Source organism: Micromonospora sp. NPDC049645 (assembly GCF_040675155.1).
In the GTDB taxonomy this organism is placed as follows: domain Bacteria; phylum Actinomycetota; class Actinomycetes; order Mycobacteriales; family Micromonosporaceae; genus Micromonospora.
This window is the reverse complement of sequence record NZ_JBFAOI010000009.1, coordinates 111,343-301,749: the sequence shown is the minus strand read 5'-3', so window position 1 is coordinate 301,749 and position 190,407 is coordinate 111,343. Positions and strand designations below refer to the sequence as shown.

At 71.9% G+C, this 190,407-nt stretch carries 178 protein-coding genes, 1 rRNA gene and 1 riboswitch (1 of these 180 only partly in view); of the genes, 47 read left to right on the top strand and 132 right to left on the bottom strand.

The features are described 5' to 3' along the window. Together AB0J33_RS21840 and tyrS are read right to left on the bottom strand one after the other, a co-directional pair. Positions 1-89 (bottom strand): 16S ribosomal RNA (locus tag AB0J33_RS21840); the annotation flags it as partial. Positions 90-734: 645 nt separating this feature from the next. Beyond that, complete coding sequence (gene tyrS / locus AB0J33_RS21835) at positions 735-2,027, bottom strand: tyrosine--tRNA ligase (RefSeq protein ID WP_363615847.1); 1,293 nt, start codon at positions 2,025-2,027, stop codon at positions 735-737. Between the two features lie 100 nt (positions 2,028-2,127). On the opposite strand from tyrS, the gene AB0J33_RS21830 reads away from it, so the two are divergent. Then, entirely contained in the window at positions 2,128-2,517 is a 390-nt protein-coding gene (locus AB0J33_RS21830) for a PaaI family thioesterase (protein ID WP_363615834.1), read from the top strand. A gap of 22 nt (positions 2,518-2,539) precedes the next feature. Here AB0J33_RS21830 and AB0J33_RS21825 read toward each other — a convergent pair whose 3' ends face one another. The 3 genes from AB0J33_RS21825 to AB0J33_RS21815 form a co-directional block, all read right to left on the bottom strand. Then, the gene (locus AB0J33_RS21825) at positions 2,540-3,877 is read right to left on the bottom strand and encodes a hemolysin family protein (protein ID WP_363615833.1); all 1,338 of its coding nucleotides are present in this window, start codon (positions 3,875-3,877) and stop codon (positions 2,540-2,542) included. Positions 3,878-4,005: 128 nt separating this feature from the next. Next, complete coding sequence (locus AB0J33_RS21820) at positions 4,006-4,647, bottom strand: hypothetical protein (protein WP_363615832.1); 642 nt, start codon at positions 4,645-4,647, stop codon at positions 4,006-4,008. A gap of 9 nt (positions 4,648-4,656) precedes the next feature. Further along, on the bottom strand, positions 4,657-5,157 hold the full coding sequence (locus AB0J33_RS21815; RefSeq protein WP_363615831.1) for a GNAT family N-acetyltransferase: 501 nt from the start codon (positions 5,155-5,157) through the stop codon (positions 4,657-4,659). Positions 5,158-5,292: 135 nt separating this feature from the next. Here AB0J33_RS21815 and AB0J33_RS21810 point away from each other — a divergent pair, with 135 nt between their 5' ends. Next, on the top strand, positions 5,293-6,165 hold the full coding sequence (locus tag AB0J33_RS21810; protein WP_363615830.1) for a universal stress protein: 873 nt from the start codon (positions 5,293-5,295) through the stop codon (positions 6,163-6,165). Here the strand turns inward: AB0J33_RS21810 and AB0J33_RS21805 are convergent. The 5 genes from AB0J33_RS21805 to AB0J33_RS21785 form a co-directional block, all read right to left on the bottom strand. Continuing rightward, a complete protein-coding gene (locus AB0J33_RS21805; protein ID WP_363615829.1) occupies positions 6,158-6,793 on the bottom strand; it encodes an FMN reductase in 636 nt (211 codons plus the stop codon). The two genes, AB0J33_RS21810 and AB0J33_RS21805, sit on opposite strands and share 8 nt — an antisense overlap. Continuing rightward, positions 6,790-7,932, bottom strand: coding sequence for an LLM class flavin-dependent oxidoreductase (locus AB0J33_RS21800; RefSeq protein WP_363615828.1), 1,143 nt, complete (start codon positions 7,930-7,932; stop codon positions 6,790-6,792). Before AB0J33_RS21800 ends, AB0J33_RS21805 begins: the two co-directional genes overlap by 4 nt. 168 nt (positions 7,933-8,100) lie before the next feature. Beyond that, a complete protein-coding gene (locus AB0J33_RS21795; protein WP_363615827.1) occupies positions 8,101-8,376 on the bottom strand; it encodes a ubiquitin-like small modifier protein 1 in 276 nt (91 codons plus the stop codon). Between the two features lie 2 nt (positions 8,377-8,378). Then, complete coding sequence (locus AB0J33_RS21790) at positions 8,379-9,464, bottom strand: exo-alpha-sialidase (protein WP_363615826.1); 1,086 nt, start codon at positions 9,462-9,464, stop codon at positions 8,379-8,381. A 105-nt stretch (positions 9,465-9,569) separates the two neighbouring features. After that, positions 9,570-10,196, bottom strand: a complete 627-nt coding sequence (locus tag AB0J33_RS21785; RefSeq protein ID WP_363615825.1) for a DNA-3-methyladenine glycosylase — start codon at positions 10,194-10,196, stop codon at positions 9,570-9,572. Between the two features lie 98 nt (positions 10,197-10,294). On the opposite strand from AB0J33_RS21785, the gene AB0J33_RS21780 reads away from it, so the two are divergent. Continuing rightward, positions 10,295-10,720 (top strand): DNA-binding protein, encoded by a 426-nt coding sequence (locus AB0J33_RS21780; protein ID WP_363615824.1) that lies wholly within the window; start codon positions 10,295-10,297, stop codon positions 10,718-10,720. Between the two features lie 125 nt (positions 10,721-10,845). Beyond that, complete coding sequence (locus tag AB0J33_RS21775) at positions 10,846-11,199, top strand: MmcQ/YjbR family DNA-binding protein (protein WP_363615823.1); 354 nt, start codon at positions 10,846-10,848, stop codon at positions 11,197-11,199. A gap of 44 nt (positions 11,200-11,243) precedes the next feature. On the opposite strand, the gene argH is transcribed toward AB0J33_RS21775, so the two are convergent. The 10 genes from argH to AB0J33_RS21725 all read right to left on the bottom strand — a co-directional run bounded on the left by argH (position 11,244) and on the right by AB0J33_RS21725 (position 22,658). Continuing rightward, positions 11,244-12,707 (bottom strand): argininosuccinate lyase, encoded by a 1,464-nt coding sequence (gene argH, locus AB0J33_RS21770; RefSeq protein WP_363615822.1) that lies wholly within the window; start codon positions 12,705-12,707, stop codon positions 11,244-11,246. Positions 12,708-12,815: 108 nt separating this feature from the next. Continuing rightward, on the bottom strand, positions 12,816-13,331 hold the full coding sequence (locus AB0J33_RS21765; protein WP_363615821.1) for an arginine repressor: 516 nt from the start codon (positions 13,329-13,331) through the stop codon (positions 12,816-12,818). Then, a complete protein-coding gene (gene argF / locus AB0J33_RS21760; RefSeq protein ID WP_363615820.1) occupies positions 13,328-14,266 on the bottom strand; it encodes an ornithine carbamoyltransferase in 939 nt (312 codons plus the stop codon). Before argF ends, AB0J33_RS21765 begins: the two co-directional genes overlap by 4 nt. Then, positions 14,263-15,492: an acetylornithine transaminase gene (locus AB0J33_RS21755; RefSeq protein WP_363615819.1), complete on the bottom strand. Its 1,230-nt coding sequence runs from the start codon at positions 15,490-15,492 to the stop codon at positions 14,263-14,265. The genes argF and AB0J33_RS21755 overlap by 4 nt, the downstream gene beginning before the upstream one ends. Next, positions 15,489-16,394 (bottom strand): acetylglutamate kinase, encoded by a 906-nt coding sequence (gene argB, locus AB0J33_RS21750; RefSeq protein ID WP_363615818.1) that lies wholly within the window; start codon positions 16,392-16,394, stop codon positions 15,489-15,491. The genes AB0J33_RS21755 and argB overlap by 4 nt, the downstream gene beginning before the upstream one ends. Further along, entirely contained in the window at positions 16,391-17,563 is a 1,173-nt protein-coding gene (gene argJ, locus AB0J33_RS21745) for a bifunctional glutamate N-acetyltransferase/amino-acid acetyltransferase ArgJ (RefSeq protein WP_363615817.1), read from the bottom strand. Before argJ ends, argB begins: the two co-directional genes overlap by 4 nt. Continuing rightward, positions 17,560-18,561, bottom strand: a complete 1,002-nt coding sequence (gene argC, locus AB0J33_RS21740; protein ID WP_363615816.1) for an N-acetyl-gamma-glutamyl-phosphate reductase — start codon at positions 18,559-18,561, stop codon at positions 17,560-17,562. Before argC ends, argJ begins: the two co-directional genes overlap by 4 nt. 151 nt (positions 18,562-18,712) lie before the next feature. After that, a complete protein-coding gene (locus tag AB0J33_RS21735) occupies positions 18,713-19,363 on the bottom strand; it encodes a hypothetical protein (RefSeq protein ID WP_363615815.1) in 651 nt (216 codons plus the stop codon). A 176-nt stretch (positions 19,364-19,539) separates the two neighbouring features. After that, a complete protein-coding gene (locus AB0J33_RS21730; RefSeq protein WP_363615814.1) occupies positions 19,540-21,840 on the bottom strand; it encodes a HEAT repeat domain-containing protein in 2,301 nt (766 codons plus the stop codon). Beyond that, positions 21,837-22,658 carry a hypothetical protein gene (locus tag AB0J33_RS21725; RefSeq protein ID WP_363615813.1) on the bottom strand — a complete coding sequence of 274 codons (822 nt, stop codon included), beginning with the start codon at positions 22,656-22,658 and terminating at the stop codon, positions 21,837-21,839. The genes AB0J33_RS21730 and AB0J33_RS21725 overlap by 4 nt, the downstream gene beginning before the upstream one ends. Positions 22,659-22,834: 176 nt before the next feature. Here AB0J33_RS21725 and AB0J33_RS21720 point away from each other — a divergent pair, with 176 nt between their 5' ends. Next, on the top strand, positions 22,835-23,725 hold the full coding sequence (locus tag AB0J33_RS21720) for a Crp/Fnr family transcriptional regulator (RefSeq protein ID WP_363615812.1): 891 nt from the start codon (positions 22,835-22,837) through the stop codon (positions 23,723-23,725). 42 nt (positions 23,726-23,767) lie between these two features. Here AB0J33_RS21720 and pheT read toward each other — a convergent pair whose 3' ends face one another. The 9 genes from pheT to AB0J33_RS21675 all read right to left on the bottom strand — a co-directional run bounded on the left by pheT (position 23,768) and on the right by AB0J33_RS21675 (position 32,261). Beyond that, positions 23,768-26,314 (bottom strand): phenylalanine--tRNA ligase subunit beta, encoded by a 2,547-nt coding sequence (gene pheT, locus AB0J33_RS21715; protein ID WP_363615811.1) that lies wholly within the window; start codon positions 26,312-26,314, stop codon positions 23,768-23,770. Positions 26,315-26,354: 40 nt separating this feature from the next. After that, positions 26,355-27,422: a phenylalanine--tRNA ligase subunit alpha gene (gene pheS / locus AB0J33_RS21710; protein ID WP_363615810.1), complete on the bottom strand. Its 1,068-nt coding sequence runs from the start codon at positions 27,420-27,422 to the stop codon at positions 26,355-26,357. A 219-nt stretch (positions 27,423-27,641) separates the two neighbouring features. Beyond that, positions 27,642-28,493 carry an RNA methyltransferase gene (locus AB0J33_RS21705; RefSeq protein WP_363615809.1) on the bottom strand — a complete coding sequence of 284 codons (852 nt, stop codon included), beginning with the start codon at positions 28,491-28,493 and terminating at the stop codon, positions 27,642-27,644. 29 nt (positions 28,494-28,522) lie between these two features. Further along, complete coding sequence (gene rplT / locus AB0J33_RS21700; RefSeq protein ID WP_030335718.1) at positions 28,523-28,915, bottom strand: 50S ribosomal protein L20; 393 nt, start codon at positions 28,913-28,915, stop codon at positions 28,523-28,525. 32 nt (positions 28,916-28,947) lie between these two features. Next, positions 28,948-29,142, bottom strand: a complete 195-nt coding sequence (rpmI, locus tag AB0J33_RS21695) for a 50S ribosomal protein L35 (RefSeq protein WP_007458415.1) — start codon at positions 29,140-29,142, stop codon at positions 28,948-28,950. A gap of 20 nt (positions 29,143-29,162) precedes the next feature. Next, positions 29,163-29,813, bottom strand: a complete 651-nt coding sequence (gene infC / locus AB0J33_RS21690) for a translation initiation factor IF-3 (RefSeq protein WP_363615808.1) — start codon at positions 29,811-29,813, stop codon at positions 29,163-29,165. A gap of 570 nt (positions 29,814-30,383) precedes the next feature. Further along, complete coding sequence (locus tag AB0J33_RS21685; protein WP_363615807.1) at positions 30,384-30,857, bottom strand: PH domain-containing protein; 474 nt, start codon at positions 30,855-30,857, stop codon at positions 30,384-30,386. 240 nt (positions 30,858-31,097) lie between these two features. Continuing rightward, positions 31,098-31,943, bottom strand: a complete 846-nt coding sequence (gene hisG / locus AB0J33_RS21680; RefSeq protein WP_363615806.1) for an ATP phosphoribosyltransferase — start codon at positions 31,941-31,943, stop codon at positions 31,098-31,100. A 48-nt stretch (positions 31,944-31,991) separates the two neighbouring features. After that, complete coding sequence (locus AB0J33_RS21675) at positions 31,992-32,261, bottom strand: phosphoribosyl-ATP diphosphatase (protein ID WP_363615805.1); 270 nt, start codon at positions 32,259-32,261, stop codon at positions 31,992-31,994. A 127-nt stretch (positions 32,262-32,388) separates the two neighbouring features. On the opposite strand from AB0J33_RS21675, the gene AB0J33_RS21670 reads away from it, so the two are divergent. From AB0J33_RS21670 to AB0J33_RS21660, 3 genes are read left to right on the top strand one after another with little or no spacing between them, the layout of a single operon-like run. After that, positions 32,389-33,252: an ABC transporter substrate-binding protein gene (locus tag AB0J33_RS21670; RefSeq protein ID WP_363615804.1), complete on the top strand. Its 864-nt coding sequence runs from the start codon at positions 32,389-32,391 to the stop codon at positions 33,250-33,252. Then, a complete protein-coding gene (locus tag AB0J33_RS21665) occupies positions 33,249-34,094 on the top strand; it encodes an amino acid ABC transporter permease (protein ID WP_363615803.1) in 846 nt (281 codons plus the stop codon). The genes AB0J33_RS21670 and AB0J33_RS21665 overlap by 4 nt, the downstream gene beginning before the upstream one ends. A 2-nt stretch (positions 34,095-34,096) precedes the next feature. Beyond that, entirely contained in the window at positions 34,097-34,840 is a 744-nt protein-coding gene (locus AB0J33_RS21660; RefSeq protein WP_363615802.1) for an amino acid ABC transporter ATP-binding protein, read from the top strand. An 81-nt stretch (positions 34,841-34,921) separates the two neighbouring features. Here the strand turns inward: AB0J33_RS21660 and ribH are convergent, their stop codons facing one another. From ribH to rpe, 7 genes are all read right to left on the bottom strand, one after another. Beyond that, the gene (gene ribH / locus AB0J33_RS21655) at positions 34,922-35,422 is read right to left on the bottom strand and encodes a 6,7-dimethyl-8-ribityllumazine synthase (protein WP_238660727.1); all 501 of its coding nucleotides are present in this window, start codon (positions 35,420-35,422) and stop codon (positions 34,922-34,924) included. 2 nt (positions 35,423-35,424) lie between these two features. Then, positions 35,425-36,690, bottom strand: coding sequence for a bifunctional 3,4-dihydroxy-2-butanone-4-phosphate synthase/GTP cyclohydrolase II (locus tag AB0J33_RS21650; RefSeq protein ID WP_363615801.1), 1,266 nt, complete (start codon positions 36,688-36,690; stop codon positions 35,425-35,427). Further along, entirely contained in the window at positions 36,687-37,376 is a 690-nt protein-coding gene (pnuC, locus tag AB0J33_RS21645; RefSeq protein WP_363615800.1) for a nicotinamide riboside transporter PnuC, read from the bottom strand. Before pnuC ends, AB0J33_RS21650 begins: the two co-directional genes overlap by 4 nt. Then, positions 37,376-38,014, bottom strand: a complete 639-nt coding sequence (locus tag AB0J33_RS21640; protein WP_363615799.1) for a riboflavin synthase — start codon at positions 38,012-38,014, stop codon at positions 37,376-37,378. The genes pnuC and AB0J33_RS21640 overlap by 1 nt, the downstream gene beginning before the upstream one ends. Before the next feature lies 1 nt (position 38,015). Beyond that, on the bottom strand, positions 38,016-39,077 hold the full coding sequence (gene ribD, locus AB0J33_RS21635) for a bifunctional diaminohydroxyphosphoribosylaminopyrimidine deaminase/5-amino-6-(5-phosphoribosylamino)uracil reductase RibD (RefSeq protein WP_363615798.1): 1,062 nt from the start codon (positions 39,075-39,077) through the stop codon (positions 38,016-38,018). A gap of 166 nt (positions 39,078-39,243) precedes the next feature. Continuing rightward, positions 39,244-39,414: riboswitch (FMN riboswitch) on the bottom strand. A gap of 77 nt (positions 39,415-39,491) precedes the next feature. Then, the gene (locus tag AB0J33_RS21630; protein WP_363615797.1) at positions 39,492-40,448 is read right to left on the bottom strand and encodes a response regulator; all 957 of its coding nucleotides are present in this window, start codon (positions 40,446-40,448) and stop codon (positions 39,492-39,494) included. Between the two features lies 1 nt (position 40,449). After that, positions 40,450-41,130, bottom strand: a complete 681-nt coding sequence (gene rpe / locus AB0J33_RS21625; RefSeq protein ID WP_363615796.1) for a ribulose-phosphate 3-epimerase — start codon at positions 41,128-41,130, stop codon at positions 40,450-40,452. Positions 41,131-41,383: 253 nt separating this feature from the next. Between rpe and AB0J33_RS21620 the strand changes: the two genes are divergently transcribed. Together AB0J33_RS21620 and AB0J33_RS21615 are read left to right on the top strand one after the other, a co-directional pair. Continuing rightward, positions 41,384-42,277 (top strand): septum formation family protein, encoded by an 894-nt coding sequence (locus tag AB0J33_RS21620; RefSeq protein ID WP_363615795.1) that lies wholly within the window; start codon positions 41,384-41,386, stop codon positions 42,275-42,277. Positions 42,278-42,359: 82 nt separating this feature from the next. Continuing rightward, positions 42,360-43,250 (top strand): septum formation family protein, encoded by an 891-nt coding sequence (locus AB0J33_RS21615; protein ID WP_363615794.1) that lies wholly within the window; start codon positions 42,360-42,362, stop codon positions 43,248-43,250. A gap of 55 nt (positions 43,251-43,305) precedes the next feature. On the opposite strand, the gene AB0J33_RS21610 is transcribed toward AB0J33_RS21615, so the two are convergent. From AB0J33_RS21610 to AB0J33_RS21595, 4 genes are all read right to left on the bottom strand, one after another. Continuing rightward, entirely contained in the window at positions 43,306-44,784 is a 1,479-nt protein-coding gene (locus AB0J33_RS21610) for a transcription antitermination factor NusB (protein ID WP_363615846.1), read from the bottom strand. Further along, the gene (gene fmt, locus AB0J33_RS21605; protein WP_363615793.1) at positions 44,739-45,665 is read right to left on the bottom strand and encodes a methionyl-tRNA formyltransferase; all 927 of its coding nucleotides are present in this window, start codon (positions 45,663-45,665) and stop codon (positions 44,739-44,741) included. The genes AB0J33_RS21610 and fmt overlap by 46 nt, the downstream gene beginning before the upstream one ends. A gap of 5 nt (positions 45,666-45,670) precedes the next feature. After that, entirely contained in the window at positions 45,671-46,228 is a 558-nt protein-coding gene (def, locus tag AB0J33_RS21600; RefSeq protein WP_091401921.1) for a peptide deformylase, read from the bottom strand. A gap of 86 nt (positions 46,229-46,314) precedes the next feature. Next, on the bottom strand, positions 46,315-48,747 hold the full coding sequence (locus tag AB0J33_RS21595) for a tetratricopeptide repeat protein (RefSeq protein WP_363615792.1): 2,433 nt from the start codon (positions 48,745-48,747) through the stop codon (positions 46,315-46,317). A gap of 307 nt (positions 48,748-49,054) precedes the next feature. Between AB0J33_RS21595 and AB0J33_RS21590 the strand changes: the two genes are divergently transcribed. Then, positions 49,055-50,359 carry a hypothetical protein gene (locus tag AB0J33_RS21590; RefSeq protein WP_363615791.1) on the top strand — a complete coding sequence of 435 codons (1,305 nt, stop codon included), beginning with the start codon at positions 49,055-49,057 and terminating at the stop codon, positions 50,357-50,359. 70 nt (positions 50,360-50,429) lie between these two features. Here AB0J33_RS21590 and AB0J33_RS21585 read toward each other — a convergent pair whose 3' ends face one another. From AB0J33_RS21585 to pyrR, 15 genes are all read right to left on the bottom strand, one after another. Further along, the gene (locus tag AB0J33_RS21585; RefSeq protein ID WP_363615790.1) at positions 50,430-51,413 is read right to left on the bottom strand and encodes an AAA family ATPase; all 984 of its coding nucleotides are present in this window, start codon (positions 51,411-51,413) and stop codon (positions 50,430-50,432) included. Positions 51,414-51,670: 257 nt separating this feature from the next. After that, positions 51,671-53,581, bottom strand: coding sequence for a primosomal protein N' (locus AB0J33_RS21580; protein ID WP_363615789.1), 1,911 nt, complete (start codon positions 53,579-53,581; stop codon positions 51,671-51,673). Positions 53,582-53,640: 59 nt separating this feature from the next. Beyond that, positions 53,641-54,834: a methionine adenosyltransferase gene (metK, locus tag AB0J33_RS21575; RefSeq protein WP_363615788.1), complete on the bottom strand. Its 1,194-nt coding sequence runs from the start codon at positions 54,832-54,834 to the stop codon at positions 53,641-53,643. Between the two features lie 84 nt (positions 54,835-54,918). Continuing rightward, a complete protein-coding gene (gene coaBC / locus AB0J33_RS21570; RefSeq protein ID WP_363615787.1) occupies positions 54,919-56,130 on the bottom strand; it encodes a bifunctional phosphopantothenoylcysteine decarboxylase/phosphopantothenate--cysteine ligase CoaBC in 1,212 nt (403 codons plus the stop codon). 14 nt (positions 56,131-56,144) lie between these two features. Beyond that, on the bottom strand, positions 56,145-56,408 hold the full coding sequence (gene rpoZ, locus AB0J33_RS21565) for a DNA-directed RNA polymerase subunit omega (protein WP_030335666.1): 264 nt from the start codon (positions 56,406-56,408) through the stop codon (positions 56,145-56,147). Between the two features lie 64 nt (positions 56,409-56,472). Further along, complete coding sequence (locus AB0J33_RS21560; RefSeq protein ID WP_363615786.1) at positions 56,473-57,006, bottom strand: guanylate kinase; 534 nt, start codon at positions 57,004-57,006, stop codon at positions 56,473-56,475. A gap of 25 nt (positions 57,007-57,031) precedes the next feature. Further along, positions 57,032-57,349, bottom strand: coding sequence for an integration host factor, actinobacterial type (gene mihF / locus AB0J33_RS21555; RefSeq protein ID WP_030335662.1), 318 nt, complete (start codon positions 57,347-57,349; stop codon positions 57,032-57,034). A gap of 178 nt (positions 57,350-57,527) precedes the next feature. After that, positions 57,528-58,364, bottom strand: a complete 837-nt coding sequence (pyrF, locus tag AB0J33_RS21550) for an orotidine-5'-phosphate decarboxylase (protein WP_363615785.1) — start codon at positions 58,362-58,364, stop codon at positions 57,528-57,530. 85 nt (positions 58,365-58,449) lie between these two features. Continuing rightward, positions 58,450-59,724, bottom strand: coding sequence for an adenosylmethionine--8-amino-7-oxononanoate transaminase (locus AB0J33_RS21545; protein WP_363615784.1), 1,275 nt, complete (start codon positions 59,722-59,724; stop codon positions 58,450-58,452). Positions 59,725-59,879: 155 nt separating this feature from the next. Then, the gene (locus AB0J33_RS21540) at positions 59,880-60,926 is read right to left on the bottom strand and encodes a quinone-dependent dihydroorotate dehydrogenase (protein ID WP_363615783.1); all 1,047 of its coding nucleotides are present in this window, start codon (positions 60,924-60,926) and stop codon (positions 59,880-59,882) included. Continuing rightward, the gene (gene carB / locus AB0J33_RS21535) at positions 60,923-64,270 is read right to left on the bottom strand and encodes a carbamoyl-phosphate synthase large subunit (RefSeq protein WP_363615782.1); all 3,348 of its coding nucleotides are present in this window, start codon (positions 64,268-64,270) and stop codon (positions 60,923-60,925) included. Before carB ends, AB0J33_RS21540 begins: the two co-directional genes overlap by 4 nt. Continuing rightward, positions 64,263-65,456, bottom strand: coding sequence for a glutamine-hydrolyzing carbamoyl-phosphate synthase small subunit (gene carA / locus AB0J33_RS21530; RefSeq protein WP_363615781.1), 1,194 nt, complete (start codon positions 65,454-65,456; stop codon positions 64,263-64,265). The genes carB and carA overlap by 8 nt, the downstream gene beginning before the upstream one ends. Continuing rightward, entirely contained in the window at positions 65,453-66,730 is a 1,278-nt protein-coding gene (locus AB0J33_RS21525; RefSeq protein WP_363615780.1) for a dihydroorotase, read from the bottom strand. The genes carA and AB0J33_RS21525 overlap by 4 nt, the downstream gene beginning before the upstream one ends. Beyond that, positions 66,727-67,653 (bottom strand): aspartate carbamoyltransferase catalytic subunit, encoded by a 927-nt coding sequence (locus AB0J33_RS21520; protein WP_357846854.1) that lies wholly within the window; start codon positions 67,651-67,653, stop codon positions 66,727-66,729. The genes AB0J33_RS21525 and AB0J33_RS21520 overlap by 4 nt, the downstream gene beginning before the upstream one ends. Beyond that, positions 67,650-68,234: a bifunctional pyr operon transcriptional regulator/uracil phosphoribosyltransferase PyrR gene (gene pyrR, locus AB0J33_RS21515; protein WP_363615779.1), complete on the bottom strand. Its 585-nt coding sequence runs from the start codon at positions 68,232-68,234 to the stop codon at positions 67,650-67,652. Before pyrR ends, AB0J33_RS21520 begins: the two co-directional genes overlap by 4 nt. 288 nt (positions 68,235-68,522) lie before the next feature. Here pyrR and AB0J33_RS21510 point away from each other — a divergent pair, with 288 nt between their 5' ends. Beyond that, a complete protein-coding gene (locus AB0J33_RS21510) occupies positions 68,523-69,011 on the top strand; it encodes a transcriptional regulator (protein ID WP_007458348.1) in 489 nt (162 codons plus the stop codon). A 90-nt stretch (positions 69,012-69,101) separates the two neighbouring features. Here the strand turns inward: AB0J33_RS21510 and nusB are convergent, their stop codons facing one another. From nusB to AB0J33_RS21485, 5 genes are all read right to left on the bottom strand, one after another. Continuing rightward, positions 69,102-69,512: a transcription antitermination factor NusB gene (gene nusB / locus AB0J33_RS21505; protein ID WP_363615845.1), complete on the bottom strand. Its 411-nt coding sequence runs from the start codon at positions 69,510-69,512 to the stop codon at positions 69,102-69,104. A 23-nt stretch (positions 69,513-69,535) separates the two neighbouring features. After that, entirely contained in the window at positions 69,536-70,093 is a 558-nt protein-coding gene (efp, locus tag AB0J33_RS21500; RefSeq protein ID WP_007458344.1) for an elongation factor P, read from the bottom strand. An 86-nt stretch (positions 70,094-70,179) separates the two neighbouring features. Beyond that, positions 70,180-70,605, bottom strand: coding sequence for a type II 3-dehydroquinate dehydratase (aroQ, locus tag AB0J33_RS21495; protein ID WP_363615778.1), 426 nt, complete (start codon positions 70,603-70,605; stop codon positions 70,180-70,182). Continuing rightward, complete coding sequence (gene aroB, locus AB0J33_RS21490) at positions 70,602-71,681, bottom strand: 3-dehydroquinate synthase (RefSeq protein WP_363615777.1); 1,080 nt, start codon at positions 71,679-71,681, stop codon at positions 70,602-70,604. Before aroB ends, aroQ begins: the two co-directional genes overlap by 4 nt. Before the next feature lie 10 nt (positions 71,682-71,691). Further along, a complete protein-coding gene (locus tag AB0J33_RS21485) occupies positions 71,692-72,690 on the bottom strand; it encodes a YafY family protein (RefSeq protein WP_363615776.1) in 999 nt (332 codons plus the stop codon). A gap of 79 nt (positions 72,691-72,769) precedes the next feature. On the opposite strand from AB0J33_RS21485, the gene AB0J33_RS21480 reads away from it, so the two are divergent. Beyond that, positions 72,770-73,498, top strand: coding sequence for an alpha/beta hydrolase (locus AB0J33_RS21480; RefSeq protein ID WP_363615775.1), 729 nt, complete (start codon positions 72,770-72,772; stop codon positions 73,496-73,498). A 139-nt stretch (positions 73,499-73,637) separates the two neighbouring features. Here AB0J33_RS21480 and AB0J33_RS21475 read toward each other — a convergent pair whose 3' ends face one another. From AB0J33_RS21475 to AB0J33_RS21365, 23 genes are all read right to left on the bottom strand, one after another. After that, the gene (locus AB0J33_RS21475) at positions 73,638-74,141 is read right to left on the bottom strand and encodes a shikimate kinase (RefSeq protein WP_363615774.1); all 504 of its coding nucleotides are present in this window, start codon (positions 74,139-74,141) and stop codon (positions 73,638-73,640) included. Continuing rightward, positions 74,141-75,319, bottom strand: a complete 1,179-nt coding sequence (aroC, locus tag AB0J33_RS21470; RefSeq protein ID WP_363615773.1) for a chorismate synthase — start codon at positions 75,317-75,319, stop codon at positions 74,141-74,143. Before aroC ends, AB0J33_RS21475 begins: the two co-directional genes overlap by 1 nt. A 147-nt stretch (positions 75,320-75,466) precedes the next feature. Beyond that, on the bottom strand, positions 75,467-76,123 hold the full coding sequence (locus tag AB0J33_RS21465) for a class I SAM-dependent methyltransferase (RefSeq protein WP_363615772.1): 657 nt from the start codon (positions 76,121-76,123) through the stop codon (positions 75,467-75,469). A 73-nt stretch (positions 76,124-76,196) separates the two neighbouring features. Beyond that, entirely contained in the window at positions 76,197-77,117 is a 921-nt protein-coding gene (locus tag AB0J33_RS21460; RefSeq protein ID WP_363615771.1) for a glycosyltransferase, read from the bottom strand. Continuing rightward, a complete protein-coding gene (locus AB0J33_RS21455) occupies positions 77,114-77,683 on the bottom strand; it encodes a glycosyltransferase (RefSeq protein ID WP_363615844.1) in 570 nt (189 codons plus the stop codon). The genes AB0J33_RS21460 and AB0J33_RS21455 overlap by 4 nt, the downstream gene beginning before the upstream one ends. A gap of 116 nt (positions 77,684-77,799) precedes the next feature. Further along, the gene (locus tag AB0J33_RS21450; RefSeq protein WP_363615770.1) at positions 77,800-78,279 is read right to left on the bottom strand and encodes a UDP-N-acetylglucosamine--LPS N-acetylglucosamine transferase; all 480 of its coding nucleotides are present in this window, start codon (positions 78,277-78,279) and stop codon (positions 77,800-77,802) included. Between the two features lie 224 nt (positions 78,280-78,503). Then, the gene (locus tag AB0J33_RS21445; protein WP_363615769.1) at positions 78,504-79,766 is read right to left on the bottom strand and encodes a hypothetical protein; all 1,263 of its coding nucleotides are present in this window, start codon (positions 79,764-79,766) and stop codon (positions 78,504-78,506) included. Continuing rightward, a complete protein-coding gene (locus AB0J33_RS21440; RefSeq protein WP_363615768.1) occupies positions 79,763-80,665 on the bottom strand; it encodes a sulfotransferase domain-containing protein in 903 nt (300 codons plus the stop codon). Before AB0J33_RS21440 ends, AB0J33_RS21445 begins: the two co-directional genes overlap by 4 nt. 7 nt (positions 80,666-80,672) lie before the next feature. Continuing rightward, positions 80,673-82,265, bottom strand: a complete 1,593-nt coding sequence (locus AB0J33_RS21435; RefSeq protein WP_363615767.1) for a polysaccharide biosynthesis C-terminal domain-containing protein — start codon at positions 82,263-82,265, stop codon at positions 80,673-80,675. Further along, a complete protein-coding gene (locus tag AB0J33_RS21430) occupies positions 82,262-83,584 on the bottom strand; it encodes an O-antigen ligase family protein (RefSeq protein ID WP_363615843.1) in 1,323 nt (440 codons plus the stop codon). The genes AB0J33_RS21435 and AB0J33_RS21430 overlap by 4 nt, the downstream gene beginning before the upstream one ends. Before the next feature lie 20 nt (positions 83,585-83,604). Continuing rightward, positions 83,605-85,215 carry a lipopolysaccharide biosynthesis protein gene (locus tag AB0J33_RS21425; RefSeq protein WP_363615766.1) on the bottom strand — a complete coding sequence of 537 codons (1,611 nt, stop codon included), beginning with the start codon at positions 85,213-85,215 and terminating at the stop codon, positions 83,605-83,607. Between the two features lie 151 nt (positions 85,216-85,366). Beyond that, a complete protein-coding gene (locus AB0J33_RS21420) occupies positions 85,367-87,286 on the bottom strand; it encodes a hypothetical protein (RefSeq protein WP_363615765.1) in 1,920 nt (639 codons plus the stop codon). 237 nt (positions 87,287-87,523) lie between these two features. Further along, positions 87,524-88,354, bottom strand: a complete 831-nt coding sequence (locus tag AB0J33_RS21415) for a phosphatase PAP2 family protein (RefSeq protein WP_363615764.1) — start codon at positions 88,352-88,354, stop codon at positions 87,524-87,526. Positions 88,355-88,716: 362 nt separating this feature from the next. Continuing rightward, positions 88,717-90,417: a glycoside hydrolase gene (locus AB0J33_RS21410; protein WP_363615763.1), complete on the bottom strand. Its 1,701-nt coding sequence runs from the start codon at positions 90,415-90,417 to the stop codon at positions 88,717-88,719. Positions 90,418-90,590: 173 nt separating this feature from the next. Next, entirely contained in the window at positions 90,591-91,418 is an 828-nt protein-coding gene (locus AB0J33_RS21405; RefSeq protein ID WP_363615762.1) for a shikimate dehydrogenase, read from the bottom strand. Then, positions 91,418-92,614: an endolytic transglycosylase MltG gene (mltG, locus tag AB0J33_RS21400; protein WP_363615761.1), complete on the bottom strand. Its 1,197-nt coding sequence runs from the start codon at positions 92,612-92,614 to the stop codon at positions 91,418-91,420. The genes AB0J33_RS21405 and mltG overlap by 1 nt, the downstream gene beginning before the upstream one ends. Beyond that, complete coding sequence (ruvX, locus tag AB0J33_RS21395; RefSeq protein WP_363615760.1) at positions 92,614-93,072, bottom strand: Holliday junction resolvase RuvX; 459 nt, start codon at positions 93,070-93,072, stop codon at positions 92,614-92,616. The genes mltG and ruvX overlap by 1 nt, the downstream gene beginning before the upstream one ends. 72 nt (positions 93,073-93,144) lie before the next feature. After that, complete coding sequence (alaS, locus tag AB0J33_RS21390) at positions 93,145-95,823, bottom strand: alanine--tRNA ligase (protein ID WP_363615759.1); 2,679 nt, start codon at positions 95,821-95,823, stop codon at positions 93,145-93,147. Beyond that, positions 95,820-96,125 carry a hypothetical protein gene (locus AB0J33_RS21385; protein ID WP_363615758.1) on the bottom strand — a complete coding sequence of 102 codons (306 nt, stop codon included), beginning with the start codon at positions 96,123-96,125 and terminating at the stop codon, positions 95,820-95,822. Before AB0J33_RS21385 ends, alaS begins: the two co-directional genes overlap by 4 nt. A gap of 28 nt (positions 96,126-96,153) precedes the next feature. Next, positions 96,154-96,618 (bottom strand): DUF948 domain-containing protein, encoded by a 465-nt coding sequence (locus tag AB0J33_RS21380; RefSeq protein ID WP_363615757.1) that lies wholly within the window; start codon positions 96,616-96,618, stop codon positions 96,154-96,156. Positions 96,619-96,767: 149 nt separating this feature from the next. After that, complete coding sequence (locus AB0J33_RS21375) at positions 96,768-97,463, bottom strand: hypothetical protein (RefSeq protein ID WP_363615842.1); 696 nt, start codon at positions 97,461-97,463, stop codon at positions 96,768-96,770. A gap of 2,633 nt (positions 97,464-100,096) precedes the next feature. Continuing rightward, a complete protein-coding gene (locus tag AB0J33_RS21370; protein ID WP_363615756.1) occupies positions 100,097-101,635 on the bottom strand; it encodes a replication-associated recombination protein A in 1,539 nt (512 codons plus the stop codon). 74 nt (positions 101,636-101,709) lie between these two features. Then, positions 101,710-101,922, bottom strand: coding sequence for a hypothetical protein (locus AB0J33_RS21365; RefSeq protein WP_007458297.1), 213 nt, complete (start codon positions 101,920-101,922; stop codon positions 101,710-101,712). Positions 101,923-102,061: 139 nt separating this feature from the next. Here AB0J33_RS21365 and AB0J33_RS21360 point away from each other — a divergent pair, with 139 nt between their 5' ends. Beyond that, the gene (locus AB0J33_RS21360) at positions 102,062-102,802 is read left to right on the top strand and encodes a GNAT family N-acetyltransferase (protein ID WP_363615755.1); all 741 of its coding nucleotides are present in this window, start codon (positions 102,062-102,064) and stop codon (positions 102,800-102,802) included. 35 nt (positions 102,803-102,837) lie between these two features. Here the strand turns inward: AB0J33_RS21360 and AB0J33_RS21355 are convergent, their stop codons facing one another. The 4 genes from AB0J33_RS21355 to aspS form a co-directional block, all read right to left on the bottom strand. Next, positions 102,838-104,124: an MFS transporter gene (locus AB0J33_RS21355; RefSeq protein ID WP_363615754.1), complete on the bottom strand. Its 1,287-nt coding sequence runs from the start codon at positions 104,122-104,124 to the stop codon at positions 102,838-102,840. 114 nt (positions 104,125-104,238) lie between these two features. Further along, positions 104,239-104,838: a helix-turn-helix domain-containing protein gene (locus AB0J33_RS21350; RefSeq protein WP_363615753.1), complete on the bottom strand. Its 600-nt coding sequence runs from the start codon at positions 104,836-104,838 to the stop codon at positions 104,239-104,241. An 83-nt stretch (positions 104,839-104,921) separates the two neighbouring features. Further along, entirely contained in the window at positions 104,922-105,065 is a 144-nt protein-coding gene (locus tag AB0J33_RS21345) for a hypothetical protein (RefSeq protein ID WP_363615752.1), read from the bottom strand. A gap of 151 nt (positions 105,066-105,216) precedes the next feature. Further along, entirely contained in the window at positions 105,217-107,022 is a 1,806-nt protein-coding gene (gene aspS / locus AB0J33_RS21340; protein ID WP_363615751.1) for an aspartate--tRNA ligase, read from the bottom strand. A 154-nt stretch (positions 107,023-107,176) separates the two neighbouring features. Here aspS and AB0J33_RS21335 point away from each other — a divergent pair, with 154 nt between their 5' ends. After that, entirely contained in the window at positions 107,177-107,911 is a 735-nt protein-coding gene (locus AB0J33_RS21335) for a DUF998 domain-containing protein (RefSeq protein ID WP_363615750.1), read from the top strand. A gap of 110 nt (positions 107,912-108,021) precedes the next feature. Then, the gene (locus AB0J33_RS21330; protein WP_363615749.1) at positions 108,022-108,645 is read left to right on the top strand and encodes a DUF998 domain-containing protein; all 624 of its coding nucleotides are present in this window, start codon (positions 108,022-108,024) and stop codon (positions 108,643-108,645) included. A gap of 114 nt (positions 108,646-108,759) precedes the next feature. On the opposite strand, the gene AB0J33_RS21325 is transcribed toward AB0J33_RS21330, so the two are convergent. Next, on the bottom strand, positions 108,760-109,806 hold the full coding sequence (locus tag AB0J33_RS21325) for a S1 family peptidase (RefSeq protein WP_363615748.1): 1,047 nt from the start codon (positions 109,804-109,806) through the stop codon (positions 108,760-108,762). A 284-nt stretch (positions 109,807-110,090) separates the two neighbouring features. Next, a complete protein-coding gene (locus AB0J33_RS21320) occupies positions 110,091-110,567 on the bottom strand; it encodes a helix-turn-helix domain-containing protein (protein ID WP_363615747.1) in 477 nt (158 codons plus the stop codon). 55 nt (positions 110,568-110,622) lie between these two features. Between AB0J33_RS21320 and AB0J33_RS21315 the strand changes: the two genes are divergently transcribed. Continuing rightward, complete coding sequence (locus tag AB0J33_RS21315) at positions 110,623-111,138, top strand: PaaI family thioesterase (RefSeq protein WP_363615746.1); 516 nt, start codon at positions 110,623-110,625, stop codon at positions 111,136-111,138. 125 nt (positions 111,139-111,263) lie between these two features. On the opposite strand, the gene AB0J33_RS21310 is transcribed toward AB0J33_RS21315, so the two are convergent. The 3 genes from AB0J33_RS21310 to AB0J33_RS21300 all read right to left on the bottom strand — a co-directional run bounded on the left by AB0J33_RS21310 (position 111,264) and on the right by AB0J33_RS21300 (position 114,387). Next, positions 111,264-112,205, bottom strand: a complete 942-nt coding sequence (locus tag AB0J33_RS21310; RefSeq protein ID WP_363615745.1) for an acyl-ACP desaturase — start codon at positions 112,203-112,205, stop codon at positions 111,264-111,266. Positions 112,206-112,276: 71 nt separating this feature from the next. Next, positions 112,277-113,605, bottom strand: coding sequence for a histidine--tRNA ligase (hisS, locus tag AB0J33_RS21305; protein ID WP_363615744.1), 1,329 nt, complete (start codon positions 113,603-113,605; stop codon positions 112,277-112,279). A gap of 71 nt (positions 113,606-113,676) precedes the next feature. Then, complete coding sequence (locus tag AB0J33_RS21300) at positions 113,677-114,387, bottom strand: MBL fold metallo-hydrolase (protein ID WP_363615743.1); 711 nt, start codon at positions 114,385-114,387, stop codon at positions 113,677-113,679. 270 nt (positions 114,388-114,657) lie between these two features. On the opposite strand from AB0J33_RS21300, the gene AB0J33_RS21295 reads away from it, so the two are divergent. Together AB0J33_RS21295 and AB0J33_RS21290 are read left to right on the top strand one after the other, a co-directional pair. Then, complete coding sequence (locus tag AB0J33_RS21295; protein ID WP_363615742.1) at positions 114,658-115,542, top strand: peptidylprolyl isomerase; 885 nt, start codon at positions 114,658-114,660, stop codon at positions 115,540-115,542. A gap of 59 nt (positions 115,543-115,601) precedes the next feature. Then, positions 115,602-116,441, top strand: a complete 840-nt coding sequence (locus AB0J33_RS21290; protein WP_363615741.1) for a peptidylprolyl isomerase — start codon at positions 115,602-115,604, stop codon at positions 116,439-116,441. Between the two features lie 91 nt (positions 116,442-116,532). Here AB0J33_RS21290 and AB0J33_RS21285 read toward each other — a convergent pair whose 3' ends face one another. The 8 genes from AB0J33_RS21285 to ruvC all read right to left on the bottom strand — a co-directional run bounded on the left by AB0J33_RS21285 (position 116,533) and on the right by ruvC (position 126,013). Continuing rightward, positions 116,533-119,055 carry a bifunctional (p)ppGpp synthetase/guanosine-3',5'-bis(diphosphate) 3'-pyrophosphohydrolase gene (locus AB0J33_RS21285; RefSeq protein WP_363615740.1) on the bottom strand — a complete coding sequence of 841 codons (2,523 nt, stop codon included), beginning with the start codon at positions 119,053-119,055 and terminating at the stop codon, positions 116,533-116,535. Positions 119,056-119,224: 169 nt separating this feature from the next. Beyond that, on the bottom strand, positions 119,225-119,791 hold the full coding sequence (locus AB0J33_RS21280; protein WP_363615739.1) for an adenine phosphoribosyltransferase: 567 nt from the start codon (positions 119,789-119,791) through the stop codon (positions 119,225-119,227). Between the two features lie 78 nt (positions 119,792-119,869). Further along, on the bottom strand, positions 119,870-121,063 hold the full coding sequence (gene secF, locus AB0J33_RS21275) for a protein translocase subunit SecF (protein ID WP_363615738.1): 1,194 nt from the start codon (positions 121,061-121,063) through the stop codon (positions 119,870-119,872). A 1-nt stretch (position 121,064) separates the two neighbouring features. Then, entirely contained in the window at positions 121,065-123,002 is a 1,938-nt protein-coding gene (secD, locus tag AB0J33_RS21270) for a protein translocase subunit SecD (RefSeq protein ID WP_363615737.1), read from the bottom strand. 277 nt (positions 123,003-123,279) lie between these two features. Then, positions 123,280-123,636 carry a preprotein translocase subunit YajC gene (gene yajC, locus AB0J33_RS21265; protein WP_363615736.1) on the bottom strand — a complete coding sequence of 119 codons (357 nt, stop codon included), beginning with the start codon at positions 123,634-123,636 and terminating at the stop codon, positions 123,280-123,282. 122 nt (positions 123,637-123,758) lie between these two features. Then, positions 123,759-124,826 carry a Holliday junction branch migration DNA helicase RuvB gene (gene ruvB / locus AB0J33_RS21260; protein WP_363615841.1) on the bottom strand — a complete coding sequence of 356 codons (1,068 nt, stop codon included), beginning with the start codon at positions 124,824-124,826 and terminating at the stop codon, positions 123,759-123,761. 60 nt (positions 124,827-124,886) lie between these two features. Further along, positions 124,887-125,489, bottom strand: a complete 603-nt coding sequence (gene ruvA / locus AB0J33_RS21255) for a Holliday junction branch migration protein RuvA (protein WP_363615735.1) — start codon at positions 125,487-125,489, stop codon at positions 124,887-124,889. After that, positions 125,486-126,013, bottom strand: coding sequence for a crossover junction endodeoxyribonuclease RuvC (ruvC, locus tag AB0J33_RS21250; protein WP_363615734.1), 528 nt, complete (start codon positions 126,011-126,013; stop codon positions 125,486-125,488). Before ruvC ends, ruvA begins: the two co-directional genes overlap by 4 nt. Before the next feature lie 376 nt (positions 126,014-126,389). Between ruvC and AB0J33_RS21245 the strand changes: the two genes are divergently transcribed. Both AB0J33_RS21245 and AB0J33_RS21240 read left to right on the top strand, forming a co-directional pair. After that, entirely contained in the window at positions 126,390-127,172 is a 783-nt protein-coding gene (locus AB0J33_RS21245; RefSeq protein ID WP_363615733.1) for a 3-hydroxybutyrate dehydrogenase, read from the top strand. Between the two features lie 14 nt (positions 127,173-127,186). Continuing rightward, the gene (locus tag AB0J33_RS21240; protein ID WP_363615732.1) at positions 127,187-129,106 is read left to right on the top strand and encodes a helix-turn-helix domain-containing protein; all 1,920 of its coding nucleotides are present in this window, start codon (positions 127,187-127,189) and stop codon (positions 129,104-129,106) included. Between the two features lie 10 nt (positions 129,107-129,116). Here the strand turns inward: AB0J33_RS21240 and AB0J33_RS21235 are convergent, their stop codons facing one another. The 8 genes from AB0J33_RS21235 to AB0J33_RS21200 form a co-directional block, all read right to left on the bottom strand. Beyond that, positions 129,117-129,725, bottom strand: coding sequence for a TetR/AcrR family transcriptional regulator (locus AB0J33_RS21235; RefSeq protein ID WP_363615731.1), 609 nt, complete (start codon positions 129,723-129,725; stop codon positions 129,117-129,119). A gap of 11 nt (positions 129,726-129,736) precedes the next feature. Next, entirely contained in the window at positions 129,737-131,305 is a 1,569-nt protein-coding gene (locus tag AB0J33_RS21230; RefSeq protein ID WP_363615730.1) for an MFS transporter, read from the bottom strand. 82 nt (positions 131,306-131,387) lie between these two features. Continuing rightward, positions 131,388-132,059, bottom strand: a complete 672-nt coding sequence (locus tag AB0J33_RS21225) for a transcriptional regulator (RefSeq protein WP_363615729.1) — start codon at positions 132,057-132,059, stop codon at positions 131,388-131,390. 78 nt (positions 132,060-132,137) lie between these two features. Beyond that, positions 132,138-133,151, bottom strand: a complete 1,014-nt coding sequence (locus AB0J33_RS21220) for a branched-chain amino acid ABC transporter permease (RefSeq protein WP_363615728.1) — start codon at positions 133,149-133,151, stop codon at positions 132,138-132,140. Then, positions 133,148-134,029, bottom strand: a complete 882-nt coding sequence (locus AB0J33_RS21215; RefSeq protein ID WP_363615727.1) for a branched-chain amino acid ABC transporter permease — start codon at positions 134,027-134,029, stop codon at positions 133,148-133,150. The genes AB0J33_RS21220 and AB0J33_RS21215 overlap by 4 nt, the downstream gene beginning before the upstream one ends. A gap of 10 nt (positions 134,030-134,039) precedes the next feature. Then, complete coding sequence (locus AB0J33_RS21210; protein ID WP_363615840.1) at positions 134,040-135,278, bottom strand: ABC transporter substrate-binding protein; 1,239 nt, start codon at positions 135,276-135,278, stop codon at positions 134,040-134,042. 64 nt (positions 135,279-135,342) lie between these two features. Further along, positions 135,343-136,035 (bottom strand): ABC transporter ATP-binding protein, encoded by a 693-nt coding sequence (locus tag AB0J33_RS21205; RefSeq protein ID WP_363615726.1) that lies wholly within the window; start codon positions 136,033-136,035, stop codon positions 135,343-135,345. Then, positions 136,022-136,783: an ABC transporter ATP-binding protein gene (locus AB0J33_RS21200; RefSeq protein ID WP_363615725.1), complete on the bottom strand. Its 762-nt coding sequence runs from the start codon at positions 136,781-136,783 to the stop codon at positions 136,022-136,024. The genes AB0J33_RS21205 and AB0J33_RS21200 overlap by 14 nt, the downstream gene beginning before the upstream one ends. Before the next feature lie 225 nt (positions 136,784-137,008). Between AB0J33_RS21200 and AB0J33_RS21195 the strand changes: the two genes are divergently transcribed. Further along, positions 137,009-137,458, top strand: coding sequence for an SPFH domain-containing protein (locus AB0J33_RS21195; RefSeq protein ID WP_363615724.1), 450 nt, complete (start codon positions 137,009-137,011; stop codon positions 137,456-137,458). Beyond that, on the top strand, positions 137,440-137,691 hold the full coding sequence (locus AB0J33_RS21190; RefSeq protein WP_363615723.1) for a hypothetical protein: 252 nt from the start codon (positions 137,440-137,442) through the stop codon (positions 137,689-137,691). Before AB0J33_RS21195 ends, AB0J33_RS21190 begins: the two co-directional genes overlap by 19 nt. A 60-nt stretch (positions 137,692-137,751) precedes the next feature. Here AB0J33_RS21190 and AB0J33_RS21185 read toward each other — a convergent pair whose 3' ends face one another. Together AB0J33_RS21185 and AB0J33_RS21180 are read right to left on the bottom strand one after the other, a co-directional pair. Then, positions 137,752-139,128, bottom strand: a complete 1,377-nt coding sequence (locus tag AB0J33_RS21185; RefSeq protein WP_363615722.1) for a permease prefix domain 1-containing protein — start codon at positions 139,126-139,128, stop codon at positions 137,752-137,754. Further along, a complete protein-coding gene (locus AB0J33_RS21180; protein ID WP_363615721.1) occupies positions 139,125-139,490 on the bottom strand; it encodes a PadR family transcriptional regulator in 366 nt (121 codons plus the stop codon). Before AB0J33_RS21180 ends, AB0J33_RS21185 begins: the two co-directional genes overlap by 4 nt. A 154-nt stretch (positions 139,491-139,644) precedes the next feature. On the opposite strand from AB0J33_RS21180, the gene AB0J33_RS21175 reads away from it, so the two are divergent. Beyond that, complete coding sequence (locus AB0J33_RS21175) at positions 139,645-139,932, top strand: hypothetical protein (protein WP_327025697.1); 288 nt, start codon at positions 139,645-139,647, stop codon at positions 139,930-139,932. A 9-nt stretch (positions 139,933-139,941) separates the two neighbouring features. On the opposite strand, the gene AB0J33_RS21170 is transcribed toward AB0J33_RS21175, so the two are convergent. The 3 genes from AB0J33_RS21170 to AB0J33_RS21160 form a co-directional block, all read right to left on the bottom strand. Continuing rightward, positions 139,942-141,150, bottom strand: a complete 1,209-nt coding sequence (locus tag AB0J33_RS21170; RefSeq protein ID WP_363615720.1) for an alcohol dehydrogenase catalytic domain-containing protein — start codon at positions 141,148-141,150, stop codon at positions 139,942-139,944. After that, entirely contained in the window at positions 141,147-142,601 is a 1,455-nt protein-coding gene (locus tag AB0J33_RS21165; RefSeq protein WP_363615719.1) for an aldehyde dehydrogenase family protein, read from the bottom strand. Before AB0J33_RS21165 ends, AB0J33_RS21170 begins: the two co-directional genes overlap by 4 nt. 81 nt (positions 142,602-142,682) lie before the next feature. Continuing rightward, positions 142,683-143,339, bottom strand: coding sequence for a TetR/AcrR family transcriptional regulator C-terminal domain-containing protein (locus AB0J33_RS21160; protein ID WP_363615718.1), 657 nt, complete (start codon positions 143,337-143,339; stop codon positions 142,683-142,685). Between the two features lie 119 nt (positions 143,340-143,458). On the opposite strand from AB0J33_RS21160, the gene AB0J33_RS21155 reads away from it, so the two are divergent. Next, on the top strand, positions 143,459-144,631 hold the full coding sequence (locus tag AB0J33_RS21155) for an acyl-CoA dehydrogenase family protein (RefSeq protein ID WP_363615717.1): 1,173 nt from the start codon (positions 143,459-143,461) through the stop codon (positions 144,629-144,631). A 64-nt stretch (positions 144,632-144,695) separates the two neighbouring features. On the opposite strand, the gene AB0J33_RS21150 is transcribed toward AB0J33_RS21155, so the two are convergent. From AB0J33_RS21150 to AB0J33_RS21135, 4 genes are all read right to left on the bottom strand, one after another. Beyond that, positions 144,696-145,733 carry an aminotransferase class V-fold PLP-dependent enzyme gene (locus AB0J33_RS21150; RefSeq protein WP_363615716.1) on the bottom strand — a complete coding sequence of 346 codons (1,038 nt, stop codon included), beginning with the start codon at positions 145,731-145,733 and terminating at the stop codon, positions 144,696-144,698. Positions 145,734-145,794: 61 nt separating this feature from the next. Then, positions 145,795-146,331: a SigE family RNA polymerase sigma factor gene (locus tag AB0J33_RS21145; protein ID WP_363615715.1), complete on the bottom strand. Its 537-nt coding sequence runs from the start codon at positions 146,329-146,331 to the stop codon at positions 145,795-145,797. Then, positions 146,331-146,942: a permease-like cell division protein FtsX gene (locus AB0J33_RS21140; protein WP_363615714.1), complete on the bottom strand. Its 612-nt coding sequence runs from the start codon at positions 146,940-146,942 to the stop codon at positions 146,331-146,333. The genes AB0J33_RS21145 and AB0J33_RS21140 overlap by 1 nt, the downstream gene beginning before the upstream one ends. An 87-nt stretch (positions 146,943-147,029) precedes the next feature. After that, the gene (locus tag AB0J33_RS21135) at positions 147,030-149,213 is read right to left on the bottom strand and encodes an FUSC family protein (protein ID WP_363615713.1); all 2,184 of its coding nucleotides are present in this window, start codon (positions 149,211-149,213) and stop codon (positions 147,030-147,032) included. A 502-nt stretch (positions 149,214-149,715) separates the two neighbouring features. Here AB0J33_RS21135 and AB0J33_RS21130 point away from each other — a divergent pair. The 3 genes from AB0J33_RS21130 to AB0J33_RS21120 all read left to right on the top strand — a co-directional run bounded on the left by AB0J33_RS21130 (position 149,716) and on the right by AB0J33_RS21120 (position 152,701). After that, complete coding sequence (locus tag AB0J33_RS21130; protein ID WP_363615712.1) at positions 149,716-150,075, top strand: hypothetical protein; 360 nt, start codon at positions 149,716-149,718, stop codon at positions 150,073-150,075. A gap of 125 nt (positions 150,076-150,200) precedes the next feature. Beyond that, a complete protein-coding gene (locus tag AB0J33_RS21125) occupies positions 150,201-151,073 on the top strand; it encodes a DUF4231 domain-containing protein (RefSeq protein ID WP_363615711.1) in 873 nt (290 codons plus the stop codon). Positions 151,074-151,297: 224 nt separating this feature from the next. Beyond that, positions 151,298-152,701 carry a hypothetical protein gene (locus tag AB0J33_RS21120; RefSeq protein WP_363615710.1) on the top strand — a complete coding sequence of 468 codons (1,404 nt, stop codon included), beginning with the start codon at positions 151,298-151,300 and terminating at the stop codon, positions 152,699-152,701. A 75-nt stretch (positions 152,702-152,776) separates the two neighbouring features. Here AB0J33_RS21120 and AB0J33_RS21115 read toward each other — a convergent pair whose 3' ends face one another. Further along, on the bottom strand, positions 152,777-154,162 hold the full coding sequence (locus AB0J33_RS21115; RefSeq protein WP_363615709.1) for a cation:dicarboxylase symporter family transporter: 1,386 nt from the start codon (positions 154,160-154,162) through the stop codon (positions 152,777-152,779). Between the two features lie 96 nt (positions 154,163-154,258). On the opposite strand from AB0J33_RS21115, the gene AB0J33_RS21110 reads away from it, so the two are divergent. The 4 genes from AB0J33_RS21110 (at position 154,259) to abc-f (ending at position 158,941) form a co-directional block, all read left to right on the top strand. Next, on the top strand, positions 154,259-155,842 hold the full coding sequence (locus AB0J33_RS21110; protein WP_363615708.1) for a sensor histidine kinase: 1,584 nt from the start codon (positions 154,259-154,261) through the stop codon (positions 155,840-155,842). Then, a complete protein-coding gene (locus AB0J33_RS21105; protein ID WP_363615707.1) occupies positions 155,839-156,537 on the top strand; it encodes a response regulator in 699 nt (232 codons plus the stop codon). The genes AB0J33_RS21110 and AB0J33_RS21105 overlap by 4 nt, the downstream gene beginning before the upstream one ends. Positions 156,538-156,633: 96 nt before the next feature. Beyond that, positions 156,634-156,834, top strand: a complete 201-nt coding sequence (locus tag AB0J33_RS21100; protein ID WP_363615706.1) for a hypothetical protein — start codon at positions 156,634-156,636, stop codon at positions 156,832-156,834. Positions 156,835-157,303: 469 nt separating this feature from the next. Continuing rightward, a complete protein-coding gene (abc-f, locus tag AB0J33_RS21095) occupies positions 157,304-158,941 on the top strand; it encodes a ribosomal protection-like ABC-F family protein (RefSeq protein ID WP_363615705.1) in 1,638 nt (545 codons plus the stop codon). 45 nt (positions 158,942-158,986) lie between these two features. Here abc-f and dnaE read toward each other — a convergent pair whose 3' ends face one another. Then, positions 158,987-162,517, bottom strand: coding sequence for a DNA polymerase III subunit alpha (gene dnaE / locus AB0J33_RS21090; RefSeq protein WP_363615704.1), 3,531 nt, complete (start codon positions 162,515-162,517; stop codon positions 158,987-158,989). Positions 162,518-162,661: 144 nt separating this feature from the next. Here dnaE and AB0J33_RS21085 point away from each other — a divergent pair, with 144 nt between their 5' ends. From AB0J33_RS21085 to AB0J33_RS21075, 3 genes are all read left to right on the top strand, one after another. Beyond that, positions 162,662-163,282: an L-threonylcarbamoyladenylate synthase gene (locus AB0J33_RS21085; protein ID WP_363615703.1), complete on the top strand. Its 621-nt coding sequence runs from the start codon at positions 162,662-162,664 to the stop codon at positions 163,280-163,282. A gap of 99 nt (positions 163,283-163,381) precedes the next feature. Further along, entirely contained in the window at positions 163,382-163,921 is a 540-nt protein-coding gene (locus AB0J33_RS21080; RefSeq protein WP_363615702.1) for an RNA polymerase sigma factor, read from the top strand. Next, positions 163,918-164,454 (top strand): hypothetical protein, encoded by a 537-nt coding sequence (locus AB0J33_RS21075; protein ID WP_363615701.1) that lies wholly within the window; start codon positions 163,918-163,920, stop codon positions 164,452-164,454. Before AB0J33_RS21080 ends, AB0J33_RS21075 begins: the two co-directional genes overlap by 4 nt. Before the next feature lie 27 nt (positions 164,455-164,481). Here AB0J33_RS21075 and AB0J33_RS21070 read toward each other — a convergent pair whose 3' ends face one another. After that, positions 164,482-165,969: a protein kinase gene (locus AB0J33_RS21070; protein WP_363615700.1), complete on the bottom strand. Its 1,488-nt coding sequence runs from the start codon at positions 165,967-165,969 to the stop codon at positions 164,482-164,484. Positions 165,970-166,088: 119 nt separating this feature from the next. Here AB0J33_RS21070 and AB0J33_RS21065 point away from each other — a divergent pair, with 119 nt between their 5' ends. The 8 genes from AB0J33_RS21065 (at position 166,089) to AB0J33_RS21030 (ending at position 174,265) form a co-directional block, all read left to right on the top strand. Then, entirely contained in the window at positions 166,089-166,685 is a 597-nt protein-coding gene (locus AB0J33_RS21065) for a hypothetical protein (RefSeq protein ID WP_363615699.1), read from the top strand. Positions 166,686-166,815: 130 nt separating this feature from the next. After that, the gene (locus AB0J33_RS21060; RefSeq protein WP_363615698.1) at positions 166,816-167,157 is read left to right on the top strand and encodes a PadR family transcriptional regulator; all 342 of its coding nucleotides are present in this window, start codon (positions 166,816-166,818) and stop codon (positions 167,155-167,157) included. Beyond that, positions 167,154-168,101 carry a permease prefix domain 1-containing protein gene (locus AB0J33_RS21055; RefSeq protein ID WP_363615697.1) on the top strand — a complete coding sequence of 316 codons (948 nt, stop codon included), beginning with the start codon at positions 167,154-167,156 and terminating at the stop codon, positions 168,099-168,101. Before AB0J33_RS21060 ends, AB0J33_RS21055 begins: the two co-directional genes overlap by 4 nt. Positions 168,102-168,217: 116 nt before the next feature. Beyond that, the gene (locus AB0J33_RS21050; RefSeq protein WP_363615696.1) at positions 168,218-169,555 is read left to right on the top strand and encodes a sensor histidine kinase; all 1,338 of its coding nucleotides are present in this window, start codon (positions 168,218-168,220) and stop codon (positions 169,553-169,555) included. Then, a complete protein-coding gene (locus tag AB0J33_RS21045) occupies positions 169,552-170,268 on the top strand; it encodes a response regulator transcription factor (protein WP_363615695.1) in 717 nt (238 codons plus the stop codon). The genes AB0J33_RS21050 and AB0J33_RS21045 overlap by 4 nt, the downstream gene beginning before the upstream one ends. 82 nt (positions 170,269-170,350) lie before the next feature. After that, on the top strand, positions 170,351-171,244 hold the full coding sequence (locus AB0J33_RS21040; protein WP_363615694.1) for an ATP-binding cassette domain-containing protein: 894 nt from the start codon (positions 170,351-170,353) through the stop codon (positions 171,242-171,244). Then, the gene (locus AB0J33_RS21035) at positions 171,241-172,302 is read left to right on the top strand and encodes an ABC transporter permease (protein WP_363615693.1); all 1,062 of its coding nucleotides are present in this window, start codon (positions 171,241-171,243) and stop codon (positions 172,300-172,302) included. The genes AB0J33_RS21040 and AB0J33_RS21035 overlap by 4 nt, the downstream gene beginning before the upstream one ends. 178 nt (positions 172,303-172,480) lie before the next feature. After that, the gene (locus AB0J33_RS21030) at positions 172,481-174,265 is read left to right on the top strand and encodes a carbohydrate binding domain-containing protein (protein ID WP_363615692.1); all 1,785 of its coding nucleotides are present in this window, start codon (positions 172,481-172,483) and stop codon (positions 174,263-174,265) included. A gap of 74 nt (positions 174,266-174,339) precedes the next feature. Here the strand turns inward: AB0J33_RS21030 and AB0J33_RS21025 are convergent, their stop codons facing one another. Continuing rightward, positions 174,340-175,368: a peptidoglycan-binding protein gene (locus tag AB0J33_RS21025; RefSeq protein WP_363615691.1), complete on the bottom strand. Its 1,029-nt coding sequence runs from the start codon at positions 175,366-175,368 to the stop codon at positions 174,340-174,342. Positions 175,369-175,623: 255 nt separating this feature from the next. On the opposite strand from AB0J33_RS21025, the gene AB0J33_RS21020 reads away from it, so the two are divergent. Continuing rightward, the gene (locus AB0J33_RS21020) at positions 175,624-176,613 is read left to right on the top strand and encodes a helix-turn-helix domain-containing protein (RefSeq protein ID WP_363615690.1); all 990 of its coding nucleotides are present in this window, start codon (positions 175,624-175,626) and stop codon (positions 176,611-176,613) included. A 41-nt stretch (positions 176,614-176,654) separates the two neighbouring features. On the opposite strand, the gene AB0J33_RS21015 is transcribed toward AB0J33_RS21020, so the two are convergent. The 8 genes from AB0J33_RS21015 to pgsA all read right to left on the bottom strand — a co-directional run bounded on the left by AB0J33_RS21015 (position 176,655) and on the right by pgsA (position 183,534). Then, entirely contained in the window at positions 176,655-177,269 is a 615-nt protein-coding gene (locus AB0J33_RS21015) for a DUF402 domain-containing protein (RefSeq protein WP_363615689.1), read from the bottom strand. Positions 177,270-177,385: 116 nt separating this feature from the next. Continuing rightward, positions 177,386-178,138, bottom strand: a complete 753-nt coding sequence (locus AB0J33_RS21010; RefSeq protein WP_203152120.1) for a YebC/PmpR family DNA-binding transcriptional regulator — start codon at positions 178,136-178,138, stop codon at positions 177,386-177,388. A 260-nt stretch (positions 178,139-178,398) separates the two neighbouring features. Beyond that, positions 178,399-179,004, bottom strand: a complete 606-nt coding sequence (gene pdxT / locus AB0J33_RS21005) for a pyridoxal 5'-phosphate synthase glutaminase subunit PdxT (protein WP_363615688.1) — start codon at positions 179,002-179,004, stop codon at positions 178,399-178,401. 100 nt (positions 179,005-179,104) lie between these two features. Further along, positions 179,105-180,022, bottom strand: coding sequence for a pyridoxal 5'-phosphate synthase lyase subunit PdxS (gene pdxS / locus AB0J33_RS21000; protein WP_363615687.1), 918 nt, complete (start codon positions 180,020-180,022; stop codon positions 179,105-179,107). A gap of 140 nt (positions 180,023-180,162) precedes the next feature. Beyond that, the gene (locus tag AB0J33_RS20995; protein ID WP_363615686.1) at positions 180,163-180,666 is read right to left on the bottom strand and encodes a hypothetical protein; all 504 of its coding nucleotides are present in this window, start codon (positions 180,664-180,666) and stop codon (positions 180,163-180,165) included. A gap of 83 nt (positions 180,667-180,749) precedes the next feature. Continuing rightward, positions 180,750-181,910, bottom strand: coding sequence for a glycosyltransferase family 4 protein (locus AB0J33_RS20990; RefSeq protein ID WP_363615685.1), 1,161 nt, complete (start codon positions 181,908-181,910; stop codon positions 180,750-180,752). A 15-nt stretch (positions 181,911-181,925) separates the two neighbouring features. Beyond that, positions 181,926-182,858, bottom strand: a complete 933-nt coding sequence (locus tag AB0J33_RS20985) for a phosphatidylinositol mannoside acyltransferase (protein ID WP_363615684.1) — start codon at positions 182,856-182,858, stop codon at positions 181,926-181,928. A 46-nt stretch (positions 182,859-182,904) separates the two neighbouring features. Beyond that, on the bottom strand, positions 182,905-183,534 hold the full coding sequence (gene pgsA, locus AB0J33_RS20980; protein WP_363615683.1) for a phosphatidylinositol phosphate synthase: 630 nt from the start codon (positions 183,532-183,534) through the stop codon (positions 182,905-182,907). Between the two features lie 249 nt (positions 183,535-183,783). On the opposite strand from pgsA, the gene AB0J33_RS20975 reads away from it, so the two are divergent. Beyond that, positions 183,784-185,940, top strand: coding sequence for an elongation factor G-like protein EF-G2 (locus AB0J33_RS20975; RefSeq protein WP_363615682.1), 2,157 nt, complete (start codon positions 183,784-183,786; stop codon positions 185,938-185,940). 179 nt (positions 185,941-186,119) lie between these two features. Here AB0J33_RS20975 and AB0J33_RS20970 read toward each other — a convergent pair whose 3' ends face one another. Beyond that, the gene (locus AB0J33_RS20970) at positions 186,120-187,172 is read right to left on the bottom strand and encodes an aldo/keto reductase (RefSeq protein ID WP_363615681.1); all 1,053 of its coding nucleotides are present in this window, start codon (positions 187,170-187,172) and stop codon (positions 186,120-186,122) included. Between the two features lie 99 nt (positions 187,173-187,271). Here AB0J33_RS20970 and AB0J33_RS20965 point away from each other — a divergent pair, with 99 nt between their 5' ends. Continuing rightward, on the top strand, positions 187,272-187,754 hold the full coding sequence (locus AB0J33_RS20965; protein WP_363615680.1) for a hypothetical protein: 483 nt from the start codon (positions 187,272-187,274) through the stop codon (positions 187,752-187,754). Positions 187,755-187,803: 49 nt separating this feature from the next. On the opposite strand, the gene AB0J33_RS20960 is transcribed toward AB0J33_RS20965, so the two are convergent. Next, complete coding sequence (locus AB0J33_RS20960) at positions 187,804-188,316, bottom strand: HIT domain-containing protein (RefSeq protein WP_196930193.1); 513 nt, start codon at positions 188,314-188,316, stop codon at positions 187,804-187,806. Positions 188,317-188,505: 189 nt separating this feature from the next. Here AB0J33_RS20960 and AB0J33_RS20955 point away from each other — a divergent pair, with 189 nt between their 5' ends. Continuing rightward, positions 188,506-189,234 carry a D-Ala-D-Ala carboxypeptidase family metallohydrolase gene (locus tag AB0J33_RS20955; protein ID WP_363615679.1) on the top strand — a complete coding sequence of 243 codons (729 nt, stop codon included), beginning with the start codon at positions 188,506-188,508 and terminating at the stop codon, positions 189,232-189,234. Positions 189,235-189,470: 236 nt separating this feature from the next. On the opposite strand, the gene thrS is transcribed toward AB0J33_RS20955, so the two are convergent. Beyond that, positions 189,471-190,407, bottom strand: the 3' portion of a protein-coding gene (thrS, locus tag AB0J33_RS20950) for a threonine--tRNA ligase (RefSeq protein WP_363615678.1). The gene runs 1,073 nt beyond the window's last position; only the last 937 of its 2,010 coding nucleotides appear in the window; its start codon lies beyond the right edge, outside the window — the gene reads right to left on this strand; it ends in the stop codon at positions 189,471-189,473.

Genomic DNA, 190,407 nt, shown 5'->3' with positions numbered 1-190,407 from the left:
GAGTACCCCGAAGGGCCTTTCCGCTCGACTTGCATGTGTTAAGCACGCCGCCAGCGTTCGTCCTGAGCCAGGATCAAACTCTCCAACAAAAAATTAGTTGAACAGCAATCCCGACAACAAACAAATGTTGCCAAAGGAATCCCAACCAGCCAGCAAAAACTGACCAGTCCGGGGTATAAATCATAATTGGCACTGGCTTTACAAGCACCCTGTTGAGTTCTCAAAGAACAACCACACACCGACCAGAAGCCCCACCTCAGTGGAACCCCAACCGGGGCTTTTCCGTACCGTGTCCGTAGCGCTTTCCAGCGCCAGGCACTTTTACTACGTTACCCGCTCGTTTCGGCCGTGTCAAACCGGTGTTTCGCGGTTCGTCGTGCTTCATCCGATAATGCGGGCACCATGTCTCGACCGGCTTGCGCCGCCCTCGTCATGGATTCGGCAGGCCGGCCGTCGCGATTTCTCGCGACCCGCCCGGTGCCCTGCCGGTTCGTAACCATACCCGGTCGGTTTCGCCGCACCAAATCCGCCTCGCGGCGTTTCTGGCGGCACCTCCCGGTTGGAGTTCCGGCGAGCAAGCCCGCCCGACCTCCGAGGTCGTTGGCCGGCGCTCCGGCCGTTTCAGGCTTTCGCCTGTTTCGTCCGTTCCGCGCTGGCAGAGAGAAAGTTACGCGTCCGGCGGGATGATCGTCAAATCCGCCGGACGCGTCCCCCGTCACATCGTCGACGGGAGGCTATTCACCCAGCTCAACGCCCGCGAACGAACGTTTCCCCCGGCGCAGCACCAGGTATCGGCCATGCAGCAGATCGGCTGGCGACACCCCGGCGTCCACCTCGGTCACCCGGTTGTTGTTGACGTAGGCGCCGCCCTCGGCGATCACCCGCCGAGCCTCCTTGAGGCCGCTGACGAGCCCGGAATCCCGCAGCAGACCCGCCACATCGGGCAATTCGCCGGAGAGGCGTACCAGGCCCGCCTCGGTCAGTGCCGCGCGCAGCGTCTCCGGCGCCAACTCGTCCAAGGAACCGCGGCCGAAGAGCGCCTGACTGGCGGCGATCGCCTGTCGGGTCTCGTCGGCGCCGTGCACCAGGGTGGTCAGCTCCTCGGCGAGCGCCCGCTGCGCCAGCCGGGCCGCCGGCCGTTCGGCGGTCGCCTTCGCCAGCTCCTCCAGCTCGTCGCGGGTCCGGAAGCTGAAGTACCGCAGGTAGCGGTCGACCTCCTGGTCCTCGACATTGAGCCAGAACTGGTAGAACGCGTACGGGCTGGTCATCGTCGGGTCGAGCCAGACCGCGCCGCCCTCGCTCTTGCCGAACTTCGTACCGTCGGCCTTGGTGACCAGGGGCGTGGTGAACGCCTGCACCGGCCCCGCGCCCCGGCGACGGACGTAGTCGACGCCGGCGGTGATGTTGCCCCACTGGTCGGAACCACCGAACTGGAGCTGACAGCCGTGCCGTCGGTGCAGCTCGAAGAAGTCGTTGGCCTGCAACAGCTGGTAGCTGAACTCCGTGAAGCTGATGCCGGTCTCCAGTCGGGCCCGCACCACCTCCCGCGCCAGCATCTTGTTCACCGGGAAGTGTTTGCCGACGTCGCGGAGGAACTCGACGATTGACATCTCGCCGGTCCAGTCCAGGTTGTTGACCAGCTGCGCCGCGTTGTCGCCGGTGTACGACACGAAGGGCGCGAGCTGCTCGCGGATCCGCTCCACCCAGCCGGCGATCACCTCGGTCGGGTTGAGCGCCCGCTCGGCGCTCTCCTTCGGGTCACCGATCTGCCCGGTGGCCCCGCCGACCAGCAGCAACGGGCGATGGCCGGCGAGTTGCAGCCGGCGGGCCATGAGGACCTGCATGAGGTTGCCGACGTGCAGGCTCGGCGCGGTGGGGTCGAAGCCCACGTAATAGGTGGCGGCACCTCCGCCGTCGAGCAGCTCGCGCAGCTCGTCGAGGCCGGTCGAGTCCTGGATCAGGCCACGCCAGAGCAGGTCGTCGGTCAGGGAGTCCCGCCCGGACGGCGGGGGGCTGCTGTCGGTCACGGTCACCGATTCTCCCCCATCGTCGGCGTCGACCCGTACCGGGTTTGCCGCAATCCGCCCCGGCTAGGCTTGCGCCTCGTTGATCGAGGAGGGCCTTGCCATGGAGATGCCGGATCTGATGGGTGGTTTCGTCGCCCTGCTCGGCCTCACGTTCGAGGAGGCCAGCGCCGACCGGGTGGTCATCAGCTGGCGAGTGCGCCCGGAGCTGCACCAGCCGTTCGGCATCCAGCACGGCGGGGTGTACTGCTCGGTCGTGGAGACCGCGGCCAGCGTGGGTGGCTCCCTCTGGCTGGCCGACCGGGGCACCGTGGTCGGGGTGTCGAACCAGACCGACTTCCTGCGGGCCGTCCGGGACGGCGAGCTGACCGCGGTCGGTACCCCGGTGCACCGGGGCCGCAGCCAGCAGCTCTGGCAGGTGGAGATCACCGACGCCGACGAGCGACTGGTCGCCCGTGGTCAGGTCCGGCTACAGAACCTCTCGCCCGCCTGAGCGCCACCGATCGCCGGACGGGTCAACCGCGGGCCTGGTCCAGCACCGGTTCCGCGGCCGGGTCGGTGTCGGCGTCGCCGTCGGTTTCATCGGGTACGCGGCTGAGCCGTACCTCGGTGATCGCCCGGTGGTCGATGCCGGCCACCATCAGCACCCAGCCGTCCAGCGTGACGTCCTCCCCGGCGACGGTGGGGATGTGCCCGAGCCGGGCCAGCACCAGCCCGGCGACGGTGGTGTAGTCGCCGGCCGGGCGGGACGGCAGCTCGACTCCGATGTCCGGGAGGTCGTGCACCGGGAAGGTGCCGGGCAGCAGCAACGCGCCGTCGGGGTCGCGCCGCACCGAGCGCACGTCCCGGTCGGTCTCGTCGTAGATCTCGCCGACGATCTCCTCCAGGATGTCCTCCAGCGTCACGATGCCGTCGACGGCGCCACGCTCGTCCACCACGAGCGCGATGTGCTGCCGCTCGGCCTTGAACTGACGCAGCGCGTCCACCACCGGTAGCGAGTCCGGCAGCAGCATCGGCGGCCGGGCGATCTCGTCGACCGGGCGGTCGTCGGGCACGCCCACCAGGTCGCGCAGGTGGATCACCCCGGCCGTGTCGTCCAGGCCGCCGTGGCGCACGACCGGAGCCCGGGAGTGCCCGGTGGCGGCCAGCACGAGCCGCGCGGCCTCCGCGGTGGTCCCGCTGTCGAGCGTGAAGACCTGCAACCGGGGTACGAGGACAGCCCGCAACCGCCGGTCGGCGATCTCCACGGCGCCCGCGATAATCGTCCGCTGCTCCTTGGTGAACCCGTGGTTGCCGGCGACGATGTCGCGCAGCTCGTCCGGGCCGATCTCCTCCGGTTGGTGTTTCGGGTTGAGCCCGACCAGGCGCACCACCACGTCGCTGGTGGCGCCGAGCGCCCAGACGGCCGGCCGGGTGAGGCTGGCGAGGAGGTCGAGTGGGCGGGCCACCAGCAGCGCCCACCGCTCGGCGGACTGCATGGCGATCCGCTTGGGCGCCAGCTCGCCGAAGACCAGGGTGACGAAGGTCAGCGCCAGGGTGACCGCCACGATCGCCACCGTCTCGGCGGCGCCGCCGAAGAACCCGAGCAGCGGCACGAGGGGTTTGGCCAGCGAGACCGCCGCGGCGGCGGAGGCCAGGAAACCGGCGAGGGTGATGCCGATCTGGATGGTGGCCAGGAAACGGTTCGGGTCCTTGGCGAGGCGGGCCAGCACCCGCCCGGCCCGGCTGGTGCGCTCCAACCGCTGGATCTGGCTGTCCCGCAGCGACACCAGCGCCATCTCGCTGCCGGCGAAGAGCGCGTTGATCACGACCAGGACTCCGACCAGGGCCAGTTGGCTCCCGTAGCTCTGCACGCCCGGTTCGCTCCCTCTGCGGTGGTGGCACCGGCCGGTACGCGCGGCACCCGCCGGTCGGCGAGCCCGCCCGGCGTCAGGCGTTGTCTTTGCCCCGTCCGGCGCCGGCCGAATCCTGCCCGGCGACGCTACGCCGAATCGGTGGTCACCGACACGGGCAGGTCGAGGACGTACGAGTCGCCCTCCGGGCGGAAGCCGAGGCGGTGGTAGTACGGGGCGACCATCCGGGGTGGGCTGACCACCCGGTGGAAGCCTCGTTCGGTGAACAGGTGGCTGCGCCGGTAGACGAACTCGCCCGGCGTGAAGTCCCGGAATTTCGGGGTCACGTAGTCCAGGTCGATCTGGGCGACACCGCGCGCCTCGGCGTGCGACAGCACCACGCCGACGACCTCGTCGGCGGTGACCACCAGGAACGCGGAGCACCCCGACGCGCCCGGGTCCCAGTGGAAGCCGGGGTTGAACCGGGCGATGTCGGTGGCGTGTACCCGCAGCGTGTGGGCGAGGAACTGGTCGCCGACGCCGACCTCCACCACCTGGTAGGTCTTCTCGTCGTGCCGGGTGGCGAGCATCCCGCGCAGATACCAGATGTTGATGGCCGCGAGCACCACGTTGAGCCCGACACCGGGCCAGACCTCGATCGCGGCGTTGTAGCCGATCAGCACGAAGCAGCCGACGAGGTTGAACGCGCGCAGCCGCAGGATGCGCGACTGCAGCAGCGACCAGACCAGCACCGCGGAGCCGGCCCAGCCGACGAGATCCCACCAGTTCACCCCGCGAGACTAGTGCCCGCCCAGGTCAGCGGCGTCGGCGGGCAGCTCCAGCAGCCACTCCTCGACGTCTTCGCCGCGGCCGTTGGCGTACCCCGAGTCTTCGCCGATCACGACGAACCCGCACTTGCGCAGCACCGCGAGGGAGGCGGCGTTGTCCTTGGCGGCGCGGGCGCGCACCGGCCGGGGCAGCTCGCGCAGCAGAGCGGCCAGGGCCGCCGTGGCGTGACCCCGGCCCCAGCGGGCCGGGTCGATCCAGTAGCTGACCTCGGTCTGGTCGTCGACCGGAAAGGCGCTCACGTAACCGACCACGTCGCCGTCGACCTCGACGGTGCGGACCAGGTTCGCCGGGTTGGTGAGCACCCGGGCCCAGTGTTGGGCGAACTCCCGACGGTCGGACGGGTCCTTGGGGCCGAACGCGGCCATCCGGTTGGCCTCCGGGTCCTGCTGGTGCAGGAAGAACTCGACGAGATCGTCCTCGCGGACCGGGCGCAGCCGCACATCGGAAGTCATCGGACGAGGGTATGCAACCGGGGTGACACGAAGCGGCGGCGTGGAGTCGGGCGGCGAGCGCCGCGAGTCGGCGCGTCCGGCCCCGCCGGTGCGGTCGGGCGGTCGACAATGAGCAGGCCGACTCTGGGAGCGCCGATGAACCGACCTGTCGTGGTGGGCGTGGACGGATCGCCGTCCAGCCTCGTCGCCGCCGAGCACGCGGCTCGGGTCGCGCTGCTCCGGTCCCGGCCGCTGCTGTTGGTGCACGCCTACCTGCACCCGTTCGGCTACGGCGTGCCGCTCAACCCGTACGACCTCGGGGTGCCGGTGCCCTCGGAGGAGGCGCAGCAGATGTTGGAGCGCACGGCGGCCGAGCTGGTCGACCGGTGCCCCGGCCTCACCGTGGAGGTGCGTCAGGTCGCCGGCGGTCCGGGGGCCACCCTGATCGAGGAGTCCCGTCGGGCGGAGCTGGTCGTGGTGGGCAGCCGCGGTCTGGGCGGGTTCGCCGGGCTGCTGCTCGGCTCGGTCGGCGCGCAGGTGGCCGCGCACGCCCACTGCCCGGTGCTGGTGGTCCGCCCGGACGAGCAGCCGATCCCGGTGGACGCCCCGGTGCTGGTCGGTGTCGACGGTTCCGAGCCGTCCCGGCGGGCCGTCAGCTACGGCGCCGACGAGGCGGCGCTGCGGGACGTGCCGGTGGTGCTGGTGCACGTCGGGCCGCCGGGCGAGGGCCGGACGGTGCCGGAGGAGATCGAGGAGTCGCAGGCCGCGTACCAGGCCGAGGGGGCGCGGCTCCTCGCCGACGCCTCGGCCGAGGTGCGCGCCGAGCACCCCGGCCTGGTGGTGCGGGAGCATCCGGTTCGGGCAGCCGGCGCGGCCCAGGGGCTCATCGAGGCCAGCGGCTCGGCGTCGCTGCTGGTCGTGGGCACCCGGGGCCGGGCCGGGTTCGCCGGTCTGCTACTCGGGTCGGTCAGTCAGGCGGCGGTCCAGCACGCGCACTGCCCGGTGCTGGTCGCCCATCAGGTCAGCTGACCGGGCTGTCGTCACCCCGGCCGAGCATCTGGAGGAAATCGGTGGTGAGGGCGAACGGGTCGGCCGGGCCGCTGGCCGGTGGCCGGCGCTCGATCTGGTCGGCCAACTCTGCGGCGGCGCGCCGGATCCGGCCGCGCAACGCGCCGTCGGCGGTGCCGTCCGCCCAGTCCTCCGGGGCGGCGAAGACCGCGGTCGGAACCACCACCGACCGGAGGTAGGCGAACATCGGGCGGACGGCGTGCTCCAGCGCCAGCGAGTGCCGGGCGGTGCCGCCGGTGGCGCCGATCAGCACCGGCCGGTCGACCAGCGACCCGGAATCCAACACGTCGAAGAAGGACTTGAACAGCCCGTTGTACGAGGCGCTGAAGATCGGGGTGACGGCGATGATCCCGTCCGCCCCGGTCACCGTGTCGATGACTTCACGCAGCGCTGCCGGCGCGAACCCGGTGAGCATGTTGTTGACCACGTCGTGGGCGTACTCCCGCAGGTCGACGACGTGCACCTGCACGTCGGCGCCGCGCCGGACCAACTCGTCGCGGGTGGCCGCGGCGAGTTGATCGGCGAGCAGCCGGGTCGACGAGGGCTGACTCAGCCCCGCCGAGATCACGGCCAGGGTGCGGTGGGTCATCGGGTCGCCCCCTCCGGCGCCTTGCCCGTCACGTCGTCGACGGCGTGCACGGTGCTGTCCTTGGCACCGCCCGCCGCGGCGACAAGCGAGGCGTGCGTGGGCGCCTCCGGCACGTGCGCCGGACGCAGCGCGGCGAACTCCTTGCGCAGCACCGGCACGACCTCCTCGCCGAGCAGGTCGAGCTGCTCCAGCACGGTCTTGAGGGGCAGCCCCGCGTGGTCCATCAGGAACAGCTGCCGCTGGTAGTCGCCGACGTACTCGCGGAAGCCGAGCGTGCGGTCGATGACCTGCTGCGGGCTGCCCACGGTCAGCGGGGTCTCCCGGGTGAACTCCTCAAGCGACGGCCCGTGCCCGTAGACCGGGGCGTTGTCGAAGTAGGGCCGGAACTCCCGGACCGCGTCCTGCGAGTTGCGGCGCATGAACACCTGCCCGCCGAGGCCGACGATCGCCTGGTCGGCGGAGCCGTGGCCGTAGTGCGCGTAGCGCTGGCGGTAGAGCCCGACCATCCGCTGGGTGTGCTCCTTGGGCCAGAAGATGTGGTTGGCGAAGAAGCCGTCGCCGTAGTACGCGGCCTGCTCGGCGATCTCCGGGCTGCGGATCGAGCCGTGCCAGACGAACGGCGGCACACCGTCGAGTGGCCGCGGCGTCGAGGTGAACGACTGCAACGGAGTGCGGTGCTTGCCCTTCCAGTCGACCACGTCCTCGCGCCACAGCCGGTGCAGCAGGTCGTAGTTCTCGATGGCCAGTGGGATGCCGGCGCGGATGTCCTTGCCGAACCACGGGTAGACCGGGCCGGTGTTGCCGCGGCCCATCATCAGATCCACCCGGCCGTCGGAGAGGTGCTGGAGCATCGCGTAGTCCTCGGCGATCTTCACCGGGTCGTTGGTGGTGATCAGCGTGGTGGCGGTGGACAGCAGCAGCCGTTCGGTGCGCGCCGCGATGTGGCCGAGCATGGTCGTCGGGGACGACGGCACGAACGGCGGGTTGTGGTGCTCGCCGGTGGCGAAGACGTCCAGACCGACCTCTTCGGCCTTCAGGGCGATCGCGACCATCGCCTTGATCCGCTCATGCTCGGTCGGCTCCCGACCGGTGGTCGGATCGACCGTGACGTCACCGACGGTGAAGATTCCGAACTGCATGACCAGCTCCTCGCGTGTCAACCGGGTGCCGTCGTGGTACCCGGACGCAGCTCTCAACTTATTTGACGCGTCAACTATTCCGTCGGCGGGATGCCTCCCAGTGGCGCCGGTCACCTCCCACAACGCGACATCCGGTGATAAAGGCCCCGCGCGGTGGCCGCGGCTCGCTCAGCCGCCCGCCACCGAGGGCAACACCTGCACCTCGGCGCCGTCGTTGACCGGGGTGGCCAGACCACCGGAGTGCCGGCAGTCTTCCCCGTCGACGAAGACGTTGACGTAGCGGCGCAACTCGCCGCGCTCGTCGCGGATGCGGCGCGCCAGGCGGGGATGCGCGACGGCCATCTCGTCGAGGACCGCCCGCAGCGTCCCGGCGGCGGTGACGCTCAGCCGACTCGCGCCGCCGGCCTCGCCGCGCAGCGGGCCGGGCAACAGCACGGTGACCACGATCAGACCTCCGCCGCGCGAACGCAGAGCACGTCGGGCAGGTGCGCCGCCACCGACGACCAGGAGTCGCCCTCGTCGCGGCTGGCGAAGACCGAGCCGGAACGGGTGCCGAAGTAGACCCCGCCGGGGGTGGCGTCATCGGCGCACATCGCGTCGCGCAGCACCGCCGGATAGAACGGGCCCTCGGGCAACCCGACCGACAGCGGCTCCCACTTGGCGCCGGCGTCGGCGGACCGGAACACCCGGCAGCGGTGGTCGGTCGGGAAACGCTCACCGTCGGCCACCAACGGGAAGGTCCACACCATGCCGCTGCGCCCCGGGTGGGCCACCATCGGGAAGCCGAAGTCGCTGGGCAGCCCCTCGGCGATCGAGGACCAGGTGCGGCCGTCGTCGTCGGAGCGGTAGACGCCGTGGTGGTTCTGCGCGTACAGCCGCTCCGGGTTGCCGGAGTCCCGCGCGACCTTGTGCACGCACTGGCCGAACTCCGGCCACTCGTCGGGCATGAAGTAGGCGCGGATGCCGGTGTTGCCCGGCGCCCAACTCGCCCCGGCGTCCTCCGAGCGGTAGACCCCGCCGGTCGACATGGCGACCAGCAGCCGAGCCGGGTCACGCGGGTGGGGCAGCACGGTGTGCACGGCCTGACCACCGAAGCCGGCCTCCCACTGCGGGCGGTGCGGGTGGTCCCAGAGGGAACGGACCAGCTCGAAGCTGCGGCCACCGTCGGTGGACCTGAACAGCGCGGAAGGCTCGGTGCCGGCCCAGACCACGTCCGGCTCGTCGGGGCCGGCCGGCATCAGCTGCCAGACCCGCCCGAGGGAGACGCCGGTGTCGGCCGGGAACGCGACCGGCGCCTGGTCGGGCTCGTCCCAGGAGGCGCCGAGGTCGTCGCTGGTGGCGACACTGGGCCCGAAGTGTGAGCTGGTCATGCCGGCGAGCAGCCGCGGGGTAGGACGACGGGTGTCGACCGCGACCGCGTACACACCGGTCATCGGGAAGTGCGGACCGGTGATCTCCCAACTGCGCCGGTCGTCGGTGCTGGTGGCGAGAAACAATCCTTTGGCTGTGCCGATCGCGAGCAGCGTTGCCATGACGACCTCCGACCGTCGGTGAGCAGGTGCGGTGATTATGGCCACAGCCTCCGACACATTCGACGAGGCACACGCCGGCCCGCCGAGCAGGGGCCTGGGAGCGGGCTACGCGCCGGCTGCCCTCGCGGCCCGCCGACGCGGCGCGTGCCGCCGGTAGCTGCTGACGGTGGGGTCACCGGTGATCCAGAAGCGCCACGGCACATCATGCGCGGCGGCCACCCCGACTCGCGGCCCGGCGGAGATGGCCGACCTCTCGACCGGGCGGGTCGGCGGCGTCAACCTCAGCGGCCCCTCCCCGTCGAGCAGGGACGTGCCGTTGGCGGAGGCGGTGGCCCCGAGCGCGACCACCAGCCGCGCCGGCCCGCGCGCGAGGTCACGATCAGCCACGTTCTCCCCCCGGCGCTTTCGGGCGAGGTCCACACCGTCGACGACCTCGCCGGCGCGCAGCAGGACGGCGGACGCCTCCCCTTCGGGACCGCACACGATGTTCAGACACCAGTGCACGCCGAACACGAAGTAGGTGTAGGCGTGCCCGGCCGGACCGAACATCACCCGGGTGCGGGGCGTGGGGCCCCGATGGGCGTGCGAGGCGGGGTCCTCCCCCGTGCCCGCGTACGCCTCGACCTCGGTCAGCCTGATCCGCACCGCACCGGCCGTGATCTCCCAGCCCAGCAGCCTCTGTGCCGTCTCGGCCACCTGACCGGCGGGGGCGTGCAGCCACGAGTAGTCCACCGGTCCAGGAAACGTCGACGAACCGGAATCGGCAAATCCACCCCGCGACTCTTAAACGTTGTGTTGACAACGGGACATTTAGAGTGTGTGCTGGGGACATGACCACGGACGACCCGTTCACCGCGCCCCACCCGGCCCGCGCCCGAGCCCACCGCACCCACGAGGCGCTGCAACGCATCAGCGAGCGGCACGCCGGCAGCGACAGCCAACGGGGGCGCTGGGCCCACCCGTACGTGCTGGACCCGTGGGAGGCGGTGGCCCTGGTCACCGCGCTCGCCGCCGGCGGGGCCGAGCGGGAGCCCGCCGAGGAGCCGGTCGACGCCGCCGACCTCACCGCCGCGCTGACCCTGCTGCCACACGTCCGCGCCGAGCTGGACGCCCTCGAGGCCGGGCTGTTGACGCTGGCCCGCGACCGGGGGCTGACCTGGCAGGCGATCGCGTACGGGCTGGGGCTGGGCAGCGCCCAGGCGGCCCGGCAGCGCTACGAACGGGTCGCCGCCCGCTCCTCCGAACAGACGTCCTGATCGGCAGGACCTCGCCCAGCCGACCGGCCGCCCGGATCCGGCGACGCGAACAGAGGCCCGATCGGCAGGGCGCGGGTGCGACGACGGTTGGACGGGCACACTGTGCGCACGACGAGGAGGCACCCATGGAGCGCGCGGACATGCTGGCGTACTGCCTGGCCAAGCCGGGAGCATGGCTGGACCGGCCATGGGAGGGCGACGAGGTGGTGAAGGTCGGCAGCCGGATCTTCGCGTTCCTCGGCAACGGCGGGGGCAAACCGACGGTCGGCATCAAGTGCGGGCAAACCCGGGAGGTCGCCGACGAGTGGCTGCACCGGCACCCCGACGACGCCAGCGTGATGGCCTACATCGGCCGGTCCGGGTGGAACACGCTGCGCCTCGACGGCGGAATCGACGACGAGGAGTTGACCGAGGCGGTCGACGCGTCGTACGACATGGTGGTGGCCAAGCTGCCCAGGCGGGAGCGCCCGACGGCCTGAACCCACCGCGGCGCCGGCGGCGAGTGCCGACGCCACGGCACGGCTCAGCGCGGAACGACCCGTTCGGTGGCCCACTCCCGCCAGCTCACCAGCCGGTCCGCCGCGGCGGCGAGCTGGTCGGCGACCGGACCGGGGCCGGTGGAGCCGGGGGTCGTGCGGGCCGCGAGAGCCGAACGGACCGAGAGCACGTCACGCACCGACGGGTCGAGGTGCTCGCTGACCGCGGCCAGATCCTCGTCGGAGACGTCCTCCAGCTCGCACTCCCGGGCCGCGCAGAGCGCCACCAACCGGCCGGTGATCTCGTGCGCGTCCCGGAACGGCACCTGCCGCCGGACCAACCAGTCGGCGACCTCGGTGGCGAGGGAGAAGCCGACCGGGGCGGCGGCGACGAGGCGGTCCACCCGGACCGTCATCGTGGAGATCATTCCCGCCAGGGCCGGGAGCAGCAGCTCCAGGGTGTCGACCGCGTCGAACGCCGGCTCCTTGTCCTCCTGCATGTCCCGGTCGTACGTCATCGGCAGGCCCTTGAGCATGGTCAGCACCGTCATCAGACCGCCGACCAGTCGCCCGGACTTGCCCCGGGCCAGCTCGGCGATGTCCGCGTTCTTCTTCTGCGGCATGATCGACGAGCCGGTGGCGAACGAGTCGTCCAGCTCCACCCACCCGAACTCGTGCGAGGTCCAGAGCACCACCTCCTCGCCGAGGCGGGACAGGTGCACCCCGATCAGGGCGGTGGTGAAGAGGAACTCGGCCACGAAGTCCCGGTCCGCGACGGCGTCCATCGAGTTGGCGAACGACGTCCGGAAACCCAGCTCCTTCGCCACCGCCATCGGGTCCAGCGGAAGCCCGGAACCGGCGAGGGCGCCCGCGCCGAGCGGGCTGATCGCCGCCCGGTGGTCCCAGTCGCGCAGCCGCTCCAGGTCGCGCAGCAGCGGCTGCACGTGGGCGAGCAGCCAGTGCCCGAAGGTGACCGGCTGGGCGTGCTGGAGGTGGGTCATGCCCGGCGCCGCGGTGTCGACGTGCCGCTCGGCCTGCTCGACCAGCGCCTCCGCCAGTTCGACCAGACGGCTGGCCACACCCCGGGCGTGATCACGCAGGTAGAGCCGCAGATCGGTGGCGACCTGGTCGTTACGGGACCGGCCGGCGCGCAACTTGCCGCCGAGGCTGCCGAGACGCTCCAGCAGACCACGCTCCAGCGCGGTGTGCACGTCCTCGTCGTCGATGGTCGGGCGGAACGATCCGGAGGCGCAGGCCGCCTCCAGGTCGTCCAGCGCGGCCAGCATCCGGCCCAGCTCCTCCGGATCGAGCAGGCCGGCGCCGGCGAGGACCCGGGCGTGCGCTCGGGAACCGGCGATGTCGTACGGGGCCAGGCGCCAGTCGAACTGCACGCTCACCGACAGTCGGGCGAGCGCCTCGGCGGGGCCGCCCGCGAACCGGCCACCCCAGAGGCTCGTCCGGTTGGTGGCGGCGCTGTTCTCGGTCAGGCTCTTGTCGTCCACGCCGCTCATCATTGCTCTGCTCGCCTCTCACTCGCGACTGCGGGGTTCCTCCGCCGCGCTCGGTCACTGCTCATCCGCGCCGGTGTCACTGTCCGCGACCGCCCGGCCAAATGTCGGTCACGGCGCGGTGTTTCCGTCAACGGTGTCCTCCCGGCGGGCCCAGCCGGCGAGTTTGTCCCCGAGCGCGGCCCCGCCGACGGCCTCACGGGCCACGACGAGGATGGTGTCGTCACCGGCGATGGTGCCGACGATCTCGGGCAGACCCGCCCGGTCCAACGCGCTGGCCAGGTACTGGGCTGCGCCCGGTGGCGTCCGCAGCACCGCGATGTTGCCGCTGGAGTCGACCCCGTTGAGCAACTCGCGCAGCAGCCGTACCAGCCGGGCCGGCGCGGCCTCGGCATCGCGCAACGGTCGCTGGCCGTCCTCGGGAATCAGGTAGACGGCCGGGCCGTCGCCGCCGCGCACCTTGACCGCGCCCAGCTCCTCCAGATCCCGCGACAGGGTGGCCTGGGTGACGCCGACGCCGTCGGCGGCGAGCAGGTCGGCCAACTCGGTCTGCGACCGGATCGCCCGGTCCCGGATCAGCTCCACGATCCGGGCGTGCCGGGCCGCGCGGGTCAACGGCGCGGTCATCGCAGCTGCCCGGTATCGGGGTCCAGCAGGAAAGCCAGCAGCGCCTTCTGGGCGTGCAGCCGGTTCTCCGCCTGGTCGAAGACCGCGCTCTGCGGGCCGTCCAACACCTCGTCGGTGATCTCCTCGCCCCGGTGCGCGGGCAGGCAGTGCAGCACGATCGCGTCCGGCGCGGCCTGACCGAGCAACTCCTTGTTGACCTGGTACGGCAGGAACGGGGTGATCCGGTCCAACCCGTCGGCCTCCTGCCCCATCGACGTCCAGGTGTCGGTCGCCAGCACGTCGGCGTCGCGTACCGCCTGGGTCGGGTCGGTCAACACCCGCACCGACCCGCCGGTCTGCGCGGCGATACCGGCCGCCTGCTCCACCACGGCCGGATCGGGGGTGAACCCGGCGGGGCCGGCGATCCGGACGTGCATCCCGGCCGTCGCCCCGGCCAGCAGGTACGACTGCGCCATGTTGTTCGCGCCGTCCCCGACGTACGCCAGGGTGCGACCGGCCGTCCCGCCGCACCGCTCCCGGATGGTGAGCAGGTCGGCCAGCAGCTGACACGGGTGGAAACCGTCGGTGAGCGCGTTGACCACCGGCACGGTGGCGCCTCCCGCCACCTCGGCGATCCGTTCGTCACCATGGGTACGCAGCACGATGGCCGCGACGTAGCGGGACAGCACGCGCCCGGCGTCCGCGAGGGACTCGCCCCGGCCGAAGTGGGTGACCTGCGTGTCCACGACGAGGGGGTGCCCACCCAACTCGGCGATCCCGGCGTCGAACGAGATCCTGGTGCGCAGGCTCTGCTTGTCGAAGAGCACCGCCACCGAGCGGGGGCCGACCAGCGGCCGGTGGGCGAACCGGTCCGCCTTCATCCGCGCCGCCAGGTCGAGAACCGCCGACTGCTCGGCGGGCGAGAGGTCGTCGTCGCGTAGGAAGTGCCGGGTCATCGAGTCGTTCCCGTCGTGGTGGTCAGGGTGGATGGTGCGACAGTCGCGCCGGCGGCCACCGGGGCGGTGGCGTCCAGCGCGTCGGGCAACGCCGCGAGGAAGGCGTCGACCTGGGCGGCGGTGAGAATCAGCGGCGGAGCCAACCGGACCACCCCCGGCTGCACCGGATTGACCAGGAAACCGGCCTCCCGCAGCGCCTCGGCCAGCACCGACGCCACGGGCGCGGTGAGCGCCACGCCGAGCAGCAGCCCGGCACCGCGTACCTCGGCGATCAGCGGGTGACCCAGCGCCTCGATGCCGCGACGCAGACGCTCACCGACCCGCTTGACGTTGTCGAGCAGACCCTCGTTGGCGATGGTCGCCACCACGGCGAGCGCCGCCGCGCAACTGACCGGGTTGCCGCCGAACGTGGTGCCGTGCGAGCCGGGGGTGAGCAGATCCGCGGCGGGACCGAAGGCCAGGGTGGCACCGATGGGCAGCCCGCCACCCAACCCCTTGGCCAGGGTGATCACGTCCGGCTCCACGCCCTCGGCCTGGTGCGCGAACCAGTGCCCGGTACGCCCGACGCCGGTCTGCACCTCGTCGAGGACCAGCAGCGCGCCGTGCCGGGCGGTGATCCGCCGGGCCGCGGCGAGGTAGCCGGCCGGCGGGACGAGCACACCGTTCTCACCCTGGACGGGCTCCAGGATCACCATGGCGGTGTCGTCGGAGACCGCCGCGTCGAGGGCGGCGACGTCGCCGAAGTCGACGTGGGTCACCTCTCCGGGCAACGGCCGGAACGGGTCAGCCTTGGCCGGCTGGCCGGTCAGCGCGAGGGCGCCCATGGTGCGACCGTGGAAGCCGCCCCGGGTGGCCACCACGTGGGTGCGGCCGGTCCGCCGGGAGAGCTTGAACGCCGCCTCGTTCGCCTCCGCGCCCGAGTTGGCGAAGAAGACCCGCCCGGGTCGACCGGCGAGCGCCAACAGCAACTCGGCCAGGGCGACCGGTGGCTCGGCCACATAGAGGTTGGAGACGTGCCCGAGGGTCGCGACCTGCTTCGACACCGCAGCCACCACGGCCGGGTGGGCGTGCCCCAGAGCGTTGACGGCGATACCGCCCACCAGGTCGAGGTATTCCCGGCCGGCGTCGTCGACCACGACGGCACCGGCGCCGGAGACCAACGCCATCGGCGGCGTGCCGTAGTTGTCCATCATGGACTGCTTCCACCGCTGCGCCAACGTGCTCATGTCGCGTCCGTCCCGTCTCCCGGCACCACCATCGTTCCGAACCCTTCCGAGGTGAACACCTCAAGCAACGTGGAGTGCGCCACCCGGCCGTCCACGACGTGCGCGGCGGGCACTCCCCCACGCACCGCCCGCAGGCACGCCTCCATCTTCGGCACCATTCCCGACTCGAGGCCGGGCAGCAGCTTGGCCAGGTCGTCCGCGGTGATCTCGGAGACCAGGCTGGTGGTGTCCGGCCAGTCGGCGTACAGACCCGCCACGTCGGTGAGGACGACCAGCTTTCGGGCCCGCAACGCGATCGCGAGGGCCGCGGCGGCGGTGTCCGCGTTGAGGTTGTGCAGCACCCCCTCCACGTCCGGTGCCACCGTGGAGATCACCGGAATCCGACCGGCCTCGATCAGATCGGTCACCGCGGACACGTCCACCGACTCGACATCACCGACCTGGCCGACGTCGACCGGCTGCCCGTCCACAAACGCCGGGCGGCGCACCGCGGTGAACAGCCGGGCGTCCTCGCCGGACAGCCCGACGGCGTACGGGCCGTGCGAGTTGATCAGACCGACCAGCTCCCGGCCCACCTGCCCGACCAGCACCATCCGCACCACGTCCATCGCCTCGGCGGTGGTCACCCGCAGACCACCCCGGAACTCGCTGGCGATGCCGAGGCGACCCAGCATGGCCGAGATCTGCGGACCACCGCCGTGCACCACCACGGGCTTGAGGCCCGCGTAGCGCAAGAAGACCATGTCGGCGGCGAACGCCCGCTGCAACTCCGGATCGGTCATCGCGTTGCCGCCGTACTTGACCACGACCGTCGAGCCGGAGAAGCGCGCCAACCAGGGCAGCGCCTCGATCAGCGTCTCCGCTTTGACCTGCGCGCGAGCCAGATCGCTACTGAGACTCATGTGGAGTACGCCGAGTTCTCGTGGACGTACGCGTGGGACAGGTCGTTGGTCCAGATCGTCGCGGCCGAGGTGCCCGCGTGCAGGTCGATCCGGATGGTCACGTCCCGCCCGGTCAGGTCGACCTTCGAGCGGTCCTCGGCGGCGGCGCCGCGCCGGCACACCCACACCCCGTTGACCGCCACGTCCACCTCGTCCGGCTCGAAGGCGGCGGCGGTCGTGCCGACAGCGGCGAGGATCCGGCCCCAGTTCGGGTCGTTTCCGAACAGCGCCGTCTTCACCAGGTTGTTGCGGGCCACCGTACGGCCCACCTCCACCGCCTCGTCCTCGGTCGCCGCGCCGACCACGTCGATCGCGACCTGCTTGGTGGCACCCTCGGCGTCGGCCACCAACTGCTGGGCCAGATCGTGACAGGCGGCGGTGACGGCGGCGGCCAGCTCGGCCGGGGTCGGCTCGATGCCGCTCGCGCCGCTGGACAGCAGCAACACGGTGTCGTTGGTGGACATGCAGCCGTCGGAGTCGACCCGGTCGAAGGTGACCCGGGTGGCGGCTCGCAACGCCTCGTCCAACGTCGCCGGCCCGGCCACCGCGTCGGTGGTCAGTACGCAGAGCATGGTCGCCATCCCCGGCGCGAGCATCCCGGAACCCTTGGCCATGCCGCCGACGGTCCAGCCGCTGCCCCGGGCCACCGTGGTCTTCGGCCGGGTGTCCGTGGTCATGATCGCCTCGGCGGCGGCCGGCCCGCCGTCGCGGGACAGCGCCCGGATCGCCGCGCGGACCCCCGGAAGCAGCTTCGGCATCGGCAGCCGCTCACCGATCAGGCCCGTCGAGCAGACCGCGACCTCACCGGCACCGAGGATGAGCCGTGGGCTGACCGAGGTCAGCGCCGCGGCGGTGTGCTCGGCGGTGGCGTGCGTGTCCTGGAAGCCGGCCGGGCCGGTGCAGGCGTTGGCACCGCCGGAGTTGAGCACCACGGCACGGATCACACCGCCCTGCACGACCTGCTGGCTCCAGAGCACCGGCGCCGCCTTGACCCGGTTGGTGGTGAAGACACCCGCCACACCGGCGTCCGGGCCGTCGTTGACCACCAGGGCGACGTCCGCGCCGCCGCTGGCCTTGAGCCCGGCGGCCACCCCGGCCGCCCGGAACCCCCGAGGGGTGGTGACACTCACGGTGCGGTCCCCCAGATCGACAGGCCCGTCGTCTCCGGCAGACCGAGCATCAGGTTGGCGTTCTGCACGGCCTGGCCGGCGGCGCCCTTGCCCAGGTTGTCCAGCGCGCTGAGCACGATCAGACGACCCGAGTCGACGTCGACGGTGGCCTGTAGGTGACACGAGTTGGAGCCCACTGTGGCGGCGGTGTGCGGCCAGCGGCCCTCCGGCAGTACGTGTACGAACGGCGCGTCCGCGTACGCCCGCGCCAGGACCTCCTGCGGGTCCGCGCCACGCGCCGGGACCGCGGTGACCGTGGCCAGGATGCCGCGCGGCATCGGCGCCAGGACCGGAGTGAATGACAGGCCGGTCGCGCCGGTGGCCTGCTTGATCTCGGGTACGTGCTGGTGGGTGCCCACCCGGTACGGCGACAGGTCACCCATCACCTCACTCGCCAGCAGGTGCGGCTTGGCCGCCCGGCCCGCGCCGGAGGTGCCGGAGGCGGCGACTACCACCACGTCGGCGGGGCTGGCCACGCCGTCGGCGATCAGCGGCGCGAGCGCCAGGGTGATCGCGGCGGCGTAGCAGCCGGTGTTCGCCACCCGGGTCGAGCCGGCGATCAACTCGCGCTGGCCGGGCAGCTCGGGCAGGCCGTAGGTCCACTGCCCGGCGTGCGTGCCGCCGTAGTACTGCGCCCAGGCGTACGGGTCGGCGAGCCGGTGGTCGGCGCCCAGGTCGACGATCCGCACCCCGGCCGGAAGTTGGGCCGCGAGGGCCGCCGACTCGCCGTGCGGCAGGGCCAGGAAAACCAGGTCCGCGTCGGCCAGGGTCGTCGGATCGGTCTCGCCGAGCACCAGGTCGAGGCCGGTGAGCTGCGGGTGCACCACGTCCACGCGGTGCCCGGCCTGGCTGTGCGCGGTGGCGGTGACCAGGTCGAACTCCGGGTGCCCGGCGATCAGGCGCAGCAACTCACCCCCGGCGTACCCGCTCGCACCGGCGACCGCGACTCGAATCCCCATACCCACCTCCGCATGACTATGCAGCGAAGATTAACAAGGGCGACTCAGGAGTGCAAGTTCATGCAGCCTAGTGCATGGTAATGAGCGCGCGAGAGCAGCGGCCATGCGAGGGGTGTCCCCGGCCGGACGAATCCGGCAGAGGACACCCGTGTCAGTTCACCCGCTCGGACAGCCCGTGCTGACGCTCATATGTCCTCAGGGCCGCATCCCATGCCTCCGTGTACTCGCTCGGCCCCATGCCCAGGTCGCCATGTCCACGCACCGCCTCACGGAGCAGTTTGACGAGGTCGGGAACGGTTTCGCGACGTTCCTCCACGTACCGGCGGAACACCTCGGCGAACTGCTCACCGGTCAACCGTGCCGCATGCGAGGTCACCGGATCGTCCTCCAGATTCTGCAGCACCGCACACCAGCGGCGGGTCAGCTCATCCGCCTGGGCCGCCCTGATCTTCTGCAGCTCGTGATCACACTCAAGCCTGATCCGATCCTCCCAGTACGGCCGGAGCCGATCCCGGACCCGCTCGTCCGGGCTGACGCGAACGAGTACGCCAAAGTGCGGCACCGCACCCTCGCGTGGCCAGCGCTGTCCACCGAGACGGCCGTTCAGCGCACGCTCAAGGTCATGCGAGCGGTGGGGTTCATGTTCGCGTGCCAAATCTACTGCCCGTTCCCGGACAATCCCGGCGGCCCACCCCAGGTAGCGGTCGGCGCGGAACCGAAGCTCCTCGTACGTCATGTTCTGCGCGGTCCAGTTGTAGACGACGTGCAGCCGGAAATCGAACGCGTCCCCCTTGGCCGGCACCAGGATCGGCCCCGGGGCTTCCTGACGGAACGTCGCCGTGGTGGGGACAACTGGCGGTGGTGGGGGCGGAGGAAGGGGAAGCTCCGCTGGCGAAAAGAGCACGTGCCACCAACGACGAGGTGTCACCTGCCTGGGTACGGGTGGTCTTGTGCCGGGACCGCCAGGCGGATTTGTGATCATCGCGTCTCCTCATCGATCATTCGTTGTACGTCGTCGAGCAGGTCGTTATGGGGCATTACCGGACGCCAGACGTGGTGGAGCTGATGGTCCAAGCGATGACGCAGCGCCGGCTGCCCAGCGATCACGTGCCGCACCAGCTCAAGGCAGTGGCCGGCAACGGTTGACTGCCGGTCCGCCCGGTCCAGCCAGAATCCGAGGGTCCGCCACGAGCGGTATGCCGTCCACGGCAGGCTGAGAGCGGTCGCCCAGAGCACAGCCAGATCGGCCAACCGGATCGTTCCCTGATCGAGCAGGTGCAACAGCTCCGGCCAGTGCTCTCTCGGCGGTTCCGCCCAGCGGTCCGCGAGCACCCGCAGAGTCCGTGCGGCGTGGAGTTGCACCTCGGGGTCGACGGACGCGGTCCACTCCACCAGCGCCGGCACGACGCTCGCCGCGTGACCATTGCGATACACCTCCACCAGCCCCCGGACGACGGAGTTGTTCCACCGCTGCATCCGGGCCTGCGCCACCTGACGCAACTGGACCAACGCCGCGTCCGGCCAGAGCTGGGCCAGTCCGAGCCCGTACGCCCGCGCCACGGTGTCGCGTAGATGAGCTGCCGGACCGGCGGTCCACCGACCGAGTTCGGTTCGGACCCGGTGGTGCAGCGTCGGCTGCATCGCCATGGCAACCAGCACGATCGCTGCGGCCTGCCGAACCCCGGCGCGCCGTTCCCGGGCCAGTACTCCCACAATGTCGAGGGCCGCCTGCACGTCGCGGGTCGCCGACCAGCCGATGGCCCCAGCGGCGGCCTGCCGGACCGCCGGAAGGTCCCCGCGGATCAGGTCTGCCAGCCAGTCGAGGAGCTGACCAGGCGACCACCATTCGGTCCACGCGACTTCCAGCAACGCCGACCTGAGCGGCTCCGTGCCGGCAGGGAAGTCGATCCGGCACCCGCCCGGCGCTCGTACGTCGTTCAAGCGAGTGACGGCCTGACCCAGTGTCGACCCCAGCAGCGCGTCGATCGCCGACCCACGGAGGGGTGCGCCGGTCGATGTCATCTCTTCGAGGTCCGGTCGGGCCAGACGGCGAGCTGCCTGGTGTATCTCGGCTACGGGTTGTCCGGCAAGCACAGCGCAGGAGAGGCGGAACGCTCGCACCTCCTCGTTGGTGAACCCGCCGACCTCCTCGCCGTCGGGTCGCATTTCGAGGATCTCGACAGCCCGCTCCCGAAGTTGCAGCGGCAGAAACTGCTCCAGCCGTTCGGCCAGGGCGGCTGCCTTGGGAACGGTCCGAGCGATCATCGCGACGACCTTCAGGACCTCGCTGGGTCGAGGCTCTCCGGCCAGGTAAGCCGACAACAGTTGATGTCCGACGCAATCCACATCCACATATCGTTCGAGGCACCGCCCGTCGCAACTGTCCACGCACCAGCCGACACACTGCCCTCTGAGGTGATAGCGAAGCTGCGCCCGAAACACCTCTGTTGCCGGGGCTCTGCGGTGCTCCACGACGTGGCCGACGAGGTCGTGTCTCCGTTGGGAGAAGTCCCCCACCAGGACCACCGTCGTACCTGACGTCGCAGCCCTGGCAGACAGCGCCACGAGCGTGAATCCGTCGACCTCGCGGAGGGCAGCCTCGCTCAGCCGGAGCACGTAGCCGTGCCCGGCGGGTAACGGCGCCTCCGCGCCGAGCAGATCGGACAGCTGCTCGACACCGAGCACGCGGACCCGGTCGAAGCCATGTTTTCGGGCCACCGCCAGGGTGGCCGAAGTGATGAGTCCAGTCCCGACCGGACCGGAGAGGCAGACCAGATGTTGATGCTGGAGATGGTGGTCGAGCCGCTGATCACTGGGCGTGTAGGCGTACCCGCTGGCAATCTCCCGGACGCTGGCCTCGATCAGTGTTTCGAACCATACGCGCCCAGCGCCGTCGCGCGCGGTGGTGACGTTGACCGTTCCGATCGCGACGGCGCCATGACCGGTGGCGTTCTGACCCTGAACCTGAACATCGCCGACTTCGATGCCTGAGCCGCCCAGGAGGCCGGTGAGCCGGCGCAGCACGTCTCTAGGGTCAAGAAGGTCTTCAGGATCGTCCGCCTCCTCGGGTGGCCCCTCGGGCAGCTCGTTCGCCGAGCCCGGCTCCCCATCGCCATCGCCGGAACCAGTCCTTGTTGATCCGTCCCGCGATCCGCCGAGCACTCCATCGCTGGCGTCGCCAAGCGGGTCGTCGACGGAGGGCTCCTCCGACACGTCGTGCGGGAAATTGTCCAGATCCCGTTCAATGCCAGCGGGGGCCGGAGGATACCGATCGATCATCGGGGATTGCCTTGCCTCGTGCCGAAGTTCGCGTCGCGACCAACCGAGCCGATCGCCGTCGCACCCTGGCCGATCGCGTTCTGCCCCTTGACGCGGATGTCGCCGGTACGAATACCGCCTTGACCTATTTCGCTGTTCGCTGCCCTTGCCTCCGGGTTGTCCATCGGCTTCTCCGCCGCGTCGGCGCGGCCTTCCGGATCGGTCGGCACGACGCCCGGGACCGAGGCGCCGCTGAGATCCTCGTCCACCACACAGAGCCAGGCGTAGTCGCGAAATTCCTTGTCCGGATGGGCCACCTCGATCCGTACGAAACGCTCAGGCCGCATCTCTTCGGGGTACTCGCTGACCACGTCCCGGAAGATGTCGGTCGAGACGACGAGCGCGACTCCGGCCTCGGGAAAGGCGGCCAGGGCCTTCTTGACCGAATCGGCCTCGCACAAGCGACAGACGAAGACGACGGCGGAGCCGGGAAATCCATTCGCGCCGTCCAGGTGCACCAAACCCTGGTGTACAGCCACCCTGAGTCGGATTCGGGCAACGGGGAGGCGGCTGCTGTTGTGGTTGCGTAGCCGCCGGTTCAGCTCCGGCACGAACCTACCGATGACACGAGACTCGGACACCTCGCGGGGCACGATCGCCAGCTCACCGTCGCCCGCCTGCTGCGTGGTCCAGGCCACCCGGTCCAGGCCGACAGCGCCAGCGGCCTCGTGCAGCAACTCTCGAAAATGCCGTTGCGCCTCGTACTGCTGCAGGTTGCTACGTCGGCTGTACCGTTCCATATCCACAGAGATCAACAGTCGCCGTTCGGGATGTTGCATCAAGCTCCCGCCCTTCGTCACCCGGCTCGCCCAACGGGCGAGCGCCGCAGGAGCCATCGAACCGTCGAGGGCTGATCGGGATCCCGTAGAAGTACGGCATCGTCTCGGGTTGTCGAAAAACGGTCATCCCGTCCTGTTCGGGAGTCAGCCGCACACCCGGACGGTGTCCTTGTCGCATGAGGACGAATCTGTTTGAGCTGCTGCTAGCCCTCGAATGGTCACCGATGGCCGTACTGGTGTTGATAGCCGTCCGCCTGCTGGTCGAAATCGTCGTCGCAACAGGGGCATCGCGCTGCGCACAGGAGCGGCTACGCTTCGGCAGCTGTGAATGGCGAAGGAGGCTGAGGCCGCAGATGCGACGACTACGCGAGCTATCCGGCGGCGAGTGGCCCTACGGTACGTTCCTGCAACGGCTCGCGCCGCCAGTTCGGATGACGCTACTGGGGCTGGGCGTCCGTCGCCAGGTACCCGCCGGGCAGATTGTGATCCACGAAGGCATACGCGAGTCTCATCTGGTGCTCCTCGAAGAGGGCCTGACCAAGATCACGGCCACGCTGCCGGATGGCCGGTCCGCCTTGCTGTCGCTCCGGGTCGGCGGTGATCTCGTGGGCGAGATGTCCGCGCTGAACAACGCGCCCCGCTCCGCCACGGTCACGACCTGTGGGCCCGCAAGGTACAGCGTGATCCAGCCGGACCGGTTCAAGCGCTTCCTGAAGGAACATCCCGATGCCGCCCTCGAACTCGCCGCAATGGTGTCCGACCGGCTGCGCTGGTCCAATCGACGGCGGATCGACTTCACCTCATACCCGGTGAAACTGCGTGTCGCGCGAGTGGTCGCGGAACTTTGCCGAACCCACGGTCGACAGGCGCCTGACGGCATCGTCATCGACGTCCGACTCACCCAACCCGACCTGGCCACCATTTGCGGCGCCTCCGAGACAGCCATTCAAAAGGCGCTGCGGGAGTTACGCACGGAGGGACTCGTCGACACCGATTACCGGCGGATCACCGTCCGGGATCTGTCGAGCTTGCGCACGCTCGGCAACCTCGAATCCAGCGAAGACTGAAGGCCTCCTCCTGCCGTTCGCAGGAGGAGGCCTTCGACTTCGTCAGGCGCCGCGCAGGGTGGCGCCGAGACGCTCCGCCGCAACGGCGACCGCCGCGTCCCGTGCCGCGACGGCCTCCTCGACGGTCAGCGTCCGGTCCGGTGCCCGGAAGGTGAGCTTGTACGCCAGCGACCGCCGGCCCTCGCCGAGCTGCGCGCCGGAGTACACGTCGAACAGCCGCACGTCCTCCAGCAGCTCCCCGGCGCCCGCCTCCAGCGCTCGGCGCACCTGCTCCGCCGGCACCGAGTCGTCCACCACCAGAGCCACGTCGATCAGTGCCGGTGGGAAGCCGGAGACCGTCGGCGCGGGCGTCACCGGGGTCGACGGCAGCGCGTCGAGGTTCAGCTCCATCGCGCTGGTGCGCCGCGGCAGCTCCAGTGCCGCGACCACCACCGGGTGCAGCTCACCGGCGTGACCGACGACCGAGTCGTCGACCCGCAGCTCGGCGCAACGGCCCGGGTGCCATGGGGCGTACTCGGCGGCGCGCACCTCGACCCGCTCGTCCGGGATCCCGGCGGCGGCCAGCACGTCCCGGGCCGCCTCGATCGCGTCCGCCCAACCGGCCGGTCGACCCGCACCCCACCAGCCGGCCGGGTCGATGTCGCCGGAGAGCACCACCGCGACGTGCACCGGCTGCGCCGGCACCACCGCGTCGGCGGCCGCGAACTCCGCGTCGGTGGGACGCCGGTCGACGCCCATCGCCGGCGGGCTGCCGGCACCGATGCGCGGGTGGAAGACCGCACCGATCTCGTAGAGAGCCAGGTCGCGGTGACCCCGACCGAGGTTGCGCTTGAGGATGCCGAGCAGCGGGCCGAGCAGCGTGGTGCGCAGCAGCGGCTCCTCCTCCGACAGGGGGTTGGCCAGCCGCACCGCCGGTCGGCGCGGGTCGTCGCCCGGCAGGCCGAGCTGGTCGGCCAGCTCCGGCGACACGAACGGGTGCGCGAGCACCTCCACGTACCCCCGCTCGGCCAGCGACACGGCGACCGCCCGGCGGCGACGCTGCCGTGGGGTCATACCGCGTCCCGGCGGCGCGGTCGGCAGCACCGACGGCACCCGGTCGTACCCGTCGAGGCGGACAACCTCCTCGACCAGGTCGGCCGGGTCGGTCAGGTCGGGCCGCCAGCTCGGCGGGGTGACGCTGAGCACCGCGCCGACGCCGCCGGCCACGCCGACCGTGCCCGGGTCCTCGGACAACCGGTCCGCGCCCTGCGCGACGGTGCAGCCGACCCGTTCCAGCAGGGCGACCACCCGAGCCGGCGGGTACTCGACACCGACCCGCCGGGTCGGCAGGTCCGCCGGCAGGCTGATCGGGGTACGCGGCCGGACGTGGTCGATGTCCAGGATCTCCGCGCTCGGGGTGCCCCCGCCGTGCTCGGTGAGCAGCCGCACGGCCCGCTCCAGCGCGACCAGCGCCACGGCCGGGTCGACGCCCCGCTCCCAGCGCTTCGCGGCCTCGCTGAACAGCTTGTGCCGGCGGGCGGTGCGCCCGACCATCGCCGGGTCCCAGTGCGCCGCCTCGAAGAGCACGGTGGTGGTGCCGGCGACGACCTCGCTGGTCTCACCGCCCATCACCGCCGCGAGGGAGATAGGCCCGGTGTCGTCACAGATGACCATGTCGTCGGCGGTGAGCACCCGGGTGACACCGTCCAGGGTGGTCAGCTTCTCCCCCGCCTCGGCGCGGCGGACCACCAGCGGCCCGACGATCCGGTCGGCGTCGAACGCGTGCATCGGCTGACCCAGCTCCAACATCACGTAGTTGGTAATGTCGACGGGCAGCGAGATGCTGCGGATCCCGGCGGTGACGAGCCGCTGGGCCATCCAGGACGGGGTGGGCGCGGTCGGGTCGACCCCCCGGACCAGGCGGGCGGTGAACCGGTCGCAGCCGACCGTGTCGCGGACCTCCACCGGGTACGCCGGCGTCTCGGTGCCGCCCGGCGCCGGCGCCAGGGCCGGGTCGTGCAGCGGCACGTCGAACGCGTGCGACAACTCCCGGGCCAGGCCGCGCAGGCTCAGCGCGTACCCCCGGTCCGGAGTGATCTCCAAATCGAGCACGACGTCGTCGAGGCCGACCACCGGGCGCGCGTCGTCGCCGGGCTTGGCCGTCACGTCGGGCCCCAGCACGATGATGCCGGAGTGGTCGTCGCCCAGGCCCAGCTCCTTGGCCGAGCAGATCATGCCCGCCGAGTTGTGCCCGTACGTCTTGCGGGCACCGATGGCGAAGCCGCCGGGCAGCACGCCGCCGGGCAGGATCACCACCACCCGGTCGCCCGCCTCGAAGTTACGGGCCCCGCAGACGATCTCCTGCGGCTCGCCGGTGCCGTTGGCGGCACCGACGTCGACCCGGCAGAACCGAATCGGCTTCTTGAAGCCGGTGAGCTCCTCGATCTCGCGGACCTCACCGACGACGAGCTGGCCGGTGACGGTCTCGGCCAGGTCCACCACGGCGTCGACCTCGATGCCGAGGTCGACCAGGGCCTGCTCCAGGTCACCGGTGGGCAGGTCGGCGGGGAGGTCGACGTACTCCCGCAGCCAGCTGACAGAAACTCGCATGACTTCAGACCACCGTTCCCGTGTCTCGTACCCGCATCGCCTACGCCCCGGTCCCGAGCGCGCGGCTGAACCGCACGTCGCCCTCGAAGAGATGGCGGATGTCGCTGACCCCGTGCCGGACCATCAGGGTCCGGTCGATGCCCATGCCGAAGGCGAATCCGGAGTAGACCTCCGGGTCGACGCCGCAGGCGCGCAGCACCCGCGGGTTGACCATGCCGCAGCCACCCCACTCGACCCACTGAGGGCCGTCCCGGTGCTCCGGGAACCACACGTCGAACTCCGCCGACGGTTCAGTGAACGGGAAGTAGTGCGGCCGCCACCGGGTCTTCGCCTCCGGCCCGAACATCGCCCGGGCGAAGTGGTCCAGCGTGCCCCGCAGGTGCGCCATCGTGATGCCCTTGTCGACCACCAGACCCTCGGCCTGGTGGAACACCGGACTGTGCGTGGCGTCGATCTCGTCGGTGCGGTAGACGCGGCCCGGCACGATCACGTAGATCGGCGGCTTGCGGCTGAGCATCGTGCGGGTCTGCACCGTCGAGGTGTGCGTACGCAGCACCAGGCCGGAGCCCTCCGGTGCGATGTGGAAGGTGTCCATCAGGCCGCGCGCCGGGTGGTCGGCGGGAATGTTCAACGCGTCGAAGTTGACCCACTCCAGGTCGACCTCGGGCCCCTCGGCCACCTCGTAGCCCATCCCGACGAACAGGTCGCTGATCGACTCCATCAGGGTGCTCAACGGGTGCCGGGCGCCCCGCGGCCGCCGGTCGTAGGGCAGGGTGACGTCCACCCGCTCCTCGACCAGCACCCGCTCGGCCTGCTCGCGCTCCACCACCTCGGCGCGCTCGGCGTACGCGGACTCGATCGCCCGGCGGGCCTCGTTGACCCGCTTACCGGCGTCGGACTTCGCGGCCGGCGGCAACGCGCCGATCTCCCGGCGGGCGAGGGAGACCGGTGACCGGTCACCCAGGTGCACCGGGCGCAGCGCGGTCAGCGCGTCCGGGTCGGCGGCGGCCTCGAACGCCTTCGTGGCGTCCGCGACGGCCTCGGCCAGGGCGGCGGGGTCGAGCAGGGCAACCTGCTTCGGGTCGTACGGATCGTTGCGGTAGCTCATGGCGTACGGGCACTCCCTCACGGCGGCGCCAGCCCTCACCGGGGCGGCTAAGCGAGTCTACGGACGCGCGGCTGTGCCGCAGCCCGCCGGTAGGAGTTGCGCAGGGAGCAGGTCAGGCCCGCCGCCCGCCGACACCGGCGGGCTGGCTAAACGAACGCCGTGTCGCGTTCATGGGCGGACGCTCTCCCCTGCTGTCAGTCGCGCCGGAGGTGGTCACCCTCAGCGCTGCGCTCTCGCTGAAGCGTACAGGCAGACCGCGGCGGCGGCAGCCAGGTTGAGGCTCTCCGCGCGCCCGTACAGCGGCACCCGCACCCGGGCGTCGGCGGCGGCGGTCAGCTCCTCGGGCAACCCGTGCGCCTCGGAACCGAACAACCACGCGGTCGGCCCGACGAGCCGGCCGTAGTCGGTCAGGTCGTCCAGGTCGCTGTCGCCGTACCCGGTGGTGGCGAAGATCGACAGGCCGGCGGCGCGCAGCGCTTCGACCACCGCGACCGGGTCCGGCGCGCGGACCACGTCGACGTGGAAGAGGCTGCCGGCCGAGGCCCGCACACACTTGCCGTTGTACGGGTCGACGGCGTCACCGGCGAAGATCACCGCCCCCGCACCGGCCGCGTCGGCGGTGCGCAACACCGTGCCGGCGTTGCCCGGGTCACGGATCTCGGCGAGCACCGCCACCAGCCGGGGCGCACACGCGAGGGCCTGCTCCAACGGCACGTCCAGGTGCCGGCAGACCGCGACCAGCCCCTGCGGGGCGACCGTCTCGGCCAGCGCCGCGAGGGCGTCGTCGGTCATCTCGGAGACCGGCACGTCGGCGCGGGCCGCCACGGCGGCCAACTCCGGGTACCGGTCGAGCGCGGTGGGCGTACCGAACAACTCGGTGACCACCCCCGGCCGCGCGAGGGCCTCGCGGACCGCCTGCGGGCCCTCGGCCAGGAACCGGCCGGTGGCGTCGCGGTCCCGGCGGCGTTGCAGACGGCGGGCGGCGACGACCCTGGGGGTACGCGGGGTGAAGGCCATGGTGTGCGTTCCTCCGGCACGATTGAGGCGCCCCCCGGACGGCGGTGCCGACACGGGAGACGCCTCGCTCTGGTGCGTGGGGATCAGGCGGCCTGAGCCGCCGCGCCGCCGGTGCCCTCGGCCGCGACCGCGGCCCGGGCCAGCTCGACGATCGCCGCGAAGGCCGCGGCGTCGTTGACAGCCAGGTCGGCCAGGATCTTGCGGTCGACCTCGATGCCGGCCAGACGCAGGCCCTGGATCAGACGGTTGTAGGTCATCCCGTTGGCCCGGGCACCCGCGTTGATCCGCTGAATCCACAGCTGCCGGAAGTCACCCTTGCGGTCGCGACGGTCCCGGTAGGCGTACTGCATCGAGTGCAGCACCTGCTCCTTGGCCTTGCGGTACAGGCGGGAGCGCTGACCGCGGTAACCACTCGCGGTCTCCAGCAGGGTACGACGCTTCTTCTGGGCGTTTACAGCCCGCTTGACGCGTGCCATCTCAACTCCTTCTTACGTAAAGGTGGCGCGCGTCAGCGGCCGAGCAGCTTCTTGATGCGCTTGACGTCGGCCTTGGCCAGCACGACCGTGCCGGTCAGCCGGCGGGTCTGGGTGGAGGGCTTCTTCTCCAGGTTGTGGCGGAGGCCGGCCTGCTGGGCAACGATCTTGCCCTTGCCGGTCACCTTGACCCGCTTACCCATACCCGTGTGGCTCTTCATCTTCGGCATGTGGAACGTCTTCTCCCCTGTTACTCGCCGCTGGTGTCGGCGGCGAGGCCGGTGTCACCGGCTGCTGCGGTCTCGCCGACCGCCGCGGTCTCATCGGCTGCCGGAGCGGCGGACTCGTCCGCTGCCCGGTCCCGAGGCCCACCGCGCGACGCCGTGGCGGCGACCGCGGAGGCCTTCACGGCCCGGTGCGGAGCGAGAACCATAATCATGTTTCGGCCGTCCTGCTTCGGAGCGGCTTCGACGTATCCCAGGTCCGTGATCTCGGACTCGAGCCGGCGCAGGAGCCGGTAACCCAGCTCCGGGCGGCTCTGCTCGCGACCGCGGAACATGATCGTCACCTTGACCTTGTCGCCCGCCTTGAGGAACCGCACCACGTGACCCTTCTTGGTCTCGTAGTCGTGCGGGTCGATCTTCGGCCGAAGCTTCATTTCCTTGATGACGGTCTGCTGCTGATTACGCCGCGCTTCGCGCGCCTTGAGTGCGCTCTCGTACTTGAACTTGCCGAAGTCCATGAGCTTGCACACCGGCGGGCGCGCCATCGGCGCAACCTCGACCAGGTCCAGATCGACGTCCGCGGCCAGCTGAAGAGCGCGCTCCAGCGGGACGATGCCCACCTGCTCACCCTCTGGGCCGACCAGTCGGACCTCACGTGCCCGGATCTGCTCGTTCACGCGTGGTTCGACGCTGATGGGGCCTCCTCGAGTCGTTTCTGCTCAGGTGCCGACCCCTGCGGCTCCCAGGAGGGAACCGACCCGAAAAGCAGAAGGCCCCGGCGCATGCCAGGGCCCGCTCGACCGGCCAGCACGATCAAGGATCGCGCATCCAGCGCCGGGACATGCCCGGAACCGGTGACCGGACCCGGACACCGTAGCGGTGACTCGGGTGGGAGCAGGCGCTCCGCTTTCAAGGCTGTCTGCTCGCACGCGGAGACAGCCTGGTCGACTCGATAACACTACACCGGCGCCCCGGCCACCCCCAAACCGGGCACGACCTGCGGCCGCGTGTCGGCGTGACCGGGCATCGGCGTGACCGGCCACCGGCGTGACCGGGCGTCGGTTGCGGCCGGGCGTCCGCGTCACCGGCCGCCGCGCGCTCGCTTCGTCAAGATCCGCGCACTTTCCCTGTTACTGCTGCCTCGCTGCGCGCTGAGGCAGCAGTTTCAGGGAAGTTGTCCGGATCTTGGCGAGGGGGCGGCGACGCGGGGCGGTGCCGCTCCCAGGCCGACGGGTGGTTCGGCTGGGTCAGCGGCCGACGGCGCGCTCGGCGAGGCGGGCCTGGTGGGCTTCGTGCAGCCGGCGCAGCGCACGGACCCCGTCCACGGCCAGCTCCTTGTCGGCGGCCTGTAGGGCGACCATCGGCAGCAGGTCGTCGTCGTGCAGCTCCAGGCTGGCCCACGGCGCGCCCCGGTCGAACCGGACGCCCCGGACAACCTCCCAGGGCAGGTCGTAGGAGCTGATGACGTTGCGCACCCGGACGCCCCGCGCGTCCGCCTCCACCCGTGGACGGGTGAACAGCAGGAAGCCCAGGGCCCCGAAGACGCCCAGGCCGATCATGGCGATCTGGTCGCCGCGCTGGAAGCTGCCATAACCATCGCCGGTCGGCCCGCTCAACGACGTGGCGACCAGACCGAACACCACCACCAGGGCAGCCGCCGCCGACCAGCAGACCACCCGGATGCGGCGGGGCTTCAGGCGGACCAGCTCGGTTTCACTCACCCCACCAGTCTGCCACCCGCACTGGCCCAGCAAACGCACCACCCGCCGAGTGCCCCGCCACCCGCCACGGACCGCCCGCGCCCGCGACCCCGCGACGGCGCCACCCGGGTGCAGGGAAACGGGGGCCTCCCGGGCGAGGGAAACCCCCGTTTCCGCGAACCCGAGTCGATCAAGCGGCAGGGCCGGCAGCCAAGGCCAACCGAGGGAGCCAGCGGCCGAGACCAACGGATGGGGGCGGCGTCAGAGGCGACAGGCGTGGATGTTGGTGACGAGGATGGCGCGGGCGCCCAACTCGTACAGCTCGTCCATGATGCGGTGCACGTCGTCGCGGAGCACCATCGCCTGCACCGCCACCCAGCCCTCGCGGTGCAGGGGCGAGACGGTGGGCGACTCGATGCCCGGAGTGAGCCCACTGGCCCGGTCCAGCAGGCCGGCCGGCACGTCGTAGGCGAGCATCACGTAGCGGCGGGCCACCAGCACCCCGTGCAGGCGGCGCAGCAGCTGCTCGGCCTGCGGGTGCGCCGGCGCGCCTGCGCGGCGGACCAGCACCGCCGACGAGCGCAGCAGCGGCTCACCGAAGACCACCAGACCCGCCTGGCGCAGGGTCGCGCCGGTCTCCACCACGTCCGCGATCACGTCGGCGACGCCGAGGCGTACGGCGTTCTCGACCGCGCCGTCGAGGCGGATCACGTCGGCCTTGACCCCCACCTCGCCGAGGTGCCGCTCGACCAGCCCCGGGTACGCGGTGGCGATCCGGTGACCGCCCAGGTCCTGCACGGAGGCGATGTCGTCGGGGCGGGCGGCGAAGCGGAAGGTGGCCCGGCCGAAGGCGAGGTCGACGACCTCCTCGGCCGGCGCGGCCGAGTCGATCAGCAGGTCCCGGCCGGTGATCCCGAGGTCGAGGTCACCAGAGCCGACGTAGGTGGCGATGTCCTTCGGGCGCAGGTAGAAGAATTCGACGTCGTTGGCCTCGTCCCGGCAGACGAGGTCCTTGGGGTCGGTGCGCTGGCGGTAGCCCGCCTCGCGCAGCATCTGGGCGGCCGGTTCGGCCAGGGTGCCCTTGTTGGGAATGGCGACACGCAGCATGACGGAGTGCTCCTTCGATCCGGATGGCGATCAACGGGGTGGGGGCACTCAGAGATGTCGGTAGACGTCCTTGAGGTCGAGGCCACTGGCGAGCATCAGCACCTGCACCTGGTAGAGCAGCTGGGATATCTCCTCGGCGGTACGCTCCGGCCCCTCGTGCTCGGCGGCCATCCACGACTCGGCCGCCTCCTCGACGACCTTCTTGCCGATGAAGTGCACCCCCTTGTCCAGGGCGGCGACGGTGCCCGAGCCCGGGGTGCCGGCGGCGGCCTTGGCCTGCAGCTCGGCGAACAACTCCTCGAACGTCTTCACGAGCAACGATTCTTCCAGCCGCCCGACCGGTGCCCCGATTCCGGGTCCACCGGTACCCAGCAGGCGGACAATTCCCTACCAACATGGTGGGGCAATTGCCGATCGACGCCGATGGAGCTCTACGCTGTCCGCCATGGCCAGCAGCTCACGTCTCCTCGCGCTCACCCTCGCCGGCGCCGTCGTCGTTGCCACCGCCGCATGCGCCCCGCAGGACGAGGAACCCACCCCCACCGTCACCGCGTCGCCGTCCTGCGCGAAGGACAGCCTGCCCACCCGTACGCCGGGCAAGTTGACCATCGCCACCGACCAGCCCGCGTACGCGCCGTGGTTCTCCGACGACAAGCCGGACAACGGCGAGGGCTTCGAGTCCGCCGTGGCGTACGCGGTGGCCGAGAAGCTCGGGTACGCCCGCGCCGACGTCACCTGGACGCGGGTCAAGTTCGACACCGCCATCGCACCCGGGCCGAAGACGTTCGACTTCGACATCAACCAGTTCTCCATCACCGAGGAGCGCAAGCGGGCGGTCGACTTCTCCGCGCCGTACTACCTGGTGCGGCAGACCGTCATCGCGTTGAAGTCCTCGAAGATCGCCGGGAAGACGTCGCTGGCCGACCTCCGCGACGCCCGCCTCGGCGCGCAGGTCGGCACCACCAGCTACCAGGCGATCACCGACGTACTCAAGCCGACCGCCAAGCCGCAGGTCTACAACAGCAACGACGACGCCAAGAAGGCGCTGCAGAACGGGCAGTTGGACGGTCTCGTGGTGGATCTTCCGACCGCCTTCTACATCACCGGCGCGGAGCTCACCGACGCGGTGATCGTCGGGCAGGTGCCGCAGGTCGGTACGCCCGAGGCGTTCGGGTTGCTGCTGGACAAGAACTCCCCACTGACCTCCTGCGTGACCGGCGCGGTCGGTCAACTCAGCGAGGCGGGCACGCTGAGGCAACTGGAGCAGAAGTGGCTCGCGCAGGTGGCGGGGGCGGCCGAGCTGCGGTGACGCTCCTGGATCACGTTCCGTCCGAGGCGCAGCTGCGGCGATCGGCGTACCGGCGTCGGCAGACCGTCTACAGCGTGTTCGTCGCCGCGGCCTCCACCGCGGCGCTGGGCACGTTGCTGGTCATCGCGGTGACCGGCGCGCCGGGGTGGGACCGGGTCCGGGAATCGTTCCTGGACCCGGAGATCGCCCGCGACGCGCTGCCGGCGGTGCTGGACGGGCTCTGGCTCAACGTCCGGCTGCTGGTGTGCTGTGCGGCCGGCGCGCTGGCCCTCGGGTTGGTGATCGCCGTGCTGCGGACGCTGCGCGGCCCGATCTTCTTCCCGGTCCGCGCGTTGGCCGCCGGTTACACCTACACCTTTCGCGGCCTGCCGCTGATCATCGTGCTCTACCTGCTCACGCTCGGCGTACCCGGGCTGCGGTTGCAGGGCATGCCGCCGGTGCTGGTGCTCGGCGGGATCGCGTTGGTCCTCACCTACGGCGGTTACCTCGCCGAGGTGTTCCGGGCCGGCATCGAGTCGGTGCATCCCAGTCAGCTCGCGGCGGCCCGCTCGTTGGGCCTGACCTACCGGCAGACGATGCGGCACGTGGTCCTGCCGCAGGCCGTCCGCCGGGTGGCGCCTCCCCTGCTCAACGACGTGGTGGCGTTGCAGAAGGACGTGGGGTTGGTCTCGCTCGCCGGGCCGATCGACGCGGTCCGCGCCGCCCAGATCGCCACCGCCCAGACGTTCAACTACACGCCGTACGTCGTGGCGGGGGTGTTCTTCGTGCTGCTCGCGATCCCGCTGATCGCGGTCACCGACTGGGTGACGCTGCGCGCGGCCCGCCGGCAGTCGGGAGGCTGATGATGGAGTTGTTGCGCTGTCGGGGCCTGCGCAAGGAGTTCGCCGGTCACACCGTGCTCGACCAGCTCGACCTGACCGTCGCCGAGCACCGGGTGGTGGCTCTGATCGGTGCGTCCGGGTCCGGCAAGTCGACCCTGCTGCGGTGCGTGAACCTGCTGGAGGAGCTCGACGACGGGACCATCGAGTTGGACGGGGAGGACATCTCCGATCCCCGGGTGGACCCGGATCAGGTCCGGCGCCGGATCGGCATGGTGTTCCAGGCGTACAACCTCTTTCCGCACCTGAGCGTGTTGGACAACGTCACCCTCGCGCCGCGTCGCGTACATCGGCGGGACCGGGCGGAGGCCGAGGCCCAGGCCCGGGAGCTGCTCGACCGGGTGGGGCTCGGCGCCAAGGCGGACGCCTACCCGGACCGGCTCTCCGGCGGGCAGCAGCAGCGGGTGGCGATCGTCCGGGCGCTGGCCAACTCACCGCGCCTGATGTTGCTCGACGAGGTCACCTCCGCACTGGACCCGGAACTCGTCGGCGAGGTGCTGACGATGATCCGGGACCTGAAGGCCGACGGCATGACCATGGTGCTGGCCACCCACGAGATGGGCTTCGCCCGGGAGGTCGCCGACGAGGTGTGCTTCCTCGACGCCGGGCGGGTCGTCGAGAGCGGCCCGCCCGAGCAGGTGCTCGGCGAGCCGACGCAGCCCCGGACCCGGCAGTTCCTGAGCCGGATCATCGAGGCCGGTCGGCTCTGACGGCGGCGGCCCGCGCCCGGCGCGCGCCCCGGGCGGCGGCGACGGCGCCCGCCGTCACAGCCGACCGGAGCGACACCGGCGTCAGCCGCCGAAGCCGACCCGCTGGGCGTTACCCGCCGCCACGGTCCGCACGGCCAGCGCCGCGTCGAGCGCCGCGACGGTGGCGGACCACCCCTTGTCCTCCGCCGAGCCGGGCAGACCGGCGCGGTCCCGGGCCTGCTCGATGGTCTCCACGGTCAACACTCCGTGCGCCACCGGCTTGCCCTCGTCGAGCGCCACCCGGGTCAGGCCGTCGGTGACCGAGCGGCAGACGTAGTCGAAGTGGGCGGTCGCGCCGCGGACCACCACGCCGAGCGCGACCACCACGTCGCAGCGACGGGCGAGGGCCTGCGCGACCACCGGCAGCTCCACCGAACCGGCGACCCGGGCTACCACCGAACGCGCCCCGCACGCCTCGGCGGCGGCCACCGCGCGCTCCAGCATGTGGTCGGTCAGCTCGCCGTGCCAGCGGGCGGCGACCACCCCGACGGTCAACCCCGCGGCGTCGACCGCCTCGACTCCCGGCTCGCCGAAACCCGCCATCGTCATGCTCCGATCTCGTCGTTGGCGACCGGACGCCCCAGCGGCGCCTCGGACACCTCGTCCAACTCGTCCAGCAGGTGACCCATCCGGTCCCGCTTGGTGCGCAGGTAGCGCAGGTTCTCCGGGTGCGCCCCCGCCGGCAGCCCCTCGCGGCCGGTGATGGTCAACCCGTACCCCTCCAGCCCGGCGCGTTTCGCCGGGTTGTTGGTCAGCAGCCGCATCGAGCGCACGCCCAGGTCGTAGAGGATCTGCGCGCCGGTGCCGTAGTCGCGGGCGTCGGCCGGCAGGCCCAGGTCGAGGTTGGCGTCGACGGTGTCGCGACCCCGGTCCTGCAACTGGTACGCCTGCAGCTTGCGCAGCAGCCCGATGCCACGCCCCTCGTGCCCCCGGACGTAGAGCACCACGCCCCGGCCCTCGCGGGCGACCCGGGCCAGCGAGGCGTCCAACTGCGGCCCGCAGTCGCAGCGCAGCGAGCCGAACACGTCCCCGGTCAGGCACTCCGAGTGCACCCGGACCAGCACCTCCTGCCCGTCGCCGAGGTCGCCCATCACCATCGCGACGTGTTCGGCCGGGTCGTGCTGGGCGCGGTAGCCCAACGCCCGGAACACGCCGTGGCGTGTCGGCATCCGGGCGTCGGCGACCAGCTCCACCTGCTTCTCGGTACGCCGCCGGTAGGCGATCAGGTCGGCGATGGTGATCAGGGTGAGGCCGTGCTCGGCGGAGAACTTCTCCAGGTCCGGCAGGCGCATCATGGTGCCGTCGTCGTTGACCAGCTCGCAGAGCACGCCCGCCGGCCGCAGCCCGGCCAGCCGGGTGAGGTCGATCGCCGCCTCGGTGTGCCCCGGCCGGCGCAGCACCCCGCCCTCGCGGGCCCGCAGCGGCACCACGTGCCCGGGCCGGGCCAGGTCGGTGGGGTCGGTCGCCGCGTCGGCGAGCAACCGGATGGTGTGCGCGCGGTCGGCCGCCGAGATGCCGGTGCTGACCCCCTCCCGGGCGTCCACGGTCACCGTGTACGCGGTCCCCCGCCGATCCTGGTTGGTGTGGTGCATCGGCGGCAGGTCGAGCCGGTCGGCCTCGCTCTCGGTCAGCGGCACGCAGACGTACCCGGAGGTGTAGCGCACCATGAACGCCAGCAGTTCCGGCGTGGCCAGCTCGGCCGCGAAGATCAGGTCGCCCTCGTTCTCCCGGTCCGCATCGTCGACCACGACGACCGGGCGGCCGGCGGCGATCTCCGCGATCGCCTCCTCGATGTCTCCGAAGCTGGTCACGCTACGGCCTCCGTATAGATGGACGTGCGGACGGGCGTCGCCCGGGTGGCACGCGACGTGCGCCACCAGGAGGCGAAGCCCCAGGCGCAGAGGGCGCCGTAGATCAGGTACATCGCCGCCGACGGGTAGAACCCGCCGCGCAGCAGCAGCGGCACACCGACCGCGTCCACCGCGATCCAGAGCAGCCAGAAATCCACCCAGCCGCGGGCCATGCCGTACGTGGCGAGCAGGCTGCCGGTGAGGATCCAGGCGTCGGGCAGCGGGCCCCACGAGCCCAGCGCCTTGAGCACCGGGTACGCCGCGGCGGTGCCGACCACGGCGGCGAGCAACAGCATCAGCCGCTCCCGGCCGGTGGCCCAGCGCGGGACGACCGCGGCCTGCCCGGCGGCGGCGCGACGGTTGCGCTGCCAGCGCCACCAGCCGTAGACGCTGACCGCGAAGAAGAACACCTGCCGTCCGGCCTGCCCGTACAGGTCGTGCGCCTGCGGGGTGGCGAACACCCCGCCGAGGAAGACGGTGAGCAGGAGCGCGTTACCGATCATGCCGACCGGCCACGCCCAGACCAGCCGACGCAGCCCGAGCAGCGCCGAGACCAGCCCGAACACGTTGCCGACGATCTCCCGGGCCAGCACCGGCGAGCCGGCCACCTGCACCTGGGCGTCCAGCAGCCAGCCGAGCGGGCCCATCAGGCCACCCCGCCGGTGTGCGAGGCCGCCCCGCGGGTGTCGGCGAGCCGGTCGCCGAGCAGCCGCTCGACGTACTTGGCCAGCACGTCCACCTCCAGGTTGACCGGGTCACCGACACCCTTCGCGCCGAGCGTGGTCAGCTTGAGCGTGGTCGGGATCAGACCGACGGCGAACTCGTCCGCGCCGACGGCGGCCACGGTCAACGAGACGCCGTCGATGGTGATCGAGCCCTTCTCCACGACGTACCGGGACAGCGCGGCGGGCAGCCGGAACCGGACGGTCTCCCACTGCTCGGCCGGCTCCCGGGAGATCAGTTCACCGACGCCGTCCACGTGGCCCTGCACCAGGTGCCCGCCGAGCCGACTGCCGAGCGCGGCGGCCCGCTCCAGGTTGACCGGGTCACCGGGGCGCAGCGCGCCCAGCGCGGAGCGGCGCAGCGTCTCGCCCATCACGTCGGCGGTGAAGACCCCGTCGGCCACGTCCACGACGGTCAGGCAGACGCCGTTGACCGCGATGGAGTCGCCGTGCCGGGCGTCGGACGTGACCAGCGGGCCACGTACGCCGAGCAGCGCCGAGTCGCCCGCCGTCGGCGCGACCCGGACAATCTCGCCCAGTTCCTCGATGATGCCGGTGAACATGTCAGCCCTCCCTCTTTCGGGGCAAAGCGGTGATCCGGAGATCCGGACCGATCTGCGTAACGTCGACGAGTTCCAGATCGATGGCCTCGGCGATGGTGGTCACTCCCGCGTCGACCAGAGCGGTCGGACCGGCGCCGAGCAACCGCGGCGCGACGTACCCGACGACCCTGTCGACCAGGCCGGCCTCCAGGAACGCGCCGGCCAGTCGGGGGCCGCCCTCCAGCAGCACCGCGCGGATCCCGCGCTGGTGCAGCGCCGCGAGCAGAGCCGGCAGGTCGACCCGGCCGTGCGGGTCGGCGCCGACCTCGTCGGCGGTCGCGATCCACGTCCGCGCGGCGCCGTCGCGGACGCGGGCGTCGGCCGGGGTACGCCCCGAGCTGTCCACCACCACCCGCAGCGGCTGCCGGATGGCCAGGCTGCCGTCGCGCAGGTTTCGGGCGGTCAACCGGGGGTCGTCGGCGAGCACCGTGCCCACCCCGGCGATGACCGCGTCGACCGTGCCGCGTAGCGCGTGCACGTCCATCCGGGCCGCCTCGGAGGTGATCCACATGCTGGTGCCGTCCATCGCGGCGGAGCGCCCGTCCAGCGTGGCGGCGTACTTCCAGATCACGTACGGCCAGCCCCGACGCATCGAGGTGAGCCAGGCGACGTTGCCGGCCTCGGCCTCCTCACCGCGTACCCCCAGATCGACCCGGACCCCGGCGGCGCGCAGGGTGGCGGCGCCACCGGAAGCGACCGGGTTCGGATCGGGCACGGCGATGACCACCCGGCCCACCCCGGCCTGGACGAGCGCGGAACTACAGGGGCCGGTGCGGCCGGTGTGGTCGCACGGTTCCAGAGTGACGACCGCGGTGCCGCCCTTGGCGCGCTGCCCGGCCTGCGCCAGGGCGACGATCTCGGCGTGCGGACCACCGGCGTACGCGTGGAAGCCCTCGCCCACGACCTGGCCGTCCTCGTCGAGCAGCACGCACCCGACCACCGGATTGGGGCTGGTGGTGCCGAGCCCGCGCGCCGCCAACTCGATCGCACGCCGCATCGCCTCATCGACGGAGACGCTGGCCATCGCCCTGCCCCTGCCCTCTCACTCGCCGGTCCGCGCGCGGGCGGTCAGGGAGGCGGTGGCCATGGGGCCACGGGCAGGCGGTGGCGGATCCGGGAACGGCACAGCCGCCCCGGGAGGGTCGGGACGGCACGCTGAAGCCAGCGGCCGGCTCGGACCCGTCCGTCCCGCGCGCTGTCTCCCATCCGGACTGTCTGGGCGCGGACGAACCGCCCCCAACCGTCGGCCCCGGATTTTCACCAGGTCCACCGGACGGCAGAGCCGTCCGGGTCGCGGGCTTACCACGGTTGGACCGTGGATCACCGCCGGTTCGGAATTTCACCGAGTCCCGCCAGCGCGTGGTGGGTACTTCGCAGTCTTACACGCCGATCCGGCTTCGCCGCCACCTGGGCGAGCTACTTCACAGCGATATCGTGCTCACTTCACGCCACGCCGCCGGTCCACCGCCACGTACGAACCCGGCTGGCTCTTGGCGACCGTCTTCATCTCCGACGCCACCGCGATCGCCTCGAGGGGGTCGGTGAACCGCTTGCCGGCGTCGGAGAGGGACACCCCGATGGACAGCGTGACCAGGGCGGCGCGACGGATGTTGCCGCGCCGGTCCTTCAGCTCGACGAAGCCGCGCTCACGGTCGGTGGCGTCGTAGAGCGTGTCGGCGGACTTCTCGAAGTCGACCACCGCTCGGGACGTGAGCGGGCGGACCTGATCCGGGGCGCAGACGATGACGAAGTCGTCGCCGCCGACGTGGCCGAGGAAGGCCGGTGGCAGACCCACCGCCACCACCGCCCGGTGCAGGCTGCGCGCCAGCGCGGAGATGAAGTCGTCGCCGCGCACGAAGCCGTACCGGTCGTTGACGCTCTTGAACCGGTCGATGTCGATGTAGCCGACCGCGTAGTCCACGCCCTGCCGGACCCGGTCGCTGATCTCCCGCCGGATCCGGCTGTTGCCGGGCAGCCCGGTCAGCGGGGAGACCTCCCGGAACTCCTTGTTGCGACGCAGGGTGGACGAGACCCGGGCCACCAGCTCGGCGGTGTCGAACGGCTTGACCAGGTAGTCGTCCGCGCCGGCGCTGAGCCCGTGCACCTTGTCGACGGTCATCCCCTTGGCCGTCAGCATGATCACCGGCAGGGCGGAGGTCATCGGGTCGGCGCGCAGCCGCCGGGTCAGCTCCAGCCCGTCGATGCGGGGCATCATGAGGTCGACCACCGCCAGGTCCGGCCGCTGCCGCTCGATGACCTCCAGGGCCTCCTGGCCGTCGCTGGCGTGGATCACCTCGAAGCCGTGCAACCGCAGGTTGAACTCGACGAAACGAGCGATGTCCTCGTCGTCGTCAACGACGAGAATGACGTCCTTGCGGTCGACCTCGGGTTCCACCTCAGGCCCCGGGCGCCGCGCGTTCCGCCAGGGTCCGCAGGTGCCGTACCGCCTCCGCCGGGTCGGCGGCGCCGTACACGGCGGTGCCGGCCACGAACGCGTCGGCGCCCGCGGCGGCGGCCTGCTCGATGGTGTCGGCGGCGATCCCGCCGTCCACCTCGATGCGCAGCTCCAGGTGCCCGGTCGCCACGTGCCGGCGGGCGGTACGCACCTTGTCCAGCAGTTGCGGAATGAACCGCTGGCCACCGAAGCCCGCCTTGATCGTCATGATCAGCAGGGTGTCGAAGCTGGGCAGCAGGTCAAGGTACGGCTCGATCGGGGTGTCCCGGTCGATGGCCAGGCCCGCCTTCGCGCCGGCCGAGCGCAGATCCTTGGCCAACGCCACCGGGTCGTCGGACGCCTCCGCGTGGAAGGTGACGTTGTACGCCCCGGCGTCGGCGTACCCGGGAGCCCACCGGCGCGGGTCCTCGATCATGAGGTGCACGTCGAACGGCATCGCTGTGACGGCCCGCAGGCTCTGCACCACGGGCAGCCCGATGGTCAGGTTCGGCACGAAGTGGTTGTCCATCACGTCGACGTGCAACCAGTCCGCGGCGTCCTCGACGGCACGGACCTCTTCGGCGAGGCGGGCGAAATCGGCGGCCAGGATGCTCGGCGCGACGATCGGCGGCGGTACGGTCACCGGGCCAGTGTACGAACGTGGCCACCCGCCACCCGCATCGCGGCACCAACTCCGACGCGCTGTGACCCGGCAGTGACCAGTGGTGCAGAATTGAACGCTCCGGACCAACGAATCCGGACGAACAGACATCAGCGGCTGGCCGATCGACGGAAACGCGACGACACTCCAAGCGGGACGGTGCCGTAGGCTGCACGCCCGCCGGGGTCTCGCCGCGGGACGCGGTGACCGGCCGCCAGCTCCCGGGAGGCGGACGATGCGACGGTGGCTTCCAGCGCTGGTGCTGGCCGGCGTCACGACGATGCTGCTGGCCGGCTGCGCGCCGGCGCGCGGCGCGGACGGTGATCTCACCGACGACTGGCCGGCGCTGCGGGTTCCGAAGCCGTTCGCCCCCGCCACCGACACCTGCCTGCCCCGGGTCGCCTCGGTGGTGCAGCCCAGCACGTACGAGACGGTGGACTGTGCACGTAACCACCTGGCCGAGACCATCCACGTCGGCACCTTCGTGGGGCCCGACGCGCTGACCGAGGCCCGCCCGGAGCCCGGATCGTCGGCGCTGCGCACCGCTCGCGCCGAGTGCGACCAGCGGGCCCGGGAGGTGCTCGGCGGTGACTGGCACACGGCCCGACTCGCGCTGTCCCTGGCGCTGCCCTCCGCGCCCGCCTGGGCCAGCGGCGCACGCTGGTTCCGCTGCGATCTCAGCGAGACCGGCAGCATCGACAACACCCGCGCGGTGAACCGCACCGGCAGCCTGCGCGGCGCGTTGATCGGCGACACTCCGCTGACGCACCGCTGCTTCGACCCCAAGCTGATCGGCGACAACCTCAACTACATGGCGCCGGTGCTCTGCACCGAACCGCACCGCGCCGAGTTCGTGGGCGTCTACACGGAACGGGGCGACATGGGCTGGGCGGAGTTCGCCAAGTCCGCCGAGCAGGCGCACAAACGCTGCATGGCGTTGATCGCCCAGTTCGCGGCGGTGCCCAACAACAGCGACCTGCCGTACCGGGCCGGGTCCATCTACTACCCACCGTCGCAGCGGGAGTGGGAGGAGGGCGACCGTGGAGTGCGCTGTTTCCTGTGGAGCGACGACCGCAAACTCACCCGTTCGATGCGCGGCGTCGGCCCCGAGGGACTGCCCGCCATCTGAGCATCGGTGCCGTATGCTGCTGCGCCGTGGCGCTACCGACCGGCTGGGTCCGGCCGGAGGCCACCAGCGGCGGGAGGTCGGAATGCGACGGTGGTTGGCGGCGGTCGCCGGGGGTGCGGCGCTGGCCCTGGCGCTGACCGGGTGCGGCGCACCCGCCGGAGTCGACCGCGACCTCGTCGACGACTGGCCGGCGCCCGTCGCGGCGCAGCAGTTCGTCCCCGCCGCCGGCGTCTGCCACCACTCCTCCCAACAGGTCGGCTTCCTGAGCGGCTACAACCCCACCGCGTGCAGCGAGGCGCACCGGGTGGAGACCATGCACGTCGGCACGCTCACCGGGCCGGGCGCCGAGGCCGGCACTCCCCCGCAGCCCGGCTCGGCGGGTATGCGGGCCGCGCAGGCCGCGTGCGACACGGCGGTCAACAAGGCGCTGGGCGCCGACTGGCGCTCCGGGCGGCTCGGCCTGACCGTCGTGCTGCCGTCGCCGCCGGCCTGGTCGGGCGGAGCCCGCTGGTACCGCTGCGACGTCACCGAGATCGCCGGCATCGACGACACGGCGGTCGACCTGCGCACCGGCAGCCTGCGCGGTGCGCTGTCCGGCGCGGCGCCGCTGGCCTACCGCTGCTTCAACCCCAAGCTGGTCAAGGACGACATCGACGAGATGGTGCCGGTCTCCTGCACCGCCAAGCACCACGCCGAGTTCGTCGGGGTCTGGCAGGCCCCGGACGTCAGCTACGCCGAGTTCTCCCGCACCGTCAAGCGGACCCACCGCGCCTGCCAGACGGTGATCGCCAGGTACGCCAAGGTCCCGGACAACTCCCAGCTCGACTTCCGCGCCGGAACGATCTACTACCAGCCGTACGAGGAGGAGTGGCGCAACGGTAACCGGGGCGTGCAGTGCTTCCTCTGGATCTCCGACCGGGACCTGACCCGTTCGATGAAAAACGCCGGCATCAAGGGCCTTCCGGTCACCTGAGTGCGCCACCCACGCGCCCGGCCGGTCGGGTGACCGGCCGGGCGCGTGGGTCGGATCAGCCTCGGCGCAGCACGGCGAGGAACATCGCGTCGGTGCCGTGGCGGTGCGGCCAGAGCTGCACGGTCGGCCCGTCGCCGAGACCGGGCATCCCGGCCGGCAGCAGCGGCCGGGCGTCCACGAAGTCCACCGGAACTCCGCTGCGGCGCGCCGCCTCGGTCACCGTCACGTGCGTCTCGACCGTGTGCGGCGAGCAGGTGACGTAGGCGACCAGGCCACCCGGGCGGACCGCCCGCAGCGCCGCGCCGAGCAACTCCCGTTGCAGCCGGGTCAGCGGCGGCAGGTCGGACGGTTGACGACGCCAGCGCGACTCCGGCCGGCGACGCAGCGAACCCAGCCCCGTGCACGGAGCGTCCACCAGCACCCGGTCGAAGTGCTGCTCCGGTAGCTTCGGGTCGCCGCCGACCTCACGGCCGTCCATGGCCAGCACGGCCACCGGCAGCCCCCGGGTCGCCTGGGAGACCAGCCGGGCCCGGTGCTCGGCCACCTCGACAGCGGTCACCCGGGCACCCCGCTGCGCGGCCAACGCGCCGAGCAGCCCGGCCTTGCCGCCCGGCCCGGCGCACAGGTCCAGCCACCGCCCGTCCGGGCCGTCCAGCGGCGCGTCGGCGAGCGCCGCCGCCACCAGCTGGGAGCCCTCGTCCTGAACGTGGGCCCGTCCGTCGACCACCGCCGGCACGTCGCCCGGCGCGCCGCCGGGCAGATAGACGGCGTACGGGGAGAAGGCGCCGGGCGCCCCGCCGACCTGGTCGGCAAGCTCCACCGGGTCGATCAACCCGGGCCGGGCGCACAGGTGCACCGGCGGACGTTCATTGTCCTCGATCAGCAGACGGGCCGTCTCGCCCAGATCGCCGTCGAGCGCCTCCGAGAAGGCCCGCACGATCCACTGCGGATGGCTGTACGCCAACGCGAGGTGCCCGACCGGGTCGGTCTCCATCGGCGGGGCGAGCTTCGCCACCCAGGCGTCCGCGTCCCGGCTGGACACCTCGCGCAGCACCGCGTTGGCGAAGCCGGTGGCGCCGGGCGCGACCGAACGGACCAGGTCCACCGTCGACGACACCGCGGCGTGCGCCGGCACCCGGGTGTGCAACAGCTGGTACGCCCCGAGCCGCAGCGCGTCGCGCACCGGCGGGTCGATCCGGGCCACGTCCCGGCCGGCCGCGTCGGTCAGGATCGCGTCCAACGTACCGAGGTGGCGCAGGGTGCCGTAGGTCAGCTCGGTGGCGAAGGCCGCGTCCCGGCCGAACAGCCCCTCCTCGCGCAGGATGATGGGCAACACCAGGTTGGCGAACGCGTCGTCGCGGTGCACCGCGGCCACCGCCTCGTACGCGGCGCGGCGCGGTCGGTCCATCGGTGGCCGGACCGGCCGGCGCTCCCCGCCACGGCCGGCCGACGGGCCGGAGCGCGTCGGGCGGGTTCCCTCCGGTGCCGTCACGCGAAATCCTCTCCGGTGCCGACCCGGACGCCGCGCGCCCAGTCGGTCGCGCCCATGGCCCGCTTGCCGGCGGCGCGGACCTCGCCGAGACGCACCGGCACGGTCGCCGTGCCGACCAGCACCCGGGACTTCTCCACCAGCAACTCCCCCGGCTTCAGCCCGGGGCCGTCGGGCACCGGAACGACCGGGCCGAGCTTCACCCGCTCGTCGCGGAAGGTGGTCCAGCCGCCCGGCGCGGGCGTGCAGGCCCGGATCCGCCGGTCCACGGCGAAGGCCGGGTCACCCCAGCGCACCCGGGCGTCGTCCACGGTCAGCTTCGGCGCCAGCGACACCCCGTCGGCCGGCTGCGGCTCGGCCCGGGCGGTGCCGTCGGCGATCGCGTCGAGCACCGCGACCAGCAGCCCGGCACCGGACTCGGCGAGCCGCTCCAGCAGGTCACCGGAGGTGTCGGTGGCGCGGATCTCGTCGGTCAGCGTCCCGAAGACCGGGCCGGTGTCCAGGCCCTCCTCCAGTTGGAAGACGCTGGCCCCGGTCAGCTCGTCACCGTGCAGCACGGCGTGCTGCACGGGGGCGGCGCCACGCCACGCGGGCAGCAGCGAGAAGTGCAGGTTGATCCAACCGTGCCGGGGGATCTCCAGGGCCGCCGGCGGCACCAACGCGCCGTAGGCGACCACCGGCACGCAGGCCGGCTCCAGCTCGCGCAGCCGGTCGAGGAACTCCGGCTCGCGGGGACGGGCCGGGGTGAGCACCTCGACGCCGTGCTCGTCGGCCCACTCGGCGACCGGGGAGCGGGACAGGCCCCGCCCCCGACCGGCGGGGGCGTCGGGCCGGGTGACCACGGCGACCAGCTCGTGTCGGGAGGCGGCGACGGCGGCCAGGGCCGGCACGGCCACGGCCGGCGTACCGGCGAAGATCACGCGCATCCGGGTCAGCGCCCCAGACCGAAGGGGTCGCTGATGTGCGGGCTGAGCTTGACCGTGGGCGGGGCCGCCGCGTCGTACCACTCAGCCTGGCGGATCGCCTTCATGGCTTCCTTGCGGCCCTCCGGATCCAGTCGGTCCAGGAAGAGCACCCCGTCGAGGTGGTCGGTCTCGTGCTGCACGCAGCGCGCCATCAGACCGGTGCCGACGATCTGCATCGGGTCACCGAACGAGCTGAAGCCCTTGGCGACGACGTTCTGCCGACGCTTGGTGTCGAAGTAGAGACCGGGGATGGACAGGCAGCCCTCCGGGCCGTCCTGCTCCTCCTCGTCGGGGAACTCGAGCACCGGGTTGATCAGGTGCCCGAGGACGTCGTCGACGTCGAAGGTGAACACCCGCAGGCTCACACCGAGCTGCGGCGCGGCCAGGCCGGCGCCGTTCTGCTCACGCATCGTGTCGGTGAGGTCGGCGACGAGCCGACGCAGCTCGGCGTCGAAGTCGACCACCGGATCGGCCGGCGTGCGCAGCACCGGATCCCCAAACAGACGGATGGGCTGGACGGTCACGCGGGACGGCTCCTTCGTGGGGCGGGATGAGCGGTGCCGTACCAGTCTACGGAGTGCCCGGCCGCGCGCCGGCCGCCGCACCTCGATCAACCCCCGGCGGTGTGCCCAGCGTCACCGGGCGGCTCCCGCGAACCGGTCAGCAGGTCCCGTAACCGCTCCGCGTTCGGGTGGCCGAGATCGTCGAGGATGCCCAGGGCACGCCGCCAGGCACGCGCGGCACCGCCCGGGTCTCCCACCGCCTGCCGGCTCTCACCGAGCCGGGACAGGGTGTCGGCCTCGTCGTAGCGGTCGCTGACCCGTCGGTACAGCCCGAGCGCCCGCTGGAAACAGCGGATCGCCGCACGGTGGTCACCCAGCCGGGCGTGGATGAACCCGAGGCTGTCCCAGGTGTTCGCCTCACCGTGCCGGTCACCGGTCGTGCGCAGCAGCGCCAGAGCCTCTCCGCAGTGCGCCAGCGCCGGCTGGTACTGGCCGAGTTGGGCGTGGGCCCAGCCGACCGCGTTGCGGGCGCTGGCCTCCCCGGCGACGTGTCCGGCGGCCCGGTACAGCGCCAGGGCGCGCTCGCTCTGCTCCAGCGACTCGGCGTGCCGGCCGAGCCCGTCGAGCATCGCCCCGAACGCCCGGTGGGTACGCGCCTGCCCGGTGTGGTCACCCAGCTCCCCGAAGATCACCAGGGCCTGGCGGTAGTTCCTCGCCGCCTCGTTCACCCGGCCCAGCCGGGACAACACCCGGGCCAGGTCGCGGTGGGCGTTCGCCTGCCCGAGGCGGTCGCCGGCGCGTTGCGCCCCGGCCAGGGCGTCGCGCTGGGCGACGACGAGGTCCGGCCAGCGCCCCCGGCGTTGCAGGAAGTCGACGAGCGTCCAGGCCAGCTGCCAGGCGTGGCCGTCGAACCCGGTCCGCCTCGCGTGCGCGACCGCCGCCAACAGCACCGGGTACTCCAGGGTGAACCAGGCGAGCGCCTGCCCGTGGTCGGTGACCTCCTCGGGCACCACCCCCGGTGCGGCGGCGGCGAGGCTGACCGGGTCCCGGCCCGGTTGCAGCAGCAGCGCCGCCGCGTGGGCGGTGTGCAGGTAGTGGTCCAGCCCGCGCTGGATCGCGGCCCGCCGGGCCTGCGCCGGTTCGAGACGTTCGGCCTGCTCGGCCGCGTACGCCCGGAGCAGGTCGTGCGCGCCGAAGCGGCCGGGGGCGTGCTCGGTGACGAGGTGCGCGTGGGCCAGCTCGCCCAACAGTCGGGGCACCCGGGCCCGGGGCAGGCCGGCCAGACTGGCCGCCGCGGCGAACCCGATGTCCGGCCCGGGGTGACAACCGAACAACCGGAACAGGCGGGCCGCCATCGGCGTCAGACTCCGGTACGACCAGGAGAAGACGGCCTGCACGTCGGTGCCGGCGTCCCCTCCGTCGAACGAGTCCAGTGGTCGCGGCGCCGCCCGCAGCTCGGCGGCGAGGGTGGCCAGGGGGAAGCCCGGCTTCTCCGCGCTCCTCGCGGCCAGCACGGCAAGCGCCAGCGGCAGCCGCGCGCAGCGTTCGATGATCTCGTCCGTCGCCTGCGGCTCGGCCGCCAGCCGGTCCGCGCCGAGCCGCCGGGCCAGCAGTTGCCACGCCTCTGCCGTGCTGAGCAGGTCGACGCCGATCGGCCGGGCACCCTCGGCGGCGATGAGGCCGGCCAGCCGGTTGCGGCTGGTGACCAGGACCAGACAGCTCGGGCCGCCGACCAGCAGGGACCGTACCTGGTCGGCGTCGCGGGCGTTGTCCAGCAACACCAGCATCCGACGGCCGGCGAGCAGACTGCGGTAGAGACCCACCTGCGCGGACGGGTGGGTGGGAATTCGTTCGGGCGGCACCTCCAGGGCCTCCAGGAAGCCCCGGACCGCCTCGACGGCCGTCACCACCGTTCCGGTGGAGTCGAACCCCCGCAGGTCGACGTAGAGCTGGCCGTCCGGGAAGTGGTCGGCGACCCGGTGCGCCCAGTACACCGCGAGCGTCGTCTTACCGACTCCGGCCGTGCCGGACAACGTCATGACGGTGGCCGGCGCCACGTCGTCCTTCCCGCACCCGCCGGGGCCGGCCCATTCGGCATCGAGCCGGGCGAGCTGGGCCGTACGTCCGACGAACCCGGGCAGCGCCGGCGGCAGTTGACGGGGGACGGGGAATCGGGCCGACGTCGTACCGGCCCACGGACCGCCGCCCCTGGCCCGCACGGCCGCCCGTCCGGCGGTCGCGTGGTCCCGGCCGGCGCGTCGACGTCGCTCCTCGACCCGGTCCCGCGCGGTAGCCAGCACCCCCTGCTCGGCGGGGGTCGCCCCGAGCAGTCGGATGAGGACGTCAAACCGTTCCGGCGGCGGCAGGATGTTCCCGGCGAAGTACTCGCCGATGATCCCGCGCGACCAGCCGGTCTTCGCGGCCAACTGCCGGTACGTCAGCAGGGTCTCGCCCTGCTGCCGGGCCTCGCGGCGGCGCAGCTGACGCAGCAACCCGGCCAGTTCCGGCAGCGTCTGCGCCTCGGCGCCGGCACGGACCACTCCGTGCGACTGATGTGACGTCTGATGAGTTCCGGAAGGTACCCATTGGTCAGACATGCGGCCCCCACCCCGGTCATCCGGCCGCCCCGGATGCGCACGGGCAGGGTAATTCCGGCCGCACGAGACTCGATAGACAGCCGCCAATGCACGACAGTTCCACTGCGGACCCTCTCCTCGTCCAGCGGTGTCCAGCGGTGTCCAGCGGTGTCCAGCGGTGTCCAGGATCCGCCCCGCACGGCCGATGCCCCTGCCACCGTCTCGGTGCGGGCTCGGCCCGCTCCACGAAACCTGGGGGAAGAGGTACCCGATGATCCGTCCACACCCGACCACCCGGCGCTCCGCAACGATGCTGCGTCGCGTCGCCGTCACCGCGATCGGTCTCACACTGCTCGCCACGGGCGTGACCACCACACCGGCCGCCGCCGCGCCAAGCGGCAAGGCCGCCGCCGCACCGGGCGGCAAGGCCGCCGCCACCGGATCCTTCGTCGACAGCACACCGGTGCCCGGTGGCTTCGCCTCCTGGGCGGATCTGCTCCGGTTGCAGCAGCGGATGAACACCGCCGCCGCCCGGATCACGAACGCCGCGCAGCGCAGCCCGAACTCCGGTTTCGCCGGCATCGTCGCCGACCCCACCACCCGGCAGCTCCAGGTCTACTGGAAGGGCGAGCCGCCGGCGAACCTGGTGGCCACCGCCCGGGCCACCGTCGCCACCCAGGTCCTGCCGGCCGCGTACTCCCAGCGGGAACTGTTCGCCGCGGCGGACCGGTTGCGCGCCACCGCCGGCCACAAGATCACCACGGTCGGTCCGCGCGCCGACGGCGCCGGCCTGCTCGTCGGCACGCAGAACGGGCTGCTCGGCGCGACGGCGCTCGCCGGCGTACCGGTGACCGTGCAGACCGGGGTCGCCGCCGCGCCCGCGACCCGCTGGGACGACACCGCGCCGTGGTGGGGTGGCGCCGCGTGGCGCAACACCGCCACCGGCGGTGGCTGCTCGACCGGCTTCGGGGTGTTCCAGGGCGGGGTGGCGCGGATGCTCTCCGCCGCGCACTGCGCCAACCTCAACGTCACCGCCACCGACCCGACCGGGCAGACGATCGGCATCGTCGGAACCCGCAACGTGGGCAGCGACACCCTGCTCATCGCGGGCAGTTCCGGCGGCCGGGTCTTCAACAACAGCACCAACGCGGCCGGTGGCGTGGTCAGCGAGTTCAGCAACCAGGTGATCGGTGCGACGGCCAGCCAGGTCGGCAACTTCGTGTGCACCTCCGGCGCGTACTCCGGCACCCGGTGCTCAATCCAGGTGAAGGCCCGCAACCTCTGCATCAACGTGCGCGACTTCGGCACGGTCTGCGGTCAGGTACAGGCGGAGAACACCACCCGCACCAACGCCGTCGGTCAGGGTGACAGCGGCGGTCCGGTGGAGATCGTGAACGCCGCGAACACCCTCCAGGTCTGGGCCACCGGCACCAACACCGCCATCGACGACACCAACACCGCGGTCGCCTGCACCGGCTACGTGACCACCGGTCGGGTCTGCGCGTGGCGGATGTACTACGAGGACATCTTCTCCGGCATGGCCGGAGTCGGCGCATCGGGCGTCATCCTCGGCTGAGAGCCGTCCGTACGACCCGACGACCGGGTCGGCGCGCGTCCGCCGCGCGTCGGCCCGGTCCCTCGCGGGTTCAGACGGTGGCGCTCGGGTCTCCCGCGAGCACCGCGTCGCCACGGAGCAGCGCGGGCTCGGGCAGCGGCAGTTGGATCTTGTGAGCCGCCTCCCAGTCGTAGATCAGGCCGGGGCGCACCTGGGCGGCGAAATAGTCGATCGCGGTCATCCCACCCACGACCGGCTCGTCGACCTCGGCGACCAGCTGGGCGGGAACCAGGGAGAACCCGTTCTGCAGGGCGGCGCTGAGACGGCGGTGACCGTCGACCACGAAGAAGTACTCGCCGGTGAACCCGATCTTCAACGGTTCGAGGGCCTCGTCGCCGGCCTCGGCCACGCCACCAACGAAATCGGTGTCCCACAGACCCCGCAGGGTGGCGATGTCCTCGGTCGGGTAGACGCGGGCCGGATCCAGCAGCAGCAGCGGCGGCGCGTCGCGCAGCACCTCGGCGCCGAGGGTGCCCTCGTACGCGGCCACGATGTGCTCGATCACCTCTGACACGGAGGCCCGGGTGGTGTCGCAGATCAGGTCGTAGTTGCGCAGTCGGGCCTTGTCCACCCCGTACCGGATGATGAACCGGCTGCGCTCGCTGGCGCTGCGCTCCCGGAGCTTGGCCTTGGCCTCCTCCAGCGAGGCGTAGCTCTCCGCCGGACCGGACGGTCGGGCGAGCACCCGGCGGGCCGCCTCACCCGGCTCGGTGATCATGTGCACCTTGAGCGCGTCGGTGAAGAAGTGCCACGCCAGCCGGGAGTCCATGATCAGACGCTCACCGGAGGCCGCGATGTCCCGCTGCAACTGGTCGACGTAGCCGTCGACGGCCTGGTCGAGCTCGGCGTGCAGGTTGAGCTGCAGGGCGGTCATCTGCCGCTGCTGCGCCATCTCCCGGTAGAGGTCCCCCACGCTGACCCGGCGCATACCGAGCCGCTTGGCGATCTCGACCGACACGGTGCTCTTGCCGCTGCCGAGGTCGCCGTTGAAGACGATCGATTGTCCAACGGTCACGACTGGTCCACCCCTGATCACCGGCTCATTGACATCATCGACCTGGCGCCCGACCGACGCGTTCCCGGCCTCGTCGCGCCATCCCGCGGCGGCCCCAGCTCGGCGCGTCTGACGCTCCGTCTCGACCTGAAGCCCGTCGTACGCCTCGGCATGACGGGCGATGCTACCACTCGGACGCCACCGCTTTGCCGGACGCGGTGTGCGAGGGCCTCCGCCACAGCCCCGGTCCGCCACCGTCGGCAGCCGGGGCGAAACGGTCAGAACAGGCTCAGCGGATCGACCTGGAGACGAACCGGATCGGCGGCCTTGCGGGCGGCCCGCGCACCGGCGGCCGAGTGCAGCGCCTCGGCGAGCGCGGCAGCCCGCGCCCGGGGCACCCGGACCAGCATCCGCTCCCGACCCTCCTCGGCCGGCACCGGCCCGAGCACCTCGGCGTCGTCCGGCAGCCGGGCCGCGGCGAGCAGGTCCGCCACCGCCTCGGCCGGGCCGGTGACGCTCGCCATCCGCACCGCCGGAGGGAAGCCCAACTCTCGGCGTTCGGCCAGCTCCCGACCGGCGAACCAGGCCGCGTCCCAGCGCAGCAGCGCCTGCACCGGGGCGAGCGCGCCGTCGGCGACCACCACCACCCGACCGGCCGGCGCCGGGCGGGCCAGGGCCGCCGCCGCCAGCCAACGGCGCAGCGCCTCCTCACCGGCGCGCAGGTCGGCCCGGGTCAGCAGGGCCCACGAGTCGAGCAGCAACACCGCACCGTAGCCGCCCTCGGCCACCGGCTCGGCGCCCGGGGTGGCCACCACCAGGGCCGCGCCGCCGGGCACCTCGGTCAACACCTCCTCGCGCCCCGAGGTCCGCACCGACACCCCGGGGAACGCCCGGCCCAGCTCCTCGGCGGTCCGCCGGGCGCCGGTCACCGCGGCCCGCAGCCGCCGCCCACCGCACTCCGGGCAGGCGTACGCCGCCGCCACCCGGGCGCACCACCGGCAGGCCGGGGTGCCACCGGCCGAGGGCAGCGCGAGCGGGCCGGCGCAGTGCGCACAGCGGGCCGGGGTACGACACTCGGCGCAGGAGATCGAGGGCAGGTAGCCACGTCGGGGCACCTGCACCAGCACCGGCAGGTCCTCCCGGAGCGCGTCCCGGGCGGCCGTCCAGGCCAGGCTGGGCAGCCGCGCGGTGGCCGCGCCCGGGTCACGGGCCAGTTGGGGGTCGTCACCGGTCGGCGCGATGGTCGGGATGCGGGCCCGCACGGTGGCCCGGTCGGCGACCACCTCCGGGGCCCAGCCGGTCTCCACCAGCAGCTGCGCCTCGGCGGTACGGGCGTACCCGCCGACCAGCGCGCCGGCCTCGGCGAGGTGGGCTCGGGTGAGCAGCACGTCGCGGGCGTGCGGGTAGGGTGCCCGCGGCTCGGAGTGCAGGTCGTCGCCGTCGTCCCAGACGGCGACGAGGCCGAGCCGCCGCACCGGGGCGAACATCGCCGCCCGGGTGCCGATCACCACCGGCACCTGTCCCCGGCGGGCGGCGAGGAAGGCCCGGTAACGCCGGGCCGGTCCGAGCGCGGCGGAGAGGCTGACGTGTCGCCCCGGCCCGAGCACGCCGGTGAGCGCCGCGTCGAGGCGGTCCAGGTCGCGGGCGTCGGGTACCACGACCACCGCACCGCGCCCGCCGGCGACGGTGGCCGCCACCGCGTCGGCGTAGCGGGCCGCCCAGTCCTCGCCGGGCAGCGCCGACCAGACCGCGCGGGGCGCTCGGCCGTCGGCGAGGGCGCGCAGCAGGGCCGGGCCGGTCGGGTAGTCACGCCAGCCGCGCGGGTCGACCGTCTCGGTGGCGGGCGCCGGGACGGGCTGGTCGTCGTGGGGTTCCTTCTCCACCCGCGCATGCCGGGGTGGCACGGCGAGCCGGAGCACGTCGGCGAGACTGCCCGCGTACCGGTCGGCGACCGCTCGGGCCAACCGGGCGATCTCGGGGGCCAGCACGGGCTCCGGCGAGACGACCTTCTCCAGGTACGCGAGGCGGCCGGTGTGCCCGGAGTCGTCGGCGCGCGACAGCAGCCAGCCGTCGACGAGTTGCCCGGCGAAGCGCACCTTCACCCGGGTGCCGGGCACCGCCACCTCGTCCAGCTCCGCCGGGACCAGGTAGTCGAACGGCCGGTCCAGGTGGGCCAGTCCGACGTCCACGCAGACGCGCGCGACCGGCGACCCATCCGCGGGTCGCCGGTCGCTGCGCCTGGTGGCGGTCAGGCTCGCGCGGCCGACTTGAGGTCGGCGGCCCGGTCGGTGCTCTCCCAGGTCAGGTCCGCCAGCTCCCGGCCGAAGTGGCCGTACGCGGCGGTCTGCTGGTAGATCGGGCGGAGCAGGTTGAGGTCCCGGATGATCGCGGCGGGACGCAGGTCGAACACCTCGGAGACGGCCTTCTCGATCGAGGGGACCGGCACGGTCTCGGTGCCGAACGTCTCGATGAACAGGCTCACCGGGTGCGCCTTGCCGATGGCGTAGGCGACCTGCGCCTCGCACCGCTCGGCCAGGCCGGCGGCGACCACGTTCTTGGCCACCCAGCGCATCGCGTACGCGGCCGAACGGTCCACCTTGGACGGGTCCTTGCCGGAGAACGCGCCACCGCCGTGACGGGCGTACCCGCCGTACGTGTCGACGATGATCTTGCGGCCGGTCAGCCCGGCGTCACCCATCGGGCCACCGATCTCGAACCGGCCGGTCGGGTTGACCAGCAGCCGGTAGCCCTCGGTGTCCAGACCGAGGCTCTCCAGCTCCGGGGCGATCACGTGGTCGCGCACGTCCGGCGTGAGCAGCGATTCCAGTGAGATGTCGGCGGCGTGCTGGCTGGACACGACCACGGTGTTCAGCCGGACCGGACGCAGCCCCTCGTACTCGATGGTGACCTGGGTCTTGCCGTCGGGCCGCAGGTACGGAATCGTGCCGTCCTTGCGCACCGCGGAGAGGCGGCGGGCCAGCCGGTGGGCGAGCGCGATCGGCAGCGGCATCAGCTCGGGCGTCTCCGAGCAGGCGAAGCCGAACATCATGCCCTGGTCGCCGGCGCCCTGCGCGTCCAGGGCGCTCTCCGACGCCCCGGTCCGCAACTCGAAGGCGTTGTCCACGCCCTGCGCGATGTCCTCGGACTGCGCCCCGATGGAGACGCTGACCCCGCAGGAGGCCCCGTCGAACCCCTTCTTCGACGAGTCGTACCCGATGTCGAGGATGGTCCGGCGGACGATCGCCGGGATATCGGCGTACGCCTTGGTGGTCACCTCACCGGCGATGTGCACCTGACCGGTGGTGATCATGGTCTCCACGGCCACGCGGCTGTGGGGGTCCTCGGTCAGCAGCGCGTCGAGGATGCCATCGCTGATCTGGTCGGCAATCTTGTCCGGGTGGCCTTCCGTGACCGATTCGGACGTGAAGAGGCGGCGTGTCACGGCACTCCTAAGCGGTTGAGGTCGTTCCGCGGCAGTGTAATCACCGTTGCGGTCGCTGTCGGGATCGGTCGCGTTCTTTAGCACTTATGAGGAACGGCCCGGCAGCCGCGCCACGACGAGATCCCAGACCGTGTCGGCCACCGCCTCCTTCGTCTGCTCGGGCAGCCGGCTGACCGAGCCGTCCGCGCCGATGACCGTCACGGTGTTGGTGTCGGCGCCGAAGACCAGGTCCTGGCCGACCTCGTTGATGACGATCAGGTCGGCCCGCTTCCGGGCCAGTTTCGCCCGGCCGTTGACCTCGGCATCGCCGGTCTCGGCGGCGAACACCACAAGCAGCTGCTCCGGTCGTTTCCGCTGGCCGAGCTCCGCCGCGATGTCCGGATTCGTGACAAGCTCGATGGTCGGCGCCACGCCGTCGTCCGACTTCTTGATTTTGCCAGGCGCGTACGTCGCGGGCCGGAAATCGGCCGGAGCCGCGGCCATCACCACCGCGTCGGCCTCGACGGCGGCCTTGAGCGTCGCCTCCCGCAGCTCGGCGGTGGTGCCCACCCGGATCAGGTCGACACCGGCCGGGTCGGCGAGGTCGACGTTGGCGGCGATCAGCGTCACCCGAGCACCCCGGGCGACCGCCGCGCGGGCGAACGCGTAACCCTGCTTGCCCGACGAGCGGTTGCCCAGGAAGCGGACCGGGTCCAGTGGCTCGCGGGTGCCGCCCGCGGTGACGACCACCCGGCGGCCGGTCAGGTCGGCGGAGTCGGCGCCGCCCCGGGCCAGGAGCCGGCGAGCGACGGCGAAGATCTCCGCCGGGTCGGGCAGTCGGCCCTTGCCGGTGTCGACGCCGGTGAGCCGACCGACGGCCGGGTCGAGGACCAGGACACCCCGGGAACGCAGCGTGGCGACGTTGGCCACGGTGGCGGGGTGCTCCCACATCTCGGTGTGCATCGCCGGGGCCAGCAGCACCGGGCAGCGGGCGGTCAGCAGGGCGTTGGTCAGCAGGTCGTCGGCGAGGCCGTGGGCGGCCTTGGCGAGCAGGTCGGTGGTGGTCGGCGCGACCACCACCAGGTCGGCCTGCTTGCCGAGCCGGACGTGCGGCACCTCGTGGACGTCGGTCCAGACGTCGTCGGCCACCGGCTGGCCGGAGAGCGCCGCCCAGGTCGGCGCCCCGACGAAGCGGAGCGCCGACGCGGTGGGCACGACCCGAACCGAGTGACCCGATTCGGTGAAGAGTCGCAGCAGCTCACACGCCTTGTAGGCGGCGATGCCGCCGCCGACCCCGAGGACGATCGAGGCGGACATCGGCCAGCGAGGGCTTACGGCTGGTCGGTCGGCTCGGCGGTGAGCAGGCCCGAGTTGATCTCGCGCATGGCGATCGAGAGGGGCTTCTCCTGCGGAGTGGTCTCGACGAGCGGGCCGACGTACTCCAGCAGACCCTCACCGAGCTGGCTGTAGTAGGCGTTGACCTGGCGCGCACGCTTGGCGGCGAAGATGACCAGCGCGTACTTCGACGTCGTCTTCTCGAGGAGCTCGTCGATCGGCGGGTTGGTGATGCCTTCGGGGTTGGCGATGGATCCCACGAATTAACCTCTGCGTCTTTCGAGCCGCGCGGACGCGGTGCTGAGTCTCAACGGCGGCCGACCGTCAGCCACGCACGCGCGACCAGGCCGGGTCCGGATAAGAAGAACCGAGTAAGCCTACCAGCTGCTCGACCACCCGTTCGGTGTGGTCGTGGGTCAGCGTGTACGCGACGGCGGCGGCCACCGTGGTGTCGGGGTGATACCCGGGTGGGCTCAGCAGCACCAGCCGGGAGTCGGGCAGGCGCGCACGCACCAGGGGGACGCCGCGCAGGTCGAGCGGGAGCAGCACCTGCTGCCCGGCGTCGAGCCGGGCCCGCAGCGGCGGGTACGGGGTGCCCCGGCGGTGCGAGCCGATCCGGGACCACTCCAGCAGCTCGCCGTCGACGACCCGGCGATCGAACTCGGCGGGGGCGAGGAAGACGCGATCCACCCCGTCGATCTCCGACTCCCGGCGCGGCCTGGTGGTTGCCGCGACCGGGATCCACACGGACGGAGAACGCGCCCGGACAAGCTCGACGACACTCTCCCTGCCGGAACCCGAAGGTCCAGCCAGGACAGTGAGCCGAGCCGCCGGGCGCGCCTCGTCATCCGTGCTCACTGCTTGTTTCTACACGCTGCCAGGTTCAGTTGGCGGCGAACTCTCCAAGCAGTGCCTTGCGCTGCTGCTCGCCGAGGCCACGCAGGCGACGGCTGTCGGCGATCTTGAGCTTCTCCATGATCTGGGTAGCCCGGATCTTGCCGATGCCCGGCATGGCCTGCAGGACGGCCGACACCTTGAGCTTGCCTACGACGTCGTCGCTCTCGGCCCGCTCAAGGACGGCACCGAGAGTGGTCTTGCCCTGCTTGAGCTGCTCCTTCAGCTGAGCACGGGCCTTGCGGATCTCCGCGGCCTTCTCGAGCGCGGCAGCGCGTTGTTCGGGGGTCAGTGACGGGAGCGGCACCAGTTCTCCTCAGGTCCCTATCGCGGCGGGCGGGGCGCACCGCCGCATCTGTGAAACGTGGTGTCGCTGTGAACCAAGGGGTCCATGGTTCCCAGCGCGGGGAAAACTAGCGGCCAACGGAGCTTTCGGCAACGTGGGGGCCGCATGATCACCGTAGAGTGACCGACCCGTCAGTCAGTCACCGGGCAGGCAGAACGGCCCGACAGTCGACCAGAACGCGGTCCGTGGCGGCCCGCAGGGCGGCCACATCGGGGCCGGCCGAGAGCACCTCCCGGGAGTACGACGGAAGCACCGAGGCGAGGCTCGAACCGAAGACGGTACGCAGATCGGCCGCGCCGGCACCCTGCGCGCCGAGCCCCGGAGCGAGCAGCGGGCCCCCCACACCGGAGAGGTCGTGACCGGTGTCACCGATGGTCGCGCCCACCACCAGACCAAAGCTCCCGAGCGGGGACGCACCCCTGTTGAGCTGGGAAATCTCGTCGATCACGGTCTGCGCCACGGTGCGGCCGTCGGCCGTCACGGCCCGCTGCACGGCCGCGCCCTCGGGGTTCGAGGTGAGGGCCAGCACGAACACTCCGCCGCCGTGCTCGGCGGCGAGCTCGAACATCGGCGCCAGTGAACCTACTCCGAGGTAGGGGCTCGCCGTGACCGCGTCGACATACACGGGGCTGGATGGATCGAGATACGCCGAGGCGTACGCGCTCACCGTCGAGCCGATGTCGCCGCGCTTGACGTCGAGGAGAACGAGCGAGCCGGCATCGCGTAACTGTCGGATAGTTGACTCAAGAATGGCCACACCTCGGGAGCCGAACCGCTCGAAAAAGGCCGACTGAGGCTTGACCACCGCAACCCGGTCACCGAGCGCTTCCACGACGGTTCGGCTGAACCGGTCAAGCCCCTGGACGTCGTCCGGGAGGCCCCACCGAGCCAGCAGACCGGGATGCGGGTCGATGCCCACACAGAGCGGGCCCCGCTCGGTGATCGCCCGGTGCAGCCGGGTGCCGAAGCTTTCCATCGGAGTGTTCCCCTCTTCTCGGCCGGGCGGCTGCCCCGCCCGGGTAACCGTCGACCCGGTGACCGGGCCGACTCAGCCGGCCGACTCAGCCGGCCGCCACCGCCGCCGCCACTCCGGCCGCGATCCGGGCCAGCTCGACGTCGTCGGTGACGTACGGCGGCATCGTGTAGATCAGGTCGCGGAACGGGCGCAGCCACACGCCCTGGTCGACCGCCGCCACGGTCGCCGCGCCGAGGTCGACCTCGTGGTCGAGCTGGACCACGCCGATCGCGCCGAGCACCCGTACGTCGGCCACCCCGGGCGCCCCGCGCAGAGGCTCCAGGCCGGCGCGCAGGCCAGCGCCGATCCTGGCGACCTGCCCGGCCCAGTCCCCGGCCCGCAGCAGCCCGATGGAGGCGTTGGCCACCGCGCAGGCCAGCGGGTTGCCCATGAACGTGGGCCCGTGTGCCAGCACGCCGGTCGCCGAGATGCCCCGGGCGACCTCCGGGGTGCACAGGGTCGCCGCGAGGGTCAGGTAGCCACCGGTGAGCGCCTTGCCCACGCACAGCACGTCCGGCGTCACCCCGGCGTGCTCCGCGGCGAACATCGTCCCGGTACGGCCGAAGCCGGTCGCGATCTCGTCGAAGATCAGCAGGACTCCGTGCGCGCGGGTCACCTCGCGCAGCACCCGGAGGTAACCCGGGTGGTGGAAGCGCATCCCACCGGCGCCCTGGACGACGGGCTCGACGATCACGGCGGCCAGTTCGTCGGCGTACCGCTCGACCGTGTCCACCAACGCCGCCACGTACGCGTCGTCGGGCGGGTCGGTGAAGCCGCCCGGCGGGACCGGAGCGAACACCTGCCGGGGCAACACGTCGCCCCAGAGGTGGTGCATCCCGCCCTCCGGGTCGCAGACGCTCATCGGGTGGAACGTGTCACCGTGGTAGCCGCCCCGCCAGGTCGCCAGCCGGCGCCGCTCCGGCCGCCCGACGGCCCGCTGGTACTGCAGGCACATCTTCACCGCCACCTCGACGCTGACCGAGCCGGAGTCGGCCAGGAAGACGTGCTCCAGGCCATCCGGTGTCAGCTCGACCAACGTCCGGGCGAGCTGCACGGCGGGCTCGTGGGTGAGCCCACCGAACATCACGTGACTCATCCGGCCGAGCTGGTCGGTCACCGCCGCGTCCAGGACCGGGTGCCGGTAGCCGTGGATCGCCGCCCACCAGGACGACATCCCGTCCACCAGCTCCCGCCCGTCGGCCAGGGTGAGGCGTACGCCCTCGGCGCCGCGCACCACGTACGGCGGGTTCGCCGGCGGCAGCGCGGCGTACGGATGCCAGACGTGCGCCCGGTCGGTGGCCAGGATCTCCTCGGGTGTCACGGGTAACTCCTCTGCGCCTCAAGCCGTCCGGACGGCGGATATCCGGCGGCGGCGTCCCGCGCGCCGTGCGGGTCGCGCGACCCTGGAGCGTGTGGCGGCGGCCGGGCGCAGCGTCCCGGCCTGCCCTGCCGCCGCCAACACCGCGTCGGGGCGGTTCACCGACCCGCGACGGGGTCCGGAGCCGCTGACGTGGCAGTCGCGCGGGCGGCGGCGCGGACCAGGGCCGGGCCCCGGTAGATGAAGCCGGTGTAGAGCTGCACCAGCGCCGCGCCGGCATCGAACATCCGGGCCGCGTCGTCCGGGTCCAGCACCCCGCCGACTCCGACGATCGGCAGCCGGCCGCCGGTTTCCCGGTGCACGAAGGCGACCACCTCCCGGGCCCGTCCGGTCAGCGGCCGACCGGACAGACCACCAGCCTGCGCGCCACGCGAGGCGTCGACGTTGGCGAGCCCGTCCCGGGACAGGGTGGTGTTGGTGGCGATCACCCCGGCGGCGCCCCGGGCCAGGCAGACCTCCAACAGCTCGGCGATCGCCGCCTCGCTCAGGTCCGGTGCGATCTTGACCAGCACCGGCCTCTCCCCCACCAGCGCGCCGAGCAGCGCGTCCAGATGGGCGCGGTCCTGCAACGAGCGCAGGCCGGGAGTGTTCGGTGAGGACACGTTCACCGCGAAGTAGTCGCCGTGCCCGCGCAGCGCCCGGTACGACGCGAGGTAGTCCTCGACCGCCTCGTCGAGCGGTGTCACCTTGGACTTGCCCAACGAGATGCCCAGCGGCACCCCGAGCGGGCGCGGCAGCGCCGCCAGCCGGGCGGCCAGCGCGGCGGCGCCGGCGTTGTTGAAGCCCATCCGGTTGACCACCGCCTCGCTGGCCGGCAGCCGGAACAGCCGGGGCCGGGGGTTGCCCGGCTGGGCGTGCGCGGTGACCGTGCCGACCTCCACGAACCCGAAGCCGAGCGCCGGCCAGGCCGGCAGCGCCGCGCCGTCCTTGTCCATGCCGGCGGCCAACCCGACCGGGTTGGGGAACCGCACCCCGAACACCGTGCGCGGCGCGTCGACCGCGTACCGGGCCCGCAGCGCGGCGAGGGCCGCCGGCCGCCGCGACAGGGCCGTCAGCCGCCGCAGAGTCCACTCGTGCGCCGCCTCGGCGTCCCCGCCCCCGAGCCGGAACAGCCACGGCCGTACCGCCCGCTCGAACACCGTCACTGGGCCGCCCGCAGGATGGCGTGCAGATCCTGCAGGGGACGGACCTGCATGTCGCCGCGGATCCGCGCCTCGATGCCCATGACCGCCGCCGCCGCGCCGGGGACCGTGGTGATGCACGGGATGTCCGCGGTGACGGCCGCGCTGCGGATCTCGTAGCCGTCGGAGCGGGCGCTGGCACCCGAACCCTGCGGCGTGTTGATCACCAGCGCGACGTGGCCGCCGCCGATCAGCGACACCGCGTCGTCACCCGCGCCGGCCTGGTAGTGCTTGCGGATCTGCTCGCAGGCGATGCCGTGCCGGCGCAGCACCTCCGCCGTGCCGGCGGTCGCGACGATCTCGAAGCCCAGATCGGCAAGCCGCTTGATCGGGAAGATCATGCCGCGCTTGTCCCGGTTGGCCACCGAGACGAAGATCTTCCCGGCGGTCGGCAGCGACCCGTACGCGGCCGACTGGCTCTTGGCGAAGGCGTGCCCGAAGTTGGTGTCGATGCCCATCACCTCGCCGGTCGACTTCATCTCCGGCCCGAGCAGCGAGTCGATCCCCTTGCCCGCGCGGGTCCGGAAACGCTTGAACGGCAGCACCGCCTCCTTGACCGCGACCGGCGCGTCGGCGGGCATCGTGCCCCCGTCCCCCGTCGCCGGCAGCAGGCCCTCGGCGCGCAGCTCGGCGATGCTCGCACCGAGCGCGATCCGGGCCGCCGCCTTGGCCAACGGCACCGCCGTGGCCTTGGAGACGAACGGGACGGTCCGCGAGGCGCGCGGGTTGGCCTCCAGCACGTAGAGCACGTCGTCCTTGAGGGCGTACTGCACGTTGAGCAGGCCGCGGACGCCGACGCCACGGGCGATGGCCTCGGTGTAGCGGCGCACCTCGACCAGGTGCGAACCGGCGAGGGTGATCGGCGGCAGCGCGCAGGACGAGTCACCGGAGTGGATGCCGGCCTCCTCGATGTGCTCCATCACGCCGCCGATGTAGACCGCACCGTCGGCGTCGCAGAGCGCGTCCACGTCGATCTCGATGGCGTCGTCGAGGAACCGGTCCACCAGCACCGGGTGGTCCGGCGAGATGTCGGTGGCCCGGCCGATGTAGTCGCGCAGCGTCGGGTCGTCGTAGACGATCTCCATGCCCCGCCCGCCCAGCACGTACGACGGCCGGACCAGCACCGGGTAACCGATCTCGTCGGCGATCGTCTTGGCCTCGTCGTACGAGGTGGCCATGCCGTGCGCCGGCGCGCGCAGCCCGGCGCGGGCCAGCACCGCGCCGAACGCGCCCCGCTCCTCGGCCAGGTGGATCGACTCCGGGGAGGTGCCGACGATCGGCACACCGGCGTTCTTGAGTCGCTGCGCCAGCCCCAGCGGGGTCTGCCCGCCGAGCTGCACGACCACCCCGACCACGCCCGGCCCGCCGGCCGCCCGGCCGGACGAGTCCTCGGCGTGCCAGACCTCCAGGACGTCCTCGAACGTCAGCGGCTCGAAGTAGAGCCGGTCGGCGGTGTCGTAGTCGGTCGAGACCGTCTCCGGGTTGCAGTTGACCATGACGGTCTCGTAACCGGCCGACCGCAATGCCTGGACGGCGTGCACGCAGGAGTAGTCGAACTCGATGCCCTGCCCGATCCGGTTCGGGCCGGAGCCCAGGATCAGCACCTTCGGCCGGTCCGACGGCACGACCTCGGTCTCCAGGTCGTACGTCGAGTAGTGGTACGGCGTGGTCGCCTCGAACTCGGCCGCACAGGTGTCCACGGTCTTGTAGACCGGCCGCACGTCGAGGCGGTGCCGCAGCGTCCGTACGCCGTCCTCGGCGGCCAGCTCCGGACGCAGCGCGGCGAGCTGCCGGTCGGACAGACCGGCCCGCTTGGCGCGGCGCAGCAGGTCGGCGTCGAGCACCGGCGCGTCGACGATCTCGGCCCGCAGCTCGATCAACGCGGCGATCTGGTCCAGGAACCACGGGTCGATCCCACCGGACGCCTCGGCGACCTCGGCGATCGACGCGCCGAGGCGCAGCGCCCGCTCCACCGTGTACAACCGGCCGTCGTGCGGAATCCGTAGCGCCGCGAGGGTGTCCGCCAGGGTGACGCCCGCCGGGTCAGGTTGCGTCCAGAACCCGGCCGCCTTGGTCTCCATCGAGCGCATCGCCTTGTTCAGCGCCTCGGTGAAGTTACGCCCGAGGCTCATCGCCTCGCCCACCGACTTCATCGTGGTGGTCAGCTCCGGGTCCGCGCCGGGGAACTTCTCGAACGCGAACCGGGGGATCTTCACCACCACGTAGTCGAGGGTCGGCTCGAACGCCGCCGGGGTCTTCAGGGTGATGTCGTTGGGGATCTCGTCGAGGGTGTAACCGATGGCCAGCTTCGCGGCGATCTTCGCGATCGGGAAGCCGGTCGCCTTGGAGGCCAACGCCGAGGAGCGCGACACCCGGGGATTCATCTCGATCACGACGATCCGGCCGTCGACGGGATTGACCGCGAACTGGATGTTGCAGCCGCCGGTGTCCACCCCGACCTCGCGCAGCACGGCGATGCCCAGGTCACGCAGGCGCTGGTACTCCCGGTCGGTGAGCGTCATGGCCGGGGCCACGGTGACGCTGTCGCCGGTGTGCACACCCATCGGGTCGATGTTCTCGATCGAGCAGACCACCACCACGTTGTCGTGCCGGTCGCGCATCAGCTCCAGCTCGTACTCCTTCCAGCCGAGCACGCTCTCCTCGATGAGCACCTCGTGCACCGGGCTGGCGGACAGGCCGTCACCGGCGATGCGGGCCAGGTCCTCCGGCGTGTGCGCCATGCCGGAGCCCAGGCCGCCCATGGTGAACGACGGCCGGATCACCACCGGCAGGCCCAGCTCGGCGACGGTCGCCTCGACCTCTTCCATGGAGTGGCACACCCTCGAGCGGGGCACCAGGGCGGTCGGGTCGTCGACGCCGAGGCGTACGCCGGCCTTCGCCACGATCTCCTTGAACAGCTGCCGGTCCTCGCCCCGGTTGATGGCGTCGATGTTCGCGCCGATCAGCTCGACGCCGTACTTCTCCAAGACGCCGCCCTCGTGCAGGGCGACGGCGGTGTTCAGCGCGGTCTGCCCGCCGAGGGTCGCGAGGATCGCGTCCGGGCGTTCCTTGGCGATGACCAGCTCCACGAACTCCGGGGTGATCGGCTCGACGTAGGTCGCGTCGGCGAACTCCGGATCGGTCATGATCGTCGCCGGGTTGGAGTTGACCAGGCTGACCCGGATCCCCTCGCTGCGCAGCACCCGGCAGGCCTGGGTGCCGGAGTAGTCGAACTCGCAGGCCTGCCCGATGACGATCGGCCCGGAGCCGATCACGAGGATGTGCTTGAGATCGGTCCGCTTAGGCATTGCTGCGCCCCTTGCTGTGGGTCCGGCCCTCGCTGGGCCGCCGGTCGAGGGCGCGGCCCTCGATCAGCTCGGCGAATCGGTCGAAGAGGTAGTCCGCGTCGTGCGGGCCGGCCGCCGCCTCCGGGTGGTACTGAACGGTGAAGGCCGGCAGGTCGACGGCCCGCAGCCCCTCGACCACGTTGTCATTGAGGCAGACGTGCGACACCCGGACACCACCGAAGTCGGTGTCGATCACCTGGTCGGGGACGACCGCGCCGGCGCCAGCACCGGGCACCTGGACGGCGAAGCCGTGGTTGTGGCTGGTCACCTCGACCTTGCCGGTGGCCCGGTCGAGCACCGGCTGGTTGATCCCCCGGTGGCCGTAGCCCAGCTTGTAGGTGCCGAAGCCGAGCGCCCGACCGAGGATCTGGCTGCCGAAGCAGATGCCGAACAGCGGCACCTGCCGCCGCAGCGCCTCCCGGGCCAGCGCCACCGGGGCGTCGGCGGTGGCCGGGTCGCCCGGACCGGGCGACAGGAAGATCGCGTCGGCGCCGGTGGCGAGCATCTGCTCGATGCTCGACGACGCCGGCAGCACGTGGGTGGTCACCCCGCGGGTGGCCAGCCGGCGCGGCACGTTGCGCTTGATGCCCAGGTCCAGGGCGGCCACGGTGAACCGGTGCTCGCCCAGGGCCTCGACGACGTACGGCTCGGGGGTGCTCACCTCGGCGGACAGGTCCGCGCCGACCATCTGCGGCGCCTGGCGGACCCGGGCCAGCAGGCTCTGCGGGTCGTTGTCGATGCTGGAGATGCCCACCCGCATCGCGCCCCGCTCGCGCAGGTGCCGGGTCAACGCGCGGGTGTCCACCCCGCTGATGCCCACCACACCCTCGGTGGCGAGGCGGTCCTCCAGAGAGCCGGTGGCCCGCCAGTTCGAGCCGATCCGGGCCGGGTCACGGACGACGTAACCGGCCACCCAGATCCGCCCGGACTCGTCGTCCTCGCCGTTGACGCCGGTGTTGCCGATGTGCGGTGCGGTCTGCACCACCACCTGCCGGTGGTACGACGGGTCGGTCAGCGTCTCCTGGTAACCGGTCATGCCGGTGTTGAAGACCGCCTCGCCGAAGGTCTCCCCGACGCTGCCGTACGCCTCGCCGGGGAACGTGCGCCCATCCTCGAGAACGAGAATCGCGGAACGTCTGCGGGTCACTTGACTGCCTTTCCGTCCAGAACCGTCGGCTCGCCACGCAGGAAGGTCGCCACGATGCGACCTGGCAGCGTCATGCGGGCGTACGGGGTGTTGCGACTGCGACTGGCCAGTTCCGTCGGCTCGATGGTGCGCCGGACGGCCGGGTCGATCAGGGTCAGGTTGGCCGGCACACCCGGCGCCGGGTCCACGCCGTGCCCGGTGAGCCCGGCGATCCGGGCGGGGGTGCGCGACATCCGCTCGGCGATCAGGTCCCATTCGGGGCCGAGCACGTCCAGCGCGATGGAGAGGGCCGTCTCCAGGCCGAGCATTCCCGGCCGGGCGTACGCCCACTCGCACTCCTTGTCCTCCACGGCGTGCGGGGCGTGGTCGGTGGCGATCACGTCGATCACCCCGTCGGCGAGCGCGGCACGCAGCGCGGTGATGTCCGCGGCGGTGCGCAGCGGCGGGTTCACCTTGAAGACCGGGTCGTAGCTCTCCGCGCGCTCGTCGGTGAGCAGCAGGTGGTGCGGGGTCACCTCGGCGGTCACGCGTACCCCCCGGGCCTTCGCCTGGCGCAGCACCTCGACGCTGCCGGCGGTGGAGACGTGGCAGACGTGCAGTCGGCTGCCCACGTGCTCGGTGAGCAGCACGTCCCGGGCGATGATCGCCTCCTCGGCGACCGCCGGCCAGCCGATCAGGCCGAGCCGGGTGGAGACCTCGCCCTCGTGCATCTGGGCGCCCTCGGTGAGCCGGGGCTCCTCGGCGTGCTGGGCGATGATCCCGTCGAACGCCTTGACGTACTCCAGGGCCCGGCGCATCAGCTTCGGGTCGGCGACGCAGTGCCCGTCGTCGGAGAAGATCCGCACCCGGGCCGCCGAGTCGGCCATCGCGCCCAGTTCGGCGAGGCGCTCGCCGGCCAGCCCGACGGTGACCGCGCCGATCGGCTGCACGTCGACCAGGTTGGCCTCCCGGCCGAGCCGCCAGACCTGCTCGACCACGCCGGCGGTGTCCGCCACCGGGGAGGTGTTGGCCATCGCGCAGACCGCCGTGTAGCCGCCCAGCGCCGCCGCCCGGGAACCGGACTCGACGGTCTCGGCGTCCTCCCGGCCGGGCTCGCGCAGGTGGGTGTGCAGGTCGACGAGGCCGGGCAGGGCGACCAGACCGGTGCCGTCGATGACGGTGGCGTCCGGCGCGGACAGGCCGGGGCCGACCTCGGCGACGACGCCGTCGCGGATCAGCAGGTCGGTCGGCGCGGCGCCGACGACACTCACGCTGGTGATCAGGTACGCGGTCACCGGTTGTTCCCTCCGAGTAGCAGGTAAAGGACAGCCATCCGCACGGAGACCCCGTTGGTGACCTGTTCGACGATGGTGGAGCGGGGTGAGTCGGCGACCTCGGGGGTGATCTCCATCCCCCGGTTCATCGGGCCGGGGTGCATGACGATCGCGTGCTCGGGCAGCCGGCGCATCCGCGGACCGTCCAGCCCGTAGCGGCGGGCGTACTCCCGCGCGGAGGGGAAGTAGGAGTCGTTCATCCGCTCCCGCTGCACGCGCAGCATCATCACCACGTCCACGTTCGGCAGGACGCAGTCGAGGTCGTACGAGACGTCGGTGCCGGGCGCGAGCGCCCCCGCGATGTCGACCGGGATGAGGGTCGGCGGGCCGACCAGGGTGACCTTGGCCCCGAGGGTGGAGAGCAACAGCACGTTGGAGCGGGCGACCCGGGAGTGCAGCACGTCCCCGACCACCGCGACCGACAGGCCGGCGAGCCGACCCAGCCGGGCCCGCATGGTGTACGCGTCCAGCAGCGCCTGGGTGGGGTGCTCGTGGGTGCCGTCACCGGCGTTGACGACCGACCCGTCGACCCAGTTGGCCAGCCGGTGCGGCGCGCCGGAGGCGGGGTGCCGGACGACCACGGCGTCGGCGCCCATGGCCTGCAGGGTCAACGCGGTGTCCTTGAGGCTCTCGCCCTTGGTGACGCTGGAGCCCTTCGCGGAAAAGTTGATCACGTCGGCGCTGAGCCGCTTCGCCGCCGCCTCGAACGAGATCCGGGTGCGGGTGGAGTCCTCGTAGAAGAGGTTCACCACGGTCCGCCCGCGCAGCGCGGGCAGCTTCTTGATCTCCCGGCCGGCGACGGTGGCCATCTCGGCGGCGGTGTCCAGGATCTCGGTGGCGGTGTCGGCGTCCAGGTCCCCACCGGAGAGCAGGTGTTTGATCATGAGAGTGGTCCCCCGTACAGCTTGACCTCGTCCGTCCCGTCGATTTCGGCGAGCGTCACCCTCACGCTCTCGGCGAGCGAGGTCGGAATGTTCTTGCCGACGTAGTCGGCGCGGATCGGCAGTTCCCGGTGGCCCCGGTCGACCAGGACGGCGAGTTGCACCGACGCCGGACGGCCGACGTCGTTGAGCGCGTCGAGCGCGGCCCGGACGGTGCGGCCGGAGAAGAGCACGTCGTCGACCAGGATGACCCGTTTGCCGTCGATCCCGCCGGAGGGCAGTTCGGTCGGACCCACCGCGCGGGTGGCGTGCCGACGCAGGTCGTCGCGGTACAGGGTGATGTCGAGCACACCGACCGGAACGGCGACGTCCTCGAAGGTGCTGATCCGGTCGGCGAGCCGCCGGGCGAGGGGGGTGCCCCGGGTGGGAATCCCCAGCAGCACCGTGTTCTCGGCGCCCTGGGTCTTCTCCAGGATCTGGTGGGCGATGCGGTCGACCACGCGTTGCACGTCGGCGCTGGCGAGGATCACCTTCACCGAGGGTTGTCGCGGTGGTGACGAGCGGGCAGCCGGTGGGTATGCCACGGCGGACCTCCTTCCCCGCCTCACGGGACGGGTCGTTAAAGGATGTCGGGCACCTCCGGCCGGACCGCGCAGCGGACCTGGGCCGGGGCTTCCGCCACGTTACCAGTGGTCACCGGGCCGATGGACGGCGCCCGCTGACCACCGGGTCAGGCACCCGAAAAGGGGATAACTTCCCGGACGCTCCCCAACGGTAGGGTCACGACCACTTGACCAGGTGTCGCATTCCCCGTACCGTCACGCTCCGTAGCGATCGACGGGAGAACCCCGAGCAGCACTGGGAGTGTCCGAATGCCCTCTGAATACGCCAAGTCTCTGGGCGCCCGCCTGCGCTCCATCCGCCAGCAGCAGGGTCTCTCCCTGCAGGGTGTGGAGGAGAAGTCGAACGGGCGGTGGAAGGCCGTGGTGGTCGGCTCGTACGAGCGTGGCGACCGGGCCGTGACGGTGTCCCGTCTGGCCGAGTTGGCCGAGTTCTACCGCGTCCCCGTCTCGGAGCTGCTGCCTGATGGCAGTGGTGTCCGTCACGAGCCCACCAGCAAGATTGTCCTGGACCTGGAGCGGCTCTACGACGAGGCCTCCGAGGACCTGGCCTACGTCGCCCGCTACGCCCGCGCGATCCAGCAGCAGCGCGGCGACTACAACGGCCGGGTGCTCTCCATCCGCGCCGACGACCTGCGGGCGCTCGCGATCGTCTACGACGCCTCACCGTCGGGCCTGATCGAGCGGCTCACCGAGCACGGTGTGCTGGTGGCCGACCCCCGGGCGTTCTTCGCCTCCTGATCTACCGCCGCACCTGATCTGCCGCTTCACCGAGAGGGCCCGTGCCGGTTGGCACGGGCCCTCTCGTGGTGCGGTGTTCGGTGGGAACGCTCAGCGGGTGGCGTACTCGGCGATCCGGCCGAGCACCCCGTTGAGGAAGCGCGGCGAATCGTCGGTCGACATCTGCCGGGCCAGCTCCACGGCCTCGCTGATCGCCACCGCGTCGTCGATCTCGTCGACGTAGAGCAACTCGTAGACGGCGATCCGGGCGAGGTTGCGGTCGACGACCGGCATCCGCTCCAGCGTCCAACCCTCGGCGTAGCTGGCGATCAGCTCGTCGATCCGGCTGAGGTGCTCGGCGACCCCCTCGACCAGGCCCACCGCGTAGCCCAGGTGCTCCGGTCGGGGCTGTTCGATGCGCTGTACGTAGCCGGCCAGCACCTCCACCGGAGGCTTGTCCCGTAGATCGGCCTCGTAGAGGACATCCAGCGCCCGCTTGCGCGCCTTGCGGCGCGCCGGCATCTGCTGCTTGGAACCCTCAGCCATCAGGCGCGGCCGAGGTAACGGCCGTCGCGGGTGTCGACCTTGATCTTCTCGCCGGTGGTGATGAACAGCGGCACCGGCACGGTGGCGCCGGTCTCCACGGTCGCCGGCTTGGTGCCGCCGGTCGAGCGGTCGCCCTGCAGGCCCGGCTCGGTATAGGTGACCTCCAGCACGACGCTGGTGGGCAGCTCGATGTAGAGCGGCACACCCTCGTGCTGGGCGACGGTCGCCTCCGCCTCGGGCAGCAGGTAGTTGGCTGCTTCCCCGACGGTGCCGCCGGGCACGGTGATCTGGTCGAAGGTCTCCAGATCCATGAAGACGAAGTCCTCGCCGTCGGCGTACAGGTACTGCATCGTGCGCTTGTCGACGGTCGCGGTCTCGACCTTGGTGCCCGCGTTGAAGGTCTTGTCGACCACCTTCCCGGACAGCACGTTCTTCAGCGTGGTGCGCACGAAGGCACCACCCTTACCGGGCTTGACGTGCTGGAACTCGACGACGGCCCAGAGCTCGCCGTCCAGGTTGAGTACCAGGCCGTTTTTGAGGTCGTTGGTGGAGGCCATTTCCTGCCTTGATCATCAATTGGCGGACAGACCCTGCGAGTCTACTAGCTGCGTCGAATCGGCCGGTCCCCCGCTCGGGCGGCCCCTCAGCGGGCGGCCAGATGGTGCAGCGCGAGGCGATAGCCGTCGATGCCGAGACCGCAGATCACCCCGGTCGCCACCGCCGACACCACCGAATGGTGCCGGAACTCCTCGCGGGTGTGGATGTTGGAGATGTGCACCTCCACCAGCGGCCCCCGCAGCATCGCGCAGGCGTCCCGCACCGCGTACGAGTAGTGCGACCAGGCGGCCGGGTTGAGCACCACCGCGGCGTTCTCGTCAGCCGCCGTGTGCAGCCAGCCGAGCAGCTCGTGCTCCGCGTCGGTCTGCCGGACCGTGACGTCCAGCCCCAGCTCCCGACCGGTGGTCTCGCAGAGCGCCACCAGGTCCGCGTAGGTGGTCGCGCCGTACACCTCGGGCTCGCGGGTGCCCAGCCGACCCAGGTTCGGCCCGTTCAGGACGTAGACCCTCACGTGCCGGCCACCTCCCGGTAGGCGGCCTCCAGCAGCGCGTCGTCCGGGCCCTCCAGCATGGCCGGGCGGGCCAGCGCGTCGAGCACCACGAAACGCAGCCGGCTGCCCCGGGCCTTCTTGTCCACCCGCATCGCGGCCAACAGCTGCGGCCAGGCGTCGGCCGGGTAGCTCACCGGCAGGCCCAACGCGCTCAACGTCACCCGGTGCCGGTCGGCGGTCGGCGCGTCCAGCCGGCCGGCGAGGCGGGCCAGCGTGGCCGCGTACACCAGGCCCACGGCGACGGCGTGGCCGTGCCGCCAGCGGTAGCCCTCGTTCTGCTCGATGGCGTGGGCCAGGGTGTGCCCGTAGTTGAGCACCTCCCGTACGCCCGACTCGCGCAGGTCGCCGGCGACCACGTCGGCCTTGACCCGGATCGCCCGCTCGATCAGCTCCCGGCTCACCGGGCCACGGGGGTCGGTGGCGGCCGACGGGTCGCCCTCGACGAGATCCAGGATCGTCGGATCGGCGATGAAACCGCACTTGACGACCTCGGCCAACCCGGCCGCCAGGTCCACCGGGGGCAGGCTGTCCAGCGTGGTGAGGTCGGCCAACACCCCGACCGGCGGGTGGAACGCGCCCACCAGGTTCTTGCCGGCGGACGTGTTGATGCCCGTCTTACCGCCCACCGCGGCGTCCACCATGCCGAGCAGCGAGGTCGCCACCGGCACCCAGCGCACCCCACGCAACCAGCAGGCCGCGACGAACCCGGCCAGGTCGGTGACCGCGCCGCCGCCCACCCCGACCACCGCGTCGGTACGGGTGAAGCCGGCCGCGCCCAGCCGGTCCCAGCAGCCGGCGGCCACGTCGATGTGCTTGCCCGACTCGGCGTCGGGCACCTCGATCGGCAGTGGCTCCACGCCGGCGGCGCGCAGGCGCTCGCCGAGCGCGTCCGCGAGCGCCTTGAGCGGAGGCGCGTGCAGCACCGCCGCCCGGGTCGCGCCGGGCAGCAGGCCAGGCAGCGCAGCCAGCAGGTCGCGTCCCACCAGCACGTCGTACGGCCGTTCGCCGCCGACCGGAATCCGGGTCACCTCGTCCATCGCCGGCAGCCTAGTCCAGCGGACGGCGCGGCGACGGCGGCTGTCCACCTGCTGGCCGGGTGGCCCAGTCCGCCAGCCGGCGGGCGTGCTCGGCCACCGCGACGCGCAGCGCGTCCGGATGCCGCACGGTGAAGGGGCAGCCCAGCCCGGCGAGCAGCGCGGCCATCCCGGGCAGACTCTCCACGCGGGCCCGCAGCAGCACCCCGTCGGTGCCGGCGGTCAGCTCGGCCACGCTGGCCGGGATGCGACGGCGGGCGGCGACCAGGTCGGTCTCCAGCAGCACCTCCACCTCGTGCGGGTACGGCACGCCGGCCAGCGACCGGGTCACCCAGGTCACCGCCTCGAAACCATCCGGCACGGTGAACGTCGCCGCGCCGGGTGTCACCGCCCCGACCCGGTCCAGCCGGAAGGTGCGGATCTCCCCGCGCCGATGGTCGTGGCCGGTGACATACCAACGGCCGGCGTGGAAGACCAGCCCGTACGGGTCGAGCTCGCGATGCGACTGCTCGCCCCGCCAGGAGCGGTACTCCAGCGCCACCCGCCGCCGATGCCGGGTGGCCGAGGCCAGCGCGAGCAGGGTGCCCGACGCCGGTCCGCGTTCCGGCGCCGGGCGACGCAGGGTGAAGCCGAGGTGCTCCTGGACGGCTTCGAGCCGGTCGGCGAGCGCCGCCGGCAACACCCGGCGGATCTTCGCCAGCGCGGTGGCGGTGGCCGGCTGCTCGGTGGCGAGCCCGACCCGTTCGGCGACGACCAGGCCGAGCAGCACGGCCACCGCCTCGTCGTCGGTGAGCATCAGCGGCGGCAACTTGAACCCGGGGTGCAGTCGGTAGCCGCCGTGGCGGCCCCGGTCGGCGGTCACCGGGATGCCCAGCTCGACCAGCGTGCTCGCGTACCGGCGCACGGTCCGCTCGTCCACGCCGATCTGGCCGGCGAGTTCGGCGGCCGTCGACCGGTGCCGGGTCTGCAGCAGTTCGAGCAGGGCCAGCACCCGACCGGCGGGATGTGACACGGGCCACTCCTTAAAACCGGGCGGTTCCTGTCCGGATTAGATCGTACGGTCTGTCGGAAGCCGAGAGAAGGAGCGACAGATGGCGACATTCGTGCTGGTGCCGGGGTTCTGGCTGGGCGCCTGGGCGTGGCGGGAGGTGACCCTCGCGCTGCGGTCGCAGGGGCACGAGGTCTATCCGATGACTCTGACCGGGGTGGCCGAGCGCGACCACCTCGCCGGCCCGGAGGTCGGCCTGGACACCCACACCAGCGACATCGTCCGGCTGATCGAGGTCGAGGACCTGCACGACGTGCTGCTGGTCGGGCACTCCGGCGGCGGAATGCCGGTCGCCCAGGCGGCGGACCGGATCCCGGACCGGATCGCCCGGGTCGTCTACGTGGAGAGTGGGCCGCTGCCGGACGGCACCGCGCAGTTCGACACGCTGCCGCCACCGGAGCAGCAGCGACTGCGCGCCGCGATCGGCACCGGGCACCTGCTGCCCCCACCGCCCTGGGATCCGGCCGCCGACCCGACGAACCTGGCCGGCCTGGACGAGCCGACCCTGGCGGTGCTGCGCGCCCGAGCGACCCCGCAGCCGTTGCGGGCCGCCACCGACCCGGTACGACGCACCGGTGGACGCCCGGTGCCGACCGCGCTGGTCGCCAGCACCTTCCCGCTCGGCGTGGTGCGGCAGATGATCAGCGAGGGGCACCCGTTCTTCACCGGCCTGGCCAACGGCCAACTGCACGAACTACCCACCGGGCACTGGCCGATGCTCAGCGAGCCGAAGGCGCTCACCGACGTCCTCGACACCATCGCCCGCAACTGAGCAACACCCGGCACTGCGCCGATCTTGCAGTTTCGGTTGCCGAGATGCGGTGAAATGCCCCTTACGTCGGGGCAGAAAGTGCAAGATCGGCGAGGTCGGAGGGTGGGGCGCGGGGTGGGGTGGGTGGGGTGGGGTGGGGTTAGCGCGGGAGTAGGGCGGCGATCTCGGCGACGACCTGCGTCGGGGTGCGGCCGTCGGTGACCACCGTCTCGGTGGCCACCTCGGTGTAGAGCGGCCGGCGCTGGTCCATCAGGTGCTTCAGGGTGGCCCGTGGGTTGATCGCCAGCAGCGGCCGACCGGCGCCGAGCCCGACCCGCTTGACCGCGTCGGGCAGCTCGACCGAGAGGTGCACCACCCGGTGGCCGATCAGGGCCGCCCGGGTCTCCTCGGCCAGGACCGCGCCGCCGCCGAGGGCGAGCACGCCCGTGCCGGCGGCCAGCGCCGCCGCCACCGCGGCCCGTTCCAGGGTACGGAAGTGCGCCTCACCCTCGTCGATGAAGATCTCCGGGATCGGCTTGCCGGCCATCTGCTCGATGTCGGTGTCGGTGTCGCGGAACTCCACCCCGAGGGTGGCGGCGAGCGCCCGCCCGACGGTGGTCTTGCCGCAGCCGGGCGCGCCGACCAGCACGACGACCGGTGCCATCAGCGGATGACCAACGCGTCGAGGTATCCGGCCAGGTTGCGGCGGATCTCGACAACCGAGTCGCCGCCGAACTTCTCGGTGGCCGCCTCGGCGAGCACCAAGGCCACCATCGCCTCGGCGACCACCGCCGCGGCGGGCACCGCGCAGACGTCGGAGCGCTGGTTGATCGCGGTGGCCGGCTCGCCGGTGGTGACGTCCACGGTGGCCAACGCCCGGTTCAGCGAGGAGATCGGCTTCATCGCGGCGCGGACCCGAAGCGGCTCACCGGTGGTGATGCCACCCTCCAGACCGCCGGCCCGGTCGGTGACCCGGCGGACGCCGGTGGCCGACGGGATGATCTCGTCGTGCGCCTCCGAGCCGCGGGACCGGGCCTGCTGCCAGCCGTCGCCGATCTCCACGCCCTTGATCGCCTGAATGGACATCAGCGCGGTGGCCAGCCGGGCGTCGAGCTTGCGGTCCCACTGCACGTGACTGCCCAACCCCGGCGGCACCCCGTACGCCAGCACCTCGACCACACCGCCGAGGGTGTCGGCGGCCTTCTTCGCGGCGTCGACCTCGGCGACCATCAACGCGCTGGCCTCCGGGTCGAGGCAGCGCAGCGGGTCGGCGTCGATCCGGGCGGCGTCGGACGGGGTGGGGCGCAACCCGGGCTTCGCGGCCACCGGCCCCAGCTCGACGACGTGCGAGACGATCTCGATGCCGAGCGCCTGACGGATCAGCGCCTTGGCGACGGTGCCGACGGCCACCCGGGCGGCGGTCTCCCGGGCGCTGGCGCGTTCCAGGATCGGCCGGGCGTCGGTGTGGCCGTACTTCTGCATGCCGGCCAGGTCCGCGTGGCCCGGTCGCGGGCGGGTCAGCGGGGCGTTGCGGGCCTGCCGGGCCAGCTCGTCGGGGTCGACCGGGTCGGCGGCCATCACCGTGCGCCATTTCGGCCACTCGGAGTTGCCGACCCGGATCGCCACCGGGCTGCCCAGGGTCACGCCGTGCCGCAGGCCGCCGAGCAGCTCGACCTCGTCCCGCTCGAACGACATCCGGGCGCCCCGGCCATAGCCGAGCCGCCGACGGGCCAGCTCGTCGGCGATCTCGGTGGTGGTCACCTCAATGCCGGCGGGCACCCCCTCCACCATCGCGACGAGGGCGGGACCGTGCGATTCACCTGCAGTCAACCAGCGCAACACAGCGGTCAGTCTGTCACGGCCGGTGGTCGGCCCGCCGCACCGCCCGGGGCGTCCCGCCCTGCGGACGCGAAGCCGATTTCACGCGATGTGGATCCGCCCTTGTCTCCATCGAGCCATACCCATGAGTTGCTCGACAACAATTGACGATCAACGGTTTCGGATCGCGATAATCGACTTCGTCAGCCCCGCCAGGCGCTCGTTGCGGATGGTGGCGTCGGGAAACAGGTAGCGAAGCTCGGCGCGACCGATCAGTTCGGTGGTGAGCACCTGCCGCATCGCCGCCTCGTACGACTTGCCGGGGTTGTAGGCGAGGGGCCACTTGCGCGCCATCACCACCCGGGCCGACACCGGCAGGAACTGCATGCCCGGCGCCACCCAGTGCGGTTCCACCGGGAAGTACCGGTACGGCGTCTGCACCCAGTACGCACGCCCCAACTCACGGACCGCGTCGGCCATCCGCTGCCGGCGCTCGTGCCCACCCACGTGTTCCAGCACACTGTTGCTGAAGACCAGGTCGTACCTGCGGCTCATGATGCTCTTGGGCAGCTCGCAGGCGTCGGCGTGGTCGGCCTCGGCCCAGTCGGGCAACTCCGTCGGCAGTGGCTCCAGGTTGACCACGTGCACGTGCGCCGGCCGGACGGGGACGCGCGCCCAGCTGTCCACCCGACCCCCCAGGTCGAGGACGGTCATGTCGGCCAGGTCCGGGAAGGTGTCCGACAGCCAGGCCGCGCGCCGCGCACGTCGTTTCGCGCCGAGCGAGGTCGGCGAGTCGACGAGACGGAACCTGAGCGAGTGAAGTCCCATGGGAATGGTTGTCCTTTGATCTGCTGGTGGCTCGGGTGAGGTTGCAGGGGTGCGGTGCGGTTACCGGGCTCGGTCAGATGCCCCGGCCACGTCTGTGCAGCGTGCGCAGCACCGCGTCGGCCCGGACGACCCGCCCGGCCACGGCGAGGGCGAGGTAGGCACGCGGCTCGCGGGGGTTGCGCCGCAGCGTCCGTCGGGCCCAGCGCAACGCGCCCCGCCGGTCACCGGAGGCGGCCCGCGCGAACGCGATCTGCCCGGCCACCCGGGCCTCGCCGGCCGGCTGGCTGGCGAACTCCGGGTAGCGCTCCAGCAGCCACTGCAACGCCTCGGAGATGGTGTCCCACCGCTGCGCGAAGTACGACCGCTTGTGCCAGCGCACCAGCACCGACGGGGTGCGCAGGTTGAGCAACGGCGCGCTGCGGGCGGCCCGCAGCAGAAACTCGTAGTCCTCGGCGTAGCTGCCGGGGATCTCCTCGTCGACCAGCCCGAACCCGTCGCGCAGCGCGGTGGCCCGGATCAGGAACGTGGACGGGTGCAGCTCGGTCATCCGGTCCCGCAGCAGGTCGGCGAGGGTGATCCGGTCCCGGTCCAGCACCCGGTCGACGGTGGTGCCGTCGTAGCTGACCCGGATGCCGCAACAGACGAACTCCGCGGCCGGGTCGGCGGCGAGCGCGGCCACCTGCGCGGCCAGTTTGCCGGGCAGCCACTCGTCGTCGTCGTCGCAGAACGCGATCAGCTCGCCGCCGGCGGCCAGGGTGCCGCTGTTGCGGGCCCCGGCCAGCCCCGGCGTGCGCGCGTTGCGGATGACCCGGACCGTACGGTCGGGGTCGGTCGACTCGGCGAGGGACTCGTCGGGCGTCGACTGGTCGTGGACCACCACCACCTCGACCGGGCCGGCGTACTCCTGGGCCAGGATCGCGCGCACTGCCGCCCGCAGCAGCTCCGGGCGGTCCCGGGTGGGCACCACGACGCTGACACTCGACTGCCGGGTCAACGGGTCTCCTCCGCACCGCGGCGGAGCCGCGCCCACACCCTCCGACGCGGCGGGCGCCGTGCCGATCGGGCCACCAACTCCTCGACGATCGCACCGACCCGGGCCACCGCCGCGGCCTGCGCCCGGTGCGCCTGCGGGTCGGCTGCCACCAGGTACCGAGACGGGTCGCTCAGCCCGGCCCGCAGTGCGTGGTACAGCTCCTCCCGGGTCTCACAGAGCGCCACCATGCCGGCCGCGCCGAGCCGGCGGGCGAAGAGCTGCTGGTGGTTGTCCACGTGCTCGCCGCGCTCCGGATCGCGGGGCACCACGATGGGCAGGTGGCCGTGCCGTCGGGCCTCCAGGATGGTCGCCGGCCCACCGTGGCAGATGACCAGGTCGGCGTCGGACATCGCCTCCTGTAGGGCGGCGTGGCCGAGAAACGGCACCGCGCCAGGCACCGCCGACGCCCGGGTGTGTCCGTGTTGAAGGGTCAGGGCCACCGGGTTGGCGGTCTCGGCGTACCAGTGCTCCAGCCAGTCGACGAGCCGGTCGAAGGGATGTTTGTCGGTCCCGACGGCGACCAGCACCCGCAGTTGGTCGGTCGACGCCGCGTCGCGTTGCCGCGGCAGGCGGCGGTGCTCGACGTCAGGCTGGGGTTGGGTCGGCAGCGGACGACGGGCGGTGCCGGTCGTCGCCTCGCCGCTCACAGCAGCGTCCCGACGACGGTGGCTTCCGGGTAGTGCCGCCGCTGCTCGTCCCACTGCACGAGCATCGCGGACAGGAACGGACGGCAGAGTCGGGCGGTCAGCGTCGGGGTGTCGATCCGGTCGTACACCTCGATGTAGACGGTCGGGATACGCCGTAGCCGGGCCAACACCACGAACGGCACGGCGACTCCGGCGCCCGTGGTGACCACCGCCTCGACCCGCCGCTCGCGCAGCACCCGCCAGGCGAGCATCGCGTTGCGGAACAGGTTCGGCACGTTACGGGTGGTCGGATGGTGTGCCGGCACCAGGTCCTCGCCGTCGAGCAGCGACACCGCCTCCGGCGTGTCGAAGGTGACCCAACAGCGCCGGCGGCTCTCGTACCAGGGCCGCAACGCCAACAGTTGGGCCAGGTGCCCGCCGCTGGAACCGACCAGCAGCAGCACCGGCGGTTCCTCGGCCTCGATCTTCCTGTCCACGCGACTCCCCACAAGTTCGCTTGGAATTATGGTCCACGCCACGCATGAGCAGATCACACGTTTGCCGGTCGCTGAATAGCGCGACCAGCCGATCGTTTGCCCACCGCGCGAGGTGGTCGGTCCCGCCGGCCGCCCGAACTCCATCGACGTTCGTCACGACCTGCGTTTTGTTCGTCACTCTGCGGCACCGCCCCCGGTGCCACCGCCCAGGCGATTTCCCTGGATCAGCCGCTATGTCGTTTTTCGATGACGTCCAGCAGCGCGGGATGCAGCGCGGGGTTCCAACCCGCGCCCGCGTCCGCCAGCCGCCAGGTCCGCAGCCACATCTCCACCAGGTAGCCGTCGGCCACCAACCGGCGTTGCGCCGGGCCCAGACCGAGCCGGTCACCGTACCGGTCAACGTACGCATCGACAGCACCGGCGGCCACCACGGCCGGATCGCCGCGCAGCACCAGGGCCCGTTGGAACGCGTCGTGCGCCAGGTCGAAGCCGACCGGCACGTCCGGACCACTGTGCTCCCAGTCCCAGGCGACCAGCCGTCCCGCGTGCTCGCCGAGGTTCCACGGCACCCAGTCACCGTGCCAGTGTCCGAACTCCACCTCGACGTCGCCATGCCGCCGCGCCAACGCCTGGACCGCGGCGACGGCCCGGTCACCCGCCGCCCCGCTGGCGGCGGACCGCCGGGCCTGCGTGGTCAGCCGCGCCAGGAAGGCCGACCCGGTCAGTGGGCGGGGTGGCGTGCCCGGTCCACCGCGTCGGGCCACGGCGAGCTGCGCCGCGATCCGGGGCGGGTCGTCGACCGGCACCCCGCGTACCGCCGACGGCAGCGGTTCGATCACGGCGACCACCTGGTCGGCCCAGGCCAGCTCGGTCAGCAGCCCCGGCGACACCGGATGATCGGCCGCGCCGGCAACGGCCGGCAGCGCCCGCAGCGCGGCCGCCTCCGCGGTGACCAGCGCGCGGGTCGCGTCGTTCCAGCCGATCTTGGCGTACCCGCGCGGGCGCCCGTCGCTGTCGAACAGTTGCAGAGTGGGCTTGTGATTGGGATCCGGTGGCCGGACCCCGAACGCGGCCAGCAGCGGGGTGCCGCCGAGCGCCGAGGCGAGTCGCTCGGTCAACAGCAGCTCGGCCACGGGCACCCCGCCGGGCACGGATACGGTCAGTGTCGGGAACGGTGCCAGGCCGACCGGGCCGAGGCGGGCCAACCCACCGATCGTGGCCCGCACCGCCCGCACCTTCGGCGGACGCAGCGCGTTGTACGCCAGCAGCGTCGCCGCCCCGGCTCGGGGCGCGCCCAGCGGCACCAGGAAGCGTGCACGCGCCAGCGACGGCACGACGGCGTAGCGGGCCACGGTGCGGTGGCCGGTCGGTGCGGGACCGCGCACGGTCAGCGCGACCCGCCGGTCGGGGAAGACCGCCCGGGTCACCCAGCCCAGTCCGTCCGCCCGCGACCGGGGATCCGCCGGTGCGTCGACCTGCGCGGTCACGCCGCCCGGTCCGCCCAGTCGAGTTCCAGCCCCAGCCGCTGGCGCAGCGCGTCGTTGTACGGCCGGTAGTACTCGGTCAGCTCGGCGCGCACGGCTGGCTCCAGCGGCGCCGAGCGCCGGTCGTTGTAGACCTTGAAGTCCGGCAGGTCGTACGCCGGCAGCCCGAGGAAGTCCAGAGTCCGCCGGTAGGTGGCACGCGCGTCGCGGTACAGGCCCTCGCTGGGCAGGAAGAGGATCTGACCCCGGTCGAAGTGCTCCAGCCACGGCTCCAGATGCTCCAGGTAGCGCCCGCGGGCCCGATAGGTGTACCAGTCGTACGGCTCGCTGAAGTACTCCGGCTCGGCGATCAGCCGCTCCCGCTCCCCCGCCGTGCGCGCCGGCTCGGCGGCCAGCGCGTCGGCGAAGTCCAACGGCTCGATGCCGTGGGTGCGGCGCTCCTTCCAGTGCGAGTACGCCCGCTCCACCGGGTCGCGCAGAAGCACGATCAGCTTCACCGTGGGCATCAGCCCGGCGACCCGCTGCGCGGCGAGCGGGTGGAACATGTACAGCGGGGCGGCCTCGCCGACCCGGACCGGCCCGCCGTGCCGCTTCGCCAGGGCCTCCCGCTGGCGCTCGGTCGGGAAGTGCGACCGGTACCACGCCTCGCCGCGCCCCCAGTGCTCCTCGAAGTAGTGCGCCGACTTGGTGTTCCAGGCCGGGAAGAGCCGAGGCACCAGCGGGTGCTGGATGAGGTAGTTCCACAGCGAGGTGGTGCCGCCCCGTTTGGTGCCGATGATGAGGAAGTCCGGCAGCGGTCGTCGGTCGCTGGTCCGCACCGCGTAGTCGACCAGGGAGTCCTTCAACCGGTTGGTGACCTGGGTCGGCACGAGCTGCTTCACCCGGTCTCGGATGGACGACACCGCGTCCTCACCTGCCCTTCGTCGACGTCGCGGCGGCGTCGGCGGCGACCGGCGCCGCCGTCCGACCGCGACGGAACTGCCCCATGGTCACCCGGATACGCCGTCGTACCCCGGGCACCGTCAACAAGCCGACGCAGCCGGCGACCAGCACGATCAGCGCCACCACCAGGCCGGCGATCCCCCGACCGCCGCTGAGGACACCGGCCAGCGCCGCGATCCCCACCCCGACGACGACCGCCGCCGCCGCCCGCGCCAGCGCCGCGTCGACAAGCGGCTGGCCGATCACCACCCGGGCGCAGACGAAGGAGATCAGGTTTTCGGTAGCGATGCCGGCCGCCCAGGCCAGGGCGGCACCCGTCACCCCGTGCCGCGGGATCAACCACAGTCCGAGGGAGACGGTGACCACCAGCCCGGCCACCGTCGCGGCCAGGTGCAGGCCACTGCGACCGCTCATCAGCAGCAGGGTCTGCACGTTTCCCACACCGGTGTTGACCAGCATGGCCAGGGCGAGCACGGTTATCGCCGTGGCTCCCGCGGTGAAGCCGGGCCCGAACAGTTGCAGGAACGCCAACCCGAACACCGCGAGCAGGAGGTAGACCGGCCACGACAACACCAGCGCCCAGGTGGTCATCTGCCGGTGCACGGTCGCGGCGGCAACCCGCTCGCCGGAGCCGAGCAGCCGGGACAGTTGGGGCGACACCGCCACCCGCAAACCCTGCATGGCCAGTTGCCCGGCCAGGATGTACCGGCCGACCGCCCCGAACACGCCGGCGTCGGCCTGCCCGGCGAGCACCGAGGTGAGCAGGACGCCCACCCAGACGGCGCTGGCGTCGATCGCGGCGGAGGCCGCGCGGGGCAGCGCGAAACGCCAGAACGCCGACCAGTCGGCCCGCTCGGGGCGCACCGTCGCGCCCCGGCCGATGCCCAGCGGCCCGGTCACCAACACCAGGCAGGCCAGAACGGCGATCGCCACCGGCACCACCCAGCCGATCATGCCGATCAGCACCCCGCCGCTGGTGAGGGCCGCCGCGCCGACCAGCACCGGCCGGGCGACCGGCACCAGCACGGACTGCACGCCGACGTACGCCCGGATCGGACGCACGCAGCGCAGCACCGCCAGCAGGAGCGTCATCACCACCACCAGTGGCACCGTGGCGAAGCTGACCGCGAGCAGGGTCGTCCCGGTACCGCCCGACGCGTCCAACAGCCGGGGCGCGAGCGTGTCCGCGGCGAGAACCCCGCAGACGGCGACGGCGACGGCGGCCACCAGCGGAGGCAACAACGCCACCGGGAGCACCCGTGCCGCGTCGCCTCCTCGACCGGGTCGCCGGCGCGGAAGCGTCCAGATGAGCCCCGTCTCCGCACCCAGGGTGCAGATGGCGGCGGTCACCGTGACCACCCCGATCGCCGCGAAGAACGCACCCGAGCCGACCGTGCCGTAGCCACGGGTGATCACCACCGCGAGCAGGAAACCGAAGAGCCCGTTGGTCGCGGCCCCGGCAAGCCCCGCGAGGCCGGTGCGGGCGCTGCGCCGCGCCTCGGCCGTGCCGTCGGCACCGGATGCGCCGGTGCCGGCGGTGGGGCGGGTCCCGGCGGTCATGCCGCCAACGCCTCGGGCTTGCGGAGGGGGTGCTTCGGACCGGCCCCCGCCTCCCGCTCGGCGAGCGCCATCGCGACGGCGACCCCGAAGTACGCGATCGTCGTGGTGGGGTCGGCCATGCCGTAGAACGGGATCTGCACCAGGCAGATCACCGGGATCACCGCCAGCCACTGGCCGGGCGCCGAACGGGCCCGGGCGCTCTTCACCGTGACGATCACGAACCAGGCGAGGAAGCAGAGCAACGCCGGTACGCCGTGACTGAACAACACCATCCAGAGCTGCCCCTGGGTGCCGACCGGCACCTCGGCGGTGACCGTGTCCACGCTGACCGGAGCGCCGTACCCGAGCCACGGCGAGTCCGCGATACGACGGAGGACCTCGGCGTAGAGGGAGAACCGGTCCGTGTTCGTGTCGCTCGACTCGACCCGATTGCTGATCAACTCGGCGACCGGGATCAACAGGCTGGTCAACCCGCCGATGATCAGAACCCCGACGACGGACGCGCCCACCCGGACGTTCCCGCGCACCGCGGCTCGGACGCCGAGCACGGCCAGACCCACACCCAGGCTCGCGAACATGGTCCGGTTCAGGGTGAGGAAGGCCGGCACCAGCGACAACGGCAACGACACCAGCAGCACCCAGCGGAGGATCCCGCGACGGCACAACATGGTGAAGGCCACGACGCAGGGCAACGTCATCGCGTACGCGCTGCCGTAGTTGTTGGTGTAGGGGAACGGCGCCGCCGGCCGGTAGATCGGGGTGAGCGAGAACTTGCTGTATTCGGTGGCCGTGCCGTGCACCAGGTCCTGCATGTACGGGTGGTTGGCCACACCCGCGGGCAGCAGGATCTCCACCGGGGTGGTCAGCGCGAACCGCGGCGCCAGCACCCCCAGCCACCCCAGCGCCACCAGACCGATCCAGAACGCGCAGATCGGCACCAGCGCGCCCGCCACGTCGGCTCGCTCACGCACGTACACGTACACGTACACGCCGAGCACGAGTGCGGTGACGTAGAAGCCCAGCCGCAGACCGAAGGGCAGCAGCGAGACCGGTGAGGGCAGCTGGGTGGCGCTGAGCAGCACCAGGGCGAGAAACAGCAACCAGGTGCCGGTGGCCGGGGGCAGCGACACCCGCCCCCGAATGATCAGCAACGCCACCAGCACCGCGCCGAACAGCGGCCAGATCAGGTAGAACGCACCGGCCAACCACCACACCGGCACCAGACCGAACATGATCAGCAGCGGCCACCGTGGCAGCCGGGGTGGTGGTGGCGCGGAGCGGACCGACGTCCCCCACCCGTCCGGCTCGCTGCTGGCCAGGGCAACAGCGACGGACACCGTCAGCCCCGCCCGCTACGGGTGAGGACGAAACCAAGCGGGGTGACGCCGGCCGCGAGCAGGCGCTCCGTGAGCCGACGCAGGTCGACCTGACGGGTCCTGTCCTGTTCCACCACCACGACCGCGGTGCCCTGCCGAGCCGCCGCCACGCCACGCTCGTCGGCCTCGGAGGGGGGCGCGTTGAAGAGCACGACGCCGGTGGCGGTGCGCTGGCGCCACGTGCCGAACCGCACCCCGCCCGCGCCCACGGTCACCTTCTCCGCGCTGTTCCCGACCATGTTCATGTCGTTCGACGCCGGGCTCAGGCTCGCTCGCGGCAGGGTCATGGTGGCGTCCGGGTCTCCCGACGGGAAACTGCCGACCGGGTACGGCGAGGGCCGACGGGTCGGGATCGGCTCGGTGGCGTCGGTCCCGCTGGCCGAATCGGCAGCCCGGGGCTTCGGGACGAACGGGCGTGCCGGGTTGGCCGCCGCGGGCAGTTGCTCGCGGTCCGCCAGCACCGCGGCCCGGAGCTGGTCGAGGCGGCCACTGTCGTCGGCCACGTAGACGTCACGGCCGGTCGCGGCGAGCGCCACCGCCAGACCCGCGGTGATGGCGGTCTGGTCCTCGCGGGTGGTCAGCAGCGCCACCCGGGCCGGCTCGCGGACCCGTTCGGCGATGGCCATCGCCGCGTACCGGATGTCGGCGTCCACCGCCTTCCGCCGGCCGCGAACCCGCCGGCCGCGCACCGTACCGAGCAGCGGCAGGCCGGTGACGTCACGTCCGTCGTGAACCGAGCGGACCCGGCGGTCCGCGGACTCCCAGGCGTACGCCAGCACCACGCCCAGCAGTGCGCCGCCGAGCAGCCCGGCCAGCACGTAGAGCAGAATGTGCCCGCTGGAGGACACCAGGACGTTCTCCGCGCTCTGCGTGATCCAGCCCGGGTTGACGTCGACCGCCGCGATCTCCGTACGGGACGACTTCAACTGGGTCAGCTGGTTGTTCGTGCCGCCCAACTCGGCGATGGCGGCGTCCAACGAGCCGTCCTTCGCGCCCGCGATCCGCCGTTGCAGGGCGTCGCGCTGCTTCTCGACGTCCAGGATGCTCTCGTCGTACCGCTTGAGCATCTCGGCCCGCTGCTTCTCGTACATCGCCCGGCGCACGTCGAGGTAGGTCTGCGCGGCGAGGTTGGCGTTGCGGACCGCGTCGTCGGTGGAGCGGTCGGTGTAGGAGAAACGCAGGATCTGCCCGCCGGTCGGTACCTCCACCTCCAGGGCGTCGCGCACGTCGCGCTGATCCCGACCCTCCGCCGCGAGCCGCTGCACCACCTCGGTTCCGGTGGCGATGCCGCTCTCCACGTTCATGTTCACCGCCCGGTCCGCGGCGGCGCCGCTCGGGGTGAACGCGTCGGTGACGACCGGGCGTACCGCCACCACGGCGCTCGCGGTGACCGCGCCCGGCATGAGGAAGACGTAGCCGAGCGCGGCCAGGAAGCCGAACGCGGCGACCGCTCCCACCAGCCGGATCCGGTGCAGCGGGACGCGGAGCAGGTCCGTCAGGGTGACGGTACGGGCCGGCGTGCCCCCACCGCCGACGGCGTCGGCGGGCCAGGAACCGGGAGGTGCATCAGCCATGAAACTTCACCGTCTGTTCTTAGTTGCCAAGACGTATCGACTCCTGCGGCGGCAGGCTCGTACATCCCCTTGTGACGCTTCGGGCCGGCGACGTGGTCCGCCGCCGGCCCGATCGTGATCTATCGATTGTCCGTGACGACCGGGCCTGCCGTCACTGCACCGAGAAGAACATTCGCGGCGTGGACCAGGTCAGCCCGCCGCCCGCCGGTGCGATCGTCGTGCTGGTCGCGCCGTCGACCGCCAGGTCGGCGGTGGGGTCGAACGACACGCTCCGCAGCGTACCGTCCGTCGCGCCGTGCACGATCCGGCCGTTGACCCAGGCCATGCCGCGCACGGACGACCAGGTGACCGCCGTGGTGGGCAGGGTGAACTCGGTGGCGCCCAGGTAGTTGCCGTCGATCTCGAAGTAGCGGTAGTAGAGGGCGTTGGCGCCACTGCGGGTGTAGTAGAGCCGGCCGTTCAGGTAGAACGCACCGGTCAGGCTCGCGGCGTTGAACCAGTCGTTGAAACCCGACGACTCCCAGGGGACGCCGATGGCGCCGCCGTTGAACATCGAGACGTCGAGCCGGCTGCCGGTGGGGGTGCCGGCCACCGTGTGCGCCCAGTAGATGCGGTCGCTGACCCGCCACGTCGCTCCGGCGTTGGTGTACTCGGGCTGGCTGACCGTCGTGGGGGCGCCGACCGTCGCGCCGTCGAACGACGCCTTGGCCAGCTGACCGTCGCCGGTGCCCAGGTAGAGGTAGCCGGTCGCCGCCGTCGGCGGGTTCTTCGGGGCGAAGGTGCGACCGCCGGCAAGCGGGAACATGCCGAGCCGGCCGTGGTACTCGCTGCCCATTCCGTCGGAGTTGTGCCCGAAGTAGAGCCCGTCGCTGCCCCGCCAGAGCACGGGGACCTGAGAGCCCCAGGTGCTGGTGCCCGCCGGCATGGACGCGCTGCCCCGACGGCCGGGGTTCCAGGCGACCGGCAGGCCGGTCGCCGGGGTGACGGCGGCGATGCCGAGGCGGTCGATGGCGCCGTTGCCGGCGGCGTCGCTGGCGTTGGGGTTGTTCAACCAGCGGAAGTGACCGCCGAGGTAGATGTTGTTGTCCGCCACCTCCACGGAGGTGATGGTGTCGTTGCCCGTGTAGTTGACCCAGGTGCCCAGCTTGCCGCTGCCCCGGTCCGCGGTCTCGAACCGGATAAGTGCGTCACAGTAGGCCGCCGGCCAACCGGCGCCGCCGTTGGTGCCGACAACGAACCAGCTGCCGTCCGGGCCGAACTTCAGATCCTGCACGTAGTGCACGAAGGTCTCCGGCGCGGCGCACGGCGGCGCGAACTTCTCCGTGCTCCAGTCCAGCACCGTGGGCGTGCCGGACAGGTCGATCATCACCATCTGGTTGCGGGAGAGGCCGTTCACCAGGGTGAAGTTGCCGCCGGCGATCATCGTCTGCCCGTCCGGGGTGACATCGATCGTCCAGCCGTACGAGCCGGTGCCGTGCCGCCCCACCGTGGCGTTGACGTTGAAGTTCGGGTCGATCGCGCCGGTGGTGGCGTTGAGGCGGCCCAGACCGGAATGCGCGGTACCGTTCAACCAGTTGAACGCGCCGGCCACGTAGAGCCAGTTGCCGCGCAGCACCATGTCCCGGACCATGCCGCCGTCGGAGCGGCCGACCCAACTGCCGATGGTCTCCCCGGTCGTGGGATCCAACGCCACCAGGTTCTTCCGGGAGACGCCGTTGACGGTCTTGAACGCGCCGCCGACGATGAGCGTGCCGTTCGGGCCGGCGAGCAGGGTGTTGACCGCACCGTCGAGCACCGGCAGGAACGTGGTCGAGATGGTCCCGGTGGTCCGGTCGTACGCGAACAGGTAGCTCTGCGTGACCCACGCGGTGCTGGCGTTCTGTCGGATCTGGGTGAAGCTGCCGCCCACGTACACCTGCGAGCCGACCTGCGCGAAGGCGCGGGTCTCGCCGTCGCGCCCGTGCGGGGTGTTGTCGGCGGGATTGGTCGACACCAGGGTCGCCGTCTCAGGAGCCGGCACCACGGCGGCCGAGGCGGCAGAGGGGGCGATCAACACCGTGGCGGCGGTCATCAGACCGACCGCGGCCACCCGAATGCGGAATCCGGCGGACGACCGAGAGAGCGGAACTTTGGGCACGCTGCGCCTCCAAGCTGGACGAGAACCCGCGTAGCGTGCCTCGTCGATCATGATTTGCGATATCCGCCGATTGGGCTGTCACCAGCCCCGCGCGACGGCGACGGACGGCTTCCGTATCGGGTGTCAGGCCCACCTCGACACACCGTCCTGGACAGTGCTGCACAAGACCGGTCAGATGGCGCTCGTGACCTCGACGGGCATCTCGTCGACGGACCGAACGGGTGGACGCACGCGACCCTCGGCCACCAGGACGGTCAGCACCATCACGCCGAGCAACAGGATGGCGAAGATCCAGCCGCCGATCACGTCGGTGAACCAGTGCCGCTCGGCATAGAGCCGGGTGTATCCCTCCACGCAGACCAACACGGCCAGCGCGGTCGCCATGGCAATTCGGCCGCGCCTCGGGATCTTCCAGGTCAGCCCGGCCAGCACCGCGATGGTGCCGAAGGTGAGCATGACCCGGGCGCAGCCACCGGACGGGTAGGTGCCGAGGTCCGTCGGTGGGTGACCACGGTTGACCGTCAGCGCCAGGATCTGCTGGGTGTACTGCTCGATGACGAACTGCAACGGCATCGCGACCAGCGGAATCCACCACCGGCGACGTCGCCAGGCGATGGCGAAGCCGATGGCCGCGACCACCGTCACCCACTTGAGCGGGTACCGGTCGCCGATCGCGGTGACGAACGAGTTGATGTCGGCCCACACGTCGACCCGCCGGGCGTGCACGTAGTCGAAGACGGCATGGTCGACGGACGGCTCCAGTTTGGACAGCAGCTCACCGAGGGGCCAGCAGATCGCCACCACTGCCGCGGACCCGGCGAGCAGCACGACCAGGGCGGCCCCCAACCGGCCGAAAGCCTCGGTGAGCCCGGCCACCGCGACGCGCAGCCGGTCGGCCGCCCGGCTCTCCCGCACTGCCGGCGCCCACCGGGTCGCCAGCACCGGGACCAGGAACGCCGGCACCAGCACCGACAACGCCCCGAGAGCGTAGATCAGGACCACAGCGGGACACCGCCATCCGGTCGACCGGCGGCTGACCCCGCCACGTCCGTGGCACACGGCCACCTGATGTCCGCCGACGTCATTGGTCCCCCTCACCCCAGCACCGAGCAACGACCCATTTCAGGGCCGGCTGGTACCACCACATGGCATTCGAGGTGACACGTTAGGGGACTTGGACGCCGCGCGATAGCCGCCGATCTGTCCACTCTCCGTCATCCCCGCGTCGCGACCCCGGGCAAGTGCGGGAGTTACGCCAGGGCCGAGCTTCCCGACGCGGTCGGGTCAGAATTGCGACAGAGCCGGGAACGGGCGGCAGCACCACCTCACCGGACGCCGCGAGCTGCCACCCACCCGAACGACCGTCAGCGGTTACCTCCGGTGGGTTGCCGCAGGTAGGGGTCCTGCCCGGCCTTCGAGAAGCCGGCCACCGCCGAGGCGTCGTGGTTCATCGTCATGTCGCAGGTCGGCGTGCGGCTGGTCATGCCGGCGGAGTTGAAGTAGATGGCCGCCTTGATCTTCGGGTGCGCCTTCAGCGCCGCCGGGAACTCCTGGAACCAGCGCTGTTTCGCGCCCAGGTCGGCGGAATTGAAGTTGGTGCCGAACTCGGCGAGCATCCGGGGCTTGCCGGCGCCGAGGCCGTTCTCGTCCAGCCACCGGTAGAAGCCACCGATCGTCGTGCTCGGGCTCTTCCACACCGTGCTGCCGTTGCAGACGTGGAAGTTGTACGGGTCGTAGGCCACCCAGTCGACGTACTGGTCACCGGGGTACAGGCCGGCGTACCGCGAGTAGTGCCCGGACCAGCCCATCATCGTCCAGACCCAGACCGCGTTGGTCGCGCCGGCGCTGGCGAACCGGTCGTGGACGTAACGCCAGGCCCGGACGAAGTCGGCGTCGCTGCCCTTGTTGGGCTCGTCCTCCGGCTCGTGGTCGAAGCCGATGAACACCGGCACACCGGCGGCGCGGATCCGGCCCGCGACCGCGTCGATGGTCTCGTCCTGCCGCCCGCCGTAGACATCCGACCACTTCAGCGTGGTGCCGGCGGAGAAGTCCCGGGACTCCCAGGCGAAGAACATCAACCGGCCTTCGCGCATCTGCTGCTGTTCGTACGTGTCGGGGAAGGCGCCGTTACTGCCGTAGTTGGAGAAGTCGTGGTAGCGGTGCACGATGTCGAACTTGCGCCCGACCTGCGACTCCACGTCGGTGACGGCCTTGCCGTGGTCCCAGCCGCCGGCCGCCACCGTCGGCGAGTACATGCCCCACCAGGCGCCGCAGGACGGGACGAGCTTGTCCGAGACGGACCCACACTTGCCGGTCGGCAGGGTGCCACTGGCGCTCGGGGTCGGCGTCCTGCTCGGCGCGACGGTCGGCGACGGCTTCGGCGCGGCGGTGGTCGGTGGCGCGCTCGGCGGCGGCGCCGGCCGGGTGGTCGTCACCGGCGACGGCCGGGCCCCGAGGTCGTAGCTGATCAGCAGGCTGGGCCGCAGGTCCGGGTTGCGGTTCTCCGCCGACGCCCAGTAGATGCGGCTCTCCAGGCCGCTCTGGGCCAGCGAGACCGTCCAGGTGCCGTTGCCGGTGACCAGCTTGGAGATGTCCCACTCGTTGAAGCCCTGAGACACGCTGGTCACGCTGTCCAGCGCGGCGCCGGCCGGCGTCAGCGGAGGCCGCGACTCGCGGGCGCTCAACGGCGAGGCGTGCGCCGTGACCGTGGCGGCGAACCGCTGCCAGGCGTGCACCCGCAGCGTCGCCCGGATGTTCACCGCGGCGGCCGGCACCGTGGTCACCGCGAACTCGATGACCGCCTCGCGGCCACCGCGCGGGTTGCCGTCGCAGCGCGTCGCGCAGGTCGCGAGGGTCGTCTTGGCCGCGTTGTCACCGTCCTGCGGCACCGCGGTCGCGGTGGTGTCCGCCGCCGCCGTGATCGACAGGTCGTCGCTGGCGAGCAGCGGCATCATCGTCGCCACGATGCCGGCCACCACCGAACCACCGACCACGCCGATGGCAATCGCCTTGCGCCGAGGGCCGTTGCGGAGCTTGGTGATGCGGTGCAGTCCGTGCCTGGTCAAGGAAACTCCCTGTGTCTGCGGCCGTAACGGTGAGCAGCGTATCGACGACCAGGGCATGTCGCCGGAAGGACAGTTTTCCGTAAGCGCGTCTTAACCGTCAGCTAAGAAAGTCGTGCGGGCCACGCGGAGGCCGGTTCCGCGTCCGGCACGAGGGCACCGTCCGATGAGGCGGGTCAACCAGCGCGCGCGGCGGTCAGCGCGGCGGCCATCGCCGCCCTCGGCGCGGTGACCCCGGTGAACTGCTCAAACTGCCCGATCGCCTGGGCCAGCAGCAGATCGAGACCGGAGACGATCCGGCAGCCGGCCCGGTCGGCTGCCGTCGCCAGTGGCGTCGGCCAGGGGTCGTACAACGCGTCGAAGAGAACCGTGTCCGGTCGCCAGGTCACCGCGTCGGCCAGCGGATCGGCGACCCCCTTCGGCACGGTGGAGACGACCACGTCCGCGGTGGAGAGGCACCGGGGGGCGTCCGCCCAACCGGCGGGCGTCAACGCGACAGCCAACGCGTCGGCCACCGGTCGCAGCTCGTCGACCGCCTCCGGCCGGCGGGCCACCACCGTCACCGACGAGCACGCCAGCTGCGCGGCGGCGGCGAGCGCGGCGCGGGCCGTGCCACCGGCGCCGAGGACCGTCACGGCGGCACCGGCGCTCACCCCGGCCTCGGTGAGCACCCGCACCATGCCGGCGACGTCGGTGTTGTCCGCGTACCAGGAGCCGTCCGGTCGGCGTACCAACGTGTTGGCCGCACCCACGGCGGCGGCGACCGGCGACGCGGCGTCAGCCACGGCGAGCGCCGCCTCCTTGCCCGGCATGGTCACCGACAACCCGGCCCACTCCGGGCCCAGGCCGGCGACCAGATCCGGCAGCTCCGCCGCCGCGCACTCGATCCGGGTGTACGACCACCCGGTCAGCCCGGCGGCGGCGTAGCCAGCGGTGTGGATCACCGGGGAGAGGGAGTGCGCGATCGGCTTGCCCAGCACCGCGGCCCGCCGTCGAAGCGACATCAGATGATCCCAGCCTCCCGAGCCTTGGCCTCGTTGCGCTGGTGCTGCTCGTACGTCTCGGCGAACTCCGAGTGGCCCTGCTTGTCGATCGCCACGAAGTAGAGCCACTTGCCCGGCGGCGGATCCATCGCACCTTCCAGGGCCTGCTTGCCCGGGTTGTTGATCGGCGTGGGGATCATGCCGCGCAGCTTGCGGTTGTAGGGGTTCTTCGGGTCGTCCAACTCGGCCGCCGTCATCTGCTTGGACGACTTGGTCGGCTTGCCGATCGACTCCAGGTAGTAGTTGACCGTGACGTCCATCTCCAGGCAGTTGCAGAAGAACTCGCCGTACGCCCGGTTGTAGGCCACCCGGGCGACCTTGCCGAGGTCGTCCTTGTTGCCGGCCTCGGCCTGGGCCAACGAGGCCACGATCAGCGCCTCGTACGGGCTGACGCCGCCCCGTTCCTCCTGCACCCGGTCGGCGAACTTCATCTCCCCGGTCACCGAGAGGAAGCGGTTCACCATCAGCTTGAGGATGCTCTCGGCGGTGGACTTCGGTGGGATCTCGTAGGTGTCCGGGAAGAGGAAGCCCTCGACGGACTTGACGCTCTTCTTGCCGTCGGCGCGCTTGAACCACCAGTCCGGGACGCCGAGCCCCTCCGGGTCCTTCGCGGCGGTCTGGAAGTCCTTGACCGGGATCTTGGTCTTCTCGGAGAGCAGCTTGTAGATGTTGAAGCTGGTACGACCCTCGGGGATGGTCAACCCGTTGACGATCTTGTTCTTCAGGTCGAGCATCGCGGTCACGGCGTTCGCGCCGCTCATCCGCTGACGCAGCTTGTACGTGCCCGGCTGGATGTTCTTGCTGCGCGCGTTGGCCTCGGCCGCCTCGACGAAAGCCTTCTGGCTCTTCACCACGTCGGCCGCCACCAGGGCGTCGGCCATGTCGGCGAGCAGCGCGCCGTTCTTGATCTCGACGGTGATCTCACCGGTGCCGGTGCCGTCGTAGTCGGGGGTGACGAAGTAGTTCTGGATGCGGTCGAAGCCGTAGAACGCGACGCCGCCGATGCCGCCCAAGAGGACCAGGGCCATCAGCAGGGCCAGGAATGTCTTGCCCCGGCCGCCACCGGACTTGCCGTTGCGCTTGCGGAAGCCACGCCGGTGCCGGCCCTTCTCCCCCCGCTCCGGCTCATCGAACCCAAGGTCCAGATCGTCGATCATTACGTCCGCCTCCGCTGCGCGTCCAGCCAGCTCTGCAGGATCTCCACCGCGGCCGCCTGATCGACAACCGCACGTTGACGTTTACCTCGGACGCCACGCTCGGCAAGCCTACGAGAAGCCACCACGGTCGACATCCTCTCGTCAGTGAGCGTTACCGGGACAGGCGCTATCACATCGACCAGTCGGTCAGCGTACGCCTTCACATGGACGGCCGCAGGGCCGTGTTTGCCGGCGAGGTTGACCGGAAGACCGACGACAACCCCGACGGCTTCGTGTTCGGCCACCAGCGCGGCCAGCTCGGCGAGGTCGCTCGGCACCGCGTCCGGCGCCGCCGTCAGATCACGGGCCAGGGTGACCAGCGGCGTTGCCAGGATCCCGTCCGGGTCCGAGCGGGAAACGCCCACCCGCACCTGACCGACATCCACCCCGATCCGCACACCGCGCATCAGCTCAGCCACCGACGGTCACCACCGGCCGGGTACGAGCCAGGGCGGACCATACGGCCCGCCCTGACTGACAGTGATGAACCATTACGCCTCAGTGATCGCTTTCTCGACGGTGAGCAGCAGGTTCGGCGCCTCGGCCGCGGGCAGACCGCCGCCCTGGGCCAGGTCGGGGCTGCCACCGCCGCGCCCGGAGAAGGCCGCCTTCACCAGATCCGACGCGGCCAGCCCCCGGCTCCGCGCCGCCGCGTTGACCGCCACTACCAGGGACGCCTTACCGTTCGACCGAGCCGCCACCGCGACCACCGCCGGCCGCGCCGGGTCGATCTTGCCGCGGATCTCCTGCGCCAGGGTGCGCACGTCGTTGCCGGCCGCGCCCTCCGGCGCCTCGGTGCCCACGTACGCGACCCCGCGCACGTCCTTGGCCTGCGCCGCGAGCGCCGCCGCACCGCCCAGCACCAGCTGGGCGCGCAGCTTCTCCAACTCCTTCTCGGCATCCCGAAGCTGGGTGACGGTCTGCTCCACCCGGTCGGCGACCTGGTCGTTGGGCACCCGGTACAGCTCGGCGAGCCGAGAGACCAGCAGGTGCTCCTTGGCCAGGAAGCCGAAGGCGTCCATCCCGACCAGCGCCTCGACCCGGCGGACACCGGAACCGATCGACGACTCCGAGAGGATCTTCACGAGGCCGAGCTGGGCCGAGCGGGCCACGTGCGTCCCGCCACACAGCTCCCGGGCATAGTCACCCACCTCGACGACCCGCACCTCCTCGCCGTACTTCTCGCCGAAGAGCGCCATCGCCCCGATCCGCCGCGCCTCGTCCAGCGAGGTGATGAAGGCGTGCACCTCCAGGTCGGCCAACAGCACCTCGTTGACCTGCTGCTCCACGTCGCGCAGGACGCTCGGCGACACCCCGGTCGGGGTGTTGAAGTCGAACCGGAGCCGGCCGGGCGCGTTCAACGACCCCGCCTGCGTGGCCGACTCGCCGAGGAAGTTCCGCATGGTCTGGTGCACCAGGTGGGTGGCGGTGTGCGACCGGGAGATCGCCCGACGTCGGGTCGTGTCGATCTCGGCGAAACCGGCCTCACCGGCGCGCACCTCACCCCGGATCACCCGGGCGCGGTGCACGATCAGGCCCGGCACCGGCTGCTGCACGTCGAGCACCTCGACCTGCCCGCCACCGACCGTGATCATGCCCTGGTCAGGCTGCTGGCCACCGCCCTCGGCGTAGAACGGGGTGGTGTCCAGCACCAGCTCGATGGTGTCGCCCTCGGTCGCCGCCTGACGGGGGCCGTCGACGCCGAGCAGCGCCCGCACCGTCGACTCACGGGACACCTCGCTGTACCCGGTGAACGTCACCGGGCCGCCCGCGTCCAACACCGACCGGTACGCCGACAGGTCCACGTGGCCCGTCTTGCGGGCCTGCGCGTCCGCCTTCGCCCGGGTCCGCTGGTCGGCCATCAGCCGGCGGAAACCCTCGTCGTCGACCGTGAGGCCCTGCTCGGCGGCGATCTCCAGGGTCAGATCGATCGGGAAGCCGTACGTGTCGTGCAGCTGGAACGCCTTCGCTCCGGACAACGCGGAACCACCCGCGGTGCGGGTCTCGGCGATCGCGGTGTCCAGGATCGTCGTGCCGGCACGCAGGGTGGACAGGAACGCCTCCTCCTCCGCGTACGCGTAGTCCGCGATCCGGTCGAAGTCGGTGGCCAGCTCCGGGTACGACGGCGCCATGCAGTCCCGGGCCACCGGCAGCAACTCGGGCAGCGCCCGGTCCTGCCAGCCCAGCAGCCGGACCGACCGGATCGCCCGCCGCATGATCCGACGCAGCACGTACCCGCGACCCTCGTTGCTCGGGGTCACGCCGTCGCCGATCAGCATCAGCGCCGTCCGCACGTGGTCGGCGATCACCCGCAGTCGGACGTCGTCGGGGTGCGACTCGCTCGCCACGTGCCCGGAGTGCGCGCCGTACCGCTTGCCGGTCAGCTCCGCCGCCCGGGTCAGGATCGGCCGGACCTCGTCGATCTCGTAGAGGTTGTCGACGCCCTGCAGGATCGAGGCCATCCGCTCCAGGCCCATGCCGGTGTCGATGTTCTTCGCCGGTAGGTCACCCAGGATCGGGTAGTCGTCCTTGGTCGTGCCCGGACCCCGCTCGAACTGCATGAAGACGAGGTTCCAGAACTCCATGTAGCGGTCCTCGTCGACCGCCGGGCCGCCCTCCCGGCCGTACTCCGGGCCCCGGTCGTAGAACAACTCGGAGCACGGACCGCACGGCCCGGGAATGCCCATCGACCAGAAGTTGTCCGCCTTGCCCCGGCGGACGATCCGCTCGGCGGGAACCCCCACCGAGCGCCAGATCTCGTACGCCTCGTCGTCGTCGAGGTACACCGTCGGCCAGACGCGGTCCGCGTCCAGCCCGAACCCGCCGTCCGCCTGCGACTTGGTGACCAGATCCCACGCGAGGGGGATCGCCCCGGCCTTGAAGTAGTCGCCGAAGGAGAAGTTGCCGTTCATCTGGAAGAACGTGCCGTGCCGGCTGGTCTTGCCGACCTCGTCGATGTCCGGGGTGCGCAGGCACTTCTGCACGCTGACCGCCCGCTGGTACGCGGGAGTCTGCTGACCGAGGAAGTACGGCACGAACTGCACCATGCCGGCGTTGACGAACAGCAGGTTCGGGTCGCTGATGGCGGGCAGCGGAGCGGACGGCACCACGGTGTGGCCATTCGCCTCGAAGTGCGCGAGGTACCGCCGCTTGATCTCCGCCGTCTTCATCGCTGGTGTTCCTCCGGAAAGATGTCTCGATCGCCGATGCGCGGGTCTTCCCGCAGCTCGGCGAACTGATCGTCGAACGCCTCGCCCTGGGCGAACGCCTGGTGGATCTCCTGCTCGCGTTCGGCCATCCCGGCCCGGACGTCCTCCACGAAACTACGCAGCGACTCGACCAGCCCGCCAGCGGATTCGGTCAGGGAGCTGGCGATGCCGGCCGGCGTGTAGGCCTGCGCGGTCCGGGTCGCCTTGCGGACCACGACCACACCGACGGCCACCCCGATACCGAGCCAGAACAAGCGCCTCATGTCTCGCTACCTCCTGGTGCCCGGCCGGTCAGCTGTTGCCGCGTCGCGCGGCCCGTCGCTGCTGCTTGATGGTGTCGCGCACCTCACGCTCAGTCTCGGCGTGTCGACGGCCGGCGGCGGCCTTGCGCACGCCGTAGCCGAACGCGGCCACCTTGACCAGCGGGTTGGCGGCCGCGGCGGAAACCACGGTGGCCAGGTTGGCGACGTTGGCGGTGACGTTCTGCGCGTGGCTGGTCATGGTGTCGACCTTCGCCAACTGGAGGTTCACACCGTCGAGCGAGGTCTGTACCTGTTCCAGGGCGGTGTTGACGTTCTTCACCGTGGTGTTCACGTCACCGAGCAGCGGCGCGGTCCGGTCGTTGAGATCGTTGATCATGCGGGTGGTGGCGTCGACCGTGTGCCGCAACCGCAGGATGGGCAGCGTCAGGATGAGCACCAGCACCGCGAACGCGCACGCCGCGATCAGCGCCGCGATGGCTCCAATGTCACCCACGCCTGTCCTCCTCAAGCAGAGTTCCGCAGGACCCGACGTCCTCGGAACGCACAACGATGGCACCCGTACCGGCCGCCGAACCGTCGACGGTCACCGGTAGCGGGCGTGCCCGCCAGCCCCAGACCCTACCGTCCGTGATGGAGAGCGGCTCACGACGGTGAGGGTGTCAGCTCACCCAGCGGATCCGCACTGACCGTTGGGAAGGGGTCCTCTCCGGTCAGTGACGGGTCGGTGGTCGGCTGTGGCCTGGTCCGCTCGTCGTCGATCGCGTTGCGTACCTTCACCGACACCAACGAGCCGGTGCAGTCGGTCGCAGCGGCCGACGGATCCTCGGACGGCACCACTGCCGGCTCGCCGTCGACCGGCGGTGGCACACAGGTCGGCTCACGGACCCACAGGTCGAGGGTCAGCTCGTCGCGGCGCCAGCAGGTGTAGCTGCCCTTCGTCTGCTGCTCCGGGCAGCGGTCGACCTTCCACGGCCGCCAACCGTCCTGGCGCAACGCGTCCTCGTAGACCTGCGCCGTCTCCTTGGGCGCCTTCTCCGAGGTCACGGTGCGCTCACGCAGCCGGCAGTCGAGCAGGCACCACCGGCTGCCGCTGACGTCGTCGACCGTCTTCGCGGCCGCCCAGCCGGGCACGTTGAGCTGGTCGAGGTTGTCGAAGACCGGGTCACGGCTCAACGTCCGGATGCCGAAGAAGAGCGGCACCGCGCCGAGCAGCACGACGCTGACCAGCGCCAACACCGCCGCCCGCAGGCGACGTCGTTCCCGCGTCTGCCGGCGTGCCTCGGAACGGGCACCCGGTGCGGCGTCGTCGTCCGGCGCGTCCTGGCCGGCCGAGCGCAGCGCCGGCCCGTCGGCGGGCTCCGGCGCCGGCCGGTCCACCGGGCCGGTCGCGGAGGGCACCGCGGCGGCGGCGCGGGCCACGCCGACGGGCTCGCCGACGCGGCCGGGCGGTGGCACGGGCGCGACACCGCTCGGCTCGGCGCGGCCGGGCTCCCGGTGCGGTGGCAGGGCACGCCCCGCGGCACGGTCGGCCGGCGCGGGTCGGCCGGCCGGCGCACCACCCCCGGCCGAGCCCGGTTCACCGGTCGCCCGTTCGTCGGTCGGTGGCTGCGCGCCGGGTGGGCGGACGGCCGCGCGAGCCGGACCATCCGGGCGCGAACGCGGTGGCCCGTCCACACCCGGCGGAACGGCCGCGCGAGCCGGACCATCCGGACGCGAACGCGGTGGCCCGCCCACACCCGGCGGAACGGCCGCGCGAGCCGGACCATCCGGACGCGAACGCGGTGGCCCGTCCACACCCGGCGGAACGGCCGCACGGGCCGGACCATCCGGGCGAGCCGGGTCCCGGGGTGCCGCCTCGGCACCCAGGCCGGGGCGCAGTGGGCCGTCAGCGCCACGACGCCCGGCGCCCGGTGCTGGCGCGTCCCCGGGGATGGGTCGGGCCCGGCCGGGTGGGGCGGAGCGGGCGGCGCCACGCGCCGGTGCGGCGGGGCCGGCGCCGGGCGCGGGTCGCCCAGCGGCGTAGGGGTTGTCGCCGTGGCCGCTCGCGGGCCCGGGTCGACCGGGGCCGGCCGCACCGTCGGGGCCGACCTCGGCGGGTGGACGACGGCGTCGTCCGGTCGGATCCGGGGAGGGCGCGGCGTCCGGGCCGGATCCGGCCACGGCACGGCCACGCCGGCCGGTGGGGTCCGGAGTGGATGCCGCAGCGCCCGGACCGCGGGCGGGCCGCTCACCGGGCGTGGGCGGGTACGGCGTCTGCTCTCCGGTGGATCCCGGCGCGTCGGGCCGGGTGGCTCGACGACCGGTCGGTGGATCCGCGCCCGGGTCGGCCGGCGGGCCGGCGGGCCGGCGGGCGGCGGTGCGCTCTACGGCCGGATCCGGTACGCCGAGCCGCCCGGACGTCTGGTCGGCGAGATCCCCCGGCACGGTGGGCGGCGCCGGACGGCGGTCCGTCGGCGGCGGGCCACCACCTCGGCGGTTGACCACGGGCAGGCCAGGGTCGGTGTGCGGCAGGCGGCCCGCCTGGCGGAGCCAGTCCGCGGGCCGCTCCGGACGGTCCAGCCGGGGTTCGCCGCCGGCTGGCGTTCGGCGCTCCTGTTCGTCGGAGACGACGCGGCGGCGACCGGTGCCATCCGCCGGGCTGATGGTGGGCGTGGCGCCGCTGTGACCACCGGTCGCCTCCGGCACCGACGGCGCGTTGCCCGAGCGGGGCACCGGCGGCGCGTTGCCCGAGCGGGGCACCGGCGGTTCGTCGGGTTCTGCGGCGCGGCGGCGTCCGCCGGCTGCCGGACGGGGGCGCTCGGCGGACCGCCGCCCGGTGGGTTCCGGCGCACCGGGGTCGGCCGGACCCGGGCGACGCCGGGCGGTGCGCGGGTCACGGTCGACTGCGGGGTCGGGCAGCAGGCCGTCCACGACCGGCGGCACGACGCCAACCGGCGCGGCGTCGAAGCGGGCCGGGCCGGCGGCGGCGGTCGTTCCGGCGGCCCGCGCCGGGTCGGGTGCCGGGCCGGCGGCGCGTCGACCGGCGGGCGCGCCGTCGGTGGGCGGCTGGGCACGGCCGGGCTCGACGGGGTCCGGACCGGAGCGGTGGCTCGGCGCGCCAGCGTCCGGACGGCGCAGCCGCGGCATGGCGTCCGGTTGCCCGCCGGGCGCGGCGGCATCCACATGACGGCCCGGCGGAACAGCGGCCTCCGGACGACGACCGGGCGGAACAGCGGCGTCCGGACGACGACCGGCCGGGGGGCCCGAGATCGGTGGGCCGACAGGTGGGCCGGGAGGAGCCGCCGTGGCACGAGCACGGGCCGGGCCGCCGGACGCGTCAGGGGCCGGGCGAGGCCCCTGCGGCCCGGCCGGGTCGCCCCCGCCCGGACGACCGGAGGGTGGCGATGGTGGTGCTACGGCAGCGCGGGCGCCCGGCACCGGCTGCACGCCGCGGCGCGGCGGCTGCCCCGGGGCGCCGGGGCCGGCGGCAGGTGGCCGATCATCCGGACGGCGGCCCGCCGGCGGTGTATCCCCCGGCCAGGGGCCGTCCACCGGTCGACGCGCGGCGGCTTCGCCCGGGTCACCCGGGCGCGGCGCGGGCGGCGCCGACGGTTCGGGCCCACCTGCGCGCGCACCGGTCGGCTCCGCCGGCGTACGCGCACCGGTCGGCTCCGCCGACGTACGCGGTCCGGCCGGTCCCGCCGGCGTACGGGGCCCGCCGGGGGCGGGCGCACCCGGACGGGGCCCGGCGGGGTCTGCCGGCGGCATGCCCCCGCGGGGCCGGTTCGGCTCCGCCGGTGCACCGTCCGGGCCCAGCTCGGTGCGTTGCTGCTTGGCCGAGCGCAGGTCGTCGATCCAGCCGAACTCCTCGCCGGCGACCGGCTCCTCCGGCTCGGGCTCCGCCGCCCGGCCGCGGCCCCAACGGCGGGTCTTGGCGCGGGGATCGCGCCGCTCGTCCGGGCCCTCGTCCGGGCGGTCCCCACCACGCGATCTCACTGTTGACCCTCTCCTGCGGCGTCGGTGCCGCTGTCCTGCATCGTGCCGGGGGCACCGGTGCCCGTCGTCGGACGGTCGGCCCCCGGGGATAGCGCCGGCGCGGTCTGCGCCGTTACGGGCGACTCGGACCCCGGAGTCTCCGGGCGGGCGGCCGGTGCCGGCAGACCCCGCACGATCCGGCGCAGCAGCGGCAGCCGGGTGGCCACCGACCGCTCGGCGCCGTGCGGGCTGGGCTGGTAGTAGTCGGTGCCGACCAGGTCGTCCGGAACGTACTGCTGGGTGACCACGCCACGCTGGTCGTCGTGTGGGTAGCGGTATCCGGTCCCGTGACCCAACCCCCGGGCGCCGGCGTAGTGCGCGTCGCGCAGCCCGCGCGGGACCGGGCCACCGCGACCGGCCCGGACGTCGGCGATCGCGGCGCCGATGGCGGTGGTGGCCGAGTTCGACTTGGGCGCGGTGGCCAGGTGGATCACCGCCTGGGCGAGGTTGAGCTGAGCCTCGGGCAGCCCGACGTACTCGACCGCGTGCGCGGCGGCGGTCGCGACGCTCAGCGCGCCGGGGTCGGCCATGCCGACGTCCTCGCTGGCGAAGATGACCAGGCGGCGGGCGATGAAGCGGGCGTCCTCACCGGCGACCAGCATGCGGGCCAACCAGTGCACGGCCGCGTCCACGTCCGAGCCACGCATGCTCTTGATGAAGGCGCTGACCACGTCGTAGTGGGCGTCCCCGTCGCGGTCGTAGCGCACCGCCGCCACGTCGACCGCCTGCTCGGCGATGGCGAGGTCGATCCGCCCGCCGCCCAGGGCCGTGGCGGAGGCCGCCGCCGCCTCCAGCGCGGTGAGTGCCTTGCGGACGTCACCGGCGGCCAGCCGGACCAGGTGGTCCTCGGCCTCGGGAGTCAGGGTGAGGGCGCCGTCCAGGCCACGCTTGTCGGCGACCGCGCGGCGCAGCAGGCCCCGCACCGCCTCGTCGTCAAGCGGTTGCAGGGTGAGCAGCACGCACCGCGACAGCAGCGGTGAGATGACCGAGAAGTACGGGTTCTCGGTGGTCGCCGCCAGCAACGTGACCGTACGGTCCTCGACGGCGGCGAGCAGGGAATCCTGTTGGGTCTTGCTGAACCGGTGCACCTCGTCGATGAAGAGCACGGTCTGCGGGCCGCCCGACCGGCGCTGGCGGCGGGCCGCCTCGATCACCGCCCGCACGTCCTTCACCCCGGCGGAGAGCGCCGACATGGCGACGAAGCGGCGATCGGTCGCCCCGGCCACCAGGTGCGCGATGGTCGTCTTGCCGCTGCCCGGTGGCCCCCAGAGGATCACCGACATCGGCGCCCCGCCGGAGACCAGCTGCCGCAGCGGGGCGCCGGGGGCGAGCAGGTGCTCCTGCCCGACCAGCTCGTCGAGGGTCACCGGGCGCATCCGCACGGGCAGGGGCGAATCGTCGGCCACCGCGGTGAAGCCGTCGACACCGGCGGGACCGGCGGGCGCGCTGCGCGACCCGGCGGGTTCACCGAGGGAGAAGAGGGCGTCGGACTCCATCACGAAGACAGTACCGGGCCGGACCCACGACGCCGGAATCGCGCCGCGGGCCCGCCACCGGTGATCGGTTCCGGTCAGCCACGCCCGGGGCGCCGACCCCGGTACCAACGGCCGCCGCCACCGCCGCGCGGGCCGCTGCCCACGCCGGCCAGGTAGAGCGACAGAAGGAGCAACCCGATGAGTACGAGGGTGTTCCAGTTGAACAGGTCGGGCGCTCCGAAGTCGGTGTTGAGCAGGTCGAGCAGCAGGGCAAAGCCAAAGACGATGGCCGCGAGAATGGCGAGCATGTCGGTCCTCCGGTGGGGGTTCCCAGTAGGTCGGCGCGTGATGTACCCAATCGGTCGACTCGCCAATCTCCACGGTGGATTTGCCCCCTCCTGGTCGGCCCGGAGGGGGCGTCGCACAGTCGGCTCCTAGGCTGGGCCCATGATCGTGGAAGACCAGGAGCTCACGGACCGGGTCACCATCCTGGACGCAGTCGGCCACCACCCGTTTGCCCGGCACGCGCTCGGGCGGGCCGTGCCGGCGCGCGCGTACCGGCGCGATGGCGCCGTGCTGTGGTTGGTGCCGCCCGAGCACGGCCCGGCCGGCTGCGCGATCGGCGCGGCCGAGCCGGCGCTGGAGATCTGCGTCCGGCTCGCTGCCGACGGAATGCTGCACCCGGGGCACCGGCTGCACCTACCTCGGCACGACCGCGGTCTGCTGACCGACCGGCTGCCGGTGGCCGAGCACAGCGACTGGGACTTCCACTGGAGCGACACGTCGCCGCCGACGCAACCGGACGAGCAGCGGGTGGTACGGCTCACCGACGCCGACCGTCCGGCGCTGGAGGCGCTGATCGACGAGGCTTTTCCCCGCACCACCTCCCGCCCGGGCGACCCACGGGTGGTGGACTGGTACGGCATCCGCGACGGTGACCGGTTGGTGGCCTGCGGCGCGGACCGCAGCCAGAGTGACGTCGGCTTCCTCGCCGGTCTGACCGTCGCCCCCGACCAACGGGGTCGAGGGCTGGGCGCCTCCCTGACGGCAGGGATGACCCGGGCGTTGCTGGCGCGCCACGACATCGTGGCGCTCGGGGTCTACACGTTCAACGTCGGCGCCGCCCGGCTCTACCGTCGGCTCGGCTTCACCAACGTTCTGCCGCTCAGCTCGATCCGCCTCGCCTGACCGGCCGGTCGGGCGGTCGGGCGAGGCGGACCTCTCTATCGGTCGGCGGCGGGTACCGGAACCGCGGTCGACTCGGTGGCGGGGGCGGGTCGACGGCCGGCCAGCCAGGCGGGCAGGTAGAGCGGGGCGGCGACGGCCAGCACGATCGCACCGACCACCATCGCGGTGCTGACGCTGGCGGCCGCGGCGATCGCGGTCAACACCACCCCGCCGAGCGCGCCGGCCGGCTGCGCCATCATCGAGTTCAGCGAGAGCACGCTGGTCCGGTACGGGCCGTCGACCTGCCGGTGCAACAGCCCACTGTGCAGCGGGTTGGACGCGCCGTGCACGGCGTAGCAGGCCAGATAGGCGACGAGCACCCCGACCGGCCCGGCGAACAGCCCCATCCCCACCACCGTCACGCCCTGGAGGATGCGCAGCAGGGCCGCCCCCGGCGCGGCGCCGAACCAGCGCAGCAGCAACGGGGTCAGGGCCGCGCCGGCGGCCGAGGCGAGCCAGGCGGCGGAGTTCGCCGGCCCGAGTAACGCGGCGGCGCGTTCCGGGTCGCCGATCACCTCGGCGAGCCGTACCGGCAGCAGCGACTCGAAGGTGACCATGCCGAAGCCCCAGAACAGCTCCACCGCGACCAGGGCCAGCAGCACCCGGGACCGGCGCAGCAACCCGACGGCCTGGCCGATCATTCGGGGCGCCTGGAGCACCGAGGCCCGCAGCGCCGCGACCCCGGTGGCCGGCCGTTCCTCGACCAGCAGCACCACCAAGGCGACCAGAGCGATCGCCTGCGCGAGGATGGCGGCCAGCACGGGCACCGTGAGCGCGCTGACCGGCCCGATCGGGCCGAGCGCGATGAGACCGCCGCTGAGCAGCGCGCCACCACCGATGGCGCCGCCGATGACGGTGCCGGCGTGGCCGAGGCCCCGCTCGTACTCGGCCTCCGGGTCGGCGGCCAGGGTCGCATCGACGTACCAGGACTCCAGCGGGCCGCTGTCCAACGCCCGGTAGATCCCCTGAAGGGCCCAGACCACGAAGAACAGCACGAACGAGTCGGCCACCGCGAACAGCGCGAGGGAGGCGAGGTTGAGCACTCCGGCGGCGAGCAGCACCGGTCGGCGGCCGAGGGCGTCGGCGAGGCCGCCGGTGGGCAACTCCAGCGCGAGCACGAGCAGCCCCTGCGCCGTGCTGACCAGGCCGATCTGCGGCAGCGACAGGCCACGCTCCTGCATCAGCAGGATCATCACCGGGATCATCAGGCCGGTGGGTAGCCAGCGCAGGCCGTAGAGCGTGAGATAACGACGCCGGACCTGCCGTACGGTCAGCGCGCTCACCGGACCGTCTCCGTTCGCGACTGCGGGGCTCGCAAACCCCGCTCACTCCTCGCGCTCACCAGACCGTCTCCGTTCGCGACTGCGGGGCTCGCAAACCCCGCTCACTCCTCGCGCTCACCAGCGCTCGTCCAGACGTGGGAAGCCGGCGAGGAACACGTGCACGGGTTTGACGTCCGGGGCATCGGTCGCGGCTTCGTCGCGATAGCGCATCAGCACTGCCCACAGGTCGTCGTTGAGGGCACGTAGTCGGTCCGGACCGAGCGGCAGCACCAGGTCACTCATCCCGGCGGCGTCGCGCCAGGCCCGGGACTGGTGGTGTTCGACGGCCATCCAACGCTCGGCCAGCTCGCCCATCAGCCGAACCTGGTCCGCCTGGATCCACTGCACGGCGGCGCGGGCATCCGGGTCGTCGTCGAAGTCGGTGGGGTCGAAGTGGCTCATGTCGTGCGCGGCCTGCCACCAGCGCTGCCGACCGGTGCCCCGGTCGGGATCCTCGGACACAAGCCCCACCTCGGCGAGTTGCCGCAGGTGATAGCTGGTCGCGCCGGTGTTGGTGCCGAGCTTCTCGGCGAGGGCCGTCGCGGTCGCCGGGCCGTCGATGCGCAGCGAGCCGAGCAGCCGCATCCGCAGTGGGTGGGCCAGCACGCGAACCTGCCGGCCGTCCAGATCGACGCGCCGCGGCTCGGTGCTGCCGTCGGGTGGGGGGCTCTCCATGACTGCACATTATCTCTGCATAACTCTTGTGCACAAGAGTTATGCATCGTAAGTGTGCATGCCCCGTACCTGACGAGAGAACCTCACCCACCCCCGCAGCCGGTGCGCAACAGGCCGGCCGCGCGGGTGGAGTCCTGGCGTACGTCCAGGGGGCGGACCACACCGGTGGCCGCGCCGGTGGCGGTCTTCAGCCCGGCGGGGTCAAGGCCGTCGCTCCCCGCAACCAACAGGCCCAGCCCCGCCCCCGACTGACCGCCTCCAGGCCGCCCGCGTTGAGCAAACCGGCGTACGAGGAGGCGATCAAGAGGTTTGCGTCATCTCGCGGGGCGACGATGACGCAAACCTCTTGATCAACCAAGCAAGGGCGGCGGGGTGCGGTCAGACCGGGTCCGCCACCGGGGCGGCCGGGCCGGCCGTTCCCGTGTGGGCCGTTGCGGCGGGCTTGGGCTTGGCGTCGATGCCGGCCTCGGCGCGCTGCTGGGCGGTGATCGGGGTGGGGGCGCTGGTCAGCGGATCGAAGCCACCCCGGGTCTTCGGGAAGGCGATGACCTCGCGGATCGAGTCGGCACCGGCGAGCAGCATGCAGACCCGGTCCCAGCCGAAGGCGATGCCGCCGTGCGGCGGGGCGCCGTACTTGAACGCCTCCAGCAGGAAGCCGAACTTGTCCTGCGCCTCCTCGGGAGTGATGCCGAGCAGGTCGAAGACCCGCTGCTGCACGTCGCCCCGGTGGATACGGATCGACCCGCCGCCGATCTCGTTGCCGTTGCAGACGATGTCGTACGCGTACGCCAGGGCCCGGTCCGGAGCCTCCTCGAACCGGTCGACCCACTCCGAGTTCGGCGAGGTGAACGGGTGGTGCACGGCCGTCCAGCCGCCCTCGTCCGTACGCTCGAACATCGGCGCGTCGACCACCCAGCAGAACGCCCAGGCGCTCTCGTCGATCAGGCCGGACCGCTTGGCGATCTCGACGCGGGCCGCGCCGAGGAGTTCCTGTGCCTCACGGGTGGTGGCGCTGGCGGCGAAGAAGACCGCGTCACCCGGCTTGGCGCCGACCGCGTCGGCGAGCCCACCCAGATGCTCGGCGGAAAGGTTCTTCGCCACCGGGCCGCGCGCCTCGCCGGTCTCGGCGTCCAGCACCACGTACGCCAGGCCACGCGCGCCGCGTGCCTTCGCCCAGTCCTGCCAGCCGTCCAGCTCCTTGCGGCTCTGCGCCGCACCACCCGGCATCACCACCGCGCCGACGTAGCCGCCCGCGTCGATCGCCCCGGCGAACACCCGGAACTCGGTGCCGCGCAGGTAGTCGGTCAGCTCGGTCAGCTCGACGCCGTAGCGCAGGTCCGGCTTGTCGGAGCCGTACCGGGCCATCGCGTCGTGCCAGGTGATCCGTGGGATCGGTCGGGTGATCTCGTGCCCGGCCAGGTCCTGCCACAGCGCCGAGACGATCGCCTCGCCGAGGTCGATCACGTCGTCCTCGGTGACGAACGACATCTCGATGTCGAGCTGGGTGAACTCCGGCTGCCGGTCGGCGCGGAAGTCCTCGTCGCGGTAGCAGCGGGCGATCTGGTAGTAGCGCTCCATGCCGCCGACCATCAGCAGCTGCTTGAACAGCTGCGGCGACTGCGGCAGCGCGTACCAGCTGCCGGGCTGCAGACGCACCGGCACCAGGAAGTCGCGGGCGCCCTCCGGCGTCGAGCGGGTCAGCGTCGGCGTCTCGATCTCCAGGAAGTCCCGCTCGTGCAGCACGCCCCGGGCGAGCTGGCTGGCGCGCGAGCGCAGCCGCAGCGCGTTCGCCGGGCCGCTGCGGCGCAGGTCCAGGTAGCGGTACCGGAGCCGGATGTCGTCGCCGGCCTCGATCTGGTCGTCCACCGGCAGGGGCAGCGGCGCCGCCTCGGAGAGCACCTCCAGCGCGGCGGCGGTCACCTCGACCTCGCCGGTGGGCAGCTCCGGGTTCTCGTTGCCGGCCGGGCGGCGGGTCACCTCGCCGACGACCTTCACGCAGAACTCGTTGCGCAGCGCGTGCGCATCCTCCTCGCGGAACACCACCTGGACAACACCGGAGGCGTCGCGCAGGTCGACGAAGATGACCCCGCCGTGGTCGCGGCGGCGGGCCACCCAGCCGGCGAGCGTCACCGTCGAGCCGGCGTCCGCGGCGCGCAGGCTTCCGGCATTGTGGGTACGGATCACGGCTGGCAACTCCTCATCGTGGAACAGTCCTCACCGGCATTCTGTCAGGGGTGGCCGCCCCGCCTCCGGGCACCCGGCAGGCCGGCACGATTCGCTGGTGGGGTGGACCGGCGAAGCCGACTCGCCCGACAGCCGTGCCGGTTAACGTGGCGAAATGCGCGCCGTACCGAACTGGGCCGTCGTCACGGCGGCAGCCGCGCCCGTGCTGCTGGTGACCGGTTGGACGGTGGCGCAGGCCCGCCAGCCCGTCGGGTACGACCCGGTCCGGGACACCATCAGCGAGCTGGCCGGGCAGGACGCCACCGACGCGTGGATCATGGTGGTGGCCCTGGTGCTGCTCGGTTGCTGCTACCTGTCGGTCGCCGCCGTCCTGCACGCGGCCGGGTTGCCCAGCCGATTCCTGCTGGCGATCGGCGGGGTGGCCACCATCGCGCTGGTCGCGTTTCCCCGGCCGCCGGTCGGTGGCTCGCTCAGCCACGGCATCGCGGCGACGGTGGCCGTCCTCGCGCTGGTGCTGTGGCCGGCCGGCTCGGCGCTGCGACTGCCGCGCGGCCACGACACCGAGCACCCCACCCGACCGGAGCCGCCCTGGGCGTTCCGCCGGGCGGTGGGGTTGAGTGCCACGGCGGTACTGCTCGCCCTCTTCGCGTGGTGCGCATTCGAGGTGACCGGTGGATCCCGCACCGGGCTGGCCGAGCGGGTGACCGCGGTGGCGGTCTCGCTCTGGCCGCTGCTGGCGGTCCTCTCCGCCCGGCGGGCGCACCTCGCGTGGTCGGCCGACGGCACCGTCCGCGTCGGCCCGGACCTGCCGACCATCGGCGTGGTGCCCCCGGATCCGCTCGGACCGCCGAGCGGGCCCGCCCCCGGCCGACCGGACCGGCTGCCGTGAGACGTCGCCCCGCCTGATCTGGCCCGCCTGGCCTGGAGCCCGCGACGCCGGCCCGTCGGGCCGAACGCGCGAACCGGCGCTCCCGCCAATCGCATCGCTACGATCGCACGATGTCCACCGTTCCCCGCTGGGCCCTGCTGTCGGCCGGTGGCGCACCCCTGTTTCTCGTCGGCGGCTGGACACTCGCGCAGGCGGCCCAGCCCGACGGGTTCGATCCGGTGCGGCAGACCATCAGCGCGCTCGCCGCCAGCGGCGCGGACCATCGCTGGATCATGACGATCGGGCTGGCCGGCCTGGGCCTCTGTCACCTGGCGACCGCGCTCGGCCTGGTCAGCGCCGCCCCGGCGGGCCGAGGGCTGCTCGCGCTGGGCGGGCTGGCGACCCTGGTCGTGGTCGCGTTCCCGCAGAACCCGACCGGTGACTCGACGACGCACGCCGTGGCCGCCGGTGTGGCGTTCGGAGCATTGGCCGTCTGGCCGGCCCTGGCGGTGCCCCGTCGAGCGGCGCCGGCCTTTCACCGGGACAGCTCGGCTCGCGTACGCCGGGCGGGGTTCGCGACGGCGGCGGTCCTCCTCGGGCTGATCGGCTGGTTCGCCGTCGAGTTCTTCACCGACGGAGCGTGGATCGGGCTGACCGAGCGGCTGGTCGCCGCCGCCGAGGCGGTCGCACCACTGGCCGCCGTACTGACCGCCATGGCCGCTCAACGCCAGTCGCGATCGTCCGGGCCCGGCTGAGCAGCGCCGCGTCCGGGCGGGAATTCCTGGTCGCGCACGCGACCGCAAGTCCCGGGATCGCGCACGCGACGCGGGCCGCCGGAGTGTTCCGACGGCCCGCGAGCGGTGCGTGGATCAGAAGACGCTGACGCCGTAGCGGCTGAGCGCCTCGGTGACCGGCTGGAAGTAGGTCGTGCCACCGGTGCGGCAGTTGCCGCTACCACCGGAGGTCATACCCAGGGCGGTGCTGCCGGCGAAGAGCGAGCCGCCGCTGTCGCCCGGCTCGGCGCAGACGTTGGTGCGGATCAGACCGGAGACCGAGCCCTCGGCGTAGTTCACCGTGGCGTTGGTCGCGTTCACCGAACCGCCGCGCAGGCCGGTGGTGCTGCCGGAGCGCTGCACCGACTGACCGACGGAGGCGTTGCCGGCGCTGGTGATGTCCTGGTAGCTGCCGTTGTAGAGGTAGACGTTGCCGGCGGCGTTGGCCGAGTTGCTGTGCCGCACGATGCCGTAGTCGTTGCCCGGGAAGCTGGTGCCGGTGCGGGTGCCGAGCAGCGCGGTCTGGGCGGAGTTCGAGTACCAGCTGGCCGAGATGTTGGTGCAGTGGCCGGCCGTCACGAAGGAGTAGGTGCTGCCACTGCGCACGTTGAAGCCGAGCGAGCAGCGCCCGCCCCCACCGGCGTAGATGGCCTGGCCGCCGGAGATCCGGGTGCTCAGCACGCCGGCCTCGGCCTCGATCCGGACCGCGCCGTTGGCGCGCGCGGCGGCCGCCTTGACCCGCTCCAGCTTCGCCCCGGTGACGGTGCTGTCGACGGAGACGACGACCTGGTTGGTGACCGGGTCACTCCACCAGGCGGTGCCCGGGATCTTGGCGGAGCGCTCCAGGTCGGCCGTGGCCCGGTTGAGCTCGGCGGCACCGCGGGTGACGTAGCGGACGACGGCGCCGGCCTTGCTCGCCTTGCTCGCGGCGGCCGCGTCGGTCACGGTCACGACGGACTTGCCGCTGGCGTCAATGTACGAGCCGGCGGAGCGGTCACCGAGTTCCGCGGAGATCGCGGCGGCCGCGTCGGGCGACGCGGCGGGAGCGGCCTGGGCGGGCGCGCCGATGAGCGAGCCGACAACCAGGCTTCCGGAAACGGCTACGGTAGCCGCAACGCGGAATGAGGACCTCGTGGGTCGCATGTAACAAACCTCCTGGGCGGGGGAGCGGGTCTGCCGGGGGCGGCTGACCCGAGGGCAACCCGGCCGATCTGGGGAAACCGGCCGACTGAGACTGAAGTATTCACATACTTAAGATCATTGACAAGGCTTGGATTCGCCCGAATTTGGCGATCTTGGCCGGCCACACGGCCGCAACACCACCGACACGCTGGTGAACAGCCACCGTCACACCCAACGACAGCCGATCCACATCGGGAACGCGCGGTCATCGACGCTTCGTCGCGCCGCGCGTCGCGCGCACCGAGTCAGGGGTTACGGCGACGGGCGCCGGGACCCGGGGCGGGAACCACGTCGCGGGGCCGAGTCACGTCATGCCCGTCGGCGCAGCGCAGCTCGGCGCGCACCTCGGCGCCACAGTCACGGTGCGTGACGCTGAGCGGCGGTCCTTCCGCGTCGGCGAGGTACCGGTCGCCCCATCCGAGCACCGCGACCAGCACCGGCCACAGGTCGAAGCCCTTCTCCGTCAGCCGGTACTCGTGGCGCAGCCGGCTGCCCGGCTCCCGGTACGGCTCGCGGCTCAGCACACCCTGCTCGACCAGGCCGGCCAGCCGGTTGGTCAGCACCTGACGCGGGATGCCGGTGCGCACCCGCATGTCGTCGAAGCGGCGTACGCCGGTGAACACCTCGCGGAGCACCACCAGGGTCCACCGCTCACCGAGGATCGCCATCGCTCGCGCGATGGTGCAGTTCTCCACCGACCAGTCCAGTGCCGCGGGTCTCATCGGACCAGGCTAGGTCTCATTGACAGACTCAGCAACGTGCTGCCAGGCTGCGTCCATGACGCAGATGCAGGAACCGGCGCGCAGCCGTACCTTCACCTGGGCGGACCCCTCGGTCAACGCCGCCCAGGTCGGTCGACGCAGCGGCCTCGACATGCTCCGGGCGATGATCGCCGGCGAACTGGCCGCGCCCCCGGTGATGCATCTTCTCGACATGACCCGGATGGAAGCCGACGAGGGCCGGGTCGTCGTCGAGCTGACGCCGCAGGAGTTCCACTACAACCCGCTCGGCAGTGTCCACGGTGGCGTGCTCTCCACCCTGCTGGACACCGCCGCCGGGTGCGCCGTCCACACCACCCTGCCCGCCGGGGTCGGCTACACCTCGCTGGACCTCAACGTGAAGTTCCTCCGCCCGGTGACCGTCGACAGTGGCACCCTGCGCTGTGAGGGAACGGTGCTGCAACGTGGCCGCCGCACGGCCCTGGCCGAGGCCCGCATCACCGACGCCGGCGCCCGCCTGATAGCCCACGCCACCAGCACCTGCCTCCTCCTCCCCCTCCTCCCCCAACCCTGACCCGCCCCTCCCTCGCTTCGGGGTTGATCAAGAGGTTTGCGTCAGAAAACCGGCTTCCGGTGACCGAAACCTCTTGATCAACGCGAGCGAAGGGGGTGGGGGTGGGTGGGGTGGGTGGGTGGGGTTTAGCGGAGGGCTAGGCGGGCGGCTCGGGCGTCGCGCTTCTCCTCGAAACGGCTGGCGGCGCGGTCCAGGTTCGCCAGCTGGGCGGCGAGCTGCTCGCGGGCGGCCTCACCGTCGGCGTCGAGGCCGGTCACGTTGAAGACGTCCCACTGACGCAACACCGGCTGCAGAACCTCGTCGCGGTGCTGCCGCAGGTCGTAGATGCCGGCCAGGGCGATCGCCACCGACTTGCGGGCGAAGCCGTCGATGCCGCTGCCCGGCATCTGGAAATCGGCCACCACGTCGGCGACGGCCCGCATGGCCTGGCTCGGGGCCAGCTCGAACGCGGCGGCGAGCAGGTTGCGGTAGAAGACCATGTGCAGGTTCTCGTCGGCGGCGACCCGGGCCAGCAGCGCCTCGCAGGCGGGGTCGCCGGTGGCCTTGCCCGTGTTGCGGTGCGAGATCCGGGTGGCCAGCTCCTGGAACGAGACGTACGCCAGTGAGTGCAGCACCTCGTCGCCGTGGGCGTTGGTGTAGCCCTCCGACATGTGCGTCATCCGGGCCCGCTCCAACGCCACCGGGTCGACCGCCCGGGTGACGGTCAGGTAGTCGCGGATCGCGACACCGTGCCGTCCCTCCTCGGCGGTCCACCGGTGCACCCAGGTGCCCCACGCGCCGTCCCGGCCGAACAGGGTGGCGATCTCGTGGTGGTACGAGGGCAGGTTGTCCTCGGTCAGCAGGTTCACGATCAGCGCGGTGCGGGCCACGTCCGGGATGGTGGAGTCGGTCGGCGACCACGCCTCGCCGCCGAGCGGCCCGTCGAAGGTCCGCCCCTCGCTCCACGGCACGTACTCGTGCGGGAACCACTCCTTGGCGAGCGAGAGGTGGCGGTCCAGGTTGCGGGCAACCACCGGCTCCAACTCGACGAGCAGTGCGGTCTGACTCAATGTGGTGCTGACGGTCACGAGAAACTCCCTACGGTGGCGTAACTTACGCTACCGTAGGTCCCCGCGGCCGTTAGCGCCAGTGGAGACACTCAACCGACCGTCGGCTTGAGGTCCGCAACGGGTGGCGTCCAGTCCTCGGCACCGGCCGTGACCTGCTCACCGGAGCGGATGTCCTTCACCTCGTCCGGCGCCCCGTCGAGGCCCGGGAACCAGACGTACGGGATGCCGCGCCGCTCGGCGTACCGGATCTGCTTGCCGAACTTCGCCGCGCTCGGTGAGACCTCGGTGGCGATACCGCGCCGCCGCAGCGCGGCGGCGATCCGACCGCTGTCCGGGCGGTGCTCCTCGTCAGCCAACGCCACCAGCACGCAGGTGGGCACCGAACGGGACACCGACAGCTCCCCCGCGCCGAAGAGCAGCCCGAGCAGCCGGGTCACCCCGATCGAGATCCCCACCCCGGGGTAGGAGACCGCGCCGGCGCTGGCCAGGTTGTCGTACCGCCCGCCGGAGCAGATCGAGCCGAACCGCTCGTAGCCGCGCAGCTGGGTCTCGTAGACGGTGCCCGTGTAGTAATCCAGCCCACGGGCGATGCGCAGATCCGCCACGCAGAGACCGGGAGAGTGCTCGGCGGCGGTCTCCACCACCCGGACCAGCTCCTCGATGCCCTCGTCGAGCAGCGGGTCGCTCACACCGAGCGCCCGGACCGCGTCGGCGAACGAGGCGTCCGGGGCGGAGATCTCGGCCAGCGCCAGGCACGCCTTGGCCTGCGCCTCGCTCGCCCCGGCGGTCTCGGCCAGCAGCTCGGTCACCTTCGCCGGGCCGATCTTGTCGAGCTTGTCCACGGCGCGCAGCGTCGCCTCCGGGTCGGTCAGCCCGATGCCCCGGTAGAACCCCTCACTGATCTTGCGGTTGTTGACCTGGATCGTCACCGGCGGGATCGGCAACGAGCCCAGCGCGTCCCCGATCACCAGCGGCATCTCCGCCTCGTGGTGCGGCGCCAGGGTGTCCCGGTCGACGATGTCGATGTCGGCCTGGACGAACTCCCGGTAGCGGCCCTCCTGCGGCCGCTCACCCCGCCACACCTTCTGGATCTGGTAGCGGCGGAACGGGAAGTTCAGCTTGCCGGCGTTCTCCAGCACGTACCGGGCGAACGGCACGGTCAGGTCGAAGTGCAGGCCGAGCTGGTCGTCCGTGCCGGCACCCTCGGCGTCGGCGTGCAGTCGCCGGATCACGTAGACCTCCTTCGAGGTCTCACCCTTGCGCAGCAGCTGGTCCAGCGGCTCGACGGCGCGGGTCTCCAGCGGCGCGAAGCCGTACAGCTCGAAGGTGGCCCGGATCCGGTCGAGCACGAACTGCTCGATCATCCGCTGGCCGGGGGTCCACTCCGGGAAGCCGGAGATGGGCGTGGGCTTGCTCATCGGCGTACTCCTTGCGGTTCCGCGCCCGCGGCGCGGTGGTGTCGTGGGTCCGCGCGCGGCGCGGACGAAATCTAGAGGCCCCGGGTGGGAGCGGCCGGCGACGTGCCGGCCACCTCGATGAGGTACGGGTTGCTGGCGCGCTCGCGGCCGATGGTGGTGCTGGGGCCGTGGCCGGGCAGCACGACGGTGTCGTCGGCCAGCGGAAGGATCTTGTCGCGCAGGCTGGTGAGCATGGCCGGCATGCTCCCGCCCGGCAGGTCGGTGCGGCCGATCGAACCGGCGAAGAGGACGTCGCCGGAGAGACACAGCTCGTCGGCCTCCCAGCCGGACCCGGCGCCCGGCAGCCGGAACAGCACCGACCCGCCGGTATGGCCGGGAGCGTGGTCGACGGCGATCTCCAGCCCGGCGAGCGTGAGGGTGGCGCCGTCGGTCAACTCCGCCACGTCCTCGGGCTCGGTGTAGCTCAGCCGGCCGCCGAAGAGCGACCTCAGGTCGCTCGAGAGGCCCTTGGCCGGGTCGGCCAGCATCTCCCGGTCGCCGGGGTGCACGTACGCGGTGATGCCGCGCGCACCGCAGACCGGCGCGACCGAGAAGGTGTGGTCCAGGTGGCCGTGGGTCAGCAGCACGGCGGCCGGATGCAGGCGGTGCTCGGCGAGCAGCGCGTCGAGCTGGTCGAGCACCCCGATGCCGGGGTCGACCACCACGCACTGCTCCCCCGGCGCGGTGGCGACCACGTAGCAGTTGGTGCCGAAGGCGTCCGCGGGAAAGCCGGCCACGAGCACGGGCGCTGTCCTTTCCGTCGAGCAGCTGTCATCCTGCCCAGCAGCCTATCGGTCGGGCCGAGCGAGTTCGCCGCGTCCGTCCCTCGGGCCTCGTACGGCACAGTGACAACGTCCGATAAACGCTGCTCGGGATGGGGTGGACCTCGTACACCACATTCCCAGTCACTAGCCGTACACTCTGGCGGGCGTGTGGCGCGGCACACGTGACGCCCGGACGGGCCGGGGCGACCGGCCGCCGGCGACGACCAGGTAGAGGAAAGGGGAGCACCTGTGGCTTCCAGCAGGGACCGGCAGCGCAAACTGGCGCGGGCCAAGCTCGACCGGCAGTTGGCTCGCCGGGCCGCCGCCACGCGGCACCGTCGGCAGATCCAGGCCGGTGTCGGCGCCGCTCTGATCCTCGTGTTGGTCGTGGCCGGCTCGGCCTGGGCGCTCGGAGCGTTCGACTCCGACCCGAAGCAGAACGCGGCCGCCGAGGACACCTGCCTCTGGACGCCGCAGGACGCGACGGCCAACACCAACCTCAAGGACGTCGGCACGCCGGCGACCAAGGATCTGCCCACCGACGGCACCCGGGCGATGACCGTGACCACCAACCAGGGCGCGCCGATCACCGCGGAGCTGAACCTGACCAACTCCCCGTGCGCGGCGGCGAGCATCGCGCACCTGGCCAGCCGGTCGTTCTACGACAACACCAAGTGCCACGAGATCACCACCGAGGGTGCTCTGCGCTGCGGCGACCCGAGCGGCACCGGTCTCGGTGGTCCGACCTACTCGTTCTACGACGAGGAGGTGCCGAACGCGCCGTCGGCGTCACCGTCGGCCAGCCCGGCCCCCGGCCAACCGCCGACGTACCCCAAGGGCACCGTGGCGATGGTCTCCAACCCGCCGGGCGGCAACGGCAGCCAGTTCCTGATCTTCTTCAAGGACTTCACCACCGCCGACCCGAAGTACCCGGTGATCGGCCGGGTGACCGGCGGGCTCGACGTGGTGGAGAAGATCGGCGCCCTCCCGACCGTGGACAATGGGACCGGGGCCAAGGTCAAGCCCAGCACCGACGTGACGATCCAGAGCCTCACGGTCGGTGAGCCGGTCACCGGCGCGGCACCGGCACCGTCGGCCTCCGGCGCCCCGGCCAGCAGCCCCAGCGCCGGCTGACCGGGCGCCACCACCCACCCAAGCGGCACTCAGCAGCAGACAGCCAGGAGGATCCAGGCGTGACGTCCACCAGAGAGCGGCAGCGCGCGGCGGCACGCGCCCGACTCGAGAAGGAGATGGCCGAGCGCGCGGCCAAGGCCCGCAAGCGCCGGCAGACGACGGCGATCGTCAGCGCGGCTGCCGCGCTGGTGCTCGTGGTCGCCGGCACCGTCTGGCTGGCGGTGAGCCTCGGCGGCGACGACGACAAGGGCGACACCGCCGCGCCGGCTGCCGGCGCGGCCGAGTGCGCGTACAACGCGCTGCCCACCGAGCAGCGGCCCCCGCAGATCAAGGACGTGGGGGTGCCGGGCAACCAGCAGTCCGCCAAGGGCGTGCAGACCATGACGATCGACACCAACCTCGGGCCGATCACCGCCAAGGTCGACCGGTCGCTGGTGCCGTGCACGGCGGGCAGCTTCTCCTACCTCGCGGAGAAGAACTTCTTCGACAACACCAAGTGCCACCGCCTCGTGACCGAGGGCATCAAGGTGTTGCAGTGTGGTGACCCCAGCGCCACCGGCAACGGCTGGCGGGACACCGACGGTCAGGGCGGCCCGAGCTACCGCATGGCCGAGGAGAACCTGCCCACCGACAAGCGCCCGCCGTACCCGGAGGGTGTCATCGCGATGGCCAAGTCCCAGGACCCGGGGACCACCGGCAGCCAGTTCTTCATCGTGTTCGGCGACTCCCCGCTGGACCCGGCGTACACCGTGCTGGGCACCATCACCGGCGGCATGGACCTCGTCAAGGACGTGGCCAAGGCCGGCGACGACGGCGCGTTCGCCCAGCAGGCCGGCGGCGGCCACCCGAAGAAGGAGGTCATCATCAAGGACCTCACGATGAGCCCGCCGCAGAGCTGACACCCCGCGTAGACGACAGTGCGCCCGCCGGCTGAGCCGGCGGGCGCTGTCGTGTCCGGGGTACGCGTCGGGGGCGGCGGCCCGGAGGGCGTCAGGCGCCGGAGGTGACCCGGTAGGCGTCGAAGACGCCGTCGACCTTGCGGACCGTGGCCAGCAGGTGACCCAGGTGCTTCGGGTCGGCCATCTCGAAGCTGAACCGGCTCACCGCCACCCGGTCCCGGGTGGTCGTGACGGTGGCGGACAGGATGTTGACCCGCTCGTCGGAGAGCACCCGGGTGACGTCGGCCAGCAGCTTGTGCCGGTCCAGCGCCTCGACCTGAATGGCGACCAGGAACGTCGAGGCGGAGGTGAGCTTCCAACTCACCTCGACGACCCGCTCGCTCTGGGCACGCAGGTCCTCGGCGTTGGCGCAGTCGTCACGGTGCACGCTCACGCCACCGGAGCGGGTGACGAAGCCGAACACCGAGTCCGGTGGGACCGGGGTGCAGCAGCGGGCCAACTTGATCCAGACGTCGCTGACGCCCCGGACCACCACGCCCGGGTCGCTGCTGCTCTGCCGGCTGCGCGGCGGCCGGGTGGCGACGGCGGTCTCGGCGATGTCCTCCGCCGCGCCCTCCTCGCCGCCGTACGCGGCCATCAGCTTCTGCACCACCGACTGCGCGGAGACCTGGCTGTCGCCGACCGCCGCGTAGAGCGAGGCCACGTCGGCCAGGTGCAGGTCGCGGGCGATCGACATCAGCGCGTCGGAGGTGAGCATCCGCTGCAACGGCATGCCCTGCTTGCGCATCGCCTTGACGATCGCGTCCTTGCCGGCCTCGATCGCCTCCTCGCGCCGCTCCTTGTTGAAGTACTGGCGGATCTTGGTGCGGGCGCGCGGGCTCTTGACGAAGCCGAGCCAGTCCTGTGTCGGGCCGGCCGTCTCGGACTTCGACGTGAAGATCTCGATCACGTCGCCGTTGGACAGCGTCGACTCCAGCGGCACCAGCTTGCCGTTGACCCGCGCCCCGATGCACTTGTGCCCCACCTCGGTGTGCACCGCGTACGCGAAGTCGACAGGCGTCGACCCGGTCGGCAGCGGGATGACGTCACCCTTCGGGGTGAAGACGTACACCTCCTGGCTGGACAGGTCGAAGCGCAGCGCGTCCAGGAACTCGCTCGGGTCGGCGGCCTCGCGCTGCCAGTCGAGCAGCTGCCGCAGCCAGGTCATCTCGTCGATGTGCGCGGGCGGGCCGACGATCTGGGTGCCCTTGTGCTCCTTGTACTTCCAGTGCGCGGCGATGCCGAACTCGGCGGTGCGGTGCATCGCGTAGGTGCGGATCTGCATCTCCACCGGCTTGCCGGTGGGCCCGATGACCGTCGTGTGCAACGACTGGTACATGTTGAACTTGGGCATCGCGATGTAGTCCTTGAAACGGCCCGGCACCGGCTGCCAGTTGGCGTGGATCACGCCCAGCGCCGCGTAGCAGTCGCGAACCGTGTCGACCAGGATGCGCACCCCGACCAGGTCGTAGATGTCGTTGAAGTCGCGACCCCGCACGATCATCTTCTGGTAGATCGAGTAGAGGTGCTTGGGTCGACCGGTGGTCTCCGCCTTGATCTTGGCGGCCTTCAGGTCGGTCTGCACCTTCTGCGTCACCTGCCGCAGCAGCGCCTCACGCTGCGGCTGGTGCTCCCCGATCAGCCGGTTGATCTCCTCGTAGCGCTTCGGGAACAGCGTGCCGAAGGACAGGTCCTCCAACTCCCACTTGATCGTGTTCATACCGAGCCGGTGCGCCAGCGGCGCCAGGATCTCCAGCGTCTCCTTGGCCTTCTGCTCCTGCTTGGGGCGGGGCAGGAAGGTCAGGGTGCGCATGTTGTGCAACCGGTCGGCCAGCTTGATCACCAGCACCCGCGGGTCCTTGGCCATCGCCACGACCATCTTGCGGATCGTCTCGGCCTTGGCCGCGTCGCCCAGCTTGACCTTGTCGAGCTTGGTGACGCCGTCGACCAGCAGGGCGACCTCGCCGCCGAAGTCGGCGCGCATCTGGTCGAGGGTGTATTCCGTGTCCTCAATGGTGTCGTGCAGCAGCGCGGCGACCAGCGTGGTGGTGTCCATCCCCAGGTTGCCGAGGATCGTCGCCACCGCGAGCGGGTGGGTGATGTACGGGTCACCGGACTTGCGGTACTGCCCGGAGTGCCACCGCGCGGCCGTGTCGAACGCACGCTGGAGCAGCCGGGCGTCGGCCTTGGGGTGGTTGTCCCGGTGGCTGGCGATCAGCGGCTCCAGCACCTCGCTGACCTGTGAGGTCTGCCAGGGAGCGTTGAACCGGGCCAACCGGGCACGGACCCGCCGGCCGGTGGGCGCGTTGGACAGCCCGAAGCCACCGCTGGGCGACGGGTCGATGCCCGCGTCGGTCGGGAACGGCACCACGACACCGTCGGCGCCGGGCGACGCCTCGGCGTTCGGCGGGCCGCTGGTCGGGCGCAACGCGCTCTCGCCGGAAGCACTGCCGGAGCCGTTGCCGGTGCCCGTCACCCGGGCCGGCGCGTCGCCTGTCCGGTCGCTCACCGAGCCGTCAGCGTCGCCTGTCGGGTGCACCGTGCCCTCCGCCGGAGGGACGACATCGTGGGACACCGGCCTCCTCACCGCTCGCCGGAAACACGCCAGCCGAACATCGACCGGCCTGGTCTCGCCCGCCGGACGGGGTACCGCCGGCGTCAGCAAAGGGCAATGCTACCCGCCTGGACGGTCCCCTGCCGCTCCGCCGGACGGTCGGCGCCGGGTCGGCCCGACAGCCTGAGGATCAAACGGTCAACAGGGCGTGCACGGGACGCGGCGCCAGTCGTTCCCGCGCACCCAGGAAGCCGAGCTCCAGCAGCACGGTGAAGCCGCTGACCGTCCCGCCGGCCCGTTCGACCAGGTCCAGCGTCGCCTCGGCGGTGCCACCGGTGGCCAGCACGTCGTCGACCACCAGCACCCGGTGCCCGGCGGTGAAGGCGTCCTCGTGCACCTCGAGGGTGGCCTCGCCGTACTCCAGCGCGTAGGAGACCGAGTGCGCCGGGCGGGGCAGCTTGCCGGCCTTGCGCACCGGCACCACGCCCACCCCGGTCGCGTACGCGATGGCGGCCGCGACCACGAACCCGCGCGCCTCGATGCCCACCACCACGTCGAACGAGTCCCGCCCGTGGTACGCGACGATCCCGTCGATCACCTCGCGGAAGACCCTGCCGTCGGCGAAGAGCGGCATCAGGTCCTTGAACAGGACGCCGGGCTTGGGAAAGTCGGGCACGTCCAGGACCCGACTGGCGACCAGTCGGGCGGCCTCCGGGCCGCTGTCTCCGCGCGCCGCGGTGCTGTGGGTCTCCGTCACGGCAGTTTCGCTCCCCTTCGACGACGAACGGCGTCCGGCAACAGCATGCCGGACGCCGTTCGGGTGTTTTCTGGCGGGTCAGCGCCGCTTGGCGCCACCTGGCCGGTTGCCGCCGCCACCAGGGCGACCGCCCCGGGCGCCGGTCGGTCGCTTGCCCGCCGGTCGAGCACCGACCTTGGGGGCGGCACCGGCCAACGCGGCGGAGTCCGGGTCGACGGGCTCGTCGGTCGCGTCGGCCGAGGCCGGGCTCGCGGCGCCCTTGCCGGTGACCTCGCCCCGGGCGATCGCACCCCGGCGGGTCAGGACGCGCTTGTTGTGCGCCTGGATCCGCGGGTCGTAGTTCTTCAGCAGCGCCAGCAGCGGCGTGGCCACCAGGATGGAGGTCAGGAACGCCACCGCCATACCGACGAACAGCACCAGACCGAGGTCCTTCAGCGTGCCCGCGCCGAGCAGGCCGGCGCCGATGAAGAGCAGACCACCGACCGGCAGCAGGGCGACCACGGAGGTGTTCAACGACCGCATCAGGCTCTGGTTGACGGCCAGGTTGGCCGCCTCGCTGTAGGTCTGGTTGTTGTTGGCGGTGATGCCCCGGGTGTTCTCCTGGACCTTGTCGAAGACCACCACGACGTCGTAGAGCGCGAAGCCCAGGATCGTCAGGAAGCCGATGATCGTCGACGGGGTGACCTCGAAGCCGACCAGCGAGTAGATGCCGGCGGTGAGGATCAGGTTCATGACGAGCGAGGAGACGGCGGCGACCGCCATCCGCCACTCGAAGCGCAGGATCAGGTAGACCATCACCAGCGCGATGAAGATGACCAGACCGAGCAGGGCCCGCTCGGTGACCTGGCTGCCCCACGCCTCGCTGACCTGGTTGCCGCTGATCTGGTTGACGTCGATGCCGAGGTCCTCGGCGATCTGCGCCTTGACGGCGTTGGCCTGTTCGGCGCTGAGCTGCCCGGTGCGCAGCTCGTAGGAGTCACCACCGGGTCCGCCGACCTGCTGAGCGGTCACCACCTCGATGCCGGTGTTCTCGGCGGCGAGCGCCGAGTTGACCTCGCGCTCGGCGTCATCCAGGGTGCCGACGCTGGCCGGCACCTGGAACGAGTTGCCACCGGCGAACTCGATGCCGAGGCTGAAGCCGCGGATCGAGAAGCTGAGGATCGCGATCAGGATCAGGACCCCGGCGACGCCGAACCAGAGCTTGCGCCGGCCGACGATGTTGAGACCGGCCTCGCCGTTGTAGAGGCGGCTCGCCAGACCGTTTTGAGCCATCTCAGGCCTCCTTGGCGCGCGGGTTGCGGGGCTGAGTCGGCTGGTTACGGGCCGGAAGTGCCCGGCCGAGACCGCTGACCCGCGGGGACAGGAACGCCCGGGTGCGGGCGAACATCGTCATGATCGGGTGCCGGAAGAGGAAGACCACGACCAGGTCCAGCACGGTGGCCAGACCGAGGGCGAACGCGAAGCCCTTGACCGTGCCTACCGAGACCACGTAGAGCACCACCGCGGAGAGCAGGGTGATCGCGTTGGCCGAGATGATCGTGCGGCGGGCCCGGATCCAGGCGCGCGGCACCGCGCTACGCGGACTGCGGCCCTCCCGGATCTCGTCCTTCAACCGTTCGAAGTAGATGACGAACGAGTCCGCCGCCACACCGAGTGAGACGATCATCCCGGCGATGCCGGCGAGGGTGAGGGTGAAGCCGATCTGCCGGCCGAGCACCACCAGCGCGCCGAAGACGAGCAGCGCGGAGAGGATGAGGCTCAGGAAGATCACCGAGCCGAGCAGCCGGTAGTAGAAGAACGAGTAGATGATGACCAGCAGCATCCCGATGCCCGCCGCGAGCAGCCCGGCGCGCAGGTGGCTGGCGCCCAGGGTGGCGGTGACGTTCTGCTCCTCCTGCTGCTCGAAGGTCACCGGCAGCGCGCCGTAGCGCAGCTGGCCGGCGAGCGTGCTGGCGTCCTTCTGGGTGAAGGTGCCGGTGATCTGGGAGTTGCCGGTCAGCACGCCCTGGATCTCCGGGGAGGAGACGATCTCGTTGTCCAGCACGACGGCCACCCGGCACTTGCCGTCCTGACCCAGCGCGGTCGCGTCGCAGCCCTGGCCCTCGTTGGTGAACGCCTCACGGGTCAGCGCGGTCCACTTGCCCTGGCCGTCGCCGGTGAAGTCGAGGCTGACCACCCAGGAGTTGGTCTGGTCGAGCACCGCGTCGGCGTCGTCCACGTCGGTGCCCAGCACCTTGGCCTGGTCGAGCAGGTACTTCGAGGCGGCGTCCTCGCAGGCGACGACCTGCTGCTTCGGGTCGGAGATCGACGCGGGCGGGCGCTTGTCGAGCTGCGCGCAGCCGATCGTCGGCACGTTGAACTGCATCTGCGCCGGCAACACCGCGACCTCCTGCGGCGACAGCGTGCCGAACGGCTTGAACTTGTCGGCCAGCGACGGGTCGGCGCTCAGGTCGGCCGGGGCCTGTAGCCCGTTGGCGGCCTGCCAGGCGGCGGCGCCGACCTTCTGCTCGACGGCCTTGCGCTGCTGCTCCACGCTCGCCGGCACCGGTTCGGCGCTGGCGGTGGGCGCGGCGGCGCTCGGCGAGGCCGTGGCGGACGCCGAAGGGGTCGGCGTGGCGCTGGGCGACGCGGGGGCCATGCCGCCCTGACCGCCGCTGGGCGACGACGTCACCTTCGGGGACGCGCTCCCCGTCGGGGTGGGGGTCGCGGCGCCGGACGGGGTCGCGCTGCCGGACGGGGCGGCGCTGCCGGACGGGGCGGCGCTGCCGGACGGGGCCGGCGTGGCGGCCGGCGGCGCCTCGGCCACACCGGTGCCGGACGCGGCCTTGAGCACCTTGCGGAAGCGCAGCTCGGCGGCGCTGCCCACCTCGTCGATGTCGCGGTTCTCACCGGGCAGGGAGATGACGATGTTCCGGTTGCCCTCGGTGACCACCTCGGCCTCGGCCACGCCGAGCCCGTTGACCCGATTCTCGATGATCTGCCGGGCCTCCTCCAGGTTCTCCGCCGTCGGGGGCTTGCCATCGACGGAGTTGGTCGCCTCCAGCGTCAGCCGGGTGCCGCCGATCAGGTCCAGACCGAGCTTGGGCTCGAGCCGGTCCTTCACGCCGCCGCTGGCGCCGGCGAAGAACACCAAAAGATAGAGGACCACGAAGATGAACCCGAGCACGGCGAGCTGCCGCCCGGGGCGCATCTGTCCCTGAGGTGGTGCCACGGCTGTCCTGTCTCCCTGTACGGTCGCGCCGCTGTGCGCAGCGACGGCGGTGTCGGGCCGGGGGTCCCGCCCGACGGGTCTGCCTTGAGCCGACGAGATGCCGGCACGAGGACCGGGCACCCCCGGCGCGCAACGCCGACGGTCACCGGACCGCGCCGACGCCCGGCGTCGACCCAACTATCCAGTTTTCACGTCTCGTCCGCTGCCCCGTCGGGGCGCGAGACCCGGAAGCCGGTCGACCGGCCGTGCGCCGGACTCGCCGTTTCCGGGAGGAGGGTCAGTCCTTGGCGGTGTCCGCGTCCTCGGTGACCGGCTCGCTCGGCAGCTCCGCGCGGGTGACCACCCGCGCGATGGCCGGGCGGGCGTAGCGGGTCTGCACGCCCGGTGCGACCTCGATCAGGACGGTGTCGTCCTCGATGCCGGTGACCGTGCCGTAGAGCCCACCGATGGTCACGACCTCGTCGCCGGGGCCAAGGTTGGACTGCATGGCCTCCGCCTCGCGGCGGCGCTTCTGCTGGGGCCGGATCATCATGAAGTACATGACGCCGAAAAGCAGGGCGATCATCAGGATCGGCGTGAAACCGCCGGCCCCGCTGCCCGCTGCTAGGTATTGCACAGTTACTGACCTTCCCATTGGCCACCTGCCCGGCACGGGGGGTGCCGGAGCGGAGGCGGATTCTCACGTCCTGTACAGACCGCGGCGAAGTCTAAACCCTGCACCTGAGAACACCGAATGCGGCACAGATCACGTTCACATCACGGCTGATCGGCATCCAACGAGAACAGATCGGGCACAGGCGGACTATCCGCACCAAATGTACCAGTTGGCGGATTGCGTCCCAGATGCCGCCAGGCGGCCTCGGTGGCCACCCGACCCCGCGGGGTACGGGCCAACAGCCCAGCCCGCACCAGAAACGGCTCGCACACCTCCTCGACCGTGTCCGGCTGCTCCCCCACCGCCACGGCGAGCGTGGACAAGCCGACCGGGCCGCCCCGGAACGAGTCGACCAACGCGGTCAGCACCGCGCGGTCCAGTCGGTCCAGGCCGAGCGCGTCCACGTCGTACACGATCAGGGCGGCACGTGCGGTGTCGACATCGACCACCCCGTCCGCCCGTACCTCCGCGTAGTCACGGACCCGGCGCAGCAGCCGGTTGGCGATCCGGGGTGTGCCCCGGGACCGACCGGCGATCTCGGTCGCGCCCTCCGGAGTGATCGGCACACCGAGAATCCGTGCCGAGCGGTGCAACAACGTCTCCAGATCCGCCGGCGCGTAGAAGTCGAGGTGTGCCACGAAGCCGAACCGGTCCCGCATCGGCCCGGTCAGCAGGCCCGAACGGGTCGTCGCGCCGACCAGGGTGAACGGCTCGACGTCCAGCGGAATGGCCGTCGCCCCCGGACCCTTGCCCACCACCACGTCGACCCGGAAGTCCTCCATGGCGCTGTAGAGCAACTCCTCGGCCGGCCGCGCGATCCGGTGGATCTCGTCGATGAAGAGAACGTCGCCCTCGGCGAGACTGGTCAGGATCGCCGCCAGATCACCGGAACGCTCGATCGCCGGGCCGCTGGTCACCCGAATCCCCGCCCCCAACTCGGCGGCGACGATGTTGGCCAGACTCGTCTTGCCCAGCCCCGGCGGACCGGACAGCAGGATGTGGTCCGGCGGAGACCCCCGCCGCATCGCGCCCTGCAACAACAGGTCGAGCTGGTCGCGAACCCGGTCCTGGGCGATGAACTCGGCCAGCCGCCTCGGCCGCACCGTGGCCTCCGCGTCCCGGTCGGCGTCGCTGACGTACGCCGAGACGAGCCCCTCGGTCTCGCTCATCGCGCCCTCTTCATTCGCGGCCACCAGCTCATCGTGCCGCCGCCCGTCGTGGTCGGGCGGTCATCGGGTCCGACCGAGCAGTCGGATGGCCTGCTTGAGCAGGACCGGGACCGGCGGGGCCTCCCCCTCGATCGACTCGGCCACCGCGGCCACCGCCTGATCGGCCTGACCGGCCGTCCAGCCCAGCCCGACCAGTGCCTGCCGGACCTGGTCGGGCCAACTGCCGCGGGTCACCCCGGCCACCCCGTCGGCGCCGATCGGGACCGGGCCGATCCGGTCGCGCAGCTCCAGCACCAGACGTTCCGCGCCCTTCTTACCGATTCCGGGTACGCGGGTCAGCGCGGCCGTGTCGGCGTTGGCGATCGCCTTGCGTACCGCGTCCGGGGTGTGCACGGCCAGCACCGCCTGGGCCAGCCGCGGGCCCACCCCGCTGGCGGTCTGGAGCAGCTCGAACAGCGACTTGGCGTCGTCGTCGGCGAAGCCGTAGAGGGTCAGCGAATCTTCCCGCACGATCAGGCTGGTGGCGAGCCGGGCGACCTGGCCGACCCGCAGCTCCGCGAGGGTCCCCGGGGCGCAGTGCACGGCGAGCCCGACCCCGCCGACCTCGATCACGGCCTGGTCCGGACCCGTCGCGGTCACCGTGCCGCGCACGCTGGCGATCATCGTGCTCCTCCTCGTCGTGCCCGATCGGCCGCGGCGGCCAGCTTGGAGCGGGTCCCGCCACGCCACACGTGGCAGATGGCCAGGGCCAGCGCGTCGGCGGCGTCGGCCGGCTTCGGCGGCTCGGCCAACCGCAGCAGCCGGGTCACCATCGCCGTCATCTGCGCCTTGTCCGCCTGACCGGACCCGGTCACCGCCGCCTTCACCTCGCTCGGCGTGTACGTCTGTACCGGCAGCCCCGCCCGCGCCCCGGCCAGCACCGCGATACCGCTGGCCTGCGCGGTGCCCATCACCGTACGCACGTTGTGCTGGCTGAACACCCGCTCGACGGCGACGCTCTCCGGCTCGTGCCTGGCCACCAAATCGGTCAACGACCGGTCGAGGTGCAACAGGCGCAGCGCCAGGTCGTCGGCCGGGTCGGTGTAGACCACGTGGTACGCGACCAGGGTGCAGGCCCGGCCGGGCACACCCTCGACCACGCCCACCCCACACCGGGTCAACCCCGGGTCCACACCGAGCACGCGCACGCCGCCCCCTCCCCAGCCGTCAGCAGTACGTGTGTTCGACACCCTAACCGCCGCCCTTCCCACCGCCCCCACGGGACACGCCCTGCCACCCCGCCCCAGGCATCCCACCCGCATCGCCGCGCCCCGCACACCGCGCGACCGGGGGTCGGGGGGCGGATCACCCGCCGTCGTCACGATCGTGCTCGAACCAGGAGGTAGTGGCCATGCGGCGGCGGGACACCACCACATCCTGGTTGTTGCGCGATCTTGACCGTGGGCGGGGCCGCGCGGCGGGGCGGGCGCCGGCCAGGGGGCCGTCGGGCCACACAGCTTTGGTACGGAGTATGTGTCGCTGGCCCATGTGCCGGGGAGCACACAGCTCGTAACTTCTTGCGCCATGACGGCAGAACCCGTGGCGGTCCCCCACGTCGTACAGGTCGACCTCTCCGGTCGGACCGCCCTGGTCACCGGGGGCGGCAGCGGCATCGGACGGGCGTGTGCCCTGCGGCTGGGCGCGGCCGGCGCCAAGGTGCTCGTGGTGGACCGCAACCTGGAGGCGGCGAAGGCGGTGGCCGCCGAGGCCGGCGGTCGGGCCGAGGGCGTCGACCTGTCCGACGTCACGGCGGTCGACTCGCTCGACGTGGACGTGGACATCGTGGTGAACAACGCCGGGCTCCAGCACGTCGCGCCGCTACAGGGCTTCCCGGTGGAGCGCTTCGAGTACATCCAGCGGGTGATGGTGGAGGCGCCGTTCCTGCTGATCCGCCGGGCGTTGCCGCACATGTACGCCCGGGGCTGGGGACGGGTCGTCAACATCTCCTCGGTGCACGGGTTGCGTGCCTCGCCGTACAAGGCGGCCTACGTCTCGGCCAAGCACGCCCTGGAGGGGCTGTCGAAGGTGGTCGCCCTGGAGGGCGCCGCGCACGGGGTCACCGCCAACTGCATCAACCCGGCCTACGTGCGTACCGCGCTGGTGGAGAGCCAGATCGCCGACCAGGCGGCCAGCCACGGCATCGACGAGGCCGAGGTGATCGAGAAGATCATGCTGGCCCGGGCCGCGATCAAGCGACTGATCGAGCCGGAGGAGGTCGCCGAGCTGCTGGCGTACCTCTGCTCGCCGCCGGCGGCCTTCATCACCGGCGCGTCGATCGCCCTCGACGGGGGCTGGACGGCGAACTAGTGGGCCCGAGCACAATGTCGACCATGTCATCGCCGGTGGAGTTCCTGGAGCTGCTCGCCCGTGAGGCCGCGGCGGTCGAGTTCGAGGGACCACTGGTGGCCGCGCGGGCCGCCGGGCTGCCGCCGGACCGGCTGGCCGAGCTGGAGCAGGCCAAGTCGGTGGCGTTGCGGGTCCGCGCGCTGCTGGAGCGTCGGCGTCGCCGCGAGAGCGAGCTGTCCGGCCTGTACGACACGGTCAGCGACCTGGCCGGGCTGCGCGACCTGGACGACGTGCTGCGGGCGATCGTGCACCGGGCCCGGCACCTGCTCGGCGCGGACGTGGCGTACATGACGCTCAACGACGACGAGCGCGGCGACACCTACATGCGGGTGACCGACGGGTCGGTCTCGGCGCGTTTCCAGCGGCTGCGCCTGCCGATGGGCGCGGGCCTGGGTGGTCTGGTGGCCCAGTCCGGAGCCCCGTACGTCACGGCGAACTACGGCGAGGATGCGCGCTTCCACCACACCGGTGAGATCGACGCCGGGGTCGGCGAGGAGGGTCTGGTGGCGATCCTCGGGGTGCCGCTGCGGCTCGGGTCCACCTCGATCGGGGTGCTCTACGCGGCCAACCGGTCGGCCCGGCCGTTCGTCCGGGAGGAGGTGGCGCTGCTGGTGTCGCTGGCCGCGCACGCCGCGGTGGCGATCGACACCGCCCGGTTGCTGACCGAGACCCGGTCGGCGTTGGCCGAGCTGTCGGCGGCGAACACCACCATCCGGGCGCACAGCAGCTCGGTGGAGCGGGCCGCGGCGGCACACGACCGTATGACCGCGCTGGTGCTGCGCGGCGGCGGTGTGGAGGACGTGGCGGCGGCGGTGACCGAGGTGCTGGGCGGCGCGCTGCTGGCGCTGGACGCCGAGGGTCGCCTGCTGGCCCGGGTGGGTGAGATCGAGGAGCCGGACCGGGTGGACATCGTCGAGGCGGTGGCCGCGTCCCGGACCGAGGGGCGCAGCGTCCGCCGCGGTCCGCTCTGGTACGCGGCCGTGGTGGCCGGCGCGGAGAACCTGGGCGCGCTGGTGCTGCGCCCGGACGACGAGTTGGTCGACGCCGACCAGCGCATCCTGGAGCGGGCCGCGTTGGTGACCGCGTTGCTGCTGCTGTTCCGCCGAACGGTCGCGGAGGCGGAGGGGCGGGTTCGCGGCGAGCTGCTCGACGACCTGATCGCCCGCCCGCTGCGCGACACCGACGCGCTGCGCAGCCGGGCCCGCCGGCTCGGGGTGGACCTGGACGCGCCGCACGTGCTGGTGGCGGTGGGCGATGACGCGATCGCCGCGACCGGCTCGGCCCGGCAGCGGGTGCTCTCCTGGGCCACCACGTACGCCTCGGCGCGCGGCGGGTTGGCCGCGGCGCGCGATGGCCGGGTGGTGCTGATGCTGCCGGGGTTGGACGCGGGTGGCAGCGCCCGCGCGGTGGCCCGGGACCTGTCCCGGGTGACCGGCCGTCCGGTGACCGCCGGAGCGAGTGGCCCGTCGAACACGCCGGCGGCGTTGGCCGGAACGTTCCAGGAGGCGGACCGGTGCCTGACGGCGCTGGGCGCGCTGGGCCGGGCCGGGCAGGGCGCGAGCACGGTGGAGCTGGGCTTCGTCGGCCTGTTGCTGGGCACGGTCGGTGACCGGGGTGAGAAGGACGTGACCGAGTTCCTCACCGCCACCGTCGGGCCGGTGCTCGACTACGACGCCCGGCGCGGCACGGCGTTGGTGAAGACGCTGGAGGCGTACTTCGGGGTGGGTGGCAGCCTGGCCCGGGCCGCCGAGCAGCTGCACGTGCACGTCAACACGGTGACCCAGCGGTTGGAGCGGGTCGGGCAGTTGCTCGGCGTCGACTGGCAGCGCCCGGAGCGGGCGCTGGAGGTGCAGCTCGCGCTGCGCCTGCACCGGCTGCGCGCACCGGCCGGCTGACCGACGCCGGTCAGCGGGCCCGGATGCCTTCCAGCACGGCGTCGACGACCCGTTCGGGCAGGGACTGCTCGTCCAGGTCCGGATTCCACTGCAGCACCCGCTGGATCAACATCGGCCCGCTCAGCAACGCCATCGTCACCTCGACGTCGATGTCGGCGCGCAGCACGCCCTCGTCGATGCCGCGGCGCAGCACTTCGCGCATGAGCTGCCGTCGGGGCGCGATGATGTTCTGGTAGAGCTGGAACTGGTCCGCGCTGCGGTTCACCGCGGGTGCCAGGCACGGCATGATCTTGGCCGCTCGGGGGTCGACGTTCTTGCCGATGGCACCGACCAGCAGCACCAGGTCGTCGCGGACGGAGTGGCCCGCCGGCTGCGCCATGATGCCCTTGAGTCGCCGCAGCGCGTCCAGCAGCAACGACTCCTTGCCGGCCCAGCGGCGGTAGATGGTGGCCTTGCCGACCCCGGCGCGGGTGGCGATCGCCTCGATCGAGAGCGCCTCGATGGTGCTGCCCTCGGCGAGCAGGTCGAGGGTGGCCTCGATGATCGCCTCGTCGGCGCGGATGCTCCGCGGTCGCCCGGGCGACCGCGGAGCATCGGCAGTGGACGTCATGTCCGCCATTCTCGTCGAACCTATGCCGTGCCGGCCAGTTCGGGCTCGGCGACCGGAGCCGCCGGGGCGACGCTGGTGTCCTCCTTGCCCGGCATCCAGCGCAGCACCACGATGATCCCGAGCGCGGCGATCACCGCGGAGAGCCCGGCCGCCCAGTGCATGGCGGTGACGAAGGCGTCGTTGGCCGCCGAGATCAGCGCCGGCGCCGCCGGGCCGATCTGGCCCGCCACCGCGTACGCGCCGGAGATCGACTCGTTGGCCGCGTCGTGGGCCTGGGTGGGCAGACCGGTCAACGAGTCACCGATGTCGCTGCGGTAGACGGCGGAGAGCACCGAGCCGAGGACGGCGACGCCGAGCGCACCGGCCACCTGGCGGATGGTGTTGCTGACCGCGGAGCCGACGCCGGCCTTCTCCCGGGGCAGCGCCGACATGATCGACTCGGTGGCCGGAGGCATGATGTTCGCCATCCCGGCGCCCTGGATGAGGAAGACGAGCAGCACGATCCAGATCGGGGTGGAGGCGCCGATGAAGACGAAGGCGCCGAGGGACACCACGGTCAGCGCCAACCCGACGGTGGCGACGGCCTTACCGCCGTAGCGGCGGACCATCGCGGCGCTACGCGGCGCGAAGATCAGCTGAGCGCCGGCGAACGGCAGGAAGAGCAGACCGGTCTGCAAGGGGCTGTAGTCGCGCACGAGTTGCAGGTAGAACGAGCCGAAGAACATCGAGCCCATCGCGGCGAAGAACACCAGGCCGACGATGGCGACCGGCGCGGCGAACCGGGGCACCTTGAACAGCCGGACGTCCAGCGACGGGTGGTCGCTGCGCCGCTCGTGCTGCACGAACCAGGCGAGCACCACGAGGCCGAGCAGGATCGAGCCCCAGGCCGTCGGGCGGTCGAAGCCGTGCTCGCCGCCGTCGATGATGCCGTAGGAGAGGGCGACCAGACCGACCACGGAGAGCAGGACGCCGAGCACGTCGATGCGGCCCGGTCGCGGGTCACGCGACTCGGGGACCAGCAGCGCCACCAGGACCACCCCGGCGGCGACCACCGGCACGTTGATCAGGAAGACCGAGCCCCACCAGAAGTGCTCCAGCAGCGCGCCGCCGAGGATCGGGCCGATCGCGACGGCGAGACCGACCGCGCCGGCCCAGACGCCGATGGCCCGACCGCGCTCGCGCGGGTCGAAGACGTTGGAGATGATCGACAGCGTCACCGGCATGATGGCCGCGCCGCCGACCCCCATCAGGGCGCGGGCCGCGATGAGCTGTGCGGGGCTGTCCGCGTACGCGGATAGCAGCGACGCCAGGCCGAACAGCGCCAGACCGATCATCAGGAAGCGCTTGCGGCCGGCGCGATCGCCGAGCACCCCGAAGGTGAACAGCAGCCCGGCGAAGACGAGGGTGTAGGAGTTGATGGACCACTCCAGCTCGCCCTGGCTGGCCCCGAGGCCGTGCACCGGGTCGGCCAGGGTGCGCAGGGCGACGTTGAGGATCGTGTTGTCGAGGACGACCACGAGGAGGCTGATCACCAGCACCCCCAGGATCGGCCACCGCCTCGGGTGTCCCGTGTTGTTGTGCAGCTCCATGCCTGGTTTTCCCCCCACGTTTCACCCGCGACGAAATACGATACGGGTCAGACTCGTAACGCGAGTCAGCCTACGACGCGTATTAACGATACGGCACCGATCCGTATCGTATGTGGCCCGGATCACGCGCCGGAGCGTCGGGCAGACAGGCCGTGACGGCGTCCGCCAACGTGCCGAGACGGATCGCCGGATCGCCGAGCGGTTCGATCCAGCCCGGCCCCGCGCCGTACACCCGAAGCAGCGGGAAGTCCCGGGCGAAGCGCACCAGGCGGTACGCGCGGCCGGTGACCGGTGTCTGCGACCAGAGCACGACGGTGCGCGGGCGTGCCCGGCGCACCGCGCCGGTCAGCGCGGACCAGGGCAGCGCGGGGCCGAGATCCAGGCAGCCGCGGCCCTGCTCGCGCAGGGCGGCGGCGAGCGCGAGCAGGCCCAGGTTGTGCGTCTCCTTCTCGGCGCCGGCCAGCAGCACCCCGCCGGTGGGCAGCGACCGGCCCGGCTCCCGGCGGTACGCGTCCAACCCGACCCGGACACCCTCGCAGAGGGCGTGCGCGATGACCACCTCGACGGCGGTACGCCCGGACAGCCGGGCCAGCAACGGACGGCAGACCTGCTCCCAGAGCGCCGGCACGCCCCACGCCCCGGCCAGCTCCAGCAGCACCGAGGCGACGCCGTTGGCGTCCAGGTCCTCGGCCGCCAGCGACACCTGCTTGTGCGCGATCTCCACGGCCTCCGCCGGCATCGGATCGGTCAGCACCAGACGTACCCCCGGGTAGACGTTCTCTACCCGGGGGTTCGCTCGAAGGGCGCGTGCCGGATGCGCCGGCGCGGAGATTCAGCGGCGACGGGCCGCCAGCCGGTGGGCCAGCGCGGCGACGCTGCCCCAGATGCCGCGGCGGAACAGCACCACCACGAGGACGAAGATGCCGCCGGTCACCAGGCCGATCGCCTCGAACCCGGAGAACGACAACCAGTCCTCCAGCCGGACCACGAGGGCGGCGCCGAGCACTCCGCCCCAGAGGGTGCCGATCCCGCCGAGGACCACCACGATGACCGCCTTGCCGGAGGTGGTCCAGTGCAGCATGTCCAGCGAGACGAACCGGTGGCCGACCGCGAACAATCCGCCACCGAGGCCGGCGATGAACCCGGAGAGCACGAACGCGGTCAGCTTGTAGCGGTGCACCGGGTAGCCCAGCGCCCGCGCCCGCGCCGGGTTGTCCCGGATGCCCACCAGCACCCGACCGAACGGCGAGTGCACGATCCGCCAGGCGGCGGCGAGCCCGAGCAGCACGATCGGCAGGATCGCGTAGTAGAAGTAGTAGTCGTCGGTGAGGTCGACACCGAGCAGGTCGCGGGGCACCCCCTGGAGGCCGTTCTCGCCCTGGGTCACCGAGCGCCACTCGTTGGCCACGTAGTAGACCAGCTGCGCGAAGGCCAGGGTCACCATCGCGAAGTAGATGCCGGTGCGCTTGACCGCCAGGTAGCCGATCGGCACGGCGAGGACGGCGGCGGCGAGGGCCCCGGCCAGCACGGCGAGGGGGAACGGCAGGCCGGCGTGGATGGCCACCAATCCGGTGACGTACGCGGAGGTGCCCCAGAAGGCGGCGTGCCCGAAGGACATCAGCCCGGTGAAGCCGAGCAGCAGGTCCACCGCCACGGCGAACAGCGCCCAGCAGAGAATGTCCACCGCGACCGCCGGGTAGAGGCCGTTGGGCAGCCACGCCGCGACGGCCAGGCCGACGGCGAGCAGCGCGTACCGCACCCAGCCGGGGGCCCGGGCCACGGCCACCAGGCCGGACGGCGGCGTGGAGCGGGACGTGTCGGCGGGAGTGTCGACGGTGTCGGTCATGCGGGGGCCTCCTCCCGACCGAACAGGCCGGCCGGGCGCCAGAGCAGCACGCCGGCCATCACGACGAAGACGATGGTCTGCGAGACGAGCGGGAAGTTGGACAGGTACGCCTCGCCCCACGCCTGCACCAGGCCGATGCCGAAGCCGGCGGCGACCGAACCGAAGATCGAGCCCAGCCCGCCGATCACCACCACGGCGAAGACCACGATGATCAGGTCGGCGCCCATCAGCGGGTTGACCGCGCGCATCGGCGCCGCCAACACACCGGCGAGGCCGGCCAGCCCGATGCCGAAGCCGAAGACCGGGGTCACCCACCGGCCGACGTCGATGCCGAACGCCCGGGTCAGGTCCGGCCGCTCGGTGGACGCCCGGACCACCATGCCGATCCGGGTCCGGGTCAGCGTCCACCACACGACGACGCAGAGCAGCACCGTGAAGCCGAGGATGAACACCCGGTACGTCGGGAAGTCGAACAGCCCGAAGTCGACAGACCCGCTCAGCAGCGACGGCGTCTGGTACGGGCTGGACTGCACGCCGTAGCGCAGTTTGACCAGGTCCTGGAGGATCAGGGTCAGCCCGAAGGTGAGCAGGAAGTTGTAGAGCGGGTCCAGCCTGGTCAACCGCTGGATCACCGCGCGTTCCAGCGCCATGCCGAGCAGACCCAGCCCCACCGGCATGATCACCAGGGCGGCCCAGAACGGCACTCCGGCCTCGGTGAGCAGCACGTACGCCCCGAACGCGCCGAGCATGTAGAACGCGCCGTGCGCGAAGTTGACCACCCGCAGCATGCCGAAGATGACCGCGAGCCCGAGGGCGAGCAGGGCGTAGAAAGCCCCGCTCACCAACCCGTTGAAGGTGTTCTGCGCGAAGCCGCTCACAGCCAGCCGCTCACAGCTTGCAGTCCGCGGACGGCGCGCGGAACGCCTCCGCGGCGGGGATCGTCTTGAGCACCTTCACGTAGTCCCACGGCTCGTTGACCTCGGACTGCGGCTTCACCTGGGCCAGGTACGCGTCGTGCACCACCCGGTGGTCCTCGGCGCGGATCTTTCCGTTGCGCAGGAAGACGTCCTCGACCGTCTTGCCCTCCAAGCCCTTGACCACGGCGTCCGCGTCGTCGGTGCCGGCCGCCTGCACCGCCTCCAGGTACTGCAACGCGGCGGAGTAGTTGGCCGCGTGCGCGAAGGTCGGCCGGGTGCCGGCCTTCTGCTGGAAGCGGTCGGCGAACTCCCGGTTCTTCGCGTCGAAATTCCAGTACCAGGCGTCGGTGTACGTGGTGCCGGCCAGCGCGGCCGGGGTGAGCGAGTGGATGTCGGTGAGGAACATCAGCCCCACCGCGAGGCCGACGCCCTTGTCCCGCAGCTTGAACTCGTTGTACTGCTTCACCACGTTGACCAGTTCCGCGCCGGCCTGCATGGTGCCCAGCACGTCCGGCTTCGGGTTCAGGTTCGGCGCCTTGAGCAGGAAGGTGGAGAAGTCGCCGCTGGTGTTCGGGAACGGCGCCCCGTCCCTGCCGACGACCGTGCCGCCGGCCGCCGTGATCGCGGTGGAGAAGCTCTTCTCCATGTCCTGACCGAACGCGTAGTTCGGGTACAGGATGTACCAGTTCTTGCCGATCTGCTCGGTGGTGGTCTTCCCGGTGCCGTTGGCCAGCATGTACGTGTCGTACGCGTAGTGGAAGGTGTACCTGTTGCAGCTCTTGCCGGTCAGGTCGGTCGTCGCCGCACCAATGTTGAAGTAGAGCTTCTTCTTCTCCTTGGCCACGTCGGCGACCTTCAGCGCGGCCGACGAGGTGGGCACGTCCAGGATCAGGTCGACGCCCTTGCGGTCGTACATCTCCTGGGCCTTGGAATTGGCCACGTCCGGCTTGTTCTGGTGGTCGGCGGTCTCCACGGTGATGTCCTTGGTCACCGCCTTGTCGCCGTACTTCGCGGTGAAGTCGGCGATCGCCATCTCCACCGCCGTCACCGAGTTCTTTCCGGACAACTCCGAGTACGCCCCGGACTGGTCGTTGAGCACGCCCAACACGATCTTGTCGCCGGTCAGCTTCTGGTCGCCACTCGACTGGGGACCACCGCCACCGCATCCGGCGACCAGCACCACCACGGCCGACGCGGCGGCCACACCCATCGTCCTGCGCATGCCCACTCCATCCATCCCACGCGTCGTCGCGCGGGTCGTCGTCGGAAGAAATTCAGATCCCGAGGTACGCGAGCAGTTCGCGTTCGCGCGACCGCACCTCGGAGTTGTCCATCGCCTCGGCGACACGTCCCTCGGCGAGCAGGTAGTGCCGGTCGGCGACACCGGTGGCGAAGTGCAGGTTCTGTTCGACCAGCAGCACGGTCACCCCGTGCCGCTTGGCCTCGCGCAGCAGGTCGCCGACCTGCTGCACCAACAGCGGCGACAGACCCTCGGTGGGCTCGTCGCAGAGCAGCAGCCGGGCGCCCATCCGCAGCACCCGCGCCAGCGCGAGCATCTGCTGCTCGCCGCCGGAGAGCATGGTGGCCGCGGAGTCCCGCCGGGTGTGCAGGGCCGGGAACGCCTCGTAAACCCGCTCCAGCGACCACGGGTCAGGGCCGACCGTGGGCGGCAGCGTGAGGTTCTCGGTGACGGTCAGGGTGGCGTAGCTGCCCCGGTCGTCGGGCACCCAGCCGAGCCCGAGGCGGGCCCGCTTGTGCGCCGGCAGCCGGGTGATGTCCCGCCCGTCCAACTCCACAGTGCCGCGCTGACCCGCGTGCAGCCCCATCACGCAGCGCAGCAGGGTGGACTTGCCGGCACCGTTGCGGCCGACCAGGGTGACCACCTCACCGGCGGGCACCTCAAGACTGACGTCGCGCAGCACCTGCGCCTCGCCGTAGCTGGCGGACAGGTTCTCAATGCGCAGCATCGGCGGCTCCCAGGTAGGCGGTGATGACGCGCTCGTCGGCGCGGACCCGCTCGTACGGGCCCTCGACGAGGACCTTGCCGGCCTGGAGCACGGTGACGGTGTCGGCGAGACGGCCGACCACGCTCATGTTGTGCTCGACCATCACCACGGTCCGGCCCGCACGGACCCGACCGATCAGCTCGACGGTGCGGTCGACGTCCTCCAGACCCATCCCGGCGGTCGGCTCGTCGAGCAACAGCACCTTCGGGTCCAGTGCCAGGGCGATGGCCAGCTCCAGGGCGCGTTTGCGGCCGTACGCCAGGGCCGCCGAGGGCGCGTCCGCCAGTTCGACCAGCCCCACCATGGCGAGCAGTTCGTCGGCCCGCTCGGTGTAGCGGCCCAGCAGCTTCGCCGAACGCCAGAACCGCCAGCCCAGGCCACTTGACGACTGCAACGCCAACGCGACGTGCTCGCGGGCGGACAGCTGGGGAAAGAGGCTGGTGATCTGGAACGAGCGGGCCACCCCGAGCCGCGCCACCCGCTCCGGTGGCAGCCCGGTGACGTCCCGCCCGGCCAGCTCGATCCGCCCGCCGCTGGGTCGCAGGAAGCCGGTGAGCAGGTTGAACAGGGTGGTCTTGCCCGCGCCGTTGGGGCCGACCAGCGCGTGCACGGTGTCCGGTGCCACGTCGAGGTCGACGTCGTCGACCGCCCGGAAGCCTCGGAAGTCCCGGGTCAGCCCACGGGCCGACAGGAGCGCTTGCCCGGCCATCGCCTCATCCTCCGCACGTTCGCGGCGACGGTCGGTTCGGTGACCGTGGTCACAGGCCCCGTCGCGTGGACGAAACCTACGGCGGGCCGCAGGAGTCGAGCCATGTCGATGGGCTCCATATTCGACCGGCGGATGACGTGCGTGAACTCCACTCCCCCGCTCCACCGGCTTGACCGGACCACCTAAGTTGATGATCCACACAGCCCAGCGGAAGGTCCCCACCCCATGCCCGTCGGCTTCACCATGGCGATCGTCTTCGCCGTCGCCCTGACGGTCAGCGCCGTCGTCGCCCTCGTCGCTCCCGCGCGGTCACTCAAGCGGATGGCGGCCCTCGCGGCGCTCGGTTTCCTCGCCCTCACCCTGGTGGTCGGCGTCGCCTCCAGCGCCCACTCGGTGCCCATCCGCTCGGTCGGCATCGTCACCAGCTTCGGCAAGCCCACCGGCGAGGTGACCGGCTCGGGCCTGAAGTGGGTGGCGCCCTGGCAGAAGGTCGGCGAGTGGGACGCGGGCCGGCAGAAGTACGACCACATCGGCGGCGACAACTGCGTACGGGTGCGCACCGGGACGCTCGCCGACGCCTGCGTCGAGGTGCTCGTCGAGTGGCAGGTCAAACCGGAGAACGCGCCGAAGCAGTTCATGGACTACAAGGGCCCGACGTGGACATCCTCTCGGTGACCATCACCCGGGTGAACCACGACGACAAGACCGAGGGCAACATCAAGGCGTTCCAGGACAAGCTGGCGCAGACCCGCAACCTGGAGCAGGACCGCAAGAACGCCGAGATCTCCAAGCAGATCACCGAGACCAACGCGAAGGTCGACAAGGTGACCCGCTGCCTGGAGATCGCGGAGAAGAACGGCGCCAACCCGGGGCTCTGCATCAACCCGGGCATCGTCACCGGCAAGTGACCGAAGCCGGCCCACCCGGGACGGGGTGGGCCGGCGTCGGGTGGCCGCCGACCGCGAGGGCTAGCGGTACCCGAACAGCGGAGGAAACACGAGGACCACGATCCACGCCCACGCGGCGTACACCGGCAGGTAGCCGGTCTGCCACCGTTCGAGTGCCGCGAACGGGGCGCGCCGCCGGAGGAACGCGAGCAGGAGCCACGCCGACCACGCGAGGTTGACCAGCAGGATCACGTTCTCGCCGAGGGCCGCCGCCCGGTTGGGCGTACTGCCGTAGTCGTCGGTGATGCGTCCGGTGATCTCCAGCAGCACCAGCACGTCGATGGCCAACGCGCTGACCACCAGCGCGAGCTGGAGCCTGTCGAACGGGCCGGGCGGGGCCAGCGGATCGCGGGCCGAGAGCGAGTAGAGCAGCAGCCCCAACACCACGACCAGCAAGAGGTCGAACAGGATCAGCGCCTCACGCTCGACGTCGATGCCGTGACTCGTCCAGACGACGGCGACGAGGAAGGCGAGCAGGGCGGCGGTGAACAGCGGGGTGAACAGCCGGGTGAGCACCGGCGCGATGTTCTCGACCACACTCTGCTTGGCCTCGACGAGCCACCCGGCCACGACGACCGCGGCTGCTGCGCCGCCGGGCAGCAGCCACTGCGAGACGAACTCCTCCGGGACGATTCCGATGGCCGCGAAAGTGTTGAACAGGAACGCGGCGAGCACGCCGCCGCCGAGGGCCATCAACACGAAGTAGATGAACCACTCGCCGGTGAACCGGATGAAGTCCATGCGTCGGCGCGACGAGCGCCAGTCGTCCGCGACGTAGGCCAGACCGACCACCAGCCACAGGGCGATGGGAAGGTGGACGCCGGTGACGACCACGGACTGCGAGTCGTCCGCCAGGGGGTAGGCGTTGGCCGCCACCGCGCCGAGGACGAAGAGCGCCACAAGCACCGCGATCATCGGCCGTCGGGCTCCCCGACGCCAGGCCAGGAAGGCCGCGAGCCAGGGCAGCGCGAACAGGGTGAGGTTTCGCGCGTAGAACGAACCGTCGTCGTCGAAGGTCAGCCCGAACAGCGCCGGCACCTTGACCGACGCCACCGCGCCCGCCGCGCAGCCGAGCATCACCCACAGATCCCGCCGGGAGCGCGTGCCACCGGCCGGCGTGTCCGAGCCCCCGGTCAGCACCAACTGCTTCCAGAGCCGTTCCGAGTGTTCCCGGGCGAACTCGCGGGAGAGTTCGTCGAGGCTCCCCATCCGTTTCACCGCGACCAGGAACGCCTCGTCCGGGCTCAGGCCGGCGGCCACGAGCCCGTCGACCGAGCCGCGAAGGTGGTCTTCCAGCTCGTCGGCGTCCACCGCTTGCAGCTCCCGGCGACGGAGCACGTACCGGCGCCACTGCTCGAACTGCGCTTCCAACTCCTGCGGGCCGTCGTGTGCCGTCATGCCAGGCCCTCCAACGGGTGCGCCGTCAGCGGCGAACGGTCATGCCAGATCTCCTTGAGCGCGCCCACGACGGTGTCCCACTGTCGGCGCTGCTCGGCCAGCTCAGCCAGGCCCCGGTCGGTGATGCGGTAGTACTTGCGCCTCCGCTCGCCGGCGACCGCCTGCCAGCTCGCCTCCACGTAGGCGAGGCGCTCGAGCCGGTGCAGCAACGGGTACAGCAGCCCTTCGGTCCAGTCCAGCTCACCCCCGGACAGCTCGTTGATCCGCCGGAGGATGGCGTAGCCGTAGCTCTCGCCCTCGGCCAGGATGCCGAGCACCATCGGTGTCGCCGAGGCGGCCACCAGATCCTTCGCGACCTTCACCAGACCTCCCACCGCCAACCCTAGAAGTACGATGCATAGTACTGCTAGGTATACCCGTCGGCGCAACGGCTCCACGGCGAGACGTCGACCGTTCGCCGTTACGGAAAGTTGTCATGGCGCGAACGAGCACAGTCCGGGATAGCCTTTGGCGCATATGGCTACCTATCGCAGCGCCTCAGTGCTCCTTTCCTCGGACGGCACCAGGACCCCCGGCACGGCCGCCCTCTTCGCCGAGCCAGCCCGCAGGGGCGGGATTCCACCGTGGGCAGGCGACTTCCGGCCCGCCAACAGCGCCGGCAACGGCCCCAAGAACGCGGTCGGAAAGACCTTCACGCTGGAGTTGCCCGACGGCAGCACCGGCAAGGTCGTGGTCCAGGGCCTCAAGCGCGGCAAGGGCGGCGTCGTGCTGGCGCTGATGGGCGAGGACGCCCCGCCCTTCTGACCCCCGCGGTCAGTCCAGGGTGACCACCCAGCGGGCGCCCTCGCCCCGGGCCAGCCGGTCGAACGCCGCCGGCGCCTCGTCCAACGCAATCGTGCCGCTCACCAGCAGGCGCAGGTCGAGTGCGCCGTCGGCCAGCTCGGCGGCCAGCACCGGCACCTCCCGGTCCGGGTCGGACGAGCCGTACACCGACGAGCGCAGCGTGCGCGCGGAGTGGAAGATGTCCAGCGCGCCGAGGCTCACCATGTCGTCCTTCGCGCCCATGCCGACCACCGTCACCGCTCCCCCACGCCGGGTCAGCCGCCAGGCGGCGCGGATGGTGGCGGCGCGGCCGACGCACTCGAAGGCGTGGTCGACGCCCCGGCTCTCGGTGCGCGCCCGCACCTCCTTGGAGAGCCGGTCGTCGGCGAGCAGGAAGTCGGTCGCCCCGGCGGCGAGCGCCAGCTCCCGCTTCGCCTCCGCGACGTCGACGGCCAGGATCGTCGTGGCACCGGCCCGGCGCGCGGCGCTGAGCACGGCGAGCCCGACTCCGCCGAGCCCGACGACCGCCACCGACTCGCCGGGCGCCACCCGGGCGGTGTTCCGGACCGCGCCGACGCCGGTGAGCACCGCGCAGCCGAGCAGCGCGGCCTGCTCGGGCGGCAGCCCGGCGGGGATCGGGATGACGGCGCGCTCGGGCACCACCACCGCCTCGGCGAGCGCGCCGAGACCGAGGGTCAGGTGCAGCGGTACGCCGTCGTCGGTCTCGCCGCGCGACACCGTCGGGGCCGTGGTGGCGGCGCAGAGCCACGGCTCGCCCCGCCGGCACCACCAGCAGGCCCGGCAGGCCGGTGCCCAGTTGAGCACCACCGGGGTGCCGACGGCCAGGGTCACGCCCGGCCCGGCCTCGTCCACCACGCCGGTCGCCTCGTGCCCGAGCACCAGCGGGAACCTCGCGGCGAGGGTGCCGTTCACCATGGACAGGTCGGAGTGGCAGACACCGGCGGCGCGGATCCGCACCCGCACCTCCCCGGGGCCGGGCGCGGGCAGACGTACCTGCTCGACCCGCAGCTCGGCGCCGGATGCGCGGGCGACCAGCGCGCGGACGACGACCGGCGCGGACGCCGGCTCACTGCCGCCGCCGAGCGCGGACGCCGGCTCGCTGCCGCCGACCGGCGCGGCGGCCGGGGACGGCTCGGCGCGGCCCACGGATGCGGCCGGCGACAATTCGGGGCCGGTCATCGCTGGATCGCCTTCAGCTCGCAGAACTCGGCGAGCCCGTGCACGCCCAACTCCCGACCCAGGCCCGACTGCTTGTAGCCGCCGAACGGGGCGAGCGGGTTGAACGGCGCGCCGTTGATGTCGACCGCGCCGGTACGCAGCCGGCGGGCCACGGCGAGCGCCGCGTCGGTGTCCGCGGACCAGACCGCCCCGGCCAGCCCGTACTTCGAGTTGTTGGCGATCGCGACCGCCTCGTCGGTGTCGGCGAACGGGATGACGGCGAGCACCGGGCCGAAGACCTCCTCCTGGGCGAGCGCGCTGTCCGGGTGCACGTCGGCGAAGACCGTCGGGGCGACGAAGTGCCCCCGGGTCGGCACCGGGGCGTCCGGACCGCCGACGACCAGTCTCGCGCCGTCGGCGAGGGCCCGGTCGACGTGGCCGCGTACCCGTTCGGCCTGCGCGGCGGAGACCAGCGGGCCGAGCCGGGTGGCCGGGTCGAACGGGTCGCCGAGCCGGTAGCCGGCCACCGCCGTGGCGACCAGGTCGAGCGCGTCGTCGTACCGGTCGCGGTGCACCAGCATCCGGGTCCACGCGGTGCAGGTCTGGCCGGAGTTGAGCAGGGCGTTGCCGACGCCCACCTTGACGGCGGTGGCCAGGTCGGCGTCGGGAAGGATCACGTTTGCGGACTTGCCGCCCAGCTCCAACGCGACCCGGGCGATCCGGTCGGCGGCGAGCCGCATGATCCGCGCGCCGGTGGCGGTGGAGCCGGTGAACGAGACCAGGTCGACGTCGGGGTGCCCGGCGAGGGCCTCGCCGACCACCGGCCCGGTGCCGGGGACCAGGTTGAGCACTCCCGGTGGCAACCCGGCCTCGGTGACCGCGTCGAAGAGCAGGTACGCGGTCAACGGCGTCAGCTCGCTGGGCTTGAGCACCACCGTGCAGCCGGCGGCCAGGGCGGGGGCGAGTTTCGCCATCACCTGGTGCAGCGGGTAGTTCCACGGGGTGATCGCGCCGACCACACCGATCGGCTCACGGACGACCACGGAGTTGCCGATGCTCTCCTCGACCGGCGCGTCGGCGGCGAGCGCGACGTGGTCACGCAGCACGGTCAACGGCAACCCGACCTGCACCCGGGTGGCGAGCCTGAGCGGCGAGCCCAGCTCCACGGCGATGGTGCGGGCGAGGTCGTCGGCGCGGGCGGCGAGCGCGGTGTGCAGCCGATCGAGGTGCGCGGAGCGCTCGGCGGGAGCGGTGGCCGACCAGCCGGGGAACGCGGCGCGGGCCGCGGCCACGGCGCGATCAACGTCGGCGGGGGTGCCGGCCGGCACCTGCCCGACCAGCTCCCCGGTGCTCGGGTTCTCCACGTCGATCAGGTCGGCGGTGGTGGGAGACGTCCACTCCCCGCCGACGTGCAGGTGGCGCCGGAGGCGCAGGGAGTCGGGCAACTGCGACGGCGGAGCGGCGAGGTCCATGTCGTCCCTTCGGGGGTGGGCGATGGGCGATGGCGACGGGGTCCCGGGTGGGCGGTGAAACTAGCGCTGGGAGTTTGGACGCTACCCGCTGGGCCGGGCGGACTCCACCGTGCCGACGGTGCGGGCGTACTCGGCTGCCAAACCGTGCAGCAGGGCGTCCAGGCCGAGGGCGAAGGCGCCCTCGTCCACGCTCTGCTGGTGTTCGGCGAGCCGGTGCGCCTGGCGCAGGTGCGGGTAGTGCGCCGCGTACAGCTCCGGGTCCTCGACGAAACCCCGGGCGAACGAGCCGAGCGCCGACCCGGCCACGAAGTAGCGCAGCGCCGCGCCGATGTGGGTGGCCCGCGCCGGCGGCCAGCCGGCCCGGACCAGACCGCCGTAGACCGCGTCGGCCATGGCAAGCGCGGCCGGTCGCCGGCCCGGTCCCTGCGCCAGGTACGGCACGATGTTCGGGTGCGCGGTGAGCGCCCGCCGGTACGACCACGCCCAGTCCCGCAGCGCGCCGGCCCAGTCCCGGCTGGCGAAGCCACTGGTGTCGACGGCGCCGGTGACCGTGTCGGCGACCGCGTCGAGGATCTCGTCCTTGGTGGCGAAGTGGTTGTAGAGCGAAGGCCCGCGTACGCCCAGCTCGGCGGCGAGCCGACGGGTGGAGAAGACGGGCAGGCCCTCGGCGTCGATGAGCGCGGTGGCGGTCTCGACGATCAGCTGCCGGGTGAGCCGGGGCTGGCGGGGTCGGGGCACTGCGCTCCTCGCGGGTCTCGGTCCGTGGGGGTCTGGACGGATGAAAACTTACACCGCTAGTTTATGAATGACCGCTGTGACCCGCAGCGGCGCACCGTCACGCCAACCGAGGGGGAACCGTGGACTTCGCACTGTCCGACGAGGAACGCGCCGTCCGAGACACCGTCCGCGCGTTCGTGACCCGCGAGGTGATGCCCCTGGAAGCGGAGGTGCTCCGCCGGGAACGGGCACACCAGCCCGGGCTCGACCACTCCGAGCTGCGGGAACTGCAACTCAAGGCGCGCAAGTTCGGCTTCTGGGGCCTGGCCACCCCGGAAGAGTACGGCGGGATGAACCTGCCGGCCGTCCTTCAGTCGTTGATCTGGACCGAGCTGGGCCGCACGTTCGTGCCGTTCCGCTTCGGCGGCGAGGCGGACAACATCCTGTTCCACGCCACCGAGGAGCAGAAGCGGGAGTTCCTGATCCCGACCATCGAGGGCGAACGACGCTCCTGCTTCGCGATCACCGAACCGGGCGCCGGATCCGACGCGGCCAACATCCGGCTGTCCGCCCGCCGCGACGGTGACGACTGGATCCTCGACGGCGAGAAGACCTTCATCACCGGCGGCCACGGCGCCGACTTCGCCATCGTGGTCGCGGTGACCGACCGGGAGAAGGGCGCCCGCAACGGCGGGGCCACCGCGTTCCTCGTGGACCGGGCGATGGGCTGGCGCTCGGAGTTCATCCAGACGATGGGCGAGGGCGGGCCCGCGTCGCTCGTCTTCGACGGCGTACGCGTCCCGCACCGCAACATCCTCGGTGAGATCGGGCAGGGCTTCACGCTCGGCATGGAGTGGATCGGCAAGGGGCGCTACACCATCCCGTCGCACGCCATCGGCATCGCCGAACGGGCGTTGCAGATGGCCATCGACTATGCCAACACCCGGGAGACCTTCGGCACGAAGATCGGCACCAACCAGGCCATCCAGTGGATGATCGCCGACTCGGAGACGGAGCTGGAGGCGGCCCGCTGGCTGGTGTTGCGCTCGGCGTGGACGGTCGATCAGGGCCTGGACCCCCGACACGCCTCGTCGATGGGCAAGCTCTACGGCGCCGGCATGGTCAACCGGGTGGTCGACCGGGTGCTCCAGATCCACGGCGGCATGGGCTACACCCGCGAGTTGCCCATCGAACGCTGGTACCGGCAGGTCCGGCTCTACCGGATCTTCGAGGGCACCGACGAGATGCAACGGCTGATCATCTCGCGGGACCTGTTGCGCGGCTACACGAAGATCGGCGGCCACCTGGCCTGAGCCGGGAGGTCTGCCGCCGTCGAGGACGGCCGGCCACGCGCCCGGCCGTCCTCGAACGCCGGGTTCAGCCGGTCAACGCCGTCAGCGCGGCATCCACATCCGCCTCGGTGGAGTAGATGTGGAAGGAGGCGCGGACCCGTCCGGCGCGCACCGCCGCCCGGATGCCGGCCGCCGCGAGGCGCTGCTCCGCGTCGGGCACGTCCACGCTGACGATGGCGCTCTCCCCCGGTGGCCGGCCCAGCCCGGTCAGGAACCGGTTGGCCAACGCCACGTTGTGCGCCCCGATCGCCGCCGGGCCGATCTCGGCGACCACCTCCAGGGCGGGCACCGCGCCGACCCAGCTGAACCAGGCCGGTGAGATGTCGAACCGGCGGGCGTCGTCGGCCAGCCGCAGCGGCGGACCGTAGTACGAGGCGTGCGGGTCGCGGCCCGCGTACCAGCCGGCGGCGTCGGGGCGCAGCCGCTCCCGCAGGGCGGGGGCCAGATAGGCGTACGCGGTCCCGCGCGGATTCATCAGCCACTTGTAGCCGCCCACCGCCACCACGTCGGCCCGGCTGCCGTCGAACGGCAGCCAACCGCACGCCTGGGTCGCGTCCACCGCCACCAGCGCGTCGTGGGCGCGGGCCGCGGCCACGATCTCGTCGTACGCCGCAACCGCCCCGTCGGCCGACTGGACCAGGCTGAACGCGACCAGGTCGGTATCGGCGTCGATGGCGTCGACCAGCGACTCCAGCGGCACCGTGCGGACCGTGACGCCACGCTCCTCCTGCACCAGCCAGGGGAAGAGATTCGAGGTGAACTCGACCTCGGGAACCACCACCGTGGCACCGGCCGGCAACGCCGCCGCGACCGGCGCGAGGAGCTGGGACACGGCCACGCCGACCGCCACGTCACCGACCGGCACCCCGATGAGGCCGGCGAAGGCTACCCGGGCGCGGTGCGTCGACTCGCCCCAGCCCTCCCACGACGTACGACCGACCCGCCAGGCGGCGAGGGCCTCCTGCACCGCCACCCACGCCGGCTCCGGCGGCAACCCGTAGCTGGCGGTGTTCAACCAACCCGGCTCCGGCTGCCACAGCTTCTGCGCCTGCTCGATCTCCATGCCTCCGACGCTAGGCCGAGCGGAGCGCGATGGGCACGGCCAATCGGCGACCGGCGGCCTGTCAGATCCGGACGAAATCCTGACCGAGCAACGCCCGTAGCTTGGTGAGCGCGCGGGCGTTCCGTGTCTTCACCACCGACACGGAGACGTCGAGGGTGCTGGCGACCGCCTCGACGCTCTGATCCTCCCAGTGCCGGAGCACCACGATGGCCTGGTCGCGGATCGGCAGGGCGGCCAACGCCCGGAGCAGGGCGACGTGCAGCTCCGTGGTGTCGTCCGGCCGTAGGTGCGGCGTCTCCGGCAGCTCGGCGAGCAGCACCTCGGAGGCGCTGCGCCGCTTGTTCTGGTCGAAGACGGCGTTCATCAGGACCCGCCGGCTGTACGCCTCCGGGTTCGCGGTGTCTCGGATCCGGCCCCAGTTCGCGTACATCTTGGCCAGGGTGGTCTGGGTCAGGTCCTGGGCGAGGTGCCAGTCGCGACACATCAGGTACGCGGTACGTCGCAGCCTCGGTGCGGTGGTTTCGACGAACGCGGTGAACTCCGCCTGCCGGGCGGCCTGCTCACGCCGTCGTGCCGCGCCCCAGCGGGCACCCGCCATCAGTCGACCACCGACGCGCTGGTGCCGGCCGGGCAGTCGACGCCGATCACCTCGTCGATCCCGGGCAAGCGTTGGACGCGCTCGGCCAGCTCCGCGTACCGGGACCGGGCGACGATCGTGATCCGGAATGACTCCGGCAGTTGGCTGGGCACGACGTTGTCGACGAGTTCAGGTGCGTCCGCGTACAGCTTCTTGAACTTCGCCAGCGCCTCCTCGCGACTCTCGAACGCCACGGTCCCGACCGCCGGGTCCGCGTCCAGTGCGCGGCTGACCGCGCCGCGCTGCTGGTCGGTGACCTCGTTGGCGAGGAAGACCGCGGCATCGGTCGCGGTCTTCCGGGCGGGAAACTCGCACGCCTTGTTGACGAGCATGCCGAACGCCGCCGGCACCGTCGTCGGTGGCGGCGCCGACCGTTGCGGCGGTGTCGCCACGTTCACCACCCCCACCGCCGCGACGGCGACCACGACGGCGGCACCTGCCGCCACCAGCCCTTGCCGGCGTCGGCGCAGGGTGGTGCCGGCGGCCATCGCGTCGCAGGCCAGGTCGTCGAGGGGTAGTTCGGGCTCGTCGGCCACCGCGCGGTCGAAGAGCACCCGCAGGTTCTGATCCATGTTTCCTCCCGTGGTCTGGTGCACTCCCACCTGTGTTGACTGGTTGGACCACCGGATCGGTCACATCGACGTCGGACGACACCGGCGTCACGGCGTCCGGTGGCGTCCGACCGATTCGTCAAACGGCGGGCGGGCGCGGGCGAGACTGTCGGTGAGACCGGCGAGCCACCGGTCGACCTCCACCAGGTGCCGGACCGACCGGGCGTCGGCCTCGCGAAGAAGCGGACGGATCCGGTCGAGCTGGTCCGCGCAGGTGGTCGAGACCGCCGTCCGGCCCGGTGCCCGACCGTGAGCGACCTCGTCGGCAAGGGCGTCGTACCCCGATCGGAGGCGCCCGACGGTGTCCCGCAGCAGCGCCGCCGCCTCCGGCCAGCCGGCGAGACAGCCGGGCGGGTTGCGTCGCAACAGCGACTCCGCGCCGGGCACGACGTGGTGCCCGGCGCTCAGGACGGCATCCCAGTTCACCTGCTGACGCCGCGGATCGTGCCGCTCGGAGTGGTACTGGCAGTACGACGAGTCGACCAGGACCATCCGGCGACGTAGCCGGCTGAGGGCGCCCTCGGGGGGCGGAGCGCCGCCGAGCACCGCCTGGATCGTTCCGTCGACCGCCTCCGCGTTGGCGGCCAGGTAGCGGGTGGCGTTGTGCCGCAGATCGTGGCCCGCGCCGCGCGGCCACATCGCCACCCCGGCGAGCACGCCGATCACCGCCCCGAGCAGGACGTCGACGAGGCGGGCCTCGGCCAGCCGCCACCCCTCCGGGTTGAGCTGGGCGAAGACGACCGTCAGCAGCAGGGTGAACGTGGCCTGTTGCCACACCGGCCCGAGCAGGCGACCGACCCCGAAGGCCAGCAGCAGGGTGATCGGTAGGACGATGGCGTACACCAACTGCTCGGTGACGACGAGCATCACACCGCCGCTGACGACCGCACCGGCGATCGTGCCGAGTACGGCCGGCCGCAGCGCGGTACGGGTGTCGGCGGCCGAGGTACGCAGGACCGTGAGGGTGGCGAGCAGCACCCAGAAGCCGTGGGTCAGCTGCAACACCCCGGCGGCCACCCGGGCGATAGCGAGCGCCACGGCCAGCCGCAGCGCGCTGTGCAGGTGGGCCGAACGCGGCGCCAGGTGTGAGCGGAACTGCCACCGGTACAGCGTCCACGGGCTGTGCCGGGCGTACTCGAACAGCCCCGAGGCGTCCCGGTCGTCGAGCCGCGCCCCGGTGGCCACCCGGCACCCCACGGCGAAGACCCGCACCTGGTCCGCGAGGGCCAGCGCGGTCGCGTCCCGGCACAACCGGTGCACGTCCGACGCGTCGCGGCCGTTGCCCTCCCCCACCGGGTACGCCGTCTCAGCTCGCCCGACCGCCACATCCAGGTCGTCGAGCCCCACCGCCGGGGCGCCCGGGGACAGGCTCCGGCCGGCGGCGCGGGTCGTGTCCGCGCACGAGCGCAGCAGCCGGGCCGCCGCCAGGTCCGGGATCGGCTCCGGCGGGGGATCCACCGCCAGCCGGTCGGCGTCGGCGAGCACCTCCCGCAACGCCGCCGCGCAGATCCGCAACGCCCGGTCCTGGGCGCCCGCCGCGGTGGGCGCCCACGCCGGCGGGTTGCGGCTCAGCTCGATCGCCGCCACCACGTCGTACGCCCGCTCGCGCCGCACCCCCCGGCCACCGGGACCGACGTGCGGGTCGGTCAACCCCTCCGCCGTGGCGTCGAGGAAGGCCGCGACGCCGTCCGCCGCGTCGGCGAGGCGCTGCCGGTAGGAGACCGGCACCGGGTCGGGCCAGAGGAACACCTCGGCCGCGGCGAGCAACACGACGGCGAGCGTCACCCCACCCAGCCGCTGCGGCAGGGTGCCCGGCTGGTACGGCGGGAAGGACGCGAGAATGTAGAAGAGTTGGAACGCGCTCGCCAACCCGACCAGGCGCGGGTTGCCGACCCCGGCGAACGCCACGACGAACCCGACGACCAGCATGCCGCCGGCGGCCGCCCACGTGCTCCACGCCAACAGCGAGCCCACGGCGATCAGCACCCACACCGCCGGCAACGAGATGATCAGGATCCGCGCCCGCTGCGGCGCCGGACCAGGTAGCTGGGCGAACGACCCACTGGCGATCGTGCCGAACAACCCGTACGTGGCGAGGGTCGAGCTGCCCAGCCCGTAGCGGCAGGCGTAGAAGACGACGGACGCGACGAGTGTCAGCCGCGCCGCGCGTCGCAGGATGACGCCACCCGGGTCACGGCGGCGAAGTTGGCCAAGGAGGCTGGTTCCGAGCACGACCGCTCCCCCGGTTCGTCGCAGCACCCCTCCCCGGCCCACCATTCTCCACCGCGCCCGGCCCTCAGCAGCGGCTTTGCCGACCAATCACCGCCGGGAGCTGGCACACCGGCCGAGCCGGAGGGCCCGGAGCAGGGTGCCGGGGCATCCTGGCGGCCGCGTGGTCGAGCATGGTGGTGACCCCATCCCAGCCTGGCATTGACCTCGCCCCCTGACGGCAGCGCTCAGGTGGCCTACCACCTCTGGTTGCTATAGATATCGGATGGACTCGAACTCCGTGGCACGCCGGACCGGCCGCGCCCCGGCCTGGCGAATCGTCCTGTGTTGCCTGGTGGTGGTCCTGTCCGCCTGCACCCCGGAAGGTGACTCGCGGCAGCGCCCAGCGCCGCCGGCCGACCGAGCAGTGCCGCCGGCGGGTGCCAGCGTTGGTGGGCCGCCCTGCACGGCCTCGGTCGATACCTTGCCGGCGCCGCCGACGGGCTACCGGTTGGTGGGAGAGGACGTGGCAGTGCCCGACGCCCCCGTGTTGTCGGTGGAGCAGGCCGGGGAGGCCGATCCGGCGGCGCGACTGTTCGCCAAATGGGGGCTCGTCGTCCGCGCCGGCCGGATCGTCGACCTACGGCTGGCACCCGGCTGGCAGGGTAGGGCCTGGCTCGGATGGGGTGGCACCGGCACGCCCGCGGCGACCGCCACGGTGCACGCCTGCGCCCCGGATGATGGGCCGGCCCAGTGGATGGCCTTCGTCGGCGGCACCTGGGTCGCGCAGGCCGCCTGCGTACCGCTGATCGTCACGTCAAACGGCCAGGACGAGCGCGTCGACCTCGGCATCGGCGTCCCCTGCGACAAGAGCGGCGCGCCCTAGCCTCGCGCGCTCGGGCGGTGGGGTGGACGGCAGCGTCTACTGTCTACAGCCTGCGTACCGACTGCCCGCCGGCAGCGCTGATCACCCCGCCGACGCCCTGGACGCTCCGTCGAGAGGTCACCGACATGCTGAACGCCGAGGATCTTCCCCCGTTTCAGCGTGCCGTGTCGTACGAGTCGCAACGCGGTCAACACGTCTACGCAACCCTGATCGCGCTACGGCTGTCCCTGCTCCTGGTGGCCGCAGTCGCGGGTGTCGCCACCTGGAAGCTCGACGATTTCACCCTGGGCCCGGCGCTCGCCGCGGGCGCGTTCGCCGCCACCTCGGTCGTCGAGGTCTTCCTTCTCACCAATCGCCCCAACGAACGGTGGTACGTCGGAAGGGCCCTCTCCGAATCCATCAAATCGCTCACGTGGCGATTCTCCGTCGCGGCGGATCCCTTTCCCCGATCGCAAGACGATTCGGACAGCGTCGACGAATTCACCAACCGACTCTTGGGATTGACCAGAGACATGTCAGCCGCGGGGCTGGCCGCTCCCGCGGTGGCGGGGCAACAGATCACGGAAGGAATGCGGGCCCTGCGCTCCGCCTCCCTCGCGGACCGCCGAGCGGCGTACCTGACCGGCCGTCTCGAAAGCCAGCGAGCCTGGTACGCCGCGCGGTCACTGTCGAACCGCGCGCGGGCGACCCGCTGGTCGGTCGGCATGCTCGTCCTGGAGATAGTCGGTGTGACCCTGGCCGTGGCGAGGGCCGCCGGACTGACCAACCTCGACCTGCTCGGAGTGGCCGCCGCAGCGGTCGCCGCCGGCGCGGCCTGGACGCAGACGCGACAACACGGCGCGGTGGCGACCGCGTACGCCCTGGCGAGTCAGGAGCTTGCCGCCATGGGATCGCTCGCCACCCGGATCAGCTCGGAGGCGGAGCTGTCGCGCTTCGTGAACGACACGGAGACCGCGATTTCCCGGGAACACACGATGTGGCGCGCACGCCGACGCTAACGCCTGGTCGCCTACCGCAGAAAGCTCACCGCCTCCGGCCGAGGATGCGTCGGTGCAGCACTGAGGCCGGAGCTCCGATCGGTGCTCGGACGGACGGACCACTTGTTTGCCTGTGCAGGGTCACCGACAGCGGGGCGAACAGAGGCTGGCACGGGCCGCTCGGCTCTGCTCTGCATCCAGGTGTCGGACCACAGCATCAATGGCCGTAGGTAACAATGCGTCTCGTGAACCCGCACCCGGTGGAGTCAGCACGCCGCCAATGGCTCCCCCGCCTTGGCGAGACCCCGACGTGGCTGATCCTCAACGCGGCTGTGGTCGGTGGCGGAGCTGGCATCCTGACACCGGCTCTGCGTTCGGAGCAGGACACCTCTCTGGCCACCAACGCGTCGGCCGCCGTGCTGTTCGTGCTCCTGGCCCGCGCACCGGCCGCCTTGGCAGACTGGCATCTGGTACGACGAGGGCGGGCCCGTGCGGTGCTGGTCTCGCATGCTCTGGCCGCAGGCTTCGGCCTGCTGGTCTCGCTGGGCGACTCCCCCGAAGCTTCTTCCCAGGCAAGTGACCAGGTGGTGATGACCGGCTTCGCGTTGGCTGCCACTGGATACCTTGCCACCGCCTTCGTGCTGCTTCCGCTCGTCGCGTTGTACGTATTTGTGCGCCGACTCCAGAATCCTTACCGCAGTGTCCACCGAAGGCGCCGACCGAGCAGATCTGCCTGGCAGCTCAACGGCGTGTTGGTGACGACGGTGACGATCCTCATCGTCTCGTTGACACCGGCGGCGGACGACACCGCCGTGGGGGTCGACTTTTTCGCCACCCTGTGCGCAGCAGTGGTGTTCCGAGCGCCGGGTGCCTGGGCGGAATGGGTGATAACTGGGCGCGGAGGTCAACGGGCGGTCTACTGGACGCACGGAATCGTTGCTGGCCTGACCATCCTCATGCAGCTCAGCACCGCGGGCAGCAGCGCTGCTTCCAACAGCGTCGATGGGATGGGCCGGGTCGCGGAGACGTTGGTGGTATACCTCGGGCTGTCTTCCCTCGTCATGGTCTGCGTACTGGCCGTGATGCTGCCCTTGAGGGCTCTTCTCCGCCGCAGCCGCGGGGCGGTAGATCCTAGTCTCGCCGCCTCGTTCCCAAACACCATGCCCCGGATCGCCGGCCCGGCAGCGACGTCCGCCCAGTCCCCGGAGGCTGGCAGGGACGCAACGTGCATGCCTGAACGGTCGCTCGACACCGCTACCGGTTCGAACGACGGTCGTGACGAAGCATCACCAGCGGTCGCGATTCCTACCGCCAGAGCACCCATCCCTCGGACGCCGGCACCAGCGGCCCTGGTGGATCCGGCGCCACCTGTCGACCGGCGATCTTCCGTGGACTCCGATACTCGCGCCGTATCGATCCGAAACGAGATTGGCTTCACCGTCGGCACGACAACGGGCATCGCCAGCCTGATTCAGGGCTTCGACAGCACCGACCCGGTCCGGACGGGCGCGGTGGCCTTGACCGTGGGAGTAGTCGCGGTCACCGGCGTGTTTTGGGCCACCAGAAGGCGGGATCCGCAACGGCGCAGGCTTCCGGACGGCGAGCGGCCCCCGACCTCGACGGCGGAGCGCCCGCGCACAGGCAGGTAGGGCACACACATTTTCGTCCTGTCCGAGGCGCGCCGGCGCTCGCCGCCGCGCCTCGGACGGTTACTTTTTCGCAAATCAGGCCGGCGCCCCTACCGAGGTTGCCGCCTCGCCGGGGCGCGTGGCGGACTCGTCCTCGTCGTCGTGCTCGTCGACCATCGTGGCCTCGTCGAACGGGTCGTCGCCGCGCAGCACCCCGACCGCCCGATCCCGGTCGAACTCCCCGGTCCAGGTGCCCACCAGCACGGTCGCCACCGCGTTTCCGGCGAAGTTGGTCAACGCGCGGGCCTCCGACATGAACCGGTCGATGCCGACGATCAGCCCCACCCCGTCGACGAGGTCGGGCCGGTGCGACTGGAGGCCGCCGGCCAGCGTGGCCAGCCCGGCGCCGGTGACCCCGGCGGCACCCTTCGACGCGATGATCATGAACAGCAGCAGCGAGACCTGCTCGCCGACGGCCAAGGGCTTGCCCAGCGCGTCGGCGATGAACAGCGACGCCATGGTCAGGTAGATCGCCGTGCCGTCCAGGTTGAACGAGTAGCCGGTCGGCACGGTGATGCCGACGACCGGCTTGCTCACGCCGAAGTGCTCCATCTTGGCGATCAGCCGCGGCAGCGCCGACTCCGAGGACGAGGTGGACAGGATCAGCAGGAACTCCCGACCCAGGTAACGCAGCAGCGAGAAGATCGAGATGCGGGCCACGAACCACAGCAGCGCGCCCAGGAACACCAGCACGAAGATCAGACAGGTGACGTAGAAGCCGACCATGATCTGGGCGAGGCTCTTGAGGGCGTCCACGCCGGTCGCGCCGACCACAGCGGCCATCGCGCCGAACGCGCCGATCGGGGCCAGCCACATGATCATGGCGAGGACCTTGAAGACGACCCGCTGGATGACGGTGATGGCGCTGAGCACCGGCTCACCCCGCCGCCCCAGGGCCTGGACGGCGAAACCGACCAGCAGGGCGACCAACAGCGTCTGGAGCACCTTGCCCTCGGTGAGCGAGGAGAGCAGCGTCGTCGGGATGATCCCGAGCAGGAAGTCCGCCGTACCGGCGGCCTCGTCGCCGGCGGCGGCCTTGCCGGAGCCGGCGAGGTCCTGGCCGAGGTCGAGGCCCGAACCGGGGTGGATCATGTTGCCGACGACCAGGCCGATGGCGAGCGCGACGGTCGACATGGTCAGGAAGTAGCCGAGGGCCAGGCCGCCGACCCTGCCGACCTTCGCGGCCTGCCGGACGGAGCCCACGCCGAGCACGATGGTGCAGAAGATGACCGGGCTGATCATCATCTTGATCAGGTTGACGAAGCCGGTGCCGATCGGCTTGAGTTCCTTGCCGAAATCGGGTGCGACCAGGCCGACCACGATGCCGGCGACCACGGCCACGATGACGGCGAGATACAGGTAACGGGTACGGTCCCGGCGGACCGCCGGTGCCGGGGTGGTGGCGGATGCGGTGGAGTCCATGTCGACAATGTGAAGCGCGTCTCACAGGTTGACAGCCTTGCGGTCATTCTGTTCACCGCAACACCACCAGGGCGGCGCGACGAGGAGGTGACGAGCATGGCCCGACGTCAGTGGAGCATCGCCGGGCAACTCTTCGCCCTCCAGGCGGTGGTGGTGACGCTGCTCGTGCTGGCCGGCGCGGCGGGCGCCGTCTGGCTGGCCCGCAGCGACTCCCGCCAGGCCGCGCAGGACGAGGTGCTCGCGGTGGCGCAGACCGTGGCCGGCTCCCCCGACGTCCGCGCGGCCCTCAGCGCCGCCGACCCGGCCAGCCTCCTGCAGCCGTACGCCGAATCGACCCGCAAGGCGACGGGCACCGACTTCGTGGTGGTGATGGCCCCCGACCGCACCCGTTTCTCCCACCCGACGCGGGACCGGATCGGCGAGCCGTTCGTGGGCGAGATCGGCCCCGCCCTGGCGGGCCGCCCGTTCACCACCACCAACGTCGGAACGCTCGGCGAGTCGGTGCGCGCGGTCGTTCCGGTGTACGACGAGCAGCAGCGCATCGTCGGACTGGTCTCGGTGGGCATCACCACCCGCGCGATCGACCGTAAGCTGCTCGGCCAGTTGCCGGTGCTGTTCGGGGTGGCCGCACCGGCCCTGGCGCTCGCCGCGACCGGCTCCTGGCTGCTCAGCCGCCGGCTGCGTCGCCAGACCCACGGTCTGGGGCCGGCGCAGATGACCCGGATGTACGAGTACTACGACGCCGTTCTGCACTCGGTCCGCGAAGGGCTGGTCGTGCTGACCACCGATCGGCGGATGGCGCTGGTCAACGACGAGGGGCGTCGGCTGCTGGGGCTCGACGCGGACGCACCGGTGATCGACCAGCCGGTGGCCGGTATCGACCTGCCGCCGGCGGTGGCCGACCTGCTCGGTTCCGCGCGTGACGCCCGCGACGAGCCGATCCTCGCCGGTGACCGGGTGCTCGTCGCCAACCAGCGCACCACCCGCTTCGAGGGCACGGTGCTCGGCACCGTGCTGACCCTGCGCGACCAGACCGAGCTGCGCACGCTGGCCAGTGAGTTGGATTCGGTACGCGCGCTGACCGAGGCGTTGCAGGCGCAGACCCACGAGTCGGCCAACCGGTTGCACACCGTGCTGACCCTGGTCGAGTTGGGCCGCGCCGACGAGGCTCTCCGGCTCGGCACCCGTGATCTGGCCCTCGCCCAGCAACTGACCGACCGGGTGGTCGGCGCGGTGACCGAGCCGGCGTTGGCCGCGCTGCTGCTCGGCAAGTCGGCGCAGGCCGGCGAACGCGGGGTGGACCTGGTCATCGAGCCGGACTGCCGCCTCGACGACAGTCCACTGCCGGCCGGCGACCTGCTCACCGTGGTCGGCAACCTGGTCGACAACGCCCTGGAGGCGGTGGCCGGCACGCCGGCGCCACGCCGGGTACGGGTCTTCGTCGGGGAGGTCGACGACGAACTGCTGGTGCGGGTCGCCGACAGCGGCCCCGGGCTGGCCCCGGAGCGGGTCACCGACGCGTTCCGGCGCGGCTGGTCCACCAAGAGCACCGGGCGGGGTCTCGGCCTGGCGCTGGTCGGGCAGGTGGTCCGCCGGCACGGCGGCAGCGCCGAGGTGGGTCGCTCGGACGACGGCGGCAGCCTGTTCACCGTCCGACTACCGGGCCGGGTCGAGCGGTGACGACCGACATCCGGGTGCTGGTCGTCGAGGACGAGCCGCTGCTGGCCGAGGCGCACAGCGCGTACACCGAACGGGTTCCCGGTTTCGTGGTGGTCGGGGTGGCGCACACCGCACGGGCGGCGATGGCGGCCCTGCGCGCGGGCGGCGGCGGCGACGTGGACCTCGTACTCCTTGATTTTCGGCTGCCCGACCTGCACGGCCTGGACGTCTGCCGGGCGCTGCGCGCGGCCGGCAGCAGCGTCGACGTGCTCGCGGTGACGTCCGCGCGGGACCTCGCGGTGGTACGCACCGCGGTGTCCCTCGGGGTGACCCACTACCTGCTCAAACCGTTCACGTTCGCCGCGTTCCGCGACAAGCTGGAGCGGTACGCCGACTACCGCGCCCAGGCGCTCGCCGACGGTGAGGTCGCCGCCCAGCACGAGGTGGATCAGATGTTCGCCACCCTGCGCGGCACCGCCGGGCACAGCCTGCCCAAGGGGCTCGACGCGCAGACCCTCGATCGGGTACGCGCCGCCCTCACCGACGGGACCCGCGCGGAGGTCGGACTGTCCGCCACCGAGGTGAGCGCGTTGACCGGAATCTCCCGGGTGACCGCCCGCCGCTACCTGGAGTACCTGGTCACCGTCGACCGGGCCGCCCGCACCCCCCGCTACGGCACCCCCGGCCGCCCCGAGGTCGAGTACCGCCCCCGCTGAGCAGTACACACTTTCACCCCGACATTGGGGAGAGATGCCGTCCATCGATGTCGGAAGTGGAAAAATTGCGGGCGACCCGATGCGCAGGAGCGAGCCGTGACGTCTAGCCACGCCGAACAGATGCCCGAATGGCCGACGGCTGAGCACGTGCCAGCCGAGGAGTTGGCCCGGCGTCAGGGGATCCAGCCGATCGCCTCCGTGGACGACCTGGCTCGTCCGGGTCTGTTCGAGTCGGACGACGAACTGGACGAGTTCCTCGCCGACCTGTACGCCTCTCGGCGGGCCGGTGCCGCATGAGCCTCATCGTCCTGGACACCGACGTAGCTTCAGCAATCCTCCGCGGGAGGCTACCTGAACGTCTCCGTGCCCGCCTGGCCGGTAAGACCCTCTGCATCACCTTCGTGACGCTCGGAGAGCTGACCAGGTGGACGGCACTGCGCAGCTGGGGGCCGCGCAAGCTGGCTGATCTCGCGCAGTGGCGTTCGGGAACCGGATTTGCCGTCCGACACGAGGGAAGCGGCGCCTGACCGGGAACCCGGTGGCGGGGTGAAGATCCGTTGTTAGACTGGGCGGGTTGGGTTAGTGGCACGACCAGGGAGACCAGACATGGCGGGTGACGACGACATCTCCGGGTGAGACCGGATGTGTTCGGCCATCGGTTCGGCGCGCGTCCTGCGCAGCCGCCGGGGCCATGACGTCGTTCCACCGGTTCCCGTTGTCGTCGGGCGGCTGAGGCGCGCCCACCCCACCCTCTGAGGTCACTCGCATGTCTGATGCGTTCATCGTCTGCTCGAATCTCTCCTTCTCCTGGCCGGACGACACCCCGGTCTTCTCGGAACTGTCCTTCACCGTCCCCGGCGGTCGCACCGGCCTGGTCGCGCCGAACGGCGCCGGCAAGAGCACCCTGCTGCGGCTGATCGCCGGGGAGCTGCGGCCCAGCGGCGGCAGCGTCACCGTCGACGGCCTGCTCGGCTACCTCCCGCAGACGCTGCCCCTGGCCGGTGACCTGACCGTGGCGCAGGTGCTGGGCGTGGCCGAGCGGGTCGCGGCGCTGCACGCCATCGAAGCCGGCGACGCCAGCGAGGAACACTTCGCCACCATCGGCGACGACTGGGACATCGAGGAGCGCACCCGCTCGGAGTTGGACCGGCTCGGCCTGGGTGAGCTGTCCCTCGACCGCCGGCTGCACACTCTCAGCGGCGGTCAGGTCGTCTCTCTCGGCCTGGCGGCGCAACTGCTCCGCCGCCCGAACGTGCTGCTGCTCGACGAGCCGACGAACAACCTGGACCTGGAGGCAAGGCACAAGCTCTACGACGTCCTCACCGACTGGTCCGGCTGTCTGCTGCTGGTCAGCCACGACCGGGAGCTGCTGGACCGGATGGACCGCATCGCCGAGCTGGACCGGGGGGAGATCCGCTGGTACGGGGGCAACTTCACCGCGTACACCGAGGCGGTGCAGGCGGCGCGGGAGGTGGCCGAGAGCAACCTGCGCAACGCCGAGCAGGAGGTCAAGCGGGAGAAGCGGGAGATGCAGCAGGCCCGGGAACGCGCCGACCGGCGGGCCAGCAACGCCGCCAAGAACCTGAAGAACGCCGGGCTGGCCCGGATCGTCGCCGGCGGGCTCAAGCGCAGCGCGCAGGAGTCCGCGGGGAAGGCGCAGGAGACGCACGCCGGGCGGCTCGGGCAGGCCAAGGCCCGACTCGACGAGGCGGGGCGGGCGGTACGCGACGAGGACCGGATCACCGTCGACCTGCCGGACACCACCGTCCCGGCCGGCCGCACCGTCTTCTCCGGCCAGGGGATGCGGGCCCGCTTCGACGATCGGGAGCTGTTCGGCGGCGACGGAGCCGACCTGGTGATCCGGGGTCCGGAACGGATCGCGCTCACCGGCGCGAACGGCGTCGGCAAGTCCACCCTGCTGCGTGTGGTCCAGGGTGACCTGCAACCGTCCGGCGGTGAGCTGAAGCGCGGCGACGGGCGGATCGCGTACCTGTCGCAGCGGCTGGACCTGTTGGACCTCGACCGCACGGTGGCGGAGAACTTCGCCGCGTACGCGCCGAGCCTGCCGGACGCGCGGCGGATGAACCTGCTGGCCCGGTTCCTGTTCCGAGGTTCGCGGGTGAACCTGCCGGTCGGGGTGCTCTCCGGGGGTGAACGGCTGCGCGCCACCCTCGCGTGTGTGCTCTGCGCCGAGCCGGCGCCGCAACTGCTGCTGCTCGACGAACCGACGAACAACCTGGACCTGGTCAGCGTCGCCCAGTTGGAGAGCGCGCTGTCGGCGTACCAGGGGGCGTTCGTGGTGGTCAGCCACGACGAACGGTTCCTCGCCGAGATCGGCGTGCAGCGCTGGCTGCGACTGGCCGACGGCCGGCTGCGGGAGATCAGCGCCCCCGACCGGGGTTGAGCCGGGCGGCCCGGCCGGCGCACGCCGGCCGGGCCACGGCCCGGGTCAGCTCACGTTGGCCGGGCCGAGGACGCTCTTCAGGTCACCCATCAGCGCGGTCGTCGCCGCCACCCGGAACGGACCCAGCCGCAGGGTGGTGGTACGCCCGCCGTTGAGCAGTTTGACGTGCACCTCGGTGTCGCCGGGGTGCAGCACCAGCGTCTCCTTGAGGCGCTCCACAAGCGGTGGGGTGCACCGGTGCACCGGGATGGTGAGGGTGACCGGCTTGTTGGTGGCGCTGGTGCTGACGTCCGGCATGGACATGTCCATCGCCATGATCCGTGGGGTGTCGTCGCGGCGGTCCACCCGCCCCTTGACCACCACGATGGCGTCCTCGGCGATGTACTGGCCGATCACCTCGTAGGTGTTGGGGAAGAACAGCGTCTCCACCCCACCGGCCAGGTCCTCCAGGGTGGCCGATGCCCAGGCCCGGCCCTGCTTGGTGACCCGGCGCTGCACCCCGGAGAGGATGCCGGCCAGGGTGACGACCGCGCCGTCGGGCACCGCGCCCTCCTCGGCCAACGCGGCGATGGTGGTGTCGGCCGCCGCGTTGAGGATGTGCTCCAGACCGAACAGCGGGTGGTCGGACACGTACAGGCCGAGCATCTCCCGTTCGAAGGCCAGTTTGTCGCGCTTGTCCCACTCGCCGTCACCGATGGTCGGCATCACCGTGGTGCTGCCGGTGTCGGCGTCACCGAAGCCGGCGCCGAACAGGTCGTACTGGCCGACGGCCTCCTTGCGCTTGACGTCGGCGTACGCGTCGATGGCGTCGGCGTGCACCGCGAGCAGACCCTTGCGGGGGTGGTCGAGCGAGTCGAACGCGCCCGCCTTGATCAGCGATTCGATTGTCTTCTTGTTGCAGACCACCGCGTCCACCTTGGACAGGAAGTCGTAGAAGTCGGCGTACTCGCCCTTCTCCTCCCGGCACCGCATGATCGAGGCGACCACGTTCGCGCCGACGTTGCGCACGGCGGCCAGGCCGAAGCGGATGTCCTTGCCGACCGGGGTGAACGGCCCGGCCGAGGTGTTCACGTCCGGCGGCAGCACCTGGATGCGCATCCGGCGACACTCGGACAGGTAGAGCGCCATCTTGTCCTTGTCGTCGCCGACGCTGGTCAGCAACCCGGCCATGTACTCGGCCGGGTAGTGCGCCTTCAGGTACGCGGTCCAGTAGGAGACCAGACCGTACGCGGCGGAGTGCGCCTTGTTGAAGGCGTACCCGGCGAACGGCACCAGCACGTCCCACACGGCCTGGATCGCCTCGTCGGAGTAGCCGCGCTCGCGGCAGCCGTCCCGGAACGGGATGAACTCCTTGTCGAGGATCTCCTTCTTCTTCTTACCCATGGCCCGGCGCAGCAGGTCCGCCTGACCAAGGGTGTAGCCGGCGAGGATCTGCGCGGCGCGCTGCACCTGCTCCTGGTAGACGATCAGGCCGTGGGTGGGCGCCAGGATCTCCCGCAGCGGCTCCTCCAGCTCCGGGTGGATCGGCGTGATCTCCTGGAGGCCGTTCTTGCGCAGCGCGTAGTTGGTGTGCGAGTCGACGCCCATCGGGCCGGGCCGGTACAGGGCCAGGACGGCGGAGATGTCCTCGAAGTTGTCCGGCTTCATCAACCGCAGCAGTGACCGCATCGGCCCACCGTCGAGCTGGAACACGCCCAGGGTGTCGCCGCGGGCCAGCAGCTCGTACGCGGCCTTGTCGTCAAGCGGCAGGGCCAGCAGGTCGAGCTTCCGGCCGTGGTTCAGCTCGATGTTCTTGACCGCGTCGTCGATGATCGTCAGGTTGCGCAGGCCGAGGAAGTCCATCTTCAGCAGCCCGAGCGACTCGCACGTCGGGTAGTCGAACTGCGTGATGATCGCCCCGTCGGCGTCGCGGCGCATCAACGGGATGTGCTCGATGATCGGCTCGGCGGACATGATGACGCCGGCGGCGTGCACACCGGTCTGCCGGATCAGCCCCTCGATGCCCTTCGCCGTGTCGATGACCTTGCGGACGTCCGGGTCGGAGTCGTACAGGCCGCGGATCTCGCCCGCCTCGGCGTAGCGGGGGTGCTTGTTGTCGAAGATGCCGGTGAGCGGGATGTCCTTGCCCATCACCGCCGGCGGCATCGCCTTGGTGATCCGGTCGCCGACCGCGTACGGGAAGCCGAGCACCCGGGCCGAGTCCTTGATCGCGGCCTTCGCCTTGATCGTGCCGAAGGTGGCGATCTGGGCGACCTTGTCGTCACCCCACTTGTCCGTGACGTACTTGATCACCTCGCCGCGCCGACGCTCGTCGAAGTCGATGTCGACATCGGGCATCGAGACCCGCTCGGGGTTGAGGAACCGCTCGAAGATCAGGCCGTGCTGGATCGGGTCCAGGTCGGTGATGCCCAGCGCGTACGCGACGAGCGAGCCGGCGGCCGAACCACGGCCCGGACCCACCGCGATGCCCTGGTTCTTCGCCCACTGGATGAAGTCGGCGACCACCAGGAAGTAGGACGGGAAGCCCATCTGGTTGATGACGCCCAGCTCGTACTCGGCCTGGACGACGTGCCCCTCCGGGATGCCGTTGGGGTAGCGGCGGCCCAGGCCGGCGAAGGTCTCCTTGCGGAACCAGGACTCCTCGGTCTCCCCCTCGGGCACCGGGAAGCGCGGCATCAGGTTGTGGAACTCGAACATCCCGGCCGGGTCGACCTTCTCGGCGACCAGCAGGGTGTTGCGGCAGCCCTCCTGCCACAGCTCGGACGAGTCCACCGCGCGCATCTGGTCGGCGCTCTTGATGAAGTAGCCGCCGCCCTCGAACCGGAACCGGTTGGGGTCGTCGATGTTGCTGCCGGTCTGCACGCAGAGCAGCACGTCGTGGGCGGTGGCCTGCGCCTCGTGGGTGTAGTGCGAGTCGTTCGTGACCACCGGCGGGATGTCCAGCTTGCGGGCGATCTCGGTGAGCCCCTCGCGGACCCGGCTCTCGATGGAGAGGCCGTGATCCATGATCTCCAGGAAGTAGTTGTCCTTGCCGAAGATGTCCTGGTAGCTGGCGGCGACCTTGAGGGCCTCGTCGAACTGGCCCAGCCGCAGCCGGGTCTGCACCGCGCCGGACGGGCAGCCGGTGGTGGCCATGATCCCCTCGGCGTGCTCGGCGATCAGCTCCATGTCCATCCGGGGCCACTTGACGTAGTGCCCCTCCATGGACGCGCGCGAGTTGAGGGTGAAGAGGTTCTTCAGGCCCTGCGCGTTGCGCGCCCACATGGTCTTGTGGGTGATCGCGCCGTTACCGGAGATGTCGTCGCTCTTCTGCTCCGGGCGACCCCACTTGACCCGCGCCTTGTGATAGCGCGACTCCGGCGCCACGTACGCCTCGACGCCCAGGATCGGGGTGATCCCGGCGGCCATCGCCTGGTTGTAGAAGTCGTTCGCGCCGTGCATGTTGCCGTGGTCGGTGATCGCCACGGCGGGCATGCCGAGCCGCTTGGCCTCGGCGAACAGGTCCTTCAGTCGGGCCGCTCCGTCGAGCATCGAGTACTCGGTGTGCACGTGCAGATGCGCGAACGAATCAGCCATGCGTGGCGCCCCCCGGCGGTGTGGATCTTGTTGGTCGGAGTCGACCGGGACCTACCCTACCGAGGTGATCTCGGCGGCTCCACCGTCCGCGCCGAGGGTGGCCCTCGTCTCCTGATCGCCCTCGCCTGCGCCTAGTCTCGGAGCATGGCGAGGTACTACGACGTACACCCGGAGAACCCCCAGCCCCGGATCATCGGCCAGGTCGCCGACCTGATCCGCGGCGGTGGGCTGGTCGCCTATCCGACCGACTCCTGCTACGCGCTCGGCATCCAGCTGGGCAACCAGGACGGGCTGGACCGGATCCGGCAGATCCGGCACCTCGACGATCGGCACCACTTCACCCTGGTCTGCCGCGACTTCGCGCAGCTCGGCCAGTTCGTCCAGATCAGCAACTCGGTCTTCCGGCTGGTCAAGGCGTCCACCCCGGGCAGCTACACCTTCATCCTGCCGGCCACCCGGGAGGTGCCCCGCCGGATGCTGCACCCGAAGAAGCGGACCGTCGGCGTGCGGGTGCCCCGGCACACCGTCACCCAGGCGTTGCTGGCCGAGTTGGCCGAGCCGCTGGTGTCCAGCACGCTGGTCCTGCCCGGCGACGACGAGCCGATGACCCAGGGCTGGGAGATCAAGGAGCGGCTCGACCACCAGCTCGACGCGGTGCTCGACGCCGGCGACTGCGGCAAGGAGCCGACGACGGTGATCGACCTGTCCGGGCCCGAGCCGGAGATCCTGCGCCAGGGCGCCGGGGACGTGTCCCGCTTCGAGTAGCGGGCCGGTTTCGCGTCGGGTGCCGGACGGTACGGGCCCGCGCCGGCCGTACCGGTCGTACGCTCAGGGATCGGCACCGGCGAGCATTGGACACCCGGCATGCCCGACCCGGACGACATCGACGCCCTGGCCCGGTCCGCCGCGCTCGGCGACCCGGCCGCACGGGACGCCCTGCTGGTCGCGGTGCGCCCGGAGGTGCTGCGGCTGTGCGCCCGGTTCCTGCCCAACCGGGAGGACGCCGAGGAAGCCTGCCAGGACACCCTGCTCGCGCTCGCCAACGGCATCACCCGGTTCGAGGGACGCTCCTCGTTCCGCACCTGGCTGCACCGGCTGACCGCCAACCGGGCCCGCTCCACGTACCGCACGCTGCGCCGCCGCTGCCGACTGGAGGCGGGCGGCGTACCGGTGCCCGAGCAGGCGGACCCCCGACGGACCAGCGTGGTCGCGGGCACCCGCCTCGACCTGCTCGACGCCTTCGACTCGGTGCACCCCGAGCACGCCGAGGTGGTGGCCCTGCGCGACGTCCTCGGGCTGAGCTACCCCGAGATCGCCGCCCTGCTCGACCTGCCCGTGGGCACGGTGAAATCCCGGTTGCACCTGGCCCGGCGGCAGGTCCGGCAACGGCTCGGCGCCGAATGACCCCCACGTCGCTCCGCCGGCTCGTCGTCGTCCTCGCGGCCACCGTGGGGGTCGCCGGCTGCGGCGACGACGCCGTCTCGCCGCTGCCCGTCCAACCGCCCGGCCCGACCCGTTCGACGCCGACGCCCGCCGCGGCCTCCCCGAGCCCCGCGCCCACCGCGTCGCCGTCCCGACCACCGCCGACCGGCGCGCGCCCGTTCCCGGCGCCGCCCCCACCCACCAGGACAAGGGGTACGCCCCGGACGACTCCCCCACCAACCGAAGCGACCCCGGCCTGCCAGGGCGCGGTCCGCTACGACCTGCCGCTCGCCGACACCGAGATCGAGCTGCTGAAATCGCTCTGCTTCGCCACCGGCGCCGTGCTGCGGATCCAGGGCATCGGGCCGGGGCTCGTCACCGTGGACCGTCCGGAGCTGGTCTCCCAGCAGTACGAGGCGGGGGTGGTGGACATCCGCTTCGTCCGCCCCGGCACCGTCGCCGTGACGATCCCCAAGGAGGGCCGGGAGCACACCATCACCGTGGTGGTCCGCTAGCCCGTGGATCGGCGCAGCGCCCCGCACCTACCGCAGGCGTACGCCCCCGAGCAGGGTGTCCACGAAGTCGGGACCGCTGCCCGCGGGCGGGGTGATCTGCGCGTACACCAGGGCGGGTCGGCCGGGGTGCAGGGCGGCCGACTCCACGATCTGTGGCCGGCCCCGGTCGCAGTGGTACGCCACCACCGTCCATTCGAGGCCCGCCGGTGACGTGGTGCGGGCCGGCGCGGGCACGCAGTCGCCGTGCGCGCGCTCGGCGAGGAAGCCGGCCGGTGTGGTGCGGGTCGCCGTGCTGGCCGAGAGGCCCACGAACGCGCCGGGCACCCGGGGGTCGGCGGCCCAGCGGCGGGGTTGCGGCGAGAGCACCAGCGCCGGATCGGGTTCGCCGTCGGCGCCGTACTGACCGGCCCAGGTGGCACCCGTGGCGGACCAGCCGGGCGGCAACGCGACGGTCAGCGGCCCGGTCGTGTACGTGCCGCCGACCGGCCGGCCCGACCCGACGCCACCCGGCTCGGCGGCCACCGCGGCCAGCACGGCGGCGGCCACCACAACCGCCCCGGCCAGCCGCAACCGGTACGGGCGACGGGCGACGGGTCGGGGTGACGGCTGTTGCCGCACGGGACCGGTCGACGCGGCCAACGCCGCCCGGCCGCGCCCGCTCCCGCCGGCCGACCGTCCCGCCGGCCCGCTTGCGCCGACCGGCGCGATCGGCCGGCCCACGGTGTGGCTGGCGCGGGTCAACGCGGCGTGCAGGGTCGCGGCGTCGGGGTGGCGGTCCGCCGGGTGGTGGGCGGTGGCCCGGGCGAGCACCGCCGCGACCGCCGGCGGCACGCCGTCGCGTAGCCGGATGTCCGGGTCGCACCGAGGCGGGTCGGGTCTGGCCGGGTCGGTGGTCAGCAGCCGGATGCCGAGCCGGCCGAGCCCGTACACGTCGGCGCGGGTGTCGACCACCGCGCCCGGGTCGTCCTGCTCGGGCGCCATGTAACCGGGGGTGCCGGCCCGGGCGGTCAGCCCGGAGGCGGCGGCGAGCGCCTTGGCGAGGCCGAGATCGGCGATCAGCACCCGTTCGGCGTCGCCGGGGTCGGCGGAGCGGAACAGGATGTTGCCCGGGGTGAGATCGCGGTGCACGACGCCGTGGCGGTGCAGCACCGCGACCCCGGCGCAGACCTCGCCGAGCAGCCACAGCGCCGTCGGCGCGGGGATTTCGCCGGCCGCCAGCCGGTCGCGCAGGCTACCCCCGTCGGCCCAGGCCAGGACCGCGTACGGCCGGCCGTCGGGCAGTTCACCGACGGCGTGCACCCGGATCAGCCGCTCGTGCTCCAGCCGGCGCAGCAACCGGGCCTCGTCGAGGAAGCGTTCCCGGACCCGCAGGTCGTGGCTCCAGTTCTCGGCCAGCACCTTGATCGCCACGTGCGCGTCGAGGACCCGGTCGTAACCCAGCCAGACCGTCGCGAACGACCCGACGCCCAGCAGTCGCTCGATGGCGTAGGGGCCGATCCGCAGTGGTGCCGTCACCGTGTCCCTCCGGCCGGCGTCTCTCTGCACAGTAGACCCGGCCGGCGGAAATTCCGACGAACCGTTGGCCCCGCCGCGGTGACTAAGAGGGCAGGAGACCCATCACCGAAGGAGGCACCATGACACGTCCCTCGATCCTGCTCACCACTGCCGCGCTGGCGCTCGGCACGCTCGTTCCGGTGACCGTCGCGGGCCCGGCGGCGGCGCAGCCGGCCGGCGGACCCGCACCCGCCTCGGCGCGCGGCCCGCTCGCCACCGCCGACGGGCACAGCCACCCGCAGGTGCTCAGCGTCGCCGGCGCCGGCGTGTATCGGATCGGTGTCAGCCTGGCCGCGCTCACCGCGAACGGGCACATCGACTGGACCGCGCAGGGCTGCGGTGGGGTGGTGAACGCCGGCGCGACCGGTTCCTGGGCCGGCGTGCTGCTGCTGGCCTTCCGCGACGGGCGGCTGGTGGAGGTCGGTACGGCCACCGCCCCGCCGCAGTCTCCCGCCGGCGCGAGGGTCGGGATGTCCTTCGCCGAGTTGGAGACGATCTACGGCCGGCGGGGATCGCTGATCCGCAACGACGCGGGCGACGCCGAGGCGTACCTGGTCCGGGTCGGGTCACGGGTGGAGTTGTTCACCGGGCACCCGATCCGGCCCGGCGTCGGCTACTTCCAGGTCGGCCCGGCCAGCTACGTCGAGCGGAACTTCCGGCAGCGCCCGTCCTGCTGATCTTTCCCCAGGTGCGGGGCGTCCGGTGTCGACCGGGCGCCCCGCACGTCGTATCGGCCAGGCAAGGGCTAGACGGACACGATGATGTCGGCGTAGACAACAGTGTGTGCCACACAGTATGGTGTGACGCATGGTTAGCGAGGACGTTCGACGGACGCACCTACAGGAGTTGCGTCGAGGCACCGTCGTGGTGGCCAGCCTGGTCGCGCTACGCCGACCGGACTACGGCTACGCACTGCTGCAACGGCTCACCGACCACGGCTTTCCGGTCGACGCCAACACGCTCTACCCACTGCTGCGTCGCCTGGAGGACCAGGGCCTGCTGACCAGCGAGTGGAACACCGAAGAGAGCCGACCGCGCAAGTTCTACCGGACCAGCGACGAGGGCGAGTCGATGCTGAGCCGGCTCCTGGACGACCTCGCCGCCGTGCAGTCCTCCATCACCGGGCTGATCCAAGGAGTGGACCGATGAACACCCTGACCGACCGCTATCTCGCCGCCACCCTGCGCTCGGTGCCCGTCCAGCGTCGCGACGAGATCGCCAGCGAGCTGCGGGCCTCCATCGAGGACATGATCGACGACCGCACCGGCGGTGGCGCGGACCCGACCGCCGCCGAGCGGGAGGTGCTCACCGAGTTGGGCAACCCCGACCTGCTGGCCGCCCAGTACGCGGACCGTCGGCTGCAACTCATCGGCCCGACCTACTACCTGGTCTGGCTGCGGCTGCTGAAGCTGCTGCTCAGCTTCATCCCGGCGCTCGTCGGCACGGTGATCACCTTCGTCAAGGTCGCCGAGGGCCAGGGCTTCGGGGCCATCGGGCCGGGCATCGTCGTCGCCCTGCACGTGACGGTGCACATCGCCTTCTGGCTCACCCTGACCTTCGCCATCATCGAACGCTCCCAGACGACCGTGGAGCTGCCGGGCTGGACGGTCGACCAACTGCCCGACGCCCCGGTGCACCGGAGCATCCCCCTCGCCGACACCGTCGCCACGGTGATCATGCTGCTCCTGACCATCGGGTACCTGCCCTTCCAGCACTACCAGTCCTGGGTTCGCGACACCGACGGCGAGAACATCCCGATCCTCGACCCGGCGCTGTGGTCGTTCTGGCTGCCGGCGCTGATCGTCGTGCTGGTCGCCAGCCTGGTCTTCGAGGTCGTCAAGTACCGGATCGGGCGCTGGACCTGGAACCTGTTCGGTATCAGGGCGCTGATCAGCCTGGCGTTCGCGGTGCCGCTGGTGTGGTTGGCACTCTCCGACCGGCTGCTCAACCCGACCCTGGCCGAGCACTTCAGCTGGCTGGCGGACGCGGACAACCGCAACCTGCTCGCAGCGATCATCGCGATGGGCTCGGCAGTGGTCGTGGTCTGGGACCTGATCGACACCGCGATCAAGACGCGCCGCCAGACCGCATGAGCGACACCCCACCCGGTGGCCCGGCGCGTACCCCGCGCCGGGCCGCCGCCCGTCGGTGCGACAGCGGCGCTCCGCCCGCTGGGCGTCACCGGTGGGTGACGTGGCATCGTTCCCGGATGACCGTGGCACCGCGAGACGAATGGCGCCGTCCGGGTCCGACGGCGGAGCAGCGCCGAAACGACCTCTGGATCGGCCTGGGGATGACGGCGCTGGCGTTGGTCAGTCTGACCCTGGCCCGCAGCACCGGCGCGTTCCTGCTGGGCCCGCCGCCGTCCGGGCAGGAGCAGCTGTTCTGGACCGTCGCGGTGACCCTCCCGCTGATCTGGCGACGACGCTGGCCGACCCCGACCCTGCTGGTCGTCGCGGTGGCGTTCATCGCCGCGCAGGCGCGCTCGGCCCCGGAGAGCCAGTTCTCCTTCTGGGCCCTGTTCTGCGCCCTCTACACGGTCGGCGCCTGGGGGCAGGACCGCCAACTGTCCCGCCGGCTGCGGATCGGCGTGATCACCACGATGTTCGCCTGGCTCGGGATCTACTACGCGGTGATGATCGACCACATTCCGGCGGACACCTTCGCCGACGCGGTCGGGCCGGTGCCCCCGGTACTCGCCGCGATGGTCAACGGTGTGCTGCTCAACGTGCTGGCCTTCGGTTTCGCGTACTTCTTCGGCGAGACCGCCTGGGTGGCCGCGCGCCGCGAGCACGAGCTGCGCGCCCAGGCCGAGGACCTGCGCCGCTCGCAGACCGAGTCCCGGGAACGGGCGGTGCTCGGCGAACGGGTCCGGATCGCCCGGGAACTGCACGACGTGGTCGCCCACCACGTGTCGGTGATGGGCGTGCAGGCGTCCGCCTGCCGCCGGGTGTTCGACCGCGACCCGGGCAAGGCCCGAACCGCACTGACCGCCATCGAGCAGAGCGCCCGCACCGCCGTCGACGAGCTGCGTCGGATGCTCGGCGTGCTGCGGACCTCCGCCGGCACCGACGCCGCGTCGCCGGCGGCCGGCGGCGTCGAACGCATCGACGAGCTTGTCGAGCGGGCCCGGGCCGCCGGTCTGACGGCAACCCTCGGGGTGTACGGCGACCCGGTCGCGGTGCCCGAATCGGTTTCCCAGGCGGCCTACCGGGTGGCGCAGGAAGCGGTGACCAACACCCTGAAGCACGCCGAGGCGGCCCTGCTGGACGTACGGGTCCGGCACCTGGCCCGGGAGTTGGAGATCGATGTGACCGACGACGGACGGGCCGGTGGCCGGGTCGGCACCGTCGGGTTGGGCCTGATCGGGATGCGCGAGCGGGTCGCCGCCCACGACGGCGACCTGGAGGCCGGGCCCCGGGCCGGCGGCGGCTGGCGGGTACGCGCCCGGTTCCCGTTGGCGGCGTCGGCGGAAGCCCCGGTCGGCCCGGGGCGGGCGCCGAGCGACGGGCGCCCGGCGACGGCCGGCGCGGAGCGTTCGGCGTGAGCGCCGCGACCCCGCACACGCCGGAGTCGGGTCCGCCGATCCGGGTGCTGCTCGCCGACGATCAGCACCTCGTCCGTACCGGCTTCCGGGTCATCCTGGAGGTGGAGGACGACATCGAGGTGGTCGGTGAGGCAGCCGACGGCGAACGGGCCGTCACCATGACCCGGGCCACCCGCCCCGACGTCGTACTCATGGATGTCGAAATGCCCGGGATGGACGGCCTGGAGGCCACCCGGCGGATCGTCGCCGACGGGCCCGAGGCGCCGGCGGTGCTGATTCTCACCACCTTCGACCGCGACGACTACCTGTTCGCCGCGCTGCGGGCCGGGGCCAGCGGTTTCCTGCTGAAGAACGGCACACCGGAGGAGCTGATCGAGGCGATCCGGGTGCTGGCCCGGGGCGACGGTCTGCTCGCCCCGGAGATCACCCGCCGGGTGATCTCGACGTTCGCCCGGCCCGGCGACCCGGCGGGTACCGCCCACCGGGGCCCGGACGCCGACGCCGCGCTGGCCGAGCTGACACCGCGCGAACGGGAGGTGCTGATGCTGCTCGCCGCCGGATCGAGCAACGCGGAGATCGCCGAGACCATCCACCTGGGCGAGGCGACGGTGAAGACGCACGTCAGCCGGGTGCTGGCCAAACTCGGTCTGCGCGACCGGGTGCAGGCCGTGGTGTTCGCGTACGAGAACGGGGTGGTCCGACCCGGCGGCTGAGCGGTGTCCGCCGCTCGGTGGACCCGACCGCTCACCCGTCGGGCGGACGGCAGACCCGTCGTACTCGATCTAGCGTCAGTGCGTGACCAGAACGCTTCGCCTCGACGGCGTCGACCGCAGCTTCGGCGACCGTCAGGTGCTCAGGAACGTGTCCTTCGAGGTGTCCGCCGGTCGGATGACCGGTTTCGTGGGCGCCAACGGCGCCGGCAAGACCACCACCATGCGGATCATCCTGGGTGTCCTCGCCCCCGACGCCGGCGAGGTCAGCTGGGGCGGTACGACCCTGACCCGGCAGGACCGTCGGCGCTTCGGCTACATGCCGGAGGAGCGCGGCCTCTACCCCAAGATGACCACCCGGGAGCAGGTGACCTACCTGGGCCGGCTGCACGGACTGGACGCCGCCGCGGCACGGCGCTCCACCGACGCGCTGCTGGAGCGGGTCGGCCTCGGTGAGCGCGGCGACGACCTGCTGGAGACGCTGTCGCTGGGCAACCAGCAGCGCGCCCAGATCGCCGCCGCGCTGGTGCACGACCCCGAGGTGCTGGTGCTCGACGAACCGTTCTCCGGCCTCGACCCGCTGGCCGTGGAGACCGTCGTGGCGGTACTGCGGGAACGGGCCGCGGCGGGCGCGCCGGTGCTCTTCTCCAGCCACCAGCTGGACGTCGTGGAGCGCCTCTGCGACGACCTGGTGATCATCGGCGACGGGGTGATCCGGGCCGCCGGCAGCCGGCAGCAGTTGCGCGACTCCTACACGGTGCCCCGCTTCGAGTTGGTCGTGCAGCACGACGCCGGCTGGGTACGCGACCACCCCGGGGTGACCCTGGTCGAGCTGGACGGTGCCCGGGTGGTCTTCGACCTGCCGGCCGGAACCGACGAACAGCCCGTGCTGCGGGCGGCCCTCGACCGCGGCCCGGTCCGCGCCTTCCGCCCGGTCAGCCCCTCGCTCACCGAGATCTTCCGAGAGGTCACCCAGTGAACATCACCCAGGCCACCCGACTGGTAGCCGAACGCGAGATCCGGGTCAAGCTGCGCGACCGTACGTTTCTGTTCGGCACGCTGTTCTTCCTGCTGATCGCCGCGGCGGGCACGATCCTGCCGCCGCTGCTGTCCGGCGGGCCGTCCACCGTGGCGGTGACCGAAAACCTGGCCGCGCCGCTGCGCGCCGCCGGGCTGGAGGTCCGGGTCGTCCCCGATGACCGGGCCGCCGAGCGGGCCGTCCGCGACGACGACGTGGACGCTGCGGTGGTCGCCGGACCGGCCGTCCTGGCCATGGACGAGGCCCCCGACGACGTGGTCCAGGCCCTGAGCAGCCGGCCGACCGTACGCCTGCTCGACCCGGACGCGGTCGACCCGGTGGTGGCGTTCCTGGTGCCGTTCGTCTTCGCGTTCGTCTTCTTCATCACCTCACAGACGTTCGGCGTGCAGATCGCGCAGAGCGTCATTGAGGAGAAGCAGACCCGGATCGTGGAGATCCTGGTCGCCGCCGTACCGGTCCGGGCCCTGCTGGCCGGCAAGGTCGTGGCCGGCGCGATCCTGGCGTTCGCGCAGATCGCGTTGATCGCGGTGGTGGCGGTGTTCGGGCTGCAGATCGGCGACAGCGGGGGCCTGCTCACCCTGCTGGCCCCGGCGATCGGCTGGTTCGTGCCGTTCTTCCTGGTCGGCTTCGTGCTGCTGGCGGCCATGTGGGCGGCGGCCGGCGCACTGGCCAACCGGCAGGAGGACATCGCCGCCGTGTCCACGCCGGTGCAGTTCGCCGTCATGCTGCCGTTCTTCGCGGTGATCTTCCTGAACGACAACGCCACCGCGATGCGGGTGCTGTCCTACCTGCCGTTCTCGTCGCCCACGGCCATGCCACTTCGGCTGTTCACCGGCGACGCGGCCGCCTGGGAGCCGATCCTCTCTCTCGTCATCCTGCTGCTCGCCGCCGGTGCGTTCCTGCTGGCCGGGGCCCGGGTGTACGAGGGGTCGCTGCTGCGCACCAACGGCCGGACCTCGCTGCGCACCGCCTGGCGGGAGCGGGAGACGATCGGCTGAGTCGACGGTTCGCCCCGCGCGGGCGTCGGCGTCCCTGACCGGACGCCGACGCCCGCTGCCGTACGGCACCGTTCCGCGCGCTGTTCCGGGGCCGTGAACAGCGCGAACACTCCTACGGTGAGCCGATCCTCACGGCAACGACCTGGTCGTCGCCGGTCCCGGACCGGAAAGGCTCTCGATGTCCCCACCGATCAACGCACGGCGTCGGCTGCTCAGCCTGCTGCTCGCGGTCGCCCTCCTGAGCACCCTCACGGCCCTCGTCCGCCCCGCGCCGGTCGCCGCCGCCGCGGGCGACCTCATCCTCAACGGCACGTTCGACAACGGCAGCACCCAGCCGTGGTGGACCCGGCTCGCCTCGACCAGCACGACGGTCAACGCCGGCCAACTACGCGTCCGCACCAGCGCGACGGTCGGCAAGCCCGTCTGGGAGGACCTGGTCGGTCACTTCGAGTTCGGGGTGACGGCCGCGCAGCCGTACCGGTTGCAATTCGACGCCTCCGCCGACGTCAACCGTTCCGTGCGCGTCTCGGTCTCCCGGGCGGACACGCCCTTCACCTCGGCCGTCGACCAGAGCGTCGCGCTCACGCCCACGATGCGCCGGTTCACCTTCGACTTCGCGTCCCCGTTCGGCGACCCGAAGGCGGTGCTGCTGTTCCACTTCGGCGGCCAGGCCGCCTCGACGGTCCGGTTGGACAACATCTCGCTCACCCCGCTCGCCGTGGACCCGGCCACCGACCCGATCCTGTACTGGAACGGTGTCCTGCTGGCCACCTACCGGGCGCTGGACCTGCCACCCACCACCTCGTCGCGGGAGGCGGCCATTCTGCACGCGGCGATGCACGACGCCGCCGTCTCGGTCACCGGAGTGGGCAACCCCTATCGGGTACGGGTGCCGGTCAGTTACCCGGGCACCATGGACAACGTCGTGGCACCGTCCCTGCACGCGGCCATCGACCGCGCCGCGTACGACGTGCTGACCGCCCTGTACGGCGACCAGGGGCAGTCCTACTCCCAGGCCCTCGCCGGCGCTGTCGCCCTCCGGCCGTCCGGAGTGAACGCCGCCGAGGTCGCCCGTGGTGACACCGTCGGCGCGGCGGCGGCCGCCGCCAACCTCCAGGCCCGCGCCAACGACGGCTCCGGCAACACCACGCCGTACCAACTGGACGGCGTGCCCGGTTCGTGGCGGCCCACCAACGGCAAGGGGGCGGTCAGCCCGAACTGGGGGCTGGTCACCCCGTTCGCGCTCACCTCGGGCCGGCAGTTCCGGCCCGGTCCACCGGCCGGCGCGACCGGGTACGCCGACCTGCTCGGCAAGACGGAGTACGCCGCGCAGGTCCGGGAGATCCGCGACTACGGCGGTCGGACGTCGGCACTGCGGACCGCCGACCAGACACAGATCGCGTTCTTCTGGGCCAACGACCTGGGGGGCACGTACAAGCCGCCGGGCCAACTCTTCGCCCACACCCGGATCGTGGCGGAGCAGCGCAAGCTCGGCATCCTGGCCAACGCCCGGCTCTTCGGGCTGGTCGCCCTCTCCCTCGCCGACGCCGCCATCGCCGCCTGGGACGCCAAATACCAGACGGCGATCGACCTGTGGCGACCGGTGAGCGCCATCGAGGCGGCCGAGGGCCCCGGTTGGCAGCCGCTGTCGCAGACCCGCGAGGGGGTGCCGTACACCCCGGCGTTCCCGGCCTACATCTCCGGGCACGCCACCTTCGCGGGGGCCTGGTCGGCGGTGATGAAGGGCTTCTTCGGCACCGATGCGATCGCCTTCGACGCCACCACCGACGATCCGCACGCCGTGAACGTGGTCCGGCACATGACCGGCTTCGACCACGCCGCCGAGGAGAACGCGCTGAGCCGGATCTACCTCGGCGTGCACTACCGGTTCGACGCGGAGGCCGGTCTCACCACCGGGCGTTCCGTGGGCGCGTACGTGGTCGCCAACCGGCTGCGACCGTAAATCCTCGGTCGGGGTGACTGAGGGCTGCTCCCCGTCCGGTTCGTGGACCGGACGGGGAGCAGCCCGCCGGACGGCTACCCCGGGCAATTCCAGTGGCCGAAGTCGCCGGTACGGGACCAGACCTCCCGGGCCGCCCCGATGTTCCAACCCGGGTCCAGCGCCCTCCGGCGGTCGACGCCGAACCGGGACACCTCCACGTCGCTGAACTGGAACAACCCCCAGCGCCGTGATCCGTCCTCGGCGACCTCCACCCGGTACGGGTCCAACCCGGACAGGCACCGAGCCACCCGCACCGCCCCGGCCGGATCCTCCGGGAACATCCGCCGCAGGTACTTGCCGACCCGGTCCTCCGGCCAGGCGGCGGGGACCTTCCGATCGCCGGCCAACTCGTCGAACAACCGCTCGTCCGCACTGCCGCTGACCGGCAGGCCGCCGAGCGCCTGGAACACCATCACCCGGCTGGTGGTGTCCGGGCCGAACCAGCCGTCGGCAGGCACGGTGAGTCCGGCGGCCACCAACCGGTCCTGGAGGTTCAGCACGCACGGGCCGTACATGCCCTGGCGCAGCACGGCAGGGCAGCCATCGGTCGGCGAACTGTGCACAGTGGGAGCGGCGAGCGGTCGCAGCGCCCCGGACGCCCCGACCGTCAGGACGCCGAACACGGCCAGCAGCGCCAGCCGCAGCCAGCGACGGGGCGGCCAGGGCGCCTCGGTTCGCGGCGGGACCGAACCGACGCTCGGCCGGATGTTCGCCGCAACGGCGGTGGACGGGCCGGCCGGGGCCGCTGCCGCGTCGCTTTCTTCTCGACCCCGCTCGGCGAGCCCGGCCTCGATGTCCCGCCGCGTCTCCAGCAACCTGACGACCTCGACCTCCGGGGTACCGCAGGCGGCCAGCAGCGCCACGACGGTGCGCTCCCGGGGCAGCGTCGTACGCCCCAGCATCGTCGCGAGGGTGCTCGGGGGCAGCCAGTGTCCGGCCGCCGAGGCGCGCCGGGCGAGCTCCCGATAGGTCAGGCCGGAGCGCCGCCGCACGTCCCTGAGCAACGCCACGTACTCCCCCGCCGTGGTCACCCGCGGCACCGGATCCCGGGCAGCGTCATCCATCGAATCTCCCCGTGTCGTTGATGTGGGTCGGGCCCGAACCGGTGCCGGCGCGAGCCCGTCGGCCGATACCCCGCTCAGCGGTGCGGCCATTGAGGACAGACGCTAGGCAGGCCGGTGGACGAGGACAATGCCCTGGTCGCCGACCTGCGTTGTCCGGGCAGCTCAAAGCGGCCTGTCCGGATCTTGTCCGACCACCTCGGACAGTCGTTGGGACCCGACTTGCCCGGCTGTGTGCGCGGTCTGGAGAATCGGGCGATGACCACGGGGGACCTACGCCCGGACGACGCGTCCGACCCGGCCGAGTTCGTCGAGCTGCTGCGCCAACTCAAGGACCGGTCGAGGCTCACCTACCGGCAACTGGAGCAGCGCGCCGCGTCGGCGGGCGACGTTCTGGCCCGCAGCACCGCGGCCGACATCCTGCGCCGGTCCACCCTGCCTCGCCCCGAGGTGGTGGCCGCGTTCGTTCGGGCCTGCGGCGCGGAGGATCAGGTCGAGACGTGGCTACGGGCCCGGCACCGCCTCGCGACAGGTCAACTCGCCCCGCCACCGCCGCCCTCGGACCTCCCACCGGTCGACGCGGTCACCACCGGTGTTCCGCAGCGCTCCGGCCCGACCCGGCGACGCTGGTTCGTCCGCCCCGGGCCGCTGGCGCTGCTCGTCGTCGCCGCCCTGGTGGCCGCGCTCGGCGTGGGCCTCTGGGTCGAGCGCCGCGACGACGAGCAAACAGCGGCCGGGCAACTCACCGACCCGACCGCCTCGGCGGGTGCCCGTTCGCCGAGCGCGGGGCGCAGCCAGATCCGCCCGGCCGGCAGCCCGCTGCTCTGCCTCACCGAGGGCCGCGATCGCACCGGTCAGTACACCAAGGAGATCGCGGTCCAGCGGCCCTGCACCGAGGCCACCCCACCGGACACCTCGCTGGAAGCGGCGGCCGACGGGTTGTACTTCATCCACTGGGTCCACCCGGTGCTCGGGAAAGGCTGCCTCACCGTCCGCGAAGAGGATCCCGGCCGGAACCTGCTCGAACCCTGGAACAAGGAAAATTGCTTCGCGAGCCGGTCGAACCAGGTGTTCCGCTTCGAGCCGACCGGAGCGGCGCCGGACGCGTACCGGATCCGGCCGGACCGTAGCGAACTCTGCGTCGGCCTGCGCGAGGACGAGAGCGAGGTGTCGGCCGCGGCGCTGGTCGAGCCGTGCACCGGCGACCCGGACCAGGTGTTCCTGGTCAACAGGCTGCCGGGAGACTGACCACGACGCCGGGGCAGACGAGGAGCAGACCGCGGCGCTGCTCAGCGCGCGGGCGGCACCCGGTCCCAGCCGGCGGGCAGCGGGGGCGCCGTCCAGGCCGGGTCGGGCTGCCACCGGGCCCACGCCGGGTCCCACCAGCGCTCGCCCCCGTCCAGCAGCGCGGCGATCCGGTCGCCCTCGGCCTGGATGGCGTCCCCCATGCCCGGGTAGCGGCCCTCGACGAGGCGCTGGGCGAACATCTCGACGTCCTTCCAGACGTACCGGTCGGCGTCCGCGGCCCACCACAGGTCCAGCTCGTGGTCCAGGGTGTCCACCCCGATCGAGGTACGCCGCACCGGGTCCTGGAGGTTGAAGTACCAGCCGGCGAAGTCCCGCCCCGGCCCCGTCCAGAACACGTCGATCGAGTGCGCCTCACCGGGGCGTTGCAGCATCACCTTGCCGTGCCCCGACCAGGAGCGGTGCCCGGCGGTCTCCCACGGGTGCCGCCCGCACGGAAAGACACCGGACTTCGGAAAGCCGAACTCGGCCCCCGGTGGGAGGTAGAGGGCGAGCAGCTCGGGTGAATCCTCGATGCAGATCGTCGGGCAGCCGAACCAGACCTCGCCGCGCAGCACCTCACGCCGTACCACGGTGTCGCCGGGCGCGAATCTCCCCACCCCACCCACCCCCATCCCGCCGCGATCTTGCACTTAGTGTTGACGATATGCCGCGTCTGACCCGCTGTGTCGGGACAGAAAATGCAAGATCGCGGCGCGGAGGCATCAGGGTGCGTTCAGGCGTCGACCGCCGCCATCACGTCGTCGCTGACGTCGAAGTTGGCGTAGACGTTCTGGACGTCGTCGCAGTCCTCCAGGACGTCGATCAGCTTGAAGATCTTGCGCGCGCCCTCTTCGTCGAGCGGAACGTTGACGCTGGGGATCAGGGAGGACTCGGCCGACTCGTACTCGATGCCGGCGTCCTGCAGCGCCGTACGCACCGGGATCAGGTCGGTCGGCTCGGAGACCACCTCGTACGCCTCGCCGATGTCATTGACCTCTTCGGCGCCCGCGTCCAGGACGGCCATCATCACGTCGTCCTCGCTGGTGCCCTCCTTGGGGACGATCACCACGCCCTTGCGGGAGAACATGTACGACACCGAGCCGGCGTCGGCGAGCGAGCCGCCGTTGCGGGTCAGCGCCGTCCGCACCTCGGTCGCCGCCCGGTTGCGGTTGTCAGTGAGGCACTCGATGAGCATGGCCACACCGTTCGGGCCGTACCCCTCATACATGATCGTCTGCCAGTCGGCGCCGCCGGCCTCCAGGCCGGAGCCGCGCTTGACGGCGCGATCGATGTTGTCGTTCGGCACCGAGCTCTTCTTCGCCTTCTGGATGGCGTCGAAGAGCGTCGGGTTGCCGGAGGGATCACCGCCGCCGGTCCGCGCGGCCACCTCGACGTTCTTGATCAGCTTGGCGAACATCTTGCCGCGCTTGGCGTCGATGACGGCCTTCTTGTGCTTGGTCGTCGCCCACTTTGAGTGGCCGGACATCTTCTACCTCCGTTGCTACCCGCCGTCTGCATCGACCGCACCGCTCACGCCCCGCTCCCGCCGGCGCACGCGGAGGTGCCGGTCAGCTCTGGTGGAAGCCGTGGCGGGCAGATGGCCCTGCCGAATCTCCGCAATCCTACCGACGTCCCCCGGGTCGCTGTCATGCACCGCGCGCGGCACGACCGTCCGGTCCGCACGCAACAGGGCAGACAGGACAAAACCTCGACCACCATCGTCGACAGCCACGCCGCCCGGTGCGCTCAGGAGGCGGCGCGGACCAGATCCACGAAGTACGCGTGCACGCGCGGGTCACCGGTCAACTCCGGGTGAAACGAGGTGGCCAGCAGATTGCCCTGCCGGACCGCCACGATCCGGTCGGCGGCCGGGCCACCGGTCACCGTCCCGATCACCTCGACGCCGGCGCCCACCCGCTCGACCCACGGCGCACGGATGAACACCGCGTGGAACGGCTCACCCGGCACACCGGCGATGGTCACCGGCGCCTCGAACGAGTCGACCTGCCGACCGAACGCGTTGCGCCGGACGGTCATCTCGATGCCGGCGAAGCCCCGCTGGTCGGGCCGACCATCGAGCACCTCGGTCGCCAACATGATCATGCCGGCGCAGGAGCCGTAGACCGGCATGCCGTCGGCGATCCGCTTGTCGATCGGCTCGCGCAGCTCGAAGATGTCGGCGAGCTTGCTGATGGTGGTGGACTCGCCTCCGGGAATGACCAGCGCGTCGACCGCGTCCAACTCCCCCGGACGGCGGACCGGGCGGGCCTCCGCTCCCGCCGCCGCGAGCGCCGCCACGTGCTCGCGGACGTCACCCTGGAGCGCGAGCACACCGATCACGGGTGCTGTCACGTTCGTGCCGTTCCTCTCCGCGTCGGGCCCACTCCCCGCGCTCACCGATTCGCCTTCCCTCGCGACTGCGGGGCTCGCAAGAGCGGCTCACTCCTCGCGCTCACCAACCCCGCTCGGCCAGACGGTGCGGCTGGGGGATCTCGTCGACGTTGATGCCGACCATCGCCTCGCCGAGGCCGCGGGAGACCTTGGCCAGCACGTCCGGGTCGTCGTGGAAGGTGGTCGCCTTGACGATCGCGGCGGCCCGCTGAGCCGGGTTGCCCGCCTTGAAGATGCCGGAGCCGACGAAGACGCCCTCCGCGCCGAGCTGCATCATCATCGCCGCGTCGGCCGGAGTGGCGATCCCGCCGGCGGTGAACAGCACCACCGGCAGCTTGCCGCTCTCGGCAACCTCCTTGACCAGCTCGTACGGGGCCTGCAACTCCTTGGCCGCGACGTACAGCTCGTCGGCCGGCAGCGACGACAGCCGGCGGATCTCCTGACGGATCCTGCGCATGTGGGTGGTGGCGTTGGAGACGTCACCGGTGCCCGCCTCGCCCTTGGAGCGGATCATGGCCGCACCCTCGGTGATCCGTCGCAACGCCTCGCCCAGGTTGGTCGCGCCGCAGACGAAGGGCACCGTGAACGCCCACTTGTCGATGTGGTTCGCGTAGTCGGCCGGGGTCAGCACCTCGGACTCGTCGACGTAGTCCACACCCAGCGACTGGAGGATCTGCGCCTCCACGAAGTGGCCGATGCGGGCCTTGGCCATCACCGGGATGGAGACCGCCTCGATGATCCCGTCGATCATGTCGGGGTCGCTCATCCGGGACACCCCGCCCTGCGCGCGGATGTCGGCGGGAACCCGCTCCAGGGCCATCACCGCGACCGCGCCGGCGTCCTCGGCGATCTTGGCCTGCTCGGCGTTGACGACATCCATGATCACGCCACCCTTGAGCATCTCGGCCATGCCACGCTTCACGCGGGCGGTGCCGACGACGGGGGCGGTGCCGGTGTTCGAGGCGGTGTTTTCGGGCACGGGTCATCGCTCCTTGGACAAGCTCTGGGAGTGGCAGCGAAAATGCTACGCGCGGTGCAACGCCGTACCGACAGCCAATCAGACCCACGGTGGCCTGCTCTGTGGCCCTGGTCACCGGCTCGGGCGGCGACCGTCGGAGGTCAGGCGGCGGGAACGTCCGCCGGCACCACGAGGGTCGGATCGTCGATGTCGAAGTAGCGCGGCCACTGCCGACCCCGCCCCATCCGCAACAGGCGCACCAACGGCCGGCCGCGCGCCGAGCGGGCGTCCCGGACCAGGTCGGTGTGCACCTGCCGGGACAACGCGAGCCGGCGACTGGCCGCGATGACCGCTGCGCAGTCCGGGTCACCCGGGTCCAACTGGACGCCCCGCAACTGCCGGGTGAGGTCGTTCTCCGCCGCCTCCCGCTCCTCCGGGCCGGCGTCCAGGGCGATCCGGGCCGCCGCGTACAACTCGACGCCGAACCGCCGCTCAGCCAGGACCGCCGCTGCCGCCGCCCGGCGCAACAGGTGCGCGTCGAGAGCCCGAGCCGCCAGCTCCGCGCGGCCCTGGAGCCGCTCGACCCGGCCGGCCGTCCAGATGAGGTACGCCGCGACCAGCCCCACGACCACGCTCGCGGCCACCACCCACCACATGTGCGGCATCGTAGTGCTGCTCCGTTTCGTCCGATTGGGCGCGGCCGTACCGGTTCCCCCGGTCACCCGCCGCACCATCCGTCACATCCGGCTCAGCCCAGCCCCACCCACTCCTGGTCGATGACCCGCCCGTCGGTCGCCTCGATCGCCGCTGCGTATACCTCCAGTACACGGCGAGCAACCGCCGGCCAGTCGAAATTCGCGACCACCTGATCGCCGCAGGCACTCAGAGCGGCCCGACCGGCCGGGTCGTCCAGCAGCTCGCTCAGCACGTCGCGCAGCCCCGCCGCGTCACCGGTGGGGAAGAGGCGCCCGGCCCGCCCACCGTCGAGCACCCGCCGGAACGCGTCCAGGTCGCTGGCGACCACCGTGGTACCCGCGGCGAGGGCCTCGGTGAGGATCATGCCGAACGACTCGCCGCCGGTGTTCGGTGCGACGTAGAGGTGCACACTGCGCAGCATGCGCGCCTTGTCCGCTTCGCTGACCAGGCCGAGGAAGGTGATCCGCTCGTGCAGTTCGGCGGGGAACTGGTCGTACAGGTCGTCGGGGTCACCGGGGCCGGCAACCAGCAACCGCAGCCCGGGCCGGGTGGGAGCCAACGCCACGAACGCGTCGCGCAGCACCGGGAAACCCTTGCGCGCCTCGGTGAACCGGCCCAGGAAACCGAGCGTGCCGCCGGTGCCGGCCGCGCACTGCCCCGGCCACCCCGGCAACGGCTCGGCGTCGGCGAACTTGGCCACCGCCACCCCGTTGGGGATCTCCACCGCGCCGCCGTCCATGTGCTCGACCTGCACCTTGCGGGCCAGGGCGCTCACCGCGATCCGGGCGGTGATCCGCTCCAACACGATCTGGAGCACCCCCTGCGCGGCGGCGAGGACCCGCGAACGGGTCATCGCGGTGTGGAACGTCGCCACCACCGGGCCACGGGCGGAGAGCACGGCCAGCAGCGACAGGCTCAACGTCAGCGGCTCGTGCACGTGCAGCACGTCGAAGTCGCCGTTGGTGAGCCACCGCCGGACCCGCGCGGTCGAGACCGGGCCGAACGCGATCCGGGCCACCGAACCGTTGTACGGCAACGGCACCGCCCGCCCGGCGGACACCACGTACTCCGGCAGCGGCGAATCCTCGTCGGCCGGGGCGAGCACGCTGACCTCGTGACCGAGCGCGATCAGCGCCTCGGCGAGGTCCATGACGTGGTTCTGCACCCCACCGGGGACGTCGAACGAGTACGGGCACACGATGCCGATCCGCATGCGTCAGCCCACCCCTCAGCCCTTGCCGGGGGCCGACGAGGGCAGCGCCGCGCCCTCCCCCGCCCTCCCCTGGTCCAGCCACATCCGCTGCAACATGTGCCAGTCTTCCGGATGCCGGGCGATACCCGCCGCCAGACGGTCGGCGATCAGCTGGGTAAGCGTCCGGACCCGCTGGTCCAGCGGCCCCACCTCGGGCCCCGGCACCGGCAGCGGGCCGGACAGCGACGCGCGGGCGGCCTCCGGTTCGTACCACAGCGAGGCCACGTAGAGCGGCGCGCCGGTGTGCAGCGCGAGCAGCGCCGGCCCGGCGGGCATCCGGGTCTTTCCACCGAAGAAGTCCACCTCCACCCCCCGCGCGGAGAGGTCCCGGTCGGCCAGCAGCGGCACCACCGCACCGGCGCGGAGGCGGTCCAGCAACACGTCGAACGCCGGTCGCGGCCCACCGTGGGTCGGCAGGATCTCCATTCCCAGAGCATCCCGGAAGGCCACGAAACGCTTGTACAACCCCTCCGGCTTGAGCCGCTCCATGACGGTGGTGATCGGCCAACCGGTGGCCGCCACCCAGGCGCCCGCGGCGTCCCAGTTACCGGCGTGCGGCAGCGCCACCACCGCGCCCCGGCCGGCGGCCACGTCGGCGGCGAGCAACTCGGCGCCGTCGAGGCGGAACCCGGAAAGGATCTGCGCCCGGCTCAGGGCGGGCAGCCGGAACGCCTCCATCCAGTACCGGGCGTACGAGCGCAACCCGCGCCTGACCAGATCGTCCAGCTCCGCCTCGGGCAGCTCCGGGCCGACCACCCGGCGCAGGTTGGCGCGCAGTCGGGCCGTACCCCCGCCGCCGGCGCGGTGGGCGCGGTCCGCGCCCGCCCGGAACGCCGCCGCCACCAACGGCCGGGGTAGCGCGCGGACCACCCGCCACCCGGCGACGTAGCCCAGCTCGGTGAGGTTCACGCGGCTCGGCCGCCGGTCGTCCGGCGCCGGGTCACCGGCAGCCCACTCACGCCTGGCCGTCCGGCTGGAGCTGCTGGGCCTGGCGGTAGACGTGCGTCATCCGCTGCCCCACCGTGAAGATCGACACGGCGGCCAGCAGCCAGAGCGCGATCTCCAGCGCCGGATCGACACCGACGCCGGTGAGGATGCCACCGACCCCGACGATCAGCAGCCGCTCGGTGCGCTCGGCGATGCCCACGTTGCAGGTCATGCCGAGCCCTTCGGCGCGGGCCTTCACGTAGGAGACCAGGCTGCCGGCGGCCAGGCAGACCAGCGCGGCGGCCACCCCGGAGTGGTGGCCCTGCGTGGCGAGCCAGTACGCGACCGCGCCGAAGACGGCGCTGTCGGCTACCCGGTCCATGCTCGAGTCGAGGAAGGCGCCGAACCTGGTGGAGCCGCCGCTCATCCGGGCCATCGTCCCGTCGAGCAGGTCGGTGAGCGCGAACAGGGTGACGATCAACGCGCCCGCGACCAGATGGCCGCGAGCACCGAAGCCGAGCGCGCCGACGAGCACACCAACGGTGCCCGCGACGGTGACGGCATTGGGGGTGACGCCCGCGCGCAGCAGGGCGCGGGCAATCGGCTCGACGACGCGGGTCATCCCCGCGCGGGCCGACACTTGGAAGATCTTCGCCATGGCGGTCCCCACGATAACGGTCCGCCCAGCTCCGGCGATACGGACGGTACCGCCGACCCGCCCGGGGGAGGCTTGTGCCTGTCCGGCAACGGGTGTGAGATCGAGCCGGAAGGTGAGCCAGCTCACCCGTCCGCCCGTCCCGTTCCCGCTGTGCAGCAGACCACCGGAGGATATCGCCGCGCACTCGCCCCGGGCCGCTTCCCGTCGCGCGGCGGTCGCCACCACCACCGGCTGAGGGAGGTGCGCCCCATGGCGCAGAAGAGTCAAGACAAGGGTTCCACCGGCGGCACGCCGGTGGTGACCGAACCCGAGCGGGTCCGCAACGTGGTGCTCGTCGGGCACTCCGGGGCGGGCAAGACCACCCTGGTCGAGGCCCTGCTCGCGGCGACCGGCACGATCGGCCGGGCCGGCACCGTGGTCGACGGCACCACGGTCGGCGACCACGACCCCGCGGCGGTACGCCAACAACGCTCGGTGAGCCTGTCCTGCGCACCGCTGCTGCACAACGGCATCAAGGTCAACCTGCTGGACACCCCCGGGTACGCCGACTTCGTCGGCGAGCTGCGGGCCGGGCTGCGGGCCGCCGACGCCGCACTCTTCGTCGTCTCGGCGGCCGGCGGCATGGACGCGGCCACCGTCGCGCTCTGGGAGGAGTGCGCGGCCGTCGACATGCCCCGCGCGGTCGCGATCGCCCGCCTGGACCAGCCGCGCGCCGACGTCGACGAGACGGTGGCGCTCTGCCAACGCCTCTTCGGCGACAACGTGATGCCTCTCTACCTGCCGATGCTCGGCGACGACGGGGTCTCCACCGAAGGTCTGCTCGGCCTGATCACCCGCCGGGTCTTCGACTACACCGCCGGGCTGCCCGCCGACATCCGCGACCCCGACCCGGAGCACCAGCCGGCCATCGACGAGTCCCGCAACGAGCTGATCGAGGGGATCATCGCCGAGAGCGAGGACGAGACCCTGATGGACCGGTACCTCGACGGCGAGGAGATCAGCACCGAGGTACTGATCGACGACCTGGAGAAGGCCGTCGCCCGGGGTCACTTCTATCCGGTGGTGCCGGTCTGCGCCCAGACCGGTGTCGGGCTGGACGTGCTGCTGGAGGTGCTGACCGCCGCGTTCCCGTCGCCGCTGGAACACGAGCTGCCGGCGGTGACCGGGGTGGACGGCTCGCCGCGTCCGCCGCTGACCTGCGACCCGGCCGGGCCACTCGTCGCCGAGGTCGTCAAGACCACCGTCGACCGCCACGTCGGTCGGGTCTCGCTGGTCCGGGTCTTCTCCGGCACGCTGCGCCCCGACCAGACCGTGCACGTCTCCGGGCACGGCCTGGCCGAACGCGGGCATCCCGACCACGACGCCGACGAGCGGGTCGGCCACATCTACACCCCGCTGGGCGCGACCCTGCGCGAGGTGTCGCTCTGCGTGGCCGGCGACATCTGCGCGATCACCAAGTCGGGCAGCGCCGAGACCGGCGACACCATCTCGACCAAGGACGAGCCGCTGCTGATCGCCCCCTGGGAGATGCCGGAGCCGCTGCTGCCGGTGGCGATCGTCGCCCGTAGCCGCGCCGACGAGGACGCCCTGGCCCGCAACCTCGCCCGACTGGTCGCCGGCGACCCCACGCTGCGGCTGGAGCGCAACCCGGAGACCCACCAGCTGGTGCTCTGGTGCATGGGCGAGGCACACGCGGACGTGGTGCTCGACCGGCTACGCGCCGGCGGCGTCGAACTGGACACCGAGCCGGTCAAGGTGTCGCTGCGCGAGACGCTGACCGTGCCCGCGAAGGGGCACGGCCGCCACGTCAAGCAGTCCGGCGGCCACGGTCAGTACGCGGTCTGCGACATCGAGGTGGAGCCGCTGCCCCGCGGCAGTGGCTTCGAGTTCGTCGACCGGGTGGTCGGCGGCGCGGTGCCGCACAACTACATCCCGTCGGTGGAGAAAGGCGTCCGCGCCCAGCTCGAACGCGGCCTGACCGCCGGTCACCCCGTGGTGGACCTGCGGGTGACCCTGGTCGACGGTAAGGCCCACAGCGTCGACTCCTCCGACGCCGCCTTCCAGACCGCCGGCGCGCTGGCGCTGCGCGACGCCGCCGAGCGCGGCCAGCCGGCCCTGCTGGAGCCGATCGACGAGGTCACCATCCGGGTGCCCGACGGCTCGGTGGGCACCGTGCTGGGCGACCTGTCCGGGCGCCGGGGCCGGGTGCTCGGCACCGAACCGGACGAGGACGCCGAGGGCCGCACCCTGGTGCGCGCCGAGGTCCCGGCCACCGAACTGCTTCGGTACGCCGTCGAGCTGCGCTCCATGACGGCCGGCACCGGCACCTTCCGCCGCCACTTTGTCCGCCACGACCCCATGCCCGCCCACCTGGCCGACCAGACCCGCAAGGAACAAACCCCCTAACCCACCCGCCCCCCGCCCCCGCCCCCGCCCCCGCCCCCGGGGTCGATCATGGAGTTGTGGTGGGCGGAAGACACGTCTACGCCCGATTTGCGGGGCACCACAACTCCATGATCGACGCGGGCGGGGACGGACGCGGGCGGGGACGGAGGCGGGCGCGGGCGGGTCGGCGGGGGGTGGGTTTACGGGTGGATTGTGGGGTGGGTGGGGCGGGGCCAGTGGGGGCGGTCGGCGTCGCGGAGGGCGGCGGTGCGCACGGCGGCGAGTTGCCGCTCCACCTCGACGAACTGGTCCGCCGGCAGGGGGCCCCGGTGCAGCGCGGCGGCGTTCTCCTCGACCTGGGCGACCGTACGGCAGCCCGGGATCGGGATGGTGCGACCGCTGCGCGCCCAGATCCAGCCCAATGCGCCCTGCGCGAGAGTGCGCCCGTCGGCGGTGAGCGCGTCCCGGACCGCGCTGACCCGACGCAGCCACTCCGGTGCCGGCCGGCCACCCCGGAACCACTCCAACCAGCCCGGGGCCAACCCGCGTACGTCGTCGCGGGGCAGTGTCGACCCGGCCGAGTACTTGCCGGTGAGCAGCCCCATGCCGAGGGGCCCCCGGTTGATGCTGGCCAGGTCGTACTTGTCGCAGACGGCGAGCAGCTCGGGGGCGTCGCGCAGGACCGACAGGGTGTGTTGCACGGCGGTGGCGCCGGCGTGCCCGAAGGCGGTGGCCCGGTCGGGGCGGTCGGTGCTCCACCCGTACGCCCGGATCAGGCCCTCGGCCACCAGGTCCTCGCAGGTCCCGATCAGCGCCTGCGCCCTCGGCACCGGCAGATCGGCCAGGTGCAGCTGGTAGAGGTCGATCCGGTCGGTGCCCAACCGGCGCAGCGAGGCCGTCACGGCACTGCGCAGGTACGCGGGTGACGCGTCCTCGCCGGTGGCCTGTCGGCTGGCCTCGTCGAAGGTGTAACCCCACTTGGTGGCGATCACGGCATCGTCCCGACGACCGGCGAGCGCCCGACCGAGCACCCGCTCGCCGTGCCCGGCCCCGTACGTGTCGGCGGTGTCGAAGAGGGTGATGCCCTCCTCGAGCGCCCGGCGTACCGCCCGCACCGACTCGTCGTCGTCGACCGCGCCCCAGCCCAGCGGCTGCGCGCCCTCCGCCCAGGGTCCGCTGATCGCCCAGCACCCCATGCCGAGGGCGCTGACCTCGATGCCGCTGCGCCCCAACGTCCGTGTCGTGACTGCCATCGGCCGATCGTGCCACCTCCACCGGGTCGGGGCGTAGCAGATCCGCGGAGCGGACACGCGGGCGCACGGCGACGGTCACGGTGCGGCATGATCGGCGCCATGCGACGGCTGGGTGTGGACATCGGCGGGGTGATCATCGAGCCGGCGGACGACGACGCGGACACCTCGTTCTTCGGCGCGCACTACCTACGTACCCCCGCCGTCGACGGCGCGTTCGACGCGCTGGCGGCGCTCGGACCGACGTTCGACGAGGTGCACCTGGTGTCCAAGTGCGGGGAGGACACCGAGCGGCGGACCCGGGAGTGGTTGGCCCACCACGACTTCGCGGCACGCACCGGGATCGCCGCGCACCGGGTGCACTTCTGCCGCACCCGACCGGACAAGGCGCCCATCGCCCGGCGGCTCGGCCTGACCCACTTCGTGGACGACAAGCCGGAGGTGCTCGGCTACCTCGACTCGGTGCCGCACCGCTACCTGTTCCGACCCCGCCCGGCGCAGGTCGCCGCGCACGCCGCGCTGCTGCCGCGCGTACACCGGGTGGAGAGTTGGTCGGAGTTGACCCCGCTGCTGCGCGCCGACTAGCCGGAGGGAGGCGTGCGTCGGGCAGCCGGCGCGGCGCGGCCGGCGGCGGTCAGGACGGCCAGGCGCGGGCCAGCAGATCGCGGGTGTCGCCGAGCAGCTGCGGCAGGACCTTGGTGCGGCCGATCACCGGCATGAAGTTCGCGTCGCCACCCCAGCGCGGCACCACGTGCTGGTGCAGGTGCGCGGCGATGCCGGCGCCGGCCACCCCGCCCTGGTTCATGCCGAGGTTGAAGCCGTGGGCGTTGCTGACCTTGCGGATCACCCGCATGGCGGTCTGGGTGTACGACGCCAGCTCGGTGGTCTCCGGCACGTCCAGGTCGGTGTAGTCGGCGACGTGCCGGTAGGGGCAGACCAGCAGGTGCCCCGGGTTGTACGGGTAGAGGTTGAGCACCACGAACACGTGCTCGCCACGGGCGACCACCAGGCTCTCCTCCGGCGGCAGCTTCGGCCCCCGGCAGAACGGGCAGCCGGTGGGCTTCTCGTAGCCCTCGGCCGGGCGGTCCTCGCCGGAGATGTAGGTCATCCGGTGCGGCGTCCAGAGCCGCTCCAGGCCGTCCGCCATGCCGTCTGCCACGGCGTCGATGTCCGTGTGCCGTTCCGCCCCTGTCACGAGCCGATCCTACGGAGCGGCCTCGGCGCACCGCGACACCCGCCGTCAGGAAAACCGATTGCTGCAAGTTCTTGACGGATCAATGCCGAAGCCTGAAACTTCCATGCATCCACGTACTTCCATTCATTGATGGAGGGCTCCATGTTCCGACGGCTCGGCAGGTTCCTCGCGGCACTTGCGCTGACCGCCGCCACCACAGTGGCCGGCGTCACCCTCACCGCCGGCGCGGCCCAGGCGGACGGCTGCTACACCTGGGGACGCACCCTGTCCCAGGGGGCGTCCGGAGAGGACGTCCGACAACTCCAGATCCGGGTCGCCGGCTACCCCGGCTACGGCGCGGTGCTCACCATCGACGGCGCGTACGGCCCGGCCACCCGATCGGCGGTGATCCGCTTCCAGCAGGCGTACGGGCTGCCCGCCGACGGCATCGCCGGCCCGCAGACGTTCAACCGGCTCTACGCCCTCCAGGACGACGACTGCACACCGGTCAACTTCAGCTACCCCGAGCTGAACAAGTGCAACAGCGACTGGTCCGGGGGCGCGGTCTCGGCGAGCACCGCCCGGTTCAACGCGCTCGTCTCGATGTGGAAACTCCAGGCCATGCGGCACGCCCTCGGTGACGTGGCCATCGCGATCAGCAGCAGCTTCCGCAGCTACGCCTGCAACAGCGCGGTCGGCGGAGCGTCCAACAGCCGGCACCTGTACGGCGACGGGGTGGACCTGGTCGGATCCCCGTCGTTCTGCCGGCTCGCGCAGCAGGCCCGCAACCACGGCTTCGGGCAGATCCTCGGCCCCGGCTACCCCGACCACAACGACCACACCCACGTGGCGGCAGTCGGCGGCTGGTCAGCGCCGAACTGCGGCATCTGACCCGAGGGCGTCACCCCCGGGAGTCACCCGCCTGGCGAAGATCGAACCAGACAGAGACCGCGCCCGACAAAGAGCGCGCCTGGCGAAGATCGCGCTCGTACATGGAAGTAGTGGCCTCCGCGATGTCGGAGGCCACTACTTCCTCGATCGAGCGCGATCATGCGTCGAGCTGACGCCACGCGGACAGCACGCGGACAGCACGCGGGCGCCACGCGGACCGGGACAGGGCGGTCCGGCTACTCCGCGGCGGCGGAGGGGCCGATGTTGGTCCGCGAGCTGACCACGTCGAGCACGTGGGTCACCGCCTCGGCGACCGGTACCCCGTTGCGCTGGGAGCCGTCGCGGTAGCGGAAGGAGACCGTCCCGGCGGCCACGTCGTCGTCGCCGGCGATCACCATGAACGGGATCTTCTGCTGCTGCGCGGTCCGGATCTTCTTCTGCATCCGGTCGTCACCCGCGTCCACCTGGGCCCGGATGCCCTCGGCGCGCAGCGCCGCGACGAAGCCGTGCAGGTAGTCGGTGTGGTCCTCGCGGATCGGGATGCCCACCACCTGCACCGGCGCCAGCCAGGCCGGGAACGCGCCCGCGTAGTGCTCGGTGAGCACCCCGAAGAACCGCTCGATCGACCCGAACAGCGCCCGATGGATCATCACGGGCCGCTGCCGGCTGCCGTCGGCGGCCTGGTACTCCAGGCCGAACCGCTCCGGCTGGTTGAAGTCCACCTGGATGGTGGACATCTGCCAGGTCCGGCCGATCGCGTCGCGGGCCTGCACGGAGATCTTCGGCCCGTAGAACGCCGCGCCGCCCGGGTCGGGCACCAGCTCCAGGCCGGAGGTCGCGGCGGCGGTGCGCAGCGCCTCGGTGGCCTCCGCCCAGTCCTCGTCGGCGCCGATGAACTTCGGCGAGTCGTCGCGGGTCGACAGCTCCAGGTAGAAGTCGTCCAGACCGTAGTCGCGCAGCAGGTCGAGCACGAAGCTGAGCAGCGTGGACAACTCGCCGGCCATCTGCTCACGCGTGCAGTAGATGTGCGAGTCGTCCTGGGTCAGGCCCCGGACCCGGGTCAGGCCGTGCACGACGCCGGACTTCTCGTACCGGTAGACGGTGCCGAACTCGAACATCCGCAGCGGCAGCTCCCGGTACGACCGCCCGCGCGACCTGAAGATCAGGTTGTGC

What these genes read in the sequence shown, in the direction of transcription:
- AB0J33_RS21320 (WP_363615747.1), bottom strand. Translation starts at nt 110,567, where the DNA reads ATGAGACCCGCGGCACTGGACTGGTCGGTGGAGAACTGCACCATCGCG.
- abc-f (WP_363615705.1), top strand. Translation starts at nt 157,304, where the DNA reads ATGTCTGATGCGTTCATCGTCTGCTCGAATCTCTCCTTCTCCTGGCCG.
- pheT (WP_363615811.1), bottom strand. Translation starts at nt 26,314, where the DNA reads ATGCGAGTTTCTGTCAGCTGGCTGCGGGAGTACGTCGACCTCCCCGCC.
- dnaE (WP_363615704.1), bottom strand. Translation starts at nt 162,517, where the DNA reads ATGGCTGATTCGTTCGCGCATCTGCACGTGCACACCGAGTACTCGATG.
- AB0J33_RS21815 (WP_363615831.1), bottom strand. Translation starts at nt 5,157, where the DNA reads ATGACTTCCGATGTGCGGCTGCGCCCGGTCCGCGAGGACGATCTCGTC.
- AB0J33_RS21145 (WP_363615715.1), bottom strand. Translation starts at nt 146,331, where the DNA reads ATGGCGGGTGCCCGCTGGGGCGCGGCACGACGGCGTGAGCAGGCCGCC.
- nusB (WP_363615845.1), bottom strand. Translation starts at nt 69,512, where the DNA reads ATGCCGGCGCGCCGCAAGGCGCGCAAGCGGGCGCTGGATGTCCTCTAC.
- AB0J33_RS21060 (WP_363615698.1), top strand. Translation starts at nt 166,816, where the DNA reads ATGGTTAGCGAGGACGTTCGACGGACGCACCTACAGGAGTTGCGTCGA.
- AB0J33_RS21195 (WP_363615724.1), top strand. Translation starts at nt 137,009, where the DNA reads ATGCCCGTCGGCTTCACCATGGCGATCGTCTTCGCCGTCGCCCTGACG.
- AB0J33_RS21830 (WP_363615834.1), top strand. Translation starts at nt 2,128, where the DNA reads ATGGAGATGCCGGATCTGATGGGTGGTTTCGTCGCCCTGCTCGGCCTC.
- AB0J33_RS21800 (WP_363615828.1), bottom strand. Translation starts at nt 7,932, where the DNA reads ATGCAGTTCGGAATCTTCACCGTCGGTGACGTCACGGTCGATCCGACC.
- AB0J33_RS21020 (WP_363615690.1), top strand. Translation starts at nt 175,624, where the DNA reads ATGACCACGGGGGACCTACGCCCGGACGACGCGTCCGACCCGGCCGAG.
- AB0J33_RS21205 (WP_363615726.1), bottom strand. Translation starts at nt 136,035, where the DNA reads ATGCTGCGCATTGAGAACCTGTCCGCCAGCTACGGCGAGGCGCAGGTG.
- AB0J33_RS21315 (WP_363615746.1), top strand. Translation starts at nt 110,623, where the DNA reads ATGACGCAGATGCAGGAACCGGCGCGCAGCCGTACCTTCACCTGGGCG.
- efp (WP_007458344.1), bottom strand. Translation starts at nt 70,093, where the DNA reads ATGGCCTCCACCAACGACCTCAAAAACGGCCTGGTACTCAACCTGGAC.
- argC (WP_363615816.1), bottom strand. Translation starts at nt 18,561, where the DNA reads ATGGGGATTCGAGTCGCGGTCGCCGGTGCGAGCGGGTACGCCGGGGGT.
- coaBC (WP_363615787.1), bottom strand. Translation starts at nt 56,130, where the DNA reads ATGTCCGCCTCGATCGTCCTCGGGGTCGGCGGCGGCATCGCCGCCTAC.
- AB0J33_RS21200 (WP_363615725.1), bottom strand. Translation starts at nt 136,783, where the DNA reads ATGGCCGGGCAAGCGCTCCTGTCGGCCCGTGGGCTGACCCGGGACTTC.
- AB0J33_RS21765 (WP_363615821.1), bottom strand. Translation starts at nt 13,331, where the DNA reads ATGACCGCGCCGTTGACCCGCGCGGCCCGGCACGCCCGGATCGTGGAG.
- AB0J33_RS21080 (WP_363615702.1), top strand. Translation starts at nt 163,382, where the DNA reads ATGCCCGACCCGGACGACATCGACGCCCTGGCCCGGTCCGCCGCGCTC.
- AB0J33_RS21590 (WP_363615791.1), top strand. Translation starts at nt 49,055, where the DNA reads ATGATCCGTCCACACCCGACCACCCGGCGCTCCGCAACGATGCTGCGT.
- AB0J33_RS21025 (WP_363615691.1), bottom strand. Translation starts at nt 175,368, where the DNA reads ATGGATGACGCTGCCCGGGATCCGGTGCCGCGGGTGACCACGGCGGGG.
- AB0J33_RS21520 (WP_357846854.1), bottom strand. Translation starts at nt 67,653, where the DNA reads ATGATCAAACACCTGCTCTCCGGTGGGGACCTGGACGCCGACACCGCC.
- AB0J33_RS21235 (WP_363615731.1), bottom strand. Translation starts at nt 129,725, where the DNA reads ATGGCGGACATGACGTCCACTGCCGATGCTCCGCGGTCGCCCGGGCGA.
- AB0J33_RS21210 (WP_363615840.1), bottom strand. Translation starts at nt 135,278, where the DNA reads ATGGGTGTGGCCGCCGCGTCGGCCGTGGTGGTGCTGGTCGCCGGATGC.
- AB0J33_RS21140 (WP_363615714.1), bottom strand. Translation starts at nt 146,942, where the DNA reads ATGGATCAGAACCTGCGGGTGCTCTTCGACCGCGCGGTGGCCGACGAG.
- mltG (WP_363615761.1), bottom strand. Translation starts at nt 92,614, where the DNA reads ATGATCGACGATCTGGACCTTGGGTTCGATGAGCCGGAGCGGGGGGAG.
- AB0J33_RS21165 (WP_363615719.1), bottom strand. Translation starts at nt 142,601, where the DNA reads ATGGACCTCGCCGCTCCGCCGTCGCAGTTGCCCGACTCCCTGCGCCTC.
- AB0J33_RS21175 (WP_327025697.1), top strand. Translation starts at nt 139,645, where the DNA reads ATGGCTACCTATCGCAGCGCCTCAGTGCTCCTTTCCTCGGACGGCACC.
- AB0J33_RS21170 (WP_363615720.1), bottom strand. Translation starts at nt 141,150, where the DNA reads ATGACCGGCCCCGAATTGTCGCCGGCCGCATCCGTGGGCCGCGCCGAG.
- AB0J33_RS21245 (WP_363615733.1), top strand. Translation starts at nt 126,390, where the DNA reads ATGACGGCAGAACCCGTGGCGGTCCCCCACGTCGTACAGGTCGACCTC.
- AB0J33_RS21365 (WP_007458297.1), bottom strand. Translation starts at nt 101,922, where the DNA reads ATGCTCGCCATTCTCGCGGCCATCGTCTTTGGCTTTGCCCTGCTGCTC.
- AB0J33_RS21360 (WP_363615755.1), top strand. Translation starts at nt 102,062, where the DNA reads ATGATCGTGGAAGACCAGGAGCTCACGGACCGGGTCACCATCCTGGAC.
- AB0J33_RS20965 (WP_363615680.1), top strand. Translation starts at nt 187,272, where the DNA reads ATGCGACGGCTGGGTGTGGACATCGGCGGGGTGATCATCGAGCCGGCG.
- carB (WP_363615782.1), bottom strand. Translation starts at nt 64,270, where the DNA reads ATGCCTAAGCGGACCGATCTCAAGCACATCCTCGTGATCGGCTCCGGG.
- pheS (WP_363615810.1), bottom strand. Translation starts at nt 27,422, where the DNA reads ATGAGCTACCGCAACGATCCGTACGACCCGAAGCAGGTTGCCCTGCTC.
- AB0J33_RS21510 (WP_007458348.1), top strand. Translation starts at nt 68,523, where the DNA reads ATGCCCTCTGAATACGCCAAGTCTCTGGGCGCCCGCCTGCGCTCCATC.
- AB0J33_RS21085 (WP_363615703.1), top strand. Translation starts at nt 162,662, where the DNA reads ATGGCGAGGTACTACGACGTACACCCGGAGAACCCCCAGCCCCGGATC.
- AB0J33_RS21660 (WP_363615802.1), top strand. Translation starts at nt 34,097, where the DNA reads ATGGAGTTGTTGCGCTGTCGGGGCCTGCGCAAGGAGTTCGCCGGTCAC.
- AB0J33_RS21670 (WP_363615804.1), top strand. Translation starts at nt 32,389, where the DNA reads ATGGCCAGCAGCTCACGTCTCCTCGCGCTCACCCTCGCCGGCGCCGTC.
- hisS (WP_363615744.1), bottom strand. Translation starts at nt 113,605, where the DNA reads ATGAGCAAGCCCACGCCCATCTCCGGCTTCCCGGAGTGGACCCCCGGC.
- AB0J33_RS21720 (WP_363615812.1), top strand. Translation starts at nt 22,835, where the DNA reads ATGAGGACGAATCTGTTTGAGCTGCTGCTAGCCCTCGAATGGTCACCG.
- fmt (WP_363615793.1), bottom strand. Translation starts at nt 45,665, where the DNA reads ATGCGCGTGATCTTCGCCGGTACGCCGGCCGTGGCCGTGCCGGCCCTG.
- argH (WP_363615822.1), bottom strand. Translation starts at nt 12,707, where the DNA reads ATGAGCGGCGTGGACGACAAGAGCCTGACCGAGAACAGCGCCGCCACC.
- AB0J33_RS21075 (WP_363615701.1), top strand. Translation starts at nt 163,918, where the DNA reads ATGACCCCCACGTCGCTCCGCCGGCTCGTCGTCGTCCTCGCGGCCACC.
- AB0J33_RS21055 (WP_363615697.1), top strand. Translation starts at nt 167,154, where the DNA reads ATGAACACCCTGACCGACCGCTATCTCGCCGCCACCCTGCGCTCGGTG.
- AB0J33_RS21780 (WP_363615824.1), top strand. Translation starts at nt 10,295, where the DNA reads ATGACCACGGACGACCCGTTCACCGCGCCCCACCCGGCCCGCGCCCGA.
- AB0J33_RS21805 (WP_363615829.1), bottom strand. Translation starts at nt 6,793, where the DNA reads ATGACCCACCGCACCCTGGCCGTGATCTCGGCGGGGCTGAGTCAGCCC.
- AB0J33_RS21030 (WP_363615692.1), top strand. Translation starts at nt 172,481, where the DNA reads ATGTCCCCACCGATCAACGCACGGCGTCGGCTGCTCAGCCTGCTGCTC.
- yajC (WP_363615736.1), bottom strand. Translation starts at nt 123,636, where the DNA reads ATGGGAAGGTCAGTAACTGTGCAATACCTAGCAGCGGGCAGCGGGGCC.
- AB0J33_RS21775 (WP_363615823.1), top strand. Translation starts at nt 10,846, where the DNA reads ATGGAGCGCGCGGACATGCTGGCGTACTGCCTGGCCAAGCCGGGAGCA.
- AB0J33_RS21050 (WP_363615696.1), top strand. Translation starts at nt 168,218, where the DNA reads ATGACCGTGGCACCGCGAGACGAATGGCGCCGTCCGGGTCCGACGGCG.
- AB0J33_RS21065 (WP_363615699.1), top strand. Translation starts at nt 166,089, where the DNA reads ATGACACGTCCCTCGATCCTGCTCACCACTGCCGCGCTGGCGCTCGGC.
- ruvB (WP_363615841.1), bottom strand. Translation starts at nt 124,826, where the DNA reads ATGAGCGAGACCGAGGGGCTCGTCTCGGCGTACGTCAGCGACGCCGAC.
- argF (WP_363615820.1), bottom strand. Translation starts at nt 14,266, where the DNA reads ATGACCCGGCACTTCCTACGCGACGACGACCTCTCGCCCGCCGAGCAG.
- ribD (WP_363615798.1), bottom strand. Translation starts at nt 39,077, where the DNA reads ATGGCCAGCGTCTCCGTCGATGAGGCGATGCGGCGTGCGATCGAGTTG.
- AB0J33_RS21725 (WP_363615813.1), bottom strand. Translation starts at nt 22,658, where the DNA reads ATGCAACATCCCGAACGGCGACTGTTGATCTCTGTGGATATGGAACGG.
- AB0J33_RS21185 (WP_363615722.1), bottom strand. Translation starts at nt 139,128, where the DNA reads ATGACGGCACACGACGGCCCGCAGGAGTTGGAAGCGCAGTTCGAGCAG.
- AB0J33_RS21150 (WP_363615716.1), bottom strand. Translation starts at nt 145,733, where the DNA reads ATGGAGATCGAGCAGGCGCAGAAGCTGTGGCAGCCGGAGCCGGGTTGG.
- AB0J33_RS21335 (WP_363615750.1), top strand. Translation starts at nt 107,177, where the DNA reads ATGCGCGCCGTACCGAACTGGGCCGTCGTCACGGCGGCAGCCGCGCCC.
- AB0J33_RS21640 (WP_363615799.1), bottom strand. Translation starts at nt 38,014, where the DNA reads ATGTTCACCGGCATCATCGAGGAACTGGGCGAGATTGTCCGGGTCGCG.
- ruvA (WP_363615735.1), bottom strand. Translation starts at nt 125,489, where the DNA reads ATGATCGCCAGCGTGCGCGGCACGGTGACCGCGACGGGTCCGGACCAG.
- AB0J33_RS21370 (WP_363615756.1), bottom strand. Translation starts at nt 101,635, where the DNA reads ATGGAGTCCGACGCCCTCTTCTCCCTCGGTGAACCCGCCGGGTCGCGC.
- rpmI (WP_007458415.1), bottom strand. Translation starts at nt 29,142, where the DNA reads ATGCCGAAGATGAAGAGCCACACGGGTATGGGTAAGCGGGTCAAGGTG.
- AB0J33_RS20975 (WP_363615682.1), top strand. Translation starts at nt 183,784, where the DNA reads ATGGCGCAGAAGAGTCAAGACAAGGGTTCCACCGGCGGCACGCCGGTG.
- AB0J33_RS21620 (WP_363615795.1), top strand. Translation starts at nt 41,384, where the DNA reads ATGCGACGGTGGCTTCCAGCGCTGGTGCTGGCCGGCGTCACGACGATG.
- AB0J33_RS21480 (WP_363615775.1), top strand. Translation starts at nt 72,770, where the DNA reads ATGGCGACATTCGTGCTGGTGCCGGGGTTCTGGCTGGGCGCCTGGGCG.
- AB0J33_RS21810 (WP_363615830.1), top strand. Translation starts at nt 5,293, where the DNA reads ATGAACCGACCTGTCGTGGTGGGCGTGGACGGATCGCCGTCCAGCCTC.
- AB0J33_RS21230 (WP_363615730.1), bottom strand. Translation starts at nt 131,305, where the DNA reads ATGGAGCTGCACAACAACACGGGACACCCGAGGCGGTGGCCGATCCTG.
- AB0J33_RS21755 (WP_363615819.1), bottom strand. Translation starts at nt 15,492, where the DNA reads ATGAGCACGTTGGCGCAGCGGTGGAAGCAGTCCATGATGGACAACTAC.
- aroB (WP_363615777.1), bottom strand. Translation starts at nt 71,681, where the DNA reads ATGGACGAGGTGACCCGGATTCCGGTCGGCGGCGAACGGCCGTACGAC.
- AB0J33_RS21385 (WP_363615758.1), bottom strand. Translation starts at nt 96,125, where the DNA reads ATGAGGCGCTTGTTCTGGCTCGGTATCGGGGTGGCCGTCGGTGTGGTC.
- AB0J33_RS21475 (WP_363615774.1), bottom strand. Translation starts at nt 74,141, where the DNA reads ATGGCACCGGTCGTCGTGCTGGTCGGCGCGCCCGGCTGCGGCAAGACC.
- pyrF (WP_363615785.1), bottom strand. Translation starts at nt 58,364, where the DNA reads ATGGAAAGCTTCGGCACCCGGCTGCACCGGGCGATCACCGAGCGGGGC.
- AB0J33_RS20970 (WP_363615681.1), bottom strand. Translation starts at nt 187,172, where the DNA reads ATGGCAGTCACGACACGGACGTTGGGGCGCAGCGGCATCGAGGTCAGC.
- AB0J33_RS21790 (WP_363615826.1), bottom strand. Translation starts at nt 9,464, where the DNA reads ATGGCAACGCTGCTCGCGATCGGCACAGCCAAAGGATTGTTTCTCGCC.
- AB0J33_RS21435 (WP_363615767.1), bottom strand. Translation starts at nt 82,265, where the DNA reads ATGACCGCCGGGACCCGCCCCACCGCCGGCACCGGCGCATCCGGTGCC.
- AB0J33_RS21125 (WP_363615711.1), top strand. Translation starts at nt 150,201, where the DNA reads ATGCTGAACGCCGAGGATCTTCCCCCGTTTCAGCGTGCCGTGTCGTAC.
- pnuC (WP_363615800.1), bottom strand. Translation starts at nt 37,376, where the DNA reads ATGGGCCCGCTCGGCTGGCTGCTGGACGCCCAGGTGCAGGTGGCCGGC.
- AB0J33_RS20955 (WP_363615679.1), top strand. Translation starts at nt 188,506, where the DNA reads ATGTTCCGACGGCTCGGCAGGTTCCTCGCGGCACTTGCGCTGACCGCC.
- AB0J33_RS21425 (WP_363615766.1), bottom strand. Translation starts at nt 85,215, where the DNA reads ATGGCTGATGCACCTCCCGGTTCCTGGCCCGCCGACGCCGTCGGCGGT.
- AB0J33_RS20995 (WP_363615686.1), bottom strand. Translation starts at nt 180,666, where the DNA reads ATGCCGCACATGTGGTGGGTGGTGGCCGCGAGCGTGGTCGTGGGGCTG.
- AB0J33_RS21405 (WP_363615762.1), bottom strand. Translation starts at nt 91,418, where the DNA reads ATGTCGCTTCGACGGCGGGCCGCGGTGCTGGGCAAGCCGATCGCGCAC.
- AB0J33_RS21220 (WP_363615728.1), bottom strand. Translation starts at nt 133,151, where the DNA reads ATGACCGACACCGTCGACACTCCCGCCGACACGTCCCGCTCCACGCCG.
- AB0J33_RS21325 (WP_363615748.1), bottom strand. Translation starts at nt 109,806, where the DNA reads ATGCGACCCACGAGGTCCTCATTCCGCGTTGCGGCTACCGTAGCCGTT.
- AB0J33_RS21730 (WP_363615814.1), bottom strand. Translation starts at nt 21,840, where the DNA reads ATGATCGATCGGTATCCTCCGGCCCCCGCTGGCATTGAACGGGATCTG.
- AB0J33_RS21465 (WP_363615772.1), bottom strand. Translation starts at nt 76,123, where the DNA reads ATGGGACTTCACTCGCTCAGGTTCCGTCTCGTCGACTCGCCGACCTCG.
- AB0J33_RS21420 (WP_363615765.1), bottom strand. Translation starts at nt 87,286, where the DNA reads ATGACCGCCGCCACGGTGTTGATCGCCCCCTCTGCCGCCTCGGCCGCC.
- AB0J33_RS21110 (WP_363615708.1), top strand. Translation starts at nt 154,259, where the DNA reads ATGGCCCGACGTCAGTGGAGCATCGCCGGGCAACTCTTCGCCCTCCAG.
- AB0J33_RS21115 (WP_363615709.1), bottom strand. Translation starts at nt 154,162, where the DNA reads ATGGACTCCACCGCATCCGCCACCACCCCGGCACCGGCGGTCCGCCGG.
- AB0J33_RS21010 (WP_203152120.1), bottom strand. Translation starts at nt 178,138, where the DNA reads ATGTCCGGCCACTCAAAGTGGGCGACGACCAAGCACAAGAAGGCCGTC.
- ribH (WP_238660727.1), bottom strand. Translation starts at nt 35,422, where the DNA reads ATGGCGGGTTTCGGCGAGCCGGGAGTCGAGGCGGTCGACGCCGCGGGG.
- AB0J33_RS21615 (WP_363615794.1), top strand. Translation starts at nt 42,360, where the DNA reads ATGCGACGGTGGTTGGCGGCGGTCGCCGGGGGTGCGGCGCTGGCCCTG.
- hisG (WP_363615806.1), bottom strand. Translation starts at nt 31,943, where the DNA reads ATGCTGCGTGTCGCCATTCCCAACAAGGGCACCCTGGCCGAACCGGCC.
- alaS (WP_363615759.1), bottom strand. Translation starts at nt 95,823, where the DNA reads ATGAAGACGGCGGAGATCAAGCGGCGGTACCTCGCGCACTTCGAGGCG.
- AB0J33_RS21330 (WP_363615749.1), top strand. Translation starts at nt 108,022, where the DNA reads ATGTCCACCGTTCCCCGCTGGGCCCTGCTGTCGGCCGGTGGCGCACCC.
- secF (WP_363615738.1), bottom strand. Translation starts at nt 121,063, where the DNA reads ATGGCTCAAAACGGTCTGGCGAGCCGCCTCTACAACGGCGAGGCCGGT.
- pgsA (WP_363615683.1), bottom strand. Translation starts at nt 183,534, where the DNA reads ATGGCGAAGATCTTCCAAGTGTCGGCCCGCGCGGGGATGACCCGCGTC.
- rplT (WP_030335718.1), bottom strand. Translation starts at nt 28,915, where the DNA reads ATGGCACGCGTCAAGCGGGCTGTAAACGCCCAGAAGAAGCGTCGTACC.
- AB0J33_RS21240 (WP_363615732.1), top strand. Translation starts at nt 127,187, where the DNA reads ATGTCGACCATGTCATCGCCGGTGGAGTTCCTGGAGCTGCTCGCCCGT.
- AB0J33_RS20960 (WP_196930193.1), bottom strand. Translation starts at nt 188,316, where the DNA reads ATGGCGGACGGCCTGGAGCGGCTCTGGACGCCGCACCGGATGACCTAC.
- AB0J33_RS21350 (WP_363615753.1), bottom strand. Translation starts at nt 104,838, where the DNA reads ATGGAGAGCCCCCCACCCGACGGCAGCACCGAGCCGCGGCGCGTCGAT.
- AB0J33_RS20990 (WP_363615685.1), bottom strand. Translation starts at nt 181,910, where the DNA reads ATGCGGATCGGCATCGTGTGCCCGTACTCGTTCGACGTCCCCGGTGGG.
- argB (WP_363615818.1), bottom strand. Translation starts at nt 16,394, where the DNA reads ATGAGTCTCAGTAGCGATCTGGCTCGCGCGCAGGTCAAAGCGGAGACG.